A 230,686-nucleotide genomic window follows, 5' to 3' on the forward strand; every position below is an offset into this window, starting at 1 on the left:
ATCGGTTTCGACGCCGTTTTCGACATAGAGCGTGCCATCCGCGCCGACCGGCGCATCGTTGACCGGCGTGACCGTGACGGTGATCGTGTAGGTGCTCGTGGCGGTGCCATCCGACACCGTGTAGGTGAAGCTGTCCGTGCCGTTGTAGTTGAGGGCCGGTGTGTAGGTGTAGGTGCCATCCTGCGGGTTGATGCTCACCGTACCGTGCTGGGCCTGGCTGCCGAGGCCGTAGGTCAGCGGGTCTCCATCGGGATCGGTTGCAGTCGGCAACTGACCATTGAGGATCGTGTCTTCCGGCGTGCTTGCCGCGTCGTCTTCGCCGACGGGCGCGTCGTTGACCGGGTTGACGGTGATGGTGACCGTATAGACTTGCGTGAACTCGCCATCGGTAACGGAGTAATCGAAGCTGTCGGTGCCGTCGTAATCCGGGTCCGGCGTATAGGTATAGGTGCCGTCGGCATTGACGATGACTGTGCCGTTGGCCGGGCCGCTCTCGAGTGCGTAGACGAGGTCATCGCTGTCGACATCGGTTGCGACCGGAAGGCGGCCGTCGAGCGCCGTGTCCTCGTTGGTCTCGACCTCGTCGTCACGGCCGACAGGGGCGTCGTTGACCGGATTGACGGTGACGCTGATCGTGTAGGTGCGCACCACCGTGCCATCCGAGACGGCATAGCTAAACGCGTCGGTTCCGTTGAAATTCTCGTTGGGCGTATAGGTATAGGTGCCGTCCGGGTTGATGGTGACGACGCCGTTTTCGGCCTGGCCGGCAAGGCTGTAGCGCAGCGGATCGCTATCCGGGTCGGAGGCGAGCGGCAGGGTGCCGGGATAGGGCGTATCCTCGGTGACGGTGATTGCGCCATCCGCGCCGGTCGGCGGGTCGTTCACCGCGTTGACGGTGATGTTGACCGTGTAGGTGACGGTCGCGGTACCATCGAAGACGGTGTAGGTGAAGCTGTCGGTGCCATTGAAATTGGCATTCGGCTGATAGGTGTAGCTGCCGTCCGGGCTGACGGTGGCAGTGCCGGATTCGGCCTGTTCGCCGAGGGCATAGACGAGGTCGTCATTGTCGGCATCGGTGGCTTCCGGCAGCTGGCCGGAGGCGGTCTGGTCCTCGTCGATCGTGACGTCGAGATCCTCGCCGACCGGCGGATCGTTGACCGCGCCGACGCTGACGGTGATTGTGTAAGTGCGCTGGATCGCGCCATCCGAAACCGTGTAGCGGAACGTATCCGTGCCGTTGAAATCGGGGTTCGGCGTGTAGGTATAGGTGCCGTCGAGGTTGATGGTGACGGTGCCGTTGGCCGCCTGGCTGGCGAGCGTATAGGCAAGCGGGTCGCCGTCCGGGTCGGTCGCGACCGGCAGGGTGCCGTTGAGCGGCGTGTCCTCGGTCGTGCTGGCCGTGCCATCCGCACCGACCGGGGCATCATTGATGGCATTGACGGTGATTGCGATCGTATAGGTGCGCGATGCCGTGCCGTCCGAGACCGTGTAGGTGAAGCTATCCGGGCCGTTGTAATTGGCGGCGGGGATATAGGTATAGGTGCCGTTCGGGTTGACCGTCAGCGTGCCATGGGCCGGATCGGTCGCCTTGGCATAGGTGAGCGGGTCGCCATCGACATCTGTGGCAACCGGCAGGGTGCCGTTGAGTGTCATGTCCTCGTTGACCGAAGCGGTGCCATTGCTGCCGGTCGGGGCGTCGTTGACGGCGCCGACGGTGACCGTGACGGTGTAGGTGGCGGTCGCAGAACCGTCGCTGACCGTATAGGTGAACGTGTCGGTGCCGTTGTAATTGACGGCCGGCGTGTAGGTGTAGACGCCTTCGGGCGTGATGCTGACCGTGCCGTGGGCTGGCAGCGTCGTGCCGAGGCTGTAGGTGACGGGCTGGCCTTCCGGGTCGGTTGCGCGTGGAAGGGTGCCGGTGGCCGGCACATCCTCGGTCACGGCGATGCTGGTGTTGGAGCCGATCGGTGCATCGTTGACCGGTGTGACGGTGATCGTCACCGTATAGGCGGTGGACGAGGCGACGCTATCGCTGACCGTGTAGGTGAAGGTGTCGGTACCGAAGAAATTCGGGTTCGGCACGTAGCGATAGGTGCCGTCGGCATTGACGGTGACTGAGCCGTTAGTGGCATTGCGGCCGATCGCGTAGCTGAGCGGATCGTTTTCGGCGTCGGTTGCGGGCGGCAGAATGCCGTCGAAAGGCGTGTCCTCGGTGGCTGTGACCGCATCATTGGCGCCGACCGGCGCATCGTTGACCGCTGCGACGCCGATCGTCACCGTATAGACCTGCGACGTGCCGGAGCCATCGGTCACCGTATAGGTGAATGAGTCCGGGCCGTTATAGTTGGCGGCTGGTCGGTAGATGTAGCTGCCATCGGCATTGAAGGTAAGCGTGCCGTTGGCCGGGCCGGTGCCGCGAACATAGGTGATCGGGTTGCCTTCGACATCGGTTGCCGGCGGAAGCTGGCCGTTGAACGGCGTGTCCTCGGTGACCGAGATCGAGGTATCGGAGGCGGTCGGGGCGTCATTGACCGGATTGACGGTGATGGTGACCGTGTAGGTGCTGGTCGCCGCGCCATCGCTCACCGTATAGGTGAATGTATCCGTGCCGAAGAAATTGGTGGCCGGAACATAGGAATAGGTGCCGTTGGCATTGACGGTGACGGTGCCGTTCAACGCACCGCGGCCGAGGCCGTAGTTGACCTGCTGGCCTTCCGGGTCTGTCGCCTGGGGCAGCATGCCGTTGACGATCGGCGTATCCTCGTTGGTCGTCACCGCCGCATCGGCGGCAACCGGCGGATCGTTCTGCGGGCCGACCGTGATTGCCACCGTATAGGTGTTGGCGCCGCCATTGCCGTCGCTCACCGTATAGGTGAACGTGTCGGGACCGCTGTAATCGAGGTTCGGCGTATAGGTGTAGGAGCCGTCGTCGTTGAAATCGATCGTGCCGTTCTCTGGGCCGGTTTCGAGCGCATAGGTGACGTCGTCGCCTTCCACATCGGTCGCGGGCGGCAGCTGGCCTTCATAGGGCTCGTCCTCGGTCACCGAAATCGCGGTGTCGGAGGCGACCGGCGCATCGTTGACCGGATCGATCAGGATGGTGACGGTGTAGGTGTTGGAGGCCGAGCCGTCGCTGACCGTATAGGTGAAGCTATCGGTGCCGTTGTAGTTGGCGGCTGGTCGATAGGTATAGGTGCCGTCGGCGTTGACGGTGAGCGTGCCGTGCTGCGGCTGGGTGGCGGCGCTGTAGGTGACCGGGTTGTTTTCGGCATCGCTGGCCGGCGGCAGCGTGCCGTTGACGATCGGCGTGTCTTCGTCGGTCTCGACCGTCACGTCCGCCGCGACCGGTGCGTCGTTGACCGGGTTTACGGTGATCGCGACGGTATAGGTGACGGACGCGGCGTTGCCGTCGGTGACGCGGAAGGTGAATGAGTCCGGGCCGTTGTAGTTGCCGTTCGGCACATAGCGATAGCTGCCGTCCTCGTTGACGACGATCGTGCCGTTCGTCGTGCCGGTGACGAGTTCGTAGGTGACGTCGTCACCTTCCGCATCGCTCGCGGCCGGAAGCTGGCCGTCAAAGGGTATGTCCTCGTTGAGCGAGATCGCCGCATTGGAGCTGATCGGCGCGTCGTTGACGGCCGTGACGTTGATCGCGATCGTGTAGGTGCTCGTCGCCGTGCCGTCCGAGACGGTGTAGGTGAAGCTATCCGTGCCGTTATAGTTGGCGGCCGGTGTGTAGGTGTAGCTGCCGTTCGGATTGACGGTCAGTGTGCCGTGCTGCGGCTGGCTGCCGATACCGTAGGTGAGCGGGGTTCCTTCCGGGTCGGTCGCGGCGGGCAACTGGCCGGGATAGGCGACGTCTTCCGTGACCGTGATTGCGCCATCAGAACCGATAGGGGCGTCGTTGACCGGCGAAACGTCGATGGTGACGGTCGCCGTCGTCGTGCCGCCCTGGCCATCGGATATGGTGACGGTGAACGTGTCGGTGCCGTTGAAATTGGTGCCGGGGGTGTAGACGTAAGCGCCCGAGGCGTCGATCGTGACGCGGCCATTGGCTGGCTGGGTGGTGACCGCATAGGCGAGCGGATCGCCATCGACGTCGGCGGCGGCGATCGTGCCGGCGACAGGGGTGTCTTCCGCCGTGGAGACGCGCTGGTCGGTGGCGACCGGGGCGTCGTTGACCGGGGCGATGAGGATCGCCGCCGTGCTTGTGGCGGTCAGCTGGCCGCCGGAGCCGGTATTGCCGCGGTCGTTGGTGGTCATCGTCAGGGTGACGGCGGCGCTGCTGTCGGCGATCGGGCGATAGATCGGCGCCGTCGGGCCGGCGAGCCAGGCGTTGATATTGTCGACGGTGCCGGAGAGCGTGATCGAGCCGGTACCGCTGCCCGAAACCGTGACATTGCCGCCGGAAAAGGCGATCAGCGAGCCGGCATTGACGCCGAGCGTGACGGTGATCGGTGCCGCACCTGCATCGACATCGGTGATCGAGATGCCGGTCAGCGGCAGGTCGGTGTCTTCCGTGCCGTTGTAGCTGCCCGGCAAGGTATTGACCGGCGCGTCGTTGATGGCGCGCACGGTGCCGGAGACGATCGCGTCGCGGCTGATCGCACCATCGGAAACCGTGTAGCTGAAGGACGGGTTGCCGTTGTAGTTCGCAGCCGCCGTGAAGGTGAGCGTGCCGTCGGCGTTGAGCGAGACGGTGCCGCCGGTGACGGTGACCGGATTTCCGGTCGAGATCGCTTGGCCGTTGATGGCGGTGACGGTGAGCGCGTCATTGTCCGGGTCGCTGTCGTTGGCGAGGACGTCGATCGTGGCGCTGCCGTCCTCGTCGATCGCGAATGTATCGTCGGCCGGGACCGGGGCATCGTTGACCGCACCGATAGTGATGGTGACGACGGCCGTATCGAAGCCGCCGTTTCCATCTGCCACCCGGTAGGTAAAGCTGTCGGTGCCGTTGAAGAAGGCGTCGGGCACGTAGGTGAAGGTGCCGTCGGCATTCAGCGTCAGCGTGCCGTTGTCCGGGCCGTTGACCAGCGAGACGGTGAGCGGGTCTTCATCCGTATCGGCGCCGTTACCGTTGTTTGCCAGAACATTGCCGGTGAGCGTATCGCCCTCGTCGATCGAGAACGTGTCGTTCTGCGCGTCGGGAACCGGGTTGGTGACGGTCCAGGTGAAGTCGCGCTCAACGGTGCCGCCATTGCCGTCGATGGCCGTCATGGTGACTGTGAAGGCACGGGTGCCGGTCGGGCCTGAGGCGGAGGCCAAGATCGTGCCGGTGATGCGGCCGGTCGCGGCATCGTAGGTGAGGCCGGTCGGCAGGCCGGTGATCGTGTAGGTCAGCGTGTCGCCATCGACATCGGCGAAGCCTGCGGCAAGGTCTATGTCGATCGCGGTGCCATCGATATCGGCGCGGGGCGGAAGTGTCGGTGCGGTCGGGGCATCGTTGACGCCGGTGACGGTAACCGTCAGCGTGGCCGTATCGGTGCCGCCATTGCCGTCGGAGATCGTGTAGGTGATCGTGGAGACACGGCTTTCACCGGCCTGCAGGTCCTGGAAGGCCGAGCCGGGATTGAAGGTGTAGGAACCGTCGGCGAGGATGGCGAAGGTGCCGCCGCCGGAGCCGGCAAGCGTTGCGCCGACGCCGGTCTGGCTGCCGCCCACGGCAACGACGGTCAGCGTGTCGCCATCCGCGTCGCTGTCGCTGCCGATGATGACATTGCCTTCGACCGGCGTGTTTTCGTCGGTCGTGGCGGTATCGTCTTCCGCGACGGGCAAGTCATTGATGGAGGTAACCTGGCCGGAAACCGTGGCGGTCGAGGTCGTGGTGCCGTCCGAGACGGTGTAGGTGAAGGTGAGCGGGCCGTTGAAATTCGGGGCCGCCGCGAAGGTCAGCGTGCCGTTGGCATTGAGGGAGATCGTGCCGCCGGTGACGGAGACGGTGCCGTTCACTGCAATCGCCTGGCCGTTGATCTGCGTAATCGTCAGCGGGTCGTTGTCGGCATCGCTGTCGTTGGCAAGCACGTCGATGGTGGTGCTGCCGTCCTCATCGACGGTAAAGCTGTCATTGCCGAGCGCGGGCGCATCGTTGACCGCGTCGACATCGACCGCGATCGTGTAGGTAACCGTCGCGGTGCCGTCCGAGACCGTATAGGTGAAGCTGTCGGAGCCTGCGTAATTCGGGTTCGGCGTGTAGGTGAAGGTGCCGTTCGGATTGACCACCACGCGGCCGTTCGTCGGCTGGCTGCCGGCCGCATAGGTGAGCGGCTGGCCTTCGGCATCGGTGGCGACGGGAAGAGTGCCGCTATAGGGCGTGTCCTCGGTGACCTCGATTGCGCCGTTCGCACCGATCGGGGCGTCGTTTGCACCGGTGACTGTGACCGTGAAGGTGGCTGTCGACGTGCCGCCCTGACCGTCCGAGATCGTGTAGGTGACCGACGTGACACGGGTCTGACCGGCGGCGAGGTTGTCGAAATCGGTGCCGGGATCGAAGTTGTAATTGCCTTCCTCATCTATGGTGAACGCGCCGCCCGCCGTGCCTGTCACAGCTGCGCCGACGCCGGCCGCATTGCCGTTGACGGCCGAGACGATGATCGTGTCGCCATCCGGGTCGGTGTCCTCGCCGGAGCCGTTGTCATCGAAGACGGACCCGTTTGCCTCGGCGTTCTCTCCCGTGGTGATCGCGTCGTTTTGGGCAACGGGGGCAGGATTGGAGACGGTGATGGTGAAGGTGCGGGTTATTTCGCCAACGCCATCGTCGACGGTGACGGTGATCGTGTAGACGCCGTTCGTGCCGCCCTGGCTGGCATCGCTTTGCAGCGTTCCGGTGATGGTGCCGTCTTCACCCATTTCGAGGCCGTCCGGCAGTCCGTCGGCGCTGTAGGTGAGGTCGTCGCCATCGGCATCGGTGAAGTATTGCGATATGTCGAGGGTGACGTCGGCGGCGTCGTCGAAGGCCTGGTCGGGGATTTCGCCTTCCGGGAGGTCCTCGACATTGGTAACCACGACATCGACGGTGAAGGTGACGGTCGTGCGGCCGTCGTTGACGGTGTAGGTGAACGTGTCGGTGCCGGCGAAATTGGCGGCCGGGATGAACGTGTAGCTGCCATCGGCGCCGATGGTGATCGTGCCGTTGGCCGGCTGGCTGGCGATCGCATAGGTCAGCGTGTCGCCATCGGCATCGGTGACCGGAAGGGTGCCGGTCGCCTGATCGTCTTCGTCGACGTCGATCGTGAAGTCGCCGCCCACGGGGGCGTCGTTCTGGCCGGTGACAGTGATGGTCAGCGTCGCGGTGGATGTGCCGCCGTTGCCGTCGGAGATCGTGTAGGTGACGCTTGTCGCGCGGGTTTCACCGACCTGCAGATCATCGAATTCCTCGCCCGGATCGAAATCGTAAGTGCCGTTCGCGCGGATGATGAAGGTGCCGCCATCGGAGCCGGCGACCGCCGTTCCGACGCCCGTGCCGCTGCCGCCGACGGCGGAAACGACGAGCGTGTTATTTTCGGCATCCGTATCGTTGCCGAGAACGCTTTGGCCGTTGGTGATGGCGGTGTTTTCGCCCGTCGTCGCCGTATCGTCAACGGCGACCGGCGGGTCGTTGACCGCGCCGACGCTGACGGAGGCGATGGCTTCAGCCGTCTCGTTGCCATCGTCGGTGACGGAGATGGTCAGCGTGCGGTTGCCGGCGGTCAGGTTGTCGCTGCGGTTTTCATACTGGATGGCGCGCAGCAGCGCACTGGTTGCCGCATCCGGCATCGGCACGGCGCTACCGGCGGAATTCTCGAAATGCAGGCTGTCTTCGCCGTCATACTCGAAGAAGAAGGTGGTGTTGCCGAAGGTGATCGTGCCGCTCGACGCCGTGCCGTAGATGATGTCGACCGCACCGTTCAGGTGGATGACTTCGCTGCCGTCATCGGCAAAGCCGCCAAGCGCGATATCGAGCGAGACGATGCCGCCCTCGACATCGGCGACGATCGCATCGGGCGAGACGATCAGGACAGGTGCATTGCCCTCGGTGAACGAGGCGGAGCTGTCATTGCCTCCTGCATTTCCGTTCAGGTCTATCGTCGGCGGATCGTTTTCGGCCGCGACGTTGATCGTCACTGTGGCATCGGCGAAGCCGCCGTTTCCATCGGCGATACGGTAGGTGAAGGTGACCGTGCCGTTGAAGTTTTCCGCCGGTGTGAAGGTGAGGTTGCCGTCCGCGTCGGCGAGCGTGATGGTCCCGCCTGCGACCTCGATTGGGACACCGATGGTGATATTCTGGCCGTCGATCTGGGTGATCGTCAGCGGGTCTTCATCCGGGTCGATATCGACGCCTGCATTGCCGCTTTCGGTGTTTGCACCCGTGATCGGGTTGAAGGTGACAGGCGTGTCTTCCGTCGTTGCGACCGTGTCGTTGGCGGCTTGCGGCGCCGGGTTGGTGACGGTGAGGTCGAAACTGGTTTCGGCGGTTTCGCCGCCGGCGTCACGGGCGGTGACGGTGATCGTGTAGGGGCTGTCGAGCGACGCGTTGGCGGCAAGCGTGCCGGTGATCAGGCCGGTCGCGGGATCGAAGGTGAGGCCGGACGGCAGGCCGTCGACCTCGATATCCAGCATGTCGCCATCGATATCGCTGAAATAGGGGCGCACATCGAGGCTGAAATCGGAACCGTCGACCTGGGTGCGATCCGGGATCGGGCTTGCTACCGGTGCATCGTTGACCGGATTGACGGTGACGGTGACGGTTGCCGTGTCCGTGCCGCCATTGCGGTCGCTGATCGTGTAGGTGAAGGATTCCGTGCCGTTGAAATTGAGGTTCGGGGTGAAGCGCAGCAATTCGCCGCCGTCTGCGCCGCGGATCAGCTCAACCGTGCCGTTCGGCGTCGTGACCGCCGGGCCACCGACGGCAAGGGCCACGCCTTCGACCAGGATGACGGTATCCGTATCGCCATCCGGGTCCCGGTCGTTGAAGAGGATGTCGATATCGACCGGCGTGTCCTCGTTGGTGGAAACGGCGTCGTTCTCGGCGTTCGGGGCGACGTTGAGGATCGTGTAGGTGAACTGTTCCGAGACGCTGAGGCCATCCGGATCGGTGGCGGTGACGGTGACGACATAGTCGCGGATGCCGGTGAGGCCCGAGGCGTCGGCGTCTATATCGCCGGAAATCACGCCGGTTACAGGATCGATCTCAAGACCCGGCGGCAGGCCGTCCGCGGTATAGGTCAGCGGTTCGCCTTCGGGGTCGGCGAAATTGCCCGAGAGGTCGAGGCTGATCGTGTCGCCGTCATTGCGCTCCATGCTGGGGATCGGCGAGGAGATCGGCGGATCGTTTTCCGCGTCGACCGAGACGGTGATGATGCCGGTGCTGAAACCGCCCTGACCATCGCTGATGCGGTAGACGATCGTGTCGGTGCCGTTGTAGTCGGGATTGGGCGTGTAGGTGAGCACGTTGCCGTTGACGGTAACCGTGCCATTGCCGGCGACGGGTTGGAAGCCCGGGCGGTTGTCGATGGTGAGCGTGTCGCCGTCCGGGTCGGTATCGGCGCCGGTCAGGCCGCTGGTCGTGCCGAGGCCCGTGATCGGATTGAAGCTGACGGGCGTATCTTCCGCTGTCTCGACCGTGTCGTTGACGGCGATCGGCGCCGGATTGGTGACGGTGAAGGTAAATGTCTGCGAGACCGTGCCCTGGTGGCCGTCATTGGCGGTGACTGTCACCGTGTAGACGCCACCATTGCCGCCCTGGCTGGCATTGTTGGCGATCGTGCCGGTGACGCTGCCGTCTGCAGGGTTATATACCAGCCCGTTCGGCAGGCCGGTGATCGTGTAGGTCAGCGTGTCGTTGGCATCGCCGTCCTGGAAGAAGGTGCCCAGATGCAGCGGGTTGCTGGTGAGCGACTGACCGTCGGCGCGGGTATAGTTCGGGATCGTGTCGGCGGTCGGGTCCTCGTTGACGCCGGTGACGGTGACGATGACGGTGGCCGTGTCGAAGCCGCCCTGGCCGTCACTGATACGATAGGTGACGGAGGTGGTGCGTGCCGGATCGCCTTCCGACATGTCGTCGAAATCGCCGCCGGGATCGAATGTGTAGGTGCCGTCGTCATTGATGACGAAGGTGCCGCCGTTGGAGCCTGCTACCGGCTGGCCGACATTGCCGGCCACGCCTTCGACCGCCACGACGGTCAGGCCGTCCTCGTCGGCGTCATTGTCCAGCACATTGCCGCCATCGGTCTCTTCGGCATCGGCATCGACGAAGAGGCTGTCGTCGAGCGCCTTGGGCGGCAGGTTGACGATGGTCCAGGTTATGGTGCGCTGGGTGCTGCCGCCATTGCCGTCGGTGGCGGTCACAGTCACCGTGTAGACGAAGAAGCCGTCCTGGTTTTGCGGATTGCCGCCGGTCGATGCATCGGGTTCAATCGTGCCGGTGATGCGGCCGTCCGACGAAATCTCAAGGCCAGGCGGCAGGTTGTCGGCCGTGAATGTCAGCGTGTCGCCATCGATATCGTCGAAATAGTCGGCGACGCCGAAATTGATGTCCGGCTGGTTGTCGCTGTCGATGAGATCGGGGAACGGATCGGAGGTCGGATCGTCGTTGACCGAGGTGACGGTGACGCGGACGGTGGCGGTGGAGACGCCGCCATTGCCGTCGGAGATGGTGTAGACGATCGTGTCGACGCCGTTGAAATTGGCGGTCGGTACATAGGTGAGCGTGCCGTTCGCGTTGCGCGTGACGGTGCCGTTGCCGGCGCTGGCGGCCGTGATCACCAGGGGGTCGCCGTCAGGATCGGTGTCTGCGCCAGCCGGTCCGCTGGTCGTGCCTGCCCCGGTGACCGGGTTGAACGTGACCGAGCCGTCCTCGGCAACCGTCACCGTGTCGTTGTTGGCGGTCGGGCCGGGATTTGTGACGGTCAGATCGAATGACTGGGTTGCTGTCTCGCCGGAGCCGTCGGTGGCGGTGATGATGACCGTGTAGAGGCCGTTGTTGCCACCCTGGCTCGCCTGGTTGTTGATGTTGCCGTAGATCAGGCCGGTGGCGGTGTCGAACTGCAGGCCGGCCGGCAGGCCGCTGATGGAGTAGGTCAGCGTGTCGCCATCCGGGTCTGCGAAGAAGTCGGCGACATCGTAGGTGAAGGACTGGCCGTCGGCGCGGACGCGATCCGGGATCGGCTGGGTCGGCGTTGGTGCATCGTTGTCGGGGGTGACGGTGACGGTGACCGTTGCTGTGGCAAAGCCGCCATTGCCATCGGAAATCGAGTAGGTGAAGCTTTCCTGGCCGTTGTAATCGGCATCCGGCGTGAAGCGGAGCACCGGATCGCCGTCTGCATTTTCGACCAGACGGACAGAGCCGTGGGTCGTCTCGACCGCCGCGCCATTGAGCGTCAGGACCTGGTTGTTGACGCGGATGACTTCGGCGGCATCGCCATCGGGATCGCTGTCATTGGCGAGGATGTCGATATCGACGGGCGTATCCTCAAGCGTCGTCACCGCGTCGTCCAGGGCCACCGGCGGGATGTTGAGGACGGTGTAATCGAACTCGACGGTCGTCGTGCCGCCGCTCGGATCGGTGGCGATGACGCGGACGGTATAGACCGTCGTTCCGGTCGGGCCGGAGGCGTCTGGCGTAATCCGGCCGCTGATCAGCGAGCCGTCTTCGGCGAGCGTCAGGCCGGGCGGCAGCGGGAAGTCGGGATCGATCGCATAGGTCAGCGCGCCGCCTTCGGGATCGGAGAAGAAGGCGGAGAGATCGAGGCTGTCGGTATCGCCGTCGTTGCGGGTGCGGTCGGCGATCGGGCTGCCGACCGGGTCGTCGTTGACCGGGGTGATGGTGACGGTGACGGTTGCGGTCGCCGTGCCGCCATTGCCGTCGGAGATCGTGTAGCTGATCGTGTCGGTGCCGTTATAATCGGCATCCGGCTGGTAGTAGAGCTGGCCATTGGCGAGGATGGTCACGGTACCATGCGCGGCAGTGGCAGAGACGACGGACAGTGGATCGCCGTCCGGGTCGCTGTCATTGGTCAGAACGGTGATGGTGACGGCCGTGTCTTCCGCGGTCGTTGCCGTATCGTTGACGGCGATCGGAGCCGGGTTTGAGACGGTGAGCGCAAAGGTCTGCTGCGTCGTGCCGCCATTGCCATCCGAAACGGTGACCGTCACCGTGTAGACGCCGTTGTTGCCGCCCTGACTGGCATTCGGGGCGAGCGTGCCGGTGATCACGCCGGCAGCGCTGATCGACAAGCCTGCGGGCAGGCCGGTCTGCGAGTAGGTCAGCGTGTCGCCATCGGCATCGGAGAAGGCGCCGGAGACATCGAAATTGACGTTTGAGCCATCATTGGCGGCGCGGTCCGGCAGGGGCGTGCCGACCGGCGTATCGTTGACCGCGCTGACGGCAACGGTGACGGTATATTCGTTGCGGCCGCCATTCGGATCGGTGACGACGAAGCTGAAACTGTCGGTGCCGTTGTAATTCGCGTTCGGCGTGTAGGTATAAGTGCCGTTGGCGTTGATCGTCACCGAACCGTGGGCGGGCGTCGTCGTGCCGGCGGCAAAGGTGATCGGGTCGTTGTCGACATCGGTGGCGGTCAGCGTGCCGGTAAGGGGGGTGTCCTCGCTGGTCGACACGCTGATGTTGGAGGAGACCGGCGCATCGTTGACCGGGGTGACCGTGCCGTTGACCGTGGCATTGGCCGAGGCGGTGCCATCCGAGACGGTGTAGGTGAAGGAGACGTTGCCGTTGAAATTGGCGTTCGGGGTGAAGCTGAGGCGGCCATCGGCATCGAGGCGGACGGAGCCGCCGGTGATGGCGACGGACTGGCCGGTCGCAATCGCCGTGCCGTTGATGGCGGTGACGGTCAGCGCGTCGCCGTCGGCATCCGTATCGTTGGCGCGGACATCGAAGGTTACGCCCGTGTCTTCCGGCGTGGTGAAAGTATCGTTGGTGGCGACCGGCACGTCGTTGACGGGGGTGACGGTGCCGCTGACCGTGGCTGTCGCCGTGCCGCCGTTGCCGTCGGAAATCGTGTAGGTGAAGCTCGGGCTGCCGTTGTAGTTGGCGGCCGGATTGAAGGTGAGTGTGCCATTGGCGTTGAGCGTCACCGTGCCGCCGGTGACGGAAACGGTGGCGCCTGTAACGATTGCCGTGCCGTTGATCTGGGTGACGGTCAGCGTGTCGCCATCGACATCGGTGTCGTTGCCACGGACATTGACGTTAACGGCGGTGTCTTCCGGCGTGGTGAATGTGTCGTTGGTGGCGACCGGAGCGTCGTTGACCGGGGTGACGGTGCCGCTGACCGTGGCAGTCGCTGTGCCGCCATTGCCGTCGGAAATCGTGTAGGTGAAGCTCGGGCTGCCGTTGTAGTTGGCTCCCGGATTGAAGGTGAGCGTGCCGTTGGCGTTGAGCGTCACCGTGCCGCCGGTCACCGAGACGGTGCCGCCGACCGCGATCGCCGTCGTGTTGATGCGGGTAATCGTCAGCGCATCGCCGTCCGGGTCGCTGTCATTGCCGAGCACGTTGATGGTTGCGGCCGTGTCTTCGGCGGTGGTGAACGTGTCGGCGGTGGCGACCGGTGGGTCCTGAACCGGGGTGACGGTGCCGCTGACCGTGGCAGTTGCTGTGCCGCCCTGACCGTCGGAGATCGTGTAGGTGAAGCTCGGCGTGCCGTTGTAATTGGCGGCAGGCGTGAAGGTGAGCGTGCCATTGGCGTTCAGACGCACCGATCCGCCGGTAACCGCCACCGATCCGCCGGAGGTGATGGCGAGGCCGTTGATCTGCGTCACCGTCAGCGGATCGTTGTCGGCATCGCTGTCATTCGTTCGCACGTCGAAAGTGATTGCCGTATCTTCCGGCGTCGTGAACGTGTCGTTGGTTGCGACCGGCGCGTCCTGGACCGGATTGACGGTGCCGTTGACGGTGGCGGTCGTCGCGCCGCCCTGGCCGTCGGAAACGGTGTAGGTGAAGCTCGGGGTGCCGTTGTAATTGGCATTCGGCGTAAAGGTCAGCGTGCCGTTGGCATTGAGCGAGACCACGCCGCCGGTGACGGTGATCGGGTTGCCGACAGAGATTGCCGTGCCGTTGATGGCGGTGACGGAGAGCGTGCCGCCGTCGATATCGCTGTCGTTGGTGCGCACGTCGAAAGTGACGGGCGTATCCTCATTGGTGGTGAACGTGTCGTTGACGGCATTCGGCGCATCGTTCTGGCCGGTGACGGTAACGGTCACCGTGGCGGTCGCGGTGCCGCCCTGGCCATCGGAAATCGTGTAGGTGACCGATGTGGTGCGGGTCTGGCCGGCAGCCAGATTGTCGAAGCTGGTGCCGGGATTGAAGGCATAGGTGCCATCGGCATTGATGGTGAAGGTGCCGCCGTTCGAGCCGGAAACCGCAGCCCCTACGCCTGCACCGCTGCCACCGACCGCCGAGACGGCAATCGGGTCGCCATCCGGGTCGCTGTCGATGCCGGAGCCGTTATTGGCGAAGACCGAGCCGTTGATGGCGGCGTTTTCGGTCGTCGCCAGGGCATCGTTGTTGGCGATCGGGGCCGGGTTGGCGATCGCCCAGGTGAAGCTGCGGCTTGCCTGTGCCCCGGCCGCATCTGTGGCGGTGACGGTGACGGAATAGGGCCCGTTGACGCTGGCGCTGCGGTTGATCGTGCCGGTGATGACACCGGATGCGCTGATCGACAGACCGGGGGGAAGGCCGGTTGCGGTATAGGTCAGGGTATCGCCGGCATCCGGATCGCTGAAATTGCCCGAGACATTGAGCGACACCGTCTGTGCGTCGTTCGAACTCTGGTTGGCGATCGGGGTGGAGATCGGCGCGTCGTTGATGCCGGTAACGGTGACCGTGAAGGTGGCGGTTGCCGTGCCGCCATTGCCGTCGGAGATCTGATAGGTGACGGAGGAGGTGCGCGTCTGGCCGGCGGCGAGGTCGGCAAAGGCTGCGCCGGGGTTGAAGACGGCAGCACCATTGGCGCCGATCGTGAAGGTGCCGCCATTGGAGCCGGCAATGGCTACGCCGACATTGCCGCTCGCGCCGTTGACCTGCGAGACGGTCAGCGTGTCGCCATCGACATCGCTATCATTGGTGATGACATTCGCCGAAACATTGCTGTTTGCGGCGGTCTGGGCGCTGTCGTTTGCGGCGACCGGCGCATCGTTGACCGCATTGACGGTGACCGTGACCGTGTATTCGACGCTCGTCGTGCCGTCGCTGACGCGGTAGCGGAACGTGTCGGTACCGTTGAAATTGGCGGCGGGCGCGTAGGTATAGGTGCCGTTGGCATTGATGGTGACGACGCCATGCGCGGGGCCGAGCGAGCCGGCCGAATAGGTCAGCGTGTCGCCATCGACATCGGTGGCGACCGGCAGCGTGCCGGAAAACAGCGTGTCCTCGTTGGTGCTGATCGCGGCGTTGGAGCCGACCGGAGCATCGTTGACCGGGGCGATGTTGATCGTCGAGGTGTCGGTGTCGGACAGCGCGCCGCCGGTGCCGGTATTGCCGCCGTCGTTGGTGACCATGGTCAGTGTGACCGGGCCGTTGGCATTGGCGACCGGCGTGTAGGTCGGTCGCGACGAGCCGGCGAGGAAGGCGTTGATATTGGCGACGGTGCCGGTCAGCGTGATCGAGCTGCCCGAACCGGTAACGGTGACGCCGCCGGCGGTCGTGGCTGACAGGGTGCCGGAGCCGACCGACAGCGTGACCGTGACATTGTTCGAGCCGGCATCGATATCGGTAATCGAAATGCCGGTCAGCGCTAGGCCCACGTCCTCGTTGGTAGCGAAACTACCGGGAAGCGTGTTGACCGGGGCGTCGTTGACGGCGGTGACGTTGAAGGTGATCGTGTTCGGTGTCGGGTCGGTATTGGCGCCGCCATTGGCGGTGCCGCCGTTATCGCGCACCTGGAAGGTGAAGGAGGCGAGCGCCGTGCCGTTGGCATTGGCGTTGGGGGTGAAGACGAGGCTGCCGATATTGGCGGCGTTGATCACCTGGTTTGCCGTGACCGTGACACCGCCCAGCGTCAGCGTGCCATTGGTCGGCAGCGTGTTGATGATGACGGCCGACAGCGTGTTGGCGGGACTGTCGTTCGGATCGGTGAAGCCGAAATCGGCGGCAGTGAAGGTGTAGCTGCCGTCTTCCGTCAGCGTGACGGTCCGGTCGGTGCCGGCGGGGGCGTCGTTGACTGCCGTGATGGTGATGGTCGAGGTGTCGATATCGGTCAGCGCCGGGCCGCCGGTATTGCCGTTGTCGTTGGTCGTCATGGTCAGTGTGACGTCGGCGACGGAATTGGCGGCGGGCGTGAAGGTGGGGCGCGAGGCGCCTGCGAGATAGGTGTTTATGGCGGAGATCGTGCCGGAGAGGACGATCTGGTTGTTGCCTGAGCCGGTGACCGTGACGCCGGCCGCGTTTGCCGCGGTCAGGATACCACTGTCGACGGCAAGCGTGACGGAGACGGTGCCGCCGGCGGCATCCGCATCGGAAATCGACAGACCTGTGAGGCCGAGGCCGGTGTCTTCCAGTGTCGTATAGTTGGCCGGGATGGTGTTGATCGGCGGTGTGTTGATCGAGGCGACCGCAACCGTGACGGTTGCCGTTTCGGTGACGCCGCCGGAGCTTACCGTGTAGGTGAAGGTGGTGACGCCGTTGTAATCGAGCGTCGGGGTGAAGACGAGCTGGCCGCCGGAGGTGAGCTGTACCGTGCCGTTCGCCACCGTCACCGTGCCGCCGACGGCGATCGCCGTGCCGTTGATGGCGGTGATCGCCCGGCCGGGATTGTTGAACGTGTCGTTGGCGAGGACCGGGATGGTGACCGCGACATCCTCGTCAGTGGAGACGCTGTCGCTAGCGATATCGGCGACGGGCGTGATCGTCACGCCGATCGTGTCGACATCGGAAAGCGCGCCGTCCGAAGTGGTGAGCGAGATCTGGGCGGAGCCGTTGAAATCGCGGGTCGGGACGTAGGTTGCGCCGGCAAGCGCCGCGTTGATCGCCGCCGTCGTGCCGGAGAAGGTCATCGTCGCATCCGACGTGCCGTCGCCCGCGGTGAAGGTGAGGCCGGATATGCCCGACAGCGAGAAGGCGCCGTTGGTGACGGTGAGTGTCACCGTCAGCGTGCCGTTGTCGATGTCGGCGACCGAGATCGCGTTGCCACCGGCCGAAGAGAACGTGATCGTGCCGTCTTCGGCGACCGTCTGCGCGCCCGGCACCGTGTTGACCGGGGCATCGTTGACGGGCGTGACGGTGACGGCGACGGTCGCGGTCTCGGTGACGCCGCCGGAGGTGACGGTATAGGTGAAGCTGGTCGAACCGTTGTAGTTGGCTGCCGGGGTGAAGGTGATCGTGCCGTCGGAATTCAGGCGCGCGGTGCCGTTGGCGACCGTGACCGTGCCGTTGACGGCGATCGCCGTGCCGTTGATCGCGGTGATCTGGTGGGCGCCGTTTTCGAATGTGTCATTGGCATTGACGTTGATGATGACGGCGGTGTCCTCCGGCGTCGTCACCGTGTCGTTGGCGATATCGGCGACCGGCGTCACGGTGATGGCGATGCCGTCGGTATCGGTGAGTGTGCCGTCATTGGTGACGACGGTCAGCTGGGCGGAGCCGTTATAGTCGGCGGTCGGCGTGTAGGATAGGCCGGCAAGCGCCGCGTTGATCTGCGCTGCCGTGCCGGCGATGGTAACTGTGCCGGTTCCGTTGTTGCTGATCGTCGCGCCGCCACCTGCGGTGACCGAGAGCGCGCCGTTGGTGACGCTGACGGTGGTGGTGAGGTTGCCGCCGTCGACATCGGCGACGCTGACGCCGCCGATCGCGAGCGGTGCATCTTCCGCCGTCGTCTGCGCGCCCGGCACGGTGTTGACCGGGGCATCGTTGACGGGCGTGACGGTGACGCTGACGGTCGCCGTCTCCGTGACGCCGCCGGAGGTAACGGTATAGGTGAAGCTCGTCGCGCCGTTGTAATCGGCGGTCGGGGTGAAGGTCAGCGTGCCGTTGGCGTTGAGGCGCACGGTGCCGTTTGCCACCGTGACCACGCCATTGGCGACGATCGAGCTGCCGTTGATGGCGGTGATCTGGTGGGCGGCGTTTTCAAAATTGTCGTTGGCGTTGACATCGATCGTCGCGGCCGTGTCCTCGCTGGTGGTTGCCGTATCGTTGGCGATATCGGCGACGGCCGTGACGGTGATGGTGCGGCTGTCGGTATCGGTGAGCGAGCCGTCGCTGCTCGTCATGGTCAGCGTCACGGCACCGTTGAAATCGGCGACCGGTGTGTAGACCGGCTGGGTGGCGCCGGCTGCCAGATAGGCGTTGATGTTGGAGAGCGTGCCGGTGAGCGTGATCGTGCCGGTGCCGGACCCCGAGACGGTGACGCCGCCGGCGCCGGTTGCCGAAATCGTTCCGGCATTGACGCCGATCGAGACCGTCATGCTGACGGTGCCGGCATCGGGGTCTGCGACCGAAAGGCCGCTGATGGCAAGCGGGGTGTCTTCGGTTGTCGTATAGCTTGCCGGCAGTGTGTTGACCGGCGCGTCGTTGACCGGGATGACCGAGACGGTGGCGACGGCGGTGTTGGAGGCGGCCGTGCCGTCGCTGACGGAAATGCTGATCGTGCGGGCCGTCGAGCCCGGATCGTCGGAGGTGGAAGAGTAGCGGATCTGCTGCAGCGCTGCCTGATAATCCGCCCTTGTCGCCGTGCCGGAGAGTGTCAGCGTGTAGGTGCCGGCGTTGTACGCGAAGGACATGCCGGAGGGCAGGGTGCCAGCGACCGACAGCGTATCGCCCGCCACCGGGTTGGTGATCACGATCGTTGCCGAAGTCATCGTGGTGTTGTCGACGTCGGTGATCAGCACGTCGGTATCGACGATCGCAACGCCTGCGCCGTTTTCCGTATAGGTCGTGGTGAAGCCGGTTCCGGCGCCGGAGGCATCGAGGTCGAGGATCGGGGCGTCGTTGACCGGGGTGACGGTGATCGTCGACGTGTCGACATCGGTCAGCGTGCCGCCGGAGCCGGTATTGCCGCCGTCGCTGGTTGTCATGGTCAGCGTCACCGCGCCGTTGAAATCGGCTGCCGGCGAGAAGGTGGGGCGCGAGGCCGAGGCGAGGAAGGCGTTGATGTTGGTGAGCGTGCCGGAAAGCGTGATCGTGCCGGTGCCCGAACCGGAGACGGTGACACTGCCGGCGGCACTGGCGGTGAGGATGCCGGAATTGACGCCGAGGGTGACGGTCATCGTGCCGGTCGCGGCATCGACGTCGGTAATCTGGATGCCGGTCAGGCCGACAGCCGTGTCCTCGGCGGTGGAATAGGTGGGCGGCAGGGTGTTGACCGGCGCGTCGTTGACGGCGGCGATTGTGATCGGTCGGGTGTCGACATCGGCGAGCGCGGTGCCGCCGGTATTGCCGCCGTCATTGGTGGTCATGGTCAGCGTGACGCTGCCGCTTGCATTGGCGACGGGAGCGTAGACGGGCGCTGTGGCAGAGGCGAGATAGGCGTTGATGTTGGCCAGCGTGCCGGTGAGCGTGATCGTGCCGCCCGAGCCGGAAATCGTCACGCCGCCGCCGGATGTGGCGGTCAGCGTGCCCGATGTGACCGAGAGTTGCACGGTCATCGTGCCGGTGCCGGCATCGACATCGGCGATGGAAAGGCCGGTCAGCGCGACGCTGGTATCCTCGTTGGTCGCCCAGCCGGAAGCCGGCAGGGTGTTGACGGGAGCATCGTTGACGGGCGTGACGTTGACCGTGACGTTTTCCGTCTCGGTGACGCCGCCGGAGGTGACGGTGTAGGTGAAAGTGGTCTGGCCGTTGAAATTGGCGGGCGGCGTATAGGTGAGCGTGCCGTCGGCATTGAACGTGACGCTGCCCTGGCCGGCGGGCGGCTGGGTGACGGAGGTCAGCGTACGGCCTGAATTCTCGAAATTGTCGGGCGACGCGCCGTTTGTGCCGGTGATCACATTGAAGGAGATCGGCGTGTCTTCGTTGGTTGTCACCGTATCGGGCGCCGTATCGGAGACCGCGGTGACGGTGATCGCCACCGTATCGGTATCGGAGAGCGAACCGTCCGAGGTGACCATGGTCAGCGTGTCGGTGCCGTTATAATCGGCATTGCCCTGATAGCGCAGCGAGGCGAGAACGGTGTTCACCTGCGCCTGAGTGCCGGAAATGGTGACCGTGCTGGTGCCGGCCCCTGTGACCGTGCCGGCGCTGGCCGAGGGCGAGAGGATGCCGTTGGCGACGGTCAGCGTGACCGTGACATTGGTGTTGTCGACATCGGTAACGGACAGGCCGGTAATGGCGGTGAGAACATCTTCCTGCACCGTCTGCGCGCCGGGCACGGTGTTGACCGGGGCATCGTTGACGGCGATCACGTTGACGGTGGCGACGGCGGTGTTGGAGTTGACCGTCCCGTCATTGGTGACGACATTGATCGTGCGGGCGATGGTGGACGGGTTTTCCGACGTCGACGAATAGCGGATTGCCTGAAGCGCGGTCTGGTAGTCGGCGCGCGTGGCGGAACCGGTCAATGTCAGCACGAAGGTGGTCGAGTTGTAGCTGGCGGTGATGCCGGCTGGCATGCCGGCCCATGACAGCACGTCGCCGGCCTGGCCGTTGGCGATCGATACGGTCAGCGACGTCATGTTGGCATTGTCGACGTCGGTGATCAGGCTCGATGCGCCGGTGATGGCGACGCCCGCGGCATTTTCCGTATAGCTGGTCGCATAGCCGGTGCCGGCGCTGCCGGTGTCGAGATCGAGCACCGGTGCGTCGTTGACCGGAGTGATGGTGATCGAGCGGGTATCGACATCGGTCTGGGTACCGCCGGTGCCGGTATTACCGCCGTCGCTGGTCGTCATGGTCAGCGTGACCGCGCCGTTGGCATCGGCGACGGGGACGTAGATCGGAGCGGATGCGGAGGCGAGATAGGCGTTGATATTGGCAAGCGTGCCCGTCAGCGTCAGGCTTGCGGTGCCGGAGCCGCCCACCGTGACGCTGCCGCCCGAAGTGGCGGTGAGCGTGCCGGACGCGACGCCGAGGGTGACGGTCATGGTGCCGTTGGCGGCGTCGAGATCGGCGATGGAAAGGCCGGTCAGCGCGACATTGGTGTCTTCGTTGGTGGTCCAGCCCGCGGCCGGAAGCGTGTTGACCGGCGCATCGTTGACGGCGGTAACAGCGACGGCGGTGACGGCCGTATTGGAGGCAAGTGCGCCGTCACTGACCGTGACGCTGATCGTGCGGCCCGCGGCCGTGCCGCCGATTGTCGGGTTGTCCGACGTCGACGAATAGAGGATCTGGGCGAGCGCCGTCTGGTAGGCGGCGCGGGTTGCCGAGCCGGTCAGCGTCAGCGTGTAGGTGGCGGCGTTGTAACTGGCGCTGATGCCGGCGGGCAGGGCGCCGTTGGCGGCCAGCACATCGCCCGCCTGGCCGTTGGTGATGACGATCGTGGCCGATGCCATATTGGCATTGTCGACATCGCCGACGGTGTTGCTGCCGGCGGCGATCGCGACACCGGTGCCGTTTTCTGTATAGCCGACCGAGTAGCCGGTGCCGGCGGAGGCGCCGTCGAGATCGATGACAGGCGCATCGTTGACCGGGGTGATTGTGATGTTGCGGGTGTCGACATCCGTCTGCGGGCCGGGGGTGCCGGTGCCGCCGCCGTCGCTGGTGGTCATGGTCAGCACGACGGTGCCGTTTGCATCCGCGACGGGGACATAGACGGGTGCCGCCGCCGAGGCGAGGTAGGCGTTGATGTTGGCGAGCGTGCCGGAAAGCGTAATCGTGCTGCCTGAGCCGGTGACCGTGACGCCGCCGCCCGATGTGGCGGTGATCGTGCCGGAGGCGACCGAAAGCTGGACGCTCATGACGCCGGTTCCGACATCGACGTCTGCGATCGACAGGCCGGAAAGCGCGACGCTGGTATCCTCGTTGGTGGTCCAGCCTGCTGCGGGCAAGGTGTTGACCGGAGCGTCGTTGACGGCGACGACGTTGATCGTCGAGGTGGCGACGGCGGAGGAGAGGCCGCCATCGTTGACGGTGACGTTGATGACGCGCGGCGTCGTGCTCGGGTTTTCGCTGGTGCTGGAGAAGGTGATGGCGCGGATTGCAGCCGCATAATTGGCGTTGGTGGCGGTGCCCGTCAGCGTCACGGTGATCTGGCCGGCGACGGATGTGTCGATCGAGCCGCTGATGCCGCCCGGCAGCGTGCCGATGCTTAAAAGGTCGCCCGCCTGGGCGTTGGTCAGCACGATCGTCGCCGAGCGCATGCTGGTGCTGTCGAGATCGCGCACGTCGGCAAGGCTTCCGGCCGTTGTCGAGGCGATCGAGACGCCCGTGCCGTTTTCCGTATAGGTCGTCGTGTAGTTGAGGCCCGGCGAGGCATCGACATTGGTGAATGCGCTGACATTGTCTATGAAAATGTCGTCGCTGCCGCCGAGCAGGCCGCCGGTGGCGGCGAAGGAGAACACGAGGTTGCCGTTGGCCGCGACCGTGTTCGGCAGGTTAAGGGTGATGCCGGTGCGCGTCCAGTTGCCGGAGGCCGAGCTCGCAATCGTCGAGGGGGAACCGGTTGCGCCGTTCAGATAGGTGACGGTGGCGGTGTTCGGCGTACCGCCGACGACGCCGGTGGAGATGCGGGCATAGACGACGCCGCCGATCGAGACTTCCAGCGTGGACGGCACCGTCGTGTCGAGGCCGCCATTGTTCCAGCCGAGTTCGAAGGTCAGCTGGGCCGCGCCCGAGGGGGCCGAGCCATTGTTCCAGCTGGTAAAACCGGTCTGGGTCAATGTGCCGGTGGAATTGTCGTTCTGCCAGAGATAGCCGCCGCTATTGACGGATCCCTGGGACCCGGCACCGGTCCAGCCAGTGCCGCCCGGATTGGCACCGTTGTTGACCATCTGCGACGGTGTGGTGCCGGAATTCAGGTCGACGACGGGGGCTGCGGCATTGTAGCCGAAGTCTTCGGCGAGGTTGACCGCGCCGATCGTCGTCAGCGTCGCGGTTTGGACGGTGGCGGTCGTCGGGATGGCCGTGCCGAGAACGCCGTTTGTATCGGTGACGCGCACGACATACTGGCCGGGCAGGACGCCGGTGAACAGATAGGTGCCATCGGCGCCGGTCGTGTCAGTGGCAAGTACGCGTTCGCCGGTATCGGCGACGCCGTTACCGTTGACGTCATCGATCAGCTGGACGGTAACATTGGCGATGCCGACATCGCCGTTCTGCGGGTCGAATGTCGGTGTCGTGGTGGGCGTGTTGTCGTCATAGATCTGGTCGCCGATCTGGCCGGTCGGCGGCACCCAGCGGGCGGCATCGGCGATGCCGGTCAGCGCCGTCGTGCCGTTGGTGGTGATGGTGATCGCCGAGCCGACGGCCGCACCCGTATTGACGTTGATCTGCTGCAGCGCGTTGCCGACGAGATAGGTGTTGCCGTTGATGTCGCCGCCGCCCTGAACGAGCGTCGTGCCGCTCGGGTTGGTGAAGGAGCTGACGATCGCGCCGGTCGTCAGGTTGTAGCGGGTGATTGTGGCGGCTGCACCATTGATGCTGAGCAGCTGATTGTTGACCGTATCGATGGCGAAATCGCCCCAGTCATTGGTGCCGGTAATGGCGGCGCCGAAGGTGGAGGCGGTGGCGACGGTGCGGCCGTTGCCGGAAAAGGTTATGCGCCATATCTGATCGTCGCTGCCGCTGGCATTTTCGACGCCGAGAAAGAGCGAGCCGTTGTAGAAGGCGGCCGCGCCGCCGCCGACGCCTGTCGTGCCGACGGTTATGCTGGCATTGGCCGCATTGTTGGTCAGGTCGCTGTCGATCAGGATGTGGGTGTTGTTGACGAAATCGTAGGCGAACAGCGCGCGGTTGGCGGCCACGGCGTTGCTGTCGGTGTAGTAGACGAGGCCGTTTGCCTGATCGACGGCCAGCGAATTCAGCGTGGCGCTGAGGCTGACGCCGCCGATCGTCGCCGGCGCCGTGGTGATCGCCGTCGCCTTGCCGGTGACGACATCGACGGAATAGAGCGTGCGGCCGGAAACGACGAGCAGCGCGCCGTTGCCGACATTGGCCTGGACGTTCAAAAGCTCGGCATATTCACGCTGTGCATCGAGCGTCGGAAGGACCGCGGCAGTGACCTCGCCGGAGCGGTATTCGAGGTCCCAGTCGCCGCCGAGCGCTTCGCTGCCGGTGGCGTCGGTCGAGGCGGCGATATCGGCGCCGGTCATGTAGCCCATCATGCGGGCGGCATCGCCGCCAAGCTCACCACGGGCAAAATCGCAGCCGTAGATGAGGATGTCGGCGTCGTCCGTCAGGTGGTTGCGCAGGCTCTGCAACTCGTCGGCATATTCGCCGGCCATGCTCTCGATCGTCAGCTCCGCCGAGCCGAGATAGAGCCGGCCCTCATCGCCGTGCGAGATGATGTGGATCTGCTCCACGTTGTTCATGTGGGAGAGCGCTTCGGCGATCTGCTCGACGCCATCGCGGCCGTCTTCGAGGACGATGACCTCGAAATTTCCGTCGATCCCTTCCAGCAGCGACTGGTAATCCGGCACCGAGCTGTCGACGATGACGACCTGGGTCGGCTGCACGTCCACAGGTTGTGATTCGGCTTGCGGGGGCCGATCGGGGACGGCAGCAAGCGCTGCGGCCAGTGCTTCGCTTTCGGCGCTGCCGTCGTCGCCATTGTGGTGGGTGTTCGCGGCCTCTCCGTCATTGGCCGGGTTGTCGTCCTGGGTCTGGTCGACGGTGGCAGCGCCTGCCGCATCGAAGGCAATTCGCTGCTCGAGTTCCATCAGCATCGAGCTGAGCCGATCCTGCGTCCCCTTCTTCGGCCTGGCGTCTTTTTTGCTCGCCGAGGATGCTTTCTTGGGACGAGTAAAGTGCTCGTTCATGCATGTGTCTCCCGCTTCCAGACCCCCGATTGACCGTGCGGATGGATGCCCGGCGTTGAGGAAAGGCGCTCGGGCAACGGTCATCGAATTAACGAGTTCCCAACGTAAGGTTGGGCTTGTTTACAAATTACTAATAACAGAACCTAAGTTTTAGCAATTTAGAATATTTATGTAAACCCGTGCAGAATCGGGACATTAGGAAAATGGATTGCATGGCTGTGCATCTGCCGCGAGTACGAAAAATTTACCTACACGTTCGCATTTCCTAATGCATTAGGCTGTTATTAATCATATTCGTAAATCTTAAATCAGCCCTAGGTTTCCAAATGCCACTCTGTCCCATGTGAGGTTGAGGGGTCGGAAACGCGCGTTCCCTGGTATCGCTTATCGCGGGGGTTTCGTAGTGTTGATTTACGAGGTGACGCAGTGAAGTTTCCGCTTATGTGGACTGTGCCCGCCGTCCTGATAGTGACAGGGTGCACCGTACGAACAGAGCCGTTTACGCCAGAGGCGAATGCGACCTTTGGGAACGAAAAACTCATCCGCGCGACCGCCAACCAGGAGCCCATCACCGGTTCGGTCGATCTATACCAGGCCATGGCAAGAGCGCTTAAATACAACCTTGACACGAAAGTCGAGATTATGCAAGCCGCCTTGAAAACCCGCGAGGCCGATCTTGTTACCTACAGTGCGCTGCCCAAAGTGGTGGCGGGTGCGGGCTATGCCGGACGCGACGAGGCGGATTCCTCTACGCCCTCGACCCGTGACGAAAACATCCAGACCGCCGACCTCACCTTTTCGTGGAACATCCTCGATTTCGGCCTTTCCTACGTGCGCGCCAAGCAGGCGGCCGACCAGGCGCTGATCCAGGAGGAGATGAAGCGGCGGATCGTCAACAAGGTGATCGAGGACGTGCGCACCGCCTATTGGCGCGCCGTCAGCTATCAGCGGCTGGTCGGCCGCATGCGAGCGCTTGAGAAACGCGTGGCGCGGGCGCTGCGCGATACGCGCGGCCTGTCGTCGGGCGGCGAAAGCTCGCCGCTTGTCGCGCTTACCTACGAGCGTGAGCTGATCGAGGTGAAGCGCGAGGTCGAGACGCTGGAAGGCGAACTGAAGGTGGCGAAAAGCCAGCTGGCGGCGCTGATGAACGTGACGCCCGGCACGCATTTCACGCTTGCCGTGCCGAAGCGATCCGCGACCAAGCTCGGCGTGCCGGACAGCATGCCGGAAATGTTCCGCATCGCGGTGGAGAACCGGCCGGAAATGCGTGAGGTCGCCTACCGCAGCCGCATCAACGAGAAAGAGGTCAATGCCGCCCTTCTCGATATCCTGCCGGGCTTCAACGTCTATGCCGGAACCAACTACGATTCCAACGAGTTCATCGCGACGAACGACTGGCTTTCCTGGGGCGCCAAGGTGAGCTTCAACGCGATGCAGGTGGCTGCACTGCCGGCGGTCAACCGCAAGATCGAAGCGGAAAAGGATGTGCTCGATGCCCGCGCGCTTTCGGTGGCGATGGCAATCATGACGCAGGTTCATATCAGCCGGGTGCGCTATGCCCATCTCAACAAGTCCTATGGCACGGCGGCCGCCCTTTCGAATGTCTCGCACCGGATCCTGAAGCAGGTGCGTGACGAGACGAGCGCCCAGCGGACCAGCGAGCAGATCCTCATCCGCGAGGAGATGAATGCGCTTCTGGCCGATGCCAAGCTCGATATGGCCTATGCGGACCTGCAGAACGCCTATGCCAATATCTATGCCTCGCTCGGTGTCGATCCGTTCCCGACGGGGCTTTCGACGACCTCAAACGTCGAGCAGATCGCCGGACAGCTGCGGACGATGTGGACCGATGATGGCGGTCCGGCAAGGGTCGAGGTTATGGCCGCCAAGTGATGGCGGACGAACCGACCGCGTGAAGGAGTACGACGTGCAGACTTGGAAGGTTACGGGTCTTGTTCTTGCACTGGTGGCAGCAGCGCCGGGCGGTCATCGCCCGGCGCTTGCGCAAAATCCGGGTGAGGGTCTGCGTGGCATCGTGAAAGCCGTCAACGAGGCGATGATCGGCACGGATCTCATCGCGCCGATCGCCTCCCTGCCGTTTCGAGAGGGGCAGGAATTTGTCAAAGGTGACATTCTGGCCGCCTTTGATTGCCGCGATCTGGAAGCGCAGGTGAAATCCGCCGAGGCGGTCCTGAGGGCCGAGACGATCACGCATGAAAACAATGCCCGACTGGCGCGTTCCAAGGCCGTCGGCGCATTCGAGGTGGATCTGTCGAAGGCGAAGACCGATCAGGCGGCGGCCGAAGTGGAGGCGTTTCGCAGCAAGATGTCGCGCTGTGTCATCCGGGCACCCTATGACGGGCGGATCGCCTTCATGCGGGCACATGAACATGAAATACCGGAACCGAACCAGCCGCTGATGCAGATCGTCAGCAAGGGCGATCTGGAGATCGAGACGCTTCTGCCGTCCAACTGGCTCAGATGGCTGAAACCCGGAACGCCCTTTGCCATCACGATCGACGAGACCGGCGAGAAGAGGCAGGCGGAAGTATCGCGGATCGCGGCGATCGTCGATCCGGTCAGCCAGACGGTGAAGGTGACCGGGCGTTTTTCCGGCCATACGGCAGGCATTCTGCCGGGCATGAGCGGCCCGACCCAATTCAGCCCCGCACCGGGGGAATAGCGGATGGAACGGAACATCAAGGCGACGCTTCGGCCCCAGGATCAACCCCAGTCTCCGCCCCAAGCACAGGCCGCCAGTCACCCGACGTCCGGAGGCGGTGCGGCCAATTCGGCGCAGGCGGCGTCCAAGGGCTATGAGCTGCTGTTGCGGGTGGAAGCCGAGGCGCGGCAGGTGGAGACGCTCGGTGAGCTGGCCTTTCTGATCGCCAACGAGACGGCGCGCATCGCCAAGGCGCGGCAGGTGTTTGCCATGGCCGGCCGGGCGGAAAATCTGGTGGTCAAGGCGGTCACATCGGTCGGCGCCGTCGACCGCAATTCGCCGCGCATCCGCTGGATCGAGGCTGTGGTGCGTCGGCTGAGGGACGAGAAGGGGCTGGCCGCACCCTGCGATTTCGCCCTACCGGCGTTTTGCCCGCCCGGTGACGAAGAGCACAAGAGTTATCCCAGCCGGTTCATGGCCTGGCTGCCGTTCAAGCTGCGTGACGGAACGGTGTTCGGCGGCATGCTGATTGCCCGCGAAACGCCGTGGAGCGAGCCGGACCTTCTGATCGCGCGGCGCCTGGCGGCGACCTATGCGCATGCCTGGGCGGCCCTTTCCGGTGAGCGACGGCTGCGGCGGCGCATCAAGATCAAGCCGCTGCTGGCCGCGGCAGCCGTGGCGACGGTGGCGCTCGGTTTCTATCCCGTGCCGCTCACCGTTCTGGCGCCGGTGGAGGTGTCGCCGATCTCGCCGCGCATCATTGCCGCCCCGATGGACGGAGTGATCGACAGCATCATCGTCAACCCCGACCAGGCGGTCAACGAAGGCGATCCGCTGATCAAGATGTCGGATGTGATGCTGCGCAACGAGCTGGCGGTGGCCGAGCAGGATGTGCGGGTTGCCGAGGCCAAGCTGATGCAGGTGACGCAAGGGGCGGTGTCGGACCCGAAACTGCGCGCCGACCTGGCGATTACCCGCAGCGAGCTGACGGTTGCCGCCGCCAAGCGGGATTATGCCCGCGACATGCTGGAACGGTCGGACGTACGTGCGCCGGCGGGCGGCATCGCCATCTATACCGACCGGCGCGACTGGGTGGGACGGCCGGTGACGACCGGCGAGCGGATCATGGAAATCGCCGATCCGGAGCGCATGCAGCTTCGGATCGATGTGCCGGTGGCGGATGCGATTGCCGTGTCGAAGGGGGCGAAGGTGCGCGCCTTTCTCGATTCCGATCCGCTCAACCCGGCCAGCGCCACCGTCGTTGCCGCATCCTTCGAGGCGCGGATGATCGAGGGGGATGTGCTGGCCTACCGGGTCTATGCGGCGCTTGAAGGCGAGCAGCCGGGCATGCGGCTCGGCATTCGCGGCACGGCGCAGATCAGCGGCGAGAAGGTGGCGCTCGCCTATTACCTGTTCCGCAAGCCGATCTCGGTCATCCGCCAGCGGTTCGGCCTATGACCGCCGGGCAACCCCCTATCGGGCATGTGCATGGCCCTATCGCGCAGACGGGACAGCCGAGGGTGCTGCAGCCGCAGGCCGCGCCGAAGCCTGAGGATGCGCCACTGCCGGTGCTGAGGCAGGACCTGCAGATCATGCGGGTGGGAGCAAGCTATTCCGGTGCGCCGACATGGGTCGTGTTCGATCCGGTCCGCAACCGGTTCTTCCGCATCACCTACGAGATGTTTCAGCTGTTAAGCTTCTGGAATGTCAGCCGCACGGTCGGTATGCTTCTCAAGACGGTCAATGCGAAGTTTTCCGAGCGGATGACGGTGGAGGATATCGGCACTGTCGTGCGGATGCTGGAGCATAACCTGCTGCTTGCCGAGCCGACGCGGGGCGGGTGGCGGGCGCTGCACCAGAAATCGCTGCCGCGCCATTCCTGGTACATGCGGCTCATTCACAACTACCTGTTCTTCAAGGTGCCGCTGGTGCGGCCGGAACCCTTCATCCGCGCCACCTGGCCCTATGTCGCCTTCCTGTTCAGCAAAATCTTCTGGTCAGTCTCGGCAGCGGCGGGGCTGATCGGACTTTACCTCGTCTCACGCCAGTGGGATGCGTTCATCGGCACGTTTCCCTTCGTCTTTTCGCTCGAAGGGGCGGCGATCTCGATCCTTTCGGTGATCTTCATCAAGTGCCTGCACGAGCTGGGGCATGCCTATTTGGCGCACCGGTTCGGCTGCCGCATTCCGACGATGGGCGTGGCCTTCATGGTGATGGTGCCGCTGCTCTACACGGATGTCAGCGACGCGTGGAAGCTGAAGTCGCGCCGGCAGCGGCTCAGAATCGATAGCGCGGGCATGCTGGTGGAGCTGATGGTGGCTTCCTATGCGCTGCTCGCCTGGGCCTTCGTGCCCGACGGGCCGCTGAGAAGCGCGATCTTCGTGCTGACGGCGACCGGTGTGGTGTTGAGCCTCGTCGTCAACCTCAACCCGTTCATGCGCTTCGACGGCTATTACATCCTGTCCGACCTTCTGGGGGTGGAGAACCTTCAGCCGCGCGCCTTCCGGCACATGCGCTGGCGGTTGCGGGAATTTCTGTTCAAGCCGGGCTATGCAGCGCCGGAAGCCTTTCCGCCGCGGCTCGACGCGATCCTGACCGTCTATGCGGTGGCAACGGCGATCTACAGGGTGATCCTCTATCTGGGGATCGCGGTGCTCGTCTATCATTTCACGATCAAGATCATCGGCATCCTGCTTTTCGTCGTCGAGATCGGTTTCTTCCTCATCCGCCCGGTTTACATGGAAGTGAAGGAGTGGTGGTCCATGCGCAGCGATATCGTCAGAACCCGCCGGACCTATGTGACGGCCGCCTTCGTCTTCGGGCTGATCGTGCTGGCGTTCCTGCCGATCTCGACCAGCGTCACGGCACCGGCTGTCATCTATCCGGAGCAGTTCGTACGGCTCTATCCGCAGGAGCCGGGGCGGGTGGAACGGCTCGATATCGCACAGGGCCAGAGCGTCAAAAAGGGCGACGTGCTTTTTGTCATCGATGCGCCGCAAATCCGCGAGGAGATCCGCATTGCCGAGGTGGAGATCGAGTTGGCGCGCTCGCGGCTTGCCCGCGTCGGCGCCAATGCAAACGATCTCGCCCAGCGCAGCATCATCGAAGGCGAACTAGGCAGTTCGGTGGCGCGCCGGACGGGGCTTGAGGAGCGGCGGGCGACGCTAGTGGTGCGCGCGCCTTTCGACGGGACCGTGACCGAGATCAACCCCGAAATCCAGACCGGCCAATGGGTCGGCCGCAACGAGCAGATCGCGTTTCTATCGGCCGGCCTGGGGGCGGTGGCGCGGGGATATGTGGCGGGTAATGACAGCACCCGGCTTGCCGTCGATGCGTCCGGCTGGTTCGTGCCCGACGACCTGTCGCAGCCGCGGCTGCCGGTGACGCTGGCGGCGATCGCCGAAGCCGGAGCGCGCGAGATCGACATGCCGCAGCTTTCCTCGCAGCATCACGGCGCGATTGCCGTGCATCTGGCAAACGAGGGCCAGCGGCAGAGGCTGGTGCCGGTTTCGGCCCAGTATGCGGTCGTGGCGCGGATCGATGACGGGGCGTTCCAGCCGGGGCGCTCGGTTCAAGGCGTCATGCAGCTGACGGGCAAGGGTGTCAGCTTCGCCGAACGGGCCTGGCGGCGGGTGCTCATGGTGCTCTTCCGTGAGGCGGGCTTCTGAGACTTGCGGAGGGACGAAAGATCTCGTCGGCCCCGGTGAAGCCCGACCGCTCGATATGGCGGCGGTAGGCGATGAAGCCGGAGAGATAGTGCTCGACATCGTCGATCCGCACCCGGAAGGCGTGGTGGCGGATGAAGAAGGCGCCGAGAATGCGGTTCGGACGCTGCATGAACATCGCCAGTTCGGGCCAGAAATGGCCGTTCAGCAGATAATGGGCGCGTTTTTCCAGCGCATATTCGAAACGGGTTCGGTCGATGCGGGCGAGAAGATGCCGGTTGCGCGTGTCGTCCTCCAGCCGTGACAGCGTATCGCGCGTCGCCATCATCAGTTCGAGCAGGGTCGGGAAGGTTGTGACGCGGTTTTCGACGAAATCGAGATGGCCCGCGACGTTATCGAGGGCGAAGCGGAAATATTCCTCGCGCGGGCGATGTCTCACCAGTTCCGCGGCGCAGTAGGCAAGCCAGTGGTCGTGGTGACGGTGATGGCCGTTGCGGAGGAAATGGCCGAAGGCGCGCTCGACCGCATCGAGCCAGCGGTCGTCGAGGGTGATGCCGTAAAGGCGCATCAGGGCAAAGGCTGCCTCGCCGTCGTAATAGATTGTGCGGAAGGTTTCGCGGGTCTCCAGGCTCGGAAAGGTCAGGACGTGGCGGAAGGCGCCGGTGCGGTGGTCCTGCATGAAGCAGAGACCGATGGCCAGCCGTTCCATCAGCTCGTCATGGACATCCTCGCCGAAGACGGTGGCGAATTTTGCGAGCGCCAGAATGGCCAGCGCATTGCCGCCGAGCTTGATGTCGCCATTGGCCTCGAGCAGGAAGGCGGCGATCTCGCCGCTCGGCAAAAGCGCGTGGGTGACGAGATCGCGGGTGAGGCAGGAGAGCGCCTGGTCGATCGCCTCGCGCAATGTGGCGCTGCCGGTCACCTCATAGGCCTCGATCATCGCGTAGAGCGTGCTGGCATGGCGCAGCGTGTTGTAGGTGCCGATCTGCCGGTCGAAACAGGGGTGATAGCCATAGGTGAAGCGCCCATCGGCCCCGACCTGGCGGGCGAGGAATTCCGAACCGTCGGTGATCAGGCGCGTAACGAGATCGACATCGAGCCGCTCGACGACACGGCGGCCGGCATCGAGGCCGGACGGGTGGAGCGGGTGGATCGCCTTGCCGTCGCAAAAGACGCCGGAGCCGGCGAAGAGATGGATGCGGTTGCCGGGGGCGAAGTCCGGCGCAGGATCTGCGGACGGGGGGCCGGGGAAGCGGTGCTTCAGGTAGAGGCGAAAATTCTTCTCGTTCAGTTCGGCTGCCGGGTTCTCGTTGCCGCCATAGAGCATGGCATTGGCGTTGAGTTCCTGTTCGAGGAAGGCGCGGTCGAAATTCCGGTCGAGGGCAAGGCCGAGGCGGAAATAATTGCGCTTGGTGTTGGCGAGGACATCCCTGAGTTCCGCCCGGGTCGAGGCTTGGATGGCGGAGGGCCAGTCGACCCTGAGCCAGCGATGGCGGCCCGATTGCAGGCGGCGCATCTGCCGCACCGCTTCCATACCCCGCTGCCATGCCGTGTCGAAACTCTCGCCCTTGGCGATCGTTACCGCGGCACGCTCCTCGCCGTCGCTTGAGGAAAAGAACAGGACGAAGCCTGGGTAGGGGGCGGGAAGCGGCCGGCAGGCGGCCTGCACATGCCGGCGCAAATCATCGAACAGCTTTGCCTCTGCCTTTTCCGTCGTCATCGCTAACGCTCCCGCATGGCCTCGCGGGCCTTGTTGAAGGGTTTCAGGAGGTAATCCAGAACGGTCTTTTCGCCGGTATGGATATCGACCGTGGCGACCATGCCGGGCGAAATCGGAAACTGCGTGCCGGCAGCGTTTTCCAGCGCGTCCTTTTCCGTCTTCACATAGACGCGGTAGTAATAGATCTCGGGATCGACCTCGTCCTGGATCGTGTCGGGCGAGATGGTGACGACCTTGCCGGGCAGGCCGCCATAGACGGCGTAGTCATAAGCCGTGATCTTCACCGTCGCCCGCTGGTCCGGATGGATGAAGGCGATGTCGCGTGGCAGGATGCGGGCTTCGATCATCAACTGGTCGCCGAGCGGGATGATATCCATCAGCTTGCCATTGGGCGGCACGACGCCGCCGATGGTGGAGACCTCGATATTCTTGACGATGCCACGCACCGGCGAGCGCAGCGTCAGGCGGGAAAGACTGTCGGAACGGCCCTTGATGATCGAGGTCAGCGACGAGACCTCGGCATTCGCCTTGGCCAGCTGCTCGCGGGCGTCGACCACGTATTTGGTGCTGGTCTCGACCTTCTTCAGCTCCAGCTCGGCGCGCTCGCGCTTGAGCCGGATGATCTCGACGCTGCTGGCGGCGCCCATCTTCGACAGCCCCTCGTTGACCTCCAGCTCCTGACGGGTCAGCGCCAAGGACTCGTCGATCCATTGCAGGGTTTCGGTGAGGTTCTGCTGGCGGGCATCGTAGAGGCGGGTTTCGGCGGCGATGAGATCGGGGAAGTCGTTCAGTTCGTCGGGAAAGGAGAGCGGCGTGCGGTTGACCTCGGCCGTCAGTCGCGCCGAACTGGCGAGCGCTGCACGCCAGGTGGCGGTAGATTCGCCGACGTCGGATTCAGTGATTGTCGGGTCGAGCTGGGCGATCAGCTGGCCGCGTTCGACCACCTGGTTTTCCTGCACCATCAGCTTGGAGACGATGCCGCCTTCGAGCGACTGGATGACCTGCTCCTTGCTGATCGGCACGACCTTGCCGTCGCCGGTGGAGACTTCGTCGAGGACGGCGAAATAGGCCCAGATAAGACCGACGACGAGGAGGGCCGCCATGACGACGATGACGGTCTTGGCCTTCGACAGGCGGACCTCGTCCTCGCCGCCATAGTGCCAGCTTTCATCGACCAGACGGGGAAAGGACATGGCCATGGTCAGCCTCCACTCTTGACGCTGCGCAGCCGCTGCTGCTGGGTCTGATCCGTCTTTCCGGCTTCGGGTCGGGCACCGCCGCGCAGAACCTGCAACGCCTCCTCCTTGGGCGCATCGAGGACGACGCGGCCGCCGTCGAGGACGGCAACGCGTTGCACGAGATCGAGCACCCGCATGCGGTGGGTGGCGATGATCACCGTCCGGTTCTTCGCCCATTCGGCAAAGCGGGCAATGAACAGGCGCTCGGTCGCCTCGTCCATCGAGGCGGTCGGCTCGTCGAGAAGCACGACGGAAGGACTGCGGATCAGCAGGCGCGAGAGGAGCAGCGCCTGCTGCTGGCCGCCGGACAGGCCGCGGCCGCCTTCGTCGATCAGGTGGTCGATGCCCTTCGGCAGCGTGCGGATGAAGTCCTCGCAGCCGGTCATCTGCAGCGCTTCGAGCATGGCCTGCTGCGAGGCGTTCTGGGCGCCCATCAGCACGTTTTCGCGGATCGTGCCGTGAAACAGCCGCGAGTTCTGGGTGATGAGGCCGACTTCGCGGCGCAGGTCCGACGGGTCGATATGGTCGATCGCAAGACCGTCTATCAACACCTCGCCGGAGGATACCTGCATCTGGCCGGACAGCGCCTGCAGCAGGGTCGATTTTCCGGCGCCGTTCTTGCCGAGCAGAGCGATCGTGTCGCCGGCCCCGACCCGAAAATCGGAGAGCGACAGGGCGGGGCGGCCTGCCGGTTCGCCATAATAATAGATCGCCTTGCGGAAGCGGTATTCGCCCTGCAGCGAGCCGACCGAGATACGGGCTTCCGCCGGTGGGTGGTCGACCGGCATCTGCATGATCGAGTTAAGGCTCTGCAGGCCGATCTTGGCGTGCTGCAGGCGGCTCAGAACCTGGGTCAGCTGCGCCATCGGCGCCATCATGCGTGAGCCTAATATGGAGCAGGCGACGAGCGCGCCGGTGGTCATGTCGCCGGCCATGACGAGCGGCGCGCCGCAGAAGACGATGACGGCGAAGACGCTGGTCTGGATGCCGTGGCCCCAGCTCGTCAGCGTGCTGGTGATGTCGCGCAGCTTGACCTGCGCATCGGCGCTTGCCGCGTTGAACGTGTTCCATTTCTGCTGGAAGACGCTTTCGGCCTGCAGCGCCTTGATATCCTCGATGCCCTGGATCGATTCTACCAGCATGGCATTGCGCAGCGAAGACTCGCGCATGGCGAGGCTGGCATTGCGCTTGAGCTTGCCCTGGGCGAGCAGGCCGGGGGTGACGAGCAGGACGAGGGCGACGGCCGGAATGACGGCGAGCCAGCCGCCGATGATGGCGAAGAGCAGGAGGAAGAGGATGAAGAAGGGCAGGTCGGCGATCGCCGAGACGGTGGTCGAGGTCAGCATTTCGCGAACCTGTTCCAGCTCGCGCAGCTGGGCGATGAAGGTGCCGGTCGCCTTGGGCCGCTGCTGGTTCTTCACCCGCAGCGCATGGCCGAAGACGACGTCGGAAATGCGGATATCGGCGCGCTTGCCGACGACATCGATGATCGCGGTCCTGACCTTGCGCATGATGTAATCGAAGACGACGGCGATGGCGACGCCGATGAAGAGTACGACCAGCGTGCTCATCGAGTTGGCCGGCACGACGCGGTCATAGACCTGCATGGAAAAGATCACGCCGGCGATGGAGAGCGCATTGGCGACGAAGGAGGCAAGCAGAACATAGGTGTAGGGGCGAAGATCGCTGAGCGCCAGCTTGCGGAACCAGCCGTGCGTGTCCTCGGCGATATAGGCATCGATGCGCTCGTCCGGCCGGGTGCGGGCGTCGCGGGCGATCAGAAGGTGGGTGACGTGGCCTTCGAGTTCGGCACGCGGGATCCATGTCCAGTGGCCGTTGTCGCCGGCAAAGACGATCTTTACCTCGTCGCCATTGATATCGGTGACGAGGCCGATATCGCCATAGTTCAGCTCGATCAGCATCGGCAGGCGGCGGGCGGTGATGCCCTTGGCGAGCGGTTCCACCGGCTTGGCTTCGAGGCCGAAGCGGCGGGCCAGTTTTGCTATGCGGTGAAGCGGCGGGGCCGCTTCCTGCAGGATCGAGATGTAGTTGGCGGCAAACTTGGAATGGGCGAGGCCATAGTTCTGGGCGGCAAGTCCCATGACCTCGATCCAGTCATGGGACTGATTGCTGGGCTCATTGCTCTCGGGAGCGCCGGCATCGGGATTTTGCGGGGGAAGGGGCGCTGCCCCCATCCCCTCTTCTCTGCTTCGTTCGGATGGTGCCCCCGTGGCATCCATGCGCGTCCTCCTTGCTTATACGACCGGCAGTCTCGAGTTCTGCAGGTCGTCCTCCTGATTGAGCGGCTCGAACGGGTCGAGCGGCGGTGTCTCGGCGAGATCGAGCGTGACGCCCGTCTCATTGCCGATATCGACGCCGGTGCCGCCCGGCAGATCGACCTCGACGCTGAGGCCCGCTTCCTCGCTCGCCTCGACATCGACCGATGTGCCGCCGAGCAGCTCGTCGAGCCCGCTCAGATCGACTTCCGCACCATCGCCGACGATCAACCCGAGACCGCCGTCCTCGGTGAGCGAGACGTCGATGAGGTCGGCGAGGAGATCGGGGTCGTCCAGCGCTTGGCCGAGGTCGTCGAGGAGGGCGTCAGTGGCGACGATCTCGGGTGCTTCGGCATCCGGCGTTCCGACGTCTGCGGTTTCATCCGGTATTTCTTCGGCGGTGGCGGTGCGGGCAGCGGGATCGGTGCCGTCGTCGTCCGTCTGGCCGGTGCCGCTGCCATCATCGGCGAGTGCGAAGGCGGAGACATCGTCCGGTTCGGCCATCGCCGCCATGGTCACGGCCGAAGGATCCTGCGCCTCCACCTCGATGACCAGATCCGACGACAGTTCGTTGCCTGTGACCGGATCGACGACGACGATGGTGAACGTGTCGGAGCCGCCGGCGGTGGCGGAAAGATCCGGCGTATAGACGTAGGAGCCATCGGCATTGATGACGAGCGTGCCGTATTCACCGTCGATCGTGACCGTGCCGTTGGTCAGAAGATAGGTCGTGCCGTCGAACTCGATTTCCGTGACCTGCAGGTCGTCGGTCTCGCCGGTGGCGGCCTCGTCGATGAAGTTACCATCCGCTTCTTCGCCGACCGAAACGTTGACCGTCTCGAACTGGTCGGTGGCGGTTACCGAGATCGACCTTACCGCGCCGATGCCGAGATTGAGGCCGGGATTGGGAAACAAGGTCGCGCGATACTGGCCGGCATCGAGATCGGTAACCGTGATCGTGCCGGTGCGGGCACCCAGCAGATCCAGTTCCAGAATGCCGTCCTCGACACTGTTGCCGCTGCTATCGTCGCGTACCCAGGCGGTGCCGTTGAAGCGCTCGATGATCACCGAGTAGCTGCTGAGAAGGCCGACATTGAGCAACCCGCCGATCTGCAGGGCGAAGGTTACCGAGTTGGTGTTCTCCGCCAGCGTGAAGCCGACGACCGGGTTAGTGTTGCTGCCCAGATTGACATTGGCGAGATTGCCGACCGTGACGATCGCAAGCGCGCTAACCGAGCGCGATGCGGTGGACGGCGTCGGCTCGTTGGTGCGGGTGGTCGTGACGTTCAATGTTGCGAGATCTGCGACATCGGTGAGAGCGAAATCGACGCCGGGTGCCACGGTTGTAGCCGGGGCGGAGACATTGCCGGCGCCATCCGTGAGGGTCACGCTCAGCGTATCGCCATCTACCTGCGCCGGGGCAAGCCCGACGCTGAAGGTGCCGTTGGCGGCAACGGTGCCGGTGCCGACGATGTTGTCGTCGGAATCGCGGATGGTGACGGTCGTGCCCGGTTCACCTTCGCCGGTCAGTTCGGTGCCGGACGGGTTGACCGCAAGGTCGGTTGGCGGCGCGGGGTCTATGAAATCGGGGGTGAGCGTCGTTGCCGATGGCGAGACGTTTTCTGCCTCGTCCGTCTGGGTGACGGTCAACAGGCGGCCATCGTCCTGCGTCGGCGAAAGTGGAACCGTGAAAGTGCCGTCGTCGTCGACCACGATCGAGCCGACCTCGACGCCTGACGCGTTGACGACCCGGATGGTAGCGCCGGCCTCGCCGGTGCCGGACAGGCTCGTGCCGTCTTCGTTGACAGCGAGATTGGCGGGGGCGGCCGGTGCGATCAGGTCGGGCGCATCTACGGTTTCAGGCACCGACGGGTTGCCGGCAGCATCGGTGAGGACGACGTTCAAGGTTCCGCCATCGGTCTGCGAGGGCGAGAGGCCGATTTCGAACGTGCCGTCTGGGGCAACGGTGCCGGTGCCGATGATATCGCCGGCCTCGTTCCTGACCGTGACCGTTGCGCCGGGTTCACCGCCGCCGCCGATCAGCGTGCCGGTTTCATCGACCACCAGCTCGGTCGGCGGCTCGGGGCCGGTTTCGTCAGGCGCTGCGACGGTCGCGGATGGCGACGGGTTGCCGGCGATATCGGTCTGGATGACCGTCAGCGTGCCGCCGTCCAGCTGGGCGGGCAAGAGGCTGATGTCGAACGTGCCATCCGGGTTCACCGGGCCGGAGCCGATGATCTGGCCGGCTCCGTTCCTGACCGTGATCGTCGCTTCGGGCTCGCCGAGGCCGGAGAGAGTGAGGCCGTCGTCGCTGACCTCGAGTGCGGTCGGGGCGGCGGGGGCGACGTCGTCCGGTGTCAGAACGCTTTCCGGGGGCGAGGCATTGCCGGCCGCATCGGTGAGGACGACATTCAGGCTCCCACCGTCGTTCTGGGCGGGTGATAGCGTGACGGTGAAGTTGCCCTCATCATCGACGGTACCGTTGCCGACGATGACACCGGCGGCATTGGTGACGCGCACGGAGGCACCCGGTTCGCCGGTGCCGGTAAGTTCGGTGCCTGTGTCATCGACTTCGAGATCGGCCGGCGCGTCCGGGCCGATGAGGTCGGGCGAGGTCGTCAGACCGGGACCGGAGTCGTTTCCGAATGCGTCGGTGAGGATGACTTCGAGCGTGCTGCCATCGGTTTGCGGCGTGTCGAGGACGATCGTGAAGTTGCCGTTGGTATCGACGACGGCACCGTCGCCGATCTGGTTTCCTTCGGCGTCGTTGACCGTGACGGTGGCGCCCGGTTCGCCGCGTCCCGTGACGGTGGTGCCATCCGGGCTGACATTGAGGTTGGTCGGCGTCTCGGGACCGGTGAGATCGGGCGACAGGACGTTGCCGGCCTGCGATGTTCCTCCGAGATTTGCCTGCACGACGCTCAGATTGCCGCCGTCGTCCTGCACGGGGCTGAGGGTGATGCTGAAGTTGCCGAATTCATCGACCGTATCTTCGCCGACGACGGTGCCGGCGGCGTTTGTGACGGTAACGGTCGCGCCTGCTACGCCCGTGCCGGTCAGTGTTGCGCCGTCATTGATGACTGCGAGATTGTCCGGGGCCGCCGGCGCGTCGGGATCGGCTGCGAGCACGGTTGCCGGCGGCGACGGGTTGCCGGCCGGATCCGTCTGGATGACGGTCAGGATGCCGCCATCCAGCTGCGCCGGGTCGAGTGGGATCGTGAATGTGCCGCCTGCGCCGACCGTGCCGGTGCCGATCTCGTTGCCATCCGCATCGGTTACGACGACCGTCGCGTTCGGTTCGCCGATGCCCGTCAGTGTTTCGCCATCGGTTTCGACGAAAAGATTGGTCGGTGCTGTCGGCGGCTGGATGTCGGTGAGCGTCAGCGTATCGGTGCCGGAAACGTTGCCGGCGCCATCCGTCTGGGTGGCGACAAGCTGGCCGGCGTCCGTCTGAGGCGGGTCGAGGAGGATGGTGAAATTGCCGTCCTCGCCCACCTCGCCGGTGCCGACGATGATGCCGCCGGCATTTCTGACCGTCACGGTCGCGCCCGCTTCACCCGTGCCGGTGACGCTGGTGCGGGCGGTGTCGGTGGAGATGAGATCCGGTGGCTCCGGCGCGACGAGGTCCGGGGTAATGACGGACACCGTCGGCGATGGATTGCCGGCCGGGTCCTGCTGCAGAACCGTCAGGCTGGTGCCATCGGTGACCGGATCGTCGAGATCGAAGGTGAAGACGCCGTTGGCGCCGACCTGGCCTCGGCCGATCTCTACGCCATCGGCATCCCTGACGATGACGGTTGCATTCGGTTCGCCGCGGCCGGTAATCGTTACGCCATCCGGGCTAACGCTGACATTGGTGGGGGCTGCCGGCGGTACAAGGTCGGCGGCCGGGACCGTGGCCGGTGCCGAAGGATTGCCGGCCGTGTCTGTGAGGACGACCTGCAAGTTGCCGGCATCGGTCTGCGGCGTGGTGAGGTTGAAGCTGAAATTGCCGTCTTCGTTGACGGTTCCCGTGCCGACGATCGTGCCGGCGGCATTTCTGACCGTCACGGCCGCGTCAGGTTCGCCCGTACCGGAAATGGTGACGCCGTTCGCGGTGACCGCCAGATCCTCCGCCGGTGCGGGCGGCGTCAGGTCGGGCGCTGCGACGGTTGCCGGTTCTGAACCGTTTCCTTCTCCGTCCTCGAGCGTCACGCTCAGCGCGCCGCCATCGATCTGCGCGGGGTTGAGGCCGATGGTGAAGGTGCCTTCGGCATTGACCAGGCCGGTGCCGATCTGATCGCCGGCGGCATTGGTAACGGTCACCGTCGTGCCGGGTTCGCCGGAACCGGTCAGCACCGTGCCGCTGCCGTTAACGACAAGACTGGTGGCAGGCAGCGGATCGGTGACGTCCGGGGCGGTGACTATGATCGGTGCGGACGGGTTGCCGGCCTCGTCGGTCAGGACGATCTCCAGCTCGCCGCCATTCGCCTGGGCGGGGTTCAGCGGAATGCTGATCTGGCCGTTCGGATCTACCGTGCCGCTGCCGATCGTGTCGCCATCGGCGTTCCTGACGATGATTGTGGCATTCGGCTCGCCGGTGCCGGTCAGTGTCGTGCCGTCAGGCGTGACGGTCACCGTCGGTGCGTCGGGACCGACGAGGTCGGGAGAGGCGACGGTCGCCGGTAGCGATTCCAGGCCGGCCGCGTCGGTCAGGACGACGGTCAGATCGCTGCCGTCCGTCTGCGGCGGGGCGATGCCGATGGAGAAGGTGCCGTTGGCGGCGACGATGCCGGTGCCGATCGGGTCGCCATCCGCGTTCGTCACGGTGACGGTCGCGCCCGGTTCGCCGCGGCCGGTCAGCACGGTGCCGGCGGCGTTGACCACAAGCTCGCTCGCCGGTTCGGGGACGGTGATGTCCGGCGCCGTGGCCGTTGCCGGCGGCGAGTTGTTGCCGGCCGTGTCGCGCTGGGTGACCTGCAACAGCCCGCCTTCATCCTGCGGGGGAGTGAGGTCGAAGGCGAAGCTGCCGTCCTCGTCGACGATGCCGGTGCCGACGATGACGCCGGCCGCGTTCCTGACGGTCACGGTGGCGCCGGCTTCGCCCTGGCCGGAAATGCCGCCGCCATCGGGATCGACGGCAACGCCCGTCGGCGCCGTCGGGGCAGTGAGGTCGGGCGAGGGGACCGTGACGCCCGGTGACGGGCTGGTGCCATCGGACAGCGTGACGGTCAGGTCACCGCCATCCGTCTGGGCGGGGGCAAGGGGAACACTGAACGTGCCGTTGGCGGCGACGGTTGCCGTGCCGACCGGATCGCCGGCCTCGTTGGTGACGGTCACCGTCGTGCCCGGTTCGCCGCGGCCGGTCACCACCGTGCCGGTTTCGTTGACGCTGACATTGGTCGGAGCTTCCGGCGGGATCAGGTCCGGCGCGGTGGCAAAGCCCGGCTGGGACGTGCCGCCGTCGTCGGCCTGGACGGCCTGCAGCTCGCCGCCATCGATCTGCGGCGGATCGAGATCGATCGAGAAGCTGCCGTCGTCTTCAACGGTGCCCGAGCCGATCGTCTCGCCGGCGGCGTTCCTGACGGTGATGGTCGCGCCCGCCTGGCCCTGGCCGGTCAGCACGGTGCCGTCCTCATTCACGTCGAGTGCAGTCGGCGCCGGCGGTGCTTCCGGGTTGGGGGCAAGCACGGTGCCGGGCGTGGAGGCGTTGCCGGCCGCATCGGAGAGAACGACGTCCAGTTCGCCACCATCCGTCTGCGCTGGATCGAGTTCGACGCTGAATTGTCCATTCGGATTGACGGTGTCGGTGCCGATCACGTCGCCCGCGGCATTGGTGACGGTGACAGTCGTGCCCGGCTCGCCACGGCCCGAAAGGACCGCGCCTGTCTCGTCGACAATCAGGTTGGTCGGCGGGGCGGGAGCGGTCGTGTCCTCGACCGTCACGGTTGCGGGATCGGAGACATTGCCGGCGGCATCCGCCTGTACGACCTGCAACTGGCCGCCGTTTTCCTGTGCGGGGCTGAGATTGACGGTGAACTCGCCATTCCCGCCGACCAACGCCGTGCCCAGCGTCACGCCGTTGACATCGCGGACGGTGACGGTTGCACCGGGTTCGCCCGTGCCGGTGAGGACGGTGCCGTCATCATTGACGGAAATTCCGGTCGGCGCATCGGGGGCGAGGAGGTCTGGGGAGGGAACGGAGACGGGATCGGACTCATTTCCGGCGGCGTCTTCGGCGACCACGTCGAGATCGCGGCCATCGGTCTGCGCCGGATCGAGTTCGATGGAGAAGGAGCCGTCCGGGCCGACCTCGGCGGAGCCGACAAGGACGCCGTCGGCATCGCGGACGGTGACGGTCGAGCCGGGCTCGCCCCGGCCGGTGAGTACGGTGCCGTCATCGCTGACGCCGAGATTGGTGGGGGCATCCGGACCGATGAGATCGGGGGCGGGTGTGGTGGCGGGCGGAGAGGTGTTGCCGGCCTCGTCGGCGAGGATGACGGTCAATGAGCCGCCATCGGTCTGGGCGGGGTTGAGGTTGACGGTGAAGGTGCCGTTGGGGCGTACGGTGGCGGTGCCGAGCGGATCGCCATCCGCGTTGGTGACGGTCACCGTCGTGCCCGGTTCGCCGCGGCCGGTCAGAACCGTGCCCGCATCATTGACGTCGAGATTGGTCGCGGCTTCTGGGTCGGTCAGGTCGGGCGAGGCTATGATGCCCGGCTGCGACGTGCCCGTCGGGCCGGTCTGGGTGACGCGCAGGTCGTTGCCGTCGATCTGGGAGGGGGCGAGGTTGACGGTGAACGAGCCATCGGAGGCAACGGTGGCGGTGCCGACCAGCGTTCCGTTCGCATTGGTGACGCGCACCTGCGCGCCGGCAAGCCCCTGGCCGGTCAGTACCGTGCCGAAATCGTTGACGTCGAGCCCGGTCGGGGCCGCCGGTGCGTCAGGATCGGGGGCAAGCACGGTGCCGGGAGGAGACGGGTTGCCTGCCGCATCGGAAAGCACGACCTCCAGCTCGCCGCCATCCAGTTGAGGTGGAGCGAGGGAGATTTCGAACGTGCCGTCGTCATTCACGATGCCGCTGCCGACCTCATTGCCGGCTTCGTCGGTGACGGTGACCTCCGCTCCCGGCTCGCCACGGCCGGAGAGCAGCGTGCCGGCGGCATTGACGCCGAGATCGGTGGGTTGCGCGGGGGCCTGCGTGTCGCCGACTTCGAGTGTTGCTGCCTCCGAGGCGTTGCCGGCGGCATCCTCCAGCACGACGTCCAGTTCGCCGCCATTGGCCTGGTCCGGGTCGAGTTCGATGGAGAACGTGCCGTCAGGGGCGACCGTGCCGGTGCCGACGACGACGCCATCCGCATCGGTGACCGTGACAACCGCACCCGGCTCGCCGCGGCCGGTAAGGACTGCGCCGCCATCGGCAATGGCAAGGTCGGTCGGCGCGTCGGGGGCGATCAGGTCCGGTGCGGTGGCCGTGCCCGGATCGGAAACATTGCCGGCTTCATCCTCCAGGGTCACATCGAGGTCGCCGCCGTCGATCTGGGCCGGGTCGAGTTCGATGGAGAAGGAGCCGTTGGCGGCGACGATGCCAGTGCCGACGATGACGCCGGCAGCATTGGTGACCGTGACCTCCGCCCCCGGCTCGCCGCGCCCTGTGAGAATGGTGCCGGCGTCGTTGACGGAAAGGTTGGTCGGTGGCGAGGGGGCGTCCGTATCGGAATCGGAAGTTCCGAGTTTGCATCCGCGTCGGCATCGGCATCCGCATCTGCGTCGGCATCAGCGTCCGAATCCGCATCGGAATCGCTGTCGTCGGAGCCACCACCGCCGCCCGACGAACCGCCGATGCCGACTGCCGCGGCACCGAGGCCGAGCGCTGCGGCAAGGCCGAGAATGGACCCGCCGCCGGCACCCGCACCGGCTGCACCGGCCCCTGCCAGCTGGTCGATCGGGCCGGCATCGACGAATTCGAAATTGGCGAGGCCATCGGTGTATTCGCCCTGCCAGGCATTGCCGGCGGAATCTTCGAGAATGAGGTCGCTGCGTTCGCCGCCTTCAGCCGAATAAAAATTCTCGATGCGGATATCGGCGCCATTGCGGACGTCGATGATCAGGTCATTGCCGTTGCGGGTGGTCGAGGCGACCTCATTGGGGGAGAGGGAAAGCCTGACCGTGCTCGGGTCGGACAAGACGATATCATTGCCGGAAACAGTCGTTTCAACACCGGTTACTTTGTCCAAGACGACAGAGACCATCATACTCTCCCCTGTATGCCGGGCGTCATGCCCGTTTCATCGAATGCGGCTTTGCGCCCTTCGCGGCGCGCAGCCTCCTCTTGCTATCGATGCGTGGCCAAGACAGGCCAAGGTCGCGCGCCGACAGCACATGTGAGTGAAGGTGCAGTACTTCACGCAATGGTCAATTAGTGGTGGCTTATGTTTGGGGAGTGAGGTTTAACGAAGGGTAAACAAGGGGAAGTTGTGAACAGGGGCGCGCCTCAATCCGGGGCGGGCCTGTGGATAAAATGCTCCGTTCCAGCGCTAGTTGGCGATGGATCCGCGGAAACTTGCCTGTTCGAGGGTGGCTTTAGGGGCCTTTGCCCTGGCCACTCTTGGTGCATTCGAGCGAGGCTCAGACCTTGCCGGTACCGGCGGTGCCGAGAGGCTGAACGTATCGCGCAGACGGCCTGCGGAATAGGCGCATTCGACGTTCAGCCGATAGAGATCGAAGCGGGTGTTGATCTCGTCGAAACGAGCCGCATGCAGCTCCTGGTCGGCATTCAAGACGTCGAGAAGCGTGCGCGTGCCGAGGTCGAGGAACTGTTTCTGGTAAAGATCGCGTGTCTCGCGCATCATCGACTGGCGGGAGCCGAGCGAGTTCAGCAGCGTGTTGAGGCTGTTGACCTGAGCGGCGGACTGGAGCCAGGTCTTCTGGGCGTCGAAACGGCCGGTGGCGATGGCGGCGTCGGAGGCCTGGGCGGCGTAGCGGGCGGCATTCTGGCGGGCGCGGAACGACCCGCCATTATAGAGATCGCTTTTGACGGTGAGGCCGATCATGTAGTCGCTATTGCCGTCGCCCCAGGTTTTCATGCGGTTGGACGCTTCGAGCGCAACGGTCGGCAGCATGTCGGCACGGGCTAGGCCGACGCGGGCATCGGCCTCGCGCTTGCGCGACTTTGCCGCCAGAACGGCAGGCACGGTTTCCCAATCCGGTTGCTGGCCCATGCAGGCCTTGCCAAGGCCCGCAGGGAAAGTGGAGCGCAGCCTTACACCGCCCGTTTCGCCCAGGAGCGCGCTGAGCGTGCCTTCCCAGCGCTGCTTCTCGGCGTTGATTTCCAGGGCCGTTGATTGCGCAGCCTGGATGCGGGCGTCGGCCTGCAGTTTGTCGGACCTCGTGCTCGCGCCACGGTCGGAGCGGGCGTCGACAAGCTTGCCGATTGCCGAGACGTCGTTGACCTGATCGCGGGCGACGGCGGCCAGTCTCGTGTTGCGCAGGAACTCCACCGAGGCAAGCGCCGTCTCGCGGATCGTGTCGTCGACGGCGGCGAGAAACTCCGCACGGCGTACATCATGGATGGCGCTTTCGGTCTCGACACGACCGGATACCTTGCCGAAATCATAGATCATCTGCGACGCGGACAGGTTGAAGCGTGGCGCCCATGCGCCGCTGTCGCCGTTCTGGGCGGCAAGATCGAGGCCGCCGCCGACCGAGGGCATGTAGCCGGATCGGGCGTCTGCGACGAGTTCGTTCTGCTGGCGGATGCGGCCCGCCGCTTCCTGGATGGCGGGATGCCAGGAGACCACGCGGCGCACCGCGCTTTCGACATCGGTGACCGGTTCGCGCTGGCTGGATGCTGCGGCGACGCTCGCTTCGGTCTTCGCCGCCGCATCTACGGCGGGCGAAGGCGGCTTGTGGCCGGATGCGGATTTCGGGGTCGTCTGGCTACACGACGCCTGCATGATCGCGGCGAGCGCCACGAGCCCGACAATGATGGCGCGACCTGAATGCATTCATGCTCCATAGACCGTGATAGAAAGCTGTGATCGGCCTACGCAACACTTTTGGCTGAGAAATGCTCTCAAGCACCTAGAAGTTGCTGATATATAAGTGATTCGTGAGATGCTGCAAACGTATTGCGGAAGTTTGGCCGACGAGGAGCGTCAAAGTGACGGCGTGGGCGTTTTGCACGATTGCTTGATGGGCGTAGTCCCCCACGAATACGGGGGTGCCTCGGACGGTGGATAAGGCTAGTAATCAGCTCTTCGTGATGCCTTGTTCCACGGGCGGTTCGTTAACCTTGCGTCCGTATAATCGGCGGCTGGATTACGGATAATTTACGCAAAATGATCGACTAATTTTAACGGAATATCTTGAGCCTATCGTAACCATCAGGCCTATTTCCGTTTGCTGACGAAATCGACGGCATGCTTCATGGCCGGTGATGCATGAAGCTTCAGAATTTGGATACCCATTCCGATCGCCATGGCCTTGAAAGCGGACGATTTAAACGTGTCGACGATGGCCACCTGGCCAACCAACATGCTCGGCGGACTGCCGATCGTGCGGACGACCATGGAAGAGACCGCCGACGGATTCATCCGTCAGGCGCTGTCGGCGCGCGGCATGAATACGCGGCCGTTCTATTCCACATCGGCGAATGGACAGGTGCTTGCGATGTGCATGCGCAAGAAGGATTTCAAAGCGCAAATGCTGCTGGCCGACCAGATCCATGCGGACGGCATGCCGATGGTTCACTATTCGCGGCTGATTTCCCCCGCGCCCGTGCCTGAACGCGTGGCGACGACGGATCTCGTCCATGCGGTTGCCGAACGGGCGCAGGATGTGGGCGCGACATTCTATTTTCTCGGCGCCAGCGAAGAGGTGAACGAGAAGGCGGTGGCGGCGATGCAGGCGCGTTATCCGCGATTGCGTTTCGTCGGTCGCCGCAACGGCTATTTTTCGCCCGAGCAGGAACAGGACGTAGTCGCCGATATCCGCGAGACGCGGCCCGACATACTTTGGGTCGGGCTTGGTTTCCCCCGCGAGCAGGAATTCATCAGCCGCAATCTGGACGGATTGCGCGGCGTCGGCGTGGTGAAGACGTCGGGCGGACTGTTCGATTTCCTCTCGGGCAAGAACCCGCGCGCACCGCTGTGGATGCAGGAACACGGCCTCGAATGGGCCTTTCGCATGGCCAACGAGCCGCGTCGCCTGACGCTGCGCTACCTGCTCACCAATCCCGTCGCGGCTTACGCGCTTCTGCGCTACTCCCGCCGATAATTCCTGGTTTCAGGCCTCGCGCCAGCGCGCGCGGTAGGCGTTCATCATCGACATGAAGCCGAGGGCGCAGACGAGTGCGCAACCGAGCGCAAAGCCGCCGATCATGCCGCCGGCGGTGAGATAGAGCGTGCGCGGTGGGTAGCTGCGGCCCCTGGGAAGGGCGGGCGGCGAGATGATGCGGACATTGGTGGTGTTGATCTGCTGGCGTTCGGCAATCTCGCGCGTACGAGCCATGAAGGCCTGATAGACCGTGGCGCGCGATTCCGCCTCGCGCTCCAGCTGGCGCAGCTGTACCAGCGCGTCATTGTCGCCGAAGACGACGGATTTCATCGCATTCGCCTGGTTCTGCTGCGCCATCAGCGCGGCTTCGGCCTGGCCGAGTTCGGAGCGGGCGGCATTGAGAATGCGCGCCTGTTCGGCGGCTATCTGGTTCTGGATCGCTTCGATCTGCGGACGCATGGCGGTGATCCGCGGATGCCTCGTGCCGAAGACGGTCGACTGGGCATCCAACTCGCGCTGGGTTGCGGCATACTGGGTGCGCAGCGCGGTCATCGTCTGGGATTCGATCGAGGCGCTGTCGAGGCGGCTTTCGGGGCTGCCGGTCGAAAGCTCCTGGAAGCGGCTGCGGGCGCGGATCACCCGCGCCTGGGCGTCGACGAGCTGCGTATTCGTCTGGTTCGAGACGATGCTGCTGACAAGCTCACCCGAGCTGGACAGGATATTGTGTTCGCGCCGGAAGCGCTGGGCGGCTTCGTCCGCGGTGGCGACTTCCTGTTTCAGCGAGTCGAGGCGGGCCGTCAGTTCGGCGGCGACACGGCCGGCACCTTCGGCCTGTGTCTTGACCAGTTCTTCCTGGAAATTGGTGATGATCGAACTGGCGATATCGAGCGCCTTGGGGGCCGAAACGCTCCAGACATCGAGATTGACGACGAAGGAGTTTTCCTCGCGCCTTGCGGTCACGTGCTGCTCAAGGCTGCGAAGCGCCTCAAGCCGGGGCGACTGGGCGTCGCCGGTGTCGTCGCCGAATTCCGGGTCCTGTTCCAGCCGCAGGCTGTCGATGACGTTGTTGAGGACATTGGCCGAGGTCAGGACCCTCAGCTTGCTCTCGACGTCGTAGATCTGCATGTCGAGCTGGTTGCTCTGGGCGAAAAGGTCGTCGGCGACGACCCGCAGGTCGGTCGGGTCGATGATGATCTGCGAGCCGACCGTGTATCGCTGTTCGGCAAGCCGCGCGAAGGCGATGCCGGCTATGGCGCCGAGCACGGCAAAAACGAGGATGATCCAGCGTCCGCGCCAGAGCCACTCGACGAAGGCATCGAGACTGATCTCATGCCACGGAACGGACTGGAGGATGGAGCGTGGCTGTGCCGACGTCTGCGTTCGCGGCGGTACAGGGGCCTGCGCCGGGGCGCCGGTCTCTGGCTGCGTCTCGGTTCGTGTCCGGGGATGCGGTGCCGATTGCGCCGGTGTCGATGGCGTCGCGGCATCGTCCCCGGAGCCGAGATAGGCAAGCAGCGAAGGCGGCCTTGCATCCGAAGCACGGTTCTGCGATGCCTCGGGCGTGTGGCTCGAAGCGTCCGTATCGCGATCGGTCTTGCGTGGGTCCATCGTGGAATACATAGGGCGTTACTCGAGCTCCCTCCAATGCCGATAAAACGCTATCCGCGCTAACAACTGGTAAACCATTTGCCGACCGGTAACCCTATCGTTCGACAATCGCACGGATTACGGCGTTCAAAACGCAATGAGTTAAGAGTTACCGGCTTTGTTGGGCGGGACATCTCGAACTGGATAGGCTGCTTGTTGTGACACGTTATCTTGTGTTTGGCTCAGAGGCTTCGACGCTGTGCGGGGTCGAGGCGTTTGCCAGAAACCTCAGATACCATCTCGGCGACAATGCGACGGAGAGCGTGCTCGATCTCGGCTTGCCGCATGTCATGGACGCGCTTGCCGGTCATGACGCGATCATCCTGAACTTTCCGATCGTGGCGTGGAAGAAACGGCTGGTCGAGCCGTCGCTCGTCGCGCTGATGGCGAAGCTGCGCCGACGCAGGGTTATCGTCATCCTGCACGAATGGGCAAGCCTCGACTGGAAGCGCCGGGTGGTGCTGTGGCCGGTGCTGATGCTGGCCGATGCCATCCTGTTTTCCGCGCCGGAGATCGAGAAGGAATGGCGCGAAAGCCGCTTTCCTCGACGGGCCAGCACGCCGACCGCGATCATTCCGATCCCGCCGAACGTGTTGCCGGGCGGTGCCGATCTCGATACGCCGGCGGTTGAGACGGTGCAGTCGCTGCGCCGGGACGGGCGTACGATCATCGGCCAGTTCGGCTCGATCTATCCGAAAAAGAACTGCGCGGAGCTTTTATCCATCGCGCGGCGATTGAACGATCAGGGGCTGGATGTCGCGGTCGCCTTCGTCGGCTCCTTCGTCAAGGGCATGGACACTGTCGAGGATGACTTTCGCCGGCAGGTGGAAGCGCTCGGGCTTGGCGACCGTGTGGTGGTGACGGGGTATCTGGCGACCGACGAGGAAGTGTTCGCCGCCTGCCGGCAGGTGGACATCTTCTGCTACCGGTTTGCCGAGGGGCTGACTTCGCGGCGCGGCAGCGTGCTGGCCGCGGCGCTTGCAGGGCGTATCGTCGTCACCAACGCCCCGGCGGACCCTGCCTCGCTTGACCATCACGACCTGTTCAAGACGCTGATCGCCAATGGCCGGATCGTGCTTGCGCCGCATGATGCGGATGCCGCCGCCATGGCTGCGGCGATCGAAGGTGTTATTCAGGGGGCGATCGGCAAGGTCCCGCTGCCGCTCAACGTCAATACCGAGATCGGTCTGCTGTGGCAGTCGATCATGACGCGGCTCGACGCCGTGCAGCGCTGAGCCTTATGCAGGCAGCGCCACTCGGCGGATGAGCGCCGGGTCGGTCGCCGTATGGGACTGGATGGCGATCGCGTACTGGTCGCGGTCCATGCCGTCGATCAGCGCCCGGATGCCGGCCTCGTCTAGCGCCGGTCCGCTCCAATAGGTGGCGCAGTAGCTTTTCGTCACCCGTTCATGGCTCTCGGCCAGTTCGCGGCTGCTGGCAATGCCGGCACCGTAGAGGATGTATTCGGAGAAATTGCGCGCCCGGCAGAGCGACTTCCACCACTCACGGCCGGTGACGCTCTCCACCCGCTGCAGGATGGCGCTGAGGGCTTGACGATCCCAGACCACCATCTGGCCGATATAGTCGTCGCCCGGCAGGTCGGGTTCCTCGACCCCGATGAGGCTATAGGCGCTCTTTCGCCAGGCAACGTGGTTGGGCAGGTTTTCGTCGATCGCACCGGGATCGACATAGAGGGGCGAGCGTTCGCCGCCGATCACCTTTGCGGCATCGAATGGGCGCACGAAGCAGTTGTCGCTATCGATGCAGAGCGTGCGCTCGCAGGATTGCAGCACCGCCATCGACAGCTTGCGCAGCTGTTGCACATGCCAGCCATAGACGGGCAGGCCCGCGCCGAGTGCCCAGTAATATTGCCGGCCCTTCCATTTCATGAAGCCCGGAAAAGGATGGAAGGTGCCCGGTAGAAGCACGGAATCGGGCAGAACCAGCCGCCTGTCATTGCCGAGCGGGGAAAAGAGATCGAGATCGGCATCGGCGACGAGCAGGTAATGCCGGTCGTAGCCGGTGACATAGGCATCGATGGAATCGCATAGGAGCCGGCAGGATTCGTAGTCGCGGTGATAGGTCGGCGTGATCAGGCTGACGGTGGCGGGCATTCTCAAATCCTGGCTTCGGCTGTTGTGATTTGCAGACTGCCTATGTCCGACCTAAGGCTCCGTTAATCCCGTTTGACCATAGTGCTGTCCGACGTTGATGATGGTGATAGGCAGGGGCGCATGAGGCGTTTCCGATCGCCGCTATGGAGATGTCGATTGCAGCTTGGGTCCAGGCACGAATTCCGGGATTTTCTACGGCATCTCGGTTCCTATATCGGGTCGAGCGGGGCACTGCTTGCGTCGAGCGTCGCCATGCTGCTGACTTTCGCGCTGCTGGCACGCCATCTCGGGCATGAACAATTCGCGCTGAACGCGACGATCACCGCGCTGACCAATCTCGGCATCCAGATCTGCGGCCTCGGCTCGCAGGAATCGCTGGTGCGGCGCGTGGCGCAGGATGCGAGCTTCTATCCCGACATGCTCGGTCACGTGCATATCCTCAACCTTGTCTCCGGCGTGGCGCTGGTTCTGGCCGGTGTGGTTCTCATTCCGATCCTGTTTCCGGTGTCAGACGATCTGGTGACGACGTTGTTTGCCACGGTGCTGATCCTTCTCACCAATATCGTGCTTCTGAAGGTCATCTGGCTGGCGACGAACAGCTATATCGCCCATTCACGCTTTTCGGTGGCGAACCGGATCGAGTTCCTGTTTGCCATCCTGCGCATGGCGGCGGCGGCGTTGAGCTGCCTCGTCTTCAACATCACCACGGTCGCCGAATGGGCCGTGTGGAACTTCGCCGCTCATGCGATCGTCGCCGTCATCGCGCTTGTCGCCATCCGCCGGCTGGGTCGGCCGACCTTCAGGATCGTGCGCGAGGAGGTGCCGATCGGCATCATGTTCGCCAGCCAGTTCTTCTTCAAGGCCGGCCGCAGCAATGCCGACATCCTTGTCCTGAGCGCGGTTGCCGGGTCGGAAATCGTCGGCAGCTATTCGATCGCAAGGCGGTTGACGGAGGCCTCCTACATGTCCGTCGAGGCGCTGAACCGGATCGTCTATCCGAGTTATGCGGCGGCAGCGGCACTCGGCGGTATCGCCACCGTATTCGAGCGTGCCCGCAAGATGCTGGTGCTGACGACCGGGATCGGCATTGCGGCTGCCATCTTCGTCTTCGTCATCACGCCATGGCTGCCGCTTCTGTTCGGCGATGAATATGTGTCGCTGTCGTGGATGACGCGGACGCTCTGCTGGGCGGTGATCCCGATGGCGGTGAGCGCCACCGCCTTCGAGGCGCTCGGGGCTTCCAGCCTGCAAAATATCCGCGCCCGGATCGTCAACGGGGCGAATATCATCGGTGCTGCGCTGGTGGCGATCGCCGCCTATTCGCTGAGCGTCGGCGGGGTGATTACCACGACCTATGTGCTGGAACTGGTGATTGCGTTTCTCGCCTGGCGTGCGCTTGGCAAGGCGGGGCTTGCGGCGCAGCGGGTAGCCGGCGGTAAAGTCGGTGCAGACACCCTGCGCAAGCCGGCCGATACACCGGCCTGATCCGGCTCAGTTTTCCGAAATACGCTGTTCTGCCGGCCTATCGGGCCGGCGGTCGCTCGTTGCAATCCTGCTTGCCTCATAGGGTGCGGGCAGAAAGCCGAGGCTTGCCGTGACGCGGCCGACCGACATGAGGATCGGATGCGTCGCGGGAAGGAGCCTTTTCGTTTTCGCCAGAATTCCGGCGGCGCGGAACAGGCTGAGGCCGAGCGAGACGGCGTTCTTCGCCTGCAGCTTGATCAGGCCGGAGAGGGATGGCGAGCGTTTCCGGTCGATCACGTAGTTGATGCTGCCGGTACGGATCGAGCGGCGCATCAGCCATCGAGCGCCGACACGTTCGGCGGCGACCGTTTCGTGGATGACGGCTTCCTCGCACCACCAGAATGTGCAGCCGGCAGCGCGGCAGCGGGCGAAAAACTCCATGTCGCCGCCGCCAAGAAAGTTGAAGGCCGCATCGAACAGGCCGGTGTCGAGGCGGGAAAATACCTCGCGCCGGATCAGGCAATTGCCCGTGCCGTGGATGACGGGAACCTGACGCGTCGGGCCTTCGATGAAGCCGTAGAGCGGATGCTCGCTGACCTCTGGCCCGACCGGCACGTCGAAGCGGCGGATGACCGGGCCGCCGACGATGTCGGCGCCGGTCGTGCGTGCGGTCGAGATCATGCCCGCCAGCCAGTCGGCTGTGGCGAGTTCGTCATCGTCGATCATCAGCAGGTACTGCGCCGACGGAAAACGCTCGAGCGCCTCGGAGAAGGCGCGATTGATGGCGTGGACATTGCCCTGGCGCTGCTCGATGACGACGGCGGAGGGAATGCCGGTTTCCGAGAGTATCTTGCCGGCCGCATCGGCACCGACCGGCTTTGCCGCATCGTTTTCCACGACGACGATGGCAAAGCGGGTGTCGCCCGTCTGCGCGACAAGCGAGCCCAGGGTCTGCGACACGCCGTCGGGCCGACGGAATGTCGGGATGCAGATGACGGCTTCCACGTCCGTCGCCGGGACATTCACGTCGTTGCTCAAGCCTTGCTCCCTGTGCAGTCCCGCTCTTTGCGGTCTTAACCGACGTCGAGCCGATCACGTTCATCGCAGGCGGAACGTCATATGCGTCGCCATTCCGATACGTTATGGCGGGGCGCAACACAAACCCGCTTTCGGCTTTGCGTTAACGCGGGGTGTTGGACAGCTGATGCCAGCCGGTCATGCCGGCTTGTTAAGGCTGGCCCTTGCCTGCAGGCGCAGGCCGAAGATCGAGATCAGCATTGTGAACCACAGCGGCCCGGAATTGACGAAGACGATGTTCTCGAGGCCGGCCAGCAGGATCGAGAAGATCCAGATGCGCAGGAAAAGCCGGGTCAGCGCCTTGTCGTTGTTGGTGGCAAAGGCCGCGCCCGCATCGCGATAGGGCAGGATGAGCAGCCAGAGGCACATCAGGACGAGCGCCGGAAAACCGCCGTTCATCAGCGTTTCAAGGAAGGAATTATGCGAGTGGGCGGCAAGGAAGGCCCAGGATTCCGTCGTCAGATTGCGCAGATAGGCGCTGCCCCAGAAGGACTGGAAGCCGTAGCCGGTCAGCGGATAATCGAGGATGCGCCCGACGGTGAAGGACCAGATGGCGCTTCGGCCGGTAAACGTCACGTCGATGCCGATGTCCTTCAAGAGCGCCTGTAGCGCCGGGAAGCTGGAAAGGCCGATGAGGACGATATTGAGAGCGAAGACCGGCGCGAGCGTGACGAGGAAACGCAGCGGCCGGGCGCGTTCGAACAGCCAGGCAAGCACCAGCACGGTCGGCAGCATGGCGGTCGATGTCTTGCCGCCGGTGAAAAGCAGGAAGATTACCGACAGAAGCACCGTGACGCTGCCGGTGCGGGAGTAGGCGGTGCCGCGCAGGTATAGGCCGAGCATGGCGAGATAGACCATGGCGGCGGCTGCCGTGTTCTTGTGGCCGAATATGCCGCGCCAGTCGCCGGCAAGACCTGCCTCCACCTCAGTGGCCATGTGAACGCCCATCTGCGGCACGGCGATGACGGCGAGATAGGACATGAACAGCACGAGCGTGGCGCTGACCGCGATGCCCCTTGCAAAGTCCTGGCTGTTGCGTGGCAGAAGCAGCACCGTCTGGGCGCAGCCAACGACGATCAGGGCATAGATGATGCGGCGGAAGGCGGTAACGGGTTCCGGGGCGAAGACCGAGACGAAGCAAAACCAGAAGAGAATGAGGACGAGCAGGCCGTGCGGGCCGAAGACGAGGCTGCGGCCGGCGCTGTTCCAGATCCTTGCTATCGCCATGGTGAACAGGATCACGACGACGATCTGGTTCAAGAGGTTGTTGGTCGTGGCGGTGGTGATTGCGGCGGTCGCAGCGGAAGGGGCGGCGCCTGCGCCGCTGCCGAAATGGATGACCGTCTCCAGCCCGATCCAGTAATAGGCAAACAGCAGCAGGAAGATGAAGTAGCCCATGCCCCAGCCCGTACGGCTGGCTTCACCCGCGCGATCGACTGCGGGGTAATAGGCGTCTGGGCGTCCTGTCCTTTCCAAGGGCGGCAATCCGGCTTCTCGTTGGCGATGGCGCGATGCTAGACGAAAGGCGCCGATGATCGGTTAACCGATCGGCAGAAAAGCGCCACTCCGCGGTAACATTATCATGGCATATGAAAATTGCTCTGGCTTTCACGATGAGGCGGCGGCAAGTTTGTGCGGGAGCGACGGCCAAGACAGGACGGGATGACACGGATGCGCAGACGCGATTTCGTCAAAGGTGTTGCCGCGGCGGGGACTGCGGCCGCGTTGCCGTTCGATATGGCGGTTTCGGCCGCGCCCGCTCCCGCAGTAGCCATCCCCTACGGCTCGGCCGTACGGGGCGATGCGCTGGTCGACGACTATGCCTATCGCATGGCGCTTGCCGAATATTGCCAGCTCGTGGTGCCCGAGGGGGCGCTGAAATGGTGGGATCTGCGCCCGACCGCCGATCAGTTCAATTTCTACGAAGCCGACAAGCTTCTGGAATTCGCCGATGCGAACGGCATGAAGATGCGTGGCCATACACTCGTCTGGTATGCCGGCATGCCGGACTGGACGGGGTCGCTGAAGACGGCATCGGCTGCCGAGCGGGAGTTCGACCACCATATCGCAACCGTCGTCGGGCGCTATCGCGGCAAGATCCCGAGCTGGGATGTGGTCAACGAGGCGATTTCCGAAAACCCGACGCAGTCGGATTACCTGCGGCCGAACCTGTGGCTGGAAACGCTCGGAAAATCCTATCTGGAAAAGGCCTTTCGGCGCGCTGCCGAAAGCGACGATCAGGTGCAGCTGGTTATCAATGAATACGACATCGAATGTGTCGGCGACTATTTCAAGAAACGCCGCGATGCTCTGCTGCGCGTCATCAGGGACCTGCGCGACCGCGATGCGCCAGTCCATGCGGTCGGTTTCCAGGGGCATATCAAGGGCGGATTCGAGATCGACAAGGAGGGCGTTTCCGCCTTCGTCGAGGAACTCAAGGCGATGGATGTCGAGGTGCTGGTGACGGAGCTCGACGTGATCGACAACGAGCTGCCGGGTGACGTGACGGCGCGCGATGCGGCGATTGCGGGGCGGGCGACCGATCTTCTCGAGGCGATCTTCGATGTGGAGCGGCCGACGGCGCTGCTCAGCTGGGGCATTTCGGACCGCTATACATGGGTGCCGATGTATTACACGCGCGAGGATGGCAGCCCGAACCGGCCGTTGCCGCTCGACCGCGATTACCGGCGCAAGCCGCTGATGGATGTCATCCAGACGTTCGCGCAGCGTGAGGCATAGGCAGGCTGAGCAGAGGTCGCGGTGTGAACAGGGCTTGTCCGATTCGATTTCTGCACCCATCGCCGTCGCATATGGGTTGTTCCGCGGCAGGCTGTAGTAAAATCGGACCATGGGTCACGATTCTTTAGAAGTTCCAGCCCTTTAGTCCGATCTGCGGTAGTAATGTAACGCTCCGTTAGGCGTAAATCCCAAGGTTTCCGAAACCCTAACGGCAATTATTCGGGGCATTTGGTTACGTTGGTCATGCCAGTCCTACGATTTTAACATGTCCTTCGCCGTTGGACACTAGGTTTCGGCTGGCCGAGGCGTGCGTTCAGGCGGGGGCTGTGCTTCTTTTGCGCACGTCCGCTTTCGATCGGGCGCCTTTGCGTCCGGACCAATCGCTATGGGGATAGCGCCGACAATGAATGTAAGAGCACAGAAAAAGGTCGCTGATCTGCCCTTGGCCGTCGATCTGGACGGCACGCTGATTTCGACCGATCTGCTCTGGGAAAGCGTTTTCCAGCTGCTGCGGACCAATCCCCTCTATCTCTTTCTGCTGCCTGTCTGGCTGATGTCGGGCAAGGCGCGGCTGAAGACGGAAATCGCCAGCCGCGTCACACTCGATGCCAGCCATCTTCCCTACCGGGAAGAGTTCGTCGCCTATCTGCGCGAGGAACATGCCGCCGGCCGAGAGCTGATCCTGATCACGGCTGCTGCCGAACCGTTCGCCAAGGCTGTGGCAGCGCATCTTGGCCTGTTCAGTGCCGTCTATCATACCGACGCCTCGGTCAATCTCGCGTCGCACCGCAAGGTCGATCTCCTGGAACGTCTCTATGGCGCAAAGGGCTTCGACTACGCTGGCAACGACCGGGCCGATATCGCCGTGTTCAAGGCCGCCCGTGCCGCCATCGTCGTGGCGCCGGATGCGGCGGCCAGACGCTTCCAGAAGGCGCATGCCTCGGTGGGGTTTGAGGCAAAGCCGCGTACGGCCAAGACCTATATCAAGATGCTGCGGGTGCATCAGTGGCTGAAGAACGTGCTCGTTCTTGCCCCGCCGGTGCTGGCGCATACGATCCTCGACATGAATGTCATCGTGTCCGCGGTGCTTGCCGCCGTCGCCTTCTCCCTCTCGGCCTCGGCGATCTACATCCTCAACGACATTCTCGACCTGCCGCTCGACCGCCAGCATCCGACCAAGCGCAACCGGCCTTTCGCCAACGGTACGCTCTCTATCCCGTTCGGGCTTGCTGCCTCGACAGTGCTTCTGGCCGCGACCGCCGTCATCTGCCTGTTCCTGCCGTTGCAGTTCGCCGCCGTCATCCTGCTCTATCTGTTCATCACCACGGCCTATTCGCTGTCGTTGAAGCGGATGCTCCTGATCGACGTGATCTGCCTTGCCGGCCTCTACAGCCTGCGCATTCTCGGCGGCACGGCGGCGGTCGACGAGTCCTTGTCCTTCTGGCTCACCGGCTTCGGCATGTTCTTCTTCCTGTCGCTGGCGCTGGTCAAACGCTATGTCGAGTTGCAGTTCACCAAGGTGGATGTCGGCGACCGGCTGGCGGGGCGCGGCTATCGGCCGGAAGATATCCAGATCGTCGGCCAGAGCGGCGTCGCCTCGGCCTTTGCCGCGGCACTGGTTCTGGCGCTCTATATCCAGTCGGAGGAAATCCGCGGCCTGTTCCGCGATCCGTGGATGATCTGGCCTCTGGTGCCGATGGTTCTCTATATCAACGTGCGCATCTGGATTCTGGCGCATCGCAAGGAGATGGATGACGATCCGGTCGTGTTCATCGCCACCGACTGGCGCAGCCAGATGTTCATCGCGGCCGGTGTCGTGCTGTTTGCCGCGGCGAGCATGTTCTGATGGCCCACTCCTTCGACAGTTTCGGTCGCGTCAATCGCCGTGATCGGGCGGCCATTGCCGTCGATCAGGCGATCGCCGCATTGCGCGACGGCGCAGCGAAACGGTCGGGCCTGCTCGCCTTCGGCAACGGCAAGTCCTATGGCGACAGTTGCCATAACGATTTTGGCGCGCTCGTGCCGATGCGCGAACGCAAGACGGTGCTTGGCTTCGATGCGCAGACCGGAGTGATCGAGGCCGAGGCGGGGATCTCGCTTGAAGAGATCATTGCCTACGTGGCGCCGCATAGGCTGTTTCTGCCGGTCACGCCGGGGACACGCTTCGTGACGCTGGGCGGCGCGATTGCCAATGACGTGCACGGCAAAAACCACCATCTGCGCGGCACGTTCGGCTGCCATGTGGAAAGCCTTGATCTTCTGCGCTCGGATGGCGTCACCTATCGCTGCAGCACTGACGAAAATACCGATCTCTTCGCCTCAACGATCGGCGGCATGGGATTGACCGGGCTGATCGTCAGCGCGCGGTTGCGGCTGATGAAGGTCGGCTCGCTCGATGTGGTCGAGACGGTCACGCCATTTGCCGGCCTCGACGGCTATTTCGATCTGGCGCAAGAGGCGGATGCGAAGAACGAATATGCGGTCGCATGGGTGGACCAGCTGTCGTCGTCCGGCCGCGGCGTGCTGATCACCGGCAATCATGCCGACAACGACAATTTCGATGTGCAGCAGAAGCCGGCACGGCTCGGCGTGCCGTTCGAACTGCCGGTCTCGGCACTTAACCGGTTGAGCCTGACGCTGTTCAATACCGCCTATTTCCATGCCAACAGCCGGAAGACCGCGCCGCATCTGTCCGGCTACGGAAAATTCTTTTATCCGCTCGATGGTGTGGGCGACTGGAACCGGCTTTACGGGCCGGCAGGGCTTTATCAGCACCAAAGCGTCATTCCGTTCGAAGCCGGGCGCAAGGTCATTCCGGCCATGCTGGCGGCCAGCCGCAAGGCGGGCCTTTCGTCTTTCCTGACGGTGCTGAAACGGTTCGGCGCGGTCGCGTCGCCCGGCATTCTGTCGTTTCCGCGGCCCGGCTATACACTGACCATGGATTTTCCCAATCGCGGTGGCAAAACGCTTGCCCTGCTCGACACACTCGACCGGATGACGATCGAGGCGGGCGGCCGGGTGAACCCGTACAAGGACCAGCGGATGAGCGCCGATGTGTTCAAGTCCGGCTTTCCGGAGTGGGCTCGGCTCGAAACATTCAGGGACGAAAGCTTCTGTTCGGATTTCTGGCGCCGGACGGCGCTTGCCGAACCGTCAATTCCAGGAGGAGCATCATGAAATACATCCCCTTCATCCTTTTCACGGTGCTGACCAATGCGGCTGCGCAACTGCTCTTGAAGCAGGGCATGCTGTCGCTCGGGCCGATCAGCTTTTCCGCCGATACGATCATCCAGCGGGTGTTCCAGATCGTCTTCAATCCGTGGGTCTTCTTCGGGCTTTTCACCTTCGCCATTTCGATGGCATCGCACCTCTATGTGCTGAGCAAGGTGGATCTGTCGTTTGCCTATCCGTTCCTCAGCCTCGCCTATGTGGCCGTGGCGGTTCTGGCCTGGCTTCTGTTCAAGGAAGAGCTCGGGGCGATGAAGATCGCCGGCATCGCCTTCATCTGCGTCGGCACGGTGCTGATCGCGCAGAGCGGGCATAAGGAAACACCCGATCAGACGGCATCGCTCGAACGCCACAATTCCTGATCCATCGATATTTGAACGACAAGAACGACGAGGTTTGAGATCATGAGACATATCATCATTGGCGGAGACGGTTTCGTTGGCCGGCACCTGGCGCCACGTCTTCAGGCCGCCGGTCATGAGGTCGTCGTTGCCGACATCGTCAAGAGCGACCTTGGGCATTACCGCGACATCCCGTTCCAGCATGCCGACGTGACCGATCCGGCCTCGCTCGAAAAGCTCGGGATCAAGGCCGACGACATGGTCTACAACCTGTCGGCCAAGATGCTGTCGCCACTGCAGGTGCGCGCCAAGCGTCACGACTTCTTTTTCCCGGTCAACTATTACGGTACCGAGAACATCATCAAGGCGATGGACAAGGCGGGCGCCAAGTCACTCGTCCATTTCACCACCGACATGGTCTATGGTCACACCTATGTCTGGCCGCAGACGGAAGAACATCCGGTCGCGCCGCTTGGCGAATACGGTCTGTCGAAGCTGAAGACAGAGGAACTGGCCGCCGAATGGCGCGCCCGCGGCATGAACATCTCGCTGTTCCGCCCGCGCCTGATCATCGGCCCCGGCCGTCTCGGCATCCTGTCCAAACTGTTCAAGCTGATCGACAACAACCTGCCGGTGCCGATGATCGGGTCGGGCAAGAACCCGTACCAGTTCATCTCGGTCTTCGACTGCGCTTCTGCCGCGCATGCGGCATATACTGCAGGCGTTCCGAACGAAGTCTACAATCTCGGTTCGCTCAATCCGCCGCCGGTGAGGAAATTGCTCGGTGACCTCGTCAAGCATGCAGGCTCGAAGTCGATCCTGTTGCCGACGCCGGGCTGGGCGGTGAAGCGGACGCTCGATTTCTTCGACATGATCAACATGCCGATCATGGACCCGGAACAGTATCTGATCGCCGACGAAATGTGCGTTCTCGACGTGTCGAAGGGCGAGCGGGAACTCGGATGGGTTCCGCAATATCGCGACGAGGACATGCTGATCGCCGCCTATTCCGAATACCGCAAGGGCCTTGCCGGCGGTTCGGAAGACAAAACCACACAGCCCAAGGCTGCCTGAAGGGGGACATGATGGCTTCTGTAGTCAATTTCAACGATCGCCACGACGATGCAATGGTCGGTCACAATGCGGCACCGATCGAAAAACCGGCGCTGCTTTCCGTCGAGGACGCGAAGGCGCTCGACGTGGCGCGGATGACGGACCTGTTCACCCGCCACCTCAACCCCGGCCAGCTTCACTTCATGAAGCTTCTCGGCTTCCACAAGGTGAAGATCGAGCGGGCCGAGGGGATGTATTACTACGACCAGAACGGCCGCCAGATCCTCGATTTCTTCGGCGGTTTCGGTTCGCTGGCGCTCGGCCACAACCATCCGCGCATACTCGACATGCGTCGCAAGTTCCAGGAAGAGAACCGGCAGGAAATCGCTATCGCCTTCATGTCGCAATATGCGAGTGCGCTGGCCCATAACCTTGCCGCCTGCTCGCCGGGCGATCTCGACATGGTGTTCCTCGGCTCGTCCGGTTCCGAAGTGATGGAAGCAGCGATCAAGGTGGCGGAACGTGCTGCCGGGCCGAAGCGGCCGAAGATCGTCTATGCGGAAAATTCCTTCCACGGAAAGACCAAGGGCGTTCTCTCGGTTACCGACGGTTCGCTCTATCGCGGCGAATTCAAGCTCGTCGACAATACCGTGCGCGTGCCGTTCGGCGATATCGATGCGATCGAGACCGCCTTCCGCACCGACCCGGAAATCGGCGTCATCGTGCTCGAAACCGTGCAGGGCGGTGGCGGCATCATTCAGGCCGACACCGCCTTCTGGCAGCGCCTGCGCCAGCTTTGCGACCAGTATGGTGTGCTGTGGATCGCCGACGAGGTGCAGTGCGGTTTCGGCCGTACCGGCAAGTTCTATTCGTTCGAGCATCATGGCGTGGTCCCGGATGTGACGGCGCTCGCCAAATCGCTCGGCGGCGGCAAGTCGGCGGTCGGCGCGATGATCGCCAAGCGCGACGTCTACATGAAGGCCTATGGCACGCCGAAGACGGCGATGATCCACGCGATGGCGACCTTCGGCGGCATCGGCGAGGCCTGCGCTACAGCGATCGAGGCGATGAACGTGCTCTATGACGAGCACCTGATCGACAACTCGGCGGCGATGGGCGACTACCTGCTCGCACGCCTGAAGGAGTTGCAGGTGCGTTATCCTTCACTGCTGAAGGAAGTGCGCGGCCAGGGCCTTATGGTCGGGATCGAGTTCCACGACCTGTCGCAGACCATGCCGCTGGTGCTGCGCCCGGTCGTCGCGATGCTGGACGACAAGCTGAAGGGCTCGCTGCCGGGCTTTATCGGCAGCCACCTGCTGCGCGACCACGGCGTGCTGGTGGCCTTTACCGAATACAACCGCAACGTCATCCGCCTGGAGCCGCCGCTGATCTGCGAACGCAGCCATGTGGACGCCTTCATCGCGGCGCTGGACGAGGTGATGTCGCGCGGCATCGTGCGGATCGTCAAGGATTTCGTCGCGGCGCAGGTGAAGTAGGCACCACACCCGTCGTTTAAAATGGAAAAGGCCGGGAGCGATCCCGGCCTTTTCCATGTCCGTCTTTTACTGCTGCGTCGGGAGAATGTCGGGGCGCAGGAGAAGGTCCCAGCAGGGATGTACCGCGACGACCTTGCGGTCCTTCAGCGCCGGTTCGTAATGGGCGTAAAGCACGCGGCGGCCGGTGGTCAGCGGGCATTTCGGGCGCAGCACGGCGGCGGTTTGTCGGATAGACTGGATCGCCGGCTCGTCGAGCGGCGGCACGGTCCGGTACGGGTCGGCGCCGATCTGGATATGTTTCGTGGCGTCGCGGTTCAGGAGCCAGGGGAAGGGGTTGGTGAAATCGAGGTTCATCAGGCTGTCGAGGTGAATGTTGTTCCTCGCCTCGAATTCCTTCAGCGAAACGACAAGGCTGTTGGCGGAGATGACCCAGTAGAGCTGGAAATCCAGTTCCGAATAATACTGCCAGCTCGGCAGCTGGCCGTGGGCGGAAAGGTCTGCATATGTCTCGCCGAATTTCTCGTAATGGGGTTCGAGATAGAAGGCGCGGTCGAGGATTTCCTGCCGCTGCATGATCTGCTGCATGTTGCGCATTTCGGGCAGGTTCAGTTCTCGATAGGTGGGCGAGACGGCGGCGGCGCGCAGGGTCTTGTGCACGACCTTGGTGAAGGTCGGGATGACGCAGAAGGCGGCGAGTACGACGAAGGCCGTCTTCGGCACTTGGTCGATCAGCCTGACGCGTTCGAAGATCATGATCAGGACCGGCCAGATGAAGATGAATTCCTGGCTGCCGGTGTTCTGTGTCTCGTAGATTGCGCCGCCGGCGATGACGATGGAAAACCAGAAGGTGTTGTTGTCGAAGAAGCGGACCGCCCGGTCGGCGCGGGTCCAGTCGATCCAGACGAGCACGAGCGTCATGATGCCGGCCGGCAGCAGCACGTCGAGCTTCAATGAGGTAGCGGCGAGGAAGCGCCAGAGGAAGCCGCTCTCGTTCATCGTGGCAAGCTGGACGATGCTGCCGAGATAGGCCGAGGTGAAGCCGCAGATCAGTTCGGCAATAGCGAGCGGGATGGCGAAGAGGACGGCGGCCAGAACGGCATGGCGGAACGAGATGCGGCCCGAAAGAAGCGCCAGAACGGCGAAAAGGCCACCGGCCAGGAAGGCGGTGATCTTTGTGAGAAACAGCGCCAGCATGATGGCCGCGACCAGAACCGCCAGCCGCCGGCCATCCTTGAGGAACAGGAGGGCGGTTGTCAGGAGATAGAGGAACAACACCCCGTGGCGGTTGTAGATGCCGAAACCATCGAGGCTCGGGAAGGGGTGATAGGCTGCGACATTGGCGGGGAAGAGGGAGAAGACGATAAACGGCACGAGAAGCGCGAAGGCACGGGCACGGCTCTCGGCTGAGACCTTCGTCAGGACCATGGCAAGCAGCGGAATGCTGACCGGCATGATGCACCACTGCGCCAGAAGCAGCGGCTGGGCGTTGTCGAACAGTTTCAGCCCGGCAGCGAACAGATAGTAGGGGAGCGGGCCGACGGGGGCTAGGAAATCGACATTCGGGATCTGGCCCATGAAGATGCGCTGGGCGGCGTCGAGGTAGAGATAGGTGTCCCAGTACATCGGCCCGACCGGTATCGGCGTGGGCAGGATGAGAAGAATAACGAGTGGAACAAACAGGGCAAAAGCCCAGACGACGGGAGACAGGATCAGCTGTCTGACTTTTGATGTCTTGGTCACTTGCTGCCCCGGATCGTTCGATGTCCCCGAAACGACCATTGTCCCTGCGCTTTAGACTATATGTCCGGGCAGGCATCGTCGCAGCTTTACTTAGGCCGAAAACCTTGAGGAAATCCTTATCGGCAAAGGTCAATCTTTTGCCTGTCCTGCTGGCTCTCCGGCGAATTTGAGGGGCTGTTGCCGGCGAAACATCAAGAAAGGCCGCCCGCCTGGTGGCGGACGGCCGTTTCATGGTTGGAGCGTTCAGGCGGTTCTGGTTCCACCCATCCGCTTTGTCTTCTGCGCCACACCAGGCCACAGGCTGATCGAGCACAGGAGCGAGGCGAAGAGCAGCAGCAGCGACAGGTAGAAGGTCGGCAGGAAGCCTCCCAGAGCAAACGAGACGATCGAGCCGACGACGCTGCCGATGCCGAAGCCGAGATAGATCAGGCCATAGTTGCGGGCGAGATTGGCCAGGCCGAAGAAATCGCTGACGAGGCCGGGATAGACGGTGATGGTGCCACCGAACGAGAAGGCGACGCAGGCGACGGCGACGAAGAACGAGTATTCGTTCAGCGGCACGAAGAGCAGCATGGCCATGCCCGCCAGGGCGCTGGTGAGGGCGATGCTGACGATGTAGATGCGGGCGATCTTGTCCGACAGGACGCCGAGGACCAGCCGGCCGAGAAGGTTGGCGGCGGCAATGATGGCGACCGTATCGGCAGCAACCGAACCCGACAGGCCGACATAACGCTCGCCGACATCCTTGGCGACGCCGATCAGGTAGAGGCCGCTCATGCAGACGGTGAGGAACATCAGGGCGAGCAGCCAGTATCTGGGCTGACGGACTGCTTCGGCGAGGGTGTAGTCCCGTGCGCTGCCGCTGACGGCCTGGCCGCTTGCCTGCGGCGCTTCGCTGATCAGCAGCGCTCCGCCGACGACCAGTGCAACCGCGGCAATCGCCCAGATGCCGAAGGCGCTTTCCATTCCGAAGCGGTTGATCAGCTCGAGGTTCAGATATTTGAAGCCGAGGCTGCCGAGGCCGTAGGCGCCGATTGCGAAGGCCGAAGCGAGGCCCTTGCGCTGAGGGAACCATTTTACGCAGTTCGACAGCGTCAGCAGGTAACCGGTGCCGTCGGCCGCGCCGACCAGAATGCCGCCATAGATATAGAGCAGCGCGAGGTTGCCGGCGGTCGAGGTGAGGTAGAGGCCGAGACCGAGGGCGAGGCCGGCTGTGATCGCCACGCTGCGCAGGCCGAACCTATCCTGCAGGCGGCCCGAGAGCGACGAGCCGACGGCGAGCGCCAGGCTCAGCAAGCCGAAGGTCAATGCGACCTGGGTGATCGGTTCCGACAGCTTTGTCGAAAGGCCTTCGTTGAACAGGCTCCAGGTGTAGACCGAGCCAAGGCCGAACTGGCACAGAATGGTGCCGACAAGGGTGCTATAACGTTTTGAAATGGAAAGAGCGGTCATCCGCGTTTCCTCCTTTATGAGTACAGAGGAAACCTAGTCCCCTCTTTATTCTGTCCGTTCGAAAAAAGCGTGAACTGACCGATCCCTGGAATGAGCTGCAGTCAGAGCTGCATGAGCTGCTTGAACTCTTTCAGGTGCGAGCGGCTGACGGGGATTTCGACCTCGTCGAAATTGTGCAGCTTGATCACGTAGGTGCCGTTGAACCAGGGTGAGATCTCGCGGATCTTGGCAGTGTTGATGCACCACGACCGGTGGCAGCGGAAGAAGGTGTCGGCCGGCAACTTCTCGGCAAAATCGCCGATGCTGGTGGGGATGACGAAGTGGCCCTTGGCGGTGTGCACATAAGTGAGCTTCTCATCGGCGCGGGCGTAATAGATGAGGTCGGCCGGCAGGACGAGGATGCTGTCCTTGCGGGGAATATTGACGGTGCGCTTGGCGGCCGGCGACGGCGGCGGTGCCAGTGCCGGCGCCGGTGCTTGCAGACCTGTCGGCGGCTGCTGGCATTCCAGTTTCTTCAGCGTGTTGGCGACGCGCTGCTCGTTGAAGGGTTTCAAAATGTAGTCGAAGACTTCCAGCTCGAAAGCTTCGGCCGCATGTTCCTTATAGGCGGTGACAATGACGACCTTCGGCGGGTTGGTCTGCTTGTGCAGGCTGCGCGCCAGCGTCATGCCGTCGATCGAGGGGATGTTGATGTCGAGGAAGACGACGTCGAGATCGTTTTCCTGCAGATAGCGCAGGGCGGCGAGGCCATCCTCCTGCGTGCCGACGACCTCGATCGCGCTATGGCGCTCGATCAGCCATTTCAGTTCGTCGCGCGCCAGATATTCGTCTTCGACGATCAGGGCCTTCATGCGGTTTCCCCATTTTCAAGCGGCAGGTCGAAACTGACCGAGGTACCGCGTTCCAGCCTGCGGATATCGAGCCCGTGGCCGTGCAGCAGCTTTAGCCGCTCGTTGACATTCATCAGGCCAATCCGATCGCGCACGGCCTCGCCATTGGCGACCGCCTTGATGACCTCGGGATCGATGCCGCCGCCGGTGTCGCTTATGGTGACGCTGACCCGGTCGGCAAGGCGTTTGACCGCGATATGGACTTCGCCCGGACGCGGCTGCGACTGGATGCCGTGCAGGATGGCGTTTTCGACGAGCGGCTGCAGCGACAGGCTCGGTATATCGACATTGACGTCATCGACATCGAAGGTGACCGTCAGCTTGGGGCCGAAACGGGCTTCCTCGATCGCCACGTAGTCGCGCACCTGGCGCAGTTCGTCCTGGATGTCGATCATGCCGTCGGAGAGGGAGAGGTTCTGGCGCAGGTAATCAGCCAGTTTGGCAATCACCTGCCGCGCCTCGTCGGGGCGCAGGCGGATCAGGGAGGAGATGGCGTTCAGGGCATTGAAAAGGAAATGCGGGTTGATCTTGCTCTGCAGCGCGCGGAATTCGGCCCTTGCCGCCATTTCGCGCAGCGCCTTCACCCGCGACAGTTCCATCTGGGTGGAAATCAGCTGCGACAGGCCGACGCCGAGTTCACGCAGCGAATCGGTGATCATGTCCGGTTGCGAGAAGAAGATCTTGAGCGTGCCTGTGACGAGGCCGTTTTCGCGCAGGGGAATGATGGCGACCGACCGAAAATCCGCTGCCGGATAGCGGTGCAGGTTGTTGTCGACGGTGATCCGGTCGTAGCGGATCGCGTCGGCGGTCAGCTCGCTCAGGTGCTTGTGCTTCTCTTCGTCGTAATATTCGTGGCCGACGCCGACATAGGCGAGCACGGTGTCGCGGTCGGTGATCGCGACCGCGTCGGCCTCCAGACATTCGTGAATGACCTCGCAGACCTTGGCGAGCGTATCGTCCTGCACGTTCTGGAAGAAGGGCAGGGTGCGGTTGGCGATGATGAGGGCCAGCCTTGCCTCATGCGCGGCGGTCAGGTCCTTCTCGTCCTCGATATCCTGGATACGCTTTATGATCATGCCGGTACACATTGAGCCGATGATCATCGGCCAGGCGATTTCCGAGACGATGGCTGCGCCGACGCCGGCAGGAGCGAAAGCCAGGATAAGGACCATGGTCAGCGCCTCGCAGGCCATGCCGGCAAGGCTGCCGGTCAGCCACAGCCATTTGCGACGGGCACGATAATGGATGGCGGTCGAGAGAAGGCCGGCGCATATGCTGCTGATCAGGCAGGCGATGGCGGAGGGGCCATTCATGTCGATGAGGAAGCGGTGCAGGCCGGAGATGATGCCGGCGGGAATGCCGACCCAGGGGCCGAAGAGGATGCCGCCCGACATGATGGCGATGGTGCGGACATTGACCAGCGCGCCCTCGACCGGAATGCCCATATAGGTGCCGCCGACGGCAAAGCCGGAAAACAGGGCTGACAGGAAGGCAAGTTCAAGGCCGCTGAGCCTGCCCTTCCAGAGGACGTTCTTGAACAGTCTGGTACGTCCGAGAAAGAACAGCACCATCAGCATCAGGGCTGCACGTTCGAAGAGGGCGAGGAGGATCATGAGGCGTTCCTGGAGAGTTTACGCCCTTCCTCTAGACGTGAAACGGCTCTGTGTTTTTGCGCTAACGCAATTTCGGATGCGAAAGCAGTACAAGCTTTCGCATCCGTAAGGCGCTTGAGGGCGCGAGGTCATGTGCTGATTGCGCCGAATTTCAGTGGTGGCTCGGTTTGCCGGGGCGGCGGTAGATGAACCAGTAGACGCCGCCGACGATCAGCGCGCCGCCCACCCAGTTGCCGGCGGTGACGACCGCAAGGTTGGAGAGGACGCCATCGAGCGGGATCGCCTCGGGTTGATGGCCGAGTTCCGTCCAGAAGCTTTCCGGCGCCGCATGGCGGATCAGAAGCCCCAGGCTGAAATAGTACATGTTGGCGATGCAGTGCTCGAAACCGGCCGCGACGAAGGCCGTCACCGGAAAGATGATGGCGAGGATACGGTCGGAGACGGTGCGACCTGCGAGCGCCAGCCAGACGGCGAGGCAGACGAGGATGTTGCAGAGAATGCCGAGCGCAAACGCGTCGATCATCGGCAGGGCGGCTTTCGCTTCGGCATAATGCAGCGCGGCGATGCCGATCGCATTATGGCCGAACGTGTACTGGCCGGAGAGGAAGACCAGCGTCGCGAGCGCCACGGCGCCGACGAGATTGCCGAGCCAGACGAGCACCCAGACGCGGATCATCTTTCTGGTCGTGATGCGGCGGCTGGCCCAGGCCATGACCATCAGCATGTCGCCGGTAAAGAGCTGAGCACCGCCGATCAGCACGAGGATCAGGCCGAGCGAGAAGCTCAGGCCGGCGAGAAGGCGGGTCAGGCCGTAGGGCAGCATGCCTTCGGCACCCGCCCCGACGGTGGTTGCAAACATCGCGCCGAGGCCAATGAAGGCGCCGGCGAAGATGGCGAGGCCAAAGAGGGTGAGCGTGTCGTAGCTCGCCTTCTTCACGCCCATTTCCTCGGCCGCGACGGCGATGGCGTCGGGCATCAGCGAGCCGCCGATGTCCACCCGAAGGGGTGGATCGGTCCTGTCCCGGCTGTCCGGGTCATGCTGGGCGATATTCATGCGCTTGCGGCGTCTTTCTGCGCCTTGGCGGGGAGATCCGATGCCGTCTGCTGGTCGGCCTGGATAGCGGTCAGGGCTATGGTGAAGACGATGTCATCGACCAGCGCACCGCGCGACAGGTCGTTGACCGGCTTGCGCAGGCCCTGCAGCATCGGGCCGACCGAGACGACATCGGCGGAGCGCTGGACGGCCTTGTAGGTCGTGTTGCCGGTGTTCAGGTCCGGGAAGACGAAGACGTTGGCGCGGCCGGCAACTTTACTGTCGGGCGCCTTGGACCGTCCGACGCTTTCGACGCTTGCGGCGTCATACTGCATCGGGCCGTCGATCATCAGATCGGGCTTGCGCTGTCTGGCGAGTTCGGTGGCCTCGCGCACCTTCTCGACGTCGCCGCCGGTGCCGGACGTGCCGGTCGAGTAGGAGATCATCGCGACGCGCGGCTCGATGCCGAAGGCCTTGGCCGTCTCGGACGACTGGAGCGCGATCTCGGCCAGCTGTTCTGCAGTCGGGTTCGGGTTGATGGCGCAATCGCCATAGACGAGAACCTGATCCGGCATGAGCATGAAGAAGACCGAGGAGACGATGCTCTGGCCCGGCTCCGTCTTGATCAGCTGCAGGGCGGGACGAACGGTGCTGGCGGTGGTGTGGACGGCGCCGGAGACGAGGCCGTCGACTTCGCCGACGGCGAGCATCATCGTGCCGAGCACGACCGTATCTTCCAGCTGGGCGATCGCCTGAGGCGGGGTCATGCCCTTGGACTTGCGCAGCTCGACCATGGCATCGACATAGTCGGCGCGGATGGCCTGCGGATCGAGGATCTCGAGATCCTCGGGCAGTTCGATCTGCTGCGCCTTGGCAAGCATCTGGATCGCTTCCGGGCGGCCCAGCAGGACGCAGCGGGCAATGCCCTTCTGGTGGCAAATGACGGCAGCCTGCAGCGTGCGCGGCTCTTCACCCTCGGGAAGCACGATGCGCTTGTTTGCACGTCGTGCACCTTCGATCAGGTGGTTACGGAAGCGCGGCGGCGACAGTCGCAGCTCGCTCGATGCGCCGATGCGTTCGCGCAGCGCGCCGGTATCGATGTGTTCGGCGACGAAATCGATGACCTTTTCCATGTGTCCGCTGTCATCGGCGCTGACATGGTAGCTCAGATGCGACAGGCGCGAGGCCGTGGCATACGTATCGTCGGGGCTCGACAGGATCGGCAGCACGCCGGCGCTGACCGAGGTCATCAGCTCGGCAACCGGCGGGGCGAGCGGTTCGCCGCAGGTGAGCAGCAGGCCGGCGAGCGGAACGCCGCGGCTATGGGCGAGGGCTGCCGCAATCGCGATGTCGCTGCGGTCGCCCGGCATGACGACCAGGGTTTCCGGGCGGAAACGGTCGATCATCTTTTCCACCGAGCGGGCGGCGACGACGATTTCGCGCACTCGCACCGCATCGAGATCCTTGCCCTGCACGACGCCGAGGCCGAGCGTCGAGACGATGTCGGACAGGCGTGGAGCGTTGAGCCGTGGCGCGTAGGGAATGGCGCCGACGATGGTGGAGGACTTCATGCCATAGGTGGCGAAGGCGTCCTTCAGCTTCTGCCGGTCGGTATCGGCGCCGACCTTGTTGATCATCAGGCCGAAGAATGAGGCATTGCCGTTCTGCAGGTACTGACGGTGGATCAGAGCCGCGGTCTCGGCGATGAATTTCGGATCGTGCTCGGCGCCGGTCAGGACCGGAATGACGTCGGCATCGAGGCTGCGGGCGATCTCGACATTGAGGCGCAGGGCGATCTGGGCTGTTGCGAGCGGGATCAGGCCCTCGACGACGACGACGTCATGATCGGCGCGCAGGGCCTCGGTCATGGTGGCGACATCTTCCAGAAGCGCGCTGAGGTCACCCTTGCGCAGCTGTTCCTCGGCCTTTTCGAAGGGCATCGGATCGGGAGACCGGGTCATGCACAGGGTGCGGGCGAAATGGCTCGACGTGTCGATGCCCTGCTGGCCCAAGCGCGGGCCTTCCGAGCGGGGCTGGGCGATCGGCTTGACGAAGGCGACCTTCATGCCGTCGCGTTGCAGCGCGCGGACGAGGCCGAGCGCGATAGAGGTCAGGCCGACATCCTGTGCGGCCGGTGCAAGAAAGAGAATACGTGCGCCCATTTAGAATAGTCCTTCCGGAATGTTCGCGTCTTTTCAAAAATGATGAAGCAATATCCTGACGCTTTCGCGTCAGGCAGTCGGTCGTGCCGTTCTCAGGCCGTCGCCGGGGCGATGGCGGCCAGCGTGTCGTTGGCGATCATCCATTCCTCGTTGGTGGCGATGACGGCCGCCGTCGGGCCGTTGCCGGCCAGACTGATGGTGCCGGACTTGCCGCCGAACATCTGGGCGTTGGCATCCTCGTCGAGTGTCAGGCCGAGCACCGGCAGGCGCGCGATCGTCGCCTTGCGGATGGACGCAGAGTTCTCGCCGATGCCGCCGGTGAAGATGACGGCATCGAGGCGATCAAGCGAGGTGGCAAGGCCGCCGATATAGCGGGCGAGGCGGTGAACGAAGACGTCGAGGGCCAGTTTTGCGCCCTCATGACCCTCGGCGGCAGCGCTCTCCAGCGTGCGGCAATCGTTGGAGAGGCCGGAAATCCCGAGCAGGCCGCTCTTGCGGTTCAGCAGCGTATCGAGCTCGTCGATGCTGAGGCCGTCCTCGCGGGCGATGTGGAAAAGGGCTGCGGGATCGATATCGCCCGAGCGGGTGCCCATGACGAGGCCTTCAAGCGGGGTGAAGCCCATCGAGGTGTCGACGCTGTGACCATTGAGCACGGCCGTTGCCGATGCGCCATTGCCGAGATGGGCGATGACGAGGCCGTGGTCCTTCGGATCGAGGCCGAGAAGCTCGACCGCTTCCGAGGCCACATAGCGGTGGCTGGTGCCATGGAAGCCGTAACGGCGGATGCTGAGGTTGCGGTAATATTCGCGCGGAATGGCGTAGGTATAGGCCGCCGGCGGCATGGTGGCGTGGAAGGCGGTGTCGAAGACGGCGACATGCGGCACGTTCGGCAGCGACGCCATGGCGGTGCGGATGCCGAGTGCGTTGGCCGGGTTATGCAATGGCGCAATGCGGGCGAGCGCGTCGATATCGCGAAGCGCGCCGTCATCGACGAGGGTGGATTCGAAGAAGCGCTCGCCGCCATGCACGACACGGTGACCGACCGCGACGACCGAACTCAGCCAGCCTTTCTGATCGAGAACGCCGAGGAGCGCCTTCAGTGCCGCATCATGGCTTCCGCCGTTGAGCGATGCTTCGGTCTTCTCGCCCTTTTCCTTGACGACGAGGCGGCTTTCCGGCTGGCCGAGATTTTCCGCCAGCGCGGAGAGAAGCGGATCACGGCCGGAACCGGCGAAAACACCGAATTTTACCGACGACGAGCCGCAGTTGACGACCAGGACGAGAGAACGAATATCGATCATGCAATGGTTCCTTATGACATTAAGGTAATAGCAAATATGCAGGTGCGGCGCGCTTTTAAAAGACCTTGAGGCCGCGCTCGGCAAAAATGGCCCGTGCGGCATCGGTCGCTTCGGGTGTCGGTGTGGGGGCGCCGGCCAGCGGATAGTTCATGCCGAGCTGCTCCCATTTGTGGGTGCCCATCTGGTGAAAGGGCAGGACTTCCACCCGCTCGACGATCGGGCCGAGGTCGGCGACGAAATCGGCGAGCTTGGCTATATCGTCATGGCCATCCGTCCAGCCTGGTACAAGCACGTATCTCAGCCACATCGGCTTGTTCAGCCGTTTGAGGCGATGGGCGAAATCGAGCGTCGGCTGAAGCGGCTGGGCGGTCAGACGCAGATAGGCGTCCGGGTCGATATGCTTGATGTCGAGCAGGACGAGGTCGACGGCGTCGAACCATTCGTCATCGACGGTGCCATGCAGATAGCCCTGCGTGTCGAGTGCCGTGTGCAGGCCCAGTTCGCTCTTGATCTGGCGGAACAGTTCACCGACGAAAGGCGCCTGCATCAGCGGCTCGCCGCCCGAAATGGTGACGCCGCCGGCCATGCGCAGGAAGCCGCCATAAGAGCGGATCTCCGCCATCGCATCCTCGATGGTGATGCGGCGGCCGTTATGCAGTTTCCAGGTGTCGGGGTTGTGGCAATAGACGCAGCGGAACAGGCAGCCTGCCATGAAGAAGACGAAGCGCATGCCGGGGCCGTCGACGGCCGCGCCGCTTTCGACCGAGTGAAGGAAGCCGTGGTCGGCAGGAAGATGGCAGCCGCCAGGCGCCTTCGTTTTCTGGACACGATTGATCATGCGATGAACATCCATTGGGGTGATCTCGTTATTCTTGATTGGAGGTTCTGGGTGGTGTCCGGCCTTTGATGTCCGGGTGTACCCGGGCGCGCGCCGAAGCGCGCGCCCGGAGAGAGGTTACATCTTCGCGTGGAAGGTCCGCGAGATGACGTCGAGCTGCTGCTCACGGGTCAACTTGACGAAGTTGACCGCGTAACCCGAGACACGCACCGTCAGCTGCGGATAGAGTTCCGGGTGATCCATGGCATCGACCAGCGTATCGCGGTTGAAGACGTTGACGTTGACATGGAAGCCGCCGGCGGCCGCGTAGGCGTCGAGGCAATTGGCCAGGTTCCTGGCCCGGTCCTCCGAGGTGCGGCCCAGCGCATCCGGCGTTGCGGATGCCGTCCACGAGATGCCGTCGAGGGCGGCATCATAGGGGATCTTGGCAACCGATGCGCCGGCGGCGACGAAGCCCTTGGTGTCGCGACCGTTCATCGGGTTGGCGCCCGGTGCGAAGGGTTCGCCGGCGCGGCGGCCGTCCGGCGTGTTGCCGGTCTTCTTGCCGTAGACCACGTTGGAGGTGATGGTCAGCACCGACTGGGTCGGCATCGAGTTGCGGTAGAAGTGCGGCTGGGCGGCGATCTTCTTCATGAAGGTTTCCGTCAGCCATACCGCGATCGTGTCGACACTGTCGTCATTGTTGCCGTAGGCCGGGTAGCTGCCTTCGATCCGGTAATCGACGGCAAGGCCCGCCTCGTTGCGGATGACATGCACCTTGGCGTGCTTGATGGCCGACAGGCTATCGGCTGCGACAGACAGGCCGGCAATGCCGCAGGCCATGGTGCGCAGGATGTCCCGGTCATGCAGCGCCATCTCGATACGCTCGTAGGCGTATTTGTCGTGCATGTAATGGACGGTGTTGAGTGCCTTGACATAGGTCGCGGCCAGCCAGTCCATCATCTTGTCGAACTTGGCCATGACCTCGTCATAGTCGAGAACGTCGCCCTTGATAGGTTCGAAGCCCTTGGCAACCGTTACGCCGCTCTTTTCATCGACGCCGCCGTTGATCGCATAGAGCAGTGCCTTTGCGAGGTTGGAACGGGCGCCGAAGAACTGCATCTGCTTGCCGATCCGCATGGCCGAGACGCAGCATGCAATGCCGTAGTCGTCGCCCCACTTCACCCGCATCAGATCGTCGTTCTCGTACTGGATGGCGCTGGTATCGGCAGATACCTTGGCGCAGAAGGTCTTGAAGCCGTCCGGCAGCTGTGTACTCCACAGCACGGTCAGGTTCGGTTCGGGAGCCGGGCCGAGGTTGTAGAGCGTGTGCAGGAAGCGGAAGCTCGACTTGGTCACGAGAGGACGGCCGTCCTCGCCGATGCCGCCGATCGATTCCGTCACCCAGGTCGGGTCGCCCGAGAACAGCTGGTCATACTCTGGCGTACGCAGGAAGCGGACGATGCGCAGCTTGATGACCATGTCGTCGATCAGTTCCTGCGCCTGTTCCTCGGTGAGGAGGCCTGCGTCAAGATCACGCTGGATATAGATATCGAGGAAGGTCGAGACACGGCCGAGCGACATGGCCGCACCGTTCTGTTCCTTCACCGCAGCCAGATAGGCGAAATAGGTCCACTGGACGGCCTCGCGGGCGTTGGTGGCCGGACGCGAGACGTCGTAGCCATACTTGGCGGCCATTTCCTTCAGTTCGTCGAGCGCACGATACTGTTCCGAGAGCTCCTCGCGCAGGCGGATGACGTCGTCGGTGAAGACTTCGTTTTCGAGCGCGCGATAATCCTTCAGGCGGAAGGCGCGCAGTGCATCGGTGCCGTAGAGGGCAACGCGGCGATAGTCGCCGATGATGCGGCCGCGACCATAGGCATCCGGCAGGCCGGTGATGACGCCCGACTTGCGTGCCGCCAGGATTTCCGGGCTGTAGACATCGAAAATGCCCTGGTTATGGCTCTTGCGATACTTCGTCCAGACTTCCTTGACCGACGGATCGAGTTCGAAGCCGAAGGCTTCCAGGCCGTTTTCGACCATGCGCAGGCCGCCGTTCGGCATGATGGCGCGCTTCAGCGGCGCATCGGTCTGCAGGCCGACGATCAGCTCGATATCCTTGGCGATATAGCCGGCGTCATGCGCCGTGATCGTCGAGGCGCGGTCGGCGGAGACGTCGAGGACACCCTTCTTGCGCTCTTCTGCCAGCAGGCCGCCGAGCGTCTCCCAGACCTTCAAGGTCCGCGCGGTGGGACCTGCCAGGAAGGCGTCGCCCGACACGTAGGGGGTATAGTTGTTCTGAATGAAGTCGCGCACATCGACTGCGCCGCGCCATGTCTCGCCTTTGAAACCGTCCCACGGGTCGGCGGCGACGATGTTCTGGGAAAGGATGCCCATTGTCTTCTTCCTTATGCTTTGCCTTGCGGCATTGGTGAAGATCCCTCCCGACCACGATGCCCTGCAGCAGAACTGCAGAACCTCGTGGCTCCCATCCGCAATCTAGCAACTCGGAGCGGAGGCAATATTGATCCCGATCAACGTCGCTTCCGAGAGCCGCGCATATGGTCCGGCTCAGCGCTGTACGAGGAAACAGCCAGGGCCCCCGATCGAACAGTGCGGTGCCTAGGGGGACGGAGGACACTATCTTATGACAACGGAACTACGCGTGGCATCGATCGGCGAATGCATGGTCGAACTGAAGCGCAAGCCCGACGGGACAATCGTTCAGGCCTATGGCGGCGACACGTTCAACACCGCTGCCTATATGGCGCGGCTGGGCGCCGGCCTGGGACAATTCGTCTCCTATATCAGCGCCATCGGCGACGACCCGTTCAGCGACGATATGTCCGACTTCTGGCGCGCGCAGGGCGTTGATGACAGCCTCGTGCTGCGGCGAAAAGGTCGCAGGCCCGGCCTCTATTTCATCAAGACGGACCCGACCGGCGAGCGCCGCTTCTTCTACTGGCGCGGCGAGGCTGCCGTGCGGGAAACCTTCGAAGGCGAGGGGTCGGATGGGCTTTTAGCCGCACTCGGCGATTTCACCAGCATCTATGTTTCGGGCATCAGCCTGGCGGTGCTGAAGCCTGCAAGCCGCGAGCGGCTTCTGGCACGGCTGGAAGAACTGGCCGGCACCGGCATCAAGATCGACTTCGACTGCAACTATCGCCCGCTTCTGTGGGAAGATCCGCAGACGACGAAAACGGTCTACGATCGCATCACCGCCTTCACCCATCGGCTGCTTTTGACTGTCGAGGAGCTGGAAGCTTTCGGCATTCAGCCGACGATGGACGCCGGTGTCGCCCACTTCTCCAAATTCGCCGGTCCGGAGGTCGTCATCAAGGATGGCGCCGGTCCATGCACCCTCATCCATGACGGCAAGGTGGATGTCGTCCCCGCGCTGAAGCTCGACCACGTCGTCGACACGACGGCTGCCGGCGACAGTTTCTCGGCCGCCTATATTCTCGGGCGCAGCCTCGGGATCGCGCCTGCAGAGGCCGCCCTTCGCGCTCATATCGTCGCAGGTGCTGTCGTCCAGCACCACGGCGCCATCATCCCGCAGGACGCCACTCCCGACGTCTTCGCCTCGGAGGTCGCTAGCCGCCGCAGCTTCATCAACGCTGCCGAATAGCGAGATTTTTTCAAACGGAGGAATACTGAAATGAATATCAAGAAGGCAATCGACCGTGTCCCAGGAGGCCTGATGCTGGTGCCGCTGATCCTCGGCGCGCTGTGCAAGACGTTCTTCCCGACAGCCGGCGCCTATTTCGGCTCGTTCACCAACGGCCTGATCTCGGGCACGGTGCCGATCCTGGCCGTGTGGTTCTTCTGCATGGGTACCTCGATCGACCTGCGCGCAACCGGCACGGTGCTGCGCAAGTCGGGTAACCTTGTCGTCGTCAAGACGCTGGTTGCCTGGGGTGCCACCTATGTGGCGGCCCAGTTCCTGCCGATCGAGGGCGTCCAGTCGGGCCTGTTCGTCGGTTTCTCGGCGCTCGCCATCTGCGCCGCGATGGACATGACCAATGGCGGTCTCTACGCCGCGATCATGCAGCAATACGGCACCAAGGAAGAATCGGGTGCCTTCGTGCTCATGTCGATCGAATCGGGGCCGCTTGTCTCGATGCTGATCCTCGGTGCAGCCGGTGTCGCGACGTTCGAACCGCATCTCTTCGTCGGTGCCGTCCTGCCCTTCCTGATCGGCTTCATCCTCGGCAACCTGGACAAGGACCTGCGCGCCTTCTTCAAGGGTGGCGTACAGACGCTGATCCCGTTCTTCGGCTTTGCGCTCGGTAACGGCATCGATCTCAACGTCATCCTGACCACCGGTCTGGGCGGCATCATCCTCGGTGTTCTCGTCATCATCATCACCGGCATTCCGCTGATGCTGGCCGACAAGCTCATCGGCGGCGGTAACGGTACTGCCGGTCTCGCGGCTTCGTCGGCCGCCGGTGCCGCCGTCGCCAACCCGATGATCATCGCCGAAATGGCGCCGCAGTTTAAGCCTGCCGCTGCCGCCGCCACATCGCTGGTTGCCGCTGCGTGCCTGACCACCGCGATCCTCGTGCCGATCCTGACCGGCATGTACGCCAAGTACATGAAGAGCCGGAACCCGGAAGAAGCCCAGCCGGCCGTCCCGACCGATGCGCTGAAGCCTGCCGAGTAATGCGCGCCGGGGTCGGCGGCCTGCCGCCGGCCCCGGACAGACTAAAAAAAGGAACAATGCCATGTATGCAAGCACTCTCGCGACACTCGACCGTGACGCCGCCACCCTGCCGGACAGTATCCGCAAGGGCCTGAAATTCCTCGCCGAGACCGATATCGCAGCCTTGCCGGCCGGTCGCGTCGAGATCGACGGCGACGCGATGTTCGCCCTGATCCAGGACTACGACACCGAGCCGAAGGCGGCCAAGCGGCCGGAATCGCATGCCCGCTATATCGACATCCAGTATGTCTTTGCCGGCCGCGAACTGCTCGGCTACGCGCCGATCGTCGCAGACCACGCGATCACGGAAGACCTGTTCGAGACGAAGGACGTCCGGTTTTACTCGGATGTGGCGGACGAGACCGATCTGCTTCTCGGCCCCGGCGGCTATGCCGTCTTCTACCCGACCGACATCCATCGCCCCGGCTGCGCCGCGGGGCAACCCGCCAAGGTCCGCAAGGTGGTCATCAAGATCCTTGCCTGACGCACACGACATTTCATCACGACTACCAATTTTAGAAAGGGAGTAACATCATGGACATCCGCTATTCGGCCAGCCAGAAGGACTTCAAGCGCTACACCACGGAAGAGACCCGCGCCGAGTTCCTCATCGAGAAAATCTTCGAGGACGACCAGATCGTCGCCACCTACAGCCATGTCGACCGCATGGTCGTGTTCGGCTGCAAGCCGGTCAACGAGGCGGTTCCGCTCGACAAGGGCATCGACTGCATGAAGAATTTCGGCACCACCTACGTGCTGGAGCGCCGCGAGATCGGCATCTTCAACCTTGGCGGCGACGGCTCGATCGAGGTCGATGGCGAGGTCTACGAGACGGCGTTCAAGGATTGCCTCTATGTGACCAAGGGCCACAAGTCGGTCGTCTTCAAGAGCAAGGACAAGGCCAATCCGGCGAAGTTCTACATGATCTCGGCGCCGGCGCACAAAGTCTGCAAGACGACCTTCCTGTCGATCTCGGACGCCAAGAAGAAGCCGGTCGGCGATACGGCGACCGCCAACAAGCGCGTCATCAACCAGTTCATCCACCCAGACGTTCTGGAAACATGCCAGCTTTCGATGGGGCTGACGGAGCTCGATCCGGGCAATGTGTGGAACACGATGCCGGCGCATACCCATGAGCGCCGCTCGGAAATCTACTACTACTTCAACATCGCGCCCGATCAGGCCGTCTTCCACATGATGGGTGAGGGGCAGGAAACCCGCCACATTCTCGTCGCCAACGAGCAGGCGGTGATTTCGCCCTCGTGGTCGGTTCATGCCGGTTGCGGCACCGCCAACTACACATTCATCTGGGCCATGTGCGGCGAGAACCTGACCTTCGACGACATGGACCATATCGCCATCAACGACCTGCGCTGAGCGGCACCTGCCGGGGCGGCATCCGGTCGCCCCGGATTTTCAGTAATTCGAGGATTTAAGACATTGACCTATCCAGACAGCTTTTCTCTCAAGGGCAAGGTGGCACTCGTCACCGGTGCCTCCTACGGTATCGGTTTTGCACTCGCCAGCGCGCTTGCCGAAGCCGGCGCCACGATCGCCTTCAACGACGTCAATGCAGATTTTCTGGCCAAGGGCCTGGAGGCCTACAAGGCCGCCGGCATCGACGCCAAAGGTTATATCTGCGACGTGACCGACGAGCCGGGCGTGCAGACGCTGGTTGCCGATATCGAGCGGGATCTCGGGCCGGTCGACATTCTCGTCAACAATGCCGGCATCATTCGTCGCACGCCGATGCACGAGATGGATGTGAAGGATTTTCGCCAGGTCATCGATATCGACCTGACCGCCCCCTTCATCGTCGCCAAGGCGGTCATTCCCGGCATGATCAAAAAAGGCGGCGGCAAGATCATCAACATCTGCTCGATGATGAGCGAGCTTGGCCGCGAGACCGTATCCGCCTATGCAGCCGCCAAGGGCGGGTTGAAGATGCTGACCCGCAATATCGCGTCGGAATACGGTTCGCTCAACATCCAGTGCAATGGTCTCGGACCTGGCTATATCAAAACGCCGCAGACCGCGCCGCTGCGCGAACCCGGCCACCCGTTCAATTCGTTCATCCTCGCCAAGACGCCGGCAAATCGCTGGGGCACGACGGCCGATCTCAAGGGCCCGGCCGTCTTCCTGGCGTCGCCCGCCTCCGATTTCGTCAACGGCCATGTGCTTTATGTCGATGGCGGCATCCTCGCCTATATCGGCAAGCAGCCCTGATTTTTTCCGGTTGGGCGCGCTAAAGGCCGTCCGCGGGTCCCGCGGGCGGCTTCATCCGTTTCGTCAGCGTGGCTTCTTCGCCCGTGTCATCAGCACGTTGCGGATCGAGAAGCTGGAGTGGATGCGCAGCACGCCTGGCAGGGCGGAGAGGATTTCCTTGTGGATGCGCTCGAAATCGCCGGCATTTTCCACTTCCACACGCAGCAGATAATCGTGGCCCCCGGTCATCAGGAAACATTCGCGGATTTCGGGGTATTTGCGCACTGCCGCCTCGAAGCGGTTGAGATAATCCTCTGTTTGCCGCTCCAGCGTGATGTTGATGATCACGGCAATGCCGCTCTGGCCCTCGCCGTGATCGACGAGCGCCGTATAGCCGCGAATGACGCCGGTTTCCTCCAGCAGTTTGATGCGTCGCAGGCATGCGGATGGCGACAGGCCGACCTCGGCGGCCAATGCCGCATTGCTCGTGCGGGCGTTCAACCGGAGGAGGCGCAGGATGTTACGGTCTATCGCGTCGAGAGAGGCCATGCAGAATATTCCAAAGTTTCGTGGAATATTTCATTATTACCTACTCAGCGCAATATTACATCATCCATCGGCAGGAAATTCCACGATCGTTTCACTATGCTCTCTTGAAAATAAAGAGGGGTGCCGATGAACGAGCGTGTCAGTGGTTTTGCTGTCCGGGACACTGTGCCTGCGGCATCCGGTTATCTGAAGATCGATCTTGCAGCGCTGGCCCGCAACTACCGGGCGCTGAGCGCAAGGCTTGCGCCGGCCAAGGCCTCTGCCGTGGTCAAGGCCAACGCCTATGGGCTTGGCGCGAGGCCGGTGGCGGAAGCGCTTTATGCGGCCGGTTGCCGGGATTTTTTCGTCGCCCATTTCGATGAGGCCGAGGCGCTGCGCCCGGTGCTTGCCGGCGATGCCAACCTCTATGTATTGAACGGGTTGCAGCCGGGTAACGAACAGTCTTGTGCCGCTGCCGGCATCGTGCCGGTGATCAATTCGCTCGAGCAATTGCGGCGCTGGTCGGATACGGCGAAGGTTCTTGGTGCACGCCTGCCCGCCGCCCTGCAGTTCGATACCGGCATGTCGCGGCTCGGGCTTTCCCCGGTCGAGCAGGATGATTTGGCGACTGCGCTCGCCGATACCGCGGTCGATATCCGTTTCATCATGAGCCATCTCGCGTCCGCCGATGAGGCCGACAGCGTGCAGAACGGCGAGCAGCTGGCCGAGATGGAACGGATCGCGGCCGAATTCCCGCACTATCCGGTCTGCTTTGCCAATTCCGGCGGCGTGTTTCTCGGCGCGAGCTACCATCGCATGATGGCGCGGCCGGGTGTGGCCGTCTATGGCGGCAATCCGGTGCCGGGACGACCGAACCCGATGGAGCCGGTCGTGTCGCTCAATGTCGCCGTTGTTCAGACGCGGACAGTGCCGATCGGCACCAAGGTCGGCTACGGCGCCACCTATCTTGCCTCGCGCGAGACCCGGCTTGCGACGATCGCCGCCGGTTATGCGGACGGCCTGCCGCGCAGCCTCAGTGATCGCGGATCGGTCTATTATGGCGACGTGCGCCTGCCGATCGTCGGTCGCGTGTCGATGGACAGTATCACCATAGATATCAGTGCGTTGCCGGAAGGCACGCTTGCACTCGGCAGTCTGGTGGAGGTGATCGGGCCGCATCAGACGCTGGATGATCTTGCGCAGGCGGCCGGAACGATCTCCTATGAGATCCTGACCAGTCTCGGCCAACGCTATCGTCGCGAATATCTTTGAAATCCTGAATAGATAAAAACCGGGGACATTCATGAAAGTCATCGTTCTGGGAGCCGGCGTCATCGGTGTGACGACCGCCTATCAACTGGCCAAGGCCGGCCACGAGGTCACGGTGTTGGACCGTCAGACCGGGCCGGCGCTGGAGACGAGTTTCGCCAATGCCGGCGAAGTCTCCTTCGGCTATTGCTCGCCATGGGCGGCACCCGGCATTCCGATGAAGGCGATGAAGTGGATCTTCATGGAGCATGCACCGCTGATCCTGCGGCCGAAACTCGACGCGGCCATGCTGTCGTGGATGGCGAAGATGCTGATGAACTGCACGTCGGAGCGCTATGCGATCAACAAGAGCCGCATGCTGCGGCTTGCCGACTACGCCCGCATCTCGTTGGCCGAAATGCGGGCAGAGACGGGAATTGCCTATGACGAGCGGATGCAGGGCACGCTGCAGCTGTTCCGCACCGAGGACCAGCTCGATGCATCCGCCAAGGACGTCAAGGCGCTGGCGGCCGATGGCATCCCGTATGAAGTGCTCGATCCGGCAGGCTGCATCCGCGTCGAGCCGGCGCTCGCGCATGTGCGCGAAAAGATCGTCGGTGGCCTGCTGACGCCGAAGGACGAGACGGGCGACTGCTTCAAGTTCACCAATGCGCTGGCGCTCAAGGCCAAGGACATGGGCGTCACCTTCTCCTACGGCACGACCATCAAGTCGCTTGACGTCGAGGGCGGTGAGGTGCGTGGCGTCGTGACCGATCGCGAGACAATGAGGGCCGATGCCGTCGTCGTGGCGCTCGGCAGCTACTCGCCGCTTCTCGTCGCGCCGCACGGCATCAGGCTGCCGGTCTATCCGGTCAAGGGCTATTCGCTGACGATCCCGATCACTGATGCATCGCGCGCGCCGGAATCGACGATCATGGACGAGACCTACAAGATCGCCATCACGCGGCTGGGCGATCGTATCCGTGTCGGCGGCATGGCGGAAATTTCCGGTTATACGAACGATCTCGGCGCCAAGCGCCGCGCGACGCTGGAGCATTCCGTCACCGACCTGTTCCCCGGCGGCGATGTCGCCAAGGCCGACTTCTGGTCCGGCCTTCGCCCGATGACGCCGGATGGTACGCCGGTGATCGGCGCGACGAAGGTGAAGGGCCTGTTCCTCAACACCGGCCACGGCACGCTTGGTTGGACGATGAGCAGCGGCTCGGCCAAGGTGATCAGCGATGTCGTCAGCGGCAAGAAGCCGGAGATCGATGCGACCGACCTTGCGGTGTCGCGCTACGCCTGATTGCGGCGGGTAACCGCTGCGGGTCATGCTGTGGCGGTTATCACTATGACTTTCCTATATCTTCTATTTTGCGCTCCAATCGAAAGCCTATGGGGCGGCTGCTACCTAATCGATCAGGCATCGGGTCCGGTGCCGGCCCTGGCGGTTTGTCCTCCGGGGCCTTGATCGACAAGGAGTGACCTTCATGTATGGTCGTCTAGGTGGCATGTACTTTCTGCATCTGACCGAAGCCAACGCGCAACGCCGCCGTCTGGCTCAGGCTGAACCTCAGTCCTTCCAAGCGAAACAGCAGCCGGCGAGCATCGGCTTCGGCATGGTCGCGCGCCTTGCCGGCGTCATCGGCATCGGTGTCTGCGCCATCATCGCGCTGGCAATGATGGTCGGTTGAGGAGGCGCGCAACATGGGCAAGCTTGCAATGACCGATCGGGAGCCTCCCGCAGGTGGTATCCGCTTTACCGTCGGCCGCGATCCCAGTGGCCGCTGGATCGTCCAGGATGCGCTCGGCAAGGTGGGCGGACTGTTCACCGACCGCGCATCGGCGGTGCATTTCGCCATGTTCGAAAGTGATCACATGCCCGGTGCCGTCTGGTGCCTGCCGGAGCATGTGACGCTGAACGCCAATGCGGCCTTCGACGGCCGGCGGATCGATGCGCGCACCCGCGTCGCCGGGAGGGCGTGAGACGATGGCCGCCCACCCGATCCGGTCCCTGCGGCGGCATGTCTATCCGCGCGGTGCGGCATACGGCTTCAGCCACCGGCAGGCTTCGGATGCTCTTCTTGGAACAGGTGTCGTGATGCTGATCGTCATCGGTCTTGCCTATGCGATCAGCCGCGCGATGTTCTAGACGCCCGCGAGACGTGGATTATTGAATTGTATTGCTAATTGTCGTGGCCATCTTCAGGTGGCCACGACAGGCTCCATCGGAAGATAACGTAAAAGCATGCCCGACGATCGTCGCGAAACCGATAACCGCCCGTCACCCGACGCACTGCTGAAACAGGCGGAGCGCGAGGAGCGCGGGCGGCTGAAGATTTTTCTCGGGGCGGCTCCGGGTGTCGGCAAGACCTATGAAATGCTGATGTCCGGGCGGGCGCGGCAGGCGGATGGCGTCGATGTGGTGATCGGCGTGGTCGAGACGCATGGCCGCAAGGAAACCGAGGCGCTGGTTGACGGTTTCGAGATCATTCCACGCCGGCAGATCGATTATCGCGGCCAGATGCTCGACGAGATGGATCTCGATGCGATCATCGCAAGGCGTCCGGCGCTGGTGCTCGTCGACGAGCTTGCCCACACGAATGCGTCGGGCAGTCGCCATCCGAAGCGCTACATGGATGTGCAGGAGCTTCTGGCGCAAGGTATCGACGTTTATTCGACGCTCAACATCCAGCATGTCGAAAGTCTCAACGACGTCGTGGCGCAGATCACCCGCATCCGCGTGCGCGAGACGGTGCCGGACCTGATCATCGACCGCGCCGACGATGTCGAGATCATCGACATCACGCCCGACGACCTGATCAAGCGTCTGCATGACGGCAAGGTCTACATGCCGAAGACGGCGCGCCGCGCAATCGAGAACTATTTTTCGCCCGGCAACCTGACGGCGCTGCGCGAACTTGCGCTGCGCCGTACCGCCCAGCGGGTCGACGAGCAGTTGCTCAACCACATGCAGGCGAATGCGATTTCCGGCCCATGGGCTGCCGGCGAGCGGTTGCTCGTCTGCCTCGATCACGGCACCAATGGCGCAAGCCTGATCCGCTATGCCCGCCGGCAGGCCGACCGGCTGAGGGCGCCATGGGCGGTGCTGCATCTGGAGACGCCGCAGGAGACGGGGCTTTCGGAGGTTGAGAAGGACCGGCTGGCAGCCAACATGCGGCTTGCCCAGCAGCTCGGCGCCGAGACGGTGACGTTGCCGGCGCTCTCCCGCTCGCGAGAGATCATCACCTATGCCAATGCCAACAATTTCACCCATATCGTCGTCGGTCGGCCGGAAAAGCCGAGCTGGCGGCGCTTCTGGCAGGGGTCGGTCACCCATGACCTGATCCGCCATGCCGGCCATATCAGCGTCCATGTGATTTCGGGGGATGCCAAGGACGGTGCACCGGAACGCGGCGTGAAGGGCGCCAAGGCGCCCAGACCGTTCCGCGCCAAGCATTATCTGCAGGCGACCGGCTTCGTGGCACTGGCGATCGCAGCGGGTATTGCGCTCGACCAGACGCTTGACGTGCGCAATCTGGCGCTGGTTTTCCTGATGGCGGTTCTGGCGTCGGCCGTGCGCGGCGGGCTGGGGCCGGGGCTGTTTGCCTCGCTGATCGGGGCGGTGTCGTTCAACTTCTTCTTCCTCGAACCGCGCTACAATTTTACCATCCGCGACCCGGAAAGCGTCATCGCGCTGCTCTTCTATCTCGGCGTCGCCGTCACGGCCTCCAACCTGACGGCGGCGGTGCAGCGGCAGGCGGTGGCGGCGCGGGCGCGGGCGCGCACGACGGAAGATCTCTATCTCTTCTCCAAGAAGCTCGCGGGCACCGGCACGCTGGACGATGTGCTGTGGGCCACCGCCTTCCAGATCGCCTCGATGCTGAAGGTCAGGGTGGTGATCCTGTTGCCGGAAAACGGTACGATCGCTGTGAAGGCCGGCTATCCGCCGGACGACACGCTGGTCGATGCCGATATCGCGGCGGCGAAATGGGCCTGGGAGCACAATCGCCCCGCCGGCCGCGCCGCCGATACGCTGCCGGGGGCCAAGCGGCTCTACCTGCCGCTGCGCACCGGTCGCGAGGCGGTCGGCGTGATCGGTCTCGACAATGACAGGCAGGGGCCGCTTCTGACCCCGGAGCAGCAGCGGCTGTTCGATGCGCTGGCCGATCAGGCCTCACTGGCGATCGAACGCATCCAGCTGGTCTCGGATGTCGACAAGGCGAAGCTTGCGGCCGAAACCGATCGGCTGCGGACCGCACTTCTGACCTCGATCAGCCATGACCTGAAGACGCCGCTCGCGGCGATCATGGGGTCGGCCGACATGCTGAAGGATCTGGGGCCGCAACTGCCGGAAGAGGCACGGGTCGAGCTTTTGTCCACCGTGATCGACGAGTCCGAACGGCTCAATCGCTTCATCGTCAACCTGCTCGACATGACCCGCCTCGGGTCCGGTGCCATGCAGCCGAACTATGCGTTTCATTTTGCCGGAGACATGGTCGGCACGGCGCTCAGCCGCGCGGCGAAGATCACGGCGGGACATCGACTGAAGGTCGATATTCCCGCAGACCTGCCGATGCTGAAGGTCGATCCTGTGCTGTTCGAGCAGGTCCTGTTCAACCTGATCGACAATGCTGCAAAATACGCGCCTGAGGGAACGGGGATCGATGTTCGCGGATGGCAGGACGGCAATTTCGTGCTGCTTGCGGTGATGGACGAGGGGCCGGGCGTACCGATCGAGGATCTGGAGCGGATCTTCGACAGCTTCTACCGGGTGCGCAAGGGGGATCATGTGAGGGCAGGGACGGGGCTCGGGCTTGCCATCTGCCGCGGATTCATCGAAGCCATGGGCGGCACGATCCGGGCGGACAACCGATCTGACAGCCGGTTGGGCCGGACCGGCGCTATCTTCACCATCCGCATGCCGGTGCCGACCGAGATACCCATTCTGGGAGACGAGCAATGACCAATTCCGCCGTGCGCATCCTGATCGTCGATGACGAACCGCCGATCCGCAAGCTTTTGCGGGTCGGGCTTTCGGCGCAGGACTATGCCGTCAGCGAAGCGATGAATGCCAAGGTGGCGATGGAGATGGCCGCGTCGGAAAAACCCGACCTGATCATTCTCGATCTCGGCCTGCCGGATATGTCGGGCCACGATCTGCTTGCCAGATGGCGCGGCGAGGGCATGACCCTGCCGATCGTCATCCTGTCGAGCCGCACCGACGAGGCCGGCATCGTCAAGGCGCTGGAACTCGGTGCCGACGATTATGTGACGAAACCCTTCGGCATGAACGAACTTGGCGCGCGCATCCGCGTGGCGCTGCGGCACCGGTTGCAGAGCCAGGGCGAGAAGCCGATCTTCCAGACCGGCGAGCTTTCCGTCGATCTGGTCAAGCGTATCGTCAAGGTGGGAGACCGGGAGGTGAAGCTGTCGCCGAAGGAATACGACATCCTGCGCATTCTCGTTCAGCATGCCGGCAAGGTTCTGACGCACCGCTTCCTGCTCGAACATGTGTGGGACGGACTGACGGATGTGCAGTATCTGCGCGTCTATGTGCGCCAACTGCGGCAGAAAATAGAGGCCGTGCCTGACCAGCCGCGCTATATCCTGACGGAAACCGGCGTCGGCTATCGGCTGGCCGAAGGTATCTGACATTTCGAAACCGCGATATTTCAATCACCTATGGAGTGGATCATGAAGTTGAGTGAGCATCTTTCGCCTGAAAACGTCGTGCTTGGTGTCGCGGCGTCATCCAAGCGGGACCTCATCCTCAAGCTTTCCGACCTCGCAGCGAAGAAGACCGGTGCGGATATCGCCGCCATATCGGCCGCGCTCTCCAGCCGCGAGGATCTTGGCTCGACCGGTATCGGCCAGGGGGTGGCCATTCCGCATGCGATCGTCGAAGGGGTTTCGGGGTGTCTGTGCATGCTCGTGCGGCTGGCAAAACCGATGGATTTCGAGGCGGTGGACGATGTGCCGGTCGATCTCGTCGTGCTGCTCCTATCATCTCCCGACGATCAGCGGCAGAACCTCAACCTGTTGTCCTGCTTTGCCCGCCGCCTGCGTGACGACGATGTGGCGGATGCGGTGCGTGCGGCGAAAACGCCGGAAGAGGCCTATCTGGTGCTCAAGCCCGACTGACGGGATCAGAGCCAGCCGGCCTTCTTGAACCGGTACCAGAGGATGGTGCAGAGAACGAGGATGATGCCGATCACGGCATAGTAGCCGTATTCGAACTTCAGCTCCGGCATGTTCTCGAAATTCATGCCGTAGATGCCGGCGACCGCCGTCGGCACGGCGAGGATCGCCGCCCAGGAGGCGAGCTGGCGGGTGATGACGCCCTGGCGCTGCTGTTCGAGAAGGTTGGACGCCTCGAAGACCGAGGTGATGACTTCGCGCAGGCCCCCGACCATGCTTTCCACCCGCCTTATATGGTCCAGCACGTCGCGAAAGTAGGGTTTGGCGTGCTTGTCGAGGCAGGGAAGGTCGAGATTGACCAGCTTGCCGACCAGTTCCGACATCGGCCCCAGGATGCGGCCGAACAGGATCAGCTGGCGGCGCAGGCGGAAAAGTCGCCTGATCTGGTCGCGCTCGAGGAAGTTGGCGAGCATCCGCTGCTCCATTTCCAGAACCCGGTCCTCGATCGTCTGCACGGTCGGCAGGTAGCCGTCGACGATGAAATCGAGAATGCCGTGCAGCACGTAGTCCGGCCCCTGCGATAAAAGGCGCGGCGAGGCTTCGAGCTGGGCGCGTACACCGATATGGTTGCGCAACGAGCCGTGACGCACGGTGATGATATGCTGGCGGCCGACGAAGATGGCGGTTTCGCCGTAACAGATCTTGTCGCCCTCCAGATGCGCGGTCTTGGCGACGACGAACAGCTGTTCGCCATAGACCTCGACCTTGGGGATCTGGTGGGCATGCAGCGCATCCTCGACCGCCAGTTCATGCAGGCCGTAGGTCTTGGAGAGCGTTTTCAGCTCGTCCTCGGTCGGCTCGTGCAGACCGATCCAGACGAATTCGTCACCGGTCAGTTTCGGGCATTGCTCGTCGATCGGCAGCGAGCGTCCACGCTTGCCGTTGGTATAGACATAGGACGCGACGACGGTCATGCGGCGGCCCTCCTGCGGTCAGATCGCGACCTGCTCGCCCAGTTCGACCACGCGGTTCGGCGGCAGCTTGAAATAGGCCGACGGATCGATGCCGAAATCGGCAAGCGCAATATAGAGCTTTTCCTGCCAGCGCGGCAGGCCGCTATTGGGTGTTTCGATCAGGTTGCGGCGGCCGAGATAGAAGGAGGTCTGCATGATCTCGAACTTGAAGCCCTTCTTCTTGCAGACCGTCAGCGCCTTGGCGACATTGGGTTCATCCATGTAGCCAAAGGTGATGTCGAGGCGGACGAAACGCTTCGACAGCCTCGTCATCTCGACACGGTCTTCCGACGGGACATAGGGCTTGTCCTGGGTCCAGATGGTCAGGATGACGTTCTGCTCGTGCAGGACGTGGTTGTGCTTGAGATTGTGCAGAAGCACGGACGGCGTCCTGTCCGGCACGCTGGTGAGGAACACGGCGGTGCCCGGTACGGTCGCCGGCGCGCTGGCCGACTCGCGTTCGATCGAGCTTTCGATCGACGTGATGAAGGTTTCGAGCGGGATGTCATTTCGGGCCGTCTTTTCCTTCAGGTGCTTGGAACCCTTGGTCCACGTCCACATGGTCAGCATGATGACCAGCGCCAGCATGACCGGCACCCAGCCGCCGTCATGTACCTTCAGGAGGTTGGCGGCGAGGAAGACCACTTCTATGGCAAAAAGCGGTGCGAGAAGGATCGCGGCAGTGACCGCCTTGTAGCCCCACACCGCGCGCAGGAACTGGAACGCCATCAGCGAGGTGACGACCATCGCGCCGGTGACCGAGATGCCATAGGCGGTGGCGAGCGATTCCGAATCCCCGAAGGTGAAGATCAGCACGATGACGCCGATGAACAGGATCATGTTGACCGCCGGAACGTAGATCTGCCCGGTGTTGGTCTCCGAGGTGAACTTGATGGCGAGGCGCGGCAGGAAGCCGAGATGGACCGCCTGGCGGGCGAGCGAAAATGCGCCGGTGATGACCGCCTGGCTGGCGATGATCGTCGCCATCGTCGCAAGGATCACCATCGGCAGAAGCGCCCATTCCGGGTAGAGAAGATAGAACGGGTTGGAAATCTTCGACGGGTCGGCGAGCACGAGCGCGCCCTGACCGAGATAGTTCAGCGCCAGTGCCGGGAAAACGAGGATGAACCAGGCCCAGCTGATCGGCTTGCGGCCGAAATGGCCGAGGTCGGCGTAAAGCGCTTCCGCGCCGGTGACCGTCAGGAAGACTGCGCCGAGCACGATCAGGCCCGCCCATCCCGCATGGGTGATGAACCACAGCGCATTGACCGGATTGAGCGCCTGCAGGATCGTCAGGTCGTCGCCGATATGGATCAGTCCGCCCCAGGCCATGGCGATGAACCAGACGACGGTGATCGGGCCAAAAAATTTCGCCACCGCCTCGGTGCCCTTCGACTGCACCAGGAACAGACAGACCATAATGGCTGCCGAGAGCGGCAGGATGTAGTCGGAAAAGGCGGGCGTTACGAGTTTCATGCCTTCAAGCGCCGACATGACGGACAGCGCCGGCGTGATCATCGCATCGCCGATGAACAGGGCTGAGCCGATCAGACCGGCGAAGAACAGCACCGGCGTGTAGCTGCCGGTCTTCTTCATCAGAAGCGCCAGAAGCGACAGCGTGCCGCCTTCGCCGTCATTGTCGGCGCGTAGCAGAAAGAGCACATATTTGAATGTGACGATGATCGTCAGCGTCCAGACCATCAGCGAAATCAGGCCGATGACATGCTCGTCCCGAATGCCTGTTGCGGCGAACGGGCGCAGCGATTCACGGAAGGCATAGAGCGGGCTCGTGCCGATATCGCCATAGACGACCCCGACAGATCCAATCAGCAATCCGAGGAACTTCCGGGTCTCCGAAGTGGTGTCGGAAGCGGCGGCATGCGAAGCAGTCATAGGGTCTCCAGGCGCAAGGCCAAGGTATATCTGTGTCGCGGAATATGGTGCAGCGCCGCGAGCAAGGCAATCGGATCATTATAAGACTTTGATGTCATAGTCTCGCGCCCTGCATCGAAATCCTATGCGTTCAGCGCAATGTTGGTTTCCATAGAAATCGGAGCTAACCAGCATGACACCCTTTCATCCTGCAAGGCGTCAAATCTTCACACCGCTTCTAACCCCTTTCCGAAACGGGAAAATCGACCTTGGCGAATTCGATGCGGCGATCGATCGGCAGATCATTGCGGGCGTCGATGGCATCATCGTCTGCGACGTCATCGGCGAGGGGCCGACACTTGCGGACGCAGAACGGGAAATCCTGTTGAAGAGGGCGGTCGCCCGCGGAAAAACGCATCTGACGATCATCGCTTCTGTCGGCAGCAACTGCACGGAAAAGACGATCGCGCGTTGCCGTCAGGCGGATGAAACCGGTGCCGATGCGCTGATGGTGACGCTTCCCTACTATTCAAAACCGAGCTTGAAGGGTGTCATCGAGCATTTCCGCCAGATCTGCGCGGCCGTCAGCATTCCTGTCATCGTGGAAGACGATCCGGGGCGCAGTGGCAAGGATTATGGCCTGACGCTGCTTAACCTGCTTTCGCAGTTCGACATCATCGTCGGCATATGCCACGGCATCGGGCGCCTCGGGTATTTTTCTGCACTTCCGGCCGAGCTCAGGGACCGCTTCCAGCATCTGTCGCGTGATGACGGCATGGTCCCGGCCTTTCTCGACGTCGGCGGTAGCGGGATCGTCTCGCCGCTTGCCAACATCATTCCGTCGCCGATGCAGACACTGATGACGATGAATGAGAGGTCCTTCGGCCCCGGTTCCCTCGCGCATTCCGTTGCCGAGGCGATGCTTGCACTTGAGGGAGATGACGTTGCGGCTCTGAAAGAGGCGCAGTCATTCGTTCACCAGTCGCCGGCCGAGGTTCGCCTGCCGCTGGTCGAGCCCGAGCCGGAGACGATCATCCGCCTGCGCCATGCCTTCGCACCGTTTGCCCGTTGCGAGCCCTCCACCATGCCGACTGCGGCGTGAGCGCCAGTAGCCTGACCGTCAGTAAATATCGCGTGGTCGCTTCGCTGCCTGATTGCCAAACGTCGCTTTTTTAGCGAAACTCGAACAGCATTCGCTTTGGGAGGAGCCGGTGCAGCAGCAATCGCATCATGCAGACGAGGTCTATGCCTCGGCACAATCCGTGGCGGCGGGTTCGCCGGTCGTGGCGTCGTGGCGGCGCTGCATGGTCATGCATCATCTGGCGCCTGAGGAGGAGCGTGCGCCCGAACGGCTGACCGATGGCGAGTTCAGGCATGCGCGGGAAGCCTCCGACCGATTGATTGCCGAAGCGCGTGACGAACTCGACCGGCTGTTTTCCACGGTCGGGCGATCCGGCTGCTGCCTGCTTCTGACCGATCGAAACGGCGTCGCGCTCGAGCGGCGGGGTGCTGCCGGTGACGACAAGGCGTTTCACGATCTGGGCCTGTGGACCTCCACCGTCTGGACCGAGGCGAGCATTGGCACCAACGGAATCGGCACGGCCCTTGCCGACGAGAGGGCTGTCTCGATCTTCCGCGACCAGCATTTCTTTTCCACCAATATAGGCCTGAGCTGCACCACGGCGCCGATCCGCGATCATCGCGGCGAGGTGGCGGCGGCGCTCGACATTTCCACCTGTCGCGATGACGTCAACGAAACGGTCCTTTCCATTCTCGCCCAGACGGTGCGCGACGCGGCGCTGAGGATCGAACTCAACCTGTTTCGCTCCGCCTTTCCCGGCGCCCGGTTCCTGATCGTGCCGCAGGCGGCTCACGCGGCGGCCGCGCTCCTGGCGGTCGATCGTAATGACATTGTCATCGGCGCCACGCGGGCGGCGCGGCTGGCGCTTTCGCTCGACGATGACCGCATCGAAAGCGGCATTCCGGCGGCCGACGCCCTGAACGAAACACCGTCCGACGATCGCCAGGATCTGATCGGGGCCGAGCGGGCGGCGCTCATGCGGGCGCTGTCGCGCACCAACGGCAATGTTTCGCAGGCGGCCATCTCGCTCGGCATGAGCCGGGCGACGCTTCACCGCAAGATGAACCGTTTCGGCCTGCATTGAGCCAAAGCCGCCTCGCTGCACCGCCGCATCGTTTACCGTCGGCGACTGTCGCAGGGTTGCGACAGTGTGCGCCGCCATATGGTCGCGGCCTGCTTTCCGTCAGGAACGGCCAGAAGCACATTCTTCCGCAGACCGGTGCGCAAACCGGGACGCACGCACATCAAGGGAGGATGACATGCTGCATCAGAAGATCGTCGAATCGCCGTTCAAGCTGAAATACGGCAACTATATCGGCGGCGAGTGGCGCGAGCCGATTTCCGGCAAGTATTTCGACAACATCACGCCGGTGACCGGCGGCAAGATCTGCGAAATCCCGCGCTCGGACGAGAAGGACATCAACGCCGCGCTCGACGCCGCCCATGCGGCGAAGGACAAATGGGGTCGTACGGCACCGGCCGAACGCTCCAACATCCTGATGAAGATCGCGCAAAGGATGGAAGACAAGCTGGAAGTGCTGGCCCAGGCCGAGACCTGGGACAACGGCAAGCCTATCCGCGAGACGATGGCGGCCGATATTCCGCTGGCGATCGACCATTTCCGCTATTTCGCCTCCTGCATCCGCGCCCAGGAAGGCTCGATCGGCCAGATCGACAACGATACCGTTGCCTACCACTTCCATGAACCACTCGGCGTCGTCGGCCAGATCATTCCATGGAATTTTCCGATCCTGATGGCTGCCTGGAAGCTGGCGCCTGCGCTTGCCGCCGGCAACTGCGTCGTCATAAAGCCGGCCGAGCAGACACCGGCATCGCTGCTGGTCTGGGCGGAAATCATCGGCGATCTGCTTCCTCCGGGCGTCCTGAACATCGTCAACGGGTTCGGCCTGGAAGCCGGCAAGCCGCTGGCCTCATCAAACCGGATCGCCAAGATCGCCTTCACCGGCGAGACGACGACGGGCCGGCTGATCATGCAATATGCCAGCCAGAACCTCATTCCGGTGACGCTGGAACTCGGCGGCAAGTCGCCGAACATCTTCTTCGCCGATGTCGGCAACGAGGATGACGACTTCTTCGACAAGGCGCTCGAAGGCTTTGCGATGTTCGCGCTCAACCAGGGCGAGGTCTGCACATGCCCGAGCCGCGCGCTGGTGCATGAATCGCTTTACGATCGGTTCATGGAACGGGCGGTGAAGCGCGTCGAGGCGATCGTGCAGGGCAACCCGCTGGATTCTGCGACGATGATCGGTGCGCAGGCCTCCAACGAGCAGATGGAGAAGATCCTCTCCTATCTCGACATCGGCAAACAGGAAGGGGCCGAAGTGCTGACCGGCGGATCGCGCAACGATCTCGGCGGAGAACTGGCTAACGGCTATTACATCAAGCCGACGATCTTCAAGGGCCACAACAAGATGCGTGTGTTCCAGGAGGAGATTTTCGGGCCGGTGGTTTCGGTCACCACGTTCAAGGACGAGGACGAGGCGCTCGCCATCGCCAACGACACGCTCTACGGTCTCGGTGCCGGCGTGTGGACCCGCGACGGCAATCGCGCCTATCGTTTCGGTCGGGAAATCCAGGCCGGCCGCGTATGGACCAATTGCTACCATGCCTATCCGGCGCATGCGGCCTTCGGCGGCTACAAGCAGTCGGGCATCGGGCGCGAGACCCACAAGATGATGCTCGATCACTACCAGCAGACGAAGAACATGCTGGTCAGCTACAGCCCGAAGAAGCTCGGCTTCTTCTGAGGATCCGCCTGAATTCGCCCTGCCGGGCTGCAAATGGTGTCTTCTGCGCTTCCGGTGTTCTTTGGACCTCGCGTCCATTCCGCTCCGGTTCTGGAAGTCACCATTTTCGCCGCGGCAGGACGAATTGCGGGTTCGATCATCGGCGGCGACGATCCGTGTCTGCTCCTCACCCTCTCCTCGCAAGCAGGGAGGGGACATGCTCCGCTCGACGTCAACGATCAATGGTGAGCTTGCAAACGGTTCCTTCGCCCCGCCCGCGGGGAGAAGGTGCCGGCAAGGTGGATAAGGGGCCCCCCCGAAGGCCCGCTCATCCCGAAAGGAACATCATGGACACCACCGTCAACGGCGAACCGCGCGTCACCGCCACCGACAAGGCGCTCGATCTGATCGCCGAGATCCGGCAGGACTATCCCGAAATTCTCTTCCACCAGTCCGGCGGCTGCTGCGACGGGTCTTCGCCCATGTGCTATCCGGCCGATGACTTCATCATCGGCGATCACGACGTCAAGCTCGGCGAAATCGGCGGCGTTCCCGTCTATATCAGCGGCAGTCAGTTCGAGGTCTGGAAGCATACGCAGCTGATCATCGATGTCGTGCCGGGACGCGGCGGCATGTTCTCGCTCGACAACGGGCGGGAGAAGCGTTTCCTCACCCGCTCCCGGGTTTTCGGCGGCGGCGAGGCCTGTGCAATTCCGCAACTCCAACGATAGGGGCGATCGATAGTTGCTATCTATCAAGTCATTGAAACAATCGGCTTGATCGGCTTTGACGATCGTCAATAAGCATGTGCCATGACCGTATCATTTATTGGCAAGAAATCATCGGCCGCTGGCGGCTGGGGCGCGTTGAAAAGCTGCGGCAAGCGGCTGCTTGAAAGTGGTGCGCCGATTTCCGGCGCCCGCACCATGTTGAAGGCAAACCAGCCGAACGGCTTCGATTGTCCCGGCTGCGCATGGGGCGATCCCGCGCACGGTTCCTCTTTCGAATTCTGCGAGAACGGCGTCAAGGCCGTCGCCTGGGAAGCGACCGAGAAGCGCGTCACTGCCGATTTCTTCGCCAGCCATACTGTGTCAGACCTGCGCAAGCAGAGTGATTACGAACTGGAGCGCAATGGTCGTCTGACCCAGCCGATGCGCTATGACGCTGCCTCCGACCGCTACCTGCCGGTTGCCTGGGAGGACGCATTCGCCGAGATCGGCTCCATCCTGAAGGGTCTCGACAGCCCTGATCGCGCGGAGTTCTACACGTCCGGTCGCGCCAGCAACGAAGCGGCCTATCTCTATCAGCTGTTCGTGCGCGTCTACGGCACCAACAATTTCCCCGACTGTTCGAACATGTGCCACGAGGCGAGCGGCGTGGCATTGCGCCAGTCGATCGGCGTCGGCAAGGGCACCGTGCTTCTGGAAGATTTCGAGAAGGCGGATGCGGTCTTCGTCATCGGCCAGAACCCCGGCACCAATCACCCGCGCATGCTGGGCGACCTGCGTCGCGCAGCGATCCGCGGCGCCGAAATCGTCGTCTTCAACCCGATCCGCGAAAAAGGTCTCGAGCGCTTCTCCGACCCGCAGGACAAGGTCGAGATGATGCATGCCGGTTCGACGGCGATCGCCAGCCAGTATTACCAGCCGCGCCTCGGCGGCGACATGGCTGCCGTGCGTGGCATGTCCAAGGTCGTGCTTGCGGCGGAAGACGCAGCGGTTGCGGCCGGCAAGCCTTCGGTTCTGGACCATGCGTTCCTGGCAGAGCATTCGGTAGGCTTTGCAGAGTATCGCGCCGCAGTCGATGCGACGACCTGGGACGAGATCGAGGACCAGTCCGGTCTTTCGCGTGCCGAGATCGAGCGCGCGGCAGCGGTCTACATGCGCGCCGACAAGGTGATCTGCACCTGGGCGATGGGCGTCACCCAGCACATCCATTCGGTCGCGACGATCCGCGAAATCTCCAACTTCATGTTCCTGCGCGGCAATATCGGCAAGGAAGGTGCAGGTCTCTGCCCCGTCCGCGGCCACTCCAACGTGCAGGGCGACCGCACGGTCGGCATCAACGAAAAGCCGCCGGCCGCATTCCTCGATTCGCTCGAAAAACATTTCGGCTTCAACGTGCCGCGTGCCAACGGCCATAACGTGCTTGCTGCCATCGGCGCGATGCTCGACGGTTCGGCGCAGGTCTTCATCGGTCTCGGCGGCAATTTCGCCCGCGCCACGCCGGACAGCCCGCTGGTCGAGAAGGCGCTGCGCCAGATGAAGCTGACGGTGCATGTCGCCACCAAGCCCAACCATTCGCACCTAATGCCGGGCGACGTGTCCTTCATCCTGCCCTGCCTCGGCCGTACCGAGATGGACCTCAACTCCAAGGGCGTGTCGCAGCTCGTCACCGTCGAGGATTCGATGAGCATGGTGCATGGCTCTGCCGGCATCAACCGCCCGGCCTCGCCGCATCTTCTGTCGGAAGTGGCGATCATCGCCGGCATTGCGGAAGCCACCGTCGGCAACGGCGTCGTCGGCTGGGCAGCGCTGGCGGACGATTACGACCTGATCCGCGATCATATCGAGGCGACCATTCCGGGCTTCAGCGAGTTCAACACGCGTGTTCGCAAGCCGCGCGGCTTCCATCTGCGCAACACGGCTGCACATCGCGAATGGATCACGCCGGCGGGCAAGGCGTCCTTCTCGTCCGTGCCGCTGCCGGAAGCGACGGTGCACCAGCAGGCGCGCAGCGGCAACGGCCGTTATGCGCTGCAGACTTTCCGCTCGCATGACCAGTACAACACCACGGTCTACGGTCTCGACGACCGCTATCGCGGCGTCTACGGCGAGCGCCAGGTGATCTTCATTCACCCGGAAGACCTCAAGGCGATCGGTGCAGAGGCCGGCGACCGCGTCGACGTACTCGGCGATTTCGATGACGGCATTTCCCGTATCGCCGAGGATTTCCGCTTCGTGCCCTACGACATCCCGCGCGGCAGCATCGCCGGCTACTATCCCGAACTGAACGTGCTCGTTCCGCTCGGCAGCGCCGGTGCGGAAAGCGATACGCCGACCTCGAAATCGGTGATGGTCTCCTTCCGCAAGCGCGAGGCCGCGTGAGCGACGAGACGGACGAGAGCGAACGCTTTCTTGCGCTGGTCGCGGAACTCCAGGTCAAGGATCCGCGGCTGAGCTCGCTTCAGGCGGCACTCATCGTTGCCGCCAGGGAGGGCGTCGCACTCGATACCCGCACATTCGCCCGGATTTTCGGCGTCGCGCATGCGCTCGTCCTGCGCGAACTGACCGATCTCGTGGAGCTTGGCAGCCCGCTGCAGATTACCAGACGCGACGAGCGGACGTTGAGGACTTTCTACGTTCTGGAGTAAGCCCGCCGGATGTCGCTGCGGCCGTCAAGGTCGATTGTCTGCAATCCTGACGCGCTGTCGTGGGCTTTACCTCTCTGAAACGGCGAGGAAATTAGCATTGTCGAACTGAAAAGCGGCCGGATCGGCGCATTCGGTTCATTTCCGCTTGCCATTGTGTCACACGCGGCACTATACCGCATCCGCTGACCGTAAGGTTTGCCGCTGTCATGCGTCGGGGAGGGCGCGGATGGTGTCCGAAGTCCTCGATAGAGGCGCTCCCGACCCGCCGACGAATGATCGGCCCGCCGCCTGCGCTTCTTCGACAGCAGTACGGTAAACGCTTTTGACGATCTTTCCTGCTTCTGATGGCTCCGCCCTGGGCTTTGACTGTCGACACTGTCGAATCCACAATTGGAGCTAGAGATACCTATGGAAACCTCTCGTGGCACCCTGTCCGCGATCGCCAAGATCTGGCTGTTCGTGCTCGGTGCTGTACTCATTATTGCAGGCCTATTTTTCGCCGTCGGCGGAGGCAAGCTCGTCACGCTCGGTGGCAGCTGGTACTTCCTTCTTTCGGGCATCGCCATTGTCGTTGCAGGCCTGCTCGTCATCCTGCGCAAGCCGTCCGGCGCTCTGCTTTTCGGTCTCGTCACCATCCTGACCGTGCTGTGGGCCGTCTGGGATGCCGGTCTTGATTTCTGGCCGCTCGTCTCGCGTCTGCTCGCCTTCGGCGTCGGTGCCGCCGTCATCGCGCTCAGCTTCCCGCTGCTGCGCAAGGCTGCCGGCCGCACGCCCGCCTATGTGCCCTCCTTCATCGTCGCAGCCGTGCTGCTGGTTGCTTCGGCCGGCGGCTTTGCCGGCATGTTCGTGCCGCATCCGACCGTTGCCTTTTCCGGCACGCCGGCACCGCTTACGCCGGTCGATCCGGCTGTCGAGCAGAAGAACTGGGAAGCCTACGGCAATACGCCGGGCGGCTCGCGCTTCGCCGCGCTCGACCAGATCACCCGCGACAACGTCAAGGACCTGACCGTCGCCTGGACCTACAACACCGGTGACACGCCGATCAGCCCCGGCGGCAACGGCGCGGAAGATCAGCTGACCCCGCTGCAGGTCGGCGACCGCGTGTTCGTCTGCACGCCGCATAACAACGTCATCGCCATCGATGCCGATACGGGTGCGGAAATCTGGAAGAACGAGATCAACGCCAAGTCGTCCGTCTGGATGCGTTGCCGCGGTCTCGCCTATTTCGATGCCACGCAGCCGCTCGCTCAGCCGACGACTGACGGTTCGACGCCGGTTACCGCGGTGACGGTTGCCGAAGGCGCACTTTGCCAGCGTCGTATCCTGATGAACACGATCGAGGCACAGCTGATCGCGCTTGATGCCGATACCGGCGCATTCTGCCCGGATTTCGGCACCAATGGTCGTGTCGACCTCAAGGTCGGTCTCGGCGATGCGCCGGATCCGAGCTACGTGCTGACGTCTGCCCCGACGCTTGCCGGCACCACCGTCGTTATCGGCGGCCGTATCGCCGACAACGTCCAGGTCGACATGCCGGGCGGCGTGATGCGCGGCTTCGACGTCGTCACCGGCCAGCTGCGCTGGGCGTTCGATCCGGGCAACCCGGCGATCACCGGCCTGCCGCCGGAAGGCCAGACCTATACGCGTTCGACGCCGAACGTCTGGGCAGCGATGTCCTATGATCCGGCTTCCAACACCGTGTTCATGCCGGTCGGCAGCCCGTCGGTCGACCTTTACGGTGCGACCCGCAGCGATCTCGACCACAAGTACGGCGCCTCGATGCTGGCGCTCGACGCCACCACCGGCCGTGAAAAGTGGGTCTACCAGACCGTTCACAACGATCTGCAGGACTTCGACGTGCCGATGCAGCCGTCCTTCGTCGATTTCCCGCAGGCGGGTGGCACGACGGTTCCGGCTCTCGTATTCGGCACCAAGGCCGGCCAGATCTTCGTTCTTAACCGCGCCACCGGCCAGCCGCTGACGCAGGTGGACGAGGTTCCGGTCAAGCCGGCCAACATCCAGGGCGAGCGTTATTCCCCGACCCAGCCGATGTCGGTGGGCATGCCGCAGATCGGCGCTCAGACGCTGACCGAAAGCGACATGTGGGGTGCTACGCCGTTCGACCAGCTTCTGTGCCGCATCGCCTTCAAGGGCATGCGTTATGACGGCGTGTTCACCATGCCGGGCACCGATCTGGCGCTCAACTTCCCGGGTTCTCTGGGTGGTCTGAACTGGGGCGGCATTTCCACCGATCCGACGACCAACACCATCTTCCTCAACGACATGCGTCTTGGTCTTTGGGTTCAGATGGCGGAAGCCGCGCCGACCAATGCCGTTTCCAACGGTGGCGAAGCGGTCAATACCGGCATGGGCGTCGTTCCGATGAAGGGCACGCCTTACGCAGTCAACAAGAACCGCTTCCTGTCGGCGCTCGGCATTCCGTGCCAGGAGCCGCCATTCGGTTCGCTGACGGCGATCGACATGACGACGCAGCAGGTCAAGTGGCAGGTGCCGCTCGGCACGGTGCAGGATACCGGCCCGTTCGGCATCAAGATGGGCCTGCCCATCCCGATCGGCATGCCGACCATCGGCGGTTCGCTTGCGACCCAGGGTGGCCTCGTGTTCTTCGCCGCCACTCAGGACTACTATCTGCGCGCCTTCGATTCGGCGACGGGCGAGGAAGTCTGGAAGGCCCGCATGCCGGTCGGCACGCAGGGAACTCCGATGACCTACAAGTCACCGAAGACCGGTAAGCAGTATGTCGTCATCTCGGCCGGCGGCGCCCGCCAGTCGCCTGATCGCGGCGACTACGTGATCGCCTACGCGCTGCCGAACTGATCGGCTCGCATCCGATGTGAAATCGAGGCCGCGGCACTGATGGTGCCGCGGCCTTTTCACGTTCTGGGCCGATGCAACGCTGTGCTCCGAAATCTTTTGGGCTTTACAGCGAACCAATCCCGACTAACTTGGTAGTGTAAATGGCGCTATCCGTGGTGATCAGTTTGCCGATTAGAACAGGAGTTGGCCCTTGATCTATGACGTCGCCGTTGTCGGTTCCGGTTTTTCGGCCATTGCGCTCACCATCAATCTGCTGCGCCGGCTGGGGCCGGAGCGGTCGATCGCCATCATCGGCGACGATCCGGGTTTTGGTCGCGGTACGGCCTATCGCAGCGAATTCCACCTGCATCGCCTAAACGTGCCGGCGGCCCGGATGAGCGTCTATCCCGACGAACCCGACGATTTCGTCGACTGGCTGAAGGCGAAGGGGCGCAAGCTTTCCGGCGACTACTTCGCCTCCCGCGGGGACTACGGCCTCTATCTGCGCGATCGGCTGGCGTCCCTCATGCGCCGTCGTGACGACCGGGTGGCGGTCGATTTCATCAAAGCCAAGGCGACCGCCTGTATGATGCCGGGTTTCGAGGATGTCGAGTTTCATCTCGACAACGACACGGTACTGCGCGCCAGAAACGTTGCGCTGTGTCTTGGCGTCGGTAATGCGGACATGCCGATTGCCGCGGACCTGGTGCCGGAGGCGATGCAGCATCGGATCGTGCAGAACCCCTGGCGGCTCGGCTGGCTTTCGTCGATCCGCCCCGATGAAGATGTCTGCATTCTCGGTTCCGGCCTGACGATGATCGATCAGGTCCTGTCATTGCGCTCCCATGGCCATCGCGGCAGGATCCATGTGATTTCGCGCCGGGGGCTGGTTCCTCACCCGCACAGCACGATCAAGCCGGAGCCGGTGACGCCACGCCTGCCGCAGAACAGCCGGCAGGTCAGCGATATCCTTGCCGGCCTTCGGGCGCAGGTGCGCGAAGGTGCGGACTGGCGCGGGCTGATGGACGGGTTGCGGCATCGCACGCAGCATCTGTGGCAGGAACTTGACGATGCCCAGCGCTCGCGCTTCATGCGCCATGCGCTTGCCTGGTGGAACATTCACCGCCACCGGCTGGCGCCGCCCGTCTGGTCGCGCCTCAAGCCCTTGCTCGATGACGGCACGGTGCGCGTACATGCCGGCTTCATCCGCGAGATCGACGAAACGGATGGGCGGATCGGCATCCATTTCCGCAAACGCGGCACAGCCGACGAGACACGAATTCTGGTCGACTGGATCGTCAATTGCACGGGCATGGAACGCGCCGGCATCGCCCATTCGCCGCTTCTGCAGCAGATGCGCGAGACATCGGTGATCGGCATGGACAAGCTCGGCCTCGGCGTCAGCGTCGATGCCCGGTCGCGCATCTGTTGTCCGGAGGGAAATGTGCGGGCAGGGCTTTATGCGGTGGGGGCGCTGACGGCAGGGCAGTTCTGGGAGATCACCGCCGTACCGGATATCCGCAACCAGGCAAAACAGGTGGCGGAAGAGATTGCCGGCGGGCTGGCCGGCGGCGTCGAGATGGCGCGTCGGCAGAGCGCCTGAGCGGCCGGACAGGCCTCGTATCCCTCATTCCTGCGCCCTTGGGCTTCGCCCTCGGTATGTCACAGGAATGAGGGATACGAATTGCCTTACGTCCGCGGCTTCAGGTTCTCCGGATCGTAGAGCGGCTTGTAGCCGACGGCCGCCACTTCCACCGGGAAATCCTCGTTGAAATAGTTGACCGTCAGCTTGCGGCCGACTTGGGCATAGTCGTGAGGCAGGTAGGCGAGCGCGATGTTCTTGCCGATCGTCGGGCCATAGGCGACCGAGGTCGTGTAGGAAATGCGGCCGAGTTCATCCACCAGCGTTGTGCCTGTCTCCGGGTCGATGACCGGCATGGAGCCGACCGGGTAACGCTTGACGCCACGCGCATCGGTGTTGTCGGTCATGATCAGCGTGCAGAGCATGGCCGGCTGGTGTTCGCGCGCCTTGTATTCCAGATGCTTCGCCTTGCCACGGAAATCGGCTTCCTTGACCTTGGGGCGCGCCAGATCGGCCTCGATCAGATTGTACTGGGTCAGAAGGTCGCCGTTCTGCAAACGCAGCGACTTCTCCATGCGGCGGGAGTTTGCATAGGTCTCGACGCCGAAGGCCATCACGCCGGTGCCACGCAGCGCATCCCAGACGGCAAGGCCGTCCTCGTATTTCATATGCAGTTCCCAGCCCTGCTCACCGACATAGGAAATGCGGAAGGCGGTGACCGGCTTGCCGGCGATCTCGATCGGCTTGATCGCGGCGAAGGCGAAATTCTCGATGTCCAGGCCAGCCGGGTCGGCAACGACCTTTTTCAGCGTATCGCGGGCATTCGGTCCCCAGATGCCGATGGTGACGAATTTTTCCGAAACGTCGGTGATGGTGACGTCGAGACCGCGATCCTCGGCGACGCGCTTCATGTAGTGGAAGTCGCGCGGGCCGGCGTCTGCACCGTTCACCAGGCGGCAGCGGTCATTCAAACGGAAGACGGTGAAGTCGGCGCGCACCATGCCCTCGTCGTCGAGGAAGTGGGTGTAAATGCCCTTGCCGATATTGGCGTCACCGCCGATTTTCGCTGCGCACAGCCATTCCAATAGCTCGACATGGTCAGGGCCTTCGATATCGACCATGTGGAAGTGCGAAAGATTGACGATGCCGCAATCCTCGCTCATCGCCAGATGTTCGGCATTGGAGACGCGCCAGAAATGGCGGTTGTCCCATTCGTTCTCGCGTACCGGAACTTGGGTTGCGTATTTTTCCAGGAGATGCTCGTTGGCGGCATAGCCATGCGCCCGTTCCCAGCCGCCGAGTTCCATGAAGTAACCGCCGAGTTCCTTCTCGCGCTCGTGGAAGGGAGAGCGCTTGGCGCCGCGACCGGTCGCATAGGGTTCGCGCGGGTGGACGGCGGGGAAGTAGATCTTCTGTGCGGCCTCATAGGTGCGGCCCTCGATAAACTCTTCCGTCAGCTGGTGGGGGTAGAAACGGGCATAGTCGATCGAGTTGTGGTCGATTTCGGTTCGGCCATCGGTCATCCAGTCGGCGATCAGCTTGCCATAGGCCGGGCCGTCCTTGACCCAGATGGCGACACAGTACCAAAGCCCTCGGACCTTCTGGCTCTCGCCGCAGGAGGGGCCGCCGGCGGCGGAGACCTGCAGCAGGCCATTGAACGAATGGCCCTCGTTATAGCCGAGTTCGCCGAGGATCGGGGTCAGCTCCATCGCACGCTCGAGCGGCGTCAGGATCTGTTCCATGTCGAGGTCGCGCTGCGATGGTGACAGGCGGGCCTCATGTTTTTCCAAGATGTCGCGCGGGTGGCAGAGGCGCGGGTTGTCGGTCTCGTAATAGCCCCACTCGATCTGGCCGCCTTCGGTGGTGTTCGGGTCGCCGGTGTCGCGCATATAGGCGGAATTGCCCTGGTCGCGCAGCAGCGGATAGCCGATCTCCTTGCCGGTGCCGGCGAACTCGTTATAGGGCCCGAAAAAGGTCAGCGGGTGATCGACCGGCATCACCGGCAGGTCCTCGCCCACCATCTCGGCGATGAGGCGGCCCCAGATGCCGGCGCAGACGATGACGTGATCGGCCATGATCGTGCCGCGATGAGTAACGACACCCTTGATGCGGCCACCCTCGACGATCAGCGAGGTCGCCGGCGTATTGCCGTAGATCTTCAGCTTGCCGGCCTTTTCTGCGGCGTCGACCAGCTTGCCCGCCACGGTCTGGCTGCGGGGAATGACGAGGCCGGCATCGGGATCGAACATGCCGCCCTGCACCTGATCCTCCTCGATCAGCGGGAAGAGCTTCTTGATCTCGGCCGGGGAAACGTAATGGGCGCGGGTGCCGAAGGCCTTCGCAGACGTCAGCTTGCGCTTGATCTCCTCCATCCAGCTGTCGTCGCCGGTGCGGGCGACTTCCAGGCCGCCGATGCGGGCGTAGTGGCCCATCTTCTCGTAGAAGTCGATCGAATACTGGGTGGTCCAGACCGACAGGTAATCGTGGCTGGTCGTGTAGCAGAAATCCGAGGCATGGGCGGTCGAGCCGATATCGGTCGGGATGCCGGACTTGTCGATGCCGACGATATCATCCCAGCCACGCTCCACCAGATGATGGGCGATGGAGGCACCGACGATGCCGCCCAGACCGATGATGACCACTTTTGCCTTCGATGGAAATTCTGCCATTGCCGTCTCCTGAACTATGGGCGGGAGATTAGCGACAGTTCCTGTCGCAGCCCAGTCGATATACGACACGCAACGCCAATCATCCGTCATGACGGCGGCAAGCGACGGCGCGCATTTATGCGCAAATAGGCACTCGGACGGCAGGCTTGTTACCTGACTGTCATGGAGGGGCACTAAGGAGGCCGCAACGCAGATGCCGATCAGGGCATCATCGAAAAAGAAGAGTTGCATGCCATGAAAGTCATCCAGATCACCGATACGCATTTCAGCCCGGAAAAGAGCCATTTCAACGGCAATTGGGCGCCGCTCCTGACCTGGATCGAAGATCAGAAGGCCGATCTCATCATCCATACCGGCGATCTGACCATTGACGGCGCCGACAAGGCCGAAGACATCACCTTCTGCATGGACCTGATGCGTCAGGTCTCCACCCCGATGCTGATCATTCCCGGCAACCACGATGTCGGCCATCTGCCGGGTTCGCACCAGCCGGTCAATGCCGAGCGCCTGACGCGCTGGCGGGATCTGACCGGTGGCGACCGGTTCATCGAGGATGCGAACGGCTGGCGCTTCGTTGGGCTCAATGCGCTTCTTCTCGGTCACGAGGACGAGGAAGAAGAGGCGCAGTTCGAATGGTTGCGGACCGCATTCGATGAGCGCAACGGGCGCCGGCTGGCGCTGTTCTCGCACAAGCCGCTGTTCGTCGATGAACCGCATGAGGGCGATACCGGCTACTGGGGTTTCCGGCCGAAGCAGCGCAAGCGCCTCTATGACCTGATGGCCGCGCATGACGTGCCGCTTTTCGCCAGCGGTCACCTGCACTGGGCGTGGAAAGGCAAGTTCGAAAACACCTCGATCGTCTGGGGGCCGTCGGCGGCCTTCATCATCGATACGCTGGAGCGCGAAATGCCGGGCGAGCGCCTGATCGGCGCCGTCGTGCACGAGTTCGGGGACGAGGTGACGAGCGAGATCGTCGCGGTGCCGGGCATGACGGCCCATTACATCGACGACGTGATCGAGGAAGTCTATCCGGAATCGGCACCCAAGGCACGGGTTGCCGCCCAGTAACCATCCTCAAATGGCCCCGTCGGGGCCATTTTTCCATCCGTCAGTGTCCTTCGTCGGGAATGTTCAGCAGGTGGCCGCAGGCCTTGCAGTGGACGGCATCGGTATCGTGCCTTTGGAGGCCGCATTCGGGGCAGGCGAAGCGCACCTTGGGCGGCCGGATGATCGCCTGCGCCAGCCGGACGAAAAGCGAAATGCCGATGATCATCGTCACGACCGAGGTCAGCTTGCCGAGCGTGCCGGGAAGGGTGATGTCGCCGAAGCCTGTCGTGGTGATCGTCGCCACCGTGAAATAGAGCGCATCGACAAAGCCTTCGCCGCCGGGGCGGTCGTAGAAGAAGCTCGTGTAGACGAAGCCCGTCACCATGAACAGGAAGACGATGAAATTGAGGCAGGCGCGGGTGACATCTTCGAGATGCAGGCAGCCGAAGCGTCGCATGATCTCTTTCAGAAGCGGGCTCCTGCCGATCGCCCACAGGCGCATGACGCGCAAAAAGGCGAAGTTGAACAACGTCTGTGGAAACAGAAGCGTTGCCAGGATGACAAGATCGATCCAGGTCAGCGGCATCCTGAGGAATTTGCCGAGCGACGGGGCGGCCAGCGATCGTGCCGCCAGTTCCGCCGCCACCCAGACCGCGATCATGTAGTCGATGATCAGATAGCTCGGCCCGTCGCGCAGATACGGCCCGAGAAGGAAGAAGGCGAGGATGCAGAGATCGACGAAGGCAAGCAGCGCCTGCCATCCAAGCGCCCAGTTGTCGCGGCCTCTGGCAATGCGGCGGACCGTGTCGCGCAGGGCCGCGAGGTCGAAAGGTGAGGTCTTGGAAGTGTCTTGAGAATCCATGAGCGGTAGATATTGGACCTGCGGCATAGGTCAAGCATCGCCAGATTGCGGCGTGGCGCCAATATTGAACTTGAAATGGGCGTCGCTTCTCGTGCTTAATCGCGTGTGCGGCAGGCTGTGGGTGGCGGCGGGCCGCGCGGGAGGGACAAGGCTAACCTTTTCAACGGTTGATCCTGCATGACATTTTCGACGACGATCGAGCAGACCGTATTCCGCTTTACCGACCTGAAGGACCTGCTCGCCAAGGCGACGCCGGAGCGCTCCGGCGATCAGCTGGCGGGGATTGCGGCGGAAGGTCCGGTGGAGCGGCTGGCGGCGCAGATGGCGCTGGCCGACCTGCCGCTCAAGGCGTTTCTGGCCGAGGAAGTGATCCCGTCCGACGATGACGAGGTCTCCCGATTGATTGCCGCTCGGCATGATCCGGCCGCCTTCTCCGCCATCTCGTCGCTGACGGTGGGCGAGTTTCGCGAGTGGCTGTTGAAGCCCGAGACCACCCATGACCGGCTGGAGGAGATCACCTGGGGGCTGACGCCGGAGATGGTGGCGGCGGTGTCGAAGATCATGCGGCTGCAGGACATGATCGCCGTCTCGGCCAAGCGCCAGGTCGTCACCCGCTTCCGCAACACGATCGGGCTGGCCGGTAGGCTTTCCACCCGGAACCAGCCAAACCACCCGACTGACGACAGCCGCGGCATCATCGCCTCGGCCATCGACGGCCTGCTGATGGGGTCCGGCGATGCCGTGATCGGCGTCAACCCGGCGACCGATGCGACCGACGACTATATCCGCATCGTCTCGCTGCTCGACGAACTGCGCGAAAAGCTCGGCATCCCGACCCAGACCTGCTGTCTCGGTCATGTGACGACGGCGATCCAGGCGATTGCGAAGGGTGCTCCGGTCGATCTCGTCTTCCAGTCGGTGGCCGGATCGGAAAAGGCCAATCGCGGCTTCGGCGTCGATCTGGCGCTGTTGAAGGAAGCGCATGAGGCGGGGCGGTCGCTGAACCGCGGCATGCCGGGGTCAAACGTCATGTATTTCGAGACGGGCCAGGGGGCGGCGCTTTCCGCCGACGCGCATTTCGGCGTCGACCAGCAGACGATGGAGGCGCGCGCCTATGCCGTCGCCCGCGAGTTCGATCCGCTGCTCGTCAACACCGTCGTCGGATTCATCGGACCGGAATACCTGTTCAACGGCAAACAGATCATTCGCGCCGGTATCGAGGACCATTTCTGCGGCAAGCTCTTGGGCCTGCCGATGGGCGTCGACGTCTGCTACACCAACCATGCCGATGCCGACCAGGAGGACATGGATACGCTGCTGACACTGCTCTGCGCGGCCAATGTCAACTTCGTCATCACCGTTCCCGGCGCCGACGATATCATGCTGAACTACCAGTCGCTCTCGCATCACGACGCCGTCTGGTGCCGCGAGACGCTGAAGAGGCCGCCGGCGCCGGAGTTCGAGGCGTGGCTCAGGGATATCGGGCTGACCGATCGCGATGGCGCACTTGTCGGCGAGCCGGCGGCACTGTCGAGCTATATGCGCAACAGCAACCTGATCGGGGCGTGACATGGCCAAGGTGATCGAACCCAGCGACCCAATGCAGACCAAGCCGCAGGAGACCGAGAACGGGCAAACGCTCGATCTGCGCCTCCTGACCGATGCGCGTGTTTCGCTCGGTCGCCATGGCAGCGGCCTGCCGACCAGGGCGCAGCTTTCCTTCCTGCTCGATCATGCCCGCGCCCGCGAGGCGGTGTGGACCAGCGTCGATCATGCTGCGCTGGACGCGCGGCTGGTCGCGGCGGGGCTTTCGGTCGTGCATGTGGCCAGCATGGCGGAGGATCGCGGCATCTATGTACGCCGGCCGGATCTCGGGCGGCTGTTGTCGCCGGCCTCGGCCGAAGCGCTTTCGAGCGTTCGCGAGGGCGCCAATCATGACGTGGCGATCGTGGTTGCCGACGGGCTGTCGTCGAGTGCCGTCGATCTCAATGCCGTGCCGCTGATCGAGGCTTTGGTGCCGAAGCTTTCGGGCCTTGGCCTCACCGTCGCACCGGTCGTTCTGGCGCGGCAGGCGCGGGTCGCGCTGGGGGATCCGGTGGGTGAGGCGCTGGGGGCAAGGTTGACGGTGGTTCTGGTCGGCGAGCGTCCGGGCCTGTCGGCGGCCGACAGTCTCGGAGCCTATATCACCTTCGGCCCGAAGCCGGGAAATCCGGATTCCGGACGCAATTGCGTTTCCAATATTCGCGACGGTGGCCTGCCGGTCGGTGAGGCTGCGGCCGTCATCGCGGCGCTCGCCGCAGACATGACAAGGACCGGCGTCAGCGGCGTCGCCTTGAAGGCGGCGCTTGCCAAGCTGCCGCCATCGCCTGTCTGAGGGGATGGACGGCGGTGTGCCGATACGGTTCCCGCAAACCTTGCCACTCCGGCCTATCGGGAGGCCGGCGATGAGGTTTAACGGGCCTGTGTCACGGCTGCGGGAATACCAGGTTCACAGCGTTGAATTCGGCGCTCGGTGCCATCCATGATTGCAATATTTTCCTTGCGAAAGCCTCCTCTCAGGCAGAGAATGTGCTTGGTGTCGACGGCTTAAACCCTGCCGGCCGAACACCGCAAACGGTGAAGACGACGGGCTTTTCGAAGCGGCGGCAGGAAACGGCTCCTATGTTTCCGTTGCTGCTGGAACAGATGCATGGCGATTTCATTGTTGCATATGCGGGGCGGGACATGCCGGCCTGAATAAAAGGGCTTTAATGCAAGAGCCTGGATGGGTGGAGCCTGCCTGGACCTGCGGGCAGCATTCATCGACTGCCGGGCAGTTGGGGAGATCAGCATGACGAAGAAACGTCAGGATGCCGACGACACTCTGCGCGACGGTCTCGAAAGCCTGCCCGAGCCGGTGGACCTATATGTTGCCGGCTTGGCCACCCCGACGGTCGTGCCAGTCGCGCCCGAGGCCGGGCATATCGAGAGTGACGACGATGTCGACGAGGCGCTGCGCGAGACATTTCCCGCCAGCGACCCGCCCGGTTCCTTCCGAACCGCCTGAACGCATCGCCGTCCCAATCCATTCTCAAGGAAGGATCAAGATCATGGAACAATCTGTCAAATCGCGGCGCTCGGCCGCACTCAAGACGCCGAGCGGCCTTGGTGCCGAGGCGGTCAAGGACATTTCCGGCGGCGCCAATGCGCTGCTCGCCGATGTCTTCGCGCTCTATCTCAAGACCAAGAATTTCCACTGGCACATGTCCGGCTCGCATTTTCGCGATTACCATCTGCTACTCGACGATCACGGCGACGAACTGCTTGCCATGACGGATCCGCTCGCCGAGCGTGTGCGCAAGATCGGCGGCAACACGCTGCGCTCGATCGGCGATATTTCCCGTAAGCAGCGGATCGAGGACAATGATGCGGATTTCGTCCATCCGCATGAAATGCTGGCGGAACTGCGTGACGATACCGGCGCTTTGATCGCCAGCATGCGCGCGCTCCACGATGTCTGCGACGAACACAATGACGTCGGCACCGCCAGCCTGCTCGAAAACTGGATCGATGAGAGCGAAAAGCGGGCGTGGTTCCTGTTCGAGACGCTGCGCGACACCAACAATTGAGGTTTTTGGGCGCGGCATCCGTCGGTGGATGCCGCGCCTTCATCCGGTCCATCGACACGCGCCTGTTGGCGCTATGGGGGAGTTGCCGATGCCCGATCTTCCGCTTGATCCCACCGATCCGTGGATCCGTCCGGCGCAAACCTTTCCATCCCTGACCGACGAGATGATCGAGCGCATCCGCCCCTATGGCGCGGAGGAAACGATAGTCGAGGACACCTACGTGTTTCGTCGGGGTGAACACTCGATCGATTTTCTGCTGGTGCTTCAAGGCGAGTTGCAGATGTTTGCGGACGACCCGCTGACCGGCCGCCATTTTCTCTACAGCTACGGCAAAGGCCAGTTCAGCGGTGAGCAGAACATGTTCAACCACCGCAGCATTCTTCTGTCCGGCCTGTGCCTTTCGGGTTCGCGGGTGATCCGCATCTGCCACGAACGGTTCCGGGCGCTGATCACCGGCGAACCGGATATCGGCGAGACGATCATCCGCTCCTATATCCTGCGGCGTGCGGGCTTCGTTCGCCATGCGACCGGCGGCGGCATCCTGATCGGCGCGCGGGAAAGCGGGGCGCTGCTGGCGGTACAGCGGTTTCTCGTGCGCAATCTCTATCCGGTCACGATCATGGACGTGCACGAGGAGCAGGCGCCGGATGTGATGCGGCGGTTCGCCCTGAACCCGTCGGACCTGCCGGCGCTGATCACGCCCGACCACGGGGTTCTAAAACGCCCGAGCAACGAGTTCCTGGCCGACGAACTCGGCCTGTTCGAGCCGCCGGAAGACGAGGTGCTTTACGACGTCGTCGTGCTCGGGGCGGGGCCTGCCGGGCTTGCCTCGGCAGTCTATGCCGCCTCGGAAGGGTTGAAAACGCTCGTCGTCGAAACGATGGCGCCCGGTGGGCAGGCGGGAACCTCGTCGAAGATCGAGAACTATCTCGGCTTCCCGACCGGAATTTCCGGCCTGGCGCTGGCCGGCAGGGCGCATATTCAGGCGCAGAAATTCGGCGCGCGGCTGTGCGTGTCGCGCAGCGCGGCATCGCTCGATTGCACCGGCCAGCCCTATGTGATCGGCCTGAGCGACGATCGGACGGTGAGGACGAGGACGGTGGTGATTGCCACCGGCGCCCGTTACCGCAAGCTCGATGTTGCGCATTATGCGAAATTCGAGGGGCGCGGCATCCAGTATGCGGCGACCGCGATGGAAGGGCAGATCTGCTCCGGCCAGCAGGTCGTCATCGTCGGCGGCGGCAATTCGGCCGGCCAGGCGGCGGTGTTCCTGTCCCGCACGGCCGGTCACGTGCATATGCTGGTGCGCAGCCGGATCTCGGACACGATGTCCGACTATCTGGTGCAGCGGATCAAGAGTTCGCCGCATATCACGCTTTGCGAAGGCTGCGAGGTCAAGGAACTGGGGGGCGATGAAGCGCTGGAAGAGGTCGGCTGGGCCGATCGCGTCACGGGCGAGGAATTCCGCTGCAAGGCTTCCAACCTGTTCGTGATGATCGGCGCGGAGCCGAATACGGACTGGCTGGACGGTTGCCTGGAACTCGACCGCAGCGGCTTCATCTGCACCGGCCTTTCCTCGGACGACATGACACGGCATCCCTACGCGGCCAGCAAGCCGGGCGTGTTCGCCGTCGGCGACGTGCGTGCCGGCTCGGTAAAACGGGTGGCCTCGGCCGTCGGGGAGGGGTCGGTGGTGATCGCCGCGATCCATCAGTATCTGGCGGCAACCGCCTGATCTTGCCGCGCCGGTTTCAGATATAGCGCGGGATCGGCCCGACTTGCGGTGTCTGGTCCGGCAGGTCGACGAATTCGTCGTCGATATAGCACCAGCCCCAGCCTTCCGGCGGATCGTAGCCTTCGATGATCGGGTGGCGCGTCTGGCGGAAATGCGCCGTCGCGTGTTTGCCTTCGGACTCGTCGCAGCAGCCGACATGGCCGCATTCGCGGCAGAGCCGCAGATGCACCCACGTCATGTCCTGTTGCAGGCATTCCTCGCATCCGCGCGTCTTCGGATCGACCTTCCTGATGAAGCTGTGATGGGTACACATGGGCAATCACGTCCTCTGTTGGCGCCGATACAACCCCGCGAACGGCGGTCCCATCGGCGTGTCGCGGGGCAGATTTGCGCGTCATGTGCCGATTTGAAGCAGGTAGCGATGCGAATGTATCACAGCCGCTAATCATCGCAGAGGATTGCGCCAAAATGGGGAACCAGTCCCTGGGGATTGCGTTAGAGGTGCGGACGGGCTGGCAGGGGTATCCCCGGTGCCGGCAAACTGGGTGACGGCAGCGAAAATGCGCCGCATCCGACAGGACGGGCTATGACGGACGAACTATCGGTACACTTGCTGCTGGTCGAGGACGACCACCTTCTGCGCCTCGACGCGGAAGATCTTCTGACGGAAAACGGATTTGCGGTTACCTCGGTCTCGACTGCCGAGCAGGCTTTCGCCGCACTCGACAAGGACGAGGCACGGTTTGACGGGGTGATCACCGATATCAGGCTCGGCAAGGGTGCCAATGGCTGGAGGGTCGGTCAGTATGCGCGCGAGCGCCTGCCGGCGGTGCCGGTCGTCTATGTCACCGCCGACAGCGCCGCCGAATGGACCTCGCATGGGGTGCCGAACAGCGTCCTCATCCAGAAACCATTCGTTCCGGCGCAACTGATCGCCGCCATTACCGGCCTGCTCAACCAGGCCAGCATGACAAGCGCCTGACAAGCAATCTGCCGCTCACGCTGGCGTTTCACCCCGCTTGCCGACGATCTCGGCAAGCACGCACAGCAGTTCGAACATCACGGTGATGCCGAGGAAAGCCGTTGCGCCGCTCGGGTCGAAGGGCGGCGACACTTCCACCATGTCGGCACCAACGATGTTGATGCCGCGCAGGGCGCGCACCACCTGCAGCGCCTGAAAGCTGTTCGGCCCGCCGATTTCCGGCGTACCGGTGCCGGGCGCGAAGGCGGGGTCGATGAAATCGATATCGTAGCTGACATAGGTCTCGGCCGATCCGGCGATTTCCCGTGCTTCCACCATGACATCATCGACGCCGCGGGCGTGGAATTCCTCGATCGGAATGACGCGGATGCCGACCGCATCGGCAAAGTCACGGTCCTCGAAATCATAGGCCGGGCCACGGATACCGATCATGCAGACGCGTTTCGGATCGAGCAGGCCTTCCTCAACGGCACGGCGGAAGGGCGTTCCGTGGGTGTATTTGAAGCCGCCGAAATAGGAATGGAAGAGGTCGGTATGGCTGTCGAAATGGATCATGCCGAGCGGCCGGTCTCGGGCCAGCGAGCGCAGGATCGGCAGCGACGACAGGTGGTCGCCGCCGGCCGTCAGCGGCAGGATGCCGGCTTGTCGCACCTTGTCGTAGAAGGCGGTGATGCGGCGCATCGAATCCTCGACATCGGCCGGGTTCGGCCCGACATCGCCCAGATCCGCGCAGTTTGCCAGATCGTAGGGCCTGATGCGGGTCGCGGCATTCTCGTGTCTGACCATGCTGGAGAGATCGCGCAACTGGCGCGGTGCATGGCGCGGGCCGGGGCGGTTGGTGGTGCCGCCATCCCACGGCACCCCGATCAGGCCGATATCGACCTGGCTCAGCCGCGCGTCATCGAGCGGAATATGCGGCAGGCGCATGAAGGTTGCGATACCGGCAAAGCGCGGCAGGTCGACGCCCGAGATGGGGCGGAAGTCGGAATTGGTCATGGAAGTTCCCCGGCGGCACTGCCGCTCATCGTGTTCGGATCGATGCGGGCCGCGCTGAACTGTCGGCCCGCATGTCGGCGATGATCAGCCGAACACCTTGGTCAGCGCCTTGTCGATGGCACCGGTGATCTGGTCGATTTCGGCGGCGTTGATGATCAGCGGCGGGCTGAAGCACAACGTGTTGTTGAGGCCGGGAACCGAGCGGTTGGTGGCGCCGATGATGACGCCCTGCGCCAGGCAATCGGCGGTGACGGCCTGAACCATCTTTTCCGGCGCCGGTTCCTTGGTCGCGCGGTCCATGACCAGTTCCGCGCCGCAGAACAGGCCAAGGCCGCGCACATCGCCGATCACCTGATGGCGGCTCTGCAATTCGCGCAGATTGTTCATCAGCCGCTCGCCCATTTTCAGCGTGTTTTCGAGCAGGCCCTCGTCCTCGATGATCCGCATGTTTTCCAAAGCCGCAGCCGGGCCGGAGGTGCAGCCGCCGAAGGTGGAGATGTCGCGGAAATAGGACATCGGATCGCTCGGGTCGTCCTTGAACATCTCGAAGACCTTTTCGGTCGTCACGGTGCAGGAGATCGCCGCATAACCGGAGGCGACGCCCTTGGCCATGGTGACGAAATCCGGCTCGATGCCGTAATGCTGGTAGCCGAACCACTTGCCGGTGCGGCCCATGCCGCAGACGACTTCGTCGATATGCAGCAGCACGTCGTATTTGCGGCAGATTTCCTGCACGCGTTCCCAATAGCCCTTGGGCGGCACGATGACGCCGCCGCCGGCGGTGACCGGCTCGAGGCACAGGAGGCCGACGGTTTCCGGCCCCTCGCGCAGGATCACGTCCTCGATCGCGTTGGCGGCGCGCAGGCCGTAATCTTCGACGTCACCCCACTGGCTGCGATATTCGAGGCAATGCGGCACCTCGACGAAACCTTCCGGCATCGGGCCGTATTGTTCGCGGCGCTCCTTCTGGCCGGCGGCGGCGAGCGTGCCGAGCGTCGTGCCGTGATAGTCGCGGTCGCGGTAGAGGATCTTGTATTTGCCGCCATTGTGTTTGCGGTGCGCGATCTGGCGCACCATCTTGAACACCTTCTCGTTCGCCTCCGAGCCGGAGTTCGAATAATAGACGCGGGTCATGCCCGGCATCTTCTCGATCAGCTTTTCGGCATAGAGTGCGGCAGGCACGTTACCGGCGGCGCCGGCAAAATAGTTGAGTTTTACCAGCTGGTCGCGCACCGCATCGGCAATCGACGTGCGGCCATAGCCGACATTGACGGTCCAGACCGCGCCCGCGACGGCATCCAGATATTCCTTGCCGGTCGCATCCCACACACGCGTGCCCTTGCCCTCGACATAGATCTTCGGGTCGACGCTCTCATACTGTTTGTGTTGCGAGAGATGGTGCCAGACATGGGCGCGGTCGGCTTCGATGACGGCCTGGATGTCGTTGGGGCGGGACGCGACGTTCATGATGTTCCTCTTTCTTGTCTTTCCGCGCCGCAGACATTCTTTCCTCAAAACACCGGCGACGCGCCTTGCGGCTCATGAAAGAGCCCTTCGCCCATGATGTCAAAGGATTTGCGCGGCCTTCGCGCTGAAATCGATGCCGACATGGGCGCGGATCGCGAGACCAGCGAGGCACACCGAAATTTTATTGCCGCGACGTACTGCGCAAGCGCCAAACGGCTTCCGATTTCACTGTAATTCCCCTAGGAATACAGGATCTTGGGAGTTTTTGGGAGGAAACATGAAGATCACCAAGCTTGAGACGGTGCGCGTCACTGAGCGGAGCAATCTGCTCTGGGTGCTGGTTCACACCGATGAAGGGATCACCGGGCTCGGAGAGACGTTTTTCGGCGCCGAGACAGTGGAAAGCTATATCCACGAATATGTCGCGCCGCGCGTCATCGGCCGGGATCCGCTGGCGATAGACCTGCTTGCCCAGGACCTCGTCGGCTATGTCGGCTTTCGTTCGTCGGGTGCCGAGGTTCGCGGCAATTCCGCCTTCGACATCGCGCTCTGGGACATCTTTGGAAAAGCGACCGGCCAGCCGATCGCGCAATTGCTCGGCGGTTTTTCACGGAAAGAAATTCGCACCTACAATACCTGCGCCGGTACCGAATATATCAAGAAGGCGACCGGGCAGACGACGGCCAATTACGGGCTTTCGACCGGCAAGGACTATGACGACCTGAACGGCTTCCTGCACCGGGCCGACGAACTGGCGGAATCCCTGCTTGCCGACGGCATCACGGCGATGAAGATCTGGCCGTTCGATCAGGCGGCGGAAAAGACCAGGGGGCAGTATATCTCGTCTGCCGATATGAAGGCGGCGCTCGAACCCTTCGAGAAGATCCGCAAGGCGGTCGGCGACAAGATCGACATCATGGTCGAGTTCCACTCCATGTGGCAGCTTCTGCCGGCCATGCAGATCGCCAAGGCTCTGACGCCCTACAACACCTTCTGGCACGAAGACCCGATCAAGATGGACAGCCTGTCCAGCCTGAAGCGCTACGCCGAAGTTTCGCCCGCGCCGATCTCGGCATCGGAAACGCTCGCCAGCCGCTGGGGTTTTCGCGACTATCTGGAGACCGGCGTTGCCGGCATCGTCATGCTCGATATCTCCTGGTGTGGCGGGTTGTCGGAAGCGCGCAAGATCGCCTCGATGGCGGAAGCCTGGCACCTGCCGGTCGCGCCGCATGACTGCACCGGTCCGGTCGTGCTCTGCGCCTCGACACATCTGTCGCTCAATGCGCCGAATGCGCTGGTGCAGGAAAGCGTACGTGCCTTCTACAATACCTGGTATCGCGATCTGGTGACGGCCTTGCCGACCGTGACAAACGGCATGATCACCGTGCCGCCCGGTCCGGGTCTCGGCATGGAGCTGAACCCGGATCTCGACAAGGCGTTCACCGTCATCCGGCGCTATTCAGACGCTTCGAGCCTATAGGACCCACGATGCAGGCCGCTTCTTCTTCTACTCTCCGCGGCGTCGCCATCGCCGGGCCGGCGCTCATGCTTCTCGGCATGCTGATGTTCGCGCTCAACGACACGATGGGAAAATGGCTGGTCGCCAGCTACGGGCTCGGGCAGGTCGTGCTCCTGCGCAGCGTTGCAGCCCTGATCATCCTCGTACCTATGGTGTGGATGGCCGGGCTGCCGGCGCTGACCAAGGCGGAACGGCCGTGGATGCAGCTGGCGCGTGTCGTCTGTTCGACAGGCGAGGTTTTCTGCTTCTACTACGCGGTCATGTATCTGCCGCTCGCCGACGTGATGACCTACTGGCTGGCGGCGCCGATCTATGTGGCGGCGCTTTCTCCGCTTCTGCTGGGCGATCATGTCGGCTGGCGGCGCTGGACGGCGATCGCCATCGGCTTCGTCGGCGTCATCATCACGCTCGAGCCGTCGGCCGCCATGTTCACCGCCCCGGCGATGATCTCGATCATCGGCAGTGCGGCCTTCGCCTTCATGATGCTGTCCGGCCGGTTCCTGCGCGGAACGCCGGATACGACGCTGGTCTTCTTCCAGACCTGCGGCGCGGCGCTTGCGGGTCTCGTCTTCGTCCCCTTCGACTGGGCGCCGATCCGGTCCGGCTTCGACCTCGGTCTCCTCGGCCTGCTCGGCATCGTCGCCATGGCGGCACATATGCTGGTCAACCGGGCGCTGAAGATCTCGGATGCGGCGACCGTCGCGCCGCTGCAGTACACGCTGCTTCTGTGGGCGGTGGTGTTCGGCTGGATGTTCTTCGGCGACGTACCGAGGGCGAGCATGCTGGTGGGGGCGGCCCTGATCGTCGCATCGGGTCTGTTCATCTTCGTGCGCGAGCAGATGCTGAAGAAGCGGGACAAGGTGCTGCCGGCGATCCCTGAATAACGGAAAAAGCCCACGCCGGCGGGGCGTGGGCTTCTCTGCGGGGCAGTGATCGAAACGCTGTTTCGTATCAGTTACCGCGGATGGTCTTCAGTTCGGCGAGGATGCCATCGACGACGTCTGCGCCGATCTGCTCCTTGTGCTTTTCATAGACGACCATGGACTTTTCGCGGATACGAGCCTGTTCTTCCGGCGAAAGCGTGTTCACTTCCAGGCCTGCTTCCTTGATCTTGGCAAGCGACTGCTTGTTCAGGTCGGCGATGACCTGACGCTCGACATCGCGGCCGACGACAGCGCATTCACGCAGTGCCGTCTGCTCTTCCGGCGTATAGGTGTTGAAGATCGCCTTGGAGAAGAGGAAGAGGAACGGCGTGTAGGCGTGGTTCGTCTCGGTGATGTATTTCTGCACTTCGAAGAACTTCGACGTGTCGATCGTCACATAGGGGTTTTCCTGGGCGTCGATCGCATGGGTTTCCAGCGCCGAGTAGATTTCACCGAAGGCCATCGGCGTGGCGTTGGCGCCGAGGTTCTGGAACGTGTCGAGGAAGATGTTGTTCTGCATGACGCGAACCTTCATCCCCGAGAAATCCTCCCACTTGGTCACCGGGCGCTGCGAGTTCGACAGGTTGCGGAACCCGTTTTCCCAGTAGGCGAGGTTGACGAGGCCGGCGGCATCCAGCTTCTCGTTCATCGAGTTGCCGAAGTCGCCGTCGAGAACCTTGTAGGCCTCATCGGCATTCTGGAACAGGAACGGCAGGTCGAAGACGCCGAGCGCCGGGATGATGCCGACGAGCGGCGAGGACGAGGTGACGACGGCTTCCTGGACGCCGGAACGCAGCGCCTGGGTTGCCTGAAGGTCGCCGCCGAGCGCGCCGCCCCAGAAAGCGGTGAGCTTCAGCTGGCCGCCGGACTTCTCGTCCAGGCATGTCTGCATCGCCTTGATGCCGTTGCCGACCGGGTGGTCGGCATTGATGCCGTTCGACACGCGGATGTTGCGGCTGTTGAATTCGGCAAAGGCCGGAGCCGATCCCGAAATTGCCATGGCAAGCGCAGTGGTAGCAAAAAGAAGTTTCTTCATAGTCAGTCCTCCCAATGGACGTTGATTTGAACAGGTTGAGGCTTGGTCGGTCAATGCAACCATCGTGCAGGTACCATCACGAGATCGGGAAACAGTACGAGCAGGAAGAGCACGATCGTCTGTGCCAGAAGGAACGGCCAGACACCGGCCGTCACCTTGCCAAGCGGTATCCTCCCGACACCGCTGACAACGTTGAGAACAACACCGACCGGCGGCGTGATGAGGCCGATCGAGTTGTTGATGATGAACATGACGCCGAAATAGACCGGATCGATACCCGCCTGCTTGATGATCGGCATCAGGACAGGCGTCAGGATCAGGATGGTCGGCGTCAGGTCGAGTGCCGTGCCGACGACGAGCACGAGGATCATGATGACGAACATCAGGAGCGTCGGGCGGTCGATCAGCGGCTCGATATAGCTGGCGATTTCGGCCGGGATATTGGCGGCGGTGATCAGCCAGGCGGAGACGAGTGCTGCGCAGACGAGGAACATGATGACCGAAGTGGTCTTGGCTGCCTGCAGGATGACGCGCGGCAGATCGCGCGGCTTGAGCTCCCGGTAGATGACCATGCCGACGAACATCGCATAGGCGGCCGCGATCACGGCTGCCTCGGTCGGCGTGACGACGCCGGCCTTGATACCGCCCAGGATGATCACCGGCATGCCGAGCGCCCATGCGGCGCGGCCGGTCGCCTGCAGACGCACCTTGTAGGTGGTCTTCGGCAGTGCCTGGACATTGTCCTTGCGCACCACGATCAGCCAGGCGATCACCAGCGACAGAGCCATCAGGATGCCGGGGAAAATGCCGGCCATGAACAGCTGGGTGATCGAGACGTTGGCGGCGACGCCGAAGACGATGAAGGCCATCGACGGCGGGATAACCGGGGCGATGATGCCGCCGGCGGCGATCAGGCCGCCCGAGCGCGGGATGTTGTAGCCGGCCTTGGCCATCATCGGGATGAGGATCGCGGCGAGTGCGGCGGTATCGGCAGCGGCCGAACCCGATATCGAGGCCATGATCAGCGCCGCGACGATCGCCACGATGCCGAGGCCGCCGCGGATATGACCGACGCAGGCGATGGCGAACTCGATGATACGCTTCGACAGGCCACCCGAGTTCATCAGCTCGCCGGCAAGGATGAAGAAGGGTATCGCGAGCAGCGTGAACGTGTCAGCACCGGCGATCATGTTCTGGGCGATGATCTGGGAGTTGAACATGTCCATGTACCACATGAGCATGACGCCGCAGAACATCAGCGAGAAGGCGACGGGAACGCCGATCGCCATGGCTCCAAGCAGGGAGCCGACAAAGACGAATAGTGTCATATCAGGTGCGCTCCGCCATCTGCTCAATCGTCAGGTTTTCGCCGGTGAAGGCCGCAATTTCGTCTTCCGTGACCCGGCCGGTCAGCAGGCGGAAAAGGCGTTCAAGCGAAATCAGCACGCAGCCCGCGCCGGTGAAGAAGCCGATGCCATAGACCCAGGCCATGGACAGGCCAGTGACGGGCGCGACCATGCTGGAATTGATCGGCAGCTGCACCCACGTTCCCCAGAAGAAGATGGCGGAACAGGCGATGATCACCAAATTGCTCAGGATCATGCAGACGATGCGGCCCTTGCGGCCGAGCATCGCGACAAGCGATTCGACACCCAGATGAGCGTGTTCGCGGAACGCCACGACCGCACCGATGAAGGTGAGCCAGACGAAGAAATACCGCGACATCTCGTCGGAAATGTTGATGCCCTGGTTGAAGCCGTAGCGGAGTACGACATTGCCGAACACCATCAGCGCCATGCCCGCGAGCAGCAGGATAAGCAGGATCTCGAGGAACCTGTAAAATAGATCGATAACCTTTGTCATGTGCTCCTCCCTGATGCCTCCTACATCACTCCGCGCCCGACGAGATTTTTCATCAGCGCGGTTATCCCGAATGTCCATTCGGGGCAGGTATCACTGTATTCCACCCGATTGATCAGCCTGCCGAGCTTCGGACTGGAGATCTCGACAATGTCGCCGATCTCGTGGGTAAAGCCGAGGCCCGCGCCACGCCTGTCCTTGACCGGCGCGAACATCGTGCCGAGGAAGAGAAGCGCGCCATCGGGATATTGATGGTTGCGGTTCAACAGTTGCGCCGCGAGGTTTTCCGGCGAGCGGCTGATCGCCTTCATATGGCTGACCCCGGTCATCTCGAACCCGTCCTCGCCCTTCACCGACAGGCTGACTTCGGCCGATTTCACGTCCTCTATCGTGAAAGAGCCGTCGAACAGGCGGATGAAGGGGCCGATCGAGCAGGACGCGTTGTTGTCCTTCGCCTTGCTCAGGAGCAGTGCCGAGCGCCCCTCGAAATCGCGCAGGTTGACGTCGTTGCCGAGTGTCGCGCCGATGATTTCGCCCTTTGAGGTGATGGCAAGCACGACCTCCGGTTCCGGGTTGTTCCAGTCGGATTTCGGATGAATGCCGACATCCGCGCCGCAGCCGACGGACGACATGGGCTGGGCCTTGGTGAAGATTTCGGCATCCGGACCGATGCCGACTTCGAGATATTGCGACCACAGGCCCATGTCCTGCAACAGCGCCTTCACTTCGGCTGCCTTCTCCGAACCGGCAACAAGGCCCTTCAGGTTGTCGCCGAGAACCGGCGCCAGACGGCCGCGGATTTCCTGGGCGCGCAACGGGTCGCCCTTGGCCTGTTCTTCGATCACCCGCTCCAGCATGCTGTCGGCGAAGGTGACGCCGGCGGCCTTGATCGCCTGCAGGTCTGCCGGCGCGAGAAGCGTTCCGGTCTTGCCGGTCAGAAAATCGTCGAGACTGCCCAGATCGGCAAAGGACGATGTGTCCGCCAGATTCTGGGCGAGATAACCAATTTCCAGAAGGGCGGATAAAGTCGGCGCCAGCGACGAAAGATCGAGGATACGGCCGTTCGACAGCAGCACCGGGCACGGGCCCTCGACTGCGTTCGACCAGACGCGACCGACCAGAAGCGCGCTTCGCGCATCCGCGGGCAAGATGATGTCCGACGACAGGGCATGCTGATATGCCAAGAAAATCCTCCCTTATCTCCTCAAGAGGGCCTCCACCCCCTTCAACGTTGTCAGATGTCCGACAACATTACCTCTCTTTTAGTATGACTTTTGTCATCTGTCCAGCAGCGCCGCGTATTGTCAAACGGGAAAAGACGCGGTCGGAGCGGAGCAGTTCAACTCATTTCCAGCTCTAGACTGAGGCGCCGTGCAGCGCCATTGAGATGCCGTTTCATTGCCGTCTTGGCAGTCAGCGGCTCGCGGGTTGCGATGGCATCGCGGATGGCGACATGTTCGGCGATCGTCACCTCGACAATTTCTTCCAGGATCGCCGCCGCGCGGGCCGCGTTGATGGCCACATGGGTGCGCTCGGTGATGAAGCCGACGAATTGCTGGAAGTATTCGTTATGGGTGGCGGCGGCAACGGCGCGGTGGAAGGCGAGATCGGCGACGACGCCTTCTTCCCCCCATTTCTCCGCGCCGGTCATGCGGGTCAGCACCGCGTCGAGCCTTGCGAGGTCATCCGCCGTATGATGCAGGGCGGCCAGTCCGGCCGCCTCCGTCTCCAGCGCGAAGCGCACCTGGAAGAGATCGCGGAAGGCTTCGCGATCGCTGAGCGGGCCGGCGTCGATGCGGATCGACTGGCGTTGCTGGATTTCGGTGGCAAAGGCGCCGACGCCCTGGCGGGTTTCCACCAGGCCCTCGTTGCGCAGATGCGCGATCGCCTCGCGCACCACCGAACGGCTGACGCCAAAGGTCTGGGAGAGAATGTGCTCGGTCGGCAGTTTCTGGCCGGGCTGAATGCGGCCCTCTGCGATTTCACGGCCGATCTCGGCGGCAATGCGCGTCGGCAAATGCTCGCTTCTCTTGATTTCCTTGAAATCGGCCATGCGCACTCCGTCCCCTCGTTCTGGTTAGCGCATATCCGCCCTAAGGTCGATCTGGCAATGGGGGTTGAGCAGAAGTGCCGGGTCGATCGCCTTCTTGATGGCGGTGAGCAGGCCGCGCTTGGTGTCGGACAGCCGTTCTTCGAAGTCCTCGCGCTTCAGGCGGCCGATACCATGTTCGGCGCTGATGCTGCCATTGTACTTGTCGACCACGACGTTGACGACCTTCTTGGCCTTGTAGATCCTGTCGTTGCGCTCCTCCGGCGTCGCACCGTCCGGCGGCAGGACGTTGAGATGAACATTGCCGTCGCCGACATGGCCGTAGGAGACGCTGATGCAATCCGGCAGCGCTTCCGCGACCGCCGCTTCCGCATCGATGACGAAGGCTGCGAGCTGCGAGAGCGATACCGAGATGTCGGTACGCATGTGGCTGCCGCGTTTCGCCTGTCCCTCGTTCATGCCCTCGCGGATGAGCCAGAGATTGCGGGCCTGGTTTTGAGAGCTTGCAATCGTGCCATCGACGACCAGCTCGTCGCCCATCACGCCCTCAAGGAAACGGTGCATCAGGTCGTCGATGTCGACGAGGCCGGAGCCGGAGATTTCCATCAGCACATAGGCGGGATAATCGCCGGACAGCGGGATCGGCAGGTCAGGCATTGCCTCCCGCGCCAGCGTGAAGGCGAGCGGCGGCATGAATTCGAAGGCCGACATCAGGTCGCAACAATCGCGGCGCGCACGGCGGTAGAGGGTGATCGCATCGTCGAGCGAGTTCAATGCCAGAAGCGCGGTCGCGACATTGTCCGGGTAGGGCGTCAGCTTGACGGAAACGGCGGTGATGATGCCGAGCGTACCTTCCGCACCGATGAACAGCTGCTTCAGGTCCACCCCGCGATTGTCCTTGCGCAGCGTCGAAAGCCCATCGAAGACCTGGCCGTCCGGCAGCACCACTTCGAGGCCGAGCACCAGCTCGCGGGTCATGCCGTAGCGCAGCACGTTGATGCCGCCGGCATTGGTGGAGACGTTGCCGCCGATGCGGCAGCTACCCTGTGCGCCGAGTGCCAGCGGGAAGAACATGCCCTTGTCGGCAATCTTCTCCTTCAGTTCCGCGAGGATGCAGCCTGCTTCGACGACGGCGGAAAAGTCGTCGCTGTCGATCTTGCGGATGGCGTTCATCCGCTCCAGTGTCAGCACCACCTGGCGTTCCGGCTCATCCGGTATGCCACCCAGAACGAGGCCGGTATTGCCACCCTGCGGCACGATCTTCAGGCCGAGATCGGTACAGGCCCTGACCGCGGCTTGCACGTCGGCGGTCGAGCGCGGGCGGATGACTGCGATTGCACCGCTCGTGACATCGCCATGCCAGTCGCGGCAATATTGCAGCATGTCCTGCGAATTGGTGAGAACAAGGTCCTCGCCCAGCGCAGCGCAAAGGGCAAGGCGCTGCTCGGCGATCGAGCCCGTCAGGTCGGTCATGTGTTCCTCTCCTCCCTCAAGATGGCCCGGATACCTCCCCCAGCCGTCTCAAGGACACATTCAGTCTTGTCTTCCATGTCTGCCGCCAGCTTTTTTCGCCGATGACAAACTCTCCTATTTTCAACTTGACCATACAGGGTTATCAGACAACCTTACAAGGAGATTTTCGTGGGCGCATCCACGAATGTATGGGAGGAAAACATGCATATTCTTGTTATCGGTGCTGCCGGCATGGTCGGCCGCAAGCTCACCCAGCGTGTCGTTTCGGACGGCGTTCTGGACGGTAAACCGGTCGAGGCGCTGACGCTGGTCGATGTGATCGAGCCGGAGGCCCCCGTAGGCTTTGCCGGCAAGGTGGTGACCAGGGCCGTCGACTTCAGCCTGCCGGGCGAGGCGGAAAAGCTGGTTGCCGGACGACCCGACGTGATCTTCCATCTGGCCGCTATCGTCTCGGGCGAGGCCGAGCTCGATTTCGACAAGGGCTACCGGATCAATCTCGACGGCACGCGCTTCCTGTTCGATGCCATCCGGCTTGAGAACCAGAAGGACGGCTATTTCCCCAAGGTGATCTTTACCTCGTCGATTGCCGTCGTCGGCGCGCCGCTGCCCTATCCTATCCCCGACGAGTATCACCTGACGCCATTGACCAGCTACGGCACCCAGAAGGCGATGAGCGAGCTGCTGCTGGCCGATTACAGCCGTCGTGGATTCTTCGACGGGATCGGCATCCGTCTGCCCACCGTCTGCATCCGCCCCGGCAAGCCGAACAAGGCCGCGTCCGGCTTCTTCTCCGGCATCCTGCGCGAGCCGCTCTCCGGCCAGGAGGCGATCCTGCCGGTCTCCGAGGATGTGCGCCACTGGCATACGTCGCCGCGTTCTGCCGTCGGCTTTCTCATTCATGCGGCCGGTATCGACCTGACGAGGCTCGGCTGGCGTCGCAGCCTGTCGATGCCGGGCGTCAGCGCCACGGTGGGCGAGCAGATCGAGGCGCTTCGCCGCGCTGCCGGCGAGGATGCGGTCAAGCTGATCCGCCGCCAGCCGGACGAAATGATCATGAAGATGGTTGCTGGCTGGGCGCCGGGTTTCGAAGCCAAACGCGCCACCGAACTGGGCTTCATCTCGGAGAAAAATTTCGACGAGATCATCCAGGTGCATATCGAGGATGAGCTGGGAGGCAAGCCATGACCGCGAATAAGCGTATCGCCTTTCTCGGGCTCGGCCTGATGGGATTTCCCATGGCCCGCCGCCTAGTGCGGGCCGGCTATCCGCTGACGGTGTGGAACCGTGATGCGGCCAAGGCAATGCCGCTTGGAGCCGAAGGTGCGGTCGTTGCCGCATCCGCGGCCGAGGCCGTGCGGGATGCCGATGTGGTCTTCACCATGATGACCGATGGTCATGTCGTCGGCGCGGTGCTGTTCGAAGGCGGCGTTGCCGAAGCGATGAAGAAAGGCGCCGTGCTGGTCGACACCAGCTCTATTGCGCCGTCGCTTGCTCGCGAACACGCGGGCAAGCTGTCGGAACTCGGCATCCGCCATCTCGATGCTCCGGTGTCCGGCGGTGTCGTCGGCGCCGATGCCGGGACGCTGGCGATCATGGCCGGCGGCGATGCCGATGTGGTTTCCGCCCTGCAAGACGTGTTTGCCGTTCTCGGTCGCGTCACCCATGTGGGGCCGAGCGGGGCAGGGCAGATCTGCAAGCTCGCCAACCAGCAGATCGTCGCGGTAACGATCGGTGCTGTGGCCGAGGCGATGATCCTGGTTCAAGCCGGGGGTGCATCGCGCGAGGCTTTCCGCAACGCGATCCGCGGCGGGTTTGCCGAAAGTCGAATTCTGGAGCTGCATGGCGCACGGATGGTGGAGCGCAATTTCACCCCCGGCGGATCGTCCAGCAACCAGTTGAAGGATCTCAATACCGTCATGAACGTGGCCAAGGAGCTGTCGCTGCAACTGCCGCTGACGGCGTCGGTCAGGGGCGAATTCGCCGATTTCGTCTTCGAGGGCGGCGGGGAGAAGGATCACAGCGGCCTTCTTCTGCACCTCGAAAACCTCAATCCGAAAGCTTGAGATCGAGGTATGAAGGTCCATTTCAGCAGTCCATGATCGGGAGGATGCATGAGCCAGAAACTGTTCAATCTTGAGGGCAAAACCGCCCTCGTCACCGGGTCGTCTCGCGGCCTTGGCCGGGCGATCGCCAAGGGGCTGGGCGAGGCGGGTGCCGCCCTCGTCATCAACGGCGTCGATGCCAAAAGATGCGAGGAAACCGCGGCTGAGCTGCGTGGGGAAGGCTTTGACGCCAGAGCGCTTGCCTTCGACGTGACCGACGAGGCTTCTGTCGTCGCCGCCATCGAAGCGCTCGATGCGGATGGCGTGGCGATCGACATTCTCGTCAACAATGCCGGCATCCAGCTGCGCAAGCCGCTGGTGGAGCTGACCAGTGCCGAGTGGCACAAGGTCGTCGACACAAATCTGACGAGCGCCTTTCTCGTCGCGCGCGAGGTCGCCAAGCGGATGCTGCCGCGCAAGCGCGGCAAGATCATCAATATAGGTTCGCTGATGAGCGGGCTCGCCCGCCCGACGGTCGCGCCCTATACCGCGGCCAAGGGTGGCATAAAGCTCCTTACCCAGGCGATGACGGCGGAATGGGCGCCGCATGGCATCCAGGCCAATGCGATCGGTCCCGGCTACATGCTGACCGACATGAACCAGGCCCTGATCGACAACAAGGAGTTCAACGACTGGGTGATCGGCCGTACGCCGTCACGCCGCTGGGGTGACGCCAAGGATCTGGTCGGAGCGGCGGTCTTCCTGTCGTCCTCGGCGTCGGATTATGTCTCGGGGCAGATCATCTATGTCGATGGCGGCATGACGGCGGTCATCTGACCGAGCGTTAAACCATCGAAAACACCCGTAAAACGGCGATTTTGGCAAGGCGCGCGAGGCCATCGGTTTCGCGCGCCTTGCATTTTGATGTTGCCGGAGCCGCAATCTGAAAGCCTCGCGCAAGCCTGGACCGGCAGGTTTGCAGGTACCGCGACGTGGCCGCTTTCGATTAAGATTCGTTACCGCATCTTACCGAGTTCAAGGGTCGCGTTAACCATTTGTTAACCATGTCGGCGGTACACCCTGGCAACGATTTATTAACGTAGATGACCAAAGTGCTAACAGACGCTCGATCCATTCGCATCAAGGGCCGTTCGTTCCTCGCGGTCGTCCTGTCACCCGATATGCCGCTCGATCAATGGCTTGTCCGCCTCGATGATCTGGCGTCGCGTTCGGCCGGTTTCTTTCTTGATCGTCCCGTCGTGCTCGACGTGTCGGAGCTTTCGATCAAGAAGCCTGAACTGAAACAGCTGATCGACGATCTTGCCGCGCGCAAGGTCCGTATCATGGGGATCGAGGGCGCTCGTCCCTCGCAGCTCAGCCCGGACATGCCGCCGGCGATGAAGGGCGGCAAGCCTGCCGCCGACGTCGAAGTTTCCGCGCGGGAGCCGGAAGGCGAAACGCCGGATGCGACGGAAGCCGATGCCGATGCCGCTACGCCGGTGAAGGCGGAAGCACCGCAGGTGCGTGCCGTGACCCAGTCGCTGACCATCGACAAGCCGGTGCGTTCCGGCCAGTCGATCATCTTCCCGGAAGGCGATGTCACCATCGTCGGTTCGGTTGCCTCGGGTGCCGAAGTCATTGCCGGCGGTTCGATCCACATCTACGGCGCGCTGCGCGGCCGGGCGATGGCGGGTTCGATCGGCAACAGCAATGCCCGCATTTTCTGCCGCCGTCTCGAAGCCGAGCTGATCGCCATCGATGGCATCTACAAGATGGCGGAAGACATGGACCAAAGCCTTCGCGGCCGCGCCGTGCAACTGTCGCTCGAGAGCGACACGATCATGGCAGACATACTTTTCTGAACCGCCCACGGTCAGATAACCAGGAGATCAAGATGGGGAAAGTCATCGTAGTCACGTCCGGCAAGGGCGGTGTTGGCAAGACGACATCGACTGCCGCGCTCGGTGCAGCGCTTGCACAGCGCAACGAGAAGGTCGTCGTCGTCGATTTCGACGTCGGGCTTCGCAATCTGGACCTGATCATGGGTGCGGAACGCCGCGTCGTCTATGACATCGTCAACGTCATCAATGGCGATGCCAAGCTGCCGCAGGCGCTGATCCGCGACAAGCGTCTCGAAACGCTGTTCCTGCTGCCGGCGTCGCAGACGCGCGACAAGGATGCGCTGACGGAAGAGGGCGTCGAGCGCGTCATCGGCGAATTGAAGAAGTATTTCGACTGGGTGATCTGCGATAGCCCTGCCGGCATCGAAAAGGGTGCGACGCTTGCGATGCGCCATGCCGATGTCGCCGTCGTCGTCACCAACCCGGAAGTCTCGTCGGTGCGCGATTCGGATCGCATCATCGGCATGCTGGATTCCAAGACGCTCAAGGCCGAAAACGGCGAGCGGATGGAAAAGCATCTTCTGCTCACCCGCTACGATTCCGCCCGTGCGGAACGCGGCGACATGCTGAAGGTCGACGACGTGCTGGAAATCCTCTCCATCCCGCTTCTCGGCATCATCCCGGAAAGCATGGATGTGCTGAAGGCATCCAACGTCGGTGCGCCGGTGACGCTTGCCGACACGCGCAGCATGCCGGCCCAGGCCTATTTCGAAGCAGCGCGCCGTCTCGCCGGCGAAATCGTGCCGGTCACCGTGCCGGGCGAAAAGCGCGGCATCTTCGGCAAGCTTTTCGGAAGGAAGGCAGCATGAGCATTCTGCGTCTTTTCACCCGCTCGCGCTCGGCGCCTGCCGCGCGTGAACGTCTGCAGGTCCTGCTTGCCCACGAGCGCGCCTCGGCAGGCTCGGACCTTACCACCATCCTGCGCGAGGAAATCCTCGCCGTCATCGCAAGGCACGTTCAGCTCGATGCCGACCGCGTGACGGTGAAGATCGATCGCGACGAGAATGTCTCGATCCTCGAGATCGACGTCGAGATCCCGCTGGATGCAGCACGGGCCGCCTGAGGCCCGATACGCAGACCTCAATTCTGTTCGATGCGAACGGTCCGGATTGCTGTCCGGGCCGTTTTTCATTTGAGGATTTTATCGGGCCGTGCGGCGGGTGGGCAGACGCCAGAGAGCGGTTCTCTTGCCCTTGAGCAGGAGGTGGACCGGCCGCTCGAAACATTCGTAGCCTGCAATGCCGACGATCGTTCCAAGCACAGTCGCCGCAAGCATGAGAACCACTGCCGGCAGGGACAGAAGCGTGCCGAATTGCACGACGACCGACACTGCGAATGTGTGCCAGAGGTATATGGAGTAGGAACTGTCGCCGAGATAGGCAAGACTAGGCATGGTGGGCAGTCGGCCGGATGCCTCGACGGACAGGGCGCCCAAAACCAGCATAACAGCCAGCGGCCCGCAGGAGCGTGCGTCGAAATCGAGGCTCATAAGCTGGATGGTGGCAAAGCCCGCCAAGGAGAGTGCAATCAGGATAATCCCGAGCGGCATAGGCGGCAGATGGCCATTCTTCCATAGTTTCGCCAAGGCCGCGCCTGCGACGAATTCGAGAATGAGCGGTGCGGTATAGAAACCGAGGATCTTGTTTTGCGACTGCAGCAGAAGACCCAACAGGACAAGCGAACCAAATATGCCCGTCAGCGCCAGCAGGCGCCTTGACGGTCGCAAGGACAGAACAGCGGCAAAGACGACATAAAAGAAGATTTCGTAATTCAGCGTCCAGCCTTGCACTAGAACAGGCCAGAGGTTGCCGCCGTTGGGCGAGGCGACCGGCAGGAAGAGAAAAGACCCGGCAATATGGGCCGGATCCAGCTGCAGGTTGGGAAACAGTCCTGCCAAAGCGCCAAGGATCATCACCAACGTCGCGGCCCAGTAGGCAGGCGCGATGCGCAGCAGACGGTTTCGCAGGAAGCCTGCGGGCGTGTCGTGCCGGCCGTCACTGATCGCCATCATGATGAAGCCGCTGACGACGAAAAATACATCGACGCCTGCCGCACCGATGGTGAAATGTAGGCCTGTACGCTCGCCTGCGTGGAAGAGGACGACTGCCAAGGCGGCGAAGGCCCTGAGATACTGGATCAAGTAAAGCGTCTGCATCGGTATACTACCTCAACGGGCCATCGTGCCGGCCCGTTCTGGAGCAAGCTGGCTGTAGGCAACGCGTGCCGGTTGACGGCCATGTCCAAGCGCGAGCTTTCCGGCGGCGAAGTAAAACAGGAACGAGCCCACATGATAGGGGTTCATGATGTCGATTTCGACGAAGGAGCGCACGAGGAGCAGGCTGGCGATGCCGAAGAGGAGCAGCGATTCCGGTGTTCTGGCAATTGTCAGCAGGCGCTTGAGGTGGCCGATGAAGATCGTCATCAGGATGAAGCACAGGAGTGCGAGGCCGATCACGCCGGTCTCCACCATCGTCTCGATATAGGTGTTGTGGAAGTGGAAGCCGGTGCGGCCGGTGATGTAGAAATAATCCCAAAGTCTCTCGGCCTCGGCATAACCCTGCACCCACCAGCCCTGATACCCGATGCCGAGGATCGGATATTCGCCTGCGGCCAGGATGCCCTGTTGCCAGAGATAGGTCCGTCCGGTCAGCGTCGAATCCTTGCCGAAGACGCCAAGGATCGCGTCCATCGCACCGACCTGCATGGCGGCGACGACCGCGCCGATGCCGATGATCAGGGCCGCGCCGAAGAACATGCGGCGGTGTTTCGGCGAGAAGATCATGAAGCCCTGAAGGCCGACGCAGCCGGCGACGATGCCGAGCGTGGTGATCACCGAGGTCGCCGATTGCGAGGCAAACAGCGAATAGGCGGAGATCAGGCCCGCGCCACCTGCAACGAGGAACCAGATGCCGCGTTCGCGGAAGATCATCACCGCAGCATAGCAGAAGAAGACGCCCAGAGAGGCATAGAAGCCGAGCTGGTTCTTCGAGGAAAAGGCGCCGACGAAGCTGAAGGTGCCGTCCATCGCATCCGGCAGATAGGTGCCGAACAGCAGCGAATAGATGAGGACGACGGTGACGGCGAGCATCGAGCCGCGCGTCAGGGTCGTGGCGCTGATGGTGCGCATGGCGATCAGCGCGCAGATCACGTGGGTCAAATACTGGATCGCCGTCCTCAGCGAGGTTCCGAAGGCCGGAGACCAGAAGGCGGAGACGAAGCAGAACACCGCGAAGGAGAAGATCCAGAGATATTTCAGGTAGTTGCCGAGGGCGCGCTTGTAATCGACCGCCACCAGCAGGAACCAGACGCCGTAATAGGCGAGAATGGAAATCTGCCCGAACCGACCGGAATAGGCGAAGACGAAGTAGGAGAGCGTTATGGCCACTAGGCCATAGAGCTCGTTCCTCGCCGGGTCGATCAGGGCGGATTTCGCAATTCTCATTCAGTCGTCTTCCTTTTGGCAGGCCGCCATGGCGGCTGCCTGCCTGATCGTTACTGCATCAACAGCTCGGACGAGACCTTTATCACGTCGCCGGGACGCAGGACCGCGTTCTCGTCGACGGTTACTTCCTTCGGGCCTTCGCCGGTATCGCGGACGATCACGTATTTGATCGTCGCATCCTCGTTTTCCGGATCAAGCTTCAAGGCTTCGGCGGACTGGGCAAGCGCCTCCTGCATCAGCTGGCGGCTCGTTGTCAGTTCGAGGCCGAGCTTTTCCAGCGAGGCTTCAGTGTCCTGCAGTTCCTGGGCGCGCTGGGCGTCCCAGTCGTTGCGCAGGTTGATCTCGTCCTGGTTGGCCTTGTTGATGTCCTGCTTGGCGCGCAGCGAGGCGGTGCTGGTATCCAGCATGTTGGATTCCAGATCGGCGGCGCGTTCTTCCGCCGAGATGCGGCGGCTTGCCGTGGCAAGCCCCTGTTCGGTCAGCTTGGCCATCCGGTCGCGATCGTCGTTGACTAGTTTGAGCTGGCGTTCCTGCGTCACGGCCTTCTGGGACAAGGACTGGACTTCGGTGTCGAGCAGGTCCTTCAGGTCTGTCAGCGCCTGAAGCTGCAACTCGTAGCGCTGGCGGCGGGATTTCATCAGTGCCGCCTCGCTGGCGATCAGCTGCTGGGCATTCGGCAGGTCCTTCAGCTCGTCGGGGACCGGTAGTTCGGAGGCGCCGGAGATTTCAGCGATCAGACGTGCCCGGCGTGCGATCAGGCGTCCGCGTTCGGACGTGCTGACATCGGCATCGCCGCGTGCACGGATGAAGTCTCGGGCGAAGCGCTGGCCGGCATCGGCGCGGCGCAGGCCGCCGGCTAGGCTGACGGCCTTCAATACGGTGAGATTGGGCGAATAGGGGAACTCGCCCGGATTTTCGATGTCGCCGGCCAGGAAGACCGGGCGGAACTGCGCAACCTCGACGGAGGCTGACGGCAGGTTGCGCAAGGCGAACTGGCTCTGCAGGCGCTCGCCGATCGCGGCTGCGACATCGGCGGTCGTCTGGCCGGCGGCATCGAGATCGCCGATAAAAGGCAGGGAGACCGAGCCGGAGGGCCCGACCGTGTAATCGCCGCTCACCGCATCCCAGTCGCGGATACTGCCATCTGCCGGCTGCCATTCGGCGACGCGGATACGCAGCTTGTCCATCACGCCGAGGCGATAGGCATTTTCCTGGTTGCGCGGTTTTGCCGGCGGTTTGACGGCGACCGGTGGTTTGGCGGTGGTCTCGGTCGAGGTCGTCGGGCTTGCAGGTTGCGCAGGCGCGCTGCTCGCCGGCTTGGAGCCAGTCTGGGAGCCGCTCTGGGCGTAAGCCGGCGCTACCGCCGAAAAGGCAATACCCGCCGCCATTGCCAGCGTCGGGAAGCCGTGGGGAAGGATCAGTCTGATAGGCATCAGATCTCCTGAATTTTCATGCTTGGATTGGCCGCGCATCGGACGAACGTAGATGACGCGCGGCGTCGCCTTTTCAATAGCTGCCGCGTGCGAAGCAGACGGCGGGGATGGTGCGCATGATGATCGACATGTCCTGAACCAGCGACCAGTTCTGGACATAATGGGTGTCGAAGGCGATGCGGGTCTCGTAGGAGACATCGTTGCGGCCGCTGATCTGCCACAGGCCGGTCAGGCCGGGGCGGGTCTGCAGGTAGTAGACGGCAGAGCTGTCATAGACTTTCAGCTCGTCGTCTACGACCGGGCGAGGGCCGACGACGCTCATTTCACCGCGGATGATGTTGAGGAGCTGCGGCAGCTCATCAAGGCTCAGCTTGCGCAGGACGCGGCCAACGGCCGTGACACGCGGATCGTCCCGCAGCTTGCGGGTCTTGCGCCACTCATCCGCTGCCTCGGGATTTTCCCGAAGGTATTTGCGCAGCAGTTCGTCGCCATTGACCGCCATGGTGCGGAACTTCAGGCATTTGAACGTGCGGCCGCCATGGCCGATGCGGGCATGGCCATAGAAGGCCGGGCCTTTGTCGGTCATCTTCACCAGCGCCATGATCATCAGGAAGATGGGGCTGAAGACGATGAGCGCGAGGCCGGCGGACGTGATATCGAAGGCTCGTTTCGCCAATCCGCCGATCGGGAGGGTTCCGGCGGAGTGGTCTAGGTCTGCAAACGGCGTATTTGCCGAACGTGTCGCTGACTTCATAGAGAGAACTCCATTTAGGTTTTGCGATAGTCGGTGCCTGGGAGGCGACTTTTCTGAGTACCTATGGGATAATAAGTCTGTGTCTGGAATTTGATGCCAGTGAATTTTTTCTGCGCATGGGCGTCTCGCGGCCTGTCGCCGCCTCCGGGCATGCCCGGCGCCACTCTTGGTGGTGGCAATCCTAAATATAACGGTTTACGCGAATACTACTTATATTCGGTAAATTTGAATCGATCTCTAATATCGATCCTAATAAAAACTTGAGGCGCCTGTAATACCTGTCGTTGCGGGCGAACGATACATGTGTTGGTTCTTATCAGCGAGGCCGAAAGTAGCTTTGCGTTAGGACCAAAGGCCTAAGCCTGTTGCGCTGCAATACAATGCTGCAGTGCGGAAAGCGCATGATAGCGCTCAGTGACCTTTGTAACAATTAGTGATCAGATAACGAGGCCGTGAGGTCGCCGTGTGTGAACAAATGTTCCGGCGTGTGGCAATTCAGGCCAAAATGTGGCGATAGTGTGTTGTAATGGTGTGGTAACGGGGTGTTGAATCGTTTGAACGGTGTTTTCACCGGCGTTGGCGAATCTTACCAAAGTTTCACTAGGGCCGCGTGCGGGCGCGCGCGAAAATATTGAATGCCGTCTCTCGCGGTCGTATTATGCGGCAGCGGGAGAGCGATTGTCGAAGTTATGCGTAAGCAAGAAAATAGCCTCCGGGAGGTCTGAAATGTACGCACCGCGCGTATTCGTGAGCATGATAGGCGTCCTCGTCGTATTCGGCATTGCTGCCTACGCAATGAGTGGTTCTTTCCTTGCTGCCCTTGGCTGGACAGTTCTGTGCGCGGTTATACTTCAGGTCGGCTATTTCCTCGGTATCGTTTACATGGTGAAGCGCGAGCAGGAGGAGCGGGCGGAAAAGGCCCGGTCAGAGGGTGCCGGTTTGCGTCAGCGCAAGGATGAAGCTCCGCGCGACGAAATCCGGGCGGACGCTGCGGCCAGCCTCAGCGCCAACGACCGCTGATCGTTTCGGCGCGTTTGCACCGCAAAATCTTGCTCTTTCACATCGCCGCCATTTTCCTAGGTTCCATTGTCGAAGAGACGATTATGGAGACGGCGGACGATGGATAGGCTCATGGCGCAAGCTGGTACTGAAACGATCTGCGTAATCATCGCGGCCAAGAATGCCGCTGATACGATCGGGCTTGCGGTCACGTCGGCGCTCGGCGAGGAGGCGGTATCCGAGGTCGTGGTCGTCGATGACGGCTCCTCCGATGATACGGCCGGTGCCGCGCGTGCTGCCGACGACGGCACGTCGCGGCTGAGGATCATCAGCTTCGACGTCAATCAGGGGCCGTCTGCGGCCCGCAATGCGGCGATCGCTCAGTCCAGCGCGCCGCTGATCGCCATTCTCGATGCCGACGACTTCTTCTTTCCCGGCCGCTTTGCGCCGATGCTTGAGGAAGAGGGCTGGGATTTCATCGCCGACAATATCGCCTTCGTCGCCGATCCGGCAGCGCTGGCCGTGCCTGCGCGCTTCCAGTCCCGCTCACGGGAGATTTCGCTCGTGCAGTTCGTCGAGGGCAATATCTCGCGGCGGGGCAAGCCGCGCGGCGAGATCGGCTTTCTCAAGCCGGTCATGCGGCGCGAGTTCCTTGCCCGTCACCGGCTGCGTTATGACGAACAGCTGCGGCTCGGCGAGGATTACGATTTCTACGTCCGGGCGCTGGCGTCCGGCGCGCGCTACAAGGTGATCGAGCATTGCGGCTACGGCGCGGTGGTCCGCGGGGATTCGCTCAGCAGCCGACATCGCACCGAAGACCTCCGCCGGCTTTTCGAGGCAGACAATGCCGTTCTCGGTGAAATGTCGCTGCCGCCAGAGGCGCGCGAGGTCATAACCCGCCACCGCGATCATATACAGGCCCGCTACGAGCTGCGCGCCTTCCTCGATGTGAAGCGCGAGGCCGGCAAGGGCGGGGCGATACGGCACATGCTGTCGCGTCCGGCGGCGATCCCGGCCGTCGTGTCGGGTATCTTCTACGACAAATACGATGCGCTGAGCCGCAACAAGGCGACGTCGGCGGCTTCCCTGCCGACGTCACCCCGTTATCTTCTCTCGGGCGTGCCCGTCGCTCAGAAATAGTCGCGGCGAATACCGTCCAGAACCTCGCGGAAGGCGGCCTTCTTGGCCTCTTGCCGGTCGTCGGGGCTGAGCCTCGGCTGGGTGCGGCTTGCCTGCCACAGTGCCAGAATGGACGGAGTGGCCAGCGCCTGCTTGGCCATGCCGCGCAGGCCCGTCTGAGGCGGGGCTGAGCGGGTGAGCACCGTTCCCTCGGCGTGATCCGCAACCGGCGCGGCGGCAGGCTGAGAGCCTGCGTCGAAGCGGATCCCCCAGAAGCGCGAACCCTTCTTCACCGCCTCGGCGCGGGTCGAGACCGGCACGTAGCGCGGCTCGTAGGTCGTGCCGACCGACTGCGCCCAGTCGTTCCACTTGAAATTGTTGATCGAGCGCGAGGTGCTGACGGCAATCCACGGCACGCGGAAGGCATCGGCGAGGATCGCGCCATGCATGGATTCGGCGACGATCACCTCCGACTGGGCGATGTGGCGGATGACCTCCTTCGCCTCGCCGCGCGGGTCGAGATAGGTGAGGCCCGCCGGTTCGCAGACGGAGGCCCACATGCCGAATTCGGCCGATTCCCAATGCGGTATGAAGGTCTTCTTGTGGATCTTCGGAAGGTTCTGGAATTCCGGCATGTCGGCGATCAGTGCCGCCGGGTCGATGATGCCTTTTTCCGGTGGCAGGCCGAGCTTGGCCGCCGTCAGCGGGCCGCGCACGCAGCGCACGTCCCAATCGCTGGTGCTGGTATCGGGTGCCTCGCCATAGCCATAGCCTGAGCCGATGACGAGCTTTTTCTGGTCTGCCGGAAGCAGGACGGGGTTGAGCACCGTGCCGACGCCGACGAGCAGGACGTCGGGATGGACGTCCCGAAGGCCCGGCAGAAGGTAATCCCAGAGCCAGAGGTTCAGGTCGTCACCGAAGTTTCCGTGGTGGGATGCCCAGTAATAGGGTTTCATGCGTGGCCTCCATGGCTCGCGTTCGAAATCAGAATGATCATGCCTCTTCGGCCGATCGCGGTGTCAGCGTGCGGGTCGATTGAACTTGCCTGCACCCAGGCGGAAAGCCGCGCCGATGATGGCCGGGTCGCGCACCGCCCACTTCGCCAGGAGGCCAAGCTCCGGCGCTTCGCGGCGCTTCACCCGTCCCGCCTGGCTCCAAAGCGCCTGCTGGCGCGCGGTGTTCTTGTAGCCTTCGATCGAGGCGACGTCCGTGGGGCGTGCCTTGAAACGGGTTTCCAGCGTGTCGAGCGCCACCCAGGTGTTGAACTGCTGCTTGAGGAATTCCGGCGAGCGGTTGTCGATAGAGTGGAAGATGTTGATGCCCATGCCGCGGGCAGCCCCCGCATCGTCGCACAGCACGGTGCGCTTTGCCTTGAGCATGCTGTCGCAGAAGAACAGCACGTCTTCGGCGGCCAGCCTCAGCGCCGGGTCGAAGCGGACCGTTTCGAAGATCGGTCGGCCGATGACCATGCAGGAGAGATGCAGAAAGCTCCAGTTCTTCAGCATGACGCTGGCGATGTCGGGGATCTCGATGACAAGAGGCGCTTCGGAAAGCCGCGTGCCGCCTTCCTGTCGTTCCAGTTCGGCCATGCCGAAATGGTAGTAGAATTCCTCGCTCGCCTGCATCGAGGCGAAATAGCAGTCGGCGCCGAAGCGGCTCATGCTGTCGTAGGCATTCTGCAGGTGGTTGGGCAGCCAGACATCGTCCGAATCGAGAAGGGCGGCAAAGCGGGTATCGGCGGGGATATGATCGAGGCCGGTATTGCGCGCGCCGCCCGGACCACCGTTCGGCTGCAGCACGACCTTTATGCGCGAGCGCCAGTTGTCATCGATGTCCTTCAGCTCCATGTCCGCAGGATAGGGTGACTCGTCATCGACGACGATGATATCGAAATCCTGAAACGTCTGGTCGAATATCGATTTCAAGGCTCGGCGCAGAATGCCGTCCTCTTTTTGATAAAATGGAATAATTATCGTGAACGTCGCCATGTTTTCGCCCCTGCTCCTTAAAAGAATTGCAAGCCACTGACGTTTGCCGTGCCTTCTGTTCGACGGCTCAGCCGCCTCTAGTCATAACCTCCAGCATTAGGAATTCAGACATGGCCCCAACCCAAGGTGTCAAGACAGTCACGACCAATGTCGGCTGGAGCGTGCTATCAAAGACCGCTACATTCGGGCTGAAATTTGTCACGGTTCCGATTCTGGCAAGGCTTCTAACACCAGAAGATTTCGGTTCGGTGGCAGTGGCGCTTACTGTCGTGCAGTTTCTGGCGATGATCGGCGGGGCCGGATTGACGTCCGCACTGGTGGTCGATCGCGACGGCGACATGGATACCGTTCACACGGTTTTCTGGACGAATCTGGCCATGGCCTGCCTTATGGGCGGGCTGCTTTTCTTCGGCGCCGATACGCTCGCGGGCTGGATGGGCGCGCCGGAAAGCGCCTGGCTGCTGCGCCTCATGGCCGTGCTCATTCCGTTGCAGCTTGCCGGCGATGTCGCCTATTCGCTGCTCGCCCGGCAGATGAATTTCAGCAAGGATGCGGTGCTGAGCACCGTGTCGGAATCGGCCGCGGCGCTGATTGCGGTGGCCATGGCGTTTCTCGGCTATGGCATCTGGGCGCTGGTCTTCCAGCTGTTCGCCGCCGCCATCATCCGCCTTGTCGGGCTCTACGCGGTGACCCGCTACATGCCGCATCTGGTGCTGAAACCCGCCAAGATCAGGCCGCTGCTTTCCTTCACCTGGGGGATGATGGGGTCGGAAATCGCCAATTTCGTCACCTTCCAGTCGCCGATGATCGTGATTGCCCGCATGCTGGGGCTTGCCGATGCCGGCGCTTACTCCGCCGCCAACCGGTTTGCCAGCATTCCGAACCAGGTCGTCCTGTCGGCCGTCATGGGCGTGCTGTTTCCGGCCTTCAGCCTGATGGGCGACGATCGCAAGCGGCGCTCGGACGCGCTGATGTTTTCCACCCAGGTGACGACCGTGCTGCTTGCACCGGCAATGTTCGGCCTGTGGGCGGTGGCGGAACCGGCGATGCTGGTGCTGTTCGGGCCGCAATGGGCCTATGCCTGGCCGGTGCTCGGCCTTCTGGCGCTGTCGAAGGCGATCGTGACGCCGTGCAGCACGTTCATTCCCTACCTCAAGGGCACGGGCCACGCGCAGGTGCTGTTCTGGTCGGCGGTGCTCAGAGCGATCGCCACGACGGCGGCGATCGCGCTCGGCGCCTATTACGGCGATCTGGTCACCGCCATGTGGGGGCTTTGCGCCGTCAACGCGGTGACGCTGATCGGTTATTCCTGGGCGGTGTTCCGCGTCGACGAGATCCCCTTCGTGCGCGGCATGATGACCAGCAGCCGCTCGATGATCTCGGCGCTCGTCATGGCGCTTTCCGTGCGTGCCTTCCTCGATGCCTTCGAGGCACATCTGACAAACCCCTATATCGAGGTGGTGGTCGGCGGCATCGTCGGCGGTGTCGTTTATGGCGTGCTGTTGCTGCTCACCGAGCGGGCGCTGATCGGCAAGATCCTCGGCATGGTGAAGCGCCGCAGATCGGCCGCCGCCTGAGCAATATGGCCGCGGCAAACCGCTACCACAGGTTTGCCGCCTTTTTGCCGCAATCTGCCATGTTTCCCGTCGGCAGCTCACGGCCGGAACACGAAAACGAGAAAAATGATGATTGATTTTCGTATTCGTCGGTGTGCTGCGACGCGGCATTCCGATGCCGTTTCGCGAATGAAAACTCAGGGATAGCCGGGTTTCCAGCGCTTCCCGCCTACGCCGCGGCAGTGCGAAAACGCGACACCTGCTAGATTTCGCACCTGCCCAAATTGCTGCGCTGCCACATTTTGCTCCAAACTCTTCGTGATGCTGTTGGTCAACGCGGGCTCAAGTCTGCTCTGATTGAATTGGCGGTGACGGGAGGCACTGCTCAAAAGGGGTGACTCGTTTGACTGTCGACCAAAACATTTCTTCTCGTATCAATTTGATGCGTATCTTCCTGATCTGCGGCATCGTTTTCGTTCACGTCCCGCATGATCCCGAAACTTCCGCTTTTCTCGGTTCAAATTCCGGGTTCGACTGGCTGCGCGTGTTTCTCGTCGACAGCCTGTTCCGGATCGGCGTGCCGTGCCTGAGCATGATTTCCGGTTATCTGCTGATGCGCAAAGGCGCTGATGCATTCGACTACGGTCGCGTCGTGCGCTCCAAGTCGATGACCGTGCTTCTGCCGTTTCTTCTTTGGAACCTCGGCCTTTTCGTGTTCGTGCTCGCCATCCAGCGGGCCGGCGTCGCGGTTGGTTATTTCCCGGACCTGTGGTCGATGTCGGCGCGTGAAGTGCTGACCCAGGCGTTTGCGACCGAAGGCCTGCCGGTCAACGTGCCGCTCTACTTTCTGCGCGATCTGTTCGTCTGCATCCTGCTGTCGCCGATCCTGCTGTTCCTGCTGCAGCGCGCGGCCCTGCCGACGCTTGCGATCCTCTTTGTGCTTGCGGTCATTCCCGAACTGACGCTCGGCATCGTCGTCAAGCGCTCGATCCTGTTCAGCTTTGCGCTCGGCATGCTGATCGCGCTGCGTCAGGTGGATCTCAAGGCGCTTGACCGGTTCGCCGTTCCGGGCACGATCGCGACGTTGGTCGCCGCCGTCGGCCTGTCGGTTGCGCTTTACGCAACGGGGCCGGAATTTACCTGGTCGGTCGACCTGATGCGCAATGCGCTGTCGATCGTCGGGGCATTCGGCTTCTGGATGATCTCGGCGATCGCCATCAATTTCCGCTTCGGCCAGCGCCTGGCCGCCACCGGCAGCCTCAGCTTCTGGGTGTTCTGCGCCCATTATCCGGTGCTGGTGCTGATGTGGATGGTGTGGAACCGCGTCGGTACGGTCGACGCCTATCCGGTCTTCTACATCGGCGCGGTACTGCTGACGCTGGTCCTCATGGTCGTCAGCAATGCGCTGGCGCTGCGGTTCATGCCGCCCGTCTACCAGATCCTGACCGGCAGCCGCGGCCGGAAGGCAAAACTCGCCAAGGCTACGTCCAGCCGCCCCGTCGGATCGTCGCATCCGATGGAACCGAAACTGTCACAGCAGCGCAGGTGAGATCATGATTTCTTTCAGGTACACGATCACCGCCGTCATCGGATCGATTGCACTGTCGGCCTTGTCGGCGGTCACTCCGGCTTCGGCGCAGGGGTCGATGAACAGCAAATCGTTCGTCGAGAATTTCGACAGTTTCGACCGATCCTTCTGGTATGTCTCGGACGGCTGGAACAACGGTGCGCATCAGAACTGCACCTGGTCGCGTCGGCAGATCAATACCGAAGGCGGAACGCTCAGCCTCAGCTATTCCGAGGGCCAGTCGAAGGACCGCAAATATCTGTGCGGCGAGGTGCAGACCCGTGCGCGCTATCTGCACGGCACCTATGAGGTGCGGATGAAGGCGGCGACCGGCTCCGGCCTCAACTCGGCCTTCTTCACCTATATCGGCCCGACCGACAAGCAGCCCTGGGACGAGATCGACTTCGAGGTGCTGGGCAAGAACAGCAACCAGGTGCAGGTCAACCAGTATATCGGCGGCAAGGGCGGCAACGAGAAGCTGATCCCCGTCGCCGGCGGTGCCGACCAGGGGTTCAACGACTACGCCTTCGTCTGGGAGGAAGACCGGCTGCGTTACTTCCTCAACGGCAAGCTGGTGCATGAGGTGACGGACAAGTCGAAGATCCCGACCCATGCGCAAAAAATCTTCCTCAGCCTCTGGGGCACGGATACGTTGCGCGACTGGATGGGCCGCTTTTCCTACAACGGCCAGACTTCGATGGTCATCGATCGCGTTTCCTTCACCGCTCCGGGCGATGCCTGCCAGTTCCCGGAATCGGTTGCCTGCAATCTCGACTGAGGCGGTCCCACCCTCGGTCGCTCTTCCATTCGCTTAGATCCTCATGACTTTCACCCACCGGAGAAGGCCCGTTTGACGATACAGGTTCTCTATCTTGCCCACGATCTGGCCGATGCCGCCATCAGGCGGCGCGTGCTGACCCTCAAGGCCGGGGGGGCGGATGTGACCGTTGCGGGATTTTCGCGCGGCAGGAATTTGCTCGAGGGCGAGCCGGGGGTATCGACCATCGTTCTCGGTACCACGGCGGACGGACAGTTCGGCCAGCGGATCAAGGCGATCCTCAAGGCCAGCGCCGGGCTGAAGACGAAGCTTTCCGGCATCGCGCGGCCCGACGTGATCATTGCCCGCAATCTCGAAACGCTGGCGCTGGCAGGCCAGGCGGCGCGGCTCTTCGATCGTCGCCTGCCGGTCGTCTACGAATGCCTCGATATTCACCGGCTGCTGCTCGATGATGGTTTGAAGGGGAAGCTGGTGCGCGGCTTCCAGCGCCATTTCGGCCGCCGGGCGCAATTGCTGATCACCAGTTCGCCGGCTTTCGTCGAGAACTTCTTCAAGCCGCGTTCCGGTCTCGACCTGCCGATCCTGCTTTTGGAAAACAAGGTCCTGTCGCTCGACGCCGGGAACGAAGCTCTTGTTCCGACTGTCCGCCCGCCGCAGCCGGGAAAACCCTGGCGGATCGGCTGGTTCGGCGCGATCCGTTGCGCCAAGTCGCTGTCGATCCTCGTCGATTTTGCCCGTCGCATGGAGGGCCGGGTGGAAATCGTGCTGCGCGGGCGACCTGCCCATAGCGAGTTTGCCGATTTCGACCGCATCGTCGTTGAAGCGCCGCATGTGGAATTCCACGGGGCTTATAAGAACCCGGAGGATCTGGCGGCGATCTATAACGACGTGCAGTTCAGCTGGGCGATCGACTTTTTCGAGGAAGGCCAGAATTCCGAATGGCTGCTGCCGAACCGGCTGTATGAAGGCGGGCTCTACGGCGCGGTGCCGATTGCCTTGTCTTCGACCGAGACCGGCCGCTTCCTCGCCCGCCGCGATATCGGCCTGACCATAGATAAGGCGACGCCGGACGCATTGGTGTCACTGTTCAATGCGATGACGGTGGAGGCCTATGCGCAGGCGTTTGACCGCGTTGCGGCCATCGAGCGTGGCCAATGGGTGACCGGACCGGCGGATTGCCGGGCGCTGGTCGCCAGACTTGCATCCCTGAAACCCGATCTACGATCGCCTGCCGAAATGCAGGCTGCGTCAACCGTGCAGTCGTGAGGTGGAACATGGTAGAGAGTGAAATGCCCGGCTCCGATAGTCTTAGTCCGCAAGCCGCGCCAAAGGTCCTGCTCGTCATTCCCTGCCTCAACGAGGCAAGGACGATCGAGCCGCTGTTGCGCAAGCTCGAGATCCAGCGCGGTTCAACCGAGATGCTGATCGTCGTCGCCGATGGCGGCAGCAAGGACGGCACGGTCGAGATCGTCCAGAGGCTCGTCGGCAAGATTGCCGATCTCGTGCTGCTCGACAATCCGAAGCGGATCCAGAGTGCGGCGATCAATCTTGCGGTCGAGCGGTTCGGCGACGGCCGCGATTACCTGATCCGTATCGATGCGCATGGCGATTACCCGGACAATTACTGCCAGGCGCTGATCGACGAGGCGGTGCTGAAGCAGGCGGATTCGGTTGTCGTCGGCATGGAAACTGTCGGTTTCGGCAATTTCCAGCAGGCGACCGCAATCGCGCAGAATTCCAAACTCGGCAATGGCGGTTCCAAGCACCGTGCCGGCGGCGGCGGCGAATGGGTGGACCACGGTCATCACGCGCTGATGCGCATCGCCGCCTATCGCCAGGTCGGCGGCTACGACGAGACGTTCAGCCACAACGAGGATGCGGAACTGGATTTCCGCCTGCGCCGGGCCGGTTTCCGTATCTGGATGACGGGCAAGACGTTCATGACCTATTACCCGCGTTCCAGCGCGTCGGCGCTGTTTCGCCAGTATCTCGGCTATGGCCGGGGCAGGGCGAAGAACCTCATCAAGCACCGCGCCATTCCGAAAATCCGGCAGGCGATCCCGCTTGCGGTGGCACCCGTCGTGATCATCGGCCTCTTCGCGCTGCTGCACTGGTGGGCGATCGTGCCGTTAGCGATCTGGGCGCTCGCCTGCCTTGCCTATAGCGCACTGATGGCCGCGCGCCAGCGCAACGGGCTTGCCTTCTATGCCTCCGTTCCGGCGATGATCATGCATTTCGCCTGGTCGGCCGGGTTCTGGATGGAACTGCTCGGCATCAAGCCGAAAAGGACTGCGTGATGACCGAGCTTGCCCCGACCCGCATCGATATCGGCATCTGCACCTTCCGCCGCCCGGCGCTGAAGGAGACGCTGCAATCGCTTTTCGCGCTCGACGTGCCGGCGGGCACCTCGGTGCGCCTGATCGTGGCGGACAATGATGCCGTTCCGAGCGCTTCCGATCTGGTCGACAGCCTGCGCGGACAATCGCCCTTCGACATTCTCTATGTCCATTGCCCGAAGTCGAACATCTCGATCGCCCGCAATGCCTGCCTTTCTTCTGCCAATGCGGATTTCCTCGCCTTTATCGACGACGACGAAACGGCGACGCCCGGTTGGCTGGCCGCGCTTTACGCCAAGGCGCACGAGACGGGTGCCGAGACGGTACTCGGCCCGGTGCGGGCGCTTTACGGCGATGACAGCGCCGGCTGGATGCGCGACGGCGATTTCCACTCGACCATGCCGGTCTGGGTGAATGGCCGCATCATTACCGGCTATACCTGCAATACGCTGCTGGACATGCGTTCGCCGCTGGTCGCCTCGCGGCGTTTCGCGCTTTCGCTCGGCCAGAGCGGCGGCGAGGATACGCATTTCTTCTCGCAACTGACGGAGGCCGGCGGGCGGATCGAATTTGCTAAGGATGCGCTGGTGACCGAGCCGGTGCCGGCAAGCCGCGCCAGCTTTGCCTGGCTTGCCAAGCGCCGCTTCCGCTCCGGCCAGACCCATGGCCGCATCATTGCGGCGAAAAACGCGGGAACGAAACGGGTGCCGAAGGCGTTGGTGGCTGTCGCAAAGGCCGCCTATTGTGGTGCGGTCGCGGCCGTCTTTTCGCCTATGCCGGTGAAGCGGAACCGATATGCGCTGCGTGGCGCGCTGCATGTCGGTGCGGTAATGGGCATGCTTGGCGTCAAGGAAATCCGCCAATACGGCACAGCGGAGGCCGCATGACCATCGTTCCACCCACCATCAGCCCTCCCGACGTGAGTTTCATCATCGCCGCCTACAACGCGGAAGACACGTTGGCGCGTGCGATTGACAGCGCGCTTGCGCAGGTCGGCGTCACGGTCGAGGTGATCATCGTCGACGATTGCTCGACGGATGGCACCCGCGAAATCGCCAAGAGCTATATGGATCCGCGCGTGCGCCTGATCTGCCAGCCGGAAAACGGCGGACCGGGCAGGGCGCGCAATACCGGCATCGATGCCGCGGTCGGGCTATGGGTGGCGACGCTCGATTCCGACGATGCGCTCTACCCGGACCGTCTTCTGTCGATGATCAATCGGGCCAAGGCGTTCGACGCGCAGATGGTGGTCGACAATGTCGACGTCGTGCCGATGGCCGGCGGTGCGCCGGAAACGATGTTCGAGCGGGAATTCCTGGAAAAGCAGGGCGAGATCACGCTGGCGGAATTCATAAACTCCAACGTCATCTTCAAGTCGACCTTCAATTTCGGCTACATGAAGCCGATCTTCGACCGGGCCTTTCTCGTCGACCATGACTTGGCATTCGACGAGACGCTGAAGATCGGCGAGGACTACATTCTGTTCGCCGCGATGCTGGCAAGCGGCGCGCGCTGCGCTGTCGATCCGGTTCCCGGCTACGTCTATTATCTGCGCGAGGGTTCCATCTCGCGGGTGCTGAAGCAGCATCACGTCGATGCCATGCTGGAGGCAGACCGTCAGTTCATCGCTCGTTTTCCGCTGGAGCCGAAGGCTGCCGAGGCGCAGAGGCGCCGTACCCGCAGTCTGATCGAGGCCCGCTCGTTTCTAACACTCGTCGACGACGTCAAACGCAAGTCGGTCGGCGGGTTCCTCAAAACTGCGATTCAGGCACCGGGAGCGCTCAAGCACTTCCGGATGCCCATCGTCGTTCGCATGCGCCGGCTGGCAAAAGCCGCCGGCGTCAACTGAAATCCGATCGGATAAGGGCGAGACGCCCCCTAGAAAGGACTAAGGAATGGACTTGAAGAGACCCGTGCGCAAAGCGGTCATCCCCGTTGCAGGCAACGGAACGCGGTTCCTGCCGGCAACCAAGGCGATGCCGAAGGAGATGCTGACGATCGTCGATCGTCCCGTCGTGCAATATGCCGTCGACGAGGCCATGCAGGCCGGCATCGAGAACATCATTTTCGTGACCAGCCGCAACAAGACGGCGATCGAAGACTATTTCGACAGCAATCCCGAACTGATCGCCAGCCTGACCCGCTCCGGCAAGACGGTGCAGGTGACGCAGCTTGAAAAGATGCTGCCGCTCGCCGGTACCGTGAGCTACACCCGCCAGCAGGTGCCGCTTGGCCTCGGCCATGCCGTCTGGTGCGCCCGCGAACTGGTGGGCGACGAACCCTTCGCGCTGCTTTTGCCCGACATGGTCTCCTATGGCGCGCGCGGCTGCATGGCCGGCCTGATGGATCTTTATGAGGAAGTCGGCGGCAATGTCTTCGCGGTCGAGCAGTGCTCGCCGGAGGAAACCTCCAGCTACGGCGTCGTCAGCATGGGCAACGACGTCAAGCACGGTTTCCAGGTCACCGGCATGGTGGAAAAACCGAAGCCGGAAGACGCGCCGTCAAACTATTATCTCAATGGCCGCTATATTCTGCAGCCGCAGATTTTCGAGCTTCTCGAAAGCCAGGAACGTGGTGCCGGCAACGAGATCCAGCTCACCGACAGCATGCAGAAGCTTTTGAAGCAGCAGCCGTTCCACGCGCAGCCCTATCAGGGCCGCACCTTCGATTGCGGCAGCAAGCGTGGCTTCATCGAGGCCAACGTCGCCTTCGCCATGCTGCGCTCCGACATGGCCGGCGATCTGGCCGTGACGATCAAGGACCTGCTCGCCTCGCACGAGACAAAGGTCCGCGCGGCGTAAGCTTCCGATGATAATGGGAAAGGCGGGACAACCGCCTTTCCTGCACTACTTCCCCAAGAGTGGATGACGATATGGACCAGGCAAATTTCCGACCGATGGCTATGTTTCAGAACGAGCAGAGAGATCAGGACACGTTCATCGATCTCGACAAGCTGTGGTCTGCGGCCATGCGCCGGATGGGTATTATCGTCATCTGCGTCGCGGTCATGGTCGCGCTCGCCGGGCTTTATCTGCTGACGGCAAATCCGCGCTACACGGCGATGACCCATATCCTGCTCGATGACGACCTGTCGCGCTATGCGGAAGACAGTGCTCAGAGCAGCAACCAGTCCGCCCAGCTTCTCGACAACAGCATGTCGAGCACGGTCGAAATCCTCAAATCCAAGGAGCTTGCGCTCAGCGTCGTCGACCAGGCGAAGCTTGCGGAGAACGACCTGATCGTCAATCCGCCGCAGTCGCCCGTCGACCTCGTCAAGGGCATGGTCCGAAGCGTCCTGTCGCTCGTCAGTTCCGGCTCGCCGCCGGCAACCGAGGCACAGGTCCGCGAAGGGCTGAGGCAAAAGGCGGCGGCGATCCTGCAGCAGTCGATCACCGTCGAGCGCGTCGGCCGCAGTTCGGTCATCGCGCTGTCGGCCCGCTCGTTCGAGCCGCGGCTGTCGGCGCAGATCGCCAATACCTATGCGCAGGCCTATCTGACCGAGCAGCTCGACGCCAATTTCAATGCGACGGAGAAAGCGAGCCTGTGGCTGCAGGAACGTCTGAACGACCTCAACACCCGCGCCCAGCAGGCGTCTCTGGCGGTCGAACAGTACAAGCGCGAAAAGGGCCTCATCTCGCCGCGCGGCGAACTTCTTTCCGCTCAGCAGCTCTCCGATCTCAACAGCCAGCTGATCGTCGCCCAGGCTGATGCCGCCACTGCCGCGGCCCGCTACAACCAGTACAGGGCGATCGTCGAGCAGGGTCCGGAATCGGCGGTCGAGAACGCCGTCGTTTCCAACCGCGATACGGACAACACGGTGATGCAGGATCTGCGCCGTCGCTATATCAGCATCAACGATCGCGAACAGGGCATCGTCCAGCAGTTCGGTGCGGACCACCCGCAGGCGGTTGCATTGCAGGGCGAGAAGCAGGACGTCATCAACCAGATGTTCCGCGAGCTGCAGCAGTTGACCGGCAGCTTCCGCAACGAGCTCGACGTGGCGCAGTCGCGCGAGCAGTCGCTGCGCGACAACATCCAGAAGGTTGCCGGCAACAATGCCGATGCGAATGTCAACATGGTGCAGCTGCAGGAGCTGGAGCAGCGGGCGCAGGCGCTTCGCACACTCTATGAATCCTACCTGCACCGCTTCGAGCAGGCGTCGCAGCTTCAGTCTCTGCCGATCGCCAAGGCTCGCGTGATTTCCGATGCCGGCCTGCCGAATTCGCCGTCCAGTCCGCGCAAGACGCTGACCATGGCGCTGTCCGTCGTGCTCGGCCTGATCATCGGCGGCGGTGTCGCGGCCGTGCTCGAATTGCGCGAGCGGTTCTTCCGTACCGGTGAGGACGTGCAGAACAAGCTCGGCATGCGCTTCCTCGGCTACCTGCCGAAGATCGCCGGCGGGATGCGTGAGGATGCACCGAAACCGGATGGCGCGCAGGAGCCGCAGTCGAAGGCCGAAGACGCCAACCTGCCGCCGGGAGATCCGATCTCCTTCCGCCGCATGATGCGGGTCGCGGTCGAAGCGCCGCGCTCGCAATTCGCCGAAACGCTGCGCAACACCAAGCTGGCCTGCGATATCGTCCTGCAGGGGAAGAAATGCGCCGTCATCGGCGTCGTTTCCTGCCTGCCGGGTGAGGGCAAGTCGACGGTTGCGGCCAACTTCGCCGGTCTGATCGCCTCCAGCGGTGCGCGCACTCTGGTCATCGACGCCGACCTGCGTAATCCCGGCCTTTCCAAGATGCTGGCGACCGAGCCGGAAGCGGGTCTTGTCGACGTCATCCTGCACAAGAAGTCGTGGACCAGTGTCGCGCGTGTCGACCGCCGTTCGCGCCTCACCATCCTGCCGATGACGACGCGCGGCCGTCAGGTCACGCATACGAGCGAACTCTTGGCCTCCACCGGCATGAGCCAGTTCCTCGAAAGCATCAAGGAGACGTTCGACGTTATCGTCGTCGATCTGGCGCCGCTTATCCCGGTTATCGATGCCAAGGCGTTCGAACCTTACGCCGACGCCTTCGTCTTCGTGACGCAGTGGGGCGAAACGCCGGCCAAGGCGGTGCAGAGCGTGCTTCACTCCGAGCCGCAGATCGCCGCCAAGACTGTCGGCGTCATTCTCAACAAGACCGATCTTGCCGAGCTGCACAAGTATGCCGATCCGGGTGCGCCGGAACGTCTGCGCAGCAACTACCTGTCCTATTATCGGGACTATAAGGAAGTCTCGACGGATTAAGTCTCAGGCGGCCCGGTTTCCGGGCCGTTTTCGTATCCGGGCGATGCGTTGTCGTAGAGCGTGATCGTCGACGCGGAACCGGCTTGGCTTTCGTCGAAATTGTTTCAGCGCCTTGTGCGAAGCCCGTCCATCAGGAGGCCGATCAGGCGCTCGGCGCTTTCACGCCATTGCGGCGTGTCGGGGATGGAATAGATGCTGGCCATGGCGTGCATCAGATCGGTATGGCCGATATCCTCGCGCACCAGCCCCTGTTCCTGGGCTTCGGCCAAAAGCCGTTCGAAGGCCTCGCGGATGCGGCCGAACCCCTCGGCGAAGGTGGAGGCGTCGGAGCTGGTGATGGTCTTCAGGCTCTCGGCCATGCCGCGCTTGGTGGCGATGTAGGCGACGAAGCGGTGCATCCATTTTTCCAGCGCGACATCGGCCTTTTCCGTGCGTGAAAGCGCGTCGGCGGCGTCGGCCATGATCTGCAACTCGCGCCGGTAGACGACCTCGACCAGGTGCTCGCGGGTCGGAAAATGCCGATAGAGCGTGCCAATGCCGACGCCGGCCTTGCGCGCTATATCCTCCAGGGAGGTCTCGACACCCTTTTCGGCAAAGGCTTGTGCCGCCACCTCGATCAGCCTGTCGCGGTTGCGCTGCGCGTCCGCTCTCAGTTTCGGCGCGGTCTGCTCTTCGCTTTTCGACACAGCCGGGGTCAATTCATGCTCCAACGCATTCTGGGGAAATGGCTCATCCGGTTCTAGATGACGAGCGGGTGGGTGTCATGCCGAAATGCGCCGGTTCCGGATTTTGGAGTTTGGAGCAATTGACTGACTGAGAGCTTCAATCCTGCGAATACCGCTCCTCATTCCACGGATCGCCGCGCATGTGATATCCGTTCTCCTCCCAGAAACCGGCGAAGTCGTCGCTGAGGAAGTCGATCCGCTTCAGCCACTTGGCGCTCTTCCAGAAATACAGATGCGGCACGACAAGGCGTACCGGGCCACCGTGTTCCGCCGTCAGCGGCGCACCTTCCCAGTGGGTGACGACAATCGCGTCGGCGGCGGAGAAATCCGAAAGCAGCAGGTTCGTGGTGTAGTCGTCGTAACTCGTCAGCATCACCGAATAGGCCTCCTCCTTCGGACAGACGAGATCGAGGAGATCGCGGGTCGAGACGCCCTTCCAGTTGTTGTCGTAGCGCGACCATGTCGTGACGCAATGGATGTCGGAGAGCATGTCCGATTGCCGAAGAGCCCGGAAGGCCGCCCAGTCGAGCGTCAGCGGATTGTCGACGAGGCCGCGGATCTCGAGCGTCCACTGCGCCGTCGAAACGGCCGGCTGCTGGCCGAGATCGAGAACCGGCCAGTTCTTCACCAGATGCTGGCCGGGCGGCAGGCGATCGGTTTCGGGGTGCGCGTGCCGACCGGTGAGGAATTTTCCCTCGTCGGCCCACTTGCGCTTGGTTACGGTGAGTTTGCTTGCCTCTCCCGTTATAGGACCTGATGGGGGCTCTGGCGGGGTGTCGTCGGCCATCTGCGGTTCTCCCTTTCGGTCGAGCAATGCGGTTCCGCTTGCGTCATCGGATAATCTGATGAAGAAGAGGGCAAATCAATTCCCTGTCTTTCATAATCCTCCCGGAATATCATGGCCGCCTCCAATCCCCGTTTCAATCCGCTCGTCGACAACCTCTCCTTGCCGCCGGTTCCCTCCGTTGCTGCATGGGGCCGCGCTTATGACGGATCGCGAGGGCCGCTGATCGACCTGTCTCAGGCGGTGCCCGGCTATCCGGCGCATCCCGACATGCTGAAGCTGCTCGGCGAAACCGGCTCGTCGACCGCCTATACCGGCTACGGACCGATCGAAGGCGAGACGGTGCTGCGCGAGGCTTACGGCGCGCATATCGCAGAGGTCTACGCGGCAAGACTTTCCGCCGCCAACACGCATGTCACGTCCGGCTGCAACCAGGCCTTCGTCTGCGCGGCGATGACGGTCGCCGGTCCCGGCAGCACGATCCTGATGACCGAGCCGTTCTATTTCAATCACGAGACGACGCTCTCGATGATGGGTATCAGGACCGCTTTCGTGTCCTGCACGGCGGAAGCAGGTTTCCTCCCGGATGTCGCCGCCATCAAGGCGGCGATCACCGCTGACGTCAAGGCGCTGGCTCTCGTTTCGCCCAACAACCCGACCGGAGCGATCTATCCGCCGGCACTGCTCGAAGCAATCTTCCTGCTTTGCCAGAAGAAGGGCATCTGGTTGATCCTCGACGAGACCTATCGCGATTTCCTGCCCGAAGCCGGACAGCGGCCGCATGGTCTTTTCAATCTCGACGGCTGGGAAGAGACGCTGATCAGCCTCTACAGCTTCTCCAAGTCCTTCTGCATTCCCGGCCATCGTCTCGGTGCTATCGCGGCCGGCGAAGCGGTGATCGGCCAGGTCGCCAAGATCATGGACAATCTGCAGATCTGCGCGCCACGCGCCGCGCAGGGTGCCGTCGCCGCAGCACTACCGCTGCTTGCCGCATGGCGCGAGGAAAACCGTCAGGAGATCGGCCGCCGCGCCGAGGCGCTCAAGGCTGTCATGCAGCAGCTGCCGGCGTGGAAACTCGACGCGATCGGCGCCTATTTTGCCTTCGTGCGTCATCCGTTTGACGGCGTGGGTTCTGCTGACGTGGCCGAGAAGCTGGCAAAGTCCGCCGGTATCACCTGCATTCCGGGCGTCTATTTCGGTGAAGGACAGCAGAACTACCTGCGCTTTGCCTTCGCCAATGCCGATGTCGAGACGATCGCGCTGCTGACGGAACGGCTCAAGGCGTTCTCTATTTAGGAACCAAGCTGTCGGCCAATGGTTCTCTCCCGTGTTGGCAAAGGGAGAGAGGCCATGACGCAGGAAACATCGAAGGAAGCAACGCGGTTTGGCAGCAGTCAGCCGAGTGTCGCCAGCAGCTGCGGCACCGGCGAGACGCAGTTGAAGAAACAGCCAAGTCCGGCCAGTATCGAGATCAACAAGGCCCGCAAGGCCAAGGGCGTCGATACCGTCGCCCCATCGGACGATCGTGTTGCCGATGCGGGCGACGCGGGCTGATCCCAAGATTTGTCGTGTGTGCCATCCTGCTTGCGCTGGGCGCGGTCGGCGAGTGCCGGTCGGCATCGTCCTTCCTATTTCCAGACAGGAGGAGGTAAGCAAATGGCCAAGGCTTACTGGGTCGCCACATATCGCTCCATCACCAATCCCGATGCGCTCGCGGCTTACGCAAGACTGAGCGGCCCGGCCATCGTTGCCGCGGGTGGCCGCATCCTGGCGCGGGGTATGCCGTCGCTCGTCTATGAGGCGGGGCTTGAGCAGCGTACCGTCCTGATCGAGTTCGACAGCGTCGAGCAGGCGAGGGCCGCGCATGACAGTCCCGCCTATCAGGCGGCGATGGCGTTGCTCGCCGGCGGTGTCGAGCGGGATATCCGCATCGTCGAAGGGCTATGAGCCTTCGCCGCAGAGATTACGGCGAAGGCGGACTTTATTGGCATAAAAAATTCCGCTGTCAGCGAATATGCGGCGACGCCGCCGGCTGCGATGCAATGCGGCCGGCCAGATCGACGATGCGTTGCATCGCGGTTTCGAGAACGTCTTCCGGTACGGTCAGCGAAATGCGCAGAAAGCCTGCGGCCTGATCGCCGAAGGATGTGCCGGGCATGACAGCGACCTTCTCTTGGCGCAGGAGTTCCCAGGCGAATTCCTCGCCGCCGAGGCCTGTCGCGGTCACGTCGAGCAGGATGAACATGCCGCCTTCCGGCGGCATCGGCTTGACCAGATTGCTGCCGCCGAGAAGCTTTTCGACGATCGCCACGCGCTTTGCATAGTTTTCACGCATCACGTCGGCGGTGGGGAAATGCTGTGACAGGGCCATCGCCGTCATGTCGGCAATGAAAGGCTGGACGCCGAAGAGCATGATTTCGGAAACCGGCAGCAGCCTTTCGCAGAATTCCTCAGGACCCGCCGCCCAGCCGGAGCGGAAGCCGGGAGCGGCATGAGATTTCGAGATCGACGAGACGGCGATCGTCCGCTCGGCCAGGTCCGGCATGTCGAAGGGCGAGGCGAATTCGGTGCCGTCGAAGATCAGCTGTTCGTAGACTTCGTCGGAAATGATCCACAGGTCGTGCTTGTGGCAGACTTCGCCGATCGCGGCGATCTCGGCCTTGGTCAGCACAGCTCCGGTCGGATTGTGCGGCGTGTTGAGAAGCAGCACGCGGGCTTCCGGGGTGATGGCGCGTTCCAGATCCTCCGCCTTCAGGTGGAAGCGGTTTTCCGGGCGCAGCGGCACAGGGATCATATGCGCGCCGGTGGAGGCGATAACGCCTTCATAGGTGGCATAAAGCGGATCGCCGACCAGCACGCCGTCGCCCGCGCCCACAAGGCCGGTCATGACACAGTAGAGCGCGCTCTGGGTGCCGGGGAAGCAGAGAAAATTGCGCTCGGTCACGCCCGCGCGGCGCTTTGAATATTTGTCCACCAGCGCCTTCAGCACCGCCGGCTCGCCGCGACCGTTGGAGTAGCGGGTACGGCCGGAATGCATGGCGCGGGCCGCCTCGTCGAGCAGCGCCTTGTCGGGCGCAACATCCGGCTCGCCGATCGTCAGTTCGATGATCTCCTCGCCCTCGGCCTTCATCCGGCGGGCTGTCAGATGCAGCGCCCAGCGGCCGGAGCCTAGATGGGCAAGACGGTCGGTGATCGAGGCATAGCGCATGCGTATTTCCTTCATGGGTCGGAAGCCAGTTCGCCCGGCTTCAATCGCAAAAGTGCTTCTACCGAAGCAAGGGCCGTATCGGCCAGCTCGTTCTCGGCAAAAAGATCGGCGGTCAGCGTGCCTTCCAGCCACAGTCCGTCGGTCAGCGCGTTGAGCGAGATCGCCAGGCTGCGGCATTGCCTCTCGGACAGCGGTGTGCCGCGTTCCTCGAAGAAGGCTGTCAGTAGCGTCTCCAAGGCTTCAAGAAAGGTGAGATAGCTTTCCCGGTGGATGGCGGAAAAGGTCGGGTCGGTCTGGATGTGGCTGATGAAGGCGGCCCAGAGCGACAGCGTGCGGCTGTCGGTGACCGGAGGCGTAACGTTGGCGACAATGAAGCGCCCCAGCCTTTCCTTCGGCGTCAGGCCTGCCGCGGCCGCATCGACGGCGGCTCTCGTCATGCCGGTCATGACCGCCCTGTAGGCGGCCTCCAGCATCTGGTCCTTGCCGGTGAAATAATGGCGGATAAGTCCCGCGGTCACGCCCGCGCGGGTGGCAATCTGGCGCACGGTCGCGCCCTGGATACCGCTTTCGGCAATACAATCGAGCGTGGCGAGGATCAGGTCCTCGCGGCGCTCGGCCTCGCTGGCGCGGGTATAGGTGCGGCGGCCAACAGCCATGTCGATCGTCCTGCTCGCTGTCTGCCGACGCGGTGGCGCCGTTTCATAAGCAGCTTATTATACGATCGGATAATTGGCGGGCAAGTGCTTCGACCACCAATCGGAAATCAGCCGGCTACCGGGGCAGGGGGCGTGGAGGTCGTCGTCTCGAACGAACCCGTATAGGTGTCGTCGACCGTTTCCATCGCCACGAAGGCGGCGGCCAGAATGCCGGCGGTGACGGCGATCAGCTTCCAAAGGCACGGCTTGAATTCAGCGGCCGGCATGCGTTCGGACATATCGCGGCGAACCGCGGCCTTGCTACTCGTTACTGTCATCTGGATCTCGTTTGTGCCTCAACCCGTAACCTGCGCGTTTTCCGGCGGCATGTAGACGGGCGGTTTGTTTGTCTCGTCCGGATTTGGCAGAGGCGCTTCGTCGGGCAGCCTGTCTGGTTCCGGTTCTTCGATCGGTGGCTCCGGGTTCCATCCCGGCGGCGGCATTGGCGGCGTCTCGGTCGGTTCTCTTGGATCAACGATCGTCATCGGCGCCTCCATTAATGCATTAGCAACCTTTGGCGCAAGTGGGCATATCCGTTATTCCACGATGGTCTGATATGCCGCCATTGCATCCCTCGGTGGTGTGACAAGAGGTTCCATTCACCTCGGCCACAGGGAACTTCGTGATGCCAATGGGGGTTCCCATCTGGCAATCACGCCTGTGTGATATAACTTCAGGCAAAGGAGGATGTGCCGGATGACCCATGCAAGAGACCATCTGATCGCCTGGCTGAAAAGCGCCCATGCGATGGAAGAGCAGGCAATCACCATGCTGGGCGCAGAGGCGAAAAGGCTGGAAAACTACCCCGACCTGAAGGCGCGCATGCTTGAACACCTCGAGGAAACGCAGCGGCAGGCGGAGGATTTGCAGCTGCTGCTCAATCGCATGTCCGGCGCGCCGTCGACGCTGAAAGACATCGCCGGCCGCATCGCCGCGACCGTCCAGGGCATTCCCGGCATGCTGCTGAGCGACGAGGTGGTGAAGTTCACAGCGTCCGCATATGCGTTCGAACATCTGGAAATCGCCACCTACCGGATGCTGATCACGGTGGCGGACGAACTGGGCGAGACCGAAGCCCAGGCGGTGTTCGAGCGTATTCTGGCGGAAGAAATGGCGATGGCGGCATGGCTCGAGGACAACCTCGATCCTATCACCCGCGTCTTCCTGATGCGCGACGAGCGGGATCTGCAGGCAAAACGCTGATACGTGGGCCTCAACCGAAGGAGTTATGGCCGTCGAAGTGACGGTGAAGGCTCTTTTCGTCCTTCAGGCCACGCTGGTAGAGGTGGATCATCTCCACGGCCACGTGGCTTGCCGCCGTGCTGCCGTCCTTCAGCCCGTGTTCCAGGCAGACGTCATCGAACACACGTTTCAGAAACGCCAGTTCGGTTGGATCTATTGCTGTTGGGATCGATGCAGTTTGCATGCCTTGCCTCCATCATGGGGGCGAAAGAGCGTTCGTTCTTTCATCGCCGGCGCCCTACACATTGCCGAGGATAGGGCGAGCCTACTCCCTTCCACGGTGGTTGCAAGCAGCAGAATATTAAACGACGGTAATGTTCCAGTGATGCGTCGTGAATACGGGTTCTCTCAACGTGCGGTGCCTGCGGCACCTGCCGTGTAGGCGGCATCCAGCGGCTGTTCGGCCTCGCTGCCGACTTCCGCATCCGGCTCGCCCAGGACACGGCTTTCGATCCAGGAGCGCGGGTTGCGGCGCGGGGTGAAATAGCCGATCGGCAGGGCGGCCGCCTGCAGGATGCGGGTCAGAACGACATAGAGGCCGGTCTTCAGGCCGCCGGTGAAGAGTGATGTCACCACGGCGGCAATCGCAAGGCTCGCAACGATGATGCCCGCTGCGGCCAATACGCTTTCAGCCGCCGCCAGAACGGCGAACGCGGCAAGGATGAAGACCCAGGCAAGGGCCAGATATTTCAATTCCGGAAGGTCGCCGATCAGGCGTCTGAAATAGGGCTTTCCGGTCGCGGCGCGCAACAGCTCGCCGATGCCGAAGGGTTCGCGCGTCTTCACCTGCTCGATCAGCAGGTCGCGGGAGCGGGCGTCGCGGCCGTTGTTGCGGGCAAACGGGCGGTCCAGCCGATGCAGCTTCCAGCCGTTGGTGCGCAGCCGTATACCGAGGTTCATCTCTTCATAGCCATGCAGGTTGCGGTCGGCCATGTAGTCGATCGCCTCGATGGCGCGGCGTCGGTAAAGCCCGCCGCCAGCCAGCTTTTCGACGGCGCCGATGCGGCTATCCGGGCCGTTGCGACGGGCGGTTGCGCCCTTTCCGTTGGGCAGGACATCCTCGATATGGCCGGTCACGCCGCCACTGCGGCTGTGGCGCGAAAGGAAGGCGAGCGCTTCGGGCAGGAAGCCGGCATCGAGCTCCATGTCGCCTTCGATGACGCAGACGAACTCGTTGCGGGCATATTGATAACCCAGCTGCGAACCGGCACCGCTTCTGAAGCGGGCGGGGCGGCTGATCTGGACGATCCGGACGGGGTAGGACGAGGCGATCCCGATCGTCCTGTCGCGCGAACCGAGATCGGTGACGATGACTTCGCCGTCCCTGTCGGGGAGGGCTGCAAGCGCGCATTCGATCGTGCGGGCAATACGCTTTTCGTCGTTAAGGGTCTTGATGATGATCGATACGGTCATGGTCTAAAACTCCCTGACTTGGTCGCGATTACCGCCTTTGAGGCATTGGGCGTGGCCCGTTGAAGGCAGCCATAGCGGCCGCCGGGTTCCGATCCTTATAAAGAAGATACTAAAATTTTAGCAAAACCGCGACCTTGAAAAAGCACTTCCATCAAAGGCCCTTTGCAGCAAAGCGTTCGATCCAGATTTCGGTTGAAAGAATGCCGACAAAGGCGGCGTTGTCGCGGAAGCCCGAGACCTCCTGCCTGCGGCATTTTTCGAGGAGTTTTTTCACCGCCGTCGGGTTGAAAAGGCCGCTCGATGCAAGTGTGTCGCTCGACAACCGTTCGCCGACATAGGCCTGTTCCTGGGTTGCCGGGCCGGTAAACGAGCGGCTGTCGGGCGCGCGGTAGGGCTGTTTCTGCCGTTGCGTTACGCTGTCCGGAACGAGGCCGTTTGCCGCCTGTTTGAGGATATGCTTTTCCGACAGGCCCTTGAGCTTGGCGTCCGGCGCAAGGCCGGCGGCAAATTCCACCAGCCGGTGATCGAGGAAGGGGAAGCGTCCCTCTATTCCATGCGCCATCGCCATCCGGTCGCCCTGGCTGGAAAGGATATAGCCGGGCAGCAGCAGCCGGGTTTCGAGATATTGCGCCTGATGAAGCGGGTGCCAGCGGGCAAAGCGTGCCGGCAGGCGGCTCGCCAGTTCTTCCCCCGCGTCATAGCTGCCAAGCGTTTCGCGTAGCCTGTCGGAATAGAAAATCTTCGTCGCCGCCGTGTTGCGGATGCGGGGGCGGTGGGAAAACAGCGGGTCGGTGGGATCTACAGCTCCACCGCCGAAGAAGGCGGCGAGATACTCCGCCGACTGCTGTTTCAGCGCCGGAAGATAGGGGTAGAGCTTGCGGAACAGGTGCGGCCTGATTTTCGAACCCGGCTGGCGGGCACAGAAGCGGCGCACCCGCGCCTCGCGAAAGATGTCGTAGCCGGCAAAGATTTCGTCGGCCCCTTCGCCGGTCAGCACCACCTTCATGCCGCTCTCGCGGACAAGACCGGCGAGCGTGTAGAGTGGCGCAGGAGCAGTCCGCAGGATCGGCCGCTCGGCGTGGTGTATGACGTTAGGGAAGATGGTGGCAATATCCTGCGCTGACGAGCGGATTGAGCGATGGTGGCTGCCAAGCGCGGCCGCGACCTGGTTCTGAAAGCCGCTCTCGTCATGTTCGGCGCTGTCGAAGGTGACCGAGAACGTATTCAGCCCGCCCGGCGCCATCGGTGCTGCAAGCGCTGCGATCAGCGAGGAATCCAGTCCGCCGGAGAGATAGGAGCCGACCGGCACGTCGGCGCGCATGCGCAGCCTTACCGCATCGGTGAGCAGCGCGAGCAATTCCTCGGATCGATCGGTCTCGTCGCGGCGGGCATCCCCTGGATCCGGGTAGTCCAGCGACCAGTAGGATGCGAGCCTGTTCCGCCCTGCCTGACGTACCAGAATCTGGCCGGGTTCCAGCTCGAAAATATCGCGAAAACCTGTGCGCGGAGGGATCGGCGCCCACAGGGTGAAAATCTGGTCGAGCGCCACGGGATCGATCGCCGCCTCGATACCCGGCACGGTCAGAAGCGCCTTCACTTCGGAGGCGAAATAGAGCGTGCCCTTGTGCTCGGTATAGAAGAGAGGCCGCACGCCCATCCGGTCGCGGGCGAGAACGAGCCGTTGCTCGACGGCATCCCAGATGGCAAAGGCGAAATCGCCGTTCAGTTTTTCAAGGCAGGCCTCGCCGTCGAAGGCGAAGAGCTGGAGCAGCACTTCGGTATCCGAGCCGGTGCGAAAGGTCGCCCCGCGCGCCTTCAGTGCGTCACGCAGTTCGACATAGTTGAAGATCTCGCCGTTGAAGACGAGCGCATATCGGCCGTCCTCGCTCAGCATCGGCTGCTGGCCGTCCGACAGGCCGACGATCGACAGGCGCACATGCGCAAGGCCTACTTGCGCCGCGTGCCATGTGCCGCTGCCGTCCGGCCCGCGGTGGACGATGGCATCGGCCATGGAGGACAGGAGAGTGGGCGCCCGGTCCGGTCCCAGTCCATCGCCAACATAGCCCGCAAAACCGCACATAGCCTTCGCCTCAAAACCGGATCGTAGGATTACGGGTTTAAGGCCAAAACCTTGCCGTTCCCCTTATGCCGGCTTCATCGACAGGACGACGGTCGGCCAGAGTTCGGAGACTGTCGGGTGGATGGGCACCGCCCAGCGCAGGTCGTCATAGGTCGCGCCCTTGTTCATCAGGTCGAGCACGCCATGGATCGCCTCGTCGCCGCCGGTGCCGAGCAGGGCCGCACCGAGTATCTTCCGCGTTTTCGCTTCGGCAACAATCTTCATGACGCCCTGCGTCTCGCCCTTTTCTACCGCCCGGCCGACGTTCGTCATTGGCCGTGTGCCGACGAGTATTTCGTGACCGGCCTTTTTCGCCTCCTCCTCGCCCATGCCGACACGGCCGAGTGGAGGATCGATGAACAGCGCATAACCGAGCAGGCGATCAGAGAGTTTTCGGTCTTCATTGTCGAAGAGATTGGCGGCGACGATTTCGAAGTCGTTATAGGCGGTATGGGTGAATGCGCCCCGGCCGTTGCAATCGCCCAGCGCCCAGATGCCCGGAATATTGGTGGCAAGTCTGTCGTCGACTTTTATGAAGCCGCGCGGGTCCAGTTCGACGCCCGCCTTGTCCAGTCCAAGGTCGTCGGTATTCGGACGTCTGCCGACGGCCAGAAGCACGTCGGAGCCGATCACTTCCGGCTCGCCCTCGTCGCAATTCACGCCGACCGCAATGCCATCGGCATGGTGGGAAAAACGGATACATTCCGCCCCGGTGCGGATATGGATGCCTTCCGCCTCCAGAATGTCGCGCACTGCAGCGGAAATATCCTCGTCCTCGCGACCGACGATCCGCGGTCCTTTTTCCACCACCGTCACCTGAGCGCCGAAACGGCGATAGATCTGCGCATATTCCAGCCCGATATAGCTGCCGCCGATGATGACGAGATGTTTCGGGACCCGGTCGAGAACGACGATATCGGCATTGGTCATGTACGGCACGTCGCTGATCCCGGCGAAATCCGGGATGGTTGCGCGCGCGCCGACATTGAGGAAAATCTGCGGTGCGGTGAGAAGCTCGTCGCCGACCCGGATCGTATCTGCACGTTCGAACCGGGCATGGCCGCGGATCAGCGTCACATGCGGCATGGCTTCCAGCCAGCTCTCGTTGCCGTGGCGGCTGTCGAGCGTCACCTTTTCGGCGCGGCGCATCACGGCCGGCATGTCGACCGTCACGGCACCGCCGATACCGATGCCATAGTCGCCGGCGCGGCGGGCCAGATGGGCGGCATAGGCGCTGGCGACCAGCGTCTTGGTCGGCTTGCAGCCGGTATTCACACAGGTGCCGCCGACATGCTTGCGCTCGATGATCGCCACCGTCTTGCCGGCATCGTTGAAACGTCCGGCGAGCGACGGCCCGGCCTGACCGGCGCCGATGATGATCGCGTCGAATTTCTTCATGCAACGCACCTCATTGTGGACGTCAGACGGCGGGGGCTCCGGGCAGAAGCGTGATCAGCAGCAGGCCGCCGATGACGGCGACGACATCCTCGATCAGCGCCGCCGGCAGGTCCTTGCCGAATTTCTCCGCCAGCTTGCCGCGCGCCCAGGCGCCGCCATAGGTGCCGATCACGGCACCCAGCACGCCCGAGACGAGGCCGGCGATCCAGTAGTCCCAGGGCGTGCCGATGGCCGCACCCGCCAGGGCACCGGCGACGATGCGGGCGGCAAACTGCTGCGGCACCTTGCGGCTCGGCGTTGTCGGCAGCTTGTCGGTGACCAGCTCCAGAAAGGCGAAGATCGTCAAAATGAGCACCGCCCAGCCGGAGCCGAGGAATGCCAGCCATGTGCCGGAGAGATCGAGCCATCCGAGCGAAGCTGCCCAGGTGACGACGGCTGGGGCGGTCATGGCGCGCAGGCCGGAAACGGCGCCGATGAAAAGCGCAAGCAAGGACACCATCTGAAAACCCCTTTTCCGCCGTCAGGCGGATTTCCCTTAATGATTGTATCTCGATGTGAAATTTCGCGCCGAGTCAATTGTCATGAATATTGTCGCCGCTTCGACTTTTTCCAGCCTTGCGGCCGTCTTGCACTCATGACGCGAAAAGCCGGTGGAAAATTCCTGCGCGCTCCGTAGAATAGCTCAGTTCTGATCAGGGAGGAGGAGCCCTTAGGACGTGAAGCATCGCATCGCGGCAGTGTTCGTGCTCTGTGTGGCCATCGGTCTTGGCGTAACCGTCAAGGTTCACGATCTGGTGGCGCGCAGTTATATGGAGGAGGCGGAGTTGCAGGCGGCGACGACGCTTCGGCTTGCCGTGTCGGCGCTCGACGGCCATCTGAAGCGCTACGAGGCCCTGCCGGCACTGACCGCCGATGACGAGATCATCGAGGTATTGATCCACGATCCCGGCAATCCCGTCCTGCGGCTGGCCGCCAACCAGTATCTGAGCGGCGTCAACGCGCTTTTGAAATCCTCCGACATCTATATCATGACGCTCGACGGCACGACGATCGCCGCCAGCAATTACGATTCCCCCGTCAGCTTTGTCGGCGAGAATTTCAGCTACCGTCCGTATTTCCAGGAAGCGGCGCGGGGCGAGCATTCACGTTTCTTCGCCGTCGGCACCACTTCGGCCAAGCGCGGCTACTATTTCAGCGCGCCGATCCGGCTCGACGGAAAGATCCTCGGTGTGATCGTCTTCAAGGTCGATCTCGATACGATCGAGGCCTCCTGGGTCGGCGGCGATGACCGCATTTTCGTCTCCGATCCCGAAGGCATCATCTTCATGACCGGCAGCAACGAGTGGCGTTTCGCCGCCATCCTGCCTTTGACGTCTGAACGGATGGCCCGCACGGAAACCTCACGGCGCTATGCCGATGTGCGGCCGCACGAATTACCGCTCACCTATGGCGCCTTTGCCGGGCACGAGACGATGCTGATCCGCAGTGGCGGGACGGAGCGTGAGTATCTGTTCGTCTCGCAGTCGATGCCCGGCGCCGGCTGGACGGTCAATGTGCTGATGGATACGGCGTCGGTGCGCTGGCAGGCGCAGATCATGATGGCCGCCGTCTTCCTTGCGCTCTGCCTTGCCGGTTTCGGCCTTGCCATCGTGTTACAGCGGCGCGCCCGGCTTGCCGAGCGCATGCTGTTGCAGGCCGAGGCGCAGAACGAGCTGGAGCGGCGCGTCGAGGAACGCACCGCCGATCTTGCCCGCGTCAACAGCCGCATCGAGGACGAGATCGCCGAGCGCCGGCTCACCGAACAGCGGTTGCGCCAGACGCAGGCCGATCTGGTGCAGGCGGGAAAACTCGCCGGTCTCGGCCAGATGTCGGCCGCACTTTCCCACGAACTCAACCAGCCGCTGGCAGCAGCGAAAACCTATGCGGAGACGACCGGACTGCTGATCGCGCGCGGCCGGGTGGACGAGGCGAGCGACAACGTCAAGCGCATCTCGGCGCTGATCGACCGCATGGCCTCGATCAGCCGGCACCTGCGCAATTTCGCCCGCAAGCCGAACGAAAAGCTCGGTGCCGTCCATGTCGAGGATGTCATCCGCGATACGGTGGAGATCGTCTCCACACGGCTGAAGGCGGCGGATGCGAGCCTGTCGATCACCGTTGCACCGTCGCTGCCGCCGGTCGTGGCCGGGGCGGTGCGCCTGCAGCAGGTGCTGGTCAACATCGTCTCCAATGCCGCCGATGCGGTCGAGGGGCTGGAAGACCGGCGCATCGACGTCACGGCGCAGGCGGTCGGGGAAAAGGTTTCGATCCGCGTGCGCGACCACGGGCCGGGTGTGCCGGCTTCGATCCGCGAGCGCATCTTCGATCCGTTCTTCACCACCAAGGGTGTCGGCAAAGGCCTGGGGCTCGGCCTGTCTATCTCCTATAATATCGTCAAGGATTTCGGCGGCAGCCTTTCGGTGACCGATCACCCGCAAGGCGGTGCGGTGTTCGCCATCGAACTCGATATTGCCGACGCCAACGTGCTGGAGGCCGCCGAATGACGCTTCCGCAACGGGTGCTGCTGGTCGATGACGAGGAGGAACTGCGCCGCTCCACCGCCCAGGCGCTGGAACTGTTCGACCTCACCGTCGACACGTTTCCGAACGCGGAAAACGTGCTGGAGCTTTCCGGCTTCGGCTTCGACGGGGTGATCGTCAGCGATATCCGCATGCCGGGGCTGGACGGGATGACGCTGCTGCACCGGATTCGCGAGCTTGACGCGGAAATTCCGGTCATTCTCGTCACCGGCCATGGCGATGTGCAGCTGGCGGTGAAGGCGATGCGCGAGGGAGCCTATGACTTTCTCGAAAAGCCCTTCACGCCGCAGCATCTGGCCGGCGTCATTCGCCGGGCGCTGGAGCGGCGTTCGCTGATCCTCGAAAACCGCAGGCTGCGGGCCGTTGCTGGAAAACGCGACGATGTCGAGGCGCGCATGCCCGGCCGCACGCAGGTGATGGTCGATCTGCGCTACCGTATCCGGGCGATCGGCGCGACGGATGCCGATACGCTCGTCATCGGCGATACCGGGGTGGGCAAGGAAGTGGTGGCCCGGGCGCTGCACGACATCAGCCCGCGCGCCAACCGGCCGCTGATCGCCATCAATTGCGCCGCCCTTCCCGAAACGCTGATCGAAAGCGAGCTGTTCGGCCATGAGGCCGGCGCATTCCCCGGAGCGCTTCGGCCACGCTACGGAAAATTCGAGCATGCGCGTGGCGGCACGATCCTGCTCGACGAGATCAGCTCGATGCCATTCGACCTGCAGGCCAAATTCCTGCGGGTGCTGCAGGAGCGGGTGATCACGCGTCTCGGTTCCAACGAGACGGTGCCGCTCGATGTGCGCTTCATCGCCACCAGCAAGGTGGATCTCGAGGCGGAAGTGGCGGCCGGCCGGTTCCGCGCTGATCTGCTCTACCGGCTGAATGTCGCGACGTTGCATGTACCATCGCTTGCGCAGCGACGGGCGGACATCCCGCTACTCTTCCTCCAGCTGGTGCGGGAAGCTGCGGCCCGCTATGGCCGCGAGGACATGGATGTCGCCCCGGATATCGTCTCGCTGATCGCCCAGCGCGACTGGCCGGGCAATGTGCGCGAGCTGCGCAACGCCGCCGACCGGCTGGTGCTCGGCCTCGATCCCGGCACGGGGGAGGGCGGTGCACCCAAGGAGGCGGGCGGACGGCTTGCCGAAAAGGTCGCCGCCTTCGAGCGCAACCTGATTGCCGGCGAAATTGCCGCCCATGGCGGCGCGCTGAGGCCGGTCTATGAGGCGCTCGGCATTTCCCGCAAGACACTATACGAGAAGATGCAGAAGTACGGGCTGGACAAGAAGATGCTCGGTATCGAGACTTTTCCGCAGGACGAGCGGCGCGGGTAAGCGTGTCCTGCCGGGTCTTTGCCGCTTGCAGGCTTTGCCTTCGTGTGCTCTGACCGCGGCTATCGCGGAGAGGTTTGGATAGGGATCGGTTTGCCGGAATGGCAGCGATCCTTTGACTTTTTGCAGCTTACCCTATAGGGACGGCCCAACGCTCGGCTGCGATCGTTGCAGCCAAGGCGCCATCAGGCGCAGTACATTCCGAAAGACAGATTTGATGACCGATATCAACGGCGCCGTTCCGGCGATCGCGAAGGCTTTGCAGAAGCGTGGTTATGAGACGCTGACACCCGTGCAGCAGGCCATGCTCGACCCGGCGCTTGCCACATCCGACGCGCTGGTTTCCGCCCAGACAGGCTCCGGCAAGACGGTTGCCTTCGGCATCGCCATGGCCCCGACGCTGCTCGGCAATGCCGACAGTTTCGGCCGCGCCGGCGCGCCTCTGGCGCTCGTCATTGCGCCGACCCGCGAACTGGCCATGCAGGTGAAGCGCGAGCTGGACTGGCTCTATGCCGAAGCCGGTGCCGTGATCACCTCCTGCGTCGGCGGTATGGACATCCGCAACGAACGCCGTTCGCTCGAGCGCGGTGCGCATATCGTCGTCGGCACGCCGGGCCGTATCTGCGACCACATCCGTCGCAATGCGCTCGACATGTCGGAGATCCGCGCAGCCGTGCTCGACGAGGCCGACGAGATGCTCGATCTCGGCTTCCGCGAAGATCTCGAGTTCATCCTGGAAGCTGCGCCGGAAGAACGCCGCACGCTGATGTTCTCGGCAACCGTGCCGGCCGCCATCGCCAAGCTGGCGAAAAGCTATCAGCGTGACGCGGTGCGTATCGCCACCGCCGCCGAACAGAAGCAGCATGTCGATATCGACTATCGCGCCCTGCTGGTGACGCCGTCCGACCGCGAGAACGCCATCGTCAACGTGCTGCGCTACTATGAAGCGCCGAACGCGATCGTCTTCTGCTCGACGCGTGCTGCCGTCAACCATCTGCATGCGCGGCTTTCCAACCGCAATTTTTCGGTCGTGGCGCTGTCCGGCGAACTCACCCAGAACGAGCGCACCCATGCGCTGCAGGCGATGCGCGACGGTCGCGCCCGCGTCTGCATCGCGACCGACGTCGCTGCCCGCGGCATCGACCTTCCGGGCCTGGAACTCGTCATTCATGCCGATCTGCCGACCAATTCCGAAACGCTGCTGCACCGTTCGGGCCGTACCGGCCGCGCCGGTCGCAAGGGCGTCAGCGCGCTGATCGTGCCGGTGACGCAGCGCCGCAAGGCCGAGCGCCTTCTGTTCGGCGCCAAGATCGAGCCGACCTGGGCGAACCCGCCGTCTGCCGACGACGTGACGTCGCGCGACGAGGAGCGGCTGTTTGCCGACCCGATCTTCACAGAAGTGACGACGGATGAGGACGAGCAGGCGCTGATCGCCAAGCTGATCGAGCGCTTCGATGCGCAGAAGCTGGCATCCGCTTTCGTCTCGCTCTATCGCGGCAAGAATTCCGCGCCGGAAGATGTCAGCGTCGTGTCGCTCGAAGCCCGCAAGCCGCGTGACGGCGCCCAAGGCGATCCGGCCTCGCGGCCGCTCACCCCGCGTGGCGATTTCGGCCCGGCCGTGTGGTTCTCGCTGTCGGTCGGCCGCAAGCAGCGCGCCGAACCGCGCTGGCTGATCCCGACGATCTGCAAGAGCGGCGACCTGAGCAAGAACGAAATCGGCGCGATCAAGATGCAGGCCGACGAGACCTTCGTCGAAATTGCCGAAGCGCATGCCGACAAGTTCATGGCGAAGCTCGGCAAGGACCGGCTGATGGACCGTGGCATCCGTGTGACCCGTCTCGACGGCGCGCCGGACTTTTCGAAGTTTTCACGCGGCACGGATGACGAGGGCTTTACCAACCGCGAAGGTCCGCGCATGGACAAGCCGTGGAAGGACAAGCCTTTCAAGGATGGACCGAAGAAGGACGGCTTCCGCAAGGACAAGCCGTTTGCCAAGGATGGCCCGCGCGCCGACAAGGCTTTCGGTGACAAGAAGCCCTATGGCGACAAGCCTTACGGCGATGCCCCGCGCAAGGACTGGAAGCCGAAGGGCGAGAAGGCCAGCGGCAAGTCCGACGACGCGCGCCGCATGGATGATGACGTCTGGGGCGAAAAGCCGAAGGGCGACTTCGCCAAGAAGCCGGGTGACAAGCCGTTCGGTGATAAGCCGCTCAAGAAAAAGGCCTTCGGCGACAAGCCGTTCACCAAGAGCGACGGCGACAAGCCCTTCAAGAAGAAGCCTGCCGGCAAGGGCGGATTTGACAAGAAGAAGTAAGGTTCAGGTGGGGCGTGCTTGGCCGTATGCGTCGGCGATCGCCCCTCACCCTCACCCTCTCCCTCTCCCCGCAGGCGGGGAGAGGGGGCGTGCCCTGCTCGGCCTCTGCGAGTGGCGGAGAGGTCACGGCTTGGTCCCTTCGCCCCGCTTGCGGGGAGAAGGTGCCGGCAGGCGGATGAGGGGCTTTGGGGAATGACGGCAGGCGACAAACAAAAACGGCCGGGGCTTTCACCCCGGCCGTTTTGCGTTCGAGCGATTGCCCGACCGATCAGTTCATCTGCGAAACGAAACGGGTTTCCAGATAGGCTTCCACCGCTTCCGAGCCGCCTTCCGTGCCGTAGCCCGAATCCTTGATGCCGCCGAAGGGGACTTCGGGGAGGGCAAGGCCGTTGTGGTTGATGGTCAGCATGCCGGCTTCCACCGAGCGGCCGAGCGCATGCGCGGTCTTGACCGAGCCGGTGAAGGCGTAGGAGGCGAGGCCGAAGGGGAGGCGGTTGGCTTCCTCGATCGCGTCCTCGAACTTCGAGAAGCGATTGACGATCGCGATCGGGCCAAACGGCTCGTCGTTCATCATCTTGGCCGAGGTCGGAACTTCGGCAAGCACGGTAGGCTCGAAGAAGTTGCCCTTGTTGCCGATACGCTTGCCGCCGGTTTTCAGCTTCGCGCCGGCCGAAACCGCGTCGTGGATCATGTCTTCCATGACCGGGATGCGGCGCTCGTTGGCGAGCGGCCCCATGCCGACGCCGTCCTCCAGGCCGTTGCCGACCTTGATGGCTTCCGCCGCCTTGACGAAACCTTCCATGAACCTGTCGGCGATGCCGTCCTGCACGAGGAAGCGGGTCGGCGCGACACAGACCTGGCCGGCATTGCGGAACTTCGACATGGCGGTCACTTCGATCGCCTTTTCGAGATCGGCGTCGTCGAAGATCATCACCGGAGCGTGGCCGCCGAGTTCCATCGTGGCGCGCTTCATGTGCTTGCCGGCGAGTGCCGCGAGATGCTTGCCGACCGGGGTGGAGCCGGTGAACGAGATCTTGCGGATGACCGGATGGGCGATGAGGTATTCGGAAATCTCGGCCGGAATGCCGTAGACGAGGCCGATGACGCCGGCCGGAATGCCGGCGTCGGCGAAGGCGCGGATCAGCTCTGCCGGCGAGGCAGGCGTTTCTTCCGGAGCCTTGACGATGATCGAGCAGCCGGTGGAAACGGCGGCAGAAAGCTTGCGGACGATCTGGTTGATCGGGAAGTTCCACGGGGTGAAGGCGGCAACCGGGCCGACCGGGAACTTGATCGCCATTTGCTGAACGCCGCCGAAGCGGGCCGGGATGATCTGGCCGTAGGTGCGGCGGGCTTCTTCGGCGAACCAGTCGATGGTGTCTGCCGCGCCCATGATTTCCATCTTCGACTGGGCAAGCGGCTTGCCCTGCTCGCGGGTCATCATGTAGGCGATTTCGTCGGCACGCGAACGGAGAATATCGGCTGCCTTGCGCATCAGCTTGGAGCGCTCGAAGGCCGGGGTATCACGCCAGACCTTGAAGCCCTTTTCGGTCGCTTCGAGGGCGAGATCGAGGTCCGCCTTGCGGGCATGGGCGATCTTGCCGATGACTTCCTCGGTCGCCGGGTCGGACACGGGCAGCGTTTCGCCACCGACGGCATCGCGCCATTCACCGTTGATGAACAGCTTTACGTCTGGATAGGTCTGCATGGGGATCCACTTTCGTTTTGAAACGTCAGGTCGCGCGGCAGAAGACCGCGGGCAGAACGGCGGAATGTTCCGGTAGCTGAGTTAAGACAAAGACAGGCGACAATCAACGTCGGCGCCTTTAAAAAAAGTCATACTAATCCGATAAATACTTATAGCGCAGAGACCGAAGCGCGCGGCAATCACAGGTAGGGCGGCGTCACCGCGCTGACGACCTCGCAGCGCTCGGTGCCGACGTTGCGGTAGCGGTGCGGCAGGCGGCTGTTGAAGAGGTACGCATCGCCGCGCTTGAGGATGCGGGTCTGGCTGCCGACGGTGACTTCCAGTTCGCCGGCGACGACCACGCCGCCTTCCTCCGCCTCGTGGGCGAGCATCGTCTCGCCGGTATCGGCACCCGGCTCGTAGAACTCGTGAAAGATCTGGACGCTGTGGGAGCTTGCGTCACCCACCTGCAGCAGCGTCAGCGCGCCTTTCGACAACGGCGTCAATTCATCGGCGCGGTAGAAAATCTGGTCGACGGGCGGCAGCGTCAGCGCGAAGAAATCGGTCAGCGGATAGTTGAGCGCCTCGAGGATCTTCTTCAGCGAGGCGACAGAGGGGCTGACCTTGTTCTTCTCGATCAGCGAGACGAGCGAATGCGTGACCCCCGCCTTGACCGCCAGCGCCCGCTGCGACAGGCCGTGGCTCTGGCGCACGAGACGAAGCCGGTCACCGACATCGAATTCTTCTTCCGCGGTATCCGCAGTCGTGGCTGGTGCGTCCATTTGCGAAGGCGTCTTCCTGTGCATGATCGTTGCCGGGGCAAGATGCATCGCACTGATACACCCAAGCCAGGATTTTGGCCAATGACGAAAGCATGAGCGGTTAACGGGCAGGCCGAGGCGGCTGTTTTGCGCCCCGAAATTCATGTCTGATCGTCAGATTAAAAGGCTGGTGAGCGGCATTTTTCGTTTTTCGAGAAATAATCAGCGATCAAACTATCTTTTGTAAGGAATTGTTTATGCTCGTAAAGCGATATCCGATTTCAGATGTTCTGTGCGATTTGCAGCTGGTTTGGCGCCTTCGGGTTGCAGTTCTCCGGTGCGTGGCTGCGCGCGGAATCCACGCCCAATGACTGGGTTGCGACGTGCTCTGCCAAATCTGAAACCGATGACCTTCGGCACGGGAAGGGACGCGGATCATCTCTTTTGGATCAAAAATGACCATCCTGGAAAAGACCGGAATTCGAACGAAGATCCTCGCGATCATTCTTTTGCTCTGTGCAGCCGGCCTCGGTGCCGTTGCCTATCTTTCATCGCAGTTCAAGGCATCCGATCAGGTCTATTTCGACTTCATCAGCCAGGATAACCGCGCGACGCTGGAAGTGGCGCGCGCCAACCGCAACCTGGTGGGGCTGACGCTGACGGCCTACCAGACGACCTTCTATGATCCGCAGCATCCGATGTACGAGTTTGCGGCCAAGGATTACGGTTCCACCAAGGAATACGTACTGACACAGCTCGGCCGGGCGCGCGATCTCCTGCCGCAGCATGCGCAGGAGCTGGATGGGCTGATCACCAGAATGCGCGCCGTCATCGCACAGACCGACCAGGCGATCGCTTTCGCGGCGCGCTCCGAGGATGCGCAGGCGCGGCAGTCGCTCGAAAGAGCCGATGCACTGGTCAATCCGCTGAGCGACGATATCCTGTCCTTCCTGCTTGCTCGGATGAGCGATGTCGAAAGCCGCAGCCAGGCCCTGACCGCAGACAACAGCTGGCTGATCAACAAGACGTTGATCGCCGTGGTCGCGGTGTTCCTGGCGGTGATTGGTATTGCCCTGTTCGTTACCTCGCGCGGCATCACCACGCCGATCGTGCGCCTGCGTGAACGCATGCTGTCGCTGGCTTCCGGTGATACGGCATCCGAAATCGACGGCATGAACCGCAAGGATGAAGTCGGCGAGATGGCGCAGGCCGTGCAGGTGTTCCGCCAGAACGCCATCGAGCGTGCGCAGCTTGCCCGCGAGACCGAAGCCAATCGTTCGACGAGCGAGAAGGAGCGGATTGCGCGCGAGAAGCAGAAGGCCGAAGAAGCGGCGGAAGTTCAGTTTGCCGTCGACAGCATCGCCACAGGTCTTTCGAAGCTTTCCGAGGGGGATGTCGGCTATCGCATCTCCGAGCCCTTCGCGGCGACGCTCGACAGCGTTCGCGGCGACTTCAACACTTCAGCGGAGAAGCTGCAGGGGGCGCTGGTTCAGGTGGCGCAGAATGCCCGCGGCATCGATGCCGGTGCCAACGAGATCAAGTCGGCAGCCGACGATCTGGCCAAGCGTACCGAGCAGCAGGCAGCTGCCGTGGAAGAGACCGCCGCAGCGCTCGAAGAGATCACCACGACGGTGAAGGATTCCACCCGTCGCGCGCAGGAGGCCGGCGAGCTTGTGAGCCGCGCCAAAACCGGTGCGGAAAAATCCGGCGAGGTGGTGCGCAAGGCCGTGACCGCCATGGAGCAGATCTCCAAGTCGTCGGGCGAGATTTCCAACATCATAGGCGTGATCGACGAGATCGCTTTCCAGACCAATCTTCTGGCGCTCAATGCCGGCGTTGAAGCGGCGCGTGCCGGCGAGGCAGGCAAGGGTTTCGCCGTTGTCGCACAGGAAGTTCGCGAGCTGGCACAGCGCTCCGCAACCGCCGCCAAGGAGATCAAGACGCTGATCGACACCTCGAACCAGCAGGTTCGTGACGGGGTGCAGCTGGTCGGCGACACAGGCAAGGCGCTCGACGTGATCGTCGCCGAAGTGCAGGAGATCAACCGCCATGTGAACGCCATCGTCGAGTCTGCGCATGAGCAGTCCTCTGGGCTTCAGCAGATCAACACGGCCGTCAACACGATGGACCAGGATACGCAGAAGAACGCTGCGATGGTTGAAGAACAGACCGCTGCAAGCCATAGCCTGGCCACGGAAGTGGCGTCGCTGAATCAGCTGCTTGCCCAGTTCAGGCTGGGTGGTGCGGCCCATGTTGCGGCGGCTCGCCCGAACGAAAGGCCGGTGGCATCGCCGGCGCGCGCTCTCGGTCGCAAGATCACGGCAGCCTTCTCCGGCAATGCCGCGCTCGACATGCGCAAGGACGAGTGGCAGGAGTTCTAAGCCTCTGCACCACTGACATGCGGCGGCGATGGCGCCGCCCATAGACGCTTTTCGGCACCCGCAGCAGACCGCTGCGGGTGCCGATGCTTTTGGTCGTGGCCTATTGTCGGCGCATTCCCGTGGGATGAGTGGCGCTTATCCCTATTCGAGGAGACTGCCTTTGGCTGACAGCTGCCCCGTCCTTTCGCCGGAACAGAGGCGATATCTCGATATCCAGTCGCGGGCCGAGGACGAGATGCTGGCTACCGTTTTCCGGGCAATCGACGCGGCTGCCGCGCGTTCCGCCGAGGAGATCAGGGATGCCGGCATTGCCGAGCGGCCGCCGGCAGCGGAGTATTTTGCCGCAGTCGTGCACCAGAAGCTTTTCCTCAAACTCTGCGGTGCAGATCTCGACACGATGAAGGGCGGCAATCCGGAAATCGCGTTCCGGCTTCTCGATAATGGCCGTAATATTTCCGAACATTACTGGGGTGTGTTGCCGCAAACTCACGATGACGACGCGGACGAAAGATAAAAAGCACCCGGCGCGCTTTCGCGGCCGGGCCAGGCGGGAAAATTGACGGGAGTGTTGATGGCGGCAGTTGGTTGCCGCCATTCTTCCGTGTGTCAGAAGAATGCCTGAATGCCGGTCTGGGCGCGGCCGAGGATCAGCGCATGGACATCATGCGTGCCCTCGTAGGTGTTGACCGTCTCCAGGTTCTGCGAATGGCGCATGACGTGGTACTCGACCTGAATGCCGTTGCCGCCATGCATGTCGCGCGCCTGCCTTGCGATATCCAGCGCCTTGCCGCAGTTGTTGCGCTTGACGATGGAGATCATTTCCGGCGCCATTTTGTGGGCGTCCATCAACTGACCGACGCGGAGCGAACCCTGCAGGCCAAGCGTGATCTCGGTCATCATGTCGGCGAGCTTTTTCTGGTAGAGCTGCATGCCGGCGAGCGGCTTGCCGAACTGTTTTCTGTCCAGCCCGTACTGGCGGGCGCGGAACCAGCAGTCTTCGGCAGCGCCCATGACGCCCCATGAAATACCGTAGCGGGCGCGGTTGAGACAGCCGAAGGGACCCTTGAGGCCGGAGACATTCGGCAGCAGTGCGTCCTCGCCGACCTCGACCGAATCCATGACGATCTCGCCGGTGATGGAGGCGCGCAGCGACAGTTTTCCGCCGATCTTGGGGGCTGACAGGCCCTTCATGCCCTTCTCCAGCACGAAGCCGCGGATCTCGTTGTTATGCGCTTCCGATTTTGCCCAGACGACGAAGACATCGGCGATCGGGGCGTTGGAGATCCACATCTTGGAGCCGCGCAGGCGATAGCCGCCCGTAATCTTTTCCGCACGGGTCTTCATGCCGCCCGGATCGGAGCCGGCATCCGGCTCGGTCAGGCCGAAACAGCCGATCAGCTCGCCGGAGACGAGGCCGGGGAGATATTTCTTCTTCTGCTCGTCGGAGCCGTAGGCGAAGATGGGGTAGATGACGAGCGAGGACTGGACGCTCATCATCGAGCGATAGCCGGAATCGATGCGCTCGATCTCGCGGGCGACGAGGCCGTAGGCGACGTAGGAGGCGTTGGCCGCACCGTATTCTTCCGGCAGCGTAACGCCGAGCAGACCGGTCTGGCCCATCAGCTTGAAGAGTTCGACATCGGTCTTTTCTTCCAGATACGCTTCCTCGACGCGCGGCAGAAGTTCGGCCTTGGCGAAGCTTGCGGCGGCATCGCGGATCATCCGTTCGTCTTCGCTCAATTGCTCATCGAGCAGGAAGGGGTCGTTCCAGGTAAAGGCCAAGGGATCCTCCAGAAGAGCCAAGGGTGTCCACACCCGTTTCTGACAATTGATAAAGGCGTACCCCCGCGATCGGGCGTAAACAAGGCTCGTTTACTCAAGCTGCCATGACGGATAGTAATAGCGCATGAGCAACCTTTCGCGCAAACTCCTGCCGTCCACCTCTGCACTCGCCGCCTTCGATTCGGTCGCGCGGCTCGGCAGTTTCTCGCTTGCGGCGGAAGAGCTTTCCCTGACGCAAGGGGCTATAAGCCGACAGGTTTCAGGGCTTGAGGAGCAGCTTGGCGTAGCGCTTTTCGAGCGCACAAGCCGGGGTGTGGTGCTGACGTCGCCGGGGGCGGAATTTGCCAGAGCGATTGCAGGGGCGCTGGCGCAGATCCGTTCGGCGGCACTGCATGTCATGACCAAACGGCATAGCGATCAGCTTAACCTCGCGATCCTGCCGACATTCGGGACGCGCTGGCTGATGCCGCGCATTCCCGGTTTCGTGGCGCGGCATCCCGAAATCACGCTGAACTTCGCCACCCGGATCGGCGTCTTCGATTTCGACGAGGGCGGGATCGACATGGCGATCCATGTCGGTCCCAAGGGGGCGTATGGGCCGGAATGGCCGGGCGCCGACTGCACGTTCCTGATGGACGAGATGGTGGCGCCCGTGTGTTCGCCGGAATTTCTGGCCAGCCATCCGGTATCGCGGCCGGAAGATCTGCTGAAACTGCCGCTCCTGCACATGGCATCGCGTCCGGGCGGGTGGAAGCACTGGTTCGACAGCCTGCGGATCGGCAGCGCGCCGGCCGACGGGATGCGCTTCGAACAGTTCGGCAGCGTGACGCAGGCTTCCATCGCCGGGCTGGGTGTCGGGCTTATGCCGTTGTTTCTGATCGACAAGGAGCTTGCGAGCGGCCAGCTCGTCGAGGCATTTCCCCATTCGGTTGTGAGCCCGAGCGCCTATTACGCGGTCGCTCCAACAGCGAAGGGCAGCTTTCCGCCCGTGGTGGCGTTCAGAACGTGGCTTTTGGAGGAGGTTGCGCGATACGGCCAGGAGGTCGTCGCCTGGTAGGTGCGACATTTTGTATTTCTCTATATGAATACGGAATAAGGGACTCGACACACCAAGAGGTTGCGGTTATGGGGGTGATTAAACGATTAATCACCTGAAGCCACCTAAGACCGAGACGACCCACGGATGACGAGTAGCCGCCAGAATGCGACGATGACGGAAATTGCTGCCGCGCTTGGCGTGTCTGCGGCAACCGTCTCCAATGCGCTGACCGGCAAGGGGCGGGTGTCGGCCGAGCTTTCGGCGAGGATCCGCGTTGCCGCGGAAGAGCGCGGTTATGTGCCGAGCCAGGCGGCAAGGGCGCTCAGGACCGGGCGCAGCGGTGTTCTGGGGCTTGTGCTGCCGGATATTTCCAATCCTCTTTTTCCGCAGATCGCCCAGGCTGTCGAGCGCGCCGCAGCCGATGCAGGCTATGGCGTGCTGATCGCCGACAGTCGGGGCGATACCGAGCGGCAGGCCGAAGCCATCGGCCGGCTTGTCGAGCGTGGAGTGGACGGGCTGATCGTGGTGCCGCGGCGCGGCTCGACGATCAGCGAGATGGGACTGCCGGTGGCGCTCATCGACAGTCCATCGACGCCCAATAACACGGTTTCTTCCGATCATCGTGCGGGCGCCGTCGAGCTTGGGCAGTATTTGCTGTCGCTCGGGCACCGCAAGGTGGTGCTTGTCGGGCAGAGCGCATCATCCAACGTGCAGAAGGACCGGATCGCCGGGCTTGTCGAGGGGCTGGGGCCGGATGTGGTGTGCGAGACTGTCTGGCTGGACAGGCTCGAGGACATCCATGGCGCAGAGTTCAGGCTGGATCTCGAGCCTCGAATAGCGGCCGGCGTTACCGCCTGTGCCGCGACCTCCGATCTTCTTGCCTTACGGCTGCTTACCAAGCTGCAGCGCAGTGGTATCGCCGTGCCGCAACAGGTCAGCGTCAGCGGTTTCGACGATCTTGTCTGGGCGTCGGTGGTCACGCCCCAGCTGACGACGCTGCGGCCAAACCTTGCGCTGATCGCCGAAAAGGCAGTGCGGGCGCTTGAGGATGCGATCCGGGCAAACGGTGAGCGGAGCGTGACGCCTGCCGATGGCGGCGCGGGCGTGCCGATGCAGCTTGTCATCAGGCAGTCGACGGCGCCGGCTTACGTGGCAGATGCGAAAATATCGGAGCCTCGTCGTGACGCGAGTGATCCGTGAAATGCAATCATACGTATATGGTGCAGTTTTGAACAATTCTCCGATGTCAGTTGTGGGGCGTACGTAAAATGGGTGTCTGGATCGATACCGATATGGGCTTTGATGATCTGGCGGCGATCATGGTCGCGGCGCATCAGGGCATGGGCGTGGATGGTATTTCGCTGGTCTTCGGCAATGCCCGGCTGGAGCAGGTTCGCCGCAATGCCGCCGGTGCGGCAGGCGCTTTCGTCTGGCCGTTCCCGATCCATGTCGGGCGGGCCATGCCGGTTCTCGGCAAGCTTGAAACCGCAGCTGCGGTCCTGAGCGAAGCGGGCATGCCGACGGTCGGCAAGGCGCTGCCGGAGGGCAGCGACACGTTTGCCGAAGACGGGTTTGCAGCACTGTGTGGCTGGCTGGAGCGCGCCGACGGCGAGTGCCGCATTCTGGCGCTCGGGCCGCTGACCAATATCGCGGCGATCGCGCTGGCGCGGCCGGATCTGGCGGCCAAGATTACCGATCTGACCTGGATGGGCGGCGGCCTGACGGTCGGCAATCACACGGCGTCCGCCGAGTTCAACGCGTTCGCCGACCCGGAAGCCGCGGCGATCGTTCTGGCAGAGGGCATTCCGTTGCGGATGGTCGATCTCGATCTTTGTCGCAAGGTGCTCTGCGCGCCGGAGGATGTCGATCCGGTGCGCTCTGCCGGCGGGCGCAATGCCGAACTGCTGGCCGATCTTCTGGCCGGTTTCGTCGAGATCGCGACGAGCCGCGGCCGGCTGGCGATGGCGCTTTACGATGCGGTGGCGGCGGTCGCGTTTGCCCATCCCGAGCTGGTGCGCTGGCAGGAAGCCCGCATCGACATGGAGCTTGCCACGGGTCTGACGCGCGGTCGCACCGTCGTTGAAACCCGGCCGGGCCGCAGTGCGCCGTTCAACGCCAGCTTCGCCGCCGAGATCGATATCGACAGGGCCAAGGCCATCATTCTCGAGGCGCTGACGGCGGAGGCAAGCTGGTGAAGGATCTTCTCACCCCGATCGGCGATTTCAACGACGTGATCTTGCGCGACCGCGCGGTGGCGGCGGCGCGCGGCGACGCGCCCTTCGACATCCTGATTTCCGGCGGCACGCTGGTGGATGTGGTGACTGGTGAATTGCGCCACGCCGATATCGGCATCATCGGGCCGATGATCGCCAGCGTGCATCAGCGCGGTGCGCGATCAGATGCGGCGACCGTGATCGATGCGACCGGGACCTATCTGTCGCCCGGCCTGATCGACACGCATATGCATGTCGAAAGCTCCATGGTGACGCCGGCGACCTATGCGGAAACCGTGGTGCCGCGCGGCGTGACCACTGTCGTGTGGGACCCGCATGAATTCGGCAATGTCTGCGGGGTCGATGGCGTGGCATGGTCGGTCGAGGCGGTGAAATCGCTGCCGCTCCGGGCCGTCGTCATGGCGCCGTCCTGCGTGCCGTCTGCTCCTGGCTATGAAGTGTCGGGCGCCGATTTCGATGCCGACGTGATCGACGAGATGCTGCTCTGGCCGAAGATTGCCGGCCTTGCCGAAGTGATGGACATGCGCGGCGTGATCGACCGTGCACAGCGCATGCGCGGTATCGTGCAGGCGGCACTTGCCTCGGAAAAACTGATTTCGGGCCACGCGCGCGGGCTTGCCGGCGGCGATCTTTCGGCCTTCATGGCGGCCGGCATCACCTCCGACCACGAGCTGACCTCGGCCGACGACCTGATGGCGAAGCTGCGCGCCGGCCTGACGATCGAGATGCGCGGCTCGCACGATCATCTGCTGCCGGAATTCGTTTCGGCGCTGAATACGCTCGGCCATCTGCCGCAGACGCTGACGATCTGTACCGATGACGTGTTTCCCGATGATCTCGTCGATGGCGGCGGGCTGGACGACGTGGTGCGCCGGCTGGTGCGCTACGGCATGAAGCCGGAATGGGCGCTGCAGGCGGCGACGCTGAATGGTGCGGCCAGGATCGGCCGCGCCGATCTGGGGCTGATCGCCGCCGGCCGGCGGGCAGATATCGTGCTTTTCAACGATCTTCAGGATTTCCGCACGAAGGCAGTCATCGCCAGCGGCCAGATCGTGTCGCGTGATGGCGTCATGGCCATGGACGTGGTGCGCATCAATCCCAATCCGCTGCGCCGTTCGGTCAAGCTTCAGGCTTTGCGAGAAGAGGATTTCAAGCTGCCTTCAAAGGCTTCCCAGGTCAGGATCGCGACGATCGATCGTCCGCGTTTCACGGCCTGGGGCCAGGTGGATGCGGCTGTCGAAAACGGGTTCGTGGTACCCCCGGAGGGAACGACGCTGATTGCCGTCACCCACCGCCACGGCCGGGCCGACAGCCGCACTCGCCTGGGGTATCTCACCGGCTGGGGTGCGTGGCGGGGGGCATTTGCGTCCACCGTCGCTCATGACAGCCATAACCTCACCGTGTTCGGTGCCGATCCCGCCGACATGGCCGTGGCCGCCAACGCGGTGATCGCTGCCGGTGGCGGCATGGCGGTCGCCAAGGATGGCAAGGTGGTGGCGCTTCTGCCGCTGCCGCTGGCCGGCCTGGTGTCGGAAGAGCCGGTGAAGGTCGTGGCCGAAAAGTTCCGGGCGATCCGCAAGGCGATGGACGACATCGTCGACTGGCAGCCGCCTTATCTCGTGTTCAAGGCCTGTTTCGGCGCGACGCTGGCCTGCAATGCCGGGCCGCACCAGACCGACAGGGGCATTGCGGATGTGACGACCGGCACGCTATTGGAGAGCCCGATACTGGACATTCTTCAATAGACGACAAGCAGGGAGACGGGATGCAGCCGCATGATTTCTGGCAGGAGATGCACGCTCCCGGTTCCTTCGACGAAGCCGGACCGCATTCCGGATTTTATCCGGCGCGGCTCGACAGTGGCGAACAGCTTCGCCTGCCGATCCGGCCGCTTGCCGACGGGCAGCATGCGCTCGCCTCGCTGATCATCAACCAGGCCGGTTTCGACGTGCAGGATGCGCTGGCGGCGGATCTGGCGCCGAAGATCGCAGCGCTTCGCCCGGAGGTGATCGTCGGCCTGCCGACGCTGGGGCTGACGCTTGCCGCCGCCGTTGCGCGGATGCTCGGCTTTGCCCGCTACGTGCCCCTGGGTACGTCGAAAAAGTTCTGGTACGACGAGGCGCTTTCGGTGCCGCTTTCATCGATCACCACACCGGATCAACAAAAGCGGCTCTATGTCGACCCGCGGATGATGCCGCTGATTGCGGGCAAACGCGTGGCCCTGATCGACGATGTGATTTCATCCGGCACCTCGATCGTTTCCGGGCTTAAGCTGATGACCTCGCTCGGGATCGAGCCGGTGGCGATCGGGGCGGCGATGCTGCAGTCGGATCGCTGGGAGGCAAAGCTCGACGCGCTGGGACCTGACTGGAAGGGCCGGGTGGTTTCGTGTTTCAGGACGCCGATGCTCGAAAAGGTCGGTGAGGGGATGTGGGGCGGTTGAGGCTCGGTTGGGGTTAAGGCGCTGCCACTTGCGCCCGTCTCCCCGTGAGCGGGAAAAAGGAGGCAGATGCACTCACTTAACCCCTTGCGCATCGTCATCGGCCGGCTAGGATCACCTCATCCCACCCGAAGCATGCGTCATTTTTTCAGGAAGATTTTTGATGGAACTGGTGTTCGACGGCCATAACGACGTTTTGTTGCGGCTCTGGCGGAACATGAAGGCGGGGGGCGATCCCGTTGTCGAATTTGCCAAGGGAACACCGGAAGGGCATATCGATGCGCCGCGGGCGCGGCAAGGCGGGCTCGCCGGTGGGCTTTGCGCCATCTACATCCCGTCGGGCGATCTGGTGCTGAGCGACCCGGATGCCAACGGCCATTACGCGACGCCGCTGGCCGCCCCGCTCGCCTACCAGCCGTCGCTCGAAATCGCGCTCGAAAAGGCGGCGATCGCTGTAAGGCTCGATCGTGAGGGGGCCTGGAAACTCTGCCGCTCGACCGCCGATATCCGCTCTGCGATGGATGCCAATGTGTTTGCCGCGGTCCTGCATATGGAGGGCTGCGAGGCGATCGACGGTGATCTCGACAATCTCGACGTGTTCCATGCCGCCGGCCTGCGCTCGCTCGGGCCGGTATGGAGCCGCCACAACATTTTCGGCCATGGCGTGCCGTTTGCCTTTCCGATGACCACCGATACCGGGCCGGGACTGACCGGTCTCGGCTTCGATCTCGTTCGCGCATGCAACCGGCTCGGCATTCTGATCGACCTGTCGCACATGACGGAGAAAGGCTTCTGGGATGTGGCGAAGACCTCCGACCAGCCGCTGATCGCCAGCCATTCCAATGCCCATGCGCTGACGCCCGTCGCCCGTAACCTGACCGACCGGCAGATGGATGCGATCCGCGACAGCGGCGGGCTCGTCGGCCTCAACTATGCCGTGACGATGCTGCGCGACGACGGGCTGGACAATGCCGCAACGCCGCTTTCCGACATGATCCGCCATGTCGACTACATGGTGGAGCGCATGGGGATCGATCACGTGGCGATCGGATCGGACTTCGACGGCTGCACCGTGCCCGGTGAGATCCGGGATGCTTCAGGCAATCAAAATCTGGTTGCAGCCCTAAAATCAGGGGGATACGCTGGCGACGATCTGGTCAAGCTTGCCCGTGGGAACTGGTTGAGGGTTCTGGGGCAGGCCTGGCACGAATAAGGTTCCGCAACAGGCTTGCGCCGGGAACCGAAGACGCTGAACAAGCGTCGATGACGTCGACGAATATGAGCACATGAGAACAGGGGAACCGATCATGCTCCATTCACTTAGCACTTCCGTCCGCATGCTTTCCACCACGGCAGCCCTGTCGCTGCTGGTAGCCGCCACGCCTTTCGGCGTTCCGGGCGCGGCTTTTGCCGCGACGCCGGCCGATACGCTGGTGGAAGGCTTTGCCATCGACGACATCATCACCATCGATCCGGGCGAGGCCTTCGAGCTTTCGACCGCCGAGGTAACCGCCAACAGCTACAGCAAGCTCGTCATGCTCGATCCGGCCGATACGTCCAAGGTCGTCGGCGACCTGGCGGAAAGCTGGACGGTGTCGGATGACGGCATGACCTATACGTTCAAGCTGAAACCCGACCTGAAATTCGCCTCCGGCAATCCGCTGACGGCGGAAGACGTGGCGTTTTCCTTCGAACGCGCCGTCAAGCTCGACAAGTCGCCGGCTTTCCTGCTGACGCAGTTCGGCCTGACTGGCGATAACGTGACGGAAAAGGCGAAGGCTTCCGCGCCCGATACGTTCACGTTCACCGTCGACAAGGCCTATGCGCCGAGCTTCGTCCTCAACGTGCTGACCGCGACCGTCGCCTCGGTGGTCGAGAAGGCAACGGTGATGCAGCATGCCAAGGCGATGACGCCGTCGGCCGAATACAAATACGACACCGATTTCGGCAATGAGTGGATGAAGACCGGCTATGCCGGTTCCGGCCCCTACAAGGTGCTGGCATGGCGCGCCAACGAGGCCGTCCTCATGGAGGCGAACCCGCATTATTACGGTGAGGCACCGAAGCTGAAGCGGGTCATCTATCGCCACATGAAGGAAAGCGCCGGCCAGCGGCTGGCGCTGGAAAACGGCGATATCGACGTGGCGCGCAATCTCGAGCCCGGCGATGTCGAAGCGGTTTCCAAGAAGGAAGGCCTGTCGACGACGTCTGCGCCGAAGGGCACGATCTATTATTTCAGCCTCAACCAGAAAAACGAGAACCTTGCCAAGCCGGAAGTGGCCGAAGCGTTCAAATATCTGGTCGATTATGACGCGATCGGCGAGACGCTGATCAAGGGGATCGGCGAGATCCACCAGACCTTCCTGCCCAAGGGCCAGCTCGGCGCGATCGATGACAAGCCCTACAAGCTTGATGTCGCCAAGGCGAAGGAACTGCTGGCCAAGGCAGGGCTTGCCGACGGCTTTACCGTGACGATGGACGTGCGCAACACGCAGCCGGTGACCGGCATTGCCGAAAGCGTGCAGCAGACGCTGGCGCAGGCCGGCATCAAGCTGGAAATCATTCCCGGCGACGGCAAGCAGACGCTGACCAAGTACCGCGCCCGCACCCACGACATCTATATCGGCCAGTGGGGTTCGGACTATTTCGACCCGAACTCGAACACCGAGACGTTTACCGTCAACGCGGACAATTCCGACGAGGGCACGAACAAGACGCTGGCATGGCGCAATGCCTGGGACGTGCCGAAGGCGCTTTCCGACGCCGGCAAGGGCGCATTGCTGGAGAAGGATGCGGCCAAGCGTGCCGCCGTCTATGAGGACCTGCAGAAGCAGGTTCTGGCCCAGAGCCCGTTCGTGATCGTCTTCCAGCAGACGGAAGTGGCGGGCTATTCGTCCAAGCTTAAGGACTACAAGCTGGGGCCGAGCTTCGACACGAACTTCGTGGGTACGGTATCGAAGGAATAGGGCTGCAGGTTTAGAAAAGCCCCCTCCCAACCGACCTGGCTCGAGCCACGGGTCTCTCCCCGTCCTTACGGACCTCCACAAGGGGAGGGGCTTTACCTGGTCGCACCGCCGCCGAGGCTCAATTGAGCCAGGCGGGTGCCGCGGGTCCTCTCCCCCCTTGTGGGGGAGATGGCCGGCAGGCTAGAGGAGGGACTTTCTCAAGCGATAGCTCCGGACATTCTCCCCGTTTCACAGGGAGAAGGGGCAGGTGGCGATGTATCGCCCCAATCGGCCACCCAAGGGAGATCTCCTTGACACTTACCGACATGACGGCCGTGACGCGGCGCAGGCGCAAGCGGGCTTCCTCCTTCGGGATGGCGGTGGTCCGGTTCGTGGTGACGGTCGTCACCACGTTTCTTGGCCTGCTCGCCGTCACCTTCTTCATCGGCCGCGTGGTGCCGATCGATCCGGCGCTGGCGATTGTCGGCGACCGGGCGCCGGCGCATGTGGTCGAGCGGGTGCGCGAGGAACTGGGCTTGAACCTGCCGCTCTACCAGCAGTTCTGGATCTATATCAAACAGGCGCTTTCGGGTGATTTCGGCACGTCCGTGCTGACCACCAATCCGGTGATGGCCGATATCGCCCGCGTGTTTCCGGCAACGATCGAGCTGGCGACGATCGGGACGATCATCGGGGCCCTGATCGGCGTGCCGCTCGGGGTGCTGGCTGCCGTCAAGCGCGGGTCGATCGCAGACCAGATCGTGCGGGTGATCGGGCTGATCGGCTATTCGGTGCCGATCTTCTGGCTCGGTCTACTGGCGCTCGTCCTCTTCTATGCCAAGCTCGGCTGGGTCGCCTATCCGGGGCGGATCGATATCGTCTACGAATATACGTTCACGCCGGCGACGGGCTTCTTCCTGTTCGATGCGATCTGGCAGCGGCAGTGGGATGTGGCGTTGGATCTGTTCCGCCACATCATTCTGCCCGGTGGGCTGCTCGGCTATTTCTCGCTTGCCTATATCAGCCGCATGACGCGGAGCTTCATGCTGAACGAGCTGCAGCAGGAATATGTGGTCGCGGCGCGGGCGAAGGGATTGTCGGAGGCGCGGATCATCTGGTTTCATGCGCTGAGAAACGCCGCAGTGCCGCTGGTGACAGTGATCGCGCTTTCCTATGCTGGGCTGCTCGAAGGTTCGGTGCTGACGGAGACGATCTTCTCCTGGCCTGGGCTCGGGCTCTACATCACCAACTCACTGCAGAATGCCGACATGAACGCCGTGCTGGGCGGAACGATCGTCATCGGCGCGGTGTTCATCGCCATCAACATATTGTCCGATCTTCTCTACCGGACGCTCGATCCGAGGACGAGAAGCCGATGAGTGTTCTTCAGGCACATGAAAAGCCCTATAGCCGCGAATGGCTGTTATCCGAACAGCCGACCTCGCGGCATCAGGCGCGGCTGGGTCGCGCCTATGTGATCTGGCGGCGGTTTTCCGCCAACCGGCTGGCGCTTGCCGGTCTCGGCATCATTCTTCTTTTGATCCTCGTTGCGATCTTTGCCGATCTGCTGGCACCGCATAATCCGGTGCAGGGGGATCTGAGGAATGCGCGGCTTCTGCCGCCGGGCACCGCCGGCTATCTGCTGGGTACCGACGACCAGGGGCGCGACATTCTCTCGCGGCTGATCCACGGGTCACGGCTGACGCTTTTTGTCGTCGTGCTGGTGGCGATCATCGCCGCGCCCGTTGGCCTCATCATCGGCACTGTGTCCGGTTATGCCGGGGGCTGGGTGGATGCGGTGCTGATGCGGATCACCGATATCTTCCTCGCATTCCCGAAGCTGGTTCTGGCGCTGGCGCTGGTGGCGGCTCTCGGGCCGGGGATCGAGAACGCGGTTCTCGCCATCGCCGTCACCTCATGGCCGCCTTACGCGCGTATCGCCCGCGCCGAGACGATGACGTTCCGCAATTCCGAATTCATCTCGGCGGTGAAGCTGATGGGGGCGTCACCCTTCCGCATCGTCTTCCGGCATGTGATGCCGCTGTGCCTGTCGTCGCTGATCGTGCGGGTGACGCTCGACATGGCGGGGATCATCCTGACGGCGGCCGGTCTCGGCTTCCTGGGCCTCGGCGCGCAACCGCCGTTGCCGGAATGGGGGGCCATGATCGCGTCGGGCCGTCGCTTCATCCTCGACCAGTGGTGGGTGGCCGCGATGCCGGGTGCGGCGATCCTGATCGTCAGCCTAGGCTTCAACCTGCTTGGCGACGGATTGCGCGACGCGCTCGATCCGAAGGAGGCAGGCCAATGAGTGCGGTTTCCGGAAGCGATAAACTTCTGACGGTCGAAGACCTGCGCGTCACTTTTCCGACCCGCACCGGTGAGATCGAGGCGGTGCGCGGCGTGTCGTTTACACTCGGACGGGAGCGGCTCGGTATCGTCGGTGAAAGCGGTTCCGGCAAGTCGCAAACGGGTCGGGCGATCATGGGGCTGACGCCGAAACATGCGAAGATCACGGCGAAGACGTTGAATTTTTCCGGTCGGGATTTGCTCGACATATCCGACAAGGAGCGGCGCCAGATCCGGGGCAAGCGGATCGGCATGGTGTTGCAGGACCCGAAATATTCGCTGAACCCGGTGATGACGATCGGGCGGCAGATCATCGAGACGCTCAGGACGCATGAGAAGGTCTCGACCGCCGAGGCGAAGGTGCGCACGCTCGCGATGCTCGAGGCGGTGCAGATCCGCGATCCGGAGCGGGTGTTTTCACTCTATCCACACGAGGTTTCCGGCGGCATGGGGCAGCGGGTGATGATCGCGATGATGCTGATCTGCGGGCCGGAACTGCTGATCGCCGACGAGCCGACCTCGGCGCTCGACGTGACGGTGCAGCTTGAAGTGCTCGGCATTCTCGACAAGCTGGTGAGTGATCGCGGCATGGGGCTGATCTTCGTCAGCCACGACCTGCGGCTCGTCTCTTCCTTCTGCGACCGCGTGCTGGTCATGTATGCGGGGCGCGTGGTGGAGGAACTGCCGTCGGCCGACCTTTCCAAGGCGCAGCATCCCTATACGCAAGGGCTGCTCAACTGCCTGCCGGTGATCGGCTCCGACCGGCATCCGCTGCCGGTGCTCGACCGAAAGACGGAGTGGGCTCTATGACGGCAAGTGTTCTATCGGTCAGGGACATGGTCGTCACGTTCGACGATTTCGTTGCGCTGGACCATGTTTCGGTGGATGTGGCGCAAGGCGAGAGTTTCGGCATTGTCGGCGAAAGCGGGTCGGGAAAATCCACGCTGCTGCGGGCGGTGGCGGGGCTGAACGGGTTCAGCGCCGGGACGTTGACGATCAACGGACAGTCCTATTCGGGCCGCAGCCGGTCGAAGGATTTCTATCGCACCGTGCAGATGGTGTTTCAGGATCCTTACGGTTCGCTGCATCCGCGCCAGACGGTGGACCGGCTGTTGCTGGAGCCGCTCGCCATCCATGGTTTCGACAATGTCGATCAACGCATCATGCGGGCGCTGGACGAAGTGGGGCTGGGATCCGGTTTCCGCTTCCGCTATTCGCACCAGCTTTCCGGCGGGCAGCGGCAGCGCGTGGCGATTGCGCGGGCGCTGATCCTGGAGCCGAAGGTTCTGCTGCTCGACGAGCCGACGTCTGCGCTGGATGCCTCGATCCAGGCGGAAATCCTCAACCTTCTGGAACAGGCGCGCAAGGATCGCGGGCTGACCTTCGTGATGGTGAGCCATGATCTGGGCGTCATCAGCCATATGTGCGAGCGGCTGGCGGTGATGAAGGGCGGTAAAGTGGTGGAGACGGTCAAGGCCGCCGCGCTGGAGAGCCAGGATTTTTCCGCCGACTATACGCGGCAGCTGCTGGTGGCGAGCGAAGGATTTCGCCGGGGGTAGGCTATCCATCAGTAAATCCGCAAGTGCTGCAAAGGTGGCCGGGGGCATTGTGTGCGGGTGCGAAATGTCCTTAGATTGATACCAAAGAAGCTGCAGTCAGCGAAAACGGGGAGCGTTAGGAATGCAGAACATGATCTCCTGGGGAAGCCTCGGAGGGGCGATTTCACGCCGCGCCGTCATGGCCCGGACCTTGGCTCTTGCACTTACCGCCGGCGTGACGTTTGTTGCACCCGTTGCCGTCCCCTTGGCCCATGCGGCGCCGAAGACGTCCGTGTCGGTCGGCATGGCGGTCGAACCGGGCGGGCTGGACCCGACGATCGGCGCGCAGGTGATGATCGGGCAGGTGACCTGGCAGAACATTTTCGAAGGCCTGACGACGATCGACAGGGACGGCAAGGTACAGCCGCAACTGGCGGAAAGCTGGACGATTTCGGACGACGGCAAGACCTATACGTTCAAGCTGCGCGAGGGCGTCAAGTTCCACAATGGCGTCGCCTTCGACAGTTCGGTCGCCAAGTTCACGCTGGACCGTGCGCGGGGTGCAGACAGCGTCAATCCGCAGAAACGCTATTTCACCTCGATCGACACGATCGAGACGCCCGATGCGGCGACGCTGGTTCTGAAACTCAAGCAGCCGACCGGAAGCCTGCTGTACTGGTTCGGCTGGCCGGCAGCGGTGATGGTGGAGCCTTCGACGGCGGAAGCCAACAGATCCAATCCGGTCGGAACCGGGCCGTTCATCTTTGACAGCTGGGCCAAGGGCACCAAGGTCGACCTGAAGAAGAATGCCGACTACTGGAACAAGGGTGTTGCCGTGAGGCTGGAGACGGCGTCTTTCCGCTTCATCAACGATCCGCAGGCGCAGGCGGCAGCCCTGACAGCAGGGGATGTCGATGCGTTTCCGGAATTCGGTGCGCCGGAACTCGTCTCTTCCTTCGAGGGCAACGAGCGGCTGGCAACGGTGATCGGCAATACCGAACTCAAGGTCGTCGCCGGCATGAACAATGCCCGCAAGCCGTTTTCCGACAAGCGCGTGCGGCAGGCGCTGATGATGGCGGTCGACCGGGCGATGGTGGTGGAAGGCGCGTGGTCCGGCTACGGCACGCCGATCGGCAGCCATTACACGCCGAACGACCGCGGCTACAAGGACCTGACCGGAGTCTATGCCTACGACATCGAAAAGGCCAAGGCGCTTCTGGCCGAGGCCGGGTATGCCGACGGTTTTTCCTTCACCATGAAGGCGCCGCAGATGGTCTATGCGCAGCGTTCATCGCAGATCCTGCAGGCGCTGTTTGCAGAAATCGGTGTGACGATGAATATCGAGACCACCGAGTTTCCGGCGAAATGGGTGGCGGACGTGTTGAAGGCCGCCGATTACGACATGACCATCGTTGCCCATGCGGAGCCGATGGACATCGATATCTACGCCCGCGATCCCTACTACTTCAATTACAAGAACCCGGCGTTCAATGCCGTCCTCGACAAGGTCGAGGCGACCGCGGATGTCGGCGAACAGGATGCGCTTTATGGCGAGGCGCAGACGATTCTGGCCGAAGACGTGCCGTCGCTGTTCCTGTTCGTCATGCCGAAGCTCGGCATATGGGACAAGAAGGTGAAAGGCCTGTGGGAGAACGAGCCGATCCCGTCGAATGTGCTGGCCGAGGTTCATTGGGAAGAGTGAGGGTTTTGGTAGTGCAGGCCGGTGCGGCATACCGATCTCCCCCCTTGAGGGGGAGATGCCCGGCAGGGCAGAGCGGGGTGGCTCCCCATTCTCTTCGCAAACCGAATGTGCTGAACCACTCCCCTCTGTCGGCTCTGCCGACATCTGCCCCGCAAGGGGCGAGATTGGAGATCCGCATCCCATGATCTCCATCCTCATCCGCCGTATCGCAAGCCTTATCGTCACGCTGCTCGTCGTGTCGCTCCTTATCTTCTCGGTCATGAACCTTCTGCCCGGCGATCCGGCGGCGATCATGCTGGGGACGTCGGCGACGCCGGAGACGCTGGCGGCGCTGCGTGCGCAGATGGGGCTCGATCAGCCGATGATGCTGCGTTATCTCGCCTGGCTTTCCGGCATGTTCCAAGGCGATCTGGGGCAGTCCTATACGTATAGCGTGCCGGTGGCGGGGCTGATCGCCGAGCGGCTGGCGGTGACGCTGCCGCTGGCGCTGATGGCCGTCGTCATGTCCATCGCGATTGCCGTGCCGTTCGGGGTGATGGCGGCGCAGCGGCATAACGGCTTGGTCGATCATCTCGTCGGAGCCTTTTCCTATGTGTCGATCGCGGTGCCGGCCTTCTGGGTGGGGTTGCTGCTGATCATCGCATTCGCAACCGGTCTCGGCTGGATGCCGGCGGGCGGCTTTCCCGGCTGGGATGCGGGGCTGATGGCGGGGCTGACGGCGCTTCTCATGCCGGCGGTGGCGCTCGCTCTGCCGCAGGCCGGCGTGCTGACGCGGGTGGCGCGCAGTGCGGTTCTCGAATTGATGAACGAGGATTTCGTCCGCACGGCACGGGCCAAGGGCCTGGGCGAGCGCGCCGCCGTGTGGCGGCATGCGCTGCCGAATGCGGCTATCCCGGTCGTCACCATGATCGGATTGCAGTTCACCTTCCTGATCGCCGGCGCGGTGCTGGTGGAAAACGTCTTCAACCTGCCGGGGCTGGGGCGACTTGCCTACCAGGCGCTGGCGCAGCGCGACATCATCGTCATGCAGGATGTCGTGCTGTTCTTCTCCGCCCTCGTCATCATCATGAATTTCCTCGTCGATCTCGCCTATCTGGCGATCGATCCGCGGTTGAGGACGGCGTGATGGGGGCATTCGTCCGAAATCGGCCGGTGCTCGTCATCGGCGCCATGATCACGCTTTCGCTGGTCGCCGTGGCGCTCCTCTCACTGGTCTGGACGCCGTCGCTTCCGTCCCGGATGAATATCGTGCAGCGGCTGAAGCCGCCGTTCGGGCCGGGGGGCATGCTTGGCACGGACCCGTTCGGCCGCGACGTCGCCTCGATGCTGATGGTCGGCGCGTGGAATTCGTTGTCGACCTCGTTCCTGGCCGTGGCAATCGGCGCCGCGATCGGCTCGGCGGTCGGGGTCGTCGTCGCCATGCAAAGAGGATGGCTGGAACTCGTCGTCATGCGCGGCTGCGACATCATCTTTGCCGTGCCGCCGATCCTGTCGGCGATGATGCTCGGGGCGTTTCTCGGCTCGGGGCGGTTTACCGCGGTGATCGCCATCGCCGTGTTCATGGTGCCGGTTTTCGCGCGGCTGACGCTTGCAGGGGCGAAACAGATCTGGGCGCGCGACTATGTGATGGCAGCCATCGGCATCGGCCGGTCGAAGGCGAAGATCACCCTCGTGCATATCCTGCCGAATATTTCCAGCCAGATCATCGTGCAGGTGACGATCCAACTGGGGCTGGCGATCCTCACCGAAGCGGGGCTTTCCTTTCTCGGGCTCGGCATGCCGCCGCCAGCGCCGACATGGGGACGGATGCTCGCCGACAGCCAGACATTCTTCGGCCAGGCGCCGTGGCTGGCGATCCTGCCGGGCATGGCGATCGCGCTTGCGGTTCTGGGCCTCAACATGCTCGGCGATGGCTTGCGCGACCTGCTTGATCCGCGTTTCCGCCAGCGCTGAGCCTTTCTCGCATTTTCCTGTCCGGGATTGGAACAATCTCCGACACAACCCGTTGTCGGGATGCAGCCATTGGCATGCAGGTTTTGTGTTGCCGTGAACGGCGGGTAGGGGAGTCATCGATTGAACGACGTTGCAGACAAGCCGAAGATTACGAGAACCCGTAAAAAGGCTGTCCAGCCGGCTTCGGCCGTGCCCGCAGAGGCTTCTTCCACGGCGCCTGTTAAAAAGGTGCGGGCGAAGCGTTCATCAGCCACGTCCCTGAACGCTGACGTCGCCAAGGCAAGCGTCAGGGAAACAGTCAAGGCTGCACCCAAGCGTGGACCACGCAAAACCAAAGCATCGACTGCCGCAAAATCGAACATGATCAAACAGGAGACCGTCATGCCAGCATCGACCTCGACGACCACCGAATTTCCGCGCACCGGTTCCGCCGCGTCGACCAAGGATATCGAACTGCAGCTGGAACAGCTGCGCGAGGATATCTCGGCACTTGCCAAGACGGTTGCCGCCGTCGGCAACGACAAGGCTTCCGAAGTGAAGAGCCGGGCGAAGCGTGCTGCAGCCGATGCGACCGACGCTTCCTACCAGATCGCCGAGGCCGCCAAGAACCAGGCGCTGAGCTGGGAGCGCGACCTTGAGGGTCAGATCCGCACGAACCCGATCCAGTCGGTGGCGATCGCTGCCGGTGTCGGCTTCGTCTTTGCGCTTCTGACGCGTCGCTGATCCTGAATGCTGACCGCGTTGGGGCCGCTGATCGCATCCTTTATCTCGACGGATGTGACGGCGATGAAGCGAAAGATCAAACGCAACGCGATCCTTTACGGGATCGCGGCTGCGTTTCTATGGACGGCCTACGGGCTGCTTGTTGCGGCACTCGCCATTCATCTGGGTGAACGCTGGGGCCTGCCGATGGCGATGCTGGTAATCGCCGGCGGGATGATCGGCATGGCGCTTTTCATGATCGCCATCGTGATGATCATGAACGCCGCCGATCAGCGCCGCAAGAAGCGCGAGATGGCCGCCAACAGCCAGCGGGCACTGATGATGACGGCTGCCGTTTCGACGCTGCCGCTCCTGATGAAGTCGAAGCCGTTGATGCTGCTTGCCGTCGCAGGCGGGCTCGGTTTTCTGGCAACGAAGGGTGGCAAGGGCGGAGACCCAAGGCAGGGGCCGCCTCCAGCGGAGTGAAGGTTTTCGCAAGAGTCTGGATGATGGAAAGCCGCTCGGGGTTCTCGGGCGGCTTTTTTGTTGCGGGATGCGGGCGCGGTCCCGTCATCCGCCTGCCGGCATCTTCTTCTCCCCGCGCGGGCGGGGGAGAAAAGGGGATGGAGCACTGCGGTTGCCTCGATCTCCCTGACACGCGGTATCCAGCACGTCCCTTCTGTCCCCACAGGGAGAAGGTTAGGGTGAGCGCCACGCCTTTTAGATGAAGGTGAAAGGCCTCTCCTCCAAAGAAAAAAGGCCGCCCGGAGGCGACCTTTGTGATGATCCTGCGCGCGCGTTCGAATGATCAGCTGCCGAACGCCCTTGCGGTGATCGCGGCATCGCCGGCGTCCGGGCCGTAGTCGCTTTCGCCGGAAACGCCGAGCAGTTCCTGAAGGCGGGTTCTGGCGCGCGAGACGCGGCTCTTGATCGTGCCGACGGCGCAGCCGCAGATTTCGGCGGCTTCCTCATAGGCAAACCCGGCAGCGCCGACCAGTACGATCGCTTCGCGCTGGTCTTCCGGCAGCTTCTCGAGCGCCTCGCGGAAATCCTGCAGGTCAAGGCGGCCATACTGTTCCGGATGCACCGAGAAGCGTTCGGAGAACAGGCCATCGGTATCCTGCACCTCACGGCCGCGCTTGCGCATCTGGCTGTAGAATTCGTTGCGCAGGATTGTGAACAGCCAAGCCCGCATGTTGGTGCCGGCGGTAAAGCTCTTCTGATTGGCCCAGGCCTTCATGATCGTGTCCTGTACCAGATCGTCCGCCTTGTCGTGGCGGCCGGTCAGGGAGACGGCGAAGGCGCGGAGATTGGGCAGCGAGGCGAGAAGGTCGCGCTTGAAGGCGCGGTCATCCTGGTCCGCCTGCACGTCAGTCTTTTGGGACTGGAGCTCTGTGCTCATGTAGCATCCACCGCCTTTGCTTCGGCTGCGGTATGCGCCTTTTCAGCCGCTTCCAGGCGTTCCAGCAGGTCGAGAAAACGGTCCGGGATGCCTTCTTCCTGAACGGCCTCGTAGAATTCCTTCAGCTTCCTCGAAATAGAAGCATTCGGGGCCGCGGAACCGGGTTTTATCTGAGGGGGCTGAGCTGTTGTCATATCATGCTTTTTTCTGGTCTCTTCACTCATCACTCGGGCGCCTGCTTGCAAATCATCGGGTACATAATGCCCGAGATCAAAAAAAGTTCCGTCTTGCGGAACTTATTTTGCAGTCCCACGTTAATCCCACGTCAATTGCCCATTCGGGCCCAGGGGAGAATATTTATGTCACTCACCACACGCGTTGCGTCTCACCTTCCGTACCTGCGACGGTATGCCCGTGCGGTCACCGGATCGCAGACGTCCGGAGACGCATATGTGGCGGCCGTTCTTGAAGCGCTGATTGCCGATGTCTCCATTTTTCCGGAAAGTTCGAAAGATCGCGTTTCGCTTTACAAACTCTTCGTCGCAATCTTTGGTTCCACCGCCATCGAGATCCGCCCGATCGAGTCTCCCTTCGCATGGGAGCAGCGTGCTGCCGCAAACCTGTCGTCGATCCCGTCGCATGCGCGCCACGCCTTTCTGCTGATTTCGGTCGAAGGCTTCACCATCGAGGAAGCGGCCGAAGTGCTCGACGTGAGCACTGCCGAAGTCAGCAAGCTGCTTGACGAGGCATCGCGCGAGATCTCGCGTCAGGTCGCGACCGACATCATGATCATCGAGGACGAGCCGCTCATCGCGCTCGACATCGAGCAGATGGTGCAGGACCTCGGCCATCGCGTGACGGGTATCGCCCGGACGCACAAGGAAGCGGTGTCGCTGTTCCAATCTTCCCGTCCGAAGATGGTTCTGGCCGATATCCAGCTCGCCGACGGCAGCTCCGGCATCGATGCGGTGAACGAGATCCTGAAGACCTCTTCCGTGCCGGTGATCTTCATCACCGCGTTCCCGGAGCGGCTGTTGACGGGCGAGCGTCCGGAACCGGCATTCCTCGTTACCAAGCCGTTCAACCCGGATATGGTGAAGGCGCTGATCAGCCAGGCGCTGTTCTTCAACGAGGCGGTTAAGGCCGCGGCATAATGGCCACACTCGTGGGGCGGCTGGAACAAAAAGCCGTGTAAGGTCGTAGCGGGTCGGATTTTTGCGGCCTGCTACCCCTTGTCTTAATCGTCTTGTGCCTATTCTTAACGATAGTCTGAGACTGCGGGTTCGGATGCTAGTTGTGTCCGGGCCGGCGCGTTCGAAGTCAGTGTATCTGCCGTCTTCTTCACGCAACGCATGTTGGATCGATCCTGTTGTGTCCGCGCAGCGGTTGGGTCCTTTAAGAGCAACACGAACATCCGGCGTCGCCTTCAAGGTGTCATCGGATGAGGCGGTAGACGGAGTGGCAAGATTGGCGCAGCCGCTGATATGGCAGCAAGCGGGTCAGAGTGATGACAAGCTGCGGGAATTCTTCATGCCCGCGCTGGTGGATCTCGGCGCCAGCGTCATGATCCAGAACAAGGATTTCGACTATCTCTACGTCGCCAACCTGCCGGACGTGTGGGCAGTTCAAAAGCTGGCGAACCCGACCGATGCCGGCCTGTTCGGCGATGAGGTGGCCGTCAAGCTTGCCGCCTTGAAACGCGCAATGACCGAGTGTGGCAAGAAGGGCCATATCGAGGTCACCGTCGGTTCCGACCAGATCTTCGAGTTCCGCGTACAGGCCGTCGAATTCCAGCCGAGCGGATTGCATCTCGTCACCACGATCATCGACCGTTCGGAGGAGCGCCATCGCGAGCGGCTGCTGCGCGCATTGTTGCGCGAAGTCAGCCACCGATCGAAGAACCTGCTTGCGATCATCCAGAGCATCGCGCTGCAGACCGCGCGCCATTCGGGATCGCTTGACCTTTTCCTCAACAAGTTTCGCGGCCGCTTGTACTCGTTGTCGCAAAGCCAGGACCTGATCACCGATTCCAGTTGGCGCGGTGCTTATTTCCATGACCTCGTGCGGCAGCAGACGGAAAAATACCTGCCCGATACGCCGCACCGGGTGAAGATTTCCGGCGACAATGTGCTTTTGACGCCAAACGCGTCGCTGCATCTCGGTCTTGCGCTGCACGAGCTGATCGTCAACGCGGTCAGCCACGGTTCGTTGTTGCGCGGTGCGCGACCGATCGAGATCAACTGCACGAAGATGCATGTCGACGGCCACGACTATCTGGAAATGAGCTGGAACGAGGCGCTTTTGCCGGGCGAGGATAGCGATACGTCGGAAGAGGGGTTGAAGGCCCATTTCGGCAGCACGGTGCTGGAGCGCGTCGTGCCGGCTTCCGTCAACGGCAAGGCGCAGTACGAGATTTCCCAGGAGCGTATCGGCTATAAGCTGCGCTTCCCGCTGGATATCGGCGGCGAATAATCCCGCGTTTCCCCGCCGCCTGTTCTCCGTCACCACGGAATTTCAAAAGCTCAAAACAAATCCGGCTCGGTTTCCTTGGGAAACCGAGCCGGCTCGTCTCTTCGAGGGGGATTGAAGAGCTATCCGAAGGCTTTGTAGGGCGGGGGACGGGGGGTCGCCTTCGGATATCCTGATAACGGACGACCCAAAATAAGGTTCCCGACTTTTTGCGAAATAATCAGCTCTCCGGAAAACGGTAAACGGCGGCTTTCGCCGCCGTTTCAATGTGAGCCAAGGGGGCTCTCCTTAAAGGCTGGTCAGCGCTTGACGGCGCGTGGATCGAGCGCGTCGCGGATGGCGTCGCCCATGTAGTTGACGCTCAGTACCGTCATCGAAATGGCAAGGCCGGGCCACAGCACGCGCGAGGGCGTCAGCTGCAGGAAGTTGGCGCCGTCGAACAGAAGGCGTCCCCAGGTCGGGAAGTCCGACGGGAAGCCGAGGCCGAGGAAGGAAAGCGCCGATTCCGTGATGATGGCGGAGGCGATGCCGAGCGTCGCCGAGACCATGATCGAGGACAGCACATTGGGAACGATGTGCTTCAGGACGATGCGGTACTCGCGCATGCCGCTCGATTTTGCCGCCAGCACGAATTCCTGACTCTTTACCGCCAGAACGTCACCGCGAACGATGCGGGCCGTGTGCATCCAGCTGGTGATGCCGATGACGAAGACGACGAGGATGAAGATGCCGGTTTCCGGGCCGAAATAGGAGCGCAGCGTATCGCGGAACAGCATGATGATGACGAGCAGCAGCGGCAATAGCGGCAACGCCAGGAAGAGGTCGGTGAGGCGCATCAGCGGGCCGTCGAGCTTGCGGAAATACCCCGAGAGGACGCCGACCAGCGTGCCGAGCACGAGGGCCAGCAGCATGGAAGTGATGCCGACCGCAAGCGAGATGCGGCCGCCGGCCAGAACCTGGGCAAGCATGTCCTTGCCAAGGTTGTCGGTGCCGAACGGATGGGCAAGCGATGGCCACTGGTTGCGCTCGCGCACATTCAGTGCATTCGGCGCGACCGTGTGGATATACGGGCCGACATAAACCGCAAGCAGAATGAAGGTGAAGGTGAACAGGCCGACGACGCCGCCCTTGTGGGCGCGGAACTGCTTCCACATGTCGGCAAAGGCCGAACGGGCAGGGCCGGCGGCAATGGTCGGCGCGGGGGAGGTGATGGTCGCATCAGTCATAGCGGATCCTCGGATCGAGAATGCCGTAAAGCACATCGGCAATCAGGTTGAAGAGGACGATCAGCACCGCGAAGATGAAGGTGAGCGTCTGGACGAGCGGGATATCGGCCCCCTGAACGGCGGTGATCAGCAGCTGGCCGAGGCCATTCACGCGGAACACCTGTTCGGTGATGATGGCGCCGGAGAAGACGGTGGGCACGCCGAGCGCGATGACGGTGACGACCGGGATGAGGCTGTTGCGCAGGACGTGGACGAGCAGCACGGCCTTTTCCTTGACGCCCTTGGCACGGGCGGTGCGGACATAGTCCTGGTGCAGGTTGTCGAGCATGGACGCGCGCACGAAGCGGGCGATCTGCGAGGCGTTGTAGAGCGCCAGCACGAAGACCGGCAGCGCCATCTGACGGATCTGGGCGAGGAAGCTGTCGAAATCAGTCACCCGCAGATTGGTGTCGTAAACCGAAGGGAACCACTGCAGGTAGGAGGAGAAGATGACGATCAGCAGAACACCGGTGAAGAAGGTCGGGACCGAATAGCCGATCATCGAGATGAAGGTGCCGATCTGGTCGAAGATCGAATACTGCTTGTAGGCGGAGATGACGCCGATCGGGATGGCGATGAGAATGCCGAAGACATAGGCAAGGCCGACGACCCAGAGCGTCTGCGGCAGGCGCTGGACGATGAGATCCACGACGGGGCTGCGGGTAGCCCAGGATAGGACGCGCATCCGCTCGCCGTCACCGAACTGCCAGCCGGTCAGACTTTCGAAAATGTTCAGCGGCTCGTTGATGAAGAACTGCTGCAACCATTTTAGATAACGGATGAGGAAGGGCTGATCGAGGCCGAGCGAGGCGCGGATCTGCTCGCGCACTTCCGGCGGGATCGTCAGCGGTAGGTCGCCGGTCGGATCGCTGGGGGCAAGATCGAGCAGCGCGAAAATGACGAAGCTGATGATCAGCAGCGTCGGAATTGCGAAGAACAATCGTCGCAACGTGTATGTGAACATCTGGAACTTTCTCCGGGCTGCGCAGCCTGGCCTTGCGACCTGGGCCGGCGGCGTCGCGGGTTTAGCTATGCCTTGTAGATCGGCCCCGCTGAGACGGGGCCCATCGCTGCGCCGCTTCGGTCGATGTCGATCGGGAAACGAAGCCTGTTCGTCTTCCCCCAGACATGCTCGCGAAGGGTGGACCGGGCCGGTCAGGGACCAACCCGGTCGACGGCATCACTTTGCGCGAGACCAGTCGGCGATGTTCCACACCTGGCTGTCCCAGGCATTCATCCTGACGCCTTCGAGCGTGACGGCGAATGCCGAGAGGTCGCCGCGGTGGACGAGCGGGATATGCGCGCCTTCCGTCGTCAGCATGTCGTTGAGCTGCTTGGAGATTTCGGCGCGCTTTTCCGGCTCGGCGGTCTTGGAGAGTTCACCGACAAGCGTGTCATAGGCCGGGTTGCAGTAACGCGGGATGTTCTGGCCCTGCCAGCCGTTTGCCGGGCTCGGCATCTTGTCGCACAGCCATTCCGCCAGATACTTTTCCGGGTCGGTGCCGTCGAAGTTGTTGGTGTACATTTCGACGTCGGCATAGAATTTCTGGAACGTGTCCGGGCTTGCCGGGTCGCCGCCGAAGAAGACGGAGGCAGAGGCGTTGCGCAGTTCGGCATCGACGCCGATCTCCGCCCACATCGACTTGACCAGTTCCTGGGTCGCCTGGCGCACCGAGTTGGTGGACGTGGAATAGAGATAGGAAAGCCTGACGCCGTCCTTGGCGCGGATGCCGTCGCTGCCGCGTGCCCAGCCGGCTTCATCGAGGATCTTGTTGGCTTCCTCGATGTTTTGCGGCAGGCACCATTCGTCATTCGCGGTGGAGGCGACGGCTGCCGGAGCGGGAACGATGTTGCAGGTGGCACGGCCCGCTTCACCATAGCCTGCCTCGACGATGAGACTGCGGTCGATGGCGAGCGACAGGGCGCGGCGCACGGCCGGATCGGTCAGCGACGGATGCGGGCCGGCTTCCTTGGTGGAGCGCTTGTCGCCGAGCGACGGATCGGCGTTGAAGTGGTTGAGGTTGATGCGCTCGACATTGGTGCCGAAGGCGGATTCCAGGCGGCCCTTGCCAGCGGCCATCATCGATGCCAGCACTTCCGGTTCAACCATCGTGTTCCAGGCGTAATCGTATTCGCCGGTTTCCAGCACCGCACGAGCGGCCGAGGCCGCGTCGCCGCCGCCCTTGAGGGTCACGGAGGCGAAGGCCGGCTTGGCGGCATCGCGGTAATTCGGGTTGGCGGTGAGGGTGATCACGTCGTTCGGTTTGAAATCGGAGACGACGAAGGCACCGGTGCCGATCGGGCCGAAGTTTGCCGCGGTGCAGCCGGGCGCCGCGGCGCCGACGCAATCCTTGAACTGGGCGGCCTGGATGATGGGCGACTGGCCGCCGACGAAGGCGGAGTAGGGGTAGGGCTTGGGTTCGTCGAAGGTGATCCTGACAGTCAACGGATCGACCGCCTCGACATTCTTGACGCCTTCATACTGGGCGGCCTGGGCGCAGCCGCCATCGGGCGCCGTGCAGTATTTCCAGGTGAAGATGACGTCCTCGGCGGTGAAGTCCGTGCCATCCGACCATTTGACGCCGGGCCGGAGTTTCCAGGTCATGCTGAGCAGATCCTGGGCGAGGCCGCCGTTTTCCAGTGTCGGGATTTCAGACGCCAGCCACGGCACCAGTTCGCCCTTCTCATCGGTGCGTGCCAGCGGCTCGATGACAATCGAGGAGGCCAGAACTTCCTTGGTGCCGCCCGACAGATACGGGTTCATGGTCGATACGGCCTGCCAGAACAGGATCTTCAGATCACCATCCGTGCCGCGCTCGGCGTGCGCGGCTGCACCCGAAAGTGCCAGCGCGGCGACTGTGCCGGCCAGAAGAAGTTTGAGTTTCCGCATGCTGCTATTCCCCTTTGTGATTCTCTTGACGAGTTGTGTTGCCGTGGTCGAAGCGTCTTCCTGCCGGATCTCCCGGACAGCGGCATTTTGCCTGTCTGCCCTTCCGGCGGATGCCGGGCTGCTGCCCAAAGTCGCGATATTGCAATTCGCCGCGACCGGTTCACTCCTTTGTAAAAAACGTCTTTGAACAAATTTTGAGCGATCAAAGCATAAGCCTGTTTTTCGTTCAAGATCGAAAATTGGCTCTTGCAAAAGCTTGCACAAGCATCGCAATATCCGCCCACTCAGAGTGGGAAATCCAGAAAAAACAACGAGGTGCCGTAATGCCAGTGATCAATCGCGTAGCCGAGATGCAGGATCAGGTGGCCGAATGGCGCCGGCATCTGCACCAGAATCCCGAGCTGCTCTACGATGTTCACGAGACGTCGAAATTCGTTGCAGAGAAGCTTTCCTCCTTCGGCTGCGACGTGGTTGAGACCGGCATCGGCAAGACCGGTGTCGTCGGCCTGATCAAGGGCCGTCAGGGCGATGGTCCGGTGATCGGTTTCCGCGCCGACATGGATGCGCTGCCGATCTTCGAGACGTCCGGCAAGCCGTGGGCATCGAAGACGCCGGGCAAGGCGCATTCCTGCGGCCATGACGGCCATACGGCGATGCTGCTCGGGGCGGCGCAATATCTTGCAGAGACACGCAATTTCAAGGGTTCCGTGGCGGTGATCTTCCAGCCGGCGGAAGAGGGCGGTGCCGGTGCACTGGCGATGATCAACGACGGGTTCATCGACAAGTTCGGCATCAAGGAAGTCTATGGCATGCATAACGAGCCGCGGCTTGCGGTCGGCAATTTCGCCATCCGCAAGGGCGGCATCATGGCGGCTGCCGACGTGTTCGAGATCACCATCAACGGCCGCGGCAGCCATGCGGCGCAACCGCATAATTCGATCGATCCGGTGCTGACCGCATCGCATGTGGTGATCGCCCTGCAATCGATCGTCGCGCGCGAGACCGATCCGCTGAAATCGCTGGTCGTCACCGTCGCGTCCATCCATGGCGGCGATGCCAATAATGTGATCCCCGATACGGTGAAACTGGTCGGCACGGTGCGCACGCTTCTGCCTGAAACGCGTGATTTCGCCGAAAAGCGGTTGACGGCGGTGGCCAAGGCGACAGCCGAGGTGCATGGGGCAACGGCGGATGTCTTTTATCGGCGCGGCTATCCAGTGACCTTCAATCACGATGCGGAAACGGAATTCGCCATCGAGATTGCCGGAAAGGTGGCGGGACCGAAGGCCGTCAACGGCAACGTCAATCCACATATGGGCGCGGAAGACTTTTCCTACATGCTGGAACAGCGCCCCGGCGCGTTCATCTTCATCGGCAACGGCGATACGGCGAGCCTGCACAACGCGGCCTATGACTTCAATGACGAGGCGATCCCCTATGGCGTCAGCTACTGGGTGACACTGGCCGAGACGGCGCTTGCCGCCTGATCCGGAACAGAAAACCGATATATAAAAAGGGGAATTCGATGCTGTTGTCCGGAAATGCCATGGAAGAGGGAGGCGGTTCGGTCGCCCCCGTCCTGTCCGTCCGTAACCTGTCCACATCCTTCCGCGTCGGCGATGAGTGGAAGACCGTGGTGCGCAACATTTCCTTCGATATCGCGCCGCGCGAGACGGTGGCGATCGTCGGCGAATCCGGATCGGGCAAGTCGGTGACGTCGCTGTCGATCATGCGGCTTCTGCCGAAGAAGACGAGCCGGATCGAGGGGCAGATCTTCCTGCAGGGCAAGGAACTGGTGGCGCTGCCGGAAGAACAGATGCGGCAGGTGCGCGGCAACGACATCTCGATGATCTTCCAGGAGCCGATGACGTCGCTTAATCCTATTTTTCCTATAGGCAAGCAGATCGCCGAGGCGCTGACGGTCCACCGGAGTATTTCCAAGGCTGAGGCGAAGGCGGAAGTCATCCGGCTTCTGGAAAAGGTGCGTATTCCGAACGCCAAAAGCCGGTTCGACGAATATCCGCACCAGTTTTCGGGCGGCATGCGACAGCGTGTGATGATCGCCATGGCGCTCGCCTCCAAGCCGAAACTGCTGATCGCCGACGAACCGACGACAGCGCTCGACGTGACGATCCAGGGGCAGATCCTCGACCTGATCAAGCAGCTGCAGGAAGAGGAGGGCATGTCCGTTCTCTTCATCACCCACGACATGGGCGTGGTGGCGGAAGTGGCCGACCGGACGATCGTGATGTTCCGTGGCGACCAGGTGGAGACCGGGCCGACCGGCAATATCTTCCATCGCGGCGAGCATCCTTATACGCGGGCGCTGCTTTCAGCCGTGCCGCGGCTAGGTTCGATGGGCGATCGCAAGCTGCCGCTGCGCTTCCCGAGTATCGACATCAATACCGGCGAGCAGCAGGTTCTGGCCGACGTGACCGATACGGTCGCCAAGGGCAAGACGCCGATCCTCGACGTGCGCGACCTGACGACGCGCTTCGACATCCATTCCGGCCTCCTGGGCCGCAAGACGGGTGCGGTGCATGCGGTGGAGAAGGTTTCTTTCGATCTCTACGAGGGCGAAACGCTTTCGCTGGTCGGCGAATCGGGCTGCGGCAAGTCGACAACCGGGCGTTCCGTCACACGGCTGATCAACCCGACGAGCGGCAATGTCACGCTCGACGGCTACGATGTGATGAAGCTAGACCAGCCTACGCTCCGTCACATGCGCCGGTCTGTCCAGATGATCTTCCAGGACCCGTTCGCCTCGCTCAATCCGCGCATGAGCGTCGGATCGGCGGTGATGGAGCCGTTCGTCGAGCACGGGCTCGGCACCAAGGCGCAGGCACGCGAAAAGGCGGCGGCGCTGATGGAAAAGGTCGGCCTTTCCGCCGACATGATGAAGCGGTTCCCGCACGAGTTTTCCGGCGGTCAGCGGCAACGCGTGGCGATTGCCCGCGCGCTGATTCTCGACCCGAAGGTGATCGTCGCGGACGAGGCGGTCTCGGCGCTCGACGTGTCGATCAAGGCGCAGGTCTGCAACCTGCTGCTCGACCTGCAGCAGAGCCTGAAGCTCGCCTTCCTGTTCATCTCCCACGATATGGCGGTGGTGGAGCGGGTCAGCCATCGTGTGGCGGTCATGTATCTCGGAGAGATCGTCGAGATCGGGCCGAGGGCTGCGGTGTTTGAAAATCCCCAGCATCCCTACACGAAGAAGCTGATGGCGGCGGTGCCGGTGCCTGATCCCGCACGTCGCTCGATGCGCCGCAACATGGCGGTAGACGAGATCAAGAGCCCGATCCGCAGCGTCGACTACGTACCGCCGGTCAGGGAGTACCGCGAGGTCTCGGCCGGGCACATCGTGCAGGTGGCGTAACCGTACGGACACATCGCCCCCGGTTTCGCGGGGGGCGACGTCAGCGGATCATCGGCCAGGTGTCGGAGAGCTTGTAGCCGGCCGGGAAGGGATCGTCCGGATCGAGCATCAGCTGCGAGGTGCCGCTGATCCAGGCGCGACCGGTAATCGATGGGATGATCGCCTTTTCGCCGGCGATCGTGGTTTCCTCGACGATCTTTCCGAGGAAGCGGGTGCCGATGATCGAGATGCCCAACAGGCTGTCGCCCCGTTTCAACTGGCCACGGGCGTTCATGAGCGCCATGCGGGCTGATACTGCGGTGCCGGTCGGCGAGCGGTCGATCTTGCCGGGCTGGATGGCGACCACCGACTTTGCCATCAACTGGCCGTCTTCCTCGTAAGGCTTGCCGGCGAAGAGGCAGAATGAAATGTGGTTCCAGCCGGTGTCTTCCGGGTGGGAGAAGCCCAGCTGCTGGTTGGCGGCCTTGGTGATCCTGATGCCGGTCTCGGCGATCAGGCGGGCGTTTTCCGGGATGAGGTCGATGCCGATCTCTTGCGCATCGACAACCACGAAGCTGTCGCCGCCATAGGCCGTGTCGACCCTGATCGTGCCGAGGCCTGGAACATCCAGCCTGGCATCCAGCTTCTGGGCAAAGCTTTTGACATTGGTGACGGTGATGCGTTCTGCCTTGCCGTTGCGGCACTCGGCTTCTACTTCGACGAGGCCTGCCGGCGCTTCGAGCACCATTCTCGTAACCGGCTCGGTCATCGGAATGATGCCGCTGTCGAGCAATACGGTCGAGACGCAGATCGAGTTCGAGCCGGACATGGGCGGCGTGTCTTCCGGCTCCATGATGATCCAGCCCATCTGGGCTTTCGGGTTTTTGGGCGGGACAAGCAGGTTGATGTGGCGGAAGACGCCGCCGCGCGGCTCGTTCAGGACAAAATTGCGCAGGCTCCGGTCTTTGGCGATGAACCGCGACTGTTCCCAGATGGTGTCTCCCGGCGGCGGTGCTACTCCCCCGACGATCACATCGCCGACTTCGCCTTCAGCATGGCAGGTGACGACATGGATGATCTTCGACGTGCGCATTCTGTCGGCCCCGAATGTTGTACGGTCGGCAATTAACAGTCGGCATCGGGCGTATTGTCAAGCGGCAGGCGGTTGCTGGGAACGCAGGGCAACCGTTTGAAACATGGGATTTTTTCGCAAGCGTCCTGCCGTCGTGCATCGTGATTGGCTAGGGCTTTTTCCCGCCGGATATTTTGCTCGCGCAAATTTCATATCCTCAAAGCAACAGTTTGACAGCCGCTCTGAAAACATGTCAGCAAATTGCCAGAGGAGATTTCTGCATGGCAAAACGGTCTGACAACCAGGGGCGGCTGGATGATGCGGCGAGAGCCGGCTGGCTCTATTACGTGGCCGGGCGCACGCAGGACGAAATCGCATCGGCCATGGGGATTTCGCGACAGTCGGCACAAAGGCTCGTATCGCTTGCGGTTGCCGAGCGGTTGATCAAGGTCAGGCTCGATCATCCGATCGCCGCCTGCCTGGAACTGGCCGAGCGGCTCAAGGCAAAATACGGGCTGCGTCATTGCGAAATCGTGCCAAGCGATACGTCCGGTTCGTCGTCGACCATCGGTATCGCCGAGGCGGCGGCGGCAGAAATCGAACGATGGCTGAAGCGACCGGAGCCGATCGTCATCGCCATCGGAACGGGCCGCACGCTGAAGGCAGCTGTCGACCAGCTGCCGCCGATGGAGTGCCCGCAGCATCGCATCGTGTCGCTCACCGGCAATATCGGGCCGGATGGCTCTGCCGCGTTCTACAACGTCATCTTCTCCATGGCCGATGCGATCAAGGCTCGGCATTTTCCCATGCCCTTGCCGGTGCTCTGTTCCTCTGCCGAGGAGCGGGAGACCCTGCATGATCAGGCGCTGGTGCGCTCGACGCTGTCGCTCGGCGCGCAGGCGGATGCAACCTTTGTGGGTATCGGGGAGTTGGGTGTCGACGGCCCGCTCTGTGTCGACGGATTTCTCGACAGCGAGGATATGGTCAAGCTCGTCGAAAGTGGTGCGGCAGGCGAAATCTGCGGCTGGGTCTATGACCAGAAGGGGAGGCTTCTGGAGCATGCGGTGAACGAGCGCGTCGCAAGCGTTCCGATACCTTCACGGGACACGAGTTCCGTCATCGGAATTGCCCAGGGCACGCGGAAAATTCCGGCCATGGCAGCGGCGCTGAAGGGCGGATTGATCAACGGAATTATCACCGACGAGGCGTCCGCTGAGCGGTTGCTCGCCCTGTGAGCAAATAATTTAGTCAATATAATCAATATATTAAAACGTTTAAATCGCAGTGCAGCAACGAATCCGTGTTGACTTCTGTCAGCCGATAGTAAGTAATTGCCCATGAGCAAAGCGAATGCTCGCAAACATCTTCTCGGGAGGAAGATATGACATTGAAGACTTTTTTGCTGGGCGCATGCTCGGCCATGGCTTTCGTCGCCTCGTCGGCATCTGCCGAAACCCTCACCATCGCAACGGTCAACAACGGCGACATGGTTCGCATGCAGTCGCTGACCTCGGAGTTCACCAAGGCAAACCCTGATATCGAGGTAAACTGGGTTACCCTTGAAGAGAACGTCCTGCGCGAGCGCGTGACCACCGATATCGCCGCAAACGGCGGCCAGTACGACATCGTCACCATCGGCAATTACGAAGTTCCGATCTGGGCCAAGCAGCAGTGGCTGCTGCCGCTCGAAGGTCTTGGTGACAATTACGACATGGATGATCTGCTGCCGGCGATCCGCGGCGGTCTTTCCGTCGATGGCAAGCTCTATGCGGCGCCTTTCTATGGCGAATCCGCCATGATCATGTACCGCAAGGACCTGTTCGAGAAGGCCGGCCTGACCATGCCGGAAACTCCAACCTGGGAATTCATCGCCGACGCTGCCCGCAAGATCACCGATCGCGGCGCCGATGTCAGCGGCATGTGCCTTCGTGGCAAGGCCGGCTGGGGCGAGAACATGGCGTTCCTCTCGGCTCTCAACAACTCGTTCGGCGGTCGCTGGTTCGACGAAAGCTGGAAGCCGCAGTTCGACCAGCCGGAATGGAAGGCATCGCTGCAGTTCTATGCCGACCTGATGAAGGATACCGGCCCGCAGGGCGCCTCTTCCAACGGCTTCAACGAAAACCTGACGCTGTTCCAGCAGGGCAAGTGCGGCATGTGGATCGACGCGACGGTCGCCGCTTCCTTCGTGTCCAACCCGAAGGACTCGACGGTTGCCGACAAGGTCGGTTACGCGATCTTCCCGAACAAGGAAGGCATCGACAACCACGGCAAGTGGCTGTGGTCGTGGAACCTCGCGGTGCCTGCTTCCTCGCAGAAGGCCGAGGCCGCACAGAAGTTCATCTCCTGGGCAACCAGCAAGGAATATACCGAGCTCGTCGCTTCCAAGGAAGGCTGGGCAAACGTTCCTCCGGGCACGCGCACTTCGCTTTACAAGAACGATGAGTACCAGAAGGCTGCCCCGTTCGCCGCTCCGACGCTTGCCGCCATGGATGCTGCCGACATCACCAAGCCGACCGTCAAGCCGGTTCCCTATACGGGCGGCCAGTTCGTGACGATCCCTGAATTCCAGGCACTCGGCACCACGGTCGGCCAGCTGTTCTCGGCAGTCATCGCCGGCCAGTCGACGGTCGACGACGCACTTGCCGCCGCTCAGGCGACGGCAACCCGCGACATGACCCGCGCCGGATACATCAAGTAAGGGTTTCCTCCCAAGGATAAGGGCTGTCCGGTTCTTCCGGGCGGCCCGCCCCAGACGGGTTCGATGCCGCGCATCTCGCCGTCTTCCTCATCTACCCTATAAAAACAAACAGCATGCCTCCGTGCCGGTCGTTCCCGCCCGAACTGAACCTGCACGGCAACTAGAGCTCCAAGGCTCGTGGGAGGGTCCTAAAAGATGGCAACGCAGAATACCAAGACGTTGGCACGCCTGATGATGGCGCCCTCCGTCATCGTTCTTCTGATCTGGATGATCGTGCCGCTCGCAATGACGCTGTACTATTCGTTCCAGAACTACAATCTCCTGACGCCGATGAATGTCTCGTTCGCCGGCTTCTTCAATTACCAGTATTTCTACACCGACCCCGCCTTCTTCCAGTCGATCTGGAACACGCTGGTCCTGGTGCTCGGCGTGCTCGCCATCACCGTCATCGGCGGCACCGCGATCGCGCTGCTGCTCGATCAGCCGATCTTCGGCCAGGGCATCGTGCGCATCCTGGTGATCTCGCCCTTCTTCGTCATGCCGCCGGTCGCGGCGCTGATCTGGAAGAACATGATCATGCATCCGGGCTACGGCGTGTTTGCCGACATCGCCAAGTTCTTCGGCGCACAGCCGGTGGACTGGTTTGCGCAGTACCCGTTGTTTTCCGTGATCATCATCGTCGCCTGGCAGTGGCTGCCATTCGCGACGCTGATCCTGCTCACCGCGCTCCAGTCGCTCGACAGCGAGCAGAGGGAAGCAGCGGAGATGGACGGCGCGAACTTCTTCAACCGCTTCATCTACCTGACGGTGCCGCATCTTTCGCGCGCCGTTACCGTCGTCATCCTGATCCAGACGATCTTCCTGCTCGGTATCTATGCGGAAATCCTCGTCACCACCAATGGCGGACCGGGCTACGCTTCGACCAACCTCACCTTCCTCATCTATCGTACCGCACGTCTCGGCTATGACGTCGGCGGCGGTGCGGCAGGTGGTATCATCGCCGTCGTTCTCGCCAATATCGTCGCCATCTTCCTGATGCGCGCCGTCGGCAAGAACCTGGACAAGTAGGGGAGAAGATCATGGCACGCAAAGTAACAACCGGAGCCAAGATCGGCTGGACCATCGCCGCATGGGTCGTGGCACTCGTCATCTTCTTTCCGATCCTCTACGCATTCGTCACCAGCCTGAAGACGGAACAGGAAGCCATTGCCGGCTTCTCGCTCATCCCCTCCGGCACGTTCGAGAACTATGTCACGGTGCAGACGCAGCGTGATTACTTCAAGCCGTTCATGAACTCGGTCATCCTGTCGGTCGGCTCCACCATCCTGGCGCTGATCATCGCGATCCCGGCCGCGTGGGCGATGGCGTTCTCGCCGACCAAGCGGACGAAGGACATCCTGATGTGGATGCTGTCGACCAAGATGATGCCGGCGGTCGCGGTGCTGCTGCCGATCTTCATCCTGTTCCGCAATTTCGGCCTGCTCGACAGCCGCATCGGCCTCACCGTCATGCTGACGCTGATCAACCTGCCGATCGTCGTGTGGATGCTCTACACCTACTTCCGCGAAATTCCCGGCGAGATCCTGGAAGCCGCCAGGATGGACGGTGCGAGCCTGTGGAAAGAGATCGTCTACGTGCTGACGCCGATGGCCGTGCCGGGCATTGCCTCGACGCTGCTCTTGAACATCATCCTTGCCTGGAACGAAGCGTTCTGGACGATCCAGCTGACGACGACCAATGCGGCGCCGCTGACGGCCTTCATCGCCTCGTTCTCGTCACCGCAGGGCCTGTTCTGGGCAAAGCTTTCGGCCGCCTCGACCATGGCGATCGCACCCATCCTCATCCTCGGCTGGTTCAGCCAGAAGCAACTCGTTCGCGGCCTCACGTTTGGCGCGGTTAAGTAAGGAATACCTCTCATGGGAAGCATTACTCTCAAAGGCGTTCAGAAACATTTCGGCGAAGCCAAGGTCATCCCGTCGGTCGATCTGGAAATCAAGGATGGCGAGTTCGTCGTCTTCGTCGGCCCGTCGGGTAGCGGCAAGTCGACGCTCTTGCGCCTGATCGCCGGCCTGGAAGACGTCACCGGCGGCACGATCACCATCGACGGCAAGGATGTGACGGAAGCGGCCCCGGCCGCCCGCGGGCTTGCCATGGTGTTCCAGTCCTACGCGCTCTATCCGCATATGACGGTCAGGAAGAACATCGCCTTCCCGCTGAAGATGGCGAAGATGGATCAGGCGAAGATCGACAAAAAAGTCGAGGATGCCGCCAAGGTTCTGAACCTCACCGACTATCTGGAGCGCCGTCCGTCGCAGCTTTCCGGCGGCCAGCGCCAGCGCGTGGCGATCGGCCGGGCGATCGTGCGCGAACCGTCGGCCTTCCTCTTCGACGAGCCGCTGTCCAACCTCGATGCGGCGCTGCGCGGGACGATGCGTCTGGAAATCAGCGATCTGCACAACCAGCTGAAGACGACGATGATCTACGTCACCCACGACCAGATCGAGGCCATGACCATGGCCGACAAGATCGTCGTTCTCAACCGCGGCAATATCGAGCAGGTCGGTTCGCCGATGGACCTCTACAACACGCCGCGCAACCTGTTCGTGGCGGGCTTCATCGGCTCGCCGCGGATGAACATGATCACCGGCGACTATGCCAAGGCGAAGGGTGCCGTCACCGCCGGCATCCGCCCCGAGCACATGGCGCTGTCGAAGGAGAGCGGTACCTGGAAGGGCACCGTCTCGGTTGCCGAACATCTGGGCGCCGACACCTTCCTGCATCTCGACGTCGATGGCATCGGCCAGATGACGGCGCGTGCCGGCGGCGAGTTCGGCGCAAAGCACGGCGATACAGTCTACCTGACGCCGGATGAAACAAGACTGCACCGTTTCGACGACAAGGGCCTGGCAATCAAGCCCTGATTGAGATCCTACCGGCCTCTTGAACAAGGCCAACCGGAGTATGAGAAGATGACTGTGAAGCTTTCGTTGGCAAGCCTCAAGGATGCCGCTGCGACCGCTGGTGTGCCCGCCTACGATCCGAAGACCCTGACGCCCGGCATTTTGCATTTCGGTGTCGGCAATTTCCACCGCGCCCATCAGGCGGTCTATCTCGACGACCTGTTCAATACGGGCAAGGGCCAAGACTGGGCGATCGTCGGCGCCGGCGTGATGCCGTCCGATGCCGCCATGCGCGACAAGCTCAAGTCCCAGGATTACCTGACGACGGTGGTCGAGCAGGACAACAACAAGACCGGTGCGCGCGTGACCGCGCCGATGATCGACATCATTGCGCCGGGCGAGACCGCGAGCCTGATCGAGACCTTGGCCGATCCGGCGATCCGCATCGTTTCGATGACGATCACCGAAGGCGGCTATTTCATCGACGCGGCCGGCCATTTCAATCCCGCGCATCCGGCGATGGTCGAAGACGGCAAGAACCCGACTTCGCCCAAGACCGTGTTCGGCCTGATCCTTGCCGGCCTGAAGGTTCGCCGCGAGCGCGGCATTGCCCCCTTCACGATCATGTCCTGCGACAATATTCCGGGCAACGGCCATGTGACGGAGAACACCGTCATCGGTCTCGCCAAAATGTCGGATCCGGCTTTTGCCGAGTGGATCCACGGCAATGTGGCGTTTCCGAACTCGATGGTCGACCGCATCACGCCGGCAACCGGACAGCGTGAGGTCGACATCCTCAAAAGCGACTTCAACATCGACGACAACTGGCCGGTGTTCTGCGAAGAGTTCAAGCAGTGGGTCATGGAAGACAATTTCCCGGCCGGTCGCCCGGCGCTGGAAGAGGTCGGCGTGCAGTTCGTGCCCGACGTTGCCCCTTACGAGCTGATGAAGATCCGCATTCTCAACGGCGGCCATGCGACGATCGCCTATCCGGGCGAGCTGCTCGACATCCATTTCGTCCACGAGGCAATGGAACATCCGCTGATCCGCGCCTTCCTTGCCAAGCTCGAGAAGGAAGAGATCATCCCGATCGTGCCGCCGGTACCTGATACAAATCTCGACGAGTATTTCGACCTGATCGAGCGCCGGTTCCTCAACCCGAAGATCGGCGACACCATTCCGCGCCTGGCGCAGGACGGTTCCAACCGCCAGCCGAAATTCATCCTGCCTTCGACGCGCGATCGTCTCGCCAAGGGCGACGACATCATCGGCCTGTCGCTGGTCTCGGCGCTGTGGTGCCGCTATTTCGCCGGCACGTCGGATTCGGGTCGCAAGATCGTGTTCAACGATACCAGCGCGGAAAAACTGCAGGCGGCTGCGCTGAAGGCCAAGGACGATCCGGCAGCCTTCCTCGTCTTTGACGAGATCTTTGGCGAAGTCTCCGGCAACGAACTGTTCCGCAAGCGCTTCGCCCATGCCCTCAAGACCCTCTGGACCGAGGGTACGGCAAAGACCCTGCAGCTTTATCTCGACGACAAGCTGGTTCAGGAATGAGGTGAGACGTGGCGGACGCGGCCGGACAGACAAACGGACCCCTGGTGATCTTCGACTGCGACGGCGTGCTCGTCGACAGCGAGCCGCTTTCGGTCCGGGTTCTGGTCGAGGCCTTCCGTCGCCACGGTATCGAGATGGCCGAGGAGGAAGCCTATCAGCGCTTCCTCGGCCGCAGCCTTGCAACGATGAAGCAGGTGATGGACGAGGAATACGGTTTTCACACGGGGCCGGAATTCCTCGAAAGCCTGAGGGTCGATCTCTACCGGCTGTTTCGCACGGAACTTGAGCCGATCGCCGGGATCGGCGAGACGCTCGACCGCCTGAACGTGCCGCGCTGCGTCGCGTCGTCCAGCAACCCGGACCGTATCCGCCTGTCGCTGACGCTGACCGGGCTGATCGACAAGTTGCCGCATATCTACAGTGCGACGATGGTGAAGAATGGCAAACCGGCTCCGGACCTTTTCCTGCATGCCGCAAGTGACATGGGTATCGAGCCGCATGATTGCGTCGTCGTCGAGGACAGTCCGGCGGGCATCGAGGCGGCGCAGCGGGCGGGAATGACGGTGTTCGCCTTTACCGGCGCATCGCATGCGAATGTCTCCGGTTATCGTGAACGGATCGCTGCGCTTTCACCGGATGCCGTGTTTGACGCCATGCCGGATTTGCTCCACCTTGTGCAAACCTATAAGGAGGGTCGCGGAGGAGCGGCTTCGCAGCAAGCGGTTTAGACCGCGTGTGCAGGCTGCCGCCGTGAACGGTGCAGGGACAGGAAACAGATCCGTATGCGTGACCATCTCGTTGCGGTCGATATCGGCACGACCAGCGCGCGCGCCGGCGTTTTCGATCGCAAAGGCAGATTGCTCGCCAAGGCGAAGCATCCGATCGCCATGTTCCGGCCGAAGGAAAATCACGCCGAACATTCCTCCGAGGACATATGGTCCGCCGCCTGCCATGCGGTGAAGGCAGCACTGGCCGAGTCGGCGCTTGACGCTTCGCGGATTGCCGCGATCGGCTTCGACGCGACCTGTTCGCTGGTCATGCGCGACCGTGACGGCAAGCCGCTCAGTGTCTCGACGACGGGTAGGGATGATCAGGACACGATCGTCTGGCTCGATCACCGGGCGATCGGCGAGGCGGAGACAATTTCCGCGACAGGGCATTCTGTGCTCGACTTTTCGGGCGGGTCGCTGTCGCCTGAAATGGAGATGCCGAAGCTCAAGTGGTTGAAGGAAAAGCGGCCGGAAAGCTGGGCGAAGGCCGGGTTCATCTTCGATCTGGCGGATTTTCTGACCTGGAAGGCGACGGGATCGGCGGCACGTTCGCGCTGTACGGTGACGGCCAAGTGGAATTACCTGGCGCATGAGACACCGGGCTGGAAGCAGGACTATCTGGATCTCGCCGGGGTCGGCGACCTGAAGGAAAAGGCCGGCTTGCCGGACGATACGGCAGAGGTCGGGCGTTCCATTGGACGGCTGTCCGTCGAGGCGGCGCAGGCGTTGGGGCTCGATACCGATGTTGAGGTCGCGCCGGGGCTGATCGATGCCTATGCCGGTGCCTTCGGGGCGCTGGCCGGGGCGGCGAGCGGGCCGGAGCTTGAAACGAGCGTGGCGCTGATCGGCGGCACGTCGAGCTGCATTGTCGCCTTCGCCAGGGATGCCAAGCCCGGCCGCAGCCTCTGGGGACCGTATTACGAGGCGGTTCTGCCCGGCCACTGGCTTGTCGAAGGCGGGCAATCGGCGGCGGGCGCTCTGCTCGACCATATCGTCGAGATGCATGCGGCAGGCGGCGAACCGACGGCGGAACTGCATGGGCGCATCATTGCCCGGATCGGAGAGATGCGCGCCGAAACGGGCGGCGATATCGCCCCCAATCTTCACATCCTGCCGGATTTTCACGGCAACCGCTCGCCGTTGGCCGACCCGCATGCGACCGGTGTGATCAGCGGCCTGACGCTCGACACGTCCTTCGATGGCCTATGCCGGCGCTACTGGCGCGGCTGCGTTTCGATTGCGCTCGGGATCCGCCATATTCTCGATGCCATGCAGGGCTTCGGCTACCGGTTTACGACACTGCATGTGACCGGCGGACATGTGAACAACCCGCATCTGATCGAACTCTACGCCGATGTTACCGGCTGCCGGGTCGTCGTGCCGCAGGCGCGCGATGCGGTTCTTCTCGGTACGGCGATGACGGCGGCTGTCGCCGGAGGACTGCATGGATCGCTGTTCGACGCGGCTGCGCAGATGAATGCCGAGGGCCGTGAATACCTGCCGAACCCGGAGCGCAGGGATTGTCACGACCGCGATTACCGGCGATTTCTGGCGATGATCCGGCATCGCGAGGAATTGCGGGCGCTGGCGTAACGTCAGGTCGCCAGCACGCCTTCCATGCGAAACCGCAGGCCGGATGGTTCGTAGGCGGTTTCTGCGTTTCCATGAAAATAGGACGCGACGATCTGGTTGGTAAGGCGCGCGCCGAAACCGGATCTCGTGGGCGGTGATACCGGCGGGCCACCGTGTTCTCGCCAGGAAAACGTAAAGCCGCCCGCCGCATCGACCGTCCAGTCGATGCTGACCTTTCCCTGTTCCACCGACAGCGCACCGTATTTCATGGCGTTGGTCGCGAGCTCGTAGATTGCCAGCGATACGCCGACAGCCTGCTCGGACGAGAGTTGTACCTGCGGGCCGGAGACCATCGCGCGGCCGTTGTCGTCGAGATGCGGGCCGAGCGCCTCGGCTACGACTTCCGCCAGGAGCGCGCCGTCGTCTGAGGCGGCAATGAGGTTCTGGGCGCTGGCAAGCGCTTCGAAACGTCGGCCGATCGTCTCGCGCGCATCGGCAAGGTTTGTTGCGTGACGCATGGAGGCGTTTACGACGGCACTGGAGACCGCCATCGTGTTCTTGACCCGATGGACGAGTTCCCGGCGCAGGATTTCCTGCGTCTGGCGAGCGCGCACCGTCTCGGTGGTTTCCATAACGGTGTCGACCAGCCCGGTGATCCTGCCCTCGTCGTCCCGCAAGGGGCTGTAGCAGAAGGTGAAATGGGCCAGCTCGTCATAGCCGTGGCGATTGATCGTCAGCGGGTAGTTTTCGATATAGGTGGATTCGCCCGCGTAGCATTTCTCGGCGATCGGACCGATCTCCTGCCAGGCCTCCGCCCAGATTTCGGCAAAGGAGCGGCCGATTGCGGATGGCTTGTTGCCGAGGATCGGCAGGAAGGCGTCGTTGTGGATCGTGGTGAAATCGGGTCCCCAGACCACGGCCTGCGGAAATTTCGAGCTGAGCGTCACCTCGACGATCGTCTTCAACGAGATCGGCCAGCTTTCTATGGGGCCGAGCGGTGAGTTCGACCAGTCATATTCCGCGACGACATGCGCCATCCGGCTGTCGCCCCATATCTGCTTGCCAGTGCCCACGGAAACACCGTCCTCCGATCCAACGCGTGAGCACGCACTTATAGGTCAATGCTCGGGATTGCCATGAATGTCATATGGCACAGGCGGTCGGGAAAACCAGTAGGGCGCCATGCTGTTCGGTTGCTGCTTTGGCGATATTCAGCAGGGAAGGCGACTTGAAGCACAGTGGACGGATCTTTGATGCCGCCGCACTGCGAGATTGGTTGTCCTGGTCGACACGTCGGATGGGGCGGAGGTACGGCTCGAGGCCGGAGCGTTGAGAAGGCCGGCGCTTTCACGCCGGCCTTGCATGGATCAGGCGGCCCTGTTGTGACGGGCCGGGTCGGCTGCGGATGCAGCTCCGCCGAGGCGGAACTGGGCAAGAAGCGCTTTCAGCGAGCCGGCTTCCGATGCGAGGCCGTGGCTTGCGGCGGTCTGTTCCTCGACCATGGCAGCGTTCTGCTGGGTGCTCTGGTCCATGGTGTTGACCGCGGCATTGATCTCCGACAGGCCGGTCGACTGTTCGCGGGTGGCGGTGACGATTGCCTGGACGTGGCGGTTGATCTCCTGCACCTCGGTAACGATGGCATCGAGGCCCCGGCCGGTTTCGCCGACGCGGGAGACACCCTGCTGAACCAGGTTGCCCGAGGCGTTGATCAGTTCCTTGATCTCCTTGGCGGCCTTGGCCGAACGCTGGGCGAGTTCACGGACTTCCTGGGCGACGACCGCAAAGCCCTTGCCGGCTTCGCCCGCACGAGCCGCCTCGACGCCGGCATTCAGCGCAAGCAGGTTGGTCTGGAAGGCGATCTCGTCGATGACGCCGATGATCTTGGAGATCTCCGAGGAGGACTGTTCGATATCCTCCATGGCACGGATCGCCTCGCGCACCACGGTGCCGGAGTGCTCGGCATTGCCTCGGGCACGGGTGACGAGATTGCCGACTTCCTCGGCGCGGCGGGCGCTGTCGCGCACCGTCGTGGTGATCTCCTCAAGGGCTGCCGCCGTCTCTTCCAGCGAGGCTGCCTGACGCTCGGTGCGAGCCGCGAGGTCGTCTGCCGAATGGCGGATTTCCGATGCGCCGGCATCGATATTGCGGGCATTGTCGCCGACGCGGGTGAGCGCGCCGTTGAGCTTGGTGATCGAGGCGTTGAAATCTTCGCGCAGGCGATCCAACTCGGCGACGAAGGGCGACGTGATGCGATACTGCAGGTCGCCATCCGACAGATGCGACAGGCCCTTGGCCAGTTCGTCGACGGCAAAGCGGATGTCGGCGGCATTGCGGGCTGTGAGGCGTTCTCGTTCGCCACGCTCGCGCTCGGAGAGCGAGCGGGTTTCCGCCGCATCGCCTTCGAGGCGCAGGCGCTCCATCGCATTGGTGCGGAAGACGGCGACGGCTTCGGCCATCGAGCCGATCTGGTCGGTACGATCCTGGCCGGGGATTGTCGTGTCGAGATTGCCGGAGGCGAGCTTTTCCATCGCGGCGGTCATGGCCGTGACCGGGGCGATGACGAGCCGGCTGAGCAATGTTGCGAGGAAGGCGATCATGGCGCCGACCGCAAGCAGGGTGGCGATGGCGGCCGCGACGCGGAATTCACCGGTGGCGGCATAGGCGCTGTCGCGGTCGACGACGAAGCCGAGGCTCCATTCGGCAGCCGGCAGGCCGCTAACGGGAATGAAGCTGACGAGCTTGCTCTTTTCGCCGATGGCGGTCTCGACGACGTTCGGGCCGATCGTCGGGGTGTTCTGCGGGAAGAGGTCTGCGAGCGTCTTGTTGACGAAGGCAGGATCCGGATGGATCAGAATCTTGCCGGCCTTGTTGACGAGGAAAGCATGCCCTTCCGGGCCGGCATCGACCGACCGGATGGCGGAGACGAGCGTATCGAGCGAGAAGTCGCTGGCGGCGACACCGATGAACGCGCCACCCTGGTTGACCGGCACGGCGGCGGTGATCATTAGCTTCTTGTCGGAAGCAGAAACATAGGGTTCGGTCAGGACCGGGCCGTTGACGGACACCGCCTGCTTGTACCAGCCACGCTTGCGCGGGTCATAATCTGCGGGCAGCGGCAGGTTCGGCCACTGGGTCATCTCGCCATTCGCCTCGCCGCCGAAATAGGTGGAGACGAACTGGGCGGAAAGCACGTTGTTATCGAGAATGGCCAAACGCGAGGCGGGGTCCGTCGATTTTTCCATATCCTTGGCAACGGCATCGGTCAGCATGAAGCGGCCGTTCAGCCAGTTGGCAATGCTCTGGGACGCCTGCTTGCCTGTCGAATCCATATTGTGGGCGACGGACTGGGCGACAGCATCACGCTGGAGGCTGTCGATATAGGCCGAGAAGCCGGCAAAGGCGGCGACGACGACGAGTGACGCAGCAACCAGAATGCGCGTCATCAGGTTTGATTTCTTGGACAAGCTTTACGTTCCTTGGATGGTTGCCCGAACAGGCTGGCTGATCTTGCTGGCTAGGAGCGATGGGGAATGGATGGCGGGAGCATGCCGCGGGGCGGCGTCTTGAGCGAGCGCATCATGCGATCATGCTGTGGCCCTTGGCCGCCAACGGATGCAGCAATAACGTGCAAATCTAAAATTTGCATAAAAGAGTTTTGAATGCCGTTCTCCGGTGCCCGACAATGCGTGCCGTGTTTAACTCGATGAATCCTCTCGTGTTTCATGGGGTTTGCAGGGAATTTCTCAGTAACGCGACAGCAGGGTCTCAGGGCTGTTCTTGTTTTGTCGCTCTTTGAGGACATATGCCGAAGACAAGGTCAGTGCCTTTCAGGTTCAACGGGAGAAGAAACATGAAAGTTACTCAGCATCTGTGGTTCGAAAAGGACATGGACGCGGCGCTTAATTTCTACACGTCGCTGATTGCCGGGTCGTCGATCGAATGGACCGCGCCGATCATGGCCGAGACGCCGAGCGGGCCAGCCGGTAGTGTGCAGATGGCCGGGTTCACGCTGGGTGACCAGCGTTACATGGCGATCGAGGCGGGGCCGCTCGATCCATTCAACCACAGTTTTTCGATCATGGTGGAATGCGAGTCCCAAGAAGAGATCGACAGGTTGTGGGATGCGCTCGGCGAAGGCGGTTCGATCGAACAATGCGGCTGGCTGCGCGACCGCTGGGGGCTTTGCTGGCAGATCGTGCCAAAGGTGCTCGGTGAGTTGATGGGGAGCCCGGATCCGGACGTCGTGCGGCGGGTGACCGAGGCGATGCTGAAAATGGTGAAGTTCGACATTGCCGGGCTACAGGCCGCGGCCAAGGCGTGAGCAGGTTCGCAATGCCTGCGTGCAAGCGAACTCCCAAAAACGGGTAGTCAATACTGGCAATTGCAACTAGTAGGCGCGATTGCTAATGTAGCAGCGGTCCCGAGACGATCACGGGCCTATCCTTGGGGGAGGGGAGCATGCACTGGATTGCCTTGATCGGCGGCCTTCTGGTGCCGCTATGGGGGGCTGCGAGCGCTGCCGAATGCGTCGATACGGCGCTCGTTCTTGCTATCGATGGGTCGGGAAGCATTTCCGACGAGGAATATGCGTTGCAACGCCAGTCCTTTGTCGCGGCGTTCCAAAGCACGGAAGTGCTTGAGGCGCTCGCGAGCGCGGGCGATGTGGCGCTGTCCGTCGTCATCTGGGGCGACGGGGAATTTTCCGCCGATCGCAGCGGCTGGTATGTCATCCATCAGGGGCAGAGCCTGCAACCCTTCATCGCCGACATGCTGGCGCGACCGCGAAGGACATGGGGCAATACCGATATCGGCGCGGGCGTGTGGCAGGCGCTGGACATGCTGCAACAGGTCTGCGCCCACAATGCGATCATCAACGTTTCCGGTGACGGCAAGGCGACGACGGCGCCGAAGCGCAGGGTGATCCCGACACTGCAAATGGCGCGGCGGCGGGCGGCGCAGATGAAGGTGACGATCAATGGGCTGGCGATGTCCTCGGAAGTCGCCGACCTTGCCGACTATTATGTACGCAACGTTCTTTCCGGTACCCGCTCCTTCGTCATCGAGGCGCGCCGGCCGGAGGATTTTGGCGCCGCAATCCGCAGGAAGCTGAAGCGTGAATTGCAAAGACCAGTGGTGTCCATGCTGGCGGTTCCTTGAGTCCACAGCGGCTGCCGTTGCGTGACGGCGTGCTGTGGGGGATCATTCGATCCGGGGGCGGCCGGTCGGGAACATTGTGCCTTGTTCCAGGCGGCCGATCACACTACATCCGGTGCGCCAACCGCCGGAGACCTTTCATGATCCTCGACGCCGCCCGCCTTGCGCTCGTCAATCTTTTCGCTCCCGAGACCCGTTCCGCCTTCTGGAAGATGCTGGGGCTGACACTTCTGATTCTTGCCGGGCTGTGGTTCACGCTGCGCGAAGCCTTCGCCTATTATGTCTGGCCGTGGTTTGCCGCCTTCCTGCCGGCGATGCCGGAGTGGACCGGATGGGTGACGCTGATTGCGGCGATTGCAGCCAGTATCGGTCTTGCGCTGGCGCTGGCATTGCTGATCGCGCCGATCACGGCGCTGATTGCCGGCCTCTTCCTCGACGACGTCGCCAAGGTGATCGAGACGCGGGATTATCCCAGCGACCCGCCGGGCCGCGAACTGCCGATTGGTCAGGCGATCAAGGGATCGATCCAGTTTCTCGGCGTCGTCATCGTCGGCAACTTCATCGCGCTGCTTCTTCTGTTCATTCCGGGTGTCAACCTGATCGCCTTCTTCATGGTCAACGGTTATCTGCTCGGTCGCGAATTCTTCGAGTTTGCGGCGATGCGCTTCCGTTCGCCGTCAGAGGCGCGCGCCTTTCGCGCCAAGCACGGCTCGACCGTGATGCTGGCCGGCATGCTGATCGCCGGTTTCCTGGCGATCCCGTTCGTCAACCTTTTGACCCCGCTGTTTGCCGCCGGGCTGATGGTGCATCTGCACAAGGCTATCTCGAAGCGCGATCCTGGGTTCGTGGCTTAACCCGGTAACGCCGAGGGATCATACTGGGCGGCGAATTCGGCGCTGGGCGGGATCGGCTTGATGATGTCGATCAGCACGCCGTTCGGGTCCGACGTGATGAAATGGCGCTGGCCGAAATCCTCATCGCGCAAATCCAGCCTGATCGGCAGGCCGGCGGCTTTCAGCCGGTCATAGACCGCATCGACATCCTCGACCTCGAAATTCAACAGCAGGCCGGACACCGTACCGCGGCCGGAGGCCGGGATGGTTTCGTGGCGGCCATCGAGGATGGCGAGCGTCACATGCTCGTTCTGCTTCGATTGGAGATGCATGTACCAGTCTGCCTCGAACAGCGGCGCGAAGCCGAAATGTTCGACATAAAAGGCTGCGGTGCCGGCCACGTTGTCGGTCATGATGACGGGATAGTAGCTGGTGACTTTCATCGCTTTCACTTCTCCAGAATTAAAGATACATTCAGACTGTATGTTTTTTATAGATACATTCTGTCTGTATGTAAATAGAGGTGAAAGATGGCACGCAGCAATCGTGAGCGGACCGATGCGACCAGGGCGGCGTTGCTGGATGCTGCGCGGGGGCTGTTTGTCGAGAAGGGGTATGCAGAAACTGCGACACCGGAGATCGTTGCGGCGGCCGAGGTGACGCGGGGCGCTCTCTATCACCATTTCGCCGACAAGCAGGCGCTGTTTGCCGCCGTCATCGAGCGCGAGGCGCAGGCGGTGGCGGACGAGATCAAGGCGCGGTCGCTCAAAGCCGCATCGCCACGCGACGCCCTGCTGCTTGGCGCATCCGCCTATTTCGATGCGATGGCGGCGCCGGGGCGGGTACGGCTGCTGTTGAAGGAAGCGCCGGCGCAGTTTGCCGGGGGGGCTAGCGAGGACCCGGCGGAGGCGAGCCTCAAGGCAGGGCTGGCCGATTTTCTGAAAGGGTCGGCGCATCTGGTGCTGCTGGATCCGTTGACGGCGATGCTTTCCGCCGCTTTCGATCGGGCGGCGATCGAGATCGACCGGGGCGGAAACCGTCCGGAGTATGATGCGGCGATCGCGGCGCTGCTGGACGGATTAGGGCGCGCCGATAACCTGCTGCGGTAGTTCCACCAGTGGTGCGGGAATGTCGAGCGTCTTTTCCGGCGAGCGACAGAGATCGGCGATGACGCAGCGCTCGCATTCGGGCTTGCGTGCCTTGCAGCAATAGCGGCCATGCAGGATCAGCCAGTGGTGGGCGTGGAACAGATATTGATCCGGTATGACCCTGAGGAACTGTTCCTCGACTTCATCCGGTGTCTTGCCCGGCGCCATCAGGCAGCGGTTGCCGATGCGGAAGACGTGGGTATCGACCGCGAGTGTCGGGATGCCGAAGGCCATGGACATGACGACATTTGCGGTCTTGCGGCCGACGCCCGGCAGGCGCACCAGCTCCTCTCGGGTCTTCGGAACCTCGGAACCGAAGTCGTCGATGAGCATGCGACAGAGGGCGATGACGTTCTTGGCCTTGTTGCGGTAGAGGCCGATCGTCTTGATATGATCGATGACACCGTCTTCGCCGAGCGCCAGCATCTTTTCCGGCGTGTCGGCAATTTTAAATAGCGCACGGGTCGCCTTGTTGACGCCGGCATCGGTGGCCTGGGCGGAGAGGGCGACTGCGACGACGAGCGTGAACGGGTTCACATGCTCAAGCTCGCCCTTCGGCTCCGGCCGCTGGATGGAGAAGCGGCGAAAGATCTCGACCATTTCCTCATGTGTGTAGGCGGGCTTGTAGCGCTTCGGCTTCTTGGCGGCGGCGGGCTTTTTTGCGGTCGCGGATTTGATTTTCGGAATGGCCATGAGACTGTATAGTCACGCACCATGACGGAAAGCAACGCGCAGATGGCGGATGGTTTGGCGACCCGTGGAACGGTCACGGAGACGCCGGTGTTTGCCGCCGAACTGACGCCCTATCGATCGCTGGGGCGGGCGGGGTTTCGCATAGTGCTGCTGCTTTCCGGTATCGTCTGCCTCTTCTACGGGTTGTTCTTCATGGTGAGTGGCGCGTGGCCGGTCGGCCTGTTTCTCGGGCTCGATTTCGCCGCGCTCTATGTGGCGCTGAAGCTGAGCTATCGCTCCGGTCGTCAGCGGGAAGAGGTGACGGTGTCGCGCACGAATGTCTCGATCCGGAAATTCTCGCCGGCAGGGCGGATGGTGGAACATCGCTTCAATCCGCTCTGGGCACGATTGCGGGTCAATCGCCACGCAGAATTCGGCATCACCTCCATGCATGTGACGGGCGAGGGCAGGGGGACGGATGTCGGCTCGTTCCTCAACCCGGATGACCGGGAGAGCTTTGCCAGGGCTTTTCGCGCGGCGCTGGCCAGCGTCACGCGCAGGCTTTGATGCGGCTGGTGATGGAGCAAGAAACGGGTGGTTTCGATGAGCAAGAAGGCGCAGATATGAGCGAAAGGAGACAGACCATGAATGCTCTCGCTCAGTTTTCCTCGCCCGCCGAGGATGTGACGCCCGATGGTTCCGATTACGAGACCGTGCGCCGGGTGATCGAGATGATCACCCTCGATTATCGCGAACAGCCGTCGCTGGAAACGATCGCTGCCGAGATCGGCCAGTCGCCGACGCAGCTGCAAAAACTGTTCACCCGCTGGGCGGGCCTGTCGCCCAAGGCATTCCTGCAGGCGGTGACGATCGACCATGCCAAGCGGCTGCTCGGCAAGGAAGGTCTGCCGCTGCTGGAAGCCTCCTACGAGGTCGGTTTGTCAGGACCGGGGCGGCTGCACGACCTGTTCGTCACCCATGAGGCGATGTCGCCGGGTGAGTGGAAGGCGAAGGGCGGCGGATTGACGATCCGCTACGGGTTCCATCCTTCGCCCTTCGGCATTGCGCTGGTCATGGCGACCGATCGCGGGCTTTCGGGTCTCGCCTTCACCGAGCCGGGCGGCGAGGTTGAGGCGCTCGCCGACATGACGCGGCGCTGGCCGAATGCGGCTTATGTGGAGGATGAAGCGTCGACGCTGCCCTATGTGGCGCGCGTTTTCGAACGGTCGAACTGGCAATGCGACCGGCCGCTTCGGGTCGTGCTGATCGGCACGGATTTCCAGATGCGGGTGTGGCAGAGCCTGCTGAAGATCCCCTACGGCAAGGCCGTCACCTATTCCGACGTCGCCAACGATATCGGCCAGCCGACGGCCAGCCGGGCGGTGGGCGCGGCGATCGGCGCCAACCCGATCTCCTTCGTCGTTCCCTGCCACCGGGCCGTCGCCAAGAACGGTGCGCTGACCGGCTATCACTGGGGCCTGACGCGCAAACGGGCGATGCTGGGATGGGAAACGGGCGAGGGGTGAATTTCCTTTGCCGGGCGTGATCGACTGTGAGAGAATTGCCGCATGAAGACTAGCGTCGAGATTTCCGAAGATCTTACGCGGCGCATCGATCGATTGGCCGAGCAAACACGGCTGACACCGAGCCAGATCGTCGAGGATGCGCTTTCCAACGGCAAATCGCTCGCCTGGCAGGAAAAGTGGGCCGAAGGCGTTCAGGCGGGAATACGCGATGCGGATCAGGGCAATTTTGCCACGGATGCCGAAATCGCCTGCGTGCTCGGTAAATATGACAGCCTGCCATAGCCGTGCGGATACGATGGTCTCAGCGGTATCTTACGGAGCTTGAGGCGATCGGCGATTATATCGCAGCGCGAAGCCCGCGTGCCGCCGCGCTCATGGTCAAGGCCATCCATTCGCGAACGAAAAGGCTTCTTTCCGACAATCCCCTGATCGGCAGACTTGGCGAAATTGCGGGGACGCGCGGGCTCGTTCTACCCGGCACGCCTTATATCGTGGCCTATCGTATCAAGGACGACTGCGTCGAGGTGCTGTTCGTGCAGCATGGCGCCCGGCTGTGGCCGGATGATGTATGACGCCGCAAGTGCCGATATTTCCTACATACCCATCATGGCCCCACCCTTCAGGTGGCTGTCAGCTTGAAAGGCGATCCGTGAGCCCTGGCAGGTCGAGACCTGTCTTCAACAGGGATCGGCGGCATGGCGCGTACACGGTTTTCGAAATGGGTTCTGGGCAGCGGTGCGGCTGTGGGCGCGATTGCGCTCGGCGTCGGTGCCTATCTCGGCTTTCTGCAGATTTCCGGGAATTTCCATACGGTCATTCCCGGCGAACTCTATCGCTCGGCGCAGCCGTCTGCGGAGCAGATCGAGGACTATGCGCGCAGCTATGGCATCCGCACGATCGTCAATCTGCGCGGCGCTTCCGACGATGCCGGCTGGTACGAGGATGAAGTGGCGACGGCCAAGAGGCTCGGTATCCGGCATGTGGATTTCGCCATGCGTGCCTCCAAGGAATTGTCGAGCGCGCGGGCGGATGAACTGGTCGCTTTGCTGAAGGATGCGCCGAAGCCGATATTGATCCATTGCCGTGGCGGTGCGGATCGGACGGGGCTCGCCTCAGTGCTCTACAGCCTGCGCGTTGCGGGCCTGCCGGTGCATGAGGCGGAGCGGCAGCTTTCGATCTATTTCGGCCATGTCGGCGTACCGGTGCTTTCGGCCGCCTATGCCATGGACCTGACATGGGAAATGCTGGAGCGACATTACGGGTTGTCGCGGGAGCCCTTGCCGCCGGCACCGCTGGCGGTCACGGCAGCGGATGCCGTCTGAAGACCTCAGCCGGCGTCGGCCAGTCGCAGCAGTTCCCTTGCCGCCGTCTCGTCGGTGATCAGCGTATGGCAGCCGATGCGGCGGATGGTGGCGCGGATGGCGATGGCGCGATGAGCGCCGCCTGACGACAGGACAATGTGTTTCGCCTTCTTCAACGTATCGAGATCGACCGACATGACGCGTTCGTTCAATGCGTGATCGACGGAGCGGCCTTCCGCGTCGAGAAAATTGAACATCGTATCGCAGACACAGCCCGAGGCGATCAGCCGGTCCAGTTCCTTTTTCGAAATGAAGCCTTCCGACAGCGAGGTCGAGTGCGGGCCGATATCGCCGCAGCTGACGACCGCGAGGTCGAGGTTTTCAGCGAGGTCATAGATCGTGTTCAGACCGCATTTGTCGATCAGCGCCCGCTTTGTCGCGACCGTATCGACGAGCAGCGGTGCGAGGAACATGAAACATTCCGCGCCAAGCTGGCCGGCGAAGCGCCAGGTGAAATCGATCGGGTTGGTCTGGTGGACGGCGACGATGCCGCCGAGCAGGGAGACGACCTTGCAGTTTTCCCGGCGTGGCGGGCGAAAACTCGACAGCGACGAGGTCATGGTGCGGCCCCAGCCGACACCGATCGTCATGTCGTCCTCGATCACATCGGAGAGAAACTGGCCGAGGGCCAGACCGACGGCACCGGCAAGGGCATCTGCGCTGTCATCGCGCGGGGCGGGCACGACGATCGCCTCGTCGAGGCCATAGGCCTTTTCCAGCCGGATCGCCAGTTCGACGCTGCTGTCTATACCTTCCGAAATCCAGATCTGCACCTCGGAGCGCTTCATCGCCTCGTCGAGCATGCGAATGACGGTAGAGCGGCTGACGCCCAGTCTTTCGGCGACATCCTTCTGCGTCAGGCCCTGGTTGTAGTAGAGCCAGGCGGCGCGCAGCCGCTGGGATGTCGCTTCCGAATAGGTCGTGTGCGTGTCGCGTTTCAGCCGTGCCAAGGATGGCGTCCTCCCATAACGGTCGAAATTTCCGATCTTTTCGCCGTGCGCCACGATATTGGCTTGTTTGAAACATATGTCAATTCACGGATACAAATGTCTTGACTTCTTTCCTATCTGCGGATGTTATCTAGATAACATGCGAGAGGAGCATCGCGCCGCTTATGGCGTCGATCAGCAATCAGCGAGGACCATACGGATGACGTCGAAACTAGAGCAACTTCGTTCCATGACCACCGTCGTCGCAGACACCGGCGACATCGAGGCGGTTGCCCGTCTGAAGCCGGTGGATTGCACGACCAACCCTTCGATCGTTCTGAAGGCGCTGGGCACCGATGCGTTTGCCGACAAGGTGAAGGAAGCGATCGCCTGGGGCCGCGGCCAGGGCGGTCAGGATGATGCCGTCGTCGCAGCCGTTGCCGACCGCATGGCGATCGATGTGGGTGCCGCCCTTTCGGCGCTGGTTCCGGGCCGCGTCTCGACCGAAGTCGATGCCGACCTTTCCTTCGATACCGAAGCCTCGATCAAGAAGGCGCATGAGATCATTGCAGCCTACAAGGCGCGCGGCATCGAGCGCGAGCGCATCCTGATCAAGCTCGCCTCCACCTGGGAAGGCATCAAGGCTGCCGAAGTGCTGCAGGCCGAAGGCATCGACTGCAACCTGACGCTTCTCTTCTCCCACGCACAGGCAGTTGCCTGCGCCGATGCCAAGGCGTTCCTGATCTCGCCCTTCGTCGGCCGCATTCTCGACTGGTACAAGAAGTCGACTGGCCAGGACTACACGGCTGAAACCGATCCGGGCGTCGTTTCCGTTCGCTCTATCTACAATTACTACAAGGCCAACGGCATCAACACGATCGTCATGGGCGCATCGTTCCGCAATGTCGGCGAGATCGAAGCGCTGGCCGGTTGCGACCGCCTGACGATCGCGCCGAACCTGCTCGACGAGCTTGACAAGGCCGAAGGCACGCTGGAACGCAAGCTTTCGCCGGAGACGTTCGAAGCCGCCGCGCCGATCAAGATGGACGAGAAGGCCTTCCGCTGGATGCTGAACGAAGACCAGATGGCAACCGAGAAGCTTTCGGACGGCATCCGCCTGTTCGCCAAGGATCTCGCGACGCTGCGCGCCAACGTCAAGAAGGAGCTGCAGCTCGCTGCAGCCTGATCCCTCCCGATCGGAACACTGTCGAAGGCCCGCCGCAAGGCGGGCCTTTTGCGTTCGGCTCAGGTGAGAATACGGTCGTTGCGGGCGGAAATGGCGGAAAATCTTGGTTAACCAAAACTTTAATATGCGGGGCTAGTTTTGACCCAAATAGAAGATTTGCTTCACCGGGAGACTTTTCATGGTCGGCTTCTCATTCGGCCGTAATCAATCCAATGCAGCGCTGATTGCGGCGCTCAGCCGATCGCAGGCGATCATCGAGTTCAATCTCGATGGCACGATCCTGACGGCGAACGAGAATTTCTGCAAAACCGTCGGCTATTCGCTGAATGAAATCGTCGGCAAGCATCACCGCATCTTCGTCGATCCGGCCGAGGCACCTTCCGCCGACTACGCCGCCTTTTGGAAACGGCTTTCTCAAGGGGCGTTCGATCAGGGCAAGTACAAGCGGTTCGGCAAGGGTAGCCGCGAGGTTTGGATCGAGGCGAGCTACAATCCGATCCTGCGCGGCGGCAAGCCGTTCAAGGTGGTGAAGATCGCCACCGACATCACCGAGAGCCGCAAGGCGGCGCTGGAAAATCGCGGCAAGCTGGAGGCGCTTTCACGGGCGCAGGCGGTGATCGAGTTCACGCCGTCCGGCGAGATCATCACCGCCAACGAGAATTTTCTCTCCGCACTCGGCTATGCGCTGAACGAGATCGTCGGGCGGCATCATTCGATTTTCTGCGAGCAGGATTTTGCCGGCTCCGTCGAGTACAGGCGCTTCTGGGCCGATCTCGCTGCCGGTGAATTTTCGTCCGGGCAGTTTACCCGCGTCACCAAAAGCGGTGCGGCGATCTACATCCAGGCGTCCTACAATCCGATCCTCGACGACAGCGGCAAGGTGTTCAAGGTGGTGAAGTTCGCCACCGACGTTTCCGACCGCGTCAAGGTGGTCAAGGAGCTTGGGGCGGGGCTTGGCCGGCTTGCCGATTGCAATATCCGCCAGACGATCGACACCCCCTTCGCGGGCGAGTTCGAGCCGTTGCGGCGCGATTTCAATGCCTCGATCGCCGCCTTCCAGGAAACACTGGTCGGCGTGTTGCAGCAGACCGGCATGCTGAACGGGTCCAGCCAGGAAATGCACGAGGCGGCCGACCAGATGTCGCTGCGGACCAAGGAACAGGCGGCCTCGCTTGAACAGACGTCGGCGGCGCTGGAGCAGGTGACGGATACGGTGCGCTCGTCCTCGACCAATACGGAGGATACCCGCAAGCTGGTCAACAATGCGCTGGCGGCGGCAACCAATTCCTCTTCCGTCGTGCGCGAAACGATCACGGCGATGAAGCGCATCGAGGGGGCTTCGACCGAGATTACCAAGATCATCGGCGTGATCGACGAGATCGCGTTCCAGACCAATCTTCTGGCGCTGAATGCCGGCGTTGAGGCGGCAAGGGCGGGCGAAGCGGGCAAGGGCTTTGCGGTCGTCGCTCAGGAAGTGCGCGAACTTGCCCAGCGCTCGGCCAATGCGGCGAAGGAGATCAAGACGCTGATCGACAATTCCGGCCGCGCGGTGACGGACGGCGTGCGGCTGGTCGACGAGACCGGAGCGGCACTGCACGAGATCGAGGCCTTCGTCGCCTCGATCGACAAGAATGTCCAGTCGCTGGCCACCGCTGCACAGGAACAGTCGGTCGGGCTTTCGGAGATCAACCATACGGTTGCCCAGATCGACCGGATGACGCAGCAGAATGCTGCGATGGTGGAGAATACGGCGATCATCAGCGAGAAACTGGCTACGGGTGCGGCGCGCCTGGTCGAGCTGGTGCAGCAGTTCAAGCTCAACCGTCGCGGACAGATCCGCGACAGGGGTACGATCGCCGACCGCGGCAAGGGCGACACCCGGCAGGCGGCCTGACGGCCGACCACGCTGAAACGCGCAAGGCCCGCCCATCGGCGGGCCTTGCGTGCTTTTGCCCGGTCAGGCCGCTTGCGGGACCGTTAAAGCCGAACCCGGCTTTCTCAGCAGCATAACCGATATGGCGGCAAGCAGGCACATGACGCCGGCGATCTGCAAGGCCGGCATATAGGTGTCGTAGTCGCTTTTGAGGAAGCCTGCGCCAAAGGCGGCGGTGGCGGCGCCGAACTGATGGCCGGCAAAGATCCAACCGAAGACGAGGCCGGCCTTTTCACGCCCGAAATTTTCGGCGGCAAGCTTTACCGTTGGCGGTACGGTCGCCACCCAGTCGAGGCCGTAGAAGATGGCGAAGACGGAAAGTTCGACCATGCTGAAGCCCGAGAAGGACAGGTAGATCAGAGACAGGCCGCGCAGACCGTAAAACCAGAAGAGCAGGATGCGATTGTCATAACGGTCGGACAGCCAGCCGGCGGCGATGGTGCCGAAGAAATCGAAGACGCCGATGACCGCAAGGGTGCCGGCTGCGGTAACCGCTGCCATGCCGAAATCGCCACAGATCGAGATCCAGTGCGTTTGGATCAGGCCGTTGGTGGAAAGGCCGCAGACGAAGAACGTGCCGAACAGGACCCAGAAGACCGGATTGGTCGAGACACTTTTGAGGGTGACGAGCGGCGAGACGAGTGTCGCCAGAAGCTTGTGATCCTGCTTCGGCGGCAAGGACACCGTCGTGTCGCCATAGGCAGGCAGGCCGAGGTCCGACGGATGATCGCGCATCAAAAAGGCGACGAGGATGAAGGCAACCGAGAGGGTGGCGACGGTTAGCGTCAATGCCAAGCGCCAGCCATAGGCTTCGGTCAGCGCTGCCAGAAGCGGCAGGAAGACGAGCTGGCCGGTAGCGTTGCTGGCGGTCATCAGGCCGACGACGAGGCCGCGGCGCTTGGTGAACCAGCGGCTGGCGACGGTTGCGCCAAGCACCAGCGCCGTCATGCCGGTGCCGACGCCGATGACGACACCCCACAGAAGAAGCAGCTGCCAGACTTGCGTCATGAACATCGAGGCAATGATGCCGAAGACGATCATTCCGAGGGCGGTGGAGACGACCTGACGGACACCGAAATGGTTCATGAAGGCGGCGGCGAACGGGCCTAGCAAGCCGAAGAGGACGAGCCGCACCGCCATGGCGGTGGAAATGTCGGCGATATCCCAACCGAATTCCTGATGCAGTGGCTGGATCATCACGCCGGCCGAGCCCATGGCGCCGGCGGTCGCCAGCATGGTGAGGAAGGTGGTGGCGGCAACCACCCAGCCGTAATGCAGGTTTCTCTTCGCCATGAAAGCGGCGACGCCGTTTGAGATCATGTCTTCATCCTCATCAAGGCCATAGGCCGATTCTCTATGTGGGTATGTACCCGTATATGGTCCAAAAAATCACAGGGCTGCTAGCAAATCCTGCAATTGCCTTGCCTTGTCGGGGCCGAGGCGGGCGTCGATCTCGTCCTGTACGCCATCCCAGAGAGGGGCGCCCTTTTCGAGAACCTCACGTCCCTTCGGTGATATGGATAGCACCGCCTCGCGCTGGTCCTCGCCATGGCCGATCTCGATCATCTCCATCCGCGCCAGCACCTTGGCATTGCGGCCGACGGTGGAGCGGTCGAGATCCAGCCGGTGCGCGAGGTCGGTAAGCGATACCGGTTCCGTGCGGTGTATGTTCCGAAGCATGCTGAACTGGCCTATGTTGACGCCAAGTGGCGCCAAGGCTTCGTCGTAATAGGACGAGACCTTGCGGGTCGCCTTGCGCAGAAGAACACAGTGGCATGTATCGTTCGACATGCGTGTGGGTATATACCCGGATCTGACAAAAGACAAGCGGGCATATGCCCGCTTGTCGTCTCTGGGAATTCAGGCCGTCGCCCGTCTCGCCTGCCACATGGTGCGGATGAAGGCTGCGATGAACATCGCCGTCATCAAGAGCACGATCGTCGGGGCGGGAGCGCTGTCGAGGAAGAAGGACAGGTAGATGCCTGCAATCGAGCAGGTGAGCGCGATGACGACGGCGGTGACGATCATGCTCGTGAAACGCCGCGTCAAAAGGAAGGCGATGGCGCCCGGTGCGATCAGCAGCGCGACCGAAAGGATGATGCCGATCGCCTTCAATGCGCCGACGACGGTCAGCGACAGGACCGTCAGCAGGCCGTAATGCAGGAGGCGCGTCGGCAGGCCTATCGCCT

177 protein-coding genes and 2 pseudogenes (2 of these 179 only partly in view) are annotated in these 230,686 nt (G+C 62.8%); 109 read left to right on the forward strand and 70 right to left on the reverse strand.

Annotated features, from left to right (window positions below):
* On the reverse strand, positions 1-24,738 hold the 5' portion of the coding sequence (locus tag AC0JZ4_RS08275; RefSeq protein WP_471885904.1) for an Ig-like domain-containing protein. It extends 3,477 nt beyond the left edge of the window; only the first 24,738 of its 28,215 coding nucleotides appear in the window; its start codon is at positions 24,736-24,738; its stop codon lies beyond the left edge, outside the window.
* Positions 24,739-25,473: 735 nt separating this feature from the next.
* Here AC0JZ4_RS08275 and AC0JZ4_RS08280 point away from each other — a divergent pair.
* The 4 genes from AC0JZ4_RS08280 to AC0JZ4_RS08295 all read left to right on the forward strand — a co-directional run bounded on the left by AC0JZ4_RS08280 (position 25,474) and on the right by AC0JZ4_RS08295 (position 31,161).
* Positions 25,474-26,724 (forward strand): TolC family protein, encoded by a 1,251-nt coding sequence (locus tag AC0JZ4_RS08280; protein WP_471885905.1) that lies wholly within the window; start codon positions 25,474-25,476, stop codon positions 26,722-26,724.
* Positions 26,725-26,758: 34 nt separating this feature from the next.
* Positions 26,759-27,514 (forward strand): efflux RND transporter periplasmic adaptor subunit, encoded by a 756-nt coding sequence (locus AC0JZ4_RS08285; RefSeq protein ID WP_471885906.1) that lies wholly within the window; start codon positions 26,759-26,761, stop codon positions 27,512-27,514.
* A gap of 3 nt (positions 27,515-27,517) precedes the next feature.
* Complete coding sequence (locus AC0JZ4_RS08290) at positions 27,518-28,951, forward strand: efflux RND transporter periplasmic adaptor subunit (RefSeq protein WP_471885907.1); 1,434 nt, start codon at positions 27,518-27,520, stop codon at positions 28,949-28,951.
* Between the two features lie 62 nt (positions 28,952-29,013).
* Positions 29,014-31,161: an HlyD family efflux transporter periplasmic adaptor subunit gene (locus AC0JZ4_RS08295; protein ID WP_471885908.1), complete on the forward strand. Its 2,148-nt coding sequence runs from the start codon at positions 29,014-29,016 to the stop codon at positions 31,159-31,161.
* On the opposite strand, the gene AC0JZ4_RS08300 is transcribed toward AC0JZ4_RS08295, so the two are convergent.
* The 7 genes and pseudogenes from AC0JZ4_RS08300 to AC0JZ4_RS08330 form a co-directional block, all read right to left on the reverse strand.
* On the reverse strand, positions 31,130-32,878 hold the full coding sequence (locus AC0JZ4_RS08300) for a hypothetical protein (protein WP_471885909.1): 1,749 nt from the start codon (positions 32,876-32,878) through the stop codon (positions 31,130-31,132). The genes AC0JZ4_RS08295 and AC0JZ4_RS08300 overlap by 32 nt on opposite strands.
* 2 nt (positions 32,879-32,880) lie before the next feature.
* The gene (locus AC0JZ4_RS08305; RefSeq protein ID WP_471885910.1) at positions 32,881-34,077 is read right to left on the reverse strand and encodes an HlyD family type I secretion periplasmic adaptor subunit; all 1,197 of its coding nucleotides are present in this window, start codon (positions 34,075-34,077) and stop codon (positions 32,881-32,883) included.
* Between the two features lie 2 nt (positions 34,078-34,079).
* Positions 34,080-36,311 (reverse strand): type I secretion system permease/ATPase, encoded by a 2,232-nt coding sequence (locus tag AC0JZ4_RS08310; protein WP_471885911.1) that lies wholly within the window; start codon positions 36,309-36,311, stop codon positions 34,080-34,082.
* Between the two features lie 60 nt (positions 36,312-36,371).
* The gene (locus tag AC0JZ4_RS08315; RefSeq protein WP_471885912.1) at positions 36,372-43,889 is read right to left on the reverse strand and encodes an Ig-like domain-containing protein; all 7,518 of its coding nucleotides are present in this window, start codon (positions 43,887-43,889) and stop codon (positions 36,372-36,374) included.
* A pseudogene (locus tag AC0JZ4_RS08320) lies at positions 43,890-44,033 on the reverse strand (Ig-like domain-containing protein); the annotation flags it as partial.
* A gap of 275 nt (positions 44,034-44,308) precedes the next feature.
* Positions 44,309-44,626, reverse strand: a pseudogene (locus AC0JZ4_RS08325) (BapA/Bap/LapF family prefix-like domain-containing protein); the annotation flags it as partial.
* A 282-nt stretch (positions 44,627-44,908) separates the two neighbouring features.
* Positions 44,909-46,378 (reverse strand): TolC family protein, encoded by a 1,470-nt coding sequence (locus tag AC0JZ4_RS08330; protein ID WP_471885913.1) that lies wholly within the window; start codon positions 46,376-46,378, stop codon positions 44,909-44,911.
* 508 nt (positions 46,379-46,886) lie between these two features.
* On the opposite strand from AC0JZ4_RS08330, the gene AC0JZ4_RS08335 reads away from it, so the two are divergent.
* A complete protein-coding gene (locus AC0JZ4_RS08335; protein WP_471885914.1) occupies positions 46,887-47,648 on the forward strand; it encodes a WecB/TagA/CpsF family glycosyltransferase in 762 nt (253 codons plus the stop codon).
* A 9-nt stretch (positions 47,649-47,657) separates the two neighbouring features.
* Here the strand turns inward: AC0JZ4_RS08335 and AC0JZ4_RS08340 are convergent, their stop codons facing one another.
* Positions 47,658-49,256, reverse strand: coding sequence for a GumC family protein (locus AC0JZ4_RS08340; RefSeq protein WP_471885915.1), 1,599 nt, complete (start codon positions 49,254-49,256; stop codon positions 47,658-47,660).
* Positions 49,257-49,453: 197 nt separating this feature from the next.
* On the opposite strand from AC0JZ4_RS08340, the gene AC0JZ4_RS08345 reads away from it, so the two are divergent.
* Positions 49,454-50,530 (forward strand): glycosyltransferase, encoded by a 1,077-nt coding sequence (locus tag AC0JZ4_RS08345; RefSeq protein ID WP_471885916.1) that lies wholly within the window; start codon positions 49,454-49,456, stop codon positions 50,528-50,530.
* 3 nt (positions 50,531-50,533) lie between these two features.
* Here the strand turns inward: AC0JZ4_RS08345 and AC0JZ4_RS08350 are convergent, their stop codons facing one another.
* Positions 50,534-51,409 carry a DUF6492 family protein gene (locus tag AC0JZ4_RS08350; RefSeq protein WP_471885917.1) on the reverse strand — a complete coding sequence of 292 codons (876 nt, stop codon included), beginning with the start codon at positions 51,407-51,409 and terminating at the stop codon, positions 50,534-50,536.
* 156 nt (positions 51,410-51,565) lie between these two features.
* Here AC0JZ4_RS08350 and AC0JZ4_RS08355 point away from each other — a divergent pair, with 156 nt between their 5' ends.
* On the forward strand, positions 51,566-52,894 hold the full coding sequence (locus AC0JZ4_RS08355; protein ID WP_471885918.1) for a lipopolysaccharide biosynthesis protein: 1,329 nt from the start codon (positions 51,566-51,568) through the stop codon (positions 52,892-52,894).
* 6 nt (positions 52,895-52,900) lie between these two features.
* Here the strand turns inward: AC0JZ4_RS08355 and AC0JZ4_RS08360 are convergent, their stop codons facing one another.
* Both AC0JZ4_RS08360 and AC0JZ4_RS08365 read right to left on the reverse strand, forming a co-directional pair.
* Entirely contained in the window at positions 52,901-53,911 is a 1,011-nt protein-coding gene (locus tag AC0JZ4_RS08360) for a glycosyltransferase family 2 protein (protein WP_471885919.1), read from the reverse strand.
* Between the two features lie 177 nt (positions 53,912-54,088).
* Entirely contained in the window at positions 54,089-55,426 is a 1,338-nt protein-coding gene (locus AC0JZ4_RS08365) for an O-antigen ligase family protein (protein WP_471885920.1), read from the reverse strand.
* 195 nt (positions 55,427-55,621) lie between these two features.
* On the opposite strand from AC0JZ4_RS08365, the gene AC0JZ4_RS08370 reads away from it, so the two are divergent.
* The 6 genes from AC0JZ4_RS08370 (at position 55,622) to AC0JZ4_RS08395 (ending at position 62,807) form a co-directional block, all read left to right on the forward strand.
* On the forward strand, positions 55,622-56,689 hold the full coding sequence (locus AC0JZ4_RS08370; RefSeq protein WP_471885921.1) for an endo-1,4-beta-xylanase: 1,068 nt from the start codon (positions 55,622-55,624) through the stop codon (positions 56,687-56,689).
* A gap of 403 nt (positions 56,690-57,092) precedes the next feature.
* Positions 57,093-58,535 (forward strand): UbiA family prenyltransferase, encoded by a 1,443-nt coding sequence (locus AC0JZ4_RS08375; RefSeq protein WP_471885922.1) that lies wholly within the window; start codon positions 57,093-57,095, stop codon positions 58,533-58,535.
* On the forward strand, positions 58,535-59,866 hold the full coding sequence (locus AC0JZ4_RS08380; RefSeq protein ID WP_471885923.1) for an FAD-binding oxidoreductase: 1,332 nt from the start codon (positions 58,535-58,537) through the stop codon (positions 59,864-59,866). Before AC0JZ4_RS08375 ends, AC0JZ4_RS08380 begins: the two co-directional genes overlap by 1 nt.
* Entirely contained in the window at positions 59,863-60,279 is a 417-nt protein-coding gene (locus tag AC0JZ4_RS08385; protein WP_471885924.1) for an EamA family transporter, read from the forward strand. The genes AC0JZ4_RS08380 and AC0JZ4_RS08385 overlap by 4 nt, the downstream gene beginning before the upstream one ends.
* A gap of 42 nt (positions 60,280-60,321) precedes the next feature.
* Entirely contained in the window at positions 60,322-61,332 is a 1,011-nt protein-coding gene (locus AC0JZ4_RS08390) for an NAD-dependent epimerase/dehydratase family protein (protein WP_471885925.1), read from the forward strand.
* 53 nt (positions 61,333-61,385) lie between these two features.
* Positions 61,386-62,807 (forward strand): aspartate aminotransferase family protein, encoded by a 1,422-nt coding sequence (locus AC0JZ4_RS08395; protein ID WP_471887841.1) that lies wholly within the window; start codon positions 61,386-61,388, stop codon positions 62,805-62,807.
* 66 nt (positions 62,808-62,873) lie between these two features.
* Here the strand turns inward: AC0JZ4_RS08395 and AC0JZ4_RS08400 are convergent, their stop codons facing one another.
* From AC0JZ4_RS08400 to pflB, 9 genes are all read right to left on the reverse strand, one after another.
* Entirely contained in the window at positions 62,874-64,547 is a 1,674-nt protein-coding gene (locus AC0JZ4_RS08400; RefSeq protein ID WP_471885926.1) for a hypothetical protein, read from the reverse strand.
* 243 nt (positions 64,548-64,790) lie between these two features.
* Positions 64,791-65,999 carry an MFS transporter gene (locus AC0JZ4_RS08405; protein ID WP_471885927.1) on the reverse strand — a complete coding sequence of 403 codons (1,209 nt, stop codon included), beginning with the start codon at positions 65,997-65,999 and terminating at the stop codon, positions 64,791-64,793.
* Positions 66,000-66,100: 101 nt separating this feature from the next.
* Entirely contained in the window at positions 66,101-66,850 is a 750-nt protein-coding gene (locus tag AC0JZ4_RS08410; RefSeq protein WP_471885928.1) for a LytR/AlgR family response regulator transcription factor, read from the reverse strand.
* Complete coding sequence (locus AC0JZ4_RS08415) at positions 66,847-68,502, reverse strand: LytS/YhcK type 5TM receptor domain-containing protein (protein ID WP_471885929.1); 1,656 nt, start codon at positions 68,500-68,502, stop codon at positions 66,847-66,849. The genes AC0JZ4_RS08410 and AC0JZ4_RS08415 overlap by 4 nt, the downstream gene beginning before the upstream one ends.
* Before the next feature lie 151 nt (positions 68,503-68,653).
* A complete protein-coding gene (locus AC0JZ4_RS08420) occupies positions 68,654-69,556 on the reverse strand; it encodes a formate/nitrite transporter family protein (protein ID WP_471885930.1) in 903 nt (300 codons plus the stop codon).
* On the reverse strand, positions 69,553-71,697 hold the full coding sequence (pta, locus tag AC0JZ4_RS08425; RefSeq protein ID WP_471885931.1) for a phosphate acetyltransferase: 2,145 nt from the start codon (positions 71,695-71,697) through the stop codon (positions 69,553-69,555). Before pta ends, AC0JZ4_RS08420 begins: the two co-directional genes overlap by 4 nt.
* A 92-nt stretch (positions 71,698-71,789) precedes the next feature.
* Positions 71,790-72,998 carry an acetate/propionate family kinase gene (locus tag AC0JZ4_RS08430; RefSeq protein WP_471885932.1) on the reverse strand — a complete coding sequence of 403 codons (1,209 nt, stop codon included), beginning with the start codon at positions 72,996-72,998 and terminating at the stop codon, positions 71,790-71,792.
* Between the two features lie 55 nt (positions 72,999-73,053).
* The gene (gene pflA, locus AC0JZ4_RS08435; RefSeq protein ID WP_471885933.1) at positions 73,054-73,836 is read right to left on the reverse strand and encodes a pyruvate formate-lyase-activating protein; all 783 of its coding nucleotides are present in this window, start codon (positions 73,834-73,836) and stop codon (positions 73,054-73,056) included.
* A gap of 117 nt (positions 73,837-73,953) precedes the next feature.
* Positions 73,954-76,212, reverse strand: coding sequence for a formate C-acetyltransferase (gene pflB / locus AC0JZ4_RS08440; protein WP_471885934.1), 2,259 nt, complete (start codon positions 76,210-76,212; stop codon positions 73,954-73,956).
* Positions 76,213-76,462: 250 nt separating this feature from the next.
* Between pflB and AC0JZ4_RS08445 the strand changes: the two genes are divergently transcribed.
* From AC0JZ4_RS08445 to AC0JZ4_RS08465, 5 genes are all read left to right on the forward strand, one after another.
* Positions 76,463-77,443 (forward strand): sugar kinase, encoded by a 981-nt coding sequence (locus AC0JZ4_RS08445; protein ID WP_471885935.1) that lies wholly within the window; start codon positions 76,463-76,465, stop codon positions 77,441-77,443.
* Between the two features lie 30 nt (positions 77,444-77,473).
* The gene (gene kdgT, locus AC0JZ4_RS08450) at positions 77,474-78,478 is read left to right on the forward strand and encodes a 2-keto-3-deoxygluconate transporter (RefSeq protein ID WP_471885936.1); all 1,005 of its coding nucleotides are present in this window, start codon (positions 77,474-77,476) and stop codon (positions 78,476-78,478) included.
* Positions 78,479-78,539: 61 nt separating this feature from the next.
* Positions 78,540-79,001: a NanQ anomerase/TabA/YiaL family protein gene (locus AC0JZ4_RS08455; RefSeq protein WP_471885937.1), complete on the forward strand. Its 462-nt coding sequence runs from the start codon at positions 78,540-78,542 to the stop codon at positions 78,999-79,001.
* Positions 79,002-79,051: 50 nt separating this feature from the next.
* Complete coding sequence (gene kduI, locus AC0JZ4_RS08460; protein WP_471885938.1) at positions 79,052-79,894, forward strand: 5-dehydro-4-deoxy-D-glucuronate isomerase; 843 nt, start codon at positions 79,052-79,054, stop codon at positions 79,892-79,894.
* A 63-nt stretch (positions 79,895-79,957) separates the two neighbouring features.
* Positions 79,958-80,743: a gluconate 5-dehydrogenase gene (locus AC0JZ4_RS08465; protein ID WP_471885939.1), complete on the forward strand. Its 786-nt coding sequence runs from the start codon at positions 79,958-79,960 to the stop codon at positions 80,741-80,743.
* Positions 80,744-80,806: 63 nt separating this feature from the next.
* Here the strand turns inward: AC0JZ4_RS08465 and AC0JZ4_RS08470 are convergent, their stop codons facing one another.
* Positions 80,807-81,271 carry an Lrp/AsnC family transcriptional regulator gene (locus AC0JZ4_RS08470; protein WP_471885940.1) on the reverse strand — a complete coding sequence of 155 codons (465 nt, stop codon included), beginning with the start codon at positions 81,269-81,271 and terminating at the stop codon, positions 80,807-80,809.
* Between the two features lie 126 nt (positions 81,272-81,397).
* On the opposite strand from AC0JZ4_RS08470, the gene alr reads away from it, so the two are divergent.
* The 8 genes from alr to AC0JZ4_RS08510 all read left to right on the forward strand — a co-directional run bounded on the left by alr (position 81,398) and on the right by AC0JZ4_RS08510 (position 88,642).
* A complete protein-coding gene (gene alr, locus AC0JZ4_RS08475) occupies positions 81,398-82,522 on the forward strand; it encodes an alanine racemase (RefSeq protein ID WP_471885941.1) in 1,125 nt (374 codons plus the stop codon).
* A gap of 31 nt (positions 82,523-82,553) precedes the next feature.
* Positions 82,554-83,804, forward strand: a complete 1,251-nt coding sequence (locus tag AC0JZ4_RS08480) for a D-amino acid dehydrogenase (protein WP_471885942.1) — start codon at positions 82,554-82,556, stop codon at positions 83,802-83,804.
* A 184-nt stretch (positions 83,805-83,988) separates the two neighbouring features.
* Positions 83,989-84,192 (forward strand): hypothetical protein, encoded by a 204-nt coding sequence (locus AC0JZ4_RS08485; RefSeq protein ID WP_471885943.1) that lies wholly within the window; start codon positions 83,989-83,991, stop codon positions 84,190-84,192.
* Between the two features lie 13 nt (positions 84,193-84,205).
* A complete protein-coding gene (locus tag AC0JZ4_RS08490) occupies positions 84,206-84,484 on the forward strand; it encodes a hypothetical protein (RefSeq protein ID WP_471885944.1) in 279 nt (92 codons plus the stop codon).
* A 4-nt stretch (positions 84,485-84,488) separates the two neighbouring features.
* On the forward strand, positions 84,489-84,650 hold the full coding sequence (locus AC0JZ4_RS08495) for a hypothetical protein (RefSeq protein ID WP_471885945.1): 162 nt from the start codon (positions 84,489-84,491) through the stop codon (positions 84,648-84,650).
* 96 nt (positions 84,651-84,746) lie between these two features.
* Complete coding sequence (locus tag AC0JZ4_RS08500; RefSeq protein ID WP_471885946.1) at positions 84,747-87,464, forward strand: DUF4118 domain-containing protein; 2,718 nt, start codon at positions 84,747-84,749, stop codon at positions 87,462-87,464.
* The gene (locus AC0JZ4_RS08505) at positions 87,461-88,153 is read left to right on the forward strand and encodes a response regulator transcription factor (RefSeq protein WP_471885947.1); all 693 of its coding nucleotides are present in this window, start codon (positions 87,461-87,463) and stop codon (positions 88,151-88,153) included. Before AC0JZ4_RS08500 ends, AC0JZ4_RS08505 begins: the two co-directional genes overlap by 4 nt.
* A 42-nt stretch (positions 88,154-88,195) precedes the next feature.
* Positions 88,196-88,642 (forward strand): PTS sugar transporter subunit IIA, encoded by a 447-nt coding sequence (locus AC0JZ4_RS08510; protein ID WP_471885948.1) that lies wholly within the window; start codon positions 88,196-88,198, stop codon positions 88,640-88,642.
* 5 nt (positions 88,643-88,647) lie between these two features.
* Here AC0JZ4_RS08510 and AC0JZ4_RS08515 read toward each other — a convergent pair whose 3' ends face one another.
* Together AC0JZ4_RS08515 and AC0JZ4_RS08520 are read right to left on the reverse strand one after the other, a co-directional pair.
* Complete coding sequence (locus AC0JZ4_RS08515; RefSeq protein ID WP_471885949.1) at positions 88,648-89,613, reverse strand: magnesium and cobalt transport protein CorA; 966 nt, start codon at positions 89,611-89,613, stop codon at positions 88,648-88,650.
* Positions 89,614-89,631: 18 nt separating this feature from the next.
* Entirely contained in the window at positions 89,632-91,545 is a 1,914-nt protein-coding gene (locus AC0JZ4_RS08520) for a potassium transporter Kup (protein ID WP_471885950.1), read from the reverse strand.
* A gap of 172 nt (positions 91,546-91,717) precedes the next feature.
* Between AC0JZ4_RS08520 and AC0JZ4_RS08525 the strand changes: the two genes are divergently transcribed.
* From AC0JZ4_RS08525 to AC0JZ4_RS08560, 8 genes are all read left to right on the forward strand, one after another.
* The gene (locus tag AC0JZ4_RS08525; protein WP_471885951.1) at positions 91,718-92,626 is read left to right on the forward strand and encodes a dihydrodipicolinate synthase family protein; all 909 of its coding nucleotides are present in this window, start codon (positions 91,718-91,720) and stop codon (positions 92,624-92,626) included.
* A gap of 109 nt (positions 92,627-92,735) precedes the next feature.
* Entirely contained in the window at positions 92,736-93,689 is a 954-nt protein-coding gene (locus AC0JZ4_RS08530; RefSeq protein ID WP_471885952.1) for a helix-turn-helix domain-containing protein, read from the forward strand.
* A 175-nt stretch (positions 93,690-93,864) separates the two neighbouring features.
* Entirely contained in the window at positions 93,865-95,373 is a 1,509-nt protein-coding gene (gene adh, locus AC0JZ4_RS08535) for an aldehyde dehydrogenase (RefSeq protein ID WP_471885953.1), read from the forward strand.
* A gap of 326 nt (positions 95,374-95,699) precedes the next feature.
* Positions 95,700-96,083 (forward strand): DUF779 domain-containing protein, encoded by a 384-nt coding sequence (locus tag AC0JZ4_RS08540; protein ID WP_471885954.1) that lies wholly within the window; start codon positions 95,700-95,702, stop codon positions 96,081-96,083.
* 81 nt (positions 96,084-96,164) lie between these two features.
* Entirely contained in the window at positions 96,165-98,459 is a 2,295-nt protein-coding gene (locus AC0JZ4_RS08545) for an FdhF/YdeP family oxidoreductase (protein ID WP_471885955.1), read from the forward strand.
* Complete coding sequence (locus tag AC0JZ4_RS08550) at positions 98,456-98,725, forward strand: hypothetical protein (protein WP_471885956.1); 270 nt, start codon at positions 98,456-98,458, stop codon at positions 98,723-98,725. The genes AC0JZ4_RS08545 and AC0JZ4_RS08550 overlap by 4 nt, the downstream gene beginning before the upstream one ends.
* Before the next feature lie 408 nt (positions 98,726-99,133).
* A complete protein-coding gene (locus AC0JZ4_RS08555; protein WP_471885957.1) occupies positions 99,134-101,563 on the forward strand; it encodes a membrane-bound PQQ-dependent dehydrogenase, glucose/quinate/shikimate family in 2,430 nt (809 codons plus the stop codon).
* Positions 101,564-101,753: 190 nt separating this feature from the next.
* Positions 101,754-103,145: an FAD/NAD(P)-binding protein gene (locus AC0JZ4_RS08560; RefSeq protein WP_471885958.1), complete on the forward strand. Its 1,392-nt coding sequence runs from the start codon at positions 101,754-101,756 to the stop codon at positions 103,143-103,145.
* Positions 103,146-103,231: 86 nt separating this feature from the next.
* Here the strand turns inward: AC0JZ4_RS08560 and AC0JZ4_RS08565 are convergent, their stop codons facing one another.
* On the reverse strand, positions 103,232-105,793 hold the full coding sequence (locus AC0JZ4_RS08565; protein ID WP_471885959.1) for a GcvT family protein: 2,562 nt from the start codon (positions 105,791-105,793) through the stop codon (positions 103,232-103,234).
* Positions 105,794-106,027: 234 nt separating this feature from the next.
* Here AC0JZ4_RS08565 and AC0JZ4_RS08570 point away from each other — a divergent pair, with 234 nt between their 5' ends.
* Positions 106,028-106,861, forward strand: coding sequence for a metallophosphoesterase family protein (locus tag AC0JZ4_RS08570; RefSeq protein WP_471885960.1), 834 nt, complete (start codon positions 106,028-106,030; stop codon positions 106,859-106,861).
* Positions 106,862-106,901: 40 nt separating this feature from the next.
* Here AC0JZ4_RS08570 and AC0JZ4_RS08575 read toward each other — a convergent pair whose 3' ends face one another.
* Entirely contained in the window at positions 106,902-107,702 is an 801-nt protein-coding gene (locus AC0JZ4_RS08575) for a potassium channel family protein (protein WP_471885961.1), read from the reverse strand.
* Positions 107,703-107,879: 177 nt separating this feature from the next.
* On the opposite strand from AC0JZ4_RS08575, the gene AC0JZ4_RS08580 reads away from it, so the two are divergent.
* The 6 genes from AC0JZ4_RS08580 to AC0JZ4_RS08605 all read left to right on the forward strand — a co-directional run bounded on the left by AC0JZ4_RS08580 (position 107,880) and on the right by AC0JZ4_RS08605 (position 113,045).
* Positions 107,880-109,271, forward strand: coding sequence for an ethanolamine ammonia-lyase subunit EutB (locus AC0JZ4_RS08580; protein ID WP_471885962.1), 1,392 nt, complete (start codon positions 107,880-107,882; stop codon positions 109,269-109,271).
* Between the two features lie 31 nt (positions 109,272-109,302).
* On the forward strand, positions 109,303-110,076 hold the full coding sequence (gene eutC, locus AC0JZ4_RS08585) for an ethanolamine ammonia-lyase subunit EutC (protein ID WP_471887842.1): 774 nt from the start codon (positions 109,303-109,305) through the stop codon (positions 110,074-110,076).
* Positions 110,077-110,198: 122 nt separating this feature from the next.
* Positions 110,199-110,438 carry a hypothetical protein gene (locus AC0JZ4_RS08590; protein WP_471885963.1) on the forward strand — a complete coding sequence of 80 codons (240 nt, stop codon included), beginning with the start codon at positions 110,199-110,201 and terminating at the stop codon, positions 110,436-110,438.
* 94 nt (positions 110,439-110,532) lie between these two features.
* Complete coding sequence (locus tag AC0JZ4_RS08595) at positions 110,533-110,748, forward strand: hypothetical protein (protein ID WP_471885964.1); 216 nt, start codon at positions 110,533-110,535, stop codon at positions 110,746-110,748.
* A gap of 43 nt (positions 110,749-110,791) precedes the next feature.
* Positions 110,792-111,310, forward strand: a complete 519-nt coding sequence (locus AC0JZ4_RS08600; protein WP_471885965.1) for a Dps family protein — start codon at positions 110,792-110,794, stop codon at positions 111,308-111,310.
* Positions 111,311-111,398: 88 nt separating this feature from the next.
* The gene (locus tag AC0JZ4_RS08605) at positions 111,399-113,045 is read left to right on the forward strand and encodes an FAD-dependent oxidoreductase (RefSeq protein ID WP_471885966.1); all 1,647 of its coding nucleotides are present in this window, start codon (positions 111,399-111,401) and stop codon (positions 113,043-113,045) included.
* Between the two features lie 16 nt (positions 113,046-113,061).
* Here the strand turns inward: AC0JZ4_RS08605 and AC0JZ4_RS08610 are convergent, their stop codons facing one another.
* Positions 113,062-113,358, reverse strand: a complete 297-nt coding sequence (locus tag AC0JZ4_RS08610; protein ID WP_471885967.1) for a UBP-type zinc finger domain-containing protein — start codon at positions 113,356-113,358, stop codon at positions 113,062-113,064.
* A gap of 273 nt (positions 113,359-113,631) precedes the next feature.
* On the opposite strand from AC0JZ4_RS08610, the gene AC0JZ4_RS08615 reads away from it, so the two are divergent.
* The gene (locus AC0JZ4_RS08615) at positions 113,632-114,027 is read left to right on the forward strand and encodes a response regulator (protein WP_471885968.1); all 396 of its coding nucleotides are present in this window, start codon (positions 113,632-113,634) and stop codon (positions 114,025-114,027) included.
* Between the two features lie 15 nt (positions 114,028-114,042).
* Here AC0JZ4_RS08615 and AC0JZ4_RS08620 read toward each other — a convergent pair whose 3' ends face one another.
* Positions 114,043-115,023: an agmatinase gene (locus AC0JZ4_RS08620; protein WP_471885969.1), complete on the reverse strand. Its 981-nt coding sequence runs from the start codon at positions 115,021-115,023 to the stop codon at positions 114,043-114,045.
* 84 nt (positions 115,024-115,107) lie between these two features.
* Positions 115,108-116,490 carry an aminotransferase family protein gene (locus tag AC0JZ4_RS08625; RefSeq protein ID WP_471885970.1) on the reverse strand — a complete coding sequence of 461 codons (1,383 nt, stop codon included), beginning with the start codon at positions 116,488-116,490 and terminating at the stop codon, positions 115,108-115,110.
* 277 nt (positions 116,491-116,767) lie between these two features.
* Between AC0JZ4_RS08625 and AC0JZ4_RS08630 the strand changes: the two genes are divergently transcribed.
* Both AC0JZ4_RS08630 and AC0JZ4_RS08635 read left to right on the forward strand, forming a co-directional pair.
* The gene (locus tag AC0JZ4_RS08630; RefSeq protein ID WP_471885971.1) at positions 116,768-117,970 is read left to right on the forward strand and encodes a mandelate racemase/muconate lactonizing enzyme family protein; all 1,203 of its coding nucleotides are present in this window, start codon (positions 116,768-116,770) and stop codon (positions 117,968-117,970) included.
* 8 nt (positions 117,971-117,978) lie between these two features.
* Positions 117,979-118,893: a DMT family transporter gene (locus AC0JZ4_RS08635; protein WP_471885972.1), complete on the forward strand. Its 915-nt coding sequence runs from the start codon at positions 117,979-117,981 to the stop codon at positions 118,891-118,893.
* Positions 118,894-118,960: 67 nt separating this feature from the next.
* On the opposite strand, the gene AC0JZ4_RS08640 is transcribed toward AC0JZ4_RS08635, so the two are convergent.
* The 6 genes from AC0JZ4_RS08640 to AC0JZ4_RS08665 all read right to left on the reverse strand — a co-directional run bounded on the left by AC0JZ4_RS08640 (position 118,961) and on the right by AC0JZ4_RS08665 (position 125,351).
* Positions 118,961-119,968, reverse strand: coding sequence for a TRAP transporter substrate-binding protein (locus AC0JZ4_RS08640; RefSeq protein WP_471885973.1), 1,008 nt, complete (start codon positions 119,966-119,968; stop codon positions 118,961-118,963).
* A gap of 50 nt (positions 119,969-120,018) precedes the next feature.
* A complete protein-coding gene (locus tag AC0JZ4_RS08645; protein WP_471885974.1) occupies positions 120,019-121,296 on the reverse strand; it encodes a TRAP transporter large permease in 1,278 nt (425 codons plus the stop codon).
* A gap of 1 nt (position 121,297) precedes the next feature.
* Complete coding sequence (locus AC0JZ4_RS08650) at positions 121,298-121,831, reverse strand: TRAP transporter small permease (protein WP_471885975.1); 534 nt, start codon at positions 121,829-121,831, stop codon at positions 121,298-121,300.
* A 20-nt stretch (positions 121,832-121,851) separates the two neighbouring features.
* Entirely contained in the window at positions 121,852-123,012 is a 1,161-nt protein-coding gene (locus AC0JZ4_RS08655) for a fumarylacetoacetate hydrolase family protein (RefSeq protein WP_471885976.1), read from the reverse strand.
* A gap of 155 nt (positions 123,013-123,167) precedes the next feature.
* Positions 123,168-123,887, reverse strand: a complete 720-nt coding sequence (locus AC0JZ4_RS08660) for a FadR/GntR family transcriptional regulator (RefSeq protein ID WP_471885977.1) — start codon at positions 123,885-123,887, stop codon at positions 123,168-123,170.
* Positions 123,888-123,905: 18 nt separating this feature from the next.
* Positions 123,906-125,351: an FAD-binding oxidoreductase gene (locus tag AC0JZ4_RS08665; protein ID WP_471885978.1), complete on the reverse strand. Its 1,446-nt coding sequence runs from the start codon at positions 125,349-125,351 to the stop codon at positions 123,906-123,908.
* Positions 125,352-125,552: 201 nt separating this feature from the next.
* On the opposite strand from AC0JZ4_RS08665, the gene denD reads away from it, so the two are divergent.
* The 6 genes from denD to minE all read left to right on the forward strand — a co-directional run bounded on the left by denD (position 125,553) and on the right by minE (position 130,357).
* The gene (gene denD / locus AC0JZ4_RS08670) at positions 125,553-126,536 is read left to right on the forward strand and encodes a D-erythronate dehydrogenase (RefSeq protein ID WP_471885979.1); all 984 of its coding nucleotides are present in this window, start codon (positions 125,553-125,555) and stop codon (positions 126,534-126,536) included.
* On the forward strand, positions 126,533-127,414 hold the full coding sequence (locus AC0JZ4_RS08675; RefSeq protein ID WP_471885980.1) for an NAD(P)-dependent oxidoreductase: 882 nt from the start codon (positions 126,533-126,535) through the stop codon (positions 127,412-127,414). Before denD ends, AC0JZ4_RS08675 begins: the two co-directional genes overlap by 4 nt.
* 48 nt (positions 127,415-127,462) lie before the next feature.
* Positions 127,463-128,230: an SDR family oxidoreductase gene (locus AC0JZ4_RS08680; protein WP_471885981.1), complete on the forward strand. Its 768-nt coding sequence runs from the start codon at positions 127,463-127,465 to the stop codon at positions 128,228-128,230.
* 266 nt (positions 128,231-128,496) lie between these two features.
* The gene (gene minC / locus AC0JZ4_RS08685; RefSeq protein ID WP_471885982.1) at positions 128,497-129,255 is read left to right on the forward strand and encodes a septum site-determining protein MinC; all 759 of its coding nucleotides are present in this window, start codon (positions 128,497-128,499) and stop codon (positions 129,253-129,255) included.
* A gap of 32 nt (positions 129,256-129,287) precedes the next feature.
* The gene (gene minD / locus AC0JZ4_RS08690) at positions 129,288-130,103 is read left to right on the forward strand and encodes a septum site-determining protein MinD (RefSeq protein WP_471885983.1); all 816 of its coding nucleotides are present in this window, start codon (positions 129,288-129,290) and stop codon (positions 130,101-130,103) included.
* Complete coding sequence (gene minE / locus AC0JZ4_RS08695) at positions 130,100-130,357, forward strand: cell division topological specificity factor MinE (protein WP_471885984.1); 258 nt, start codon at positions 130,100-130,102, stop codon at positions 130,355-130,357. Before minD ends, minE begins: the two co-directional genes overlap by 4 nt.
* Before the next feature lie 78 nt (positions 130,358-130,435).
* Here the strand turns inward: minE and AC0JZ4_RS08700 are convergent, their stop codons facing one another.
* The 4 genes from AC0JZ4_RS08700 to AC0JZ4_RS08715 form a co-directional block, all read right to left on the reverse strand.
* Positions 130,436-131,449 carry an acyltransferase family protein gene (locus AC0JZ4_RS08700; RefSeq protein ID WP_471885985.1) on the reverse strand — a complete coding sequence of 338 codons (1,014 nt, stop codon included), beginning with the start codon at positions 131,447-131,449 and terminating at the stop codon, positions 130,436-130,438.
* Positions 131,450-131,461: 12 nt separating this feature from the next.
* Positions 131,462-132,736 carry an O-antigen ligase family protein gene (locus AC0JZ4_RS08705; RefSeq protein WP_471885986.1) on the reverse strand — a complete coding sequence of 425 codons (1,275 nt, stop codon included), beginning with the start codon at positions 132,734-132,736 and terminating at the stop codon, positions 131,462-131,464.
* 50 nt (positions 132,737-132,786) lie between these two features.
* The gene (locus AC0JZ4_RS08710; protein ID WP_471885987.1) at positions 132,787-134,169 is read right to left on the reverse strand and encodes a polysaccharide biosynthesis/export family protein; all 1,383 of its coding nucleotides are present in this window, start codon (positions 134,167-134,169) and stop codon (positions 132,787-132,789) included.
* Between the two features lie 73 nt (positions 134,170-134,242).
* Complete coding sequence (locus tag AC0JZ4_RS08715) at positions 134,243-134,923, reverse strand: sugar transferase (RefSeq protein ID WP_471885988.1); 681 nt, start codon at positions 134,921-134,923, stop codon at positions 134,243-134,245.
* A gap of 726 nt (positions 134,924-135,649) precedes the next feature.
* On the opposite strand from AC0JZ4_RS08715, the gene AC0JZ4_RS08720 reads away from it, so the two are divergent.
* Positions 135,650-135,943, forward strand: coding sequence for an exopolysaccharide production repressor protein (locus AC0JZ4_RS08720; protein WP_471885989.1), 294 nt, complete (start codon positions 135,650-135,652; stop codon positions 135,941-135,943).
* Between the two features lie 111 nt (positions 135,944-136,054).
* Positions 136,055-137,062 (forward strand): glycosyltransferase family 2 protein, encoded by a 1,008-nt coding sequence (locus AC0JZ4_RS08725; protein ID WP_471885990.1) that lies wholly within the window; start codon positions 136,055-136,057, stop codon positions 137,060-137,062.
* Here AC0JZ4_RS08725 and AC0JZ4_RS08730 read toward each other — a convergent pair.
* Complete coding sequence (locus AC0JZ4_RS08730; protein WP_471885991.1) at positions 137,053-137,997, reverse strand: polysaccharide pyruvyl transferase family protein; 945 nt, start codon at positions 137,995-137,997, stop codon at positions 137,053-137,055. The genes AC0JZ4_RS08725 and AC0JZ4_RS08730 overlap by 10 nt on opposite strands.
* Positions 137,998-138,060: 63 nt before the next feature.
* Positions 138,061-139,029, reverse strand: a complete 969-nt coding sequence (locus tag AC0JZ4_RS08735) for a glycosyltransferase family 2 protein (protein ID WP_471885992.1) — start codon at positions 139,027-139,029, stop codon at positions 138,061-138,063.
* 110 nt (positions 139,030-139,139) lie between these two features.
* Here AC0JZ4_RS08735 and AC0JZ4_RS08740 point away from each other — a divergent pair, with 110 nt between their 5' ends.
* The 9 genes from AC0JZ4_RS08740 (at position 139,140) to AC0JZ4_RS08780 (ending at position 150,496) form a co-directional block, all read left to right on the forward strand.
* Entirely contained in the window at positions 139,140-140,606 is a 1,467-nt protein-coding gene (locus AC0JZ4_RS08740) for a lipopolysaccharide biosynthesis protein (protein WP_471885993.1), read from the forward strand.
* Positions 140,607-141,027: 421 nt separating this feature from the next.
* Positions 141,028-142,134 carry an acyltransferase family protein gene (locus AC0JZ4_RS08745; RefSeq protein ID WP_471885994.1) on the forward strand — a complete coding sequence of 369 codons (1,107 nt, stop codon included), beginning with the start codon at positions 141,028-141,030 and terminating at the stop codon, positions 142,132-142,134.
* A gap of 4 nt (positions 142,135-142,138) precedes the next feature.
* Positions 142,139-142,930 carry an endo-1,3-1,4-beta-glycanase ExoK gene (gene exoK / locus AC0JZ4_RS08750; protein ID WP_471885995.1) on the forward strand — a complete coding sequence of 264 codons (792 nt, stop codon included), beginning with the start codon at positions 142,139-142,141 and terminating at the stop codon, positions 142,928-142,930.
* Between the two features lie 72 nt (positions 142,931-143,002).
* On the forward strand, positions 143,003-144,196 hold the full coding sequence (locus AC0JZ4_RS08755; protein WP_471885996.1) for a glycosyltransferase: 1,194 nt from the start codon (positions 143,003-143,005) through the stop codon (positions 144,194-144,196).
* Positions 144,197-144,204: 8 nt separating this feature from the next.
* Positions 144,205-145,227, forward strand: a complete 1,023-nt coding sequence (locus tag AC0JZ4_RS08760) for a glycosyltransferase family 2 protein (RefSeq protein WP_471885997.1) — start codon at positions 144,205-144,207, stop codon at positions 145,225-145,227.
* Complete coding sequence (locus tag AC0JZ4_RS08765; RefSeq protein ID WP_471885998.1) at positions 145,227-146,153, forward strand: glycosyltransferase family 2 protein; 927 nt, start codon at positions 145,227-145,229, stop codon at positions 146,151-146,153. Before AC0JZ4_RS08760 ends, AC0JZ4_RS08765 begins: the two co-directional genes overlap by 1 nt.
* On the forward strand, positions 146,150-147,115 hold the full coding sequence (locus AC0JZ4_RS08770) for a glycosyltransferase family 2 protein (RefSeq protein ID WP_471885999.1): 966 nt from the start codon (positions 146,150-146,152) through the stop codon (positions 147,113-147,115). Before AC0JZ4_RS08765 ends, AC0JZ4_RS08770 begins: the two co-directional genes overlap by 4 nt.
* Before the next feature lie 46 nt (positions 147,116-147,161).
* Positions 147,162-148,067, forward strand: coding sequence for a UTP--glucose-1-phosphate uridylyltransferase GalU (gene galU / locus AC0JZ4_RS08775; protein ID WP_471886000.1), 906 nt, complete (start codon positions 147,162-147,164; stop codon positions 148,065-148,067).
* A gap of 71 nt (positions 148,068-148,138) precedes the next feature.
* Complete coding sequence (locus AC0JZ4_RS08780) at positions 148,139-150,496, forward strand: polysaccharide biosynthesis tyrosine autokinase (protein ID WP_471886001.1); 2,358 nt, start codon at positions 148,139-148,141, stop codon at positions 150,494-150,496.
* A gap of 104 nt (positions 150,497-150,600) precedes the next feature.
* Here the strand turns inward: AC0JZ4_RS08780 and AC0JZ4_RS08785 are convergent, their stop codons facing one another.
* Both AC0JZ4_RS08785 and AC0JZ4_RS08790 read right to left on the reverse strand, forming a co-directional pair.
* A complete protein-coding gene (locus tag AC0JZ4_RS08785; RefSeq protein ID WP_471886002.1) occupies positions 150,601-151,194 on the reverse strand; it encodes a TetR/AcrR family transcriptional regulator in 594 nt (197 codons plus the stop codon).
* 124 nt (positions 151,195-151,318) lie between these two features.
* Positions 151,319-152,008 (reverse strand): sulfite oxidase-like oxidoreductase, encoded by a 690-nt coding sequence (locus AC0JZ4_RS08790; protein WP_471886003.1) that lies wholly within the window; start codon positions 152,006-152,008, stop codon positions 151,319-151,321.
* Positions 152,009-152,119: 111 nt separating this feature from the next.
* Between AC0JZ4_RS08790 and AC0JZ4_RS08795 the strand changes: the two genes are divergently transcribed.
* From AC0JZ4_RS08795 to AC0JZ4_RS08805, 3 genes are all read left to right on the forward strand, one after another.
* Entirely contained in the window at positions 152,120-153,301 is a 1,182-nt protein-coding gene (locus AC0JZ4_RS08795; RefSeq protein ID WP_471886004.1) for an aminotransferase, read from the forward strand.
* A gap of 54 nt (positions 153,302-153,355) precedes the next feature.
* On the forward strand, positions 153,356-153,559 hold the full coding sequence (locus tag AC0JZ4_RS08800) for a hypothetical protein (protein ID WP_471886005.1): 204 nt from the start codon (positions 153,356-153,358) through the stop codon (positions 153,557-153,559).
* 102 nt (positions 153,560-153,661) lie between these two features.
* The gene (locus AC0JZ4_RS08805; protein ID WP_471886006.1) at positions 153,662-153,952 is read left to right on the forward strand and encodes a DUF1330 domain-containing protein; all 291 of its coding nucleotides are present in this window, start codon (positions 153,662-153,664) and stop codon (positions 153,950-153,952) included.
* Positions 153,953-154,010: 58 nt separating this feature from the next.
* Here the strand turns inward: AC0JZ4_RS08805 and AC0JZ4_RS08810 are convergent, their stop codons facing one another.
* The 4 genes from AC0JZ4_RS08810 to AC0JZ4_RS08825 all read right to left on the reverse strand — a co-directional run bounded on the left by AC0JZ4_RS08810 (position 154,011) and on the right by AC0JZ4_RS08825 (position 156,393).
* Entirely contained in the window at positions 154,011-155,213 is a 1,203-nt protein-coding gene (locus AC0JZ4_RS08810) for a pyridoxal phosphate-dependent aminotransferase (protein ID WP_471886007.1), read from the reverse strand.
* Between the two features lie 11 nt (positions 155,214-155,224).
* Complete coding sequence (locus tag AC0JZ4_RS08815) at positions 155,225-155,869, reverse strand: TetR family transcriptional regulator C-terminal domain-containing protein (protein ID WP_471886008.1); 645 nt, start codon at positions 155,867-155,869, stop codon at positions 155,225-155,227.
* A 107-nt stretch (positions 155,870-155,976) separates the two neighbouring features.
* Positions 155,977-156,186, reverse strand: coding sequence for a hypothetical protein (locus tag AC0JZ4_RS08820; protein ID WP_471886009.1), 210 nt, complete (start codon positions 156,184-156,186; stop codon positions 155,977-155,979).
* Between the two features lie 18 nt (positions 156,187-156,204).
* Complete coding sequence (locus AC0JZ4_RS08825) at positions 156,205-156,393, reverse strand: hypothetical protein (RefSeq protein ID WP_471886010.1); 189 nt, start codon at positions 156,391-156,393, stop codon at positions 156,205-156,207.
* Positions 156,394-156,604: 211 nt separating this feature from the next.
* On the opposite strand from AC0JZ4_RS08825, the gene AC0JZ4_RS08830 reads away from it, so the two are divergent.
* Positions 156,605-157,111 (forward strand): ferritin-like domain-containing protein, encoded by a 507-nt coding sequence (locus AC0JZ4_RS08830; protein ID WP_471886011.1) that lies wholly within the window; start codon positions 156,605-156,607, stop codon positions 157,109-157,111.
* A gap of 10 nt (positions 157,112-157,121) precedes the next feature.
* On the opposite strand, the gene AC0JZ4_RS08835 is transcribed toward AC0JZ4_RS08830, so the two are convergent.
* The 5 genes from AC0JZ4_RS08835 to AC0JZ4_RS08855 form a co-directional block, all read right to left on the reverse strand.
* Positions 157,122-157,334 (reverse strand): hypothetical protein, encoded by a 213-nt coding sequence (locus AC0JZ4_RS08835; protein ID WP_471886012.1) that lies wholly within the window; start codon positions 157,332-157,334, stop codon positions 157,122-157,124.
* Between the two features lie 164 nt (positions 157,335-157,498).
* A complete protein-coding gene (locus AC0JZ4_RS08840; protein ID WP_471886013.1) occupies positions 157,499-158,563 on the reverse strand; it encodes a glycosyltransferase family 2 protein in 1,065 nt (354 codons plus the stop codon).
* Positions 158,564-158,714: 151 nt separating this feature from the next.
* Positions 158,715-160,643 (reverse strand): asparagine synthase (glutamine-hydrolyzing), encoded by a 1,929-nt coding sequence (gene asnB / locus AC0JZ4_RS08845; protein WP_471886014.1) that lies wholly within the window; start codon positions 160,641-160,643, stop codon positions 158,715-158,717.
* Positions 160,644-160,706: 63 nt separating this feature from the next.
* Positions 160,707-162,080, reverse strand: a complete 1,374-nt coding sequence (locus AC0JZ4_RS08850) for an FAD-containing oxidoreductase (protein ID WP_471886015.1) — start codon at positions 162,078-162,080, stop codon at positions 160,707-160,709.
* 22 nt (positions 162,081-162,102) lie between these two features.
* Complete coding sequence (locus tag AC0JZ4_RS08855) at positions 162,103-162,579, reverse strand: DUF4126 family protein (RefSeq protein WP_471886016.1); 477 nt, start codon at positions 162,577-162,579, stop codon at positions 162,103-162,105.
* 217 nt (positions 162,580-162,796) lie between these two features.
* Here AC0JZ4_RS08855 and AC0JZ4_RS08860 point away from each other — a divergent pair, with 217 nt between their 5' ends.
* The 3 genes from AC0JZ4_RS08860 (at position 162,797) to AC0JZ4_RS08870 (ending at position 168,304) form a co-directional block, all read left to right on the forward strand.
* Entirely contained in the window at positions 162,797-164,623 is a 1,827-nt protein-coding gene (locus AC0JZ4_RS08860) for a sensor histidine kinase (protein WP_471886017.1), read from the forward strand.
* Positions 164,620-165,993, forward strand: coding sequence for a sigma-54-dependent transcriptional regulator (locus AC0JZ4_RS08865; protein ID WP_471886018.1), 1,374 nt, complete (start codon positions 164,620-164,622; stop codon positions 165,991-165,993). The genes AC0JZ4_RS08860 and AC0JZ4_RS08865 overlap by 4 nt, the downstream gene beginning before the upstream one ends.
* A gap of 214 nt (positions 165,994-166,207) precedes the next feature.
* Positions 166,208-168,304, forward strand: a complete 2,097-nt coding sequence (locus tag AC0JZ4_RS08870; protein WP_471886019.1) for a DEAD/DEAH box helicase — start codon at positions 166,208-166,210, stop codon at positions 168,302-168,304.
* A 268-nt stretch (positions 168,305-168,572) separates the two neighbouring features.
* Here the strand turns inward: AC0JZ4_RS08870 and AC0JZ4_RS08875 are convergent, their stop codons facing one another.
* The gene (locus AC0JZ4_RS08875; RefSeq protein ID WP_471886020.1) at positions 168,573-170,009 is read right to left on the reverse strand and encodes an NAD-dependent succinate-semialdehyde dehydrogenase; all 1,437 of its coding nucleotides are present in this window, start codon (positions 170,007-170,009) and stop codon (positions 168,573-168,575) included.
* Positions 170,010-170,188: 179 nt separating this feature from the next.
* Positions 170,189-170,770, reverse strand: coding sequence for a cupin domain-containing protein (locus tag AC0JZ4_RS08880; RefSeq protein WP_471886021.1), 582 nt, complete (start codon positions 170,768-170,770; stop codon positions 170,189-170,191).
* A 434-nt stretch (positions 170,771-171,204) separates the two neighbouring features.
* On the opposite strand from AC0JZ4_RS08880, the gene AC0JZ4_RS08885 reads away from it, so the two are divergent.
* Together AC0JZ4_RS08885 and AC0JZ4_RS08890 are read left to right on the forward strand one after the other, a co-directional pair.
* On the forward strand, positions 171,205-173,130 hold the full coding sequence (locus tag AC0JZ4_RS08885) for a methyl-accepting chemotaxis protein (RefSeq protein ID WP_471886022.1): 1,926 nt from the start codon (positions 171,205-171,207) through the stop codon (positions 173,128-173,130).
* A gap of 160 nt (positions 173,131-173,290) precedes the next feature.
* Entirely contained in the window at positions 173,291-173,644 is a 354-nt protein-coding gene (locus AC0JZ4_RS08890) for a hypothetical protein (RefSeq protein ID WP_471886023.1), read from the forward strand.
* Positions 173,645-173,736: 92 nt separating this feature from the next.
* On the opposite strand, the gene AC0JZ4_RS08895 is transcribed toward AC0JZ4_RS08890, so the two are convergent.
* On the reverse strand, positions 173,737-174,912 hold the full coding sequence (locus tag AC0JZ4_RS08895; protein ID WP_471886024.1) for an acyl-CoA dehydrogenase: 1,176 nt from the start codon (positions 174,910-174,912) through the stop codon (positions 173,737-173,739).
* A 124-nt stretch (positions 174,913-175,036) separates the two neighbouring features.
* Here AC0JZ4_RS08895 and AC0JZ4_RS08900 point away from each other — a divergent pair, with 124 nt between their 5' ends.
* From AC0JZ4_RS08900 to AC0JZ4_RS08965, 14 genes are all read left to right on the forward strand, one after another.
* Positions 175,037-175,969 (forward strand): LysR family transcriptional regulator, encoded by a 933-nt coding sequence (locus AC0JZ4_RS08900; protein WP_471886025.1) that lies wholly within the window; start codon positions 175,037-175,039, stop codon positions 175,967-175,969.
* Between the two features lie 126 nt (positions 175,970-176,095).
* The gene (locus AC0JZ4_RS08905; protein WP_471886026.1) at positions 176,096-177,151 is read left to right on the forward strand and encodes a LacI family DNA-binding transcriptional regulator; all 1,056 of its coding nucleotides are present in this window, start codon (positions 176,096-176,098) and stop codon (positions 177,149-177,151) included.
* A 68-nt stretch (positions 177,152-177,219) separates the two neighbouring features.
* The gene (locus AC0JZ4_RS08910) at positions 177,220-178,146 is read left to right on the forward strand and encodes a nucleoside hydrolase (RefSeq protein WP_471886027.1); all 927 of its coding nucleotides are present in this window, start codon (positions 177,220-177,222) and stop codon (positions 178,144-178,146) included.
* A complete protein-coding gene (locus tag AC0JZ4_RS08915; protein ID WP_471886028.1) occupies positions 178,143-179,930 on the forward strand; it encodes an adenine deaminase in 1,788 nt (595 codons plus the stop codon). Before AC0JZ4_RS08910 ends, AC0JZ4_RS08915 begins: the two co-directional genes overlap by 4 nt.
* Positions 179,931-179,950: 20 nt before the next feature.
* On the forward strand, positions 179,951-180,628 hold the full coding sequence (locus AC0JZ4_RS08920) for a phosphoribosyltransferase (RefSeq protein WP_471886029.1): 678 nt from the start codon (positions 179,951-179,953) through the stop codon (positions 180,626-180,628).
* A gap of 160 nt (positions 180,629-180,788) precedes the next feature.
* Positions 180,789-181,838: a dipeptidase gene (locus AC0JZ4_RS08925; protein ID WP_471886030.1), complete on the forward strand. Its 1,050-nt coding sequence runs from the start codon at positions 180,789-180,791 to the stop codon at positions 181,836-181,838.
* A gap of 94 nt (positions 181,839-181,932) precedes the next feature.
* The gene (locus tag AC0JZ4_RS08930) at positions 181,933-183,591 is read left to right on the forward strand and encodes an ABC transporter substrate-binding protein (protein WP_471886031.1); all 1,659 of its coding nucleotides are present in this window, start codon (positions 181,933-181,935) and stop codon (positions 183,589-183,591) included.
* 305 nt (positions 183,592-183,896) lie between these two features.
* Positions 183,897-184,949 (forward strand): ABC transporter permease, encoded by a 1,053-nt coding sequence (locus AC0JZ4_RS08935; RefSeq protein ID WP_471887843.1) that lies wholly within the window; start codon positions 183,897-183,899, stop codon positions 184,947-184,949.
* Positions 184,946-185,878 carry an ABC transporter permease gene (locus AC0JZ4_RS08940; RefSeq protein WP_471886032.1) on the forward strand — a complete coding sequence of 311 codons (933 nt, stop codon included), beginning with the start codon at positions 184,946-184,948 and terminating at the stop codon, positions 185,876-185,878. Before AC0JZ4_RS08935 ends, AC0JZ4_RS08940 begins: the two co-directional genes overlap by 4 nt.
* Positions 185,875-186,726 (forward strand): ABC transporter ATP-binding protein, encoded by an 852-nt coding sequence (locus AC0JZ4_RS08945; RefSeq protein ID WP_471886033.1) that lies wholly within the window; start codon positions 185,875-185,877, stop codon positions 186,724-186,726. The genes AC0JZ4_RS08940 and AC0JZ4_RS08945 overlap by 4 nt, the downstream gene beginning before the upstream one ends.
* Positions 186,723-187,475, forward strand: a complete 753-nt coding sequence (locus AC0JZ4_RS08950; RefSeq protein WP_471886034.1) for an ABC transporter ATP-binding protein — start codon at positions 186,723-186,725, stop codon at positions 187,473-187,475. The genes AC0JZ4_RS08945 and AC0JZ4_RS08950 overlap by 4 nt, the downstream gene beginning before the upstream one ends.
* 130 nt (positions 187,476-187,605) lie before the next feature.
* On the forward strand, positions 187,606-189,156 hold the full coding sequence (locus AC0JZ4_RS08955) for an ABC transporter substrate-binding protein (RefSeq protein WP_471887844.1): 1,551 nt from the start codon (positions 187,606-187,608) through the stop codon (positions 189,154-189,156).
* A 181-nt stretch (positions 189,157-189,337) separates the two neighbouring features.
* On the forward strand, positions 189,338-190,282 hold the full coding sequence (locus AC0JZ4_RS08960; RefSeq protein WP_471886035.1) for an ABC transporter permease: 945 nt from the start codon (positions 189,338-189,340) through the stop codon (positions 190,280-190,282).
* A complete protein-coding gene (locus tag AC0JZ4_RS08965) occupies positions 190,282-191,109 on the forward strand; it encodes an ABC transporter permease (protein ID WP_471886036.1) in 828 nt (275 codons plus the stop codon). Before AC0JZ4_RS08960 ends, AC0JZ4_RS08965 begins: the two co-directional genes overlap by 1 nt.
* Positions 191,110-191,222: 113 nt before the next feature.
* On the opposite strand, the gene AC0JZ4_RS08970 is transcribed toward AC0JZ4_RS08965, so the two are convergent.
* Positions 191,223-191,516 (reverse strand): hypothetical protein, encoded by a 294-nt coding sequence (locus AC0JZ4_RS08970; RefSeq protein ID WP_471886037.1) that lies wholly within the window; start codon positions 191,514-191,516, stop codon positions 191,223-191,225.
* On the opposite strand from AC0JZ4_RS08970, the gene AC0JZ4_RS08975 reads away from it, so the two are divergent.
* Together AC0JZ4_RS08975 and AC0JZ4_RS08980 are read left to right on the forward strand one after the other, a co-directional pair.
* Complete coding sequence (locus AC0JZ4_RS08975; RefSeq protein WP_471886038.1) at positions 191,491-191,832, forward strand: ElaB/YgaM/YqjD family protein; 342 nt, start codon at positions 191,491-191,493, stop codon at positions 191,830-191,832. The genes AC0JZ4_RS08970 and AC0JZ4_RS08975 overlap by 26 nt on opposite strands.
* Positions 191,833-191,838: 6 nt before the next feature.
* Positions 191,839-192,297, forward strand: a complete 459-nt coding sequence (locus AC0JZ4_RS08980) for a hypothetical protein (protein ID WP_471886039.1) — start codon at positions 191,839-191,841, stop codon at positions 192,295-192,297.
* 322 nt (positions 192,298-192,619) lie between these two features.
* Here AC0JZ4_RS08980 and AC0JZ4_RS08985 read toward each other — a convergent pair whose 3' ends face one another.
* Positions 192,620-193,213 (reverse strand): RNA polymerase sigma factor, encoded by a 594-nt coding sequence (locus AC0JZ4_RS08985; RefSeq protein ID WP_471886040.1) that lies wholly within the window; start codon positions 193,211-193,213, stop codon positions 192,620-192,622.
* Positions 193,210-193,407, reverse strand: coding sequence for a NepR family anti-sigma factor (locus AC0JZ4_RS08990; protein ID WP_471887845.1), 198 nt, complete (start codon positions 193,405-193,407; stop codon positions 193,210-193,212). The genes AC0JZ4_RS08985 and AC0JZ4_RS08990 overlap by 4 nt, the downstream gene beginning before the upstream one ends.
* A 165-nt stretch (positions 193,408-193,572) precedes the next feature.
* Here AC0JZ4_RS08990 and AC0JZ4_RS08995 point away from each other — a divergent pair, with 165 nt between their 5' ends.
* Both AC0JZ4_RS08995 and AC0JZ4_RS09000 read left to right on the forward strand, forming a co-directional pair.
* Positions 193,573-194,367, forward strand: a complete 795-nt coding sequence (locus AC0JZ4_RS08995) for a response regulator (protein WP_471886041.1) — start codon at positions 193,573-193,575, stop codon at positions 194,365-194,367.
* Positions 194,368-194,743: 376 nt separating this feature from the next.
* The gene (locus tag AC0JZ4_RS09000; protein WP_471886042.1) at positions 194,744-195,685 is read left to right on the forward strand and encodes a sensor histidine kinase; all 942 of its coding nucleotides are present in this window, start codon (positions 194,744-194,746) and stop codon (positions 195,683-195,685) included.
* A 296-nt stretch (positions 195,686-195,981) separates the two neighbouring features.
* On the opposite strand, the gene AC0JZ4_RS09005 is transcribed toward AC0JZ4_RS09000, so the two are convergent.
* From AC0JZ4_RS09005 to AC0JZ4_RS09015, 3 genes are all read right to left on the reverse strand, one after another.
* Positions 195,982-196,908: an ABC transporter permease gene (locus tag AC0JZ4_RS09005; protein WP_471886043.1), complete on the reverse strand. Its 927-nt coding sequence runs from the start codon at positions 196,906-196,908 to the stop codon at positions 195,982-195,984.
* Positions 196,901-197,911: an ABC transporter permease gene (locus tag AC0JZ4_RS09010; protein ID WP_471886044.1), complete on the reverse strand. Its 1,011-nt coding sequence runs from the start codon at positions 197,909-197,911 to the stop codon at positions 196,901-196,903. Before AC0JZ4_RS09010 ends, AC0JZ4_RS09005 begins: the two co-directional genes overlap by 8 nt.
* Positions 197,912-198,127: 216 nt before the next feature.
* Positions 198,128-199,837 (reverse strand): peptide ABC transporter substrate-binding protein, encoded by a 1,710-nt coding sequence (locus AC0JZ4_RS09015; protein WP_471886045.1) that lies wholly within the window; start codon positions 199,835-199,837, stop codon positions 198,128-198,130.
* A gap of 323 nt (positions 199,838-200,160) precedes the next feature.
* Here AC0JZ4_RS09015 and AC0JZ4_RS09020 point away from each other — a divergent pair, with 323 nt between their 5' ends.
* Positions 200,161-201,324: a M20 aminoacylase family protein gene (locus AC0JZ4_RS09020; RefSeq protein ID WP_471886046.1), complete on the forward strand. Its 1,164-nt coding sequence runs from the start codon at positions 200,161-200,163 to the stop codon at positions 201,322-201,324.
* Positions 201,325-201,362: 38 nt separating this feature from the next.
* A complete protein-coding gene (locus tag AC0JZ4_RS09025; protein WP_471886047.1) occupies positions 201,363-203,210 on the forward strand; it encodes an ABC transporter ATP-binding protein in 1,848 nt (615 codons plus the stop codon).
* 40 nt (positions 203,211-203,250) lie between these two features.
* Here AC0JZ4_RS09025 and AC0JZ4_RS09030 read toward each other — a convergent pair whose 3' ends face one another.
* Positions 203,251-204,282, reverse strand: a complete 1,032-nt coding sequence (locus tag AC0JZ4_RS09030; protein ID WP_471886048.1) for a trans-3-hydroxy-L-proline dehydratase — start codon at positions 204,280-204,282, stop codon at positions 203,251-203,253.
* A gap of 260 nt (positions 204,283-204,542) precedes the next feature.
* Here AC0JZ4_RS09030 and AC0JZ4_RS09035 point away from each other — a divergent pair, with 260 nt between their 5' ends.
* The 8 genes from AC0JZ4_RS09035 (at position 204,543) to AC0JZ4_RS09070 (ending at position 213,776) form a co-directional block, all read left to right on the forward strand.
* Positions 204,543-205,496, forward strand: a complete 954-nt coding sequence (locus AC0JZ4_RS09035) for a sugar-binding transcriptional regulator (RefSeq protein ID WP_471886049.1) — start codon at positions 204,543-204,545, stop codon at positions 205,494-205,496.
* 146 nt (positions 205,497-205,642) lie between these two features.
* Positions 205,643-206,959 (forward strand): ABC transporter substrate-binding protein, encoded by a 1,317-nt coding sequence (locus AC0JZ4_RS09040; RefSeq protein WP_471886050.1) that lies wholly within the window; start codon positions 205,643-205,645, stop codon positions 206,957-206,959.
* 195 nt (positions 206,960-207,154) lie between these two features.
* Positions 207,155-208,027: a carbohydrate ABC transporter permease gene (locus tag AC0JZ4_RS09045; RefSeq protein WP_471886051.1), complete on the forward strand. Its 873-nt coding sequence runs from the start codon at positions 207,155-207,157 to the stop codon at positions 208,025-208,027.
* A gap of 11 nt (positions 208,028-208,038) precedes the next feature.
* Complete coding sequence (locus AC0JZ4_RS09050) at positions 208,039-208,863, forward strand: carbohydrate ABC transporter permease (RefSeq protein ID WP_471886052.1); 825 nt, start codon at positions 208,039-208,041, stop codon at positions 208,861-208,863.
* Between the two features lie 12 nt (positions 208,864-208,875).
* On the forward strand, positions 208,876-209,880 hold the full coding sequence (locus tag AC0JZ4_RS09055; RefSeq protein WP_471886053.1) for an ABC transporter ATP-binding protein: 1,005 nt from the start codon (positions 208,876-208,878) through the stop codon (positions 209,878-209,880).
* Between the two features lie 48 nt (positions 209,881-209,928).
* On the forward strand, positions 209,929-211,413 hold the full coding sequence (locus AC0JZ4_RS09060) for a mannitol dehydrogenase family protein (RefSeq protein ID WP_471886054.1): 1,485 nt from the start codon (positions 209,929-209,931) through the stop codon (positions 211,411-211,413).
* 8 nt (positions 211,414-211,421) lie between these two features.
* Positions 211,422-212,141 carry an HAD family hydrolase gene (locus AC0JZ4_RS09065; protein ID WP_471886055.1) on the forward strand — a complete coding sequence of 240 codons (720 nt, stop codon included), beginning with the start codon at positions 211,422-211,424 and terminating at the stop codon, positions 212,139-212,141.
* A gap of 54 nt (positions 212,142-212,195) precedes the next feature.
* Positions 212,196-213,776 (forward strand): FGGY-family carbohydrate kinase, encoded by a 1,581-nt coding sequence (locus tag AC0JZ4_RS09070; protein WP_471886056.1) that lies wholly within the window; start codon positions 212,196-212,198, stop codon positions 213,774-213,776.
* Between the two features lie 2 nt (positions 213,777-213,778).
* Here the strand turns inward: AC0JZ4_RS09070 and AC0JZ4_RS09075 are convergent, their stop codons facing one another.
* Positions 213,779-214,828, reverse strand: coding sequence for a sensor histidine kinase (locus tag AC0JZ4_RS09075; protein ID WP_471886057.1), 1,050 nt, complete (start codon positions 214,826-214,828; stop codon positions 213,779-213,781).
* 294 nt (positions 214,829-215,122) lie between these two features.
* Positions 215,123-217,219, reverse strand: coding sequence for a methyl-accepting chemotaxis protein McpU (gene mcpU / locus AC0JZ4_RS09080; RefSeq protein ID WP_471886058.1), 2,097 nt, complete (start codon positions 217,217-217,219; stop codon positions 215,123-215,125).
* A 386-nt stretch (positions 217,220-217,605) separates the two neighbouring features.
* Between mcpU and AC0JZ4_RS09085 the strand changes: the two genes are divergently transcribed.
* From AC0JZ4_RS09085 to AC0JZ4_RS09095, 3 genes are all read left to right on the forward strand, one after another.
* Positions 217,606-218,076, forward strand: a complete 471-nt coding sequence (locus AC0JZ4_RS09085) for a VOC family protein (protein WP_471886059.1) — start codon at positions 217,606-217,608, stop codon at positions 218,074-218,076.
* 137 nt (positions 218,077-218,213) lie between these two features.
* Positions 218,214-218,912 carry a DUF1194 domain-containing protein gene (locus tag AC0JZ4_RS09090; protein ID WP_471886060.1) on the forward strand — a complete coding sequence of 233 codons (699 nt, stop codon included), beginning with the start codon at positions 218,214-218,216 and terminating at the stop codon, positions 218,910-218,912.
* Between the two features lie 137 nt (positions 218,913-219,049).
* Complete coding sequence (locus AC0JZ4_RS09095) at positions 219,050-219,763, forward strand: sulfate transporter family protein (RefSeq protein WP_471886061.1); 714 nt, start codon at positions 219,050-219,052, stop codon at positions 219,761-219,763.
* On the opposite strand, the gene AC0JZ4_RS09100 is transcribed toward AC0JZ4_RS09095, so the two are convergent.
* Positions 219,760-220,185: a VOC family protein gene (locus AC0JZ4_RS09100; protein WP_471886062.1), complete on the reverse strand. Its 426-nt coding sequence runs from the start codon at positions 220,183-220,185 to the stop codon at positions 219,760-219,762. The two genes, AC0JZ4_RS09095 and AC0JZ4_RS09100, sit on opposite strands and share 4 nt — an antisense overlap.
* A gap of 87 nt (positions 220,186-220,272) precedes the next feature.
* Here AC0JZ4_RS09100 and AC0JZ4_RS09105 point away from each other — a divergent pair, with 87 nt between their 5' ends.
* A complete protein-coding gene (locus AC0JZ4_RS09105; protein WP_471886063.1) occupies positions 220,273-220,851 on the forward strand; it encodes a TetR/AcrR family transcriptional regulator in 579 nt (192 codons plus the stop codon).
* On the opposite strand, the gene nth is transcribed toward AC0JZ4_RS09105, so the two are convergent.
* A complete protein-coding gene (nth, locus tag AC0JZ4_RS09110; protein WP_471886064.1) occupies positions 220,822-221,583 on the reverse strand; it encodes an endonuclease III in 762 nt (253 codons plus the stop codon). The genes AC0JZ4_RS09105 and nth overlap by 30 nt on opposite strands.
* 21 nt (positions 221,584-221,604) lie before the next feature.
* Between nth and AC0JZ4_RS09115 the strand changes: the two genes are divergently transcribed.
* From AC0JZ4_RS09115 to AC0JZ4_RS09135, 5 genes are all read left to right on the forward strand, one after another.
* Positions 221,605-222,129 (forward strand): DUF2244 domain-containing protein, encoded by a 525-nt coding sequence (locus AC0JZ4_RS09115; RefSeq protein ID WP_471886065.1) that lies wholly within the window; start codon positions 221,605-221,607, stop codon positions 222,127-222,129.
* A gap of 77 nt (positions 222,130-222,206) precedes the next feature.
* Complete coding sequence (locus AC0JZ4_RS09120) at positions 222,207-223,088, forward strand: methylated-DNA--[protein]-cysteine S-methyltransferase (protein WP_471886066.1); 882 nt, start codon at positions 222,207-222,209, stop codon at positions 223,086-223,088.
* A 42-nt stretch (positions 223,089-223,130) separates the two neighbouring features.
* Positions 223,131-223,370: a CopG family ribbon-helix-helix protein gene (locus AC0JZ4_RS09125; protein ID WP_471886067.1), complete on the forward strand. Its 240-nt coding sequence runs from the start codon at positions 223,131-223,133 to the stop codon at positions 223,368-223,370.
* A 2-nt stretch (positions 223,371-223,372) separates the two neighbouring features.
* A complete protein-coding gene (locus AC0JZ4_RS09130) occupies positions 223,373-223,660 on the forward strand; it encodes a type II toxin-antitoxin system RelE/ParE family toxin (RefSeq protein ID WP_471886068.1) in 288 nt (95 codons plus the stop codon).
* Between the two features lie 123 nt (positions 223,661-223,783).
* Entirely contained in the window at positions 223,784-224,410 is a 627-nt protein-coding gene (locus AC0JZ4_RS09135) for a dual specificity protein phosphatase family protein (RefSeq protein WP_471886069.1), read from the forward strand.
* Between the two features lie 5 nt (positions 224,411-224,415).
* On the opposite strand, the gene AC0JZ4_RS09140 is transcribed toward AC0JZ4_RS09135, so the two are convergent.
* Positions 224,416-225,399: a sugar-binding transcriptional regulator gene (locus AC0JZ4_RS09140; protein ID WP_471886070.1), complete on the reverse strand. Its 984-nt coding sequence runs from the start codon at positions 225,397-225,399 to the stop codon at positions 224,416-224,418.
* A gap of 199 nt (positions 225,400-225,598) precedes the next feature.
* On the opposite strand from AC0JZ4_RS09140, the gene tal reads away from it, so the two are divergent.
* Positions 225,599-226,564, forward strand: coding sequence for a transaldolase (tal, locus tag AC0JZ4_RS09145; protein ID WP_471886071.1), 966 nt, complete (start codon positions 225,599-225,601; stop codon positions 226,562-226,564).
* Between the two features lie 178 nt (positions 226,565-226,742).
* Positions 226,743-228,458: a methyl-accepting chemotaxis protein gene (locus tag AC0JZ4_RS09150; protein ID WP_471886072.1), complete on the forward strand. Its 1,716-nt coding sequence runs from the start codon at positions 226,743-226,745 to the stop codon at positions 228,456-228,458.
* Between the two features lie 63 nt (positions 228,459-228,521).
* Here the strand turns inward: AC0JZ4_RS09150 and AC0JZ4_RS09155 are convergent, their stop codons facing one another.
* From AC0JZ4_RS09155 to AC0JZ4_RS09165, 3 genes are all read right to left on the reverse strand, one after another.
* The gene (locus tag AC0JZ4_RS09155; RefSeq protein WP_471886073.1) at positions 228,522-229,817 is read right to left on the reverse strand and encodes an MFS transporter; all 1,296 of its coding nucleotides are present in this window, start codon (positions 229,815-229,817) and stop codon (positions 228,522-228,524) included.
* Between the two features lie 69 nt (positions 229,818-229,886).
* A complete protein-coding gene (locus AC0JZ4_RS09160) occupies positions 229,887-230,288 on the reverse strand; it encodes a MarR family winged helix-turn-helix transcriptional regulator (RefSeq protein WP_471886074.1) in 402 nt (133 codons plus the stop codon).
* A 69-nt stretch (positions 230,289-230,357) separates the two neighbouring features.
* Positions 230,358-230,686, reverse strand: the 3' end of a protein-coding gene (locus AC0JZ4_RS09165; protein WP_471886075.1) for a metal ABC transporter permease. It continues 508 nt past the right edge of the window; the window shows 329 of its 837 coding nt (coding positions 509-837); its start codon lies off the right edge, out of view; its stop codon occupies positions 230,358-230,360.

Source organism: [Rhizobium] kunmingense (assembly GCF_977018605.1).

Excerpts from the sequence above, each read along its gene's own strand:
- AC0JZ4_RS08280 (WP_471885905.1), top strand. The coding sequence starts at position 25,474 with ATGCAAGCCGCCTTGAAAACCCGCGAGGCCGATCTTGTTACCTACAGT.
- AC0JZ4_RS08290 (WP_471885907.1), top strand. The coding sequence starts at position 27,518 with ATGGAACGGAACATCAAGGCGACGCTTCGGCCCCAGGATCAACCCCAG.
- AC0JZ4_RS08300 (WP_471885909.1), bottom strand. The coding sequence starts at position 32,878 with ATGACGACGGAAAAGGCAGAGGCAAAGCTGTTCGATGATTTGCGCCGG.
- AC0JZ4_RS08305 (WP_471885910.1), bottom strand. The coding sequence starts at position 34,077 with ATGGCCATGTCCTTTCCCCGTCTGGTCGATGAAAGCTGGCACTATGGC.
- AC0JZ4_RS08310 (WP_471885911.1), bottom strand. The coding sequence starts at position 36,311 with ATGGGGGCAGCGCCCCTTCCCCCGCAAAATCCCGATGCCGGCGCTCCC.
- AC0JZ4_RS08330 (WP_471885913.1), bottom strand. The coding sequence starts at position 46,378 with ATGCATTCAGGTCGCGCCATCATTGTCGGGCTCGTGGCGCTCGCCGCG.
- AC0JZ4_RS08335 (WP_471885914.1), top strand. The coding sequence starts at position 46,887 with ATGGCCACCTGGCCAACCAACATGCTCGGCGGACTGCCGATCGTGCGG.
- AC0JZ4_RS08340 (WP_471885915.1), bottom strand. The coding sequence starts at position 49,256 with ATGGACCCACGCAAGACCGATCGCGATACGGACGCTTCGAGCCACACG.
- AC0JZ4_RS08350 (WP_471885917.1), bottom strand. The coding sequence starts at position 51,409 with ATGCCCGCCACCGTCAGCCTGATCACGCCGACCTATCACCGCGACTAC.
- AC0JZ4_RS08370 (WP_471885921.1), top strand. The coding sequence starts at position 55,622 with ATGCGCAGACGCGATTTCGTCAAAGGTGTTGCCGCGGCGGGGACTGCG.
- AC0JZ4_RS08375 (WP_471885922.1), top strand. The coding sequence starts at position 57,093 with ATGAATGTAAGAGCACAGAAAAAGGTCGCTGATCTGCCCTTGGCCGTC.
- AC0JZ4_RS08380 (WP_471885923.1), top strand. The coding sequence starts at position 58,535 with ATGGCCCACTCCTTCGACAGTTTCGGTCGCGTCAATCGCCGTGATCGG.
- AC0JZ4_RS08385 (WP_471885924.1), top strand. The coding sequence starts at position 59,863 with ATGAAATACATCCCCTTCATCCTTTTCACGGTGCTGACCAATGCGGCT.
- AC0JZ4_RS08390 (WP_471885925.1), top strand. The coding sequence starts at position 60,322 with ATGAGACATATCATCATTGGCGGAGACGGTTTCGTTGGCCGGCACCTG.
- AC0JZ4_RS08395 (WP_471887841.1), top strand. The coding sequence starts at position 61,386 with ATGGTCGGTCACAATGCGGCACCGATCGAAAAACCGGCGCTGCTTTCC.
- AC0JZ4_RS08405 (WP_471885927.1), bottom strand. The coding sequence starts at position 65,999 with ATGACCGCTCTTTCCATTTCAAAACGTTATAGCACCCTTGTCGGCACC.
- AC0JZ4_RS08410 (WP_471885928.1), bottom strand. The coding sequence starts at position 66,850 with ATGAAGGCCCTGATCGTCGAAGACGAATATCTGGCGCGCGACGAACTG.
- AC0JZ4_RS08415 (WP_471885929.1), bottom strand. The coding sequence starts at position 68,502 with ATGATCCTCCTCGCCCTCTTCGAACGTGCAGCCCTGATGCTGATGGTG.
- AC0JZ4_RS08420 (WP_471885930.1), bottom strand. The coding sequence starts at position 69,556 with ATGAATATCGCCCAGCATGACCCGGACAGCCGGGACAGGACCGATCCA.
- pta (WP_471885931.1), bottom strand. The coding sequence starts at position 71,697 with ATGGGCGCACGTATTCTCTTTCTTGCACCGGCCGCACAGGATGTCGGC.
- AC0JZ4_RS08430 (WP_471885932.1), bottom strand. The coding sequence starts at position 72,998 with ATGATCGATATTCGTTCTCTCGTCCTGGTCGTCAACTGCGGCTCGTCG.
- pflA (WP_471885933.1), bottom strand. The coding sequence starts at position 73,836 with ATGATCAATCGTGTCCAGAAAACGAAGGCGCCTGGCGGCTGCCATCTT.
- pflB (WP_471885934.1), bottom strand. The coding sequence starts at position 76,212 with ATGGGCATCCTTTCCCAGAACATCGTCGCCGCCGACCCGTGGGACGGT.
- AC0JZ4_RS08445 (WP_471885935.1), top strand. The coding sequence starts at position 76,463 with ATGACAACGGAACTACGCGTGGCATCGATCGGCGAATGCATGGTCGAA.
- kdgT (WP_471885936.1), top strand. The coding sequence starts at position 77,474 with ATGAATATCAAGAAGGCAATCGACCGTGTCCCAGGAGGCCTGATGCTG.
- AC0JZ4_RS08455 (WP_471885937.1), top strand. The coding sequence starts at position 78,540 with ATGTATGCAAGCACTCTCGCGACACTCGACCGTGACGCCGCCACCCTG.
- kduI (WP_471885938.1), top strand. The coding sequence starts at position 79,052 with ATGGACATCCGCTATTCGGCCAGCCAGAAGGACTTCAAGCGCTACACC.
- AC0JZ4_RS08470 (WP_471885940.1), bottom strand. The coding sequence starts at position 81,271 with ATGGCCTCTCTCGACGCGATAGACCGTAACATCCTGCGCCTCCTCCGG.
- alr (WP_471885941.1), top strand. The coding sequence starts at position 81,398 with ATGAACGAGCGTGTCAGTGGTTTTGCTGTCCGGGACACTGTGCCTGCG.
- AC0JZ4_RS08480 (WP_471885942.1), top strand. The coding sequence starts at position 82,554 with ATGAAAGTCATCGTTCTGGGAGCCGGCGTCATCGGTGTGACGACCGCC.
- AC0JZ4_RS08485 (WP_471885943.1), top strand. The coding sequence starts at position 83,989 with ATGTATGGTCGTCTAGGTGGCATGTACTTTCTGCATCTGACCGAAGCC.
- AC0JZ4_RS08490 (WP_471885944.1), top strand. The coding sequence starts at position 84,206 with ATGGGCAAGCTTGCAATGACCGATCGGGAGCCTCCCGCAGGTGGTATC.
- AC0JZ4_RS08495 (WP_471885945.1), top strand. The coding sequence starts at position 84,489 with ATGGCCGCCCACCCGATCCGGTCCCTGCGGCGGCATGTCTATCCGCGC.
- AC0JZ4_RS08500 (WP_471885946.1), top strand. The coding sequence starts at position 84,747 with ATGCCCGACGATCGTCGCGAAACCGATAACCGCCCGTCACCCGACGCA.
- AC0JZ4_RS08505 (WP_471885947.1), top strand. The coding sequence starts at position 87,461 with ATGACCAATTCCGCCGTGCGCATCCTGATCGTCGATGACGAACCGCCG.
- AC0JZ4_RS08510 (WP_471885948.1), top strand. The coding sequence starts at position 88,196 with ATGAAGTTGAGTGAGCATCTTTCGCCTGAAAACGTCGTGCTTGGTGTC.
- AC0JZ4_RS08515 (WP_471885949.1), bottom strand. The coding sequence starts at position 89,613 with ATGACCGTCGTCGCGTCCTATGTCTATACCAACGGCAAGCGTGGACGC.
- AC0JZ4_RS08520 (WP_471885950.1), bottom strand. The coding sequence starts at position 91,545 with ATGACTGCTTCGCATGCCGCCGCTTCCGACACCACTTCGGAGACCCGG.
- AC0JZ4_RS08525 (WP_471885951.1), top strand. The coding sequence starts at position 91,718 with ATGACACCCTTTCATCCTGCAAGGCGTCAAATCTTCACACCGCTTCTA.
- adh (WP_471885953.1), top strand. The coding sequence starts at position 93,865 with ATGCTGCATCAGAAGATCGTCGAATCGCCGTTCAAGCTGAAATACGGC.
- AC0JZ4_RS08540 (WP_471885954.1), top strand. The coding sequence starts at position 95,700 with ATGGACACCACCGTCAACGGCGAACCGCGCGTCACCGCCACCGACAAG.
- AC0JZ4_RS08545 (WP_471885955.1), top strand. The coding sequence starts at position 96,165 with ATGACCGTATCATTTATTGGCAAGAAATCATCGGCCGCTGGCGGCTGG.
- AC0JZ4_RS08555 (WP_471885957.1), top strand. The coding sequence starts at position 99,134 with ATGGAAACCTCTCGTGGCACCCTGTCCGCGATCGCCAAGATCTGGCTG.
- AC0JZ4_RS08565 (WP_471885959.1), bottom strand. The coding sequence starts at position 105,793 with ATGGCAGAATTTCCATCGAAGGCAAAAGTGGTCATCATCGGTCTGGGC.
- AC0JZ4_RS08570 (WP_471885960.1), top strand. The coding sequence starts at position 106,028 with ATGAAAGTCATCCAGATCACCGATACGCATTTCAGCCCGGAAAAGAGC.
- AC0JZ4_RS08575 (WP_471885961.1), bottom strand. The coding sequence starts at position 107,702 with ATGGATTCTCAAGACACTTCCAAGACCTCACCTTTCGACCTCGCGGCC.
- AC0JZ4_RS08580 (WP_471885962.1), top strand. The coding sequence starts at position 107,880 with ATGACATTTTCGACGACGATCGAGCAGACCGTATTCCGCTTTACCGAC.
- eutC (WP_471887842.1), top strand. The coding sequence starts at position 109,303 with ATGCAGACCAAGCCGCAGGAGACCGAGAACGGGCAAACGCTCGATCTG.
- AC0JZ4_RS08595 (WP_471885964.1), top strand. The coding sequence starts at position 110,533 with ATGACGAAGAAACGTCAGGATGCCGACGACACTCTGCGCGACGGTCTC.
- AC0JZ4_RS08600 (WP_471885965.1), top strand. The coding sequence starts at position 110,792 with ATGGAACAATCTGTCAAATCGCGGCGCTCGGCCGCACTCAAGACGCCG.
- AC0JZ4_RS08605 (WP_471885966.1), top strand. The coding sequence starts at position 111,399 with ATGCCCGATCTTCCGCTTGATCCCACCGATCCGTGGATCCGTCCGGCG.
- AC0JZ4_RS08610 (WP_471885967.1), bottom strand. The coding sequence starts at position 113,358 with ATGTGTACCCATCACAGCTTCATCAGGAAGGTCGATCCGAAGACGCGC.
- AC0JZ4_RS08615 (WP_471885968.1), top strand. The coding sequence starts at position 113,632 with ATGACGGACGAACTATCGGTACACTTGCTGCTGGTCGAGGACGACCAC.
- AC0JZ4_RS08620 (WP_471885969.1), bottom strand. The coding sequence starts at position 115,023 with ATGACCAATTCCGACTTCCGCCCCATCTCGGGCGTCGACCTGCCGCGC.
- AC0JZ4_RS08625 (WP_471885970.1), bottom strand. The coding sequence starts at position 116,490 with ATGAACGTCGCGTCCCGCCCCAACGACATCCAGGCCGTCATCGAAGCC.
- AC0JZ4_RS08630 (WP_471885971.1), top strand. The coding sequence starts at position 116,768 with ATGAAGATCACCAAGCTTGAGACGGTGCGCGTCACTGAGCGGAGCAAT.
- AC0JZ4_RS08635 (WP_471885972.1), top strand. The coding sequence starts at position 117,979 with ATGCAGGCCGCTTCTTCTTCTACTCTCCGCGGCGTCGCCATCGCCGGG.
- AC0JZ4_RS08640 (WP_471885973.1), bottom strand. The coding sequence starts at position 119,968 with ATGAAGAAACTTCTTTTTGCTACCACTGCGCTTGCCATGGCAATTTCG.
- AC0JZ4_RS08645 (WP_471885974.1), bottom strand. The coding sequence starts at position 121,296 with ATGACACTATTCGTCTTTGTCGGCTCCCTGCTTGGAGCCATGGCGATC.
- AC0JZ4_RS08650 (WP_471885975.1), bottom strand. The coding sequence starts at position 121,831 with ATGACAAAGGTTATCGATCTATTTTACAGGTTCCTCGAGATCCTGCTT.
- AC0JZ4_RS08665 (WP_471885978.1), bottom strand. The coding sequence starts at position 125,351 with ATGACCGACCTGACGGGCTCGATCGCCGAGCAGCGCCTTGCCCTTTGC.
- denD (WP_471885979.1), top strand. The coding sequence starts at position 125,553 with ATGCATATTCTTGTTATCGGTGCTGCCGGCATGGTCGGCCGCAAGCTC.
- AC0JZ4_RS08675 (WP_471885980.1), top strand. The coding sequence starts at position 126,533 with ATGACCGCGAATAAGCGTATCGCCTTTCTCGGGCTCGGCCTGATGGGA.
- AC0JZ4_RS08680 (WP_471885981.1), top strand. The coding sequence starts at position 127,463 with ATGAGCCAGAAACTGTTCAATCTTGAGGGCAAAACCGCCCTCGTCACC.
- minC (WP_471885982.1), top strand. The coding sequence starts at position 128,497 with ATGACCAAAGTGCTAACAGACGCTCGATCCATTCGCATCAAGGGCCGT.
- minD (WP_471885983.1), top strand. The coding sequence starts at position 129,288 with ATGGGGAAAGTCATCGTAGTCACGTCCGGCAAGGGCGGTGTTGGCAAG.
- minE (WP_471885984.1), top strand. The coding sequence starts at position 130,100 with ATGAGCATTCTGCGTCTTTTCACCCGCTCGCGCTCGGCGCCTGCCGCG.
- AC0JZ4_RS08700 (WP_471885985.1), bottom strand. The coding sequence starts at position 131,449 with ATGCAGACGCTTTACTTGATCCAGTATCTCAGGGCCTTCGCCGCCTTG.
- AC0JZ4_RS08705 (WP_471885986.1), bottom strand. The coding sequence starts at position 132,736 with ATGAGAATTGCGAAATCCGCCCTGATCGACCCGGCGAGGAACGAGCTC.
- AC0JZ4_RS08710 (WP_471885987.1), bottom strand. The coding sequence starts at position 134,169 with ATGCCTATCAGACTGATCCTTCCCCACGGCTTCCCGACGCTGGCAATG.
- AC0JZ4_RS08715 (WP_471885988.1), bottom strand. The coding sequence starts at position 134,923 with ATGAAGTCAGCGACACGTTCGGCAAATACGCCGTTTGCAGACCTAGAC.
- AC0JZ4_RS08720 (WP_471885989.1), top strand. The coding sequence starts at position 135,650 with ATGTACGCACCGCGCGTATTCGTGAGCATGATAGGCGTCCTCGTCGTA.
- AC0JZ4_RS08725 (WP_471885990.1), top strand. The coding sequence starts at position 136,055 with ATGGCGCAAGCTGGTACTGAAACGATCTGCGTAATCATCGCGGCCAAG.
- AC0JZ4_RS08730 (WP_471885991.1), bottom strand. The coding sequence starts at position 137,997 with ATGAAACCCTATTACTGGGCATCCCACCACGGAAACTTCGGTGACGAC.
- AC0JZ4_RS08735 (WP_471885992.1), bottom strand. The coding sequence starts at position 139,029 with ATGGCGACGTTCACGATAATTATTCCATTTTATCAAAAAGAGGACGGC.
- AC0JZ4_RS08740 (WP_471885993.1), top strand. The coding sequence starts at position 139,140 with ATGGCCCCAACCCAAGGTGTCAAGACAGTCACGACCAATGTCGGCTGG.
- AC0JZ4_RS08745 (WP_471885994.1), top strand. The coding sequence starts at position 141,028 with ATGCGTATCTTCCTGATCTGCGGCATCGTTTTCGTTCACGTCCCGCAT.
- exoK (WP_471885995.1), top strand. The coding sequence starts at position 142,139 with ATGATTTCTTTCAGGTACACGATCACCGCCGTCATCGGATCGATTGCA.
- AC0JZ4_RS08760 (WP_471885997.1), top strand. The coding sequence starts at position 144,205 with ATGGTAGAGAGTGAAATGCCCGGCTCCGATAGTCTTAGTCCGCAAGCC.
- AC0JZ4_RS08765 (WP_471885998.1), top strand. The coding sequence starts at position 145,227 with ATGACCGAGCTTGCCCCGACCCGCATCGATATCGGCATCTGCACCTTC.
- AC0JZ4_RS08770 (WP_471885999.1), top strand. The coding sequence starts at position 146,150 with ATGACCATCGTTCCACCCACCATCAGCCCTCCCGACGTGAGTTTCATC.
- galU (WP_471886000.1), top strand. The coding sequence starts at position 147,162 with ATGGACTTGAAGAGACCCGTGCGCAAAGCGGTCATCCCCGTTGCAGGC.
- AC0JZ4_RS08780 (WP_471886001.1), top strand. The coding sequence starts at position 148,139 with ATGGACCAGGCAAATTTCCGACCGATGGCTATGTTTCAGAACGAGCAG.
- AC0JZ4_RS08790 (WP_471886003.1), bottom strand. The coding sequence starts at position 152,008 with ATGGCCGACGACACCCCGCCAGAGCCCCCATCAGGTCCTATAACGGGA.
- AC0JZ4_RS08795 (WP_471886004.1), top strand. The coding sequence starts at position 152,120 with ATGGCCGCCTCCAATCCCCGTTTCAATCCGCTCGTCGACAACCTCTCC.
- AC0JZ4_RS08800 (WP_471886005.1), top strand. The coding sequence starts at position 153,356 with ATGACGCAGGAAACATCGAAGGAAGCAACGCGGTTTGGCAGCAGTCAG.
- AC0JZ4_RS08805 (WP_471886006.1), top strand. The coding sequence starts at position 153,662 with ATGGCCAAGGCTTACTGGGTCGCCACATATCGCTCCATCACCAATCCC.
- AC0JZ4_RS08810 (WP_471886007.1), bottom strand. The coding sequence starts at position 155,213 with ATGCGCTATGCCTCGATCACCGACCGTCTTGCCCATCTAGGCTCCGGC.
- AC0JZ4_RS08815 (WP_471886008.1), bottom strand. The coding sequence starts at position 155,869 with ATGGCTGTTGGCCGCCGCACCTATACCCGCGCCAGCGAGGCCGAGCGC.
- AC0JZ4_RS08820 (WP_471886009.1), bottom strand. The coding sequence starts at position 156,186 with ATGACAGTAACGAGTAGCAAGGCCGCGGTTCGCCGCGATATGTCCGAA.
- AC0JZ4_RS08825 (WP_471886010.1), bottom strand. The coding sequence starts at position 156,393 with ATGACGATCGTTGATCCAAGAGAACCGACCGAGACGCCGCCAATGCCG.
- AC0JZ4_RS08830 (WP_471886011.1), top strand. The coding sequence starts at position 156,605 with ATGACCCATGCAAGAGACCATCTGATCGCCTGGCTGAAAAGCGCCCAT.
- AC0JZ4_RS08835 (WP_471886012.1), bottom strand. The coding sequence starts at position 157,334 with ATGCAAACTGCATCGATCCCAACAGCAATAGATCCAACCGAACTGGCG.
- AC0JZ4_RS08840 (WP_471886013.1), bottom strand. The coding sequence starts at position 158,563 with ATGACCGTATCGATCATCATCAAGACCCTTAACGACGAAAAGCGTATT.
- asnB (WP_471886014.1), bottom strand. The coding sequence starts at position 160,643 with ATGTGCGGTTTTGCGGGCTATGTTGGCGATGGACTGGGACCGGACCGG.
- AC0JZ4_RS08850 (WP_471886015.1), bottom strand. The coding sequence starts at position 162,080 with ATGAAGAAATTCGACGCGATCATCATCGGCGCCGGTCAGGCCGGGCCG.
- AC0JZ4_RS08855 (WP_471886016.1), bottom strand. The coding sequence starts at position 162,579 with ATGGTGTCCTTGCTTGCGCTTTTCATCGGCGCCGTTTCCGGCCTGCGC.
- AC0JZ4_RS08865 (WP_471886018.1), top strand. The coding sequence starts at position 164,620 with ATGACGCTTCCGCAACGGGTGCTGCTGGTCGATGACGAGGAGGAACTG.
- AC0JZ4_RS08870 (WP_471886019.1), top strand. The coding sequence starts at position 166,208 with ATGACCGATATCAACGGCGCCGTTCCGGCGATCGCGAAGGCTTTGCAG.
- AC0JZ4_RS08875 (WP_471886020.1), bottom strand. The coding sequence starts at position 170,009 with ATGCAGACCTATCCAGACGTAAAGCTGTTCATCAACGGTGAATGGCGC.
- AC0JZ4_RS08880 (WP_471886021.1), bottom strand. The coding sequence starts at position 170,770 with ATGGACGCACCAGCCACGACTGCGGATACCGCGGAAGAAGAATTCGAT.
- AC0JZ4_RS08885 (WP_471886022.1), top strand. The coding sequence starts at position 171,205 with ATGACCATCCTGGAAAAGACCGGAATTCGAACGAAGATCCTCGCGATC.
- AC0JZ4_RS08900 (WP_471886025.1), top strand. The coding sequence starts at position 175,037 with ATGAGCAACCTTTCGCGCAAACTCCTGCCGTCCACCTCTGCACTCGCC.
- AC0JZ4_RS08905 (WP_471886026.1), top strand. The coding sequence starts at position 176,096 with ATGACGAGTAGCCGCCAGAATGCGACGATGACGGAAATTGCTGCCGCG.
- AC0JZ4_RS08910 (WP_471886027.1), top strand. The coding sequence starts at position 177,220 with ATGGGTGTCTGGATCGATACCGATATGGGCTTTGATGATCTGGCGGCG.
- AC0JZ4_RS08920 (WP_471886029.1), top strand. The coding sequence starts at position 179,951 with ATGCAGCCGCATGATTTCTGGCAGGAGATGCACGCTCCCGGTTCCTTC.
- AC0JZ4_RS08925 (WP_471886030.1), top strand. The coding sequence starts at position 180,789 with ATGGAACTGGTGTTCGACGGCCATAACGACGTTTTGTTGCGGCTCTGG.
- AC0JZ4_RS08930 (WP_471886031.1), top strand. The coding sequence starts at position 181,933 with ATGCTCCATTCACTTAGCACTTCCGTCCGCATGCTTTCCACCACGGCA.
- AC0JZ4_RS08935 (WP_471887843.1), top strand. The coding sequence starts at position 183,897 with ATGACGGCCGTGACGCGGCGCAGGCGCAAGCGGGCTTCCTCCTTCGGG.
- AC0JZ4_RS08940 (WP_471886032.1), top strand. The coding sequence starts at position 184,946 with ATGAGTGTTCTTCAGGCACATGAAAAGCCCTATAGCCGCGAATGGCTG.
- AC0JZ4_RS08945 (WP_471886033.1), top strand. The coding sequence starts at position 185,875 with ATGAGTGCGGTTTCCGGAAGCGATAAACTTCTGACGGTCGAAGACCTG.
- AC0JZ4_RS08950 (WP_471886034.1), top strand. The coding sequence starts at position 186,723 with ATGACGGCAAGTGTTCTATCGGTCAGGGACATGGTCGTCACGTTCGAC.
- AC0JZ4_RS08955 (WP_471887844.1), top strand. The coding sequence starts at position 187,606 with ATGATCTCCTGGGGAAGCCTCGGAGGGGCGATTTCACGCCGCGCCGTC.
- AC0JZ4_RS08960 (WP_471886035.1), top strand. The coding sequence starts at position 189,338 with ATGATCTCCATCCTCATCCGCCGTATCGCAAGCCTTATCGTCACGCTG.
- AC0JZ4_RS08965 (WP_471886036.1), top strand. The coding sequence starts at position 190,282 with ATGGGGGCATTCGTCCGAAATCGGCCGGTGCTCGTCATCGGCGCCATG.
- AC0JZ4_RS08975 (WP_471886038.1), top strand. The coding sequence starts at position 191,491 with ATGCCAGCATCGACCTCGACGACCACCGAATTTCCGCGCACCGGTTCC.
- AC0JZ4_RS08980 (WP_471886039.1), top strand. The coding sequence starts at position 191,839 with ATGCTGACCGCGTTGGGGCCGCTGATCGCATCCTTTATCTCGACGGAT.
- AC0JZ4_RS08985 (WP_471886040.1), bottom strand. The coding sequence starts at position 193,213 with ATGAGCACAGAGCTCCAGTCCCAAAAGACTGACGTGCAGGCGGACCAG.
- AC0JZ4_RS08990 (WP_471887845.1), bottom strand. The coding sequence starts at position 193,407 with ATGACAACAGCTCAGCCCCCTCAGATAAAACCCGGTTCCGCGGCCCCG.
- AC0JZ4_RS08995 (WP_471886041.1), top strand. The coding sequence starts at position 193,573 with ATGTCACTCACCACACGCGTTGCGTCTCACCTTCCGTACCTGCGACGG.
- AC0JZ4_RS09000 (WP_471886042.1), top strand. The coding sequence starts at position 194,744 with ATGCCCGCGCTGGTGGATCTCGGCGCCAGCGTCATGATCCAGAACAAG.
- AC0JZ4_RS09005 (WP_471886043.1), bottom strand. The coding sequence starts at position 196,908 with ATGACTGATGCGACCATCACCTCCCCCGCGCCGACCATTGCCGCCGGC.
- AC0JZ4_RS09010 (WP_471886044.1), bottom strand. The coding sequence starts at position 197,911 with ATGTTCACATACACGTTGCGACGATTGTTCTTCGCAATTCCGACGCTG.
- AC0JZ4_RS09015 (WP_471886045.1), bottom strand. The coding sequence starts at position 199,837 with ATGCGGAAACTCAAACTTCTTCTGGCCGGCACAGTCGCCGCGCTGGCA.
- AC0JZ4_RS09020 (WP_471886046.1), top strand. The coding sequence starts at position 200,161 with ATGCCAGTGATCAATCGCGTAGCCGAGATGCAGGATCAGGTGGCCGAA.
- AC0JZ4_RS09025 (WP_471886047.1), top strand. The coding sequence starts at position 201,363 with ATGCTGTTGTCCGGAAATGCCATGGAAGAGGGAGGCGGTTCGGTCGCC.
- AC0JZ4_RS09030 (WP_471886048.1), bottom strand. The coding sequence starts at position 204,282 with ATGCGCACGTCGAAGATCATCCATGTCGTCACCTGCCATGCTGAAGGC.
- AC0JZ4_RS09035 (WP_471886049.1), top strand. The coding sequence starts at position 204,543 with ATGGCAAAACGGTCTGACAACCAGGGGCGGCTGGATGATGCGGCGAGA.
- AC0JZ4_RS09040 (WP_471886050.1), top strand. The coding sequence starts at position 205,643 with ATGACATTGAAGACTTTTTTGCTGGGCGCATGCTCGGCCATGGCTTTC.
- AC0JZ4_RS09045 (WP_471886051.1), top strand. The coding sequence starts at position 207,155 with ATGGCAACGCAGAATACCAAGACGTTGGCACGCCTGATGATGGCGCCC.
- AC0JZ4_RS09050 (WP_471886052.1), top strand. The coding sequence starts at position 208,039 with ATGGCACGCAAAGTAACAACCGGAGCCAAGATCGGCTGGACCATCGCC.
- AC0JZ4_RS09055 (WP_471886053.1), top strand. The coding sequence starts at position 208,876 with ATGGGAAGCATTACTCTCAAAGGCGTTCAGAAACATTTCGGCGAAGCC.
- AC0JZ4_RS09060 (WP_471886054.1), top strand. The coding sequence starts at position 209,929 with ATGACTGTGAAGCTTTCGTTGGCAAGCCTCAAGGATGCCGCTGCGACC.
- AC0JZ4_RS09070 (WP_471886056.1), top strand. The coding sequence starts at position 212,196 with ATGCGTGACCATCTCGTTGCGGTCGATATCGGCACGACCAGCGCGCGC.
- AC0JZ4_RS09085 (WP_471886059.1), top strand. The coding sequence starts at position 217,606 with ATGAAAGTTACTCAGCATCTGTGGTTCGAAAAGGACATGGACGCGGCG.
- AC0JZ4_RS09090 (WP_471886060.1), top strand. The coding sequence starts at position 218,214 with ATGCACTGGATTGCCTTGATCGGCGGCCTTCTGGTGCCGCTATGGGGG.
- AC0JZ4_RS09095 (WP_471886061.1), top strand. The coding sequence starts at position 219,050 with ATGATCCTCGACGCCGCCCGCCTTGCGCTCGTCAATCTTTTCGCTCCC.
- AC0JZ4_RS09100 (WP_471886062.1), bottom strand. The coding sequence starts at position 220,185 with ATGAAAGTCACCAGCTACTATCCCGTCATCATGACCGACAACGTGGCC.
- AC0JZ4_RS09105 (WP_471886063.1), top strand. The coding sequence starts at position 220,273 with ATGGCACGCAGCAATCGTGAGCGGACCGATGCGACCAGGGCGGCGTTG.
- nth (WP_471886064.1), bottom strand. The coding sequence starts at position 221,583 with ATGGCCATTCCGAAAATCAAATCCGCGACCGCAAAAAAGCCCGCCGCC.
- AC0JZ4_RS09115 (WP_471886065.1), top strand. The coding sequence starts at position 221,605 with ATGACGGAAAGCAACGCGCAGATGGCGGATGGTTTGGCGACCCGTGGA.
- AC0JZ4_RS09120 (WP_471886066.1), top strand. The coding sequence starts at position 222,207 with ATGAATGCTCTCGCTCAGTTTTCCTCGCCCGCCGAGGATGTGACGCCC.
- AC0JZ4_RS09125 (WP_471886067.1), top strand. The coding sequence starts at position 223,131 with ATGAAGACTAGCGTCGAGATTTCCGAAGATCTTACGCGGCGCATCGAT.
- AC0JZ4_RS09135 (WP_471886069.1), top strand. The coding sequence starts at position 223,784 with ATGGCGCGTACACGGTTTTCGAAATGGGTTCTGGGCAGCGGTGCGGCT.
- tal (WP_471886071.1), top strand. The coding sequence starts at position 225,599 with ATGACGTCGAAACTAGAGCAACTTCGTTCCATGACCACCGTCGTCGCA.
- AC0JZ4_RS09150 (WP_471886072.1), top strand. The coding sequence starts at position 226,743 with ATGGTCGGCTTCTCATTCGGCCGTAATCAATCCAATGCAGCGCTGATT.
- AC0JZ4_RS09155 (WP_471886073.1), bottom strand. The coding sequence starts at position 229,817 with ATGATCTCAAACGGCGTCGCCGCTTTCATGGCGAAGAGAAACCTGCAT.
- AC0JZ4_RS09160 (WP_471886074.1), bottom strand. The coding sequence starts at position 230,288 with ATGTCGAACGATACATGCCACTGTGTTCTTCTGCGCAAGGCGACCCGC.